The organism is Streptomyces sp. NPDC002773 (assembly GCF_040295605.1).
Lineage (GTDB): Bacteria > Actinomycetota > Actinomycetes > Streptomycetales > Streptomycetaceae > Streptomyces.
This window is the reverse complement of the sequence record NZ_JBEOVO010000011.1, coordinates 1-206,111: the sequence shown is the minus strand read 5'-3', so window position 1 is coordinate 206,111 and position 206,111 is coordinate 1. Positions and strand designations below refer to the sequence as shown.

The 206,111-nt window shown below is 73.1% G+C and carries 161 protein-coding genes, 2 pseudogenes and 1 riboswitch; of the genes and pseudogenes, 72 read left to right on the top strand and 91 right to left on the bottom strand.

From position 1 onward, the window contains the following. Positions 1–81 precede the first annotated feature (81 nt). The 4 genes from ABT034_RS16715 to ABT034_RS16700 all read right to left on the bottom strand — a co-directional run bounded on the left by ABT034_RS16715 (position 82) and on the right by ABT034_RS16700 (position 2,916). Positions 82–876 carry a VOC family protein gene (locus tag ABT034_RS16715; RefSeq protein WP_351215708.1) on the bottom strand — a complete coding sequence of 265 codons (795 nt, stop codon included), beginning with the start codon at positions 874–876 and terminating at the stop codon, positions 82–84. A gap of 52 nt (positions 877–928) precedes the next feature. After that, positions 929–1,453, bottom strand: coding sequence for a nucleotide triphosphate diphosphatase NUDT15 (locus ABT034_RS16710; protein WP_351215706.1), 525 nt, complete (start codon positions 1,451–1,453; stop codon positions 929–931). Positions 1,454–1,492: 39 nt separating this feature from the next. Continuing rightward, entirely contained in the window at positions 1,493–2,449 is a 957-nt protein-coding gene (locus tag ABT034_RS16705; RefSeq protein WP_351215704.1) for a universal stress protein, read from the bottom strand. Between the two features lie 68 nt (positions 2,450–2,517). Beyond that, on the bottom strand, positions 2,518–2,916 hold the full coding sequence (locus ABT034_RS16700; RefSeq protein ID WP_351215702.1) for a DUF5997 family protein: 399 nt from the start codon (positions 2,914–2,916) through the stop codon (positions 2,518–2,520). A 64-nt stretch (positions 2,917–2,980) separates the two neighbouring features. Between ABT034_RS16700 and ABT034_RS16695 the strand changes: the two genes are divergently transcribed. Continuing rightward, entirely contained in the window at positions 2,981–3,841 is an 861-nt protein-coding gene (locus ABT034_RS16695) for a LysR family substrate-binding domain-containing protein (protein ID WP_502972950.1), read from the top strand. A 96-nt stretch (positions 3,842–3,937) separates the two neighbouring features. Next, entirely contained in the window at positions 3,938–4,516 is a 579-nt protein-coding gene (locus tag ABT034_RS16690) for a Type-2Aa cytolytic delta-endotoxin (protein WP_351215700.1), read from the top strand. Between the two features lie 80 nt (positions 4,517–4,596). On the opposite strand, the gene ABT034_RS16685 is transcribed toward ABT034_RS16690, so the two are convergent. From ABT034_RS16685 to ABT034_RS16665, 5 genes are all read right to left on the bottom strand, one after another. Next, entirely contained in the window at positions 4,597–6,255 is a 1,659-nt protein-coding gene (locus ABT034_RS16685) for an FAD-dependent oxidoreductase (protein ID WP_351215698.1), read from the bottom strand. 33 nt (positions 6,256–6,288) lie between these two features. Next, positions 6,289–7,215, bottom strand: a complete 927-nt coding sequence (locus tag ABT034_RS16680) for an AurF N-oxygenase family protein (protein WP_351215696.1) — start codon at positions 7,213–7,215, stop codon at positions 6,289–6,291. 201 nt (positions 7,216–7,416) lie between these two features. Next, a complete protein-coding gene (locus ABT034_RS16675; protein ID WP_502972952.1) occupies positions 7,417–9,195 on the bottom strand; it encodes a S8 family peptidase in 1,779 nt (592 codons plus the stop codon). Between the two features lie 275 nt (positions 9,196–9,470). Further along, positions 9,471–12,491, bottom strand: coding sequence for a carbohydrate binding domain-containing protein (locus ABT034_RS16670; protein ID WP_502972948.1), 3,021 nt, complete (start codon positions 12,489–12,491; stop codon positions 9,471–9,473). A gap of 182 nt (positions 12,492–12,673) precedes the next feature. Further along, a complete protein-coding gene (locus ABT034_RS16665; protein ID WP_502972951.1) occupies positions 12,674–13,093 on the bottom strand; it encodes a MarR family winged helix-turn-helix transcriptional regulator in 420 nt (139 codons plus the stop codon). Positions 13,094–13,296: 203 nt separating this feature from the next. Between ABT034_RS16665 and ABT034_RS16660 the strand changes: the two genes are divergently transcribed. Next, positions 13,297–14,763: an MFS transporter gene (locus ABT034_RS16660; protein ID WP_351215690.1), complete on the top strand. Its 1,467-nt coding sequence runs from the start codon at positions 13,297–13,299 to the stop codon at positions 14,761–14,763. Between the two features lie 75 nt (positions 14,764–14,838). Here the strand turns inward: ABT034_RS16660 and ABT034_RS16655 are convergent, their stop codons facing one another. From ABT034_RS16655 to ABT034_RS16620, 8 genes are all read right to left on the bottom strand, one after another. Next, positions 14,839–15,660: a VOC family protein gene (locus tag ABT034_RS16655; protein WP_351215688.1), complete on the bottom strand. Its 822-nt coding sequence runs from the start codon at positions 15,658–15,660 to the stop codon at positions 14,839–14,841. A 145-nt stretch (positions 15,661–15,805) separates the two neighbouring features. Next, a complete protein-coding gene (locus ABT034_RS16650) occupies positions 15,806–18,532 on the bottom strand; it encodes a fumarate reductase/succinate dehydrogenase flavoprotein subunit (RefSeq protein WP_351215686.1) in 2,727 nt (908 codons plus the stop codon). A 31-nt stretch (positions 18,533–18,563) separates the two neighbouring features. Next, a complete protein-coding gene (locus ABT034_RS16645; protein ID WP_351215684.1) occupies positions 18,564–19,334 on the bottom strand; it encodes an ABC transporter ATP-binding protein in 771 nt (256 codons plus the stop codon). Further along, positions 19,331–20,206 carry an ABC transporter permease gene (locus ABT034_RS16640; RefSeq protein ID WP_351215682.1) on the bottom strand — a complete coding sequence of 292 codons (876 nt, stop codon included), beginning with the start codon at positions 20,204–20,206 and terminating at the stop codon, positions 19,331–19,333. The genes ABT034_RS16645 and ABT034_RS16640 overlap by 4 nt, the downstream gene beginning before the upstream one ends. After that, complete coding sequence (locus ABT034_RS16635) at positions 20,203–21,549, bottom strand: ABC transporter substrate-binding protein (protein ID WP_351215680.1); 1,347 nt, start codon at positions 21,547–21,549, stop codon at positions 20,203–20,205. Before ABT034_RS16635 ends, ABT034_RS16640 begins: the two co-directional genes overlap by 4 nt. Before the next feature lie 14 nt (positions 21,550–21,563). Continuing rightward, complete coding sequence (locus ABT034_RS16630; protein WP_351215679.1) at positions 21,564–21,791, bottom strand: 4Fe-4S dicluster domain-containing protein; 228 nt, start codon at positions 21,789–21,791, stop codon at positions 21,564–21,566. Positions 21,792–21,836: 45 nt separating this feature from the next. Next, the gene (locus ABT034_RS16625; RefSeq protein ID WP_351215677.1) at positions 21,837–22,604 is read right to left on the bottom strand and encodes a GntR family transcriptional regulator; all 768 of its coding nucleotides are present in this window, start codon (positions 22,602–22,604) and stop codon (positions 21,837–21,839) included. A gap of 241 nt (positions 22,605–22,845) precedes the next feature. After that, the gene (locus ABT034_RS16620) at positions 22,846–24,480 is read right to left on the bottom strand and encodes an amidohydrolase (protein WP_351215675.1); all 1,635 of its coding nucleotides are present in this window, start codon (positions 24,478–24,480) and stop codon (positions 22,846–22,848) included. Positions 24,481–24,577: 97 nt separating this feature from the next. On the opposite strand from ABT034_RS16620, the gene ABT034_RS16615 reads away from it, so the two are divergent. Further along, complete coding sequence (locus tag ABT034_RS16615) at positions 24,578–25,300, top strand: TetR/AcrR family transcriptional regulator (RefSeq protein WP_351215673.1); 723 nt, start codon at positions 24,578–24,580, stop codon at positions 25,298–25,300. 55 nt (positions 25,301–25,355) lie between these two features. Here ABT034_RS16615 and ABT034_RS16610 read toward each other — a convergent pair whose 3' ends face one another. After that, entirely contained in the window at positions 25,356–26,021 is a 666-nt protein-coding gene (locus ABT034_RS16610) for a GOLPH3/VPS74 family protein (protein WP_351215671.1), read from the bottom strand. A gap of 223 nt (positions 26,022–26,244) precedes the next feature. Between ABT034_RS16610 and ABT034_RS16605 the strand changes: the two genes are divergently transcribed. Further along, positions 26,245–27,198 carry a LysR family transcriptional regulator gene (locus ABT034_RS16605; RefSeq protein WP_351215669.1) on the top strand — a complete coding sequence of 318 codons (954 nt, stop codon included), beginning with the start codon at positions 26,245–26,247 and terminating at the stop codon, positions 27,196–27,198. Between the two features lie 174 nt (positions 27,199–27,372). Beyond that, positions 27,373–28,743 (top strand): carbohydrate-binding protein, encoded by a 1,371-nt coding sequence (locus tag ABT034_RS16600; RefSeq protein WP_351215667.1) that lies wholly within the window; start codon positions 27,373–27,375, stop codon positions 28,741–28,743. A 94-nt stretch (positions 28,744–28,837) separates the two neighbouring features. On the opposite strand, the gene ABT034_RS16595 is transcribed toward ABT034_RS16600, so the two are convergent. The 4 genes from ABT034_RS16595 to ABT034_RS16580 form a co-directional block, all read right to left on the bottom strand. Then, positions 28,838–30,241: a GH1 family beta-glucosidase gene (locus ABT034_RS16595; RefSeq protein WP_351215665.1), complete on the bottom strand. Its 1,404-nt coding sequence runs from the start codon at positions 30,239–30,241 to the stop codon at positions 28,838–28,840. A 79-nt stretch (positions 30,242–30,320) separates the two neighbouring features. Next, positions 30,321–31,259: a carbohydrate ABC transporter permease gene (locus tag ABT034_RS16590; protein WP_351215663.1), complete on the bottom strand. Its 939-nt coding sequence runs from the start codon at positions 31,257–31,259 to the stop codon at positions 30,321–30,323. Continuing rightward, on the bottom strand, positions 31,256–32,221 hold the full coding sequence (locus ABT034_RS16585; RefSeq protein WP_502972947.1) for a carbohydrate ABC transporter permease: 966 nt from the start codon (positions 32,219–32,221) through the stop codon (positions 31,256–31,258). The genes ABT034_RS16590 and ABT034_RS16585 overlap by 4 nt, the downstream gene beginning before the upstream one ends. A gap of 320 nt (positions 32,222–32,541) precedes the next feature. Next, positions 32,542–33,855, bottom strand: coding sequence for an ABC transporter substrate-binding protein (locus tag ABT034_RS16580; RefSeq protein WP_351215661.1), 1,314 nt, complete (start codon positions 33,853–33,855; stop codon positions 32,542–32,544). 248 nt (positions 33,856–34,103) lie between these two features. Between ABT034_RS16580 and ABT034_RS16575 the strand changes: the two genes are divergently transcribed. After that, entirely contained in the window at positions 34,104–36,875 is a 2,772-nt protein-coding gene (locus tag ABT034_RS16575) for a glycosyl hydrolase (protein WP_351215659.1), read from the top strand. Between the two features lie 83 nt (positions 36,876–36,958). On the opposite strand, the gene ABT034_RS16570 is transcribed toward ABT034_RS16575, so the two are convergent. After that, entirely contained in the window at positions 36,959–37,984 is a 1,026-nt protein-coding gene (locus ABT034_RS16570) for a LacI family DNA-binding transcriptional regulator (protein ID WP_351215657.1), read from the bottom strand. A 195-nt stretch (positions 37,985–38,179) separates the two neighbouring features. Between ABT034_RS16570 and ABT034_RS16565 the strand changes: the two genes are divergently transcribed. Further along, complete coding sequence (locus tag ABT034_RS16565; protein ID WP_351215655.1) at positions 38,180–43,000, top strand: hypothetical protein; 4,821 nt, start codon at positions 38,180–38,182, stop codon at positions 42,998–43,000. Between the two features lie 43 nt (positions 43,001–43,043). On the opposite strand, the gene ABT034_RS16560 is transcribed toward ABT034_RS16565, so the two are convergent. From ABT034_RS16560 to ABT034_RS16530, 7 genes are all read right to left on the bottom strand, one after another. Continuing rightward, positions 43,044–43,676, bottom strand: a complete 633-nt coding sequence (locus ABT034_RS16560; RefSeq protein ID WP_351215653.1) for a hypothetical protein — start codon at positions 43,674–43,676, stop codon at positions 43,044–43,046. Beyond that, positions 43,673–48,028: an SNF2-related protein gene (locus ABT034_RS16555; protein WP_351215650.1), complete on the bottom strand. Its 4,356-nt coding sequence runs from the start codon at positions 48,026–48,028 to the stop codon at positions 43,673–43,675. The genes ABT034_RS16560 and ABT034_RS16555 overlap by 4 nt, the downstream gene beginning before the upstream one ends. A gap of 107 nt (positions 48,029–48,135) precedes the next feature. Further along, a complete protein-coding gene (locus tag ABT034_RS16550) occupies positions 48,136–49,230 on the bottom strand; it encodes a FecCD family ABC transporter permease (protein ID WP_351215648.1) in 1,095 nt (364 codons plus the stop codon). Further along, positions 49,227–50,261, bottom strand: a complete 1,035-nt coding sequence (locus ABT034_RS16545; RefSeq protein ID WP_502972946.1) for a FecCD family ABC transporter permease — start codon at positions 50,259–50,261, stop codon at positions 49,227–49,229. The genes ABT034_RS16550 and ABT034_RS16545 overlap by 4 nt, the downstream gene beginning before the upstream one ends. A 32-nt stretch (positions 50,262–50,293) precedes the next feature. Further along, positions 50,294–51,346, bottom strand: a complete 1,053-nt coding sequence (locus ABT034_RS16540) for an iron-siderophore ABC transporter substrate-binding protein (RefSeq protein ID WP_351215646.1) — start codon at positions 51,344–51,346, stop codon at positions 50,294–50,296. 177 nt (positions 51,347–51,523) lie between these two features. Next, a complete protein-coding gene (locus ABT034_RS16535; RefSeq protein ID WP_351215644.1) occupies positions 51,524–52,045 on the bottom strand; it encodes a MarR family winged helix-turn-helix transcriptional regulator in 522 nt (173 codons plus the stop codon). 8 nt (positions 52,046–52,053) lie between these two features. Continuing rightward, positions 52,054–53,001 (bottom strand): methionyl-tRNA formyltransferase, encoded by a 948-nt coding sequence (locus tag ABT034_RS16530; protein WP_351215642.1) that lies wholly within the window; start codon positions 52,999–53,001, stop codon positions 52,054–52,056. Between the two features lie 239 nt (positions 53,002–53,240). Here ABT034_RS16530 and ABT034_RS16525 point away from each other — a divergent pair, with 239 nt between their 5' ends. The 4 genes from ABT034_RS16525 (at position 53,241) to ABT034_RS16510 (ending at position 70,633) form a co-directional block, all read left to right on the top strand. After that, positions 53,241–54,620, top strand: coding sequence for a lysine N(6)-hydroxylase/L-ornithine N(5)-oxygenase family protein (locus ABT034_RS16525; protein ID WP_351215640.1), 1,380 nt, complete (start codon positions 53,241–53,243; stop codon positions 54,618–54,620). A 105-nt stretch (positions 54,621–54,725) separates the two neighbouring features. Next, positions 54,726–55,784: an iron-siderophore ABC transporter substrate-binding protein gene (locus ABT034_RS16520; protein WP_351215638.1), complete on the top strand. Its 1,059-nt coding sequence runs from the start codon at positions 54,726–54,728 to the stop codon at positions 55,782–55,784. A gap of 159 nt (positions 55,785–55,943) precedes the next feature. Then, positions 55,944–70,427, top strand: coding sequence for a non-ribosomal peptide synthetase (locus ABT034_RS16515; RefSeq protein ID WP_351215636.1), 14,484 nt, complete (start codon positions 55,944–55,946; stop codon positions 70,425–70,427). After that, positions 70,424–70,633 (top strand): MbtH family protein, encoded by a 210-nt coding sequence (locus ABT034_RS16510; RefSeq protein ID WP_351215634.1) that lies wholly within the window; start codon positions 70,424–70,426, stop codon positions 70,631–70,633. The genes ABT034_RS16515 and ABT034_RS16510 overlap by 4 nt, the downstream gene beginning before the upstream one ends. Positions 70,634–70,707: 74 nt before the next feature. Here ABT034_RS16510 and ABT034_RS16505 read toward each other — a convergent pair whose 3' ends face one another. Both ABT034_RS16505 and ABT034_RS16500 read right to left on the bottom strand, forming a co-directional pair. Next, positions 70,708–72,633: an ABC transporter ATP-binding protein gene (locus tag ABT034_RS16505; protein ID WP_502972944.1), complete on the bottom strand. Its 1,926-nt coding sequence runs from the start codon at positions 72,631–72,633 to the stop codon at positions 70,708–70,710. Next, complete coding sequence (locus ABT034_RS16500) at positions 72,630–74,336, bottom strand: ABC transporter ATP-binding protein (protein ID WP_351215632.1); 1,707 nt, start codon at positions 74,334–74,336, stop codon at positions 72,630–72,632. The genes ABT034_RS16505 and ABT034_RS16500 overlap by 4 nt, the downstream gene beginning before the upstream one ends. 162 nt (positions 74,337–74,498) lie before the next feature. On the opposite strand from ABT034_RS16500, the gene ABT034_RS16495 reads away from it, so the two are divergent. From ABT034_RS16495 to ABT034_RS16475, 5 genes are read left to right on the top strand one after another with little or no spacing between them, the layout of a single operon-like run. Further along, entirely contained in the window at positions 74,499–75,605 is a 1,107-nt protein-coding gene (locus ABT034_RS16495) for a FecCD family ABC transporter permease (RefSeq protein WP_351215630.1), read from the top strand. Further along, a complete protein-coding gene (locus tag ABT034_RS16490; RefSeq protein WP_351215628.1) occupies positions 75,602–76,684 on the top strand; it encodes a FecCD family ABC transporter permease in 1,083 nt (360 codons plus the stop codon). The genes ABT034_RS16495 and ABT034_RS16490 overlap by 4 nt, the downstream gene beginning before the upstream one ends. Then, entirely contained in the window at positions 76,681–77,562 is an 882-nt protein-coding gene (locus ABT034_RS16485; RefSeq protein WP_351215626.1) for an ABC transporter ATP-binding protein, read from the top strand. Before ABT034_RS16490 ends, ABT034_RS16485 begins: the two co-directional genes overlap by 4 nt. 25 nt (positions 77,563–77,587) lie before the next feature. Beyond that, positions 77,588–79,162, top strand: coding sequence for an amidohydrolase (locus ABT034_RS16480; protein ID WP_351215624.1), 1,575 nt, complete (start codon positions 77,588–77,590; stop codon positions 79,160–79,162). Further along, positions 79,159–79,389, top strand: coding sequence for a hypothetical protein (locus tag ABT034_RS16475; RefSeq protein WP_351215622.1), 231 nt, complete (start codon positions 79,159–79,161; stop codon positions 79,387–79,389). The genes ABT034_RS16480 and ABT034_RS16475 overlap by 4 nt, the downstream gene beginning before the upstream one ends. Before the next feature lie 28 nt (positions 79,390–79,417). On the opposite strand, the gene argB is transcribed toward ABT034_RS16475, so the two are convergent. The 4 genes from argB to ABT034_RS16455 form a co-directional block, all read right to left on the bottom strand. Then, the gene (gene argB / locus ABT034_RS16470) at positions 79,418–80,362 is read right to left on the bottom strand and encodes an acetylglutamate kinase (protein WP_351215621.1); all 945 of its coding nucleotides are present in this window, start codon (positions 80,360–80,362) and stop codon (positions 79,418–79,420) included. Between the two features lie 148 nt (positions 80,363–80,510). Continuing rightward, positions 80,511–81,242 carry a hypothetical protein gene (locus ABT034_RS16465; RefSeq protein WP_351215619.1) on the bottom strand — a complete coding sequence of 244 codons (732 nt, stop codon included), beginning with the start codon at positions 81,240–81,242 and terminating at the stop codon, positions 80,511–80,513. 146 nt (positions 81,243–81,388) lie between these two features. Beyond that, positions 81,389–82,108 carry a beta-glucanase gene (locus ABT034_RS16460; protein WP_351215617.1) on the bottom strand — a complete coding sequence of 240 codons (720 nt, stop codon included), beginning with the start codon at positions 82,106–82,108 and terminating at the stop codon, positions 81,389–81,391. A 193-nt stretch (positions 82,109–82,301) separates the two neighbouring features. Further along, positions 82,302–83,882, bottom strand: a complete 1,581-nt coding sequence (locus ABT034_RS16455; RefSeq protein ID WP_351215615.1) for a pectate lyase family protein — start codon at positions 83,880–83,882, stop codon at positions 82,302–82,304. Between the two features lie 406 nt (positions 83,883–84,288). Between ABT034_RS16455 and ABT034_RS16450 the strand changes: the two genes are divergently transcribed. Beyond that, a complete protein-coding gene (locus tag ABT034_RS16450) occupies positions 84,289–84,663 on the top strand; it encodes a VOC family protein (protein ID WP_351215614.1) in 375 nt (124 codons plus the stop codon). Between the two features lie 68 nt (positions 84,664–84,731). Here the strand turns inward: ABT034_RS16450 and ABT034_RS16445 are convergent, their stop codons facing one another. Continuing rightward, entirely contained in the window at positions 84,732–86,114 is a 1,383-nt protein-coding gene (locus ABT034_RS16445; protein ID WP_351215612.1) for an amidohydrolase family protein, read from the bottom strand. 173 nt (positions 86,115–86,287) lie between these two features. Continuing rightward, positions 86,288–86,971, bottom strand: a complete 684-nt coding sequence (locus ABT034_RS16440) for a GntR family transcriptional regulator (protein WP_351215610.1) — start codon at positions 86,969–86,971, stop codon at positions 86,288–86,290. Between the two features lie 288 nt (positions 86,972–87,259). On the opposite strand from ABT034_RS16440, the gene ABT034_RS16435 reads away from it, so the two are divergent. Beyond that, the gene (locus tag ABT034_RS16435; RefSeq protein ID WP_351215719.1) at positions 87,260–88,924 is read left to right on the top strand and encodes a BCCT family transporter; all 1,665 of its coding nucleotides are present in this window, start codon (positions 87,260–87,262) and stop codon (positions 88,922–88,924) included. Between the two features lie 5 nt (positions 88,925–88,929). Here ABT034_RS16435 and ABT034_RS16430 read toward each other — a convergent pair whose 3' ends face one another. The 5 genes from ABT034_RS16430 to ABT034_RS16410 all read right to left on the bottom strand — a co-directional run bounded on the left by ABT034_RS16430 (position 88,930) and on the right by ABT034_RS16410 (position 96,777). Further along, positions 88,930–90,192, bottom strand: a complete 1,263-nt coding sequence (locus ABT034_RS16430; RefSeq protein ID WP_351215608.1) for a sugar ABC transporter permease — start codon at positions 90,190–90,192, stop codon at positions 88,930–88,932. Then, positions 90,189–90,974 carry an ATP-binding cassette domain-containing protein gene (locus ABT034_RS16425; protein ID WP_351215717.1) on the bottom strand — a complete coding sequence of 262 codons (786 nt, stop codon included), beginning with the start codon at positions 90,972–90,974 and terminating at the stop codon, positions 90,189–90,191. The genes ABT034_RS16430 and ABT034_RS16425 overlap by 4 nt, the downstream gene beginning before the upstream one ends. Positions 90,975–91,073: 99 nt before the next feature. Beyond that, positions 91,074–92,159, bottom strand: a complete 1,086-nt coding sequence (locus ABT034_RS16420) for a substrate-binding domain-containing protein (protein WP_351215606.1) — start codon at positions 92,157–92,159, stop codon at positions 91,074–91,076. 138 nt (positions 92,160–92,297) lie between these two features. Continuing rightward, entirely contained in the window at positions 92,298–96,458 is a 4,161-nt protein-coding gene (locus ABT034_RS16415) for a bifunctional nitrate reductase/sulfite reductase flavoprotein subunit alpha (RefSeq protein ID WP_351215604.1), read from the bottom strand. Between the two features lie 127 nt (positions 96,459–96,585). Then, positions 96,586–96,777, bottom strand: a complete 192-nt coding sequence (locus tag ABT034_RS16410) for a hypothetical protein (RefSeq protein WP_351215602.1) — start codon at positions 96,775–96,777, stop codon at positions 96,586–96,588. 317 nt (positions 96,778–97,094) lie between these two features. On the opposite strand from ABT034_RS16410, the gene ABT034_RS16405 reads away from it, so the two are divergent. The 4 genes from ABT034_RS16405 to ABT034_RS16390 all read left to right on the top strand — a co-directional run bounded on the left by ABT034_RS16405 (position 97,095) and on the right by ABT034_RS16390 (position 99,926). Further along, positions 97,095–97,520 (top strand): DUF1269 domain-containing protein, encoded by a 426-nt coding sequence (locus ABT034_RS16405; protein WP_351215600.1) that lies wholly within the window; start codon positions 97,095–97,097, stop codon positions 97,518–97,520. Positions 97,521–97,570: 50 nt separating this feature from the next. After that, positions 97,571–98,665, top strand: a complete 1,095-nt coding sequence (locus ABT034_RS16400) for a baeRF3 domain-containing protein (RefSeq protein WP_351215598.1) — start codon at positions 97,571–97,573, stop codon at positions 98,663–98,665. A gap of 98 nt (positions 98,666–98,763) precedes the next feature. Continuing rightward, complete coding sequence (locus ABT034_RS16395; RefSeq protein ID WP_351215596.1) at positions 98,764–99,372, top strand: hypothetical protein; 609 nt, start codon at positions 98,764–98,766, stop codon at positions 99,370–99,372. Between the two features lie 47 nt (positions 99,373–99,419). Continuing rightward, a complete protein-coding gene (locus tag ABT034_RS16390) occupies positions 99,420–99,926 on the top strand; it encodes a DUF1269 domain-containing protein (protein WP_351215594.1) in 507 nt (168 codons plus the stop codon). 89 nt (positions 99,927–100,015) lie between these two features. Here the strand turns inward: ABT034_RS16390 and arcA are convergent, their stop codons facing one another. Both arcA and ABT034_RS16380 read right to left on the bottom strand, forming a co-directional pair. Then, the gene (gene arcA, locus ABT034_RS16385) at positions 100,016–101,278 is read right to left on the bottom strand and encodes an arginine deiminase (protein WP_351215592.1); all 1,263 of its coding nucleotides are present in this window, start codon (positions 101,276–101,278) and stop codon (positions 100,016–100,018) included. Between the two features lie 49 nt (positions 101,279–101,327). Then, positions 101,328–102,785, bottom strand: coding sequence for a basic amino acid/polyamine antiporter (locus tag ABT034_RS16380; RefSeq protein WP_351215590.1), 1,458 nt, complete (start codon positions 102,783–102,785; stop codon positions 101,328–101,330). Positions 102,786–103,126: 341 nt separating this feature from the next. Between ABT034_RS16380 and ABT034_RS16375 the strand changes: the two genes are divergently transcribed. The 4 genes from ABT034_RS16375 (at position 103,127) to ABT034_RS16360 (ending at position 108,222) form a co-directional block, all read left to right on the top strand. Further along, a complete protein-coding gene (locus tag ABT034_RS16375; protein ID WP_351215588.1) occupies positions 103,127–104,539 on the top strand; it encodes a family 2B encapsulin nanocompartment shell protein in 1,413 nt (470 codons plus the stop codon). Positions 104,540–104,735: 196 nt separating this feature from the next. Continuing rightward, positions 104,736–105,965, top strand: coding sequence for a family 2 encapsulin nanocompartment cargo protein terpene cyclase (locus ABT034_RS16370; RefSeq protein ID WP_351215586.1), 1,230 nt, complete (start codon positions 104,736–104,738; stop codon positions 105,963–105,965). Positions 105,966–105,979: 14 nt separating this feature from the next. Continuing rightward, complete coding sequence (locus tag ABT034_RS16365) at positions 105,980–106,864, top strand: geranyl diphosphate 2-C-methyltransferase (RefSeq protein WP_351215584.1); 885 nt, start codon at positions 105,980–105,982, stop codon at positions 106,862–106,864. Between the two features lie 215 nt (positions 106,865–107,079). Continuing rightward, entirely contained in the window at positions 107,080–108,222 is a 1,143-nt protein-coding gene (locus ABT034_RS16360) for an alpha-lytic protease prodomain-containing protein (RefSeq protein WP_351215582.1), read from the top strand. A 122-nt stretch (positions 108,223–108,344) separates the two neighbouring features. On the opposite strand, the gene ABT034_RS16355 is transcribed toward ABT034_RS16360, so the two are convergent. From ABT034_RS16355 to ABT034_RS16345, 3 genes are read right to left on the bottom strand one after another with little or no spacing between them, the layout of a single operon-like run. Further along, positions 108,345–108,725, bottom strand: coding sequence for a hypothetical protein (locus ABT034_RS16355; RefSeq protein WP_351215580.1), 381 nt, complete (start codon positions 108,723–108,725; stop codon positions 108,345–108,347). A 49-nt stretch (positions 108,726–108,774) separates the two neighbouring features. After that, positions 108,775–109,479: a nucleotidyltransferase family protein gene (locus ABT034_RS16350; protein WP_502972942.1), complete on the bottom strand. Its 705-nt coding sequence runs from the start codon at positions 109,477–109,479 to the stop codon at positions 108,775–108,777. Between the two features lie 55 nt (positions 109,480–109,534). Continuing rightward, the gene (locus ABT034_RS16345) at positions 109,535–110,587 is read right to left on the bottom strand and encodes a DNA topoisomerase IB (protein WP_351215578.1); all 1,053 of its coding nucleotides are present in this window, start codon (positions 110,585–110,587) and stop codon (positions 109,535–109,537) included. Positions 110,588–110,703: 116 nt separating this feature from the next. Between ABT034_RS16345 and ABT034_RS16340 the strand changes: the two genes are divergently transcribed. The 6 genes from ABT034_RS16340 (at position 110,704) to ABT034_RS16315 (ending at position 117,829) form a co-directional block, all read left to right on the top strand. Beyond that, on the top strand, positions 110,704–111,360 hold the full coding sequence (locus ABT034_RS16340; protein ID WP_351215576.1) for a UdgX family uracil-DNA binding protein: 657 nt from the start codon (positions 110,704–110,706) through the stop codon (positions 111,358–111,360). A 121-nt stretch (positions 111,361–111,481) separates the two neighbouring features. Beyond that, positions 111,482–113,281 carry a thiamine pyrophosphate-requiring protein gene (locus ABT034_RS16335; RefSeq protein WP_351215574.1) on the top strand — a complete coding sequence of 600 codons (1,800 nt, stop codon included), beginning with the start codon at positions 111,482–111,484 and terminating at the stop codon, positions 113,279–113,281. A 135-nt stretch (positions 113,282–113,416) separates the two neighbouring features. Continuing rightward, positions 113,417–113,752: a DUF3040 domain-containing protein gene (locus ABT034_RS16330; protein ID WP_351215572.1), complete on the top strand. Its 336-nt coding sequence runs from the start codon at positions 113,417–113,419 to the stop codon at positions 113,750–113,752. An 89-nt stretch (positions 113,753–113,841) separates the two neighbouring features. Further along, a complete protein-coding gene (locus tag ABT034_RS16325) occupies positions 113,842–114,333 on the top strand; it encodes an SRPBCC family protein (protein ID WP_351215570.1) in 492 nt (163 codons plus the stop codon). 55 nt (positions 114,334–114,388) lie between these two features. Continuing rightward, positions 114,389–114,814 carry an STAS domain-containing protein gene (locus ABT034_RS16320; protein ID WP_351215568.1) on the top strand — a complete coding sequence of 142 codons (426 nt, stop codon included), beginning with the start codon at positions 114,389–114,391 and terminating at the stop codon, positions 114,812–114,814. 69 nt (positions 114,815–114,883) lie between these two features. Next, the gene (locus ABT034_RS16315; protein WP_351215566.1) at positions 114,884–117,829 is read left to right on the top strand and encodes a hybrid sensor histidine kinase/response regulator; all 2,946 of its coding nucleotides are present in this window, start codon (positions 114,884–114,886) and stop codon (positions 117,827–117,829) included. Here ABT034_RS16315 and ABT034_RS16310 read toward each other — a convergent pair whose 3' ends face one another. The 4 genes from ABT034_RS16310 to ABT034_RS16295 all read right to left on the bottom strand — a co-directional run bounded on the left by ABT034_RS16310 (position 117,830) and on the right by ABT034_RS16295 (position 126,457). Continuing rightward, a complete protein-coding gene (locus tag ABT034_RS16310; RefSeq protein WP_351215564.1) occupies positions 117,830–120,118 on the bottom strand; it encodes a SpoIIE family protein phosphatase in 2,289 nt (762 codons plus the stop codon). It abuts the gene before it with no gap. 207 nt (positions 120,119–120,325) lie between these two features. Further along, entirely contained in the window at positions 120,326–122,515 is a 2,190-nt protein-coding gene (katG, locus tag ABT034_RS16305; protein WP_351215562.1) for a catalase/peroxidase HPI, read from the bottom strand. Positions 122,516–122,750: 235 nt separating this feature from the next. Beyond that, the gene (locus ABT034_RS16300; RefSeq protein ID WP_351215560.1) at positions 122,751–124,313 is read right to left on the bottom strand and encodes a DUF4139 domain-containing protein; all 1,563 of its coding nucleotides are present in this window, start codon (positions 124,311–124,313) and stop codon (positions 122,751–122,753) included. Positions 124,314–124,321: 8 nt separating this feature from the next. Next, on the bottom strand, positions 124,322–126,457 hold the full coding sequence (locus ABT034_RS16295) for a DUF4139 domain-containing protein (protein WP_351215558.1): 2,136 nt from the start codon (positions 126,455–126,457) through the stop codon (positions 124,322–124,324). A gap of 126 nt (positions 126,458–126,583) precedes the next feature. Here ABT034_RS16295 and ABT034_RS16290 point away from each other — a divergent pair, with 126 nt between their 5' ends. Beyond that, the gene (locus ABT034_RS16290; protein ID WP_351215556.1) at positions 126,584–128,062 is read left to right on the top strand and encodes a glutamate-cysteine ligase family protein; all 1,479 of its coding nucleotides are present in this window, start codon (positions 126,584–126,586) and stop codon (positions 128,060–128,062) included. A 79-nt stretch (positions 128,063–128,141) separates the two neighbouring features. Further along, positions 128,142–128,990: an SDR family NAD(P)-dependent oxidoreductase gene (locus ABT034_RS16285; RefSeq protein ID WP_351215554.1), complete on the top strand. Its 849-nt coding sequence runs from the start codon at positions 128,142–128,144 to the stop codon at positions 128,988–128,990. Positions 128,991–129,042: 52 nt separating this feature from the next. On the opposite strand, the gene ABT034_RS16280 is transcribed toward ABT034_RS16285, so the two are convergent. The 5 genes and pseudogenes from ABT034_RS16280 to ABT034_RS16260 all read right to left on the bottom strand — a co-directional run bounded on the left by ABT034_RS16280 (position 129,043) and on the right by ABT034_RS16260 (position 133,152). Beyond that, on the bottom strand, positions 129,043–129,957 hold the full coding sequence (locus tag ABT034_RS16280; RefSeq protein WP_351215552.1) for a S1 family peptidase: 915 nt from the start codon (positions 129,955–129,957) through the stop codon (positions 129,043–129,045). Between the two features lie 504 nt (positions 129,958–130,461). After that, positions 130,462–131,661, bottom strand: a complete 1,200-nt coding sequence (locus ABT034_RS16275; protein ID WP_351215550.1) for a serine hydrolase domain-containing protein — start codon at positions 131,659–131,661, stop codon at positions 130,462–130,464. A gap of 120 nt (positions 131,662–131,781) precedes the next feature. After that, positions 131,782–132,165, bottom strand: a pseudogene (locus ABT034_RS16270) (nucleotide disphospho-sugar-binding domain-containing protein); the annotation flags it as partial. Positions 132,166–132,229: 64 nt separating this feature from the next. Beyond that, a pseudogene (locus ABT034_RS16265) lies at positions 132,230–132,523 on the bottom strand (LbetaH domain-containing protein); the annotation flags it as partial. Beyond that, positions 132,490–133,152 carry a TOPRIM nucleotidyl transferase/hydrolase domain-containing protein gene (locus ABT034_RS16260; RefSeq protein WP_351215548.1) on the bottom strand — a complete coding sequence of 221 codons (663 nt, stop codon included), beginning with the start codon at positions 133,150–133,152 and terminating at the stop codon, positions 132,490–132,492. The pseudogene ABT034_RS16265 and the gene ABT034_RS16260, both read right to left, overlap by 34 nt. Before the next feature lie 214 nt (positions 133,153–133,366). On the opposite strand from ABT034_RS16260, the gene ABT034_RS16255 reads away from it, so the two are divergent. Then, on the top strand, positions 133,367–134,464 hold the full coding sequence (locus ABT034_RS16255; protein ID WP_351215546.1) for a glutamate--cysteine ligase: 1,098 nt from the start codon (positions 133,367–133,369) through the stop codon (positions 134,462–134,464). Between the two features lie 64 nt (positions 134,465–134,528). Here the strand turns inward: ABT034_RS16255 and ABT034_RS16250 are convergent, their stop codons facing one another. Further along, positions 134,529–134,795, bottom strand: a complete 267-nt coding sequence (locus tag ABT034_RS16250) for a DUF4235 domain-containing protein (protein ID WP_351215544.1) — start codon at positions 134,793–134,795, stop codon at positions 134,529–134,531. A 65-nt stretch (positions 134,796–134,860) separates the two neighbouring features. Next, on the bottom strand, positions 134,861–135,541 hold the full coding sequence (locus tag ABT034_RS16245; RefSeq protein ID WP_351215542.1) for a hypothetical protein: 681 nt from the start codon (positions 135,539–135,541) through the stop codon (positions 134,861–134,863). Between the two features lie 103 nt (positions 135,542–135,644). Between ABT034_RS16245 and ABT034_RS16240 the strand changes: the two genes are divergently transcribed. From ABT034_RS16240 to ABT034_RS16230, 3 genes are all read left to right on the top strand, one after another. After that, positions 135,645–135,791, top strand: coding sequence for a hypothetical protein (locus tag ABT034_RS16240; protein ID WP_351215540.1), 147 nt, complete (start codon positions 135,645–135,647; stop codon positions 135,789–135,791). Beyond that, the gene (locus tag ABT034_RS16235; protein ID WP_351215538.1) at positions 135,788–136,240 is read left to right on the top strand and encodes an FhaA domain-containing protein; all 453 of its coding nucleotides are present in this window, start codon (positions 135,788–135,790) and stop codon (positions 136,238–136,240) included. Before ABT034_RS16240 ends, ABT034_RS16235 begins: the two co-directional genes overlap by 4 nt. Positions 136,241–136,328: 88 nt before the next feature. Further along, positions 136,329–137,057, top strand: a complete 729-nt coding sequence (locus tag ABT034_RS16230; RefSeq protein ID WP_351215536.1) for a hypothetical protein — start codon at positions 136,329–136,331, stop codon at positions 137,055–137,057. 66 nt (positions 137,058–137,123) lie between these two features. Here ABT034_RS16230 and ABT034_RS16225 read toward each other — a convergent pair whose 3' ends face one another. Genes ABT034_RS16225 through ABT034_RS16200 form a run of 6 tightly spaced genes read right to left on the bottom strand, consistent with a single transcriptional unit; the run spans position 137,124 to position 142,583 of the window. Then, on the bottom strand, positions 137,124–138,368 hold the full coding sequence (locus ABT034_RS16225) for a cytochrome P450 family protein (protein WP_351215534.1): 1,245 nt from the start codon (positions 138,366–138,368) through the stop codon (positions 137,124–137,126). Then, positions 138,365–139,594, bottom strand: coding sequence for a cytochrome P450 (locus tag ABT034_RS16220; protein WP_351215532.1), 1,230 nt, complete (start codon positions 139,592–139,594; stop codon positions 138,365–138,367). The genes ABT034_RS16225 and ABT034_RS16220 overlap by 4 nt, the downstream gene beginning before the upstream one ends. Next, entirely contained in the window at positions 139,591–140,208 is a 618-nt protein-coding gene (locus tag ABT034_RS16215; RefSeq protein WP_351215530.1) for a GTP-binding protein, read from the bottom strand. The genes ABT034_RS16220 and ABT034_RS16215 overlap by 4 nt, the downstream gene beginning before the upstream one ends. After that, positions 140,189–140,542: a DUF742 domain-containing protein gene (locus ABT034_RS16210; protein WP_351215528.1), complete on the bottom strand. Its 354-nt coding sequence runs from the start codon at positions 140,540–140,542 to the stop codon at positions 140,189–140,191. Before ABT034_RS16210 ends, ABT034_RS16215 begins: the two co-directional genes overlap by 20 nt. Beyond that, the gene (locus tag ABT034_RS16205) at positions 140,539–140,940 is read right to left on the bottom strand and encodes a roadblock/LC7 domain-containing protein (RefSeq protein ID WP_351215526.1); all 402 of its coding nucleotides are present in this window, start codon (positions 140,938–140,940) and stop codon (positions 140,539–140,541) included. Before ABT034_RS16205 ends, ABT034_RS16210 begins: the two co-directional genes overlap by 4 nt. Beyond that, positions 140,937–142,583, bottom strand: coding sequence for a sensor histidine kinase (locus ABT034_RS16200; protein WP_351215524.1), 1,647 nt, complete (start codon positions 142,581–142,583; stop codon positions 140,937–140,939). Before ABT034_RS16200 ends, ABT034_RS16205 begins: the two co-directional genes overlap by 4 nt. A gap of 292 nt (positions 142,584–142,875) precedes the next feature. Between ABT034_RS16200 and ABT034_RS16195 the strand changes: the two genes are divergently transcribed. After that, positions 142,876–144,069, top strand: a complete 1,194-nt coding sequence (locus tag ABT034_RS16195; protein ID WP_351215522.1) for an MFS transporter — start codon at positions 142,876–142,878, stop codon at positions 144,067–144,069. Positions 144,070–144,100: 31 nt separating this feature from the next. Here the strand turns inward: ABT034_RS16195 and ABT034_RS16190 are convergent, their stop codons facing one another. Beyond that, positions 144,101–145,030: a TIGR03564 family F420-dependent LLM class oxidoreductase gene (locus ABT034_RS16190; RefSeq protein WP_351215520.1), complete on the bottom strand. Its 930-nt coding sequence runs from the start codon at positions 145,028–145,030 to the stop codon at positions 144,101–144,103. A gap of 193 nt (positions 145,031–145,223) precedes the next feature. On the opposite strand from ABT034_RS16190, the gene ABT034_RS16185 reads away from it, so the two are divergent. Further along, positions 145,224–148,865: a DUF4132 domain-containing protein gene (locus ABT034_RS16185; RefSeq protein ID WP_351215518.1), complete on the top strand. Its 3,642-nt coding sequence runs from the start codon at positions 145,224–145,226 to the stop codon at positions 148,863–148,865. Between the two features lie 46 nt (positions 148,866–148,911). On the opposite strand, the gene ABT034_RS16180 is transcribed toward ABT034_RS16185, so the two are convergent. Continuing rightward, positions 148,912–149,175 (bottom strand): DUF6479 family protein, encoded by a 264-nt coding sequence (locus tag ABT034_RS16180; protein WP_351215516.1) that lies wholly within the window; start codon positions 149,173–149,175, stop codon positions 148,912–148,914. A gap of 187 nt (positions 149,176–149,362) precedes the next feature. On the opposite strand from ABT034_RS16180, the gene ABT034_RS16175 reads away from it, so the two are divergent. Then, on the top strand, positions 149,363–149,557 hold the full coding sequence (locus tag ABT034_RS16175; protein WP_351215515.1) for a CsbD family protein: 195 nt from the start codon (positions 149,363–149,365) through the stop codon (positions 149,555–149,557). Between the two features lie 124 nt (positions 149,558–149,681). Here ABT034_RS16175 and ABT034_RS16170 read toward each other — a convergent pair whose 3' ends face one another. Then, positions 149,682–150,119, bottom strand: a complete 438-nt coding sequence (locus ABT034_RS16170; protein ID WP_351215513.1) for a VOC family protein — start codon at positions 150,117–150,119, stop codon at positions 149,682–149,684. A 116-nt stretch (positions 150,120–150,235) separates the two neighbouring features. Between ABT034_RS16170 and ppk2 the strand changes: the two genes are divergently transcribed. Further along, a complete protein-coding gene (gene ppk2, locus ABT034_RS16165; protein ID WP_351215714.1) occupies positions 150,236–151,255 on the top strand; it encodes a polyphosphate kinase 2 in 1,020 nt (339 codons plus the stop codon). Between the two features lie 11 nt (positions 151,256–151,266). On the opposite strand, the gene ABT034_RS16160 is transcribed toward ppk2, so the two are convergent. Then, positions 151,267–151,752, bottom strand: a complete 486-nt coding sequence (locus ABT034_RS16160) for a flavin reductase family protein (RefSeq protein ID WP_351215511.1) — start codon at positions 151,750–151,752, stop codon at positions 151,267–151,269. 2 nt (positions 151,753–151,754) lie between these two features. Continuing rightward, the gene (locus ABT034_RS16155) at positions 151,755–152,810 is read right to left on the bottom strand and encodes an iron-containing redox enzyme family protein (protein WP_351215509.1); all 1,056 of its coding nucleotides are present in this window, start codon (positions 152,808–152,810) and stop codon (positions 151,755–151,757) included. A 229-nt stretch (positions 152,811–153,039) separates the two neighbouring features. Between ABT034_RS16155 and ABT034_RS16150 the strand changes: the two genes are divergently transcribed. From ABT034_RS16150 to ABT034_RS16140, 3 genes are all read left to right on the top strand, one after another. Continuing rightward, a complete protein-coding gene (locus ABT034_RS16150; protein WP_351215507.1) occupies positions 153,040–153,666 on the top strand; it encodes a flavodoxin family protein in 627 nt (208 codons plus the stop codon). Between the two features lie 78 nt (positions 153,667–153,744). After that, on the top strand, positions 153,745–154,638 hold the full coding sequence (locus ABT034_RS16145) for an SDR family oxidoreductase (RefSeq protein ID WP_351215505.1): 894 nt from the start codon (positions 153,745–153,747) through the stop codon (positions 154,636–154,638). A gap of 84 nt (positions 154,639–154,722) precedes the next feature. Then, on the top strand, positions 154,723–155,367 hold the full coding sequence (locus tag ABT034_RS16140; protein WP_351215503.1) for an alpha-ketoglutarate-dependent dioxygenase AlkB: 645 nt from the start codon (positions 154,723–154,725) through the stop codon (positions 155,365–155,367). 49 nt (positions 155,368–155,416) lie between these two features. Here ABT034_RS16140 and ABT034_RS16135 read toward each other — a convergent pair whose 3' ends face one another. Next, positions 155,417–155,869, bottom strand: a complete 453-nt coding sequence (locus ABT034_RS16135; protein ID WP_351215501.1) for an Lrp/AsnC family transcriptional regulator — start codon at positions 155,867–155,869, stop codon at positions 155,417–155,419. 153 nt (positions 155,870–156,022) lie between these two features. Here ABT034_RS16135 and ABT034_RS16130 point away from each other — a divergent pair, with 153 nt between their 5' ends. Then, on the top strand, positions 156,023–157,015 hold the full coding sequence (locus ABT034_RS16130) for a DMT family transporter (RefSeq protein WP_351215712.1): 993 nt from the start codon (positions 156,023–156,025) through the stop codon (positions 157,013–157,015). A 10-nt stretch (positions 157,016–157,025) separates the two neighbouring features. On the opposite strand, the gene ABT034_RS16125 is transcribed toward ABT034_RS16130, so the two are convergent. Continuing rightward, positions 157,026–157,271: a ferredoxin gene (locus ABT034_RS16125; RefSeq protein WP_351215499.1), complete on the bottom strand. Its 246-nt coding sequence runs from the start codon at positions 157,269–157,271 to the stop codon at positions 157,026–157,028. Positions 157,272–157,276: 5 nt separating this feature from the next. Then, positions 157,277–158,506 carry a cytochrome P450 gene (locus ABT034_RS16120; protein ID WP_351215497.1) on the bottom strand — a complete coding sequence of 410 codons (1,230 nt, stop codon included), beginning with the start codon at positions 158,504–158,506 and terminating at the stop codon, positions 157,277–157,279. A gap of 250 nt (positions 158,507–158,756) precedes the next feature. After that, positions 158,757–158,864, top strand: a riboswitch (ZMP/ZTP riboswitch). A 28-nt stretch (positions 158,865–158,892) separates the two neighbouring features. Here ABT034_RS16120 and ABT034_RS16115 point away from each other — a divergent pair. Together ABT034_RS16115 and ABT034_RS16110 are read left to right on the top strand one after the other, a co-directional pair. Then, positions 158,893–159,747 (top strand): bifunctional 5,10-methylenetetrahydrofolate dehydrogenase/5,10-methenyltetrahydrofolate cyclohydrolase, encoded by an 855-nt coding sequence (locus ABT034_RS16115; protein ID WP_351215495.1) that lies wholly within the window; start codon positions 158,893–158,895, stop codon positions 159,745–159,747. 141 nt (positions 159,748–159,888) lie between these two features. After that, positions 159,889–161,001 carry a hypothetical protein gene (locus ABT034_RS16110; protein WP_351215493.1) on the top strand — a complete coding sequence of 371 codons (1,113 nt, stop codon included), beginning with the start codon at positions 159,889–159,891 and terminating at the stop codon, positions 160,999–161,001. Here the strand turns inward: ABT034_RS16110 and ABT034_RS16105 are convergent. Together ABT034_RS16105 and ABT034_RS16100 are read right to left on the bottom strand one after the other, a co-directional pair. After that, positions 160,982–162,331, bottom strand: coding sequence for an SWF or SNF family helicase (locus ABT034_RS16105; protein ID WP_351215491.1), 1,350 nt, complete (start codon positions 162,329–162,331; stop codon positions 160,982–160,984). The two genes, ABT034_RS16110 and ABT034_RS16105, sit on opposite strands and share 20 nt — an antisense overlap. After that, positions 162,328–165,318, bottom strand: coding sequence for an SCO1167/SCO6262 family helicase (locus ABT034_RS16100; RefSeq protein WP_502972940.1), 2,991 nt, complete (start codon positions 165,316–165,318; stop codon positions 162,328–162,330). Before ABT034_RS16100 ends, ABT034_RS16105 begins: the two co-directional genes overlap by 4 nt. A 348-nt stretch (positions 165,319–165,666) precedes the next feature. Between ABT034_RS16100 and ABT034_RS16095 the strand changes: the two genes are divergently transcribed. Next, complete coding sequence (locus ABT034_RS16095) at positions 165,667–166,755, top strand: fatty acid desaturase family protein (RefSeq protein ID WP_351215489.1); 1,089 nt, start codon at positions 165,667–165,669, stop codon at positions 166,753–166,755. An 88-nt stretch (positions 166,756–166,843) separates the two neighbouring features. Continuing rightward, the gene (locus ABT034_RS16090) at positions 166,844–167,389 is read left to right on the top strand and encodes an MOSC domain-containing protein (protein ID WP_351215487.1); all 546 of its coding nucleotides are present in this window, start codon (positions 166,844–166,846) and stop codon (positions 167,387–167,389) included. Between the two features lie 31 nt (positions 167,390–167,420). On the opposite strand, the gene ABT034_RS16085 is transcribed toward ABT034_RS16090, so the two are convergent. The 7 genes from ABT034_RS16085 to ABT034_RS16055 form a co-directional block, all read right to left on the bottom strand. Then, the gene (locus tag ABT034_RS16085; RefSeq protein WP_351215485.1) at positions 167,421–168,797 is read right to left on the bottom strand and encodes a tannase/feruloyl esterase family alpha/beta hydrolase; all 1,377 of its coding nucleotides are present in this window, start codon (positions 168,795–168,797) and stop codon (positions 167,421–167,423) included. Positions 168,798–168,948: 151 nt separating this feature from the next. After that, a complete protein-coding gene (locus ABT034_RS16080; RefSeq protein WP_351215483.1) occupies positions 168,949–169,860 on the bottom strand; it encodes a hypothetical protein in 912 nt (303 codons plus the stop codon). A 120-nt stretch (positions 169,861–169,980) separates the two neighbouring features. Next, complete coding sequence (locus ABT034_RS16075) at positions 169,981–172,905, bottom strand: hypothetical protein (RefSeq protein WP_351215481.1); 2,925 nt, start codon at positions 172,903–172,905, stop codon at positions 169,981–169,983. A 2-nt stretch (positions 172,906–172,907) separates the two neighbouring features. Beyond that, a complete protein-coding gene (locus tag ABT034_RS16070) occupies positions 172,908–174,755 on the bottom strand; it encodes an HSP90 family protein (protein WP_351215479.1) in 1,848 nt (615 codons plus the stop codon). A 138-nt stretch (positions 174,756–174,893) separates the two neighbouring features. Continuing rightward, positions 174,894–175,880: a hypothetical protein gene (locus ABT034_RS16065; RefSeq protein WP_351215477.1), complete on the bottom strand. Its 987-nt coding sequence runs from the start codon at positions 175,878–175,880 to the stop codon at positions 174,894–174,896. A 123-nt stretch (positions 175,881–176,003) separates the two neighbouring features. Next, on the bottom strand, positions 176,004–176,339 hold the full coding sequence (locus ABT034_RS16060) for a hypothetical protein (protein ID WP_351215475.1): 336 nt from the start codon (positions 176,337–176,339) through the stop codon (positions 176,004–176,006). 125 nt (positions 176,340–176,464) lie between these two features. Beyond that, a complete protein-coding gene (locus tag ABT034_RS16055) occupies positions 176,465–177,073 on the bottom strand; it encodes a class I SAM-dependent methyltransferase (protein WP_351215473.1) in 609 nt (202 codons plus the stop codon). A 151-nt stretch (positions 177,074–177,224) separates the two neighbouring features. Here ABT034_RS16055 and ABT034_RS16050 point away from each other — a divergent pair, with 151 nt between their 5' ends. From ABT034_RS16050 to ABT034_RS15995, 12 genes are all read left to right on the top strand, one after another. Further along, complete coding sequence (locus ABT034_RS16050) at positions 177,225–178,058, top strand: MHYT domain-containing protein (RefSeq protein ID WP_351215471.1); 834 nt, start codon at positions 177,225–177,227, stop codon at positions 178,056–178,058. 50 nt (positions 178,059–178,108) lie between these two features. Next, positions 178,109–181,369 (top strand): sensor histidine kinase, encoded by a 3,261-nt coding sequence (locus ABT034_RS16045; RefSeq protein ID WP_351215469.1) that lies wholly within the window; start codon positions 178,109–178,111, stop codon positions 181,367–181,369. Beyond that, positions 181,366–181,800 carry a roadblock/LC7 domain-containing protein gene (locus tag ABT034_RS16040; protein ID WP_056568542.1) on the top strand — a complete coding sequence of 145 codons (435 nt, stop codon included), beginning with the start codon at positions 181,366–181,368 and terminating at the stop codon, positions 181,798–181,800. Before ABT034_RS16045 ends, ABT034_RS16040 begins: the two co-directional genes overlap by 4 nt. Before the next feature lie 13 nt (positions 181,801–181,813). Then, positions 181,814–182,230 carry a DUF742 domain-containing protein gene (locus ABT034_RS16035; RefSeq protein ID WP_351215466.1) on the top strand — a complete coding sequence of 139 codons (417 nt, stop codon included), beginning with the start codon at positions 181,814–181,816 and terminating at the stop codon, positions 182,228–182,230. Beyond that, positions 182,211–182,828: a GTP-binding protein gene (locus tag ABT034_RS16030; protein WP_351215464.1), complete on the top strand. Its 618-nt coding sequence runs from the start codon at positions 182,211–182,213 to the stop codon at positions 182,826–182,828. Before ABT034_RS16035 ends, ABT034_RS16030 begins: the two co-directional genes overlap by 20 nt. Before the next feature lie 213 nt (positions 182,829–183,041). Further along, positions 183,042–183,455: a roadblock/LC7 domain-containing protein gene (locus ABT034_RS16025; RefSeq protein ID WP_351215462.1), complete on the top strand. Its 414-nt coding sequence runs from the start codon at positions 183,042–183,044 to the stop codon at positions 183,453–183,455. Positions 183,456–183,617: 162 nt separating this feature from the next. Beyond that, entirely contained in the window at positions 183,618–184,703 is a 1,086-nt protein-coding gene (locus tag ABT034_RS16020) for a DUF6397 family protein (RefSeq protein ID WP_351215460.1), read from the top strand. A gap of 103 nt (positions 184,704–184,806) precedes the next feature. Then, positions 184,807–186,354, top strand: coding sequence for an ATP-dependent DNA ligase (locus ABT034_RS16015; RefSeq protein ID WP_351215458.1), 1,548 nt, complete (start codon positions 184,807–184,809; stop codon positions 186,352–186,354). Between the two features lie 115 nt (positions 186,355–186,469). Further along, positions 186,470–186,847 carry a hypothetical protein gene (locus tag ABT034_RS16010; protein WP_351215456.1) on the top strand — a complete coding sequence of 126 codons (378 nt, stop codon included), beginning with the start codon at positions 186,470–186,472 and terminating at the stop codon, positions 186,845–186,847. A 193-nt stretch (positions 186,848–187,040) separates the two neighbouring features. Continuing rightward, positions 187,041–187,826: a polysaccharide deacetylase family protein gene (locus tag ABT034_RS16005; protein WP_351215454.1), complete on the top strand. Its 786-nt coding sequence runs from the start codon at positions 187,041–187,043 to the stop codon at positions 187,824–187,826. Positions 187,827–188,234: 408 nt separating this feature from the next. Next, a complete protein-coding gene (locus ABT034_RS16000; protein ID WP_351215452.1) occupies positions 188,235–188,951 on the top strand; it encodes a hypothetical protein in 717 nt (238 codons plus the stop codon). Then, entirely contained in the window at positions 188,948–189,322 is a 375-nt protein-coding gene (locus tag ABT034_RS15995; RefSeq protein WP_351215450.1) for a peptidase inhibitor family I36 protein, read from the top strand. Before ABT034_RS16000 ends, ABT034_RS15995 begins: the two co-directional genes overlap by 4 nt. Before the next feature lie 50 nt (positions 189,323–189,372). On the opposite strand, the gene ABT034_RS15990 is transcribed toward ABT034_RS15995, so the two are convergent. Both ABT034_RS15990 and ABT034_RS15985 read right to left on the bottom strand, forming a co-directional pair. Beyond that, complete coding sequence (locus tag ABT034_RS15990) at positions 189,373–189,822, bottom strand: peroxiredoxin (RefSeq protein ID WP_351215448.1); 450 nt, start codon at positions 189,820–189,822, stop codon at positions 189,373–189,375. A 130-nt stretch (positions 189,823–189,952) separates the two neighbouring features. Next, entirely contained in the window at positions 189,953–190,543 is a 591-nt protein-coding gene (locus ABT034_RS15985; RefSeq protein WP_351215447.1) for a PadR family transcriptional regulator, read from the bottom strand. Between the two features lie 147 nt (positions 190,544–190,690). On the opposite strand from ABT034_RS15985, the gene ABT034_RS15980 reads away from it, so the two are divergent. Both ABT034_RS15980 and ABT034_RS15975 read left to right on the top strand, forming a co-directional pair. Further along, the gene (locus ABT034_RS15980) at positions 190,691–191,176 is read left to right on the top strand and encodes an SRPBCC family protein (RefSeq protein WP_351215445.1); all 486 of its coding nucleotides are present in this window, start codon (positions 190,691–190,693) and stop codon (positions 191,174–191,176) included. Positions 191,177–191,230: 54 nt separating this feature from the next. Next, positions 191,231–191,539 carry a CU044_2847 family protein gene (locus ABT034_RS15975; protein ID WP_351215443.1) on the top strand — a complete coding sequence of 103 codons (309 nt, stop codon included), beginning with the start codon at positions 191,231–191,233 and terminating at the stop codon, positions 191,537–191,539. 32 nt (positions 191,540–191,571) lie between these two features. Here the strand turns inward: ABT034_RS15975 and ABT034_RS15970 are convergent, their stop codons facing one another. Next, a complete protein-coding gene (locus tag ABT034_RS15970; protein ID WP_351215441.1) occupies positions 191,572–191,700 on the bottom strand; it encodes a hypothetical protein in 129 nt (42 codons plus the stop codon). A 95-nt stretch (positions 191,701–191,795) separates the two neighbouring features. Between ABT034_RS15970 and ABT034_RS15965 the strand changes: the two genes are divergently transcribed. Beyond that, on the top strand, positions 191,796–192,332 hold the full coding sequence (locus tag ABT034_RS15965; RefSeq protein ID WP_351215439.1) for a tetratricopeptide repeat protein: 537 nt from the start codon (positions 191,796–191,798) through the stop codon (positions 192,330–192,332). A gap of 22 nt (positions 192,333–192,354) precedes the next feature. Here ABT034_RS15965 and ABT034_RS15960 read toward each other — a convergent pair whose 3' ends face one another. Continuing rightward, on the bottom strand, positions 192,355–192,675 hold the full coding sequence (locus tag ABT034_RS15960) for a cupin domain-containing protein (protein ID WP_351215437.1): 321 nt from the start codon (positions 192,673–192,675) through the stop codon (positions 192,355–192,357). Then, positions 192,672–193,934: an MFS transporter gene (locus ABT034_RS15955; RefSeq protein WP_351215435.1), complete on the bottom strand. Its 1,263-nt coding sequence runs from the start codon at positions 193,932–193,934 to the stop codon at positions 192,672–192,674. The genes ABT034_RS15960 and ABT034_RS15955 overlap by 4 nt, the downstream gene beginning before the upstream one ends. Before the next feature lie 136 nt (positions 193,935–194,070). Between ABT034_RS15955 and ABT034_RS15950 the strand changes: the two genes are divergently transcribed. After that, entirely contained in the window at positions 194,071–194,958 is an 888-nt protein-coding gene (locus tag ABT034_RS15950) for a LysR family transcriptional regulator (RefSeq protein ID WP_351215433.1), read from the top strand. Positions 194,959–195,072: 114 nt separating this feature from the next. After that, a complete protein-coding gene (locus ABT034_RS15945; RefSeq protein WP_351215431.1) occupies positions 195,073–196,032 on the top strand; it encodes an SMP-30/gluconolactonase/LRE family protein in 960 nt (319 codons plus the stop codon). 37 nt (positions 196,033–196,069) lie between these two features. Here ABT034_RS15945 and ABT034_RS15940 read toward each other — a convergent pair whose 3' ends face one another. The 4 genes from ABT034_RS15940 to ABT034_RS15925 form a co-directional block, all read right to left on the bottom strand. Continuing rightward, positions 196,070–197,059, bottom strand: a complete 990-nt coding sequence (locus ABT034_RS15940; protein WP_351215429.1) for a hypothetical protein — start codon at positions 197,057–197,059, stop codon at positions 196,070–196,072. Between the two features lie 230 nt (positions 197,060–197,289). Further along, a complete protein-coding gene (locus tag ABT034_RS15935) occupies positions 197,290–198,936 on the bottom strand; it encodes an acyl-CoA dehydrogenase family protein (RefSeq protein ID WP_351215427.1) in 1,647 nt (548 codons plus the stop codon). After that, entirely contained in the window at positions 198,920–199,537 is a 618-nt protein-coding gene (locus tag ABT034_RS15930; protein WP_351215425.1) for a TetR/AcrR family transcriptional regulator, read from the bottom strand. Before ABT034_RS15930 ends, ABT034_RS15935 begins: the two co-directional genes overlap by 17 nt. A 116-nt stretch (positions 199,538–199,653) precedes the next feature. Further along, the gene (locus tag ABT034_RS15925; RefSeq protein WP_351215423.1) at positions 199,654–200,238 is read right to left on the bottom strand and encodes a TMEM165/GDT1 family protein; all 585 of its coding nucleotides are present in this window, start codon (positions 200,236–200,238) and stop codon (positions 199,654–199,656) included. Between the two features lie 299 nt (positions 200,239–200,537). On the opposite strand from ABT034_RS15925, the gene ABT034_RS15920 reads away from it, so the two are divergent. The 4 genes from ABT034_RS15920 (at position 200,538) to ABT034_RS15905 (ending at position 205,962) form a co-directional block, all read left to right on the top strand. After that, positions 200,538–201,242, top strand: coding sequence for a TetR/AcrR family transcriptional regulator (locus ABT034_RS15920; RefSeq protein ID WP_351215421.1), 705 nt, complete (start codon positions 200,538–200,540; stop codon positions 201,240–201,242). Next, positions 201,239–202,711 carry an MFS transporter gene (locus tag ABT034_RS15915; protein ID WP_351215419.1) on the top strand — a complete coding sequence of 491 codons (1,473 nt, stop codon included), beginning with the start codon at positions 201,239–201,241 and terminating at the stop codon, positions 202,709–202,711. The genes ABT034_RS15920 and ABT034_RS15915 overlap by 4 nt, the downstream gene beginning before the upstream one ends. Position 202,712: 1 nt before the next feature. After that, a complete protein-coding gene (locus tag ABT034_RS15910) occupies positions 202,713–203,828 on the top strand; it encodes a PP2C family protein-serine/threonine phosphatase (RefSeq protein WP_351215417.1) in 1,116 nt (371 codons plus the stop codon). A gap of 172 nt (positions 203,829–204,000) precedes the next feature. After that, positions 204,001–205,962: an alpha/beta fold hydrolase gene (locus tag ABT034_RS15905; protein WP_351215415.1), complete on the top strand. Its 1,962-nt coding sequence runs from the start codon at positions 204,001–204,003 to the stop codon at positions 205,960–205,962. The last annotated feature ends 149 nt before the right edge of the window (positions 205,963–206,111 follow it).

The window sequence follows — 206,111 nt, the reverse complement described above, 5'->3', positions numbered from 1 at the left end:
CCGTGAGCCTGTACGCCGAAGCCGCCCCGGGACCGGTCCCGGGGCGGCTTCGGCGTACAGGCCCGACCAGGCCCGACCAGGTCAGACCATCTCGGGCATCTCACCGACGGTGGTCTTCACGTCGATCACGGCGAACGTGGCGCCCTGCGGGTCCGTGATCGCCGCGAAGCGGCCGAAGGGGCTGTCCATCGGCCCGGACACCTTCTGCCCACCCAGGCGCCCCGCCGCCTCGACGGCCTTGTCGCAGTTGTCCACGGCGAAGTAGACCTGGATGTACGAGGGGACCTCCGGCGGGTACTCCGACGGCATCACCATCCGCCCGAGCAGCGGGTCGGCACCGAGGTCGAAGACCCGGTAGTCCACCTCCCCGTCCTGCATCGTCTTGGAGCGGTAGCCGAAGACGGTGGAGAAGAAGTCGTCCGCCTTCCCCGGCTCCCGGGTGAAGACCTCGGCCCAGACGTACGAGCCGCTCTCGCCCTCCAGCTCGAAGCCCTCGTGCGCACCCCCCTGCCAGAGGCCGAACACGGCACCCGACGGTTCCTGCGCGAGGCACATCGAGCCGAATTCACCGACCTGCATCGGCTCCATCAGGACGGTGCCGCCCGCGCTCCGGATCTTCTCCGCCGTCGCCGAGACGTCGGGCGAGGCGAAGTACAGACACCAGGCCGACTGCGGTTCGCCGTCCTGCCCCGGCATCGGCGGGACCACGGCCGCGACCGCCTTGCCGTTCTTGTACGCCTGCGTGTAGTTGCCGAATTCCGTTGAGGACTCGCCGAAGGTCCAGCCGAGCACGTCGCCGTAGAACGTCTTCGCGCCCTCGAAGTCGGTGAACATCGCGTCGGTCCAGACCGGCGTGCCTTCGGGTCGTGCGGCCATGACGGTGACTCTCACTTCCGGTTCGATGACGTGTTCCTGTGAGCCACGCTAGTCACGCTCGCCCCGGCCCGCTCGGTGACACGGGCAGTCGGCCCATGGCATAGCGGTGGTACGGCCCGTCCGGCAGCCCGAGCTCCGGCCGCCACATCCGCAGCACCTGGGCGGAGGGCAGGAACAGCGCCTCCGGCAGACGGTCGGGCTCCGTCCATTCCCAGCGCTCGATCTTGTCCGGCTCGGCCACCGCGGGGACCCCGCGGAAGGCGCGCACGACGGTGGCGGCGGTCATCCGGGTCACCAGGGTGGACGTGACCGAGTCCAGGATCAGCCCGATCACCTCCACGTCGGCGGCGTCGGCGACGAGCGCCGTCTCCTCGGCCAGCTCCCGGACCGCCGCGTCCTCGACGGACTCACCGGGCTCCACCTGGCCGCCCGGCAGCTCCCACACCCCGGAGCGGTGCAGCCCGAGGAGGACCCGGCCGGCCTCGTCGGTCACCACCACCCCCGCACCGAGAGAGGCCTGGGCGCGGGGCGGCTGGACGTTTCGCTGGGCGGCGGAGGCCCGGTCGGCGGTGTTCATGATCCTCTTCTACCAGCAGCGTTCCCCGCGCCGCCACCGTCACCCAGCGGCAGGGGGGACCACCGCGACCGGGCAGTGCGCGTGGTGCAGGACCGCGTGGGCGACGGAGCCGACGAGCAGCGACCCGAAGCGATGCCGGTGGTGCCGGCCCACGACCAGCAGACCGGCGTCCCGCGAGCCCTCCACGAGCACGCCCGCCGCGTCCCCCGGCACCACCACCGGGACGAGATCGACCTCCGGTCGGCGCGCGGCGAAGGGCCGCAGCCGCTCCTCCTGCTCCAGCGAGGCCTCCCGTACGAGCTGCTCCTCCATGTCGTCCGAGAGGGGCAGCGGCGGCGGAACCTGGAGCGCGGGGGAGGGCGCGACGATCAGGGCGCCCGGCTGGGGAGGCAGCCGGAACGCCGTCACGGCCTCCAGCGGTACGCCCCGGTGGTGCGCCGCCTCGAAGGCGAAGGCCACCACTTCGTCCGGAGTCTCCTCCGTATGCAGGCCGAGCAGCACCCGGCCCGCCTCCGCCCCGTCCTCGAGGGCGGCCGTACGGGCCTCGTGCGGGACGACGACGAGCGGACAGGGCGCCGTCGCGGCGAGCGTCCGGCTGGTCGAGCCGAGCAGCAGACTCGCGAAGCCGCCGTGCCCCCGGGAACCGGTCACCAGGAGCCGCGCGCCCCGCGCCGCCGCCGGCAGGGCGTCGGCCACGGACCCGTCGAGCGACTCGTACCGTACGGGAAGGGTATGCCCGCGCTCCTCGACCGCGGTCCGTACGGCCGCAAGAACCGTGTCGGGAAGCTCGGGCGACGGGCCGAGGGAGGCGATACGGGCGGCGCCGAGCTGGAGGGCGTCGGAGCGCACATGGGCCACGACCAGCGGAGATCCCAGCTGCGCGGCGGCGCTCAGGGCCCATTCCAGGGCCAGCAGACTGTGCTCGGAACCGTCCACGCCGACGACGACCGGCGGCTCGGACACGGTGCTCACGTCATGCGTGGGGGAAGCACTCATGGGGGAATGACTCCCGCGCCCGGCGCCGCGCCACACCCGTCGGGGTGCGGCGCGGCGGGGGAAGACGATCAGGCGTTCTCGTCGCGGCGGGCCCGCTCCGCGTCGCGCTCCTTGATGCGGACGGTCTCCTTGCGGACCTCCGCCTGGGTGGCCCGCTCCTTCGCGAGCCACTCGGGCAGCTCCTGCCGGAGCGCCTCGATCTGCTCGGTGGTGAGCGGCTCGGTGATGCCACCGCGCGCGAGACCGGCGATGGAGATGCCGAGGCGCTGCGCGACCACCGGGCGGGGGTGCGGGCCGTTCTTCCGGAGCTCCTGGAGCCAGGCGGGCGGGTTCGCCTGGAGCTCGTTCAGCTCGGAGCGCGAGACGACACCCTCCTGGAACTCTGCGGGGGTGGCCTCGAGGTACACACCCAGCTTCTTCGCCGCGGTGGCGGGCTTCATCGTCTGGGTGTTCTGGTGCGACGTCATGGTGCCAAGGGTATCGAGCGTGCGGGCGAGTTCCGACCACGGCAGCTACCGGTAACCTGGCGGAGTGACAGGCTCGGACGCTTCCCCCTCGGACTCCCCGGCGGTTTCCCCCGCCGTCTCCCCCTCTGACTCCTCCTCCGGCACCCCTGCCTTCCGGCTCGCGTACGTGCCCGGAGTGACGCCCTCGAAGTGGGTGGGGGTCTGGAAGGAGCGTCTGCCCGACGTACCCCTGACCCTGCTCGCCGTGACGCCCGCCGAGGCCTTCGGCGCGCTCCGGGAGGGTTCGGCCGACGCGGGTCTCGTCCGGCTCCCCGTCGACGGGGACGACCTCAGCGCCATCCCGCTCTACACGGAGACGACGGTCGTCGTCGTACCCAAGGACCACCTGCTCGCGGCGGCCGAGGAGGTGACGGCCGAGGACCTCGCCGAGGAGCTCGTCCTGCACCCGCTCGACGACACCCTCGGCTGGGAGCGGCCGCCGGGCCGCCCGGCGAACGAGCGCCCCGAGACGACCGCCGACGCGATCGAGCTGGTCGCGGCCGGCGTCGGCGTGCTCGCCGTACCCCAGTCCCTGGCGCGGCTGCACCACCGCAAGGACCTCACCTACCGGACCCTCACCGAGGTCCCGCAGTCACGGGTCGCCCTGTCCTGGGCGGCCGCCGACGAGGCCCCCGACCTGGTGGAGGAGTTCATCGGCATCGTGCGCGGCCGCACGGTGAACAGCACCCGGGGCCGCCGCGCCGAGGCCCAGAAGGGCCAGAAGCAGCCGAAGGACCAGAAGGACCGGAAGTCCGCCAAGCCGGCCAGGTCGGGGAAGCCCGGCGCCGGCTCCCGTACGACGGGCAAGCCCGCGGCCCGCAAGTCCGGCGGCGCCGGAGGCTCCGGCCGGGGCCGCACCGGCGGAAAGCCCCGCAAGAGGTCCTGAACGGCCCGTGTCCGCACGCCGGACGCGTACCACCGCGTCGGACGGCCGCTCGGCATACTGACCCCTCCTGATCATCGCGAGCACACAGGAGGAGCTTTGGCCGCCAGTTTCAGGACCGTCGTCGAGGTGGGACCGGACCATCTCGCCCAGGCCCGGTCCATCGACCGGGTGTTCCAGGAGGCGATCGCGCCGGCGACCGTCAACTTCGACTTCGAGGCGATACGGGAGGCCGCGGCGGCCGTCCCGGACAGCACCGTGGTGAACATGGTGCGCGGCTGGGGGCTCCAGGAGTACGCCCCCGTCCTCGTCATGGTGCTGTCCCTCAAGGAGGCCGTCCGGCAGGCACTCCCGCCGGAGTGCGCGGAGGCCGGGTTCTGGGCCACCGTCGAGCGGGAACTCGTCCAGGCCTTCACCGGCCTCTCCGCGCAGGAGGGACAGCCCGGCCTCTCCTTCTACGAGGAGACGGGGGAGCGGACCCGCTTCTACCGGGACCTGTTCTTCGCCCTCCAGGACGAGGAGACCGGGAAGCACATGTACGCCCTGGCCTTCTGCATCGACGTGACCGTCGAGCTGCCGAAGGCGGAGGCCCTCGCCCTGGAGCTGACGGACGTCGTGCCGTTCGCGGTCCGGCTCAACGCGATCGTGGTCCGCCAGGCCCTGGGTCTCGCCGCCTGACGTCCCACGTCGCGGTACCGCACGTGGTACCGCAGGTACGCACCGGCCCGCCGTCCCGGGCCGGAACCCCGCTTTCCCCCTCAGACCTTCGGGCCCAGCCGTCGGCCCCGGGCCGCCGCGACGAGCTCCGGGAGCGTGGCCAGTTTGACCCGGGGCCGCCCCGCGGCCTGGCCCCTGGCCCGCTCGGTCCGGTCGATGGCCGCGAGACCGCGCGCGTCGACCAGATGCCGGCTGCGGCTCCGCGCCAGCCGGCGGAACTCCCGCTCCGTGCCCGTCGGCGCAGGCAGCGCCCCGGCGACCGCGTCCGCGAGCAGCGTCCCCACCGTCTCCTCGGCACAGGCCCGGTTGGCGCCGATGCCGCCGGAGGGCCCGCGCTTGATCCAGCCGACGACGTACCGGCCGGGCAGCCCGGTCACGCGCCCGGACTCGTGCGGCACCGTGCCCGTCGCCTCGTCGAAGGGCAACCCGGGCAGCGGGACCCCGCGGTAGCCGATCGCCCGGACGAGGAGCCCCGCCCCGATCTCCGTACCCGAAGGGGATCCCGCCTCCGTCACCCGGACCGCCCGCACGGCGTCGGTGCCGAGCGCCTCCACCGGAGCGGAGTGGAAGCGCAGCACGATCCGGCGCCGGTCCGACGCGGGCGCCCGCGTCCAGTCGACCGTCTCCCGGGCCACGTCCCGCAGCAGCGCGGCCTTCTCCCCGGCCCCCGCCGCGTCGACGGCCGCGCCGGTGCGCGGGTCGTGGTCGTCGAGCACCAGATCCACGCCCGGCAGGTGCTTGAGGGCGAGCAGTTCCGACGTGGTGTACGCCGCGTGCTCGGGGCCCCGGCGGCCCAGCAGCACCACCTCGCGGGCCCGGGTGCCGCGCAGCGCCGCGAGGGCGTGGTCGGCGATGTCCGTACCGGCGAGGTCGGCCGGGTCCGTGACGAGGACGCGCGCGACGTCGAGGGCGACGTTGCCGTTGCCGACGACGACGACCCGCTCGGCGGAGAGCCGGACGGCGTCCGTACCGGTCTCGGGGTGCGCGTTGTACCAGGAGACGACGGAGGTCGCCGGGACACTGCCGGGCAGTTCCTCGCCGGGGATGCCGAGCCGCCGGTCGGCGGGCGCGCCCACCGCGTAGATCACCGCGTCGTGGTGCGCGGCGAGTTCCTCGGCGGTGACGTCCTTGCCGATCTCCACACCGAGCCGCATCCGGACCCGGGGGTGGGCGTGGAAACGGGCGAAGGTCTCGCCGGCGCCCCTGGTCGCCGGGTGGTCCGGCGCCACCCCGTACCGGACGAGCCCGCCGGCCACCGGCAGCCGGTCGATCAGCGTCACCTCGGCGTGGGTGTGCAGGAGCAGGTCCTCGGCGGCGTACATGCCCGCGGGCCCGGTGCCGACGACCGCGATCCGCAGCGGCGCGAAGTCGGCGGGCAGCGAGCGGTGGAACGAGGGGGCGCCCCAGGGGTGGAAGGTGGGCGAGGCCAAGGCGGGAGCGGGCGGGCGGTCCGCGTAGTACGCGGCGTTGATGGCCTCGTACTCCCGCAGCCGTCCGGTGAGCCGGTCCGCCGGGAAGATCGCGTCGACGGGGCAGGCGTCGGCGCAGGCGCCGCAGTCGATGCAGGTCTTGGGGTCGACGTACAGCATCTCCGTGGTCCCGAAGTCGGGTTCCCCGGGCGCCGGATGGATGCAGTTGACCGGGCAGACGGCGACGCAGGTGGCGTCGTTGCAGCAGGTCTGGGTGATCGCGTAGGTCATGTCGTCGGCTCTGCTCTGCTCGGCTCGGAGGGGTCAGACGAGGTGGGCGCGCTGGTAGAAGAAGAGCGCGGGCCGGGTCAGCATCCCGACGTCGGAGAGGAACTCCATGAGTCCGGAGCAACTGGCCCGCAGCTGCGCCTTGTAGTGCTCGTTGGCGGCGGCCTCGCGCCTGGCCCGCTCGGGGTCGAGGCCGGCCCGTACGTACACCTCGGGGTTCACCAGGCTGGTGATGATGTAGTACGCGGCGATGGCGACCACCAGGGCCTGGAAGTGCCGGCGCGCCCTGCTCGCGCGGGCGAGGTGGCGGCGCGTCTCGTCCCGGGCGAACTTCATGTGCCGGGACTCCTCGACGACATGGATGTTGTTGATGGTGCGGACGAAGGGGACGACCCGCTCGTCGCGCATCCAGTCGCGCTGCATGACGTCGAGGACCTCCTCGGCGACGAGGATGCCGGCGTACGCCGCCTCACCGAAGCCGACGGTCTTCATGAAGCGGCCGAGTTCCAGGACGGCCCGCTTGGGCCGGTACGGGGGCGCGCCGAGCTTCTGGGAGCCGCGGGCGAACATGATGGAGTGCCGGCACTCGTCGGCGATCTCGGTGAGGGCCCACTGGAACCGGGGATCGGTGTGGTCCATGAGGTAGATGTCGCGGAGCATCATCTGCTGGAGGATCATCTCGAACCAGATGCCGGTGCTGGCGACGGAGGCGGACTCCTGCCGGGTCAGCTCCTTGCGCTGCTCGTCGGTCATCTCGTTCCAGTACGCCGTGCCGTAGAGGGAGTTCCACTCGGGGCTCATGCCGTGGAAGTCCTTGTCGAGGGGGGTGTCCCAGTCGACCTCGACGGCGGGGTCGTACGACAGCTTCGCGGCCGACCGGAGCAGCCGCTCGGCGACGTCCGAGTCGGAGACGTCGGAGTCGGTGCCGTGCTGGTGGTCCGGGCGAGCGGTGCTGCGTGCCATGGTGCGGCTCCTTGGGTCGCGCGATCGGCTCGGCAGCTTGTTAGACGTCGTGTCTAGCAAGCTTGTTAGACGCAACGTATAGCAAGGAGGCCGCGCGGGCCTACCCTTCGGTACGGACTTTCTTCCCGGAAGCCTTACCCCGGGTACGCGAACGGGGCCGGAGCCATGGCGGCTCCGGCCCCGTCAGGGGGTCACGTGGTGTCAGAAGGTCAGGTTCCAGGCGGCGATCGTGCCCGTGTCCTGGCTCGCGTTGTCGTTCACGCGGAGCTTCCAGACGCCGTTCGCCACCTCCGCGGAGGCGTTGACCGTGAACGTCTGCACGATGTTGTCCGTGCCGCTTCCGGTCCGGTTGTGGACCGTGTACACGGTGCCGTCCGGGGCCACCAGGTCGACCTTGAGGTCACCGATGTAGGTGTGCTTGATGTCCACGCCCACCTTGAGCGTGGCCGGGGCGTTGCCCGTCACGCCGCTGACCGTGATGGGGCTCTCGACCGTCGCGTTGTCGGCGATCGCCACATCGGTCAGGTTCTCGAAGTACGCGCCGGGCGGCGGAGTCGTGCCGCCGACGGCCTTCAGGGCGTCGACCGCGCCCTCACCGAAGAAGCCGTTCTTCGTCGTGGTGCCCTTGCAGCGGGTGTCCGAGGGGCACGCGCGGTCCGTGGCCTGGACGCCCAGCTGGTCGCGGATCTGCGCCGGGGTGAACGCCGGGTTCACGCTCGCGATCAGCGCCGCGACACCGGCCACGTGCGGGGAGGCCATCGACGTGCCGTTCATGTTGCCGTACTTGCCGCCCGGGAGCGTCGAGTAGACGCCGGAGGCGCCGTCGCCGCCGGGGGCCGCGATGTCGATGACGCCGTTGCCGAAGTTCGAGTACGAGGCCTTCGCGCCGCCGTTGCCCTGCGCGGCGACCGTCACGACGCCCGGAAGCTCCGTCGGGATGTCGATGCAGGCGTTGGTGATGGTGCGGGTGACCGGGGTCGAGTCGTTGGGGGACTCGGAGTCGGTCGTCTTGTTCGCCAGGTCGTAGTTGGAGTTGCCGGCGGCGGCCACCTGGAGCGAACCCTTGCCCTCGGCGTACTCCTGGGCCCGGCGGACACCCTCGATAATGGCGGCCTGGTCCACGTTGTCCGGGCAGTTGAACGCCCACGGGTCCGTGTAGTAGCTGTTGTTGGTGACCTTGAAGCCGTGGTCGCCGGCCCACATGAAGCCGCAGATGGTGTTCTCCGCGAAGAACAGGCTGCTGGTCGGCTCCGCGATGCGGACGGAGGAGATCTTCACGCCCGGCGCGACACCGATGACGCCCTTGCCGTTCTTGGCGGCGGCGATGGTGCCCGCGACGTGCGTGCCGTGGGTGCCGACGTCACGCCAGGCACCCGCGCGCGTGTCCGCCTTGCCGTAGGCGCAGGAGGCCGAGTCGGCGGCGTTGAAGTTGGGCGCGATGTCCTGGTGCCGGTCGTCCACGCCGGTGTCGAGGACGCCGACCTTCACCGTCGCCGAACCGGTGGTGACCGCCCAGGCCTGGTCGGCCTTGATCTGCGTCATGTCCCACCGGTTCGACTCGGTGAGGGTCGTCGTCGACTGCGCGGGGTTCGCCGGGAGCGCCGGGTTGTAGGCGTCGGCGGGGACGTCGGAGGTACGGGTCGCCCCGACCTGCTGGACGCCGCCGACCGTGCGCATCGCCGAGGCGAACGACGCGGACGTCGAGTGCGCCACGATCACACCGATCGCGTCGTAGGTCGCGAAGACCGAACCGCCGTTGCTCGTCACGGCGCCGCTCACGGCGGACGTGCCGCCGGGGGCCGTGATCACCAGGTACGCGCGCGTGCCCGCGGCCCAGGCCGCCGGTGCCGCCGCGGGGGTGGTGGCCGTCGTCGCCCCCGCCGAACGGGCCGCGACGGGCGCGGTGTCCGACGGTGCTGCCTGGGCGAATCCGGCGGGAGCGGCGAGCGCCACGGTGGTACCGAGGGCGGCGACGGCGATGGCCGACGTTCTCAACCGACTGGATATGAGGGAAAACAATGCGTCCTCCGATAACCCGGTGGCGCGGGTGGCGCCTGCCGGGCTTTGTGATGTGTGGGGTGGACGCAAGATCCCAGACTCGTGCCCCGGAGGGAAGAGTTCTGTCCGAGAAGCCCGTTCGCGTTACGCACTGTTGACCGAACGATGCCCGGAGGGGCAGGGTTTCGGAATCCCTGCCCCTTTTCGTACGGCTACATCAGGTCTGGACCAGGTCTTCGTCAGGTCCGTACCAGCGCCTACTTCAGGTACGGACCAGCGGCGCCGATCTTTCCGGGGCCGTTCAGGACGTACACCCGCAGGTTGCCCTTTCCCGGTGCGGTGACCGTGAGCGCGCCGCCGGTGACGGTCCGCACGTCGCCGGTGACGGCGTCGGTGTACGTGCCGTTCGGGATGCCCGTGTAGGTGGCACCGACCGAGACGGCGACGAGGGCGAAGCTGTCCGTCGAACCGCTGGTGTAGCGGCGCTTGAACGCCATGCCGCCCGAGATGCCCTCGGTGGAGTACTGGCCCGTCTGGAGCGCCGGGATCGCCCGGCGGATCTGGTTGAGCCGCTGGACGTGCTTCACCAGGGGCTGCTGAAGCGTGGTGGCGACCGCCCCGGAGGCCGAGGAGACCTGGGAGAAGTCGGAGGCCGTGACCGAGCCGGCGACGTGCTCGCCGAAGTACGCGCGGCCGGTGGTGGCGAGCGGGCAGGACGGCCCGCAGTCGATCTTCATCCCCTTCTGGAACTCGATCTCGGAGCCGTAGTACAGCGTCGGAATGCCGCGGAAGGTCCACATCAGGGACATGTTCTCGGCCCAGGCGTCGGTGCCGCCCGCATACCGCTCGCTCGACTTGTTGGGGCCGTAGTCGTGGCTGTCGACGTAGACGACGTTGTACGTGGCGTCGTTGTAACTGTCGTCGGAGTCCTTGCCGTTGTGGAAGGCGTTGGACGCGTCACCGAAGTTCATGTGCATGCGCATGTCGATGACGTTCATGCCGGAGAAGCGGCTGTGGTCGGGGGCGTGGTAGCTGTTCCCGTTCAGGAAGGCGTTGGTGGACGTGGGCTGGCTGCCCGTGCCCTGCTGCTGCTCGTAGTCGTACATCTCCAGGGCGGCCCTGGTGTCGTCGGCGTCGTACTCCTTGCGTTCCTTCCAGGTGAAGAACTGCGCCGAGTGGTTCACCGAGCCGCGGTTCCACTTGTCGTTGACGAAGGCCGCGACCTCGCCGAAGACGAAGAAGTTCTTCGCGGCCTCGGCGCCGTGGCGCTGCGTCACCCGCTCCTGGATGGCGGGCAGGAAACGGCGGTTCCAGGTGGTGCGCGGGATGTGCACGGCCGTGTCGACGCGGAAGCCGTCGACGCCCATGTCGATGTACTTGTTGTACGCGCCGATCAGGTGGTTCTGCACGACCGGGTTCTCGGTGTTGAGGTCCGCCAGGTCCTCGTGCAGCCAGCAGGAACGGGAGTCCTCGCCCTCCCAGTTGCCGATCCAGCACTGGTGGAAGAGCGCCTTCGGGAACATCCCGGACGTCGGGCTCGGCCACTGGCAGTTGTAGACGGTGTAGCCCTCGGCGCTCCTGCCGCCGGTCGGCTTGCCCCAGTTGAGGCAGGTGTTGCCGGTCGGCTCGGCCGTCGACCACAGGTCGCCGTTGTAGTACGACTTCCCGGACTTCGCGTCGATCGTCAGCCCGTCGTACTCGAAACCGGGCTGCTTCTCGTCGTAGTACCAGCTCCACTGGCTGTCCCGCACCCCGTACACGGTGGGGGTGAACAGGCCCTTGGCGCCCCAGCGCGAGGAGTGGTTGTAGACGACGTCCTGGTAGATCTTCATGCCCTTGGCGTGGGCCGCGTCGATCAGGTCCTGGTAGGAGGCGCCGGCCGACTCCAGGCGCGGGTCGACCGTGTAGAAGTCGTAGCCGTGGTAGCCGTGGTGGTCGTAGTCGGACCGGTTGAGGACCACCGGCGTGACCCAGATCGCCGAGAAGCCGAGGCCCTTGACGTAGTCGAGCTTCTGGATGAGGCCCTTGAAGTCGCCCCGGAACATGGGGTCGTCGTGGGCCGCGTTGCCGGACTTGACGTGCTGGCTGCCGCCCCGGTTGTTCGACGCGTCGCCGTCGTTGAAGCGGGCGGTGAGGACGAAGTAGACCGGGTCCTTGCGCGGGTCGGTGCCGAGCGGCTTCCCGGTGCCCGGGTTCGCCGGTCTGTCCCCGGTGGTGGCGGTCGCGGCGGCCGAGGCGGGGGAGACGTTCCCGGCGGCGTCCACCGCCTTCACCGTGTAGGTGTAGGCGGTCCGTTCGGCGAGGCCGGTGTCGGAGAGAACGGTGGAGCCGACGTCGGTGACGACCGTGCCGGAGCTACCGCCGACCCGGGTGACCTGGTACTTCGTCACACCTCTGTCGTCGGTGGCGGGATCCCAGGTGAGCAGCACCGAGACGCCGTCGGCGGCGGCGGCCGGCCTGCCGGGGGCGGTCGGTGCCTGGGTGTCGGGGGTCGCGGCGGCGCACGGATCGGTCGCGTTCGCCGTCACCACGTTGTTCCGTACGGTACTGACGCCCGCCTTGAGGGTGTAGTCGGCGCCCCCGTTGTTGTCCCAGACGCCGTTGCCGTTGTTGAAGGCGGCCTTGAGGGAGGAGGCCGTGCCGAGGTCGAGCTCCCGCTTCCACCAGCCGGCGCAGGCGGTCTGCATGCCGGTGCCGGGCAGGGCGGTCCAGACGCCGCCCGCGGGCTGGTAGTGGACGTTGACGGTGGACCAGCCGAGCGACTCGGTGGAGTAGTACACCGTGGCCTTGGCGGAGGGGCCGGGTGTGGTGCCCGCGCAGGGGTCGGAGTGGGCGACGACCCCGTCCTTGACGGTGAGGGAGCCGGTGCCCAGGGCGTAGTTCCTGCCGCCGTTGTTGTCCCAGGTGCCGCTGCCGTCGTTGAAGGTGGCCTGGAGGCCGGTGGCCGCGCCGAGGGTGACGGTCTTCTTGACCCAGTCCGTGCAGGCGGCCTCCATGGCCGTCCCTGGGACGGTGGTCCAGGCGCCGCCGTCGGGCGCGTAATGGAGGTTGTACCGGGCCCAGTTCCGGGTCTTGGTCCAGTAGAAGACCGTGGCCGTGTTGTCGGCGGCGGCGGTGGACGCGACCGGGGCGCTGTGCGGGGCGGATTCGGCGGACGGCGCGGCGACCAGGCCGAGGACCACGGCGGCGGCGCTCAGAAAGGTCAACGGTCTCAGTTCCGGCTGTCTCTGAGTGCGCGTCAGTTGGCGGTGGCGTATCAGTCCGCGGGTGCGTGTCATCGGAACTCCAGGCAGGACCGGGCGTCACCGGGCAGACCTCTGCCCCGGACGGGAATCGAAGCCCTCTGGAAACGCTGTCGGAAACTTGCTGAAACATCTTGCGTCGAGCGGGAAGGTATCGCCGCGCGCCCGCCGCGTAAAGAGTCCTGACGGTGCGGATGCCGGGGGTGGGCGGGCCGGGGTCAGGGGCGCGGCCAGGGCCGCTCCTCCAGGCGCTCGATGTCCCGGTTGAAGCGTTCGAGGTAGGCCGCGAAGCGGGCCACGTCCTCCGGTGACCAGTGCTCCATGACACGGTCCAGGCCCGCGACGTTCGCGTCGCGGTCGGCGTCCAGACGGCGCTCGCCCTCCTCCGTGATGCGGAACTTGCGGGCGATCCCGCCGTCAGGATCGGGGATGCGTTCCACGACCCCGGCCCGCAGCATCGCCGCGGTCTGCCGGTTGAGGGTGGAGGCGTCGAGGCCGAAGGCCTCGCTGAGCTGCCCGATGGACATCGGCCCGTGCATCCGGATGCGGGTCAGCACGACGTACGCGCTCCGGTCGAGGTGGCCGCCGGCGGCCCGGGAGCGGGGGGCGTACAGGTGGGAGTGCCGTCCGAGCAGCATGGCCTCGAACTCGACCAGGCGAATGGGCTTGTCCACGGGCTCGTCCACGGGCTTGTCCTCAGGCTCTTCCTCGGGCTTGTCCATGCGGTCATTCTCTCTCGCGAAGATCGGATATGCATCATGCATGATTTGTGTATGACACCATCGATGTGCATGATGCATAAGACTCGCGGATCCGCCGTGACGAGCCAGGGAGAACACCCGTGGACGGCTCCAAGCCCGACGCCCGACCCGGAGGCGTCGTCGGCGTCCTCGCGCTCGCGGGCATCGTGGCCGCGCTCATGCAGACCCTGGTGGTACCGCTCATCGGCGACCTCCCGAAGCTCCTCGACACCACCGCGTCCAACGCCTCCTGGGTGATCACCGCGACCCTCCTCGCCGGTGCCGTCGCCACGCCCGTGGCCGGACGGCTCGGCGACACCCTCGGCAAGCGGCGGGTCCTGCTCGCCTCCGTCGTCCCCCTGATCGCCGGCTCGGTCGTCTGCGCCCTCGCCTCCTCCGTCGTCCCGATGATCGTCGGACGCGGACTCCAGGGCCTCGGCATGGGCGTCGTACCGCTCGGCATCAGCCTGCTGCGCGACATCCTCCCGCCCGAGAAGCTGGGCGGCTCCATCGCCCTGATGAGCGCCTCCATGGGCGTCGGCGGCGCCCTCGGCCTGCCGTTCTCCGCCGCCGTCGCCGAGAACGCCGACTGGCGCGTGCTCTTCTGGGTCGCCGCCGGCCTGAGCGCCCTGGTGGGCGCCCTCATCTGGCGCGTCGCCCCCGCGGGCCACCGCACCCCCGCCGCCGGCCGCTTCGACGTGCCGGGCGCGCTCGGCCTCGGCGTCGGGCTCGTCGCGCTGCTGCTCGCCGTCTCCAAGGGCGCGACCTGGGGCTGGGCCAGCGGCACCACCCTCGGCCTGTTCGCCGTCGCGGTGGTCGTCCTGCTCGCCTGGGGACGGTGGGAGCTGCGTACCGGAGAGCCCCTCGTCGACCTGCGGGTCACCGCCCGCCCGGTCGTCCTGCTGACCAACTCGGCGTCGGTCCTGGTCGGCTTCGCCATGTACGCGCAGTCGCTCGTCGTCCCCCAGCTGTTCCAGCTGCCCGAGGCCACCGGCTACGGACTCGGCCAGTCGATGATGGCCATGGGTCTGTGGATGGCCCCCGCGGGCCTGATGATGATGGTCCTGGCGCCGCTCGGAGCCAAGCTCTCGGCCGCCCGCGGCCCCAAGGTCACGCTCTCCCTCGGCGCCCTGGTCATCGCCGCCGGATACGGCTCCTCGCTCGCCCTGATGGGCTCCACCGCGGGCCTGCTCGTCGTCACGCTCATCTGCAACACCGGCGTCGGACTCGCCTACGGGGCCATGCCGGCCCTCATCATGGGCGCCGTCCCGCAGCAGGAGACCGCGTCGGCCAACAGCTTCAACACCCTGATGCGCTCCATCGGCACCTCCGTCTCCGCCGCCGTCATCGGCGTCGTCCTCGCCCAGATGACCACGACCCTGGGCGGCCACCCCCTGCCGTCCGAGGACGGCTTCCGCGTCGCCATGCTCATCGGCTGCGGGGTCGGCCTGCTGGCCGCGGTCGTCGCCGCCCTCATCCCCACCAGGGCCCCGGCCGCGCCCTCGGACGATCCCGCGGGCACGGAACCGGACGCCGCGCCGCGCGCCCCCTCGGCGGCCACCGCCTGAGCGGGCGGCCGGACCCGCCGACCGCCGGCCGGTGCGGACCCGGGGCCACGGACCCGCGGCCGCACCGGTTCACGTTCAGCCCTTGGCGTCCTCGGCCGCCTCCAGGGAGAAGAGCGCCCCGTCCGGGTCGCGCACCACCACCGCCCGGCGTCCCTCGGCCCCCTCCGGGACCCGTACGCCGCCCCATTCGCCGCCCGGCACCACCGTCCCGCCGTGCTCCAGGACCGCGGCCGTCGCCGCCTCCGGATCGGGCACCCGGAACCGGACCAGCCAGCGCGGCCGCAGCTGCGGCCGGGGAGAGCCGGACTCGACCGGGCCGCTGTTCAGCCGGGCCAGGGCCTCGCCCTCACGCCGCAGCACCACCTTGTCCTGCTCGTACGAGACCTCGTAGCGGCCGGGGCCCTCGTCCGCCCAGCGGAGCACCTCGCCGTAGAACACGGCCGCGTCGAACGCGTCCCGTGTGTGCAGTTCGAGCCAGGCCGGAGCCGAGTGCTCGCCGATGTGCCAGTGGGACTCCGTCCGGCCCTGCCACACGCCGAAGGCCGCGCCCTCCCGGTCGGTCGCGAGCGCCGCGCGGCCCTCGGGCGGATAGGCGACGGGGCCCACGCCGACGGTGCCGCCGCGCTCCCGGATCCGCGACACGGCCGTGTCGGCGTCGTCCACGGCGAAGAACGCCGTCCAGGACACCGGTACGGAGAGCTCGGCGGCGACGGCCGCGATCCCGGCCACGGGCACCTCGCCCAGCTGACCGACCGCGTACTCCCGTTCCCCGCCGCCCCGCCGGAACGTCCAGCCCAGCACGGCCCCGTAGAAGCGCTCCGCCGCGTCCAGATCGTGCGCGTTCAGACTCAGCCAGCACGGTGCTCCCACCTCCTCTCCGGTCGTCGGCCCCGACACCGGCACCACCTCCTCGTCGCCCTGCGCGCGCTGCGCACATCGTGCGCCCCTTCCCCGATCCACCGCCGCACATGCGCGCCTTCACCCACGTGCCGCCGATCACCACCCGCCCGGGTGCGCCGACCGCCGGCCGGGGCACCGCCGCTCAGGCCGCGCCCCCGCGAGCGGCGTAGGCGCGGACGTCCGCGTCGGGATCGTCGGCCGCCCCCGCGAGCGCGCCCCGGGCGGAGGCGTCGGCGCGATGCTCCAGGAGCGAGAGCACGGCCGCCTTGCGGACGTCCGCGTTCGGGTCGGTGAGCGCCCCGGCCAGGGCCGGGACCGCGACGGCGGCCGGAGCGGACCGGAGGGCCGTCGCGGCGCCCGACCTGACCTGCCAGGCGGGATCGCGCAGCGCCGCCGCCGCCCGCGCCGCGTGGCCCGGCGGGCAGCCGGTGCCGCCCAGGGCGGCCAGGGCCGCGCCGCGCACCAGCGGGTCCGGATCGTCGAGCAGCGGGCCGAGCGGACCCGGCGCCGGACGCCGCACGGCGGCCAGACCCCGGGCCACCGCGACCCTCACCTCCCGGGCCGGATCGCCGACGGCGGCCGCCAGCTCCGCGACCCCGTCCACCGAGACCAGCGCCCGTACCGCCTGCACCCGTACCTCCACCACGGCGTCCCCGAGCGCCCCCGCGTACAGGGCGGCGTTCCCGAGCCGCAGCGCCCGCAGGACCTCCAGCGCGGCGGACCGCACGGTCGCGTCCGGAACGGCGAGCGCCGCGCGCAGACCGTCCCCGAGCACGGCCCCGGCGGGCAGGACCTCCACCAGCTCGCGCAGGGCGGCCGCGGCGGCGGCCCTGACCCGGGGGGCCTCGTCCCGCAACCGCGCGGCCAGCACGGGCCCCGCGCCGACGGGCGCGGTCTCGCCGACGGCGGCCACGGCGGCAGCGCGTACCGACGGATCGGCATCGTCCAGATAGGGGGCGAGCGCGTCGAGGTCGGGGGAGTCCTCGACGAGCGAGAGCAGCCGCAGCAGACGCGGGGGCGGCGCCGCGGCCGCCGGCGCCTCGTCCGGGCCCGGAGCAGGCGTGCCCGGACGCGCCGGGGCCGACTCCCGGGGGCCGGCGGTGGCGACCGGCACGAGCGCCACCTCTCCGAGGTGCCGCTCCGGACCACCCGGCGGGGCGAACTCCGGCACCGGCACCACGTACGGCTCGACGGGACGCGCCGTGAACTCCATCGCCCCGGACGGCGACTTGCGCAGATCGAGGTGGTGGAGCCAGCCCGTGTCGTCCCGCTCCGGGTGGTCGAGCCGCTCGTGGTAGAGCCCCCAGCGGGACTCCGTCCGGGCGAGCGAGGCCCGCGCCGCCATCTCGGCACAGTCCCGGATGAACGACACCTCCGCGCACCGCATCAGCTCGTGCGCCGTACGCGCCCCCATCCTGGCGATCTCCTCCGCCATCCGGGTGAAGGCCTCGACGGCCAGGGAGAGTTTCGCCCCGGTCTTCGGCGGCGCGACGTAGTCGTTCACGAACCGCCGCAGCTTGTACTCGACCTGGGGCTGCGGCGGACCGTCGGGGTGCCGGAGCGGCCGGTAGACCAGGTCATGGGCCGCCGCGACCTGCTCGGGGTCCAACTTCCCCTCGTACGCCCGGTAACGGGAGGCGTCCTCGCCCGCCAGGTCGCCGAAGACGAACGCGCCGATCATGTAGTTGTGCGGTACGGAGGCCAGGTCGCCGGCCGCGTACAGCCGGGGCACCGTCGTCCGGGCATGGGAGTCCACCCGCACCCCCGAGGCGGAATGCCCTCCGCACAGGCCGATCTCGGAGATGTGCATCTCGATGTCATGGGTCCGGTAGTCGTGTCCCCGGCCCTCGTGGAAGGTGCCCCGGGTCGGCCGCTCCGTCGTGTGCAGGATCGACTCGACGGCGCCGATGGTCTCCTCGGGCAGATGGCTCAGCTTCAGGTACACGGGGGCCCGGTCCGAGGCGAGTTCGGCCGCGAACTCGGCCATCATCTGGCCCGACCAGTAGTCCGACTCCACGAACCGCTCGCCGTGCCGGTTCACCTGGTAGCCGCCGAAGGGATTGGCGACGTAGGCGCAGGCCGGTCCGTTGTAGTCCTTGATCAGCGGGTTGATCTGGAAGCACTCGATGCCGGTGAGCGCCGCCCCGGCGTGGTACGCCATCGCGTAGCCGTCGCCCGCGTTCGTCGGGTTCTCGTACGTCCCGTAGAGATAGCCGGAGGCGGGCAGGCCCAGGCGCCCGCAGGGGCCGGTGGCCAGGATCACGGCGCCCGCCCTGACGACGACGAACGCTCCGGTCCGGGTGTGGAAGCCGGCGGCGCCGACCGCCCGTCCGTCGTCCGGGTGGGTGAGGATCCGGACCGGCATGACCCGGTTCTCGATCCGGATCCGCTCCCGCATCTCACGTCGGCGCAGCTGCCGGTAGAGGACCTTCTTCACGTCCTTCCCCTCGGGCATGGGCAGCACGTACGAGCCGGACCGGTGGACCTGGCGGACCGCGTACTCCCCGTGCTCGTCCTTCTCGAACTTCACCCCGTACGACTCCAGGCGCTTGACCATGCCGAAACCGCGGGTCGCCGTCTGCCGGACCGTCGACTGGTCCACGAGGCCGTCGTTGGCGCGGGTGATCTCGGCGACGTAGTCGTCGGGTTCGGCGCGGCCCGGGACCACCGCGTTGTTGACGCCGTCCATGCCCATGGCGAGAGCGCCGGAGTGCCTGACGTGTGCCTTCTCCAGGAGCAGGACGCTCGCCCCGCGCTCGGCCGCGGTCAGCGCGGCCATCGTGCCGGCGGTGCCGCCGCCGATGACGAGGACGTCGCAGGAGAGCTCGGTCGCGTCGGTGGGATCGGGCACGGTCAGGGGGGTGTCCACGGGGGAGCCTTTCGGAAGGAGTCGGAAGGAGTCACAGGGAGTCGAGGACGCGGCGGCGCAGGGCGGCCGTGGCGGGCGCGTCCCGCGCCTCCCGCGCGCGCGGGTGGGGCACGTCCAGGACGTCCCCGGACCCGAACAGGACGACGCGGTCGCCGAGATGGAGGGCCTCGTCCACGTCGTGGGTGACGAAGACGACGGTCGCGCCCGTGCCGCGCAGGATCTCCACCAGGAGGTCCTGCATCGCGGCACGGGTGTGGGCGTCGAGCGCGCCGAACGGCTCGTCCATCAGGACCGCGCGGGGCCGCCCGGCGAGGGCGCGGGCCAGCTGCACCCGCTGCCGCTGCCCACCGGACAACTGGTGCGGCAGCTTGCGGGCGTGCCCGCCGAGTCCGACCCGCTCCAGCCACTCCTGGGCGCGCCGCTGCCGCTCCGACCGGTGCACCCGGCGGATCGCCAGCGGCAGTTCCACGTTGGCACGGACCGACCGCCAGGGGAGCAGCGCGTCGTCCTGGAAGACCACGGCCCGGTCGGCGCCGGGGCGCCGGACCGGCTCCCCGTCCTGGGTGACCCGCCCCTCCAGCGGGGGCAGCAGCCCGGCGAGGGTGCGCAGCAGGGTTGTCTTCCCGCAGCCGGAGGGGCCGACGACGGTCAGCAGCTCACCGGGCGCGATGCGCAGCCCCACGGTGCCGGGCACGGCGCCGCCGACGCGGTGACCGAGCCGGACGCCGTCCAGGGCGAGTTCCGCACCGGTGGGGGCAGCGGACGGAACCCCGGGTCCGCCGGTGCGGTTCACGGTCCTCATGGCACCGGCTCCTTCCGGGGCAGGGGTACGGGGGCGGGGGCGGGGACCGGCGGCGGATCCGCCGGGCGGCCCGCGGCGCGACTCCGGAGGCCGGACGTCCGCCGGCCGACCGAGCCCGGCAGCCACGCGGTGACCCGGCGGCCCAGCGACTCGACCGCCGTGGAGGTGAGCCGGCCGAGGACGCCGATCGTGGCCATGCCGACGAAGACGCCCGGGTAGTCGACGACCGTGTAGTCCTGCCAGGTGCGGTAACCCACCCCGTACTCGCCGGAGATCATCTCCGCCGAGATCACACAGATCCACGCGACGCCGATGCCCACCGAGAGGCCGCCGAAGATCCCCGGCAGGGCGCCCGGCAACACCACCGAGAAGAGGACCCGCACCCGGCCGCCGCCCAGGGTGCGCACCGCTTCCTCCCACACCGGGTCCAGGGCGCGCACGGCGTGCCGGGTCGACACGAGCACGGGGAAGAGGGCCGCCGCGCAGGTGATGAAGACGATGCCCTGCTCGTTGGTGGGCAGAAGCAGGATCGCGACCGGTACCAGGGCGATGGCGGGGATGGGGCGCACCACCTCCACCAGGGGGTCCAGGAGGTCCGAGGCCCACCGGGACCGGGCGACCGCCGTGCCGGCCGCCACGCCGAGGACGGCGGCGAGGAGGAAGCCGGCGGCGATCCGCCGCAGACTGTGGCCGAGGTCCTGCCAGTACGCCTCGGTGCCGACCCGGTCGGCGAGGGCGGTGGCGACCTCGCCGACCGTGGGGAACTGCTCGAACCGCAGCCAGAGGTTCACGTCCAGCGAGGTCAGCAGCTGCCAGAGGCCGAGGGCGGCGAGGGGGGAGGCCACCCGGACCACGCGGTGAAGGGCACTCATGAGGCGAGCCTCACGGCGTCGGCGTAGGTGAAGGTCCGCGAGCCGGGGTGCCCGGCGACGTACCGTTCCGCCCCCGACCGGGTCATGAAGGCGAGCCACCGGGAGCCGTCCGCGATCCACACGGACCGGTCCGCGAACCAGGGCGTCCCGGTCACCGCGTCCGGCACGTAGGCGGCCCTGACCGAGGCGCCCCTGACGGCCCGGAGGAGCTGGGCGGGAGTGTCGAAGGTACGCGTCGAGGTCTTCCCCTTCAGCCACAGCTCGGGCTTCGGGGCGACCGCCTCCGGGTAGGCGAGGTCCGGCGCCGCCCGCCGCAGCGGCGCCGTGTCCACGAAGGCATCCACGTCGACGGCCGTCACCAGACCGGCCTCCTTCAGGACCGGGACGTCCTCCTCGAGCGCGGCGACCAGTTCCGGACGGAGCGTCGGATCGAAGGTGGCGATGCCCTGCGCGCCGTTGTAGAGGTACACCACCTCCGCGGGCAGCCCGGTCTCCTTCGCCACCGTCTCGGCGGCCACGACCGGCCGGGTCCGCAGATGGTCCGTGGCCCGGCGCTGGGCGCGGAGGAAGGCGTCGAGGACGGCGGGCCGCCGCTCGGCGAACTCCTGCCGGACCGTGACCCCGTGGAAGGTCGGCACGTTCAGCTCGGCGCCGTCGTACAAGGCCGTGGCTCTGCCCTGGTAGGCGAGGAGACCCGGCCAGGCGACGAACTGGGACAGCGCGTCGACACTGCCCGCGGCCAGGGCCGAAGCCCCCACGCTGGGCTGCTGGTTGAGCTTGTGGACCTCCTTGGCCGGGTCGATCCCGGCACGCCGGAGCGCCCGCACGAGCGTCCCGTCGGAGGCCGAGCCGACGCTGCTCGACACCTTGCGGCCCTTGAGGTCCGCGAGGGACCGAAGGGGCGAACCGGGGGCGGTCACCACGGTGTTGAGGCCGCCGCGCAGGTTGTATCCGGTGACGGCGACGAGTCGGGTCGGCTCCTTGAGCTGTTTCCCGCGGGCCGCGTTGATCAGCAGCGGAAAGTCACCCATCGACCCGATGTCGATCTTCCCCGCCGTCATCTGCGCCGTGATCGGCGCCCCGGTCGCGTAGTCCTGCCAGACCACCCGGTAGGTCGTGCCGTCCTTCCTGCCCTGGGCTGCGAGTTCCTCCTCGAAGTGGCCGAGGGAGCGCAGCAGGGTGCCGGCGGTGACGGTGTTGATGGTCTTCGACTGGTAGCCGACGGTCACCGTGACCGTCCTCGCCCCCGACGGGCCCCCGGCGTCCGACCCCTCGCCGCAGGCGGTGGCGAGGGGAAGCAGCAGGGCGAGCGGGAGGAGCAGCGGGAGTCGTGCTCGGGACATGGGGGTTCGGCCTTTCACCGGAGCAGATAGGGCATGTTGACGGTGACCGCGCCGGTGGGGCAGCGGGCGGCGCACGGGCCGCAGTACCAGCACTCGTCGACGTGCATGTACGCCTTGCCGTCCTCCTCGCGGATCGCGAGCGAGTCCAGCGGACACATGTCGACGCAGAGCGTGCAGCCTTCGATGCACTTCGACGCGTCGATGGTCACGGGCACGTCGGCGCGCTGGGGGATCAGAGGCATGGCGGTCTCCAGGAAGGGGCGGATGGGGGACGGTGTACCGAGGTGTCAGAGGGAGCGGTGCAGAATGCCGCTCATGGTGATGCGGTCGCCGCGGAACCGGATGAACTCCAGGTCCACCGGACGCCCGTCGGGGAGACGGGTCAACCGCTCCAGCATGAGGACGGCGGCCCCGCGGGGCGCCTGGAGCACGGCGGCGGAGTGCGCGTCCGCGTTGACGGCCTCCAGGGTGATCTCGGCGTGCCCGAGCGGACCTCCGGTCAGCTCCTCCAGGAGGCGGAACACATCGGTGTTCTCCAGGTCGCAGCCGAGGAGCCGGCCGCCGATGTCCATCGGGAGGTACGACAGGTCGAGGGAGAGCGGCAGGCCGTCGAGCCGCCGCAGCCGCTCGACGCACAGCACGTCGGAGTGCGCCGGCAGCGCGAGCCGGTGGGCCACGGGGCCGGGGGCGGAGACCGGACCGACGGTCCGGATCTCGTTGGTGACCCGTCCGTGTGCGTGCAGGGTCTCGGCGAGCCCCTGGAGCCGGTTCAGGCCGTGCGGGAACTTCTCGCACACCACGACCGTGCCGACCCCCGGCTGCCGCTCGACGAGCTGCTCGCCGCGCAGGAGGTCAAGTGCCTGCCGGACGGTGTTCCTGCTGGCCCGGTGGTCGGCCGCGATCACGTCCTCCAGCGGCAGGACCCCGCCCGGGAAACCGCCGGCCAGGATCTGGTGGCGCAGCAGGTCGGCGAGTTGCCGCGCCCGGTCCGCGCGCAGCCGACGAGAGCGGGCGGCGGCGACGGGACGGGCGGCGGGAGCGGGTTCGGCGGGCATGACAGGGAACGTAGCGGCGGGCCGCCCCGCATGGTGTTGCGGCAGTATTGCGCCACCTGACATCCCGTAGGCGCCGCTCTGACCTGCGGTGATGAGGGCCCGACGGAAAGATCCGCCACTCCGCTGCCCACCACGTGGACACCGTCCGCCCACGATGCGGAAGGGTCGGGTCGTCGGCCCGTGACCTGGCGGCGGCGAGCCGTCGAGAGAGGGTGGTGGAGCGCCCCGAGGACCCCCCGGGTCAGGCGGAGTGCACGAGCCGGCCGCCGACGTAGGTCCGCTCCACGCTCGCCTCCGCGATCTCCTCCGGCGGCGCCGTGAGGATGTCGCGGTCCAGGACGACGAGGTCGGCCAGGTTGCCGGGCCGCAGGCTGCCCGTGTCGTCGAGACCGTTCACATGGGCGGCACCGGCGGTGTAGGCGGCGAGCGCCGTGGAGAGGTCGACGCGCTGTTCGGGATAGAAGATCCGGCCGTCGGAGGCCTCCGGGTCGCGTCGGTTCACCGCCACGTGGAGGCCCGCGAGCGGGTCGGGGCTGCTGACGGGCCAGTCACTGCCGGCGGCCAGCGTGGCACCGGCCCGCAGCAGATCCCCGAAGGGGTACTGCCAGGCGGCCCGCTCCGGGCCGAGGAACGGGATGGTCAGCTCGTCCATCTGCGGCTCGTGGGCCGCCCAGAGGGGCTGGATCGTGGCGACGGCCCCGAGCGCGGCGAAGCGGGTCAGGTCGTCGGGGTGGACGACCTGGAGGTGGGCGAGATGGTGGCGGTTGCCGCGCCGCCCGTTGGCCTCCACCGCCGCCTCGACCGCGTCGAGGGCCTCCCGCACGGCCCGGTCGCCCAGGGCGTGGAAGTGGACCTGGAAGCCGAGGGCGTCGAGCTCGGTCACGTACCCGCGCAGCGCCCCGGGATCGACGAAACTCAGGCCCGAGTTGGCGGTGGCGCAGCCGCAGCCGTCCAGGTACGGGGCGGTCATCGCGGCGGTGAAGTTCTCCGCCACCCCGTCCTGCATGATCTTCACCGAGCCCGCGCGGAACCGCCCGGTGCTCAAGGCCGCCCGCCGGTCGACGAGTTCGGGGATCTGCTCGGCGCCTCGCGTCCGGTCCCACCAGAGCGCCCCGGCCACCCGGGCGGTGAGCGAACCGTCGCGCGCGGCGGTCACGTAGGCGTCCGCGGGGTCGGGCCGCCCGCTGAACTCGCCGAGGAGCGCGTCCTGCCAGCCGGTGATGCCCAGGGAGTGCAGCAGCGACTGGGCCCGCAGCAGCCCGGCGAGGCGGTCCGCCGCCGTGCTCTCCGGCACCAGCCGGGCGACGAGCGCCGCGGCTCCCTCCTGGAGCATGCCGCTGGGCGTACCGTCCGGCTCGCGTTCGATCCGGCCGTCGGCGGGGTCGGGGGTGCCGGCGGTGATCCCGGCCAGTTCGAGCGCCCGCGTGTTGGCCCAGGCCCCGTGGTGGTCCCGGTTCGACAGCAGGACCGGCCGGTCGGGGACGACGGCGTCGAGCAGCCGCCGGGTCGGCAGCCCGCCGTCGAAGCTCTCCATGGACCAGCCGCCCCCGGTGATCCACTCGGCGTCCGGGTGCGCCCGCGCGTACGAGCCGACCCGGTCCAGATACTCGTCGACGCCGACCGTCCCGGTCAGATCGCACTCCGCCAGCTCCATCCCGGCGAACACCGGGTGGACGTGGGCGTCCTGGAAGCCGGGGAGCAGCAGCTTCCCGGTCAGGTCGACGACCTCGGTGCCGGGGCCGATGAGCTCCCGCACCTCGTCGTGGCCGACGGCCACGATCCGCTCACCGACGACCGCGAGCGAGGACGCCCGGGTCCGGGCCGGGTCCACGGTGAAGACGGGACCACGGGTGAAGACGAGATCGGCCTTGGCCATGCGCATGCTCCGGAGGACGGGACGAAAAAGGGGGTGCGGGTGCCATGCAAGCCGCAGGGCCGTTTACACGTCAATGCCGTTGACATAAGGTCCCGCCATGTCAGAACGCGTGGTCCCCGAAGGCAGCCGCAGGCGCCGCAGACCCACCAAGCAGGGGGCCGTCCTCTCGGAGCGGTTGATCGTCGACACGGCGCTCCGCCTGGTCGCCCTGCACGGCGCGGAAGCCCTCTCGGTACGGAGACTGGGCGCCGCGCTCGGCGCCGACCCGAGCGCGCTCTACCGCTACTTCCGCAACACCGACGCCCTGCTGCTCGCCCTCGCGGACGAGCTGGTCGGCCGGGCCCAGGAAGGCTGGACGGCGACGGGGGACTGGCGGGAGGACCTCCGCTCGATGGGCCTGCGGATCCACGCCTGCTACCTCGCGCACCCGCAGGCCGCCGTCCTCGCCGCGTACCGCACCACCGGCCGCCCCCACGAGACCCGCACCGTCGAGCGGATCCTCGGCATCCTCCGTACGGCGGGCTTTCCCGACCGTCTCGCCGTGCGCGTCTACCACGCCTTCGTCGACCAGGCCCTCGCCTTCGCCGCCCAGGACGCCGCCGCGCTCGCCCTGCCGGCGGCGGCCCGGGAGGCGGACGAACAGGTCTGGCACGCGGTGTACGGCAGGCTGTCGCCCGACACCCACCCGCACATCGCCGCGACCTTCCCGCTGCTCGCCGCCGACATGAGCGGCAGCGGCTACCCCTTCGCCCTGGAACTGACGCTCGCCGCGGCGGCGGCACTGCACCCGGAGGCGGTGGACACCGCCGCGCGCCCCTGAGAACCGGGTCGGGCCGTACACGGGCGCACCGGCGAACGCCGAGGAGGCGCGGTGCTCAGCTGGTGACCGTCATCATCGTGGCGGCCGTGACCGCGACCATCGCGGCCTGCATGTCACGGATCGCCCGGCGCACGCCCTCCGCCGCCCACTCGCCCGCCGTGAGCTCCTCCAGGCGGGCCGCGATCTCCTTGCGCGGCGCGTCGGGGAAGGCGAGGCGGTGCAGCTTGGCGCCATGGATCAGAGCGAGGAGACCCGTGGTGCGGGCGTGATGCGTGGGGCCTTCGAGAAGCACGGCGCTCAGCCTGGCCCGCAGTTCGCGCTCGACGGAGCCGTCCGCCTCCGGATAGCGGGTGAGGGGGAAGAGGCCGAGCACCCTGTGCTGCTCCTCGCGCACCAGGCCCCGCTCGCACAGGCTCTCGACCGTGGCCTTCACGGCCTTGCTGTGGTCCTTCGTCAGCCACTCGGTGACCTTCGGGGCCCTGCTCTTCTTTCCGCACCAGACGGTGAGCTGCCGCAGCCGCTGGTCGAGGAGGGGAACACCGGTGGGGGTCGCGTCCGTCACCCGCACCCGCCCGTCGTCCACCGACACGCGCCCCGCGAGCACGAGATCGAGCAAAATGCCGCCCGCGACGGCCCACGCGGCGGACTGCCGTTCCTTCGCCGCCCCGGACTCGTCGTCCAACGACAGCAGCATGATCTCCTCAGCGAGCGTGACCGCCACCCGATACCCCTTGCCTTCCACAGTGCCCGTCCCCGGCGCCCGGACGGTCATCCGCCCCGCCCCGGCACCCTTCGCCTCTGAGGACGACCGACGCGGGCCTATGGTTCCCTCGACCGGGCCGCCACCCCTCGCGACCTGCGCCGTCGTCTTCGCGCGGGGGACGGCCCCGAGCCGTGACGGCTTTGGTCTGGACCGCAGCGGGCGGGGGCGTCAAGCTCTCGGTATGGACTTGGAGTTGCGGCACCTCAAGACGATCCGGGCCATCGCGGACGCGGGTAGCCTCACGCGTGCCGCGACCGCGCTCGGGCTCGCGCAGCCCGCGCTCAGTGCTCAGCTCAAGCGGATCGAACGGGCCCTGGGCGGCGCCCTGTTCGAGCGGGGACGGGAGGGGGTACGGGCCACGGCGCTCGGGGACCTGGTCCTCGACCGCGCGCGCGTGGTGCTGCCCGCCGTCTGCGAGCTCCAGGAGGAGGCGGTGCGCTTCGCGCGCGACGGAGCCGAGGGCTACCGGCTCGGCGGCACGCACGGCCCGCTGCTCGGAGGCCTCGTCGACCGGATCGCCCGCGCCGACCCGGGCGCCCTGGTCACCACGTACACCTCGTGGTCGGAGCGTGAGATCGCGGGCGGGGTCGCCGACGGGCGGCTCGACTTCGCCCTGGTCGGCGTCTGCGGGGAGAGCGGACCGCCGGAGGCGGGACGGCTGGCGTGGACGGAGGTCGCCCGCGACCCGGTGTACGTGATGCTGGCCGCCGACCACCCGCTGGCGCACCGGGCCGAGATCGACCTGGCCGAACTCGCTGCGGAGGCCTGGACCGACGTACCGGGCGACGGCTGCTTCGGCGACTGCTTCGCGGCCGCCTGCGTGCGGGCGGGGTTCACCCCGGCCTGTGTGTACGAGACGGACACCGCCTCCTGCGTGCACCTGGTGCAGGTCGGCCGGGCCGTCGGCCTGTGCCGGGCCACCTTCCCCGTCACGCCCGGTCTCGTCACCCGGCCCCTCGCCGGCGCCCCGCTCGTCTGGCGGCACCTGCTCGGCTGGCACCCCGAGGGGCGCGCGGCCGGCCGCGCCGCCGCCGTCCTCGGTCATACCAGGGCCGCGCACACCGAGGCCCTGGCCACCAGCGCGGGTCGCGTGCCCGCCCCGGCGCCCGCGCCCCGGGAGGGAAGCCCGCGATGAAGCGCGAGCCCGGGAGCGAAACCCGCGACGACGGGCGGGCCCCCTCGGATCCTCCGCCATAACGCGATGGCAGGGGCCGACCGGTAACTGCCGCTCCCTCCCCGGGATCCCTACGGTTCCAGCAGATCCCCCACCGAGAACCGGAACCGAGACCGATCACCGAGGAGACACCCCATGCTCCGACGACACGCCCGCACGGCGTGTACCGCCCTCGTCGCCGCCGGAATGGCGCTGACCGGACTCCAGGCAGGCTCCGCCGCCGCTGCCCCGGACGACCAGGGCGCGCACCGCACCGCGACCGTCAGGACCGCCGCCCAGACCCTCGGCGCCGACGCCGCCCGGCCCGAACTGCTCGACGCCATGCGGCGCGACCTGGGACTCACCCACTCCCAGGCCCTGACCCGCCTCGCCAACGAGGCCGAGGCCGGCGCCACCGCCGCCCGGCTCCGCCAGGGCCTGGGCGGCGCCTTCGCCGGCGCCTGGTTGGACGGCGCCGACGCGGGCACCCTGACCGTGGCCACCACCCGGCCCGCCGACACCGCCGCGATACGGGCCTCGGGCGCCCGCGCCCGGCTCGTGACGCACAGTCTGACCGAACTGGAACGGGCGAAGGAGGCCCTGGACCGGTCCGCCACCACCGACGCACCCGTCCGGTACGTCGACGTCCGCGCCAACGTCCTGGTCGTCGAGGAGACCCGAGCGGGGGCGGGCGAGCGACTCGTCGGGACCGCCGGGATCCCGCGCGACCTCGTACGTGTCGTCCGCACCGGGCAGGCGCCCCGCCCGCTCTACGACATCCGGGGCGGCGACGCGTACTACATGGGCGGCGGCGGCCGCTGCTCGGTCGGCTTCGCGGTCACCCGCGGCACCACCCAGGGCTTCGCCACCGCCGGTCACTGCGGCCGTGCGGGCACCGCCACCAGCGGGTTCAACCAGGTCGCCCAGGGCACCTTCCAGGGCTCGGTCTTCCCCGGCAAGGACATGGCCTGGGTCGCCGCCAACTCCAGCTGGACCTCCACCCCGTACGTCAAGGGCGCCGGCGGTGCGAACATACAGGTGACCGGCTCGGTCCTGCAGCCCGTCGGCTCCTCCGTCTGCCGCTCCGGCTCGACCACCGGCTGGCACTGCGGCACCGTGCAGCAGCACAACACGAGCGTCACCTACCCCGAGGGCACCATCTCCGGGGTGACCCGTACCACCGTGTGCGCCGAGCCCGGCGACTCCGGCGGCTCGTACATCTCCGGCAGCCAGGCCCAGGGCGTCACGTCCGGCGGTTCGGGCAACTGCTCCAGCGGCGGCACGACCTTCTTCCAGCCGCTGAACCCGCTCCTCCAGAACTACGGCCTGACGCTGAAGACCACCGGCGTCGACCCGGGCCCCGGCCCCGGCGACCCGGAGCCGGGCGGCACCTGGGCGGCGGGCAAGGTCTACGCGGCCGGTGACGTGGTCACGTACGGCGGCGCGAGCTACCGCTGCCTCCAGGGCCACCAGGCCCAGACCGGCTGGGAGCCGCCGAACGTACCGGCTCTGTGGCAGCGCCTGTGACCGCTGTCCGGCCGATGGCCCGCGCCGGTCGGTGACCGGGGGTGCCGCGAACCCGTGGGGGGATTCGCGGCACCCCTCCGGGCTGTCCGCCCGCTCAGGACTCCGCAAGGCCTCCCCGCGCGATGACCTCCGCGTACCAGCGGGCGCTGTCCTTGAGCGTACGGCGCTGGGTCGCGAAGTCCACGTGCACGATGCCGAACCGCTTGCTGTAGCCGTACGCCCACTCGAAGTTGTCCAGGAGCGACCACACGAAGTACCCCCGCACGTCCGCCCCGTCCGCGAGGGCACGGTGCACCGCCGCCAGATGCGCGTGCAGGTACGCCACCCGCTCCGGGTCCTTCACCTGACCCGACGGGTCGGCGTAGTCCTCGTACGCGGCGCCGTTCTCCGTGATCACCAGCGGTACGCCCGGCAGCTCGTCCCGCAGCCGGACCAGGAGCTCGTGCAGCCCCGTGGCGTCCACCGGCCAGTCCATCGCGGTGCGCGGACCGGGCGCGGGCTCGAACCGGACGTGCTGCTCGGCGCCCGCCCACGGCGAGGGCGACTCGGAGGTGCCGGCCGCCACGACGGACGGGGAGTAGTAGTTGATGCCGAGCGAGTCGAGCGGCGCCGCCGCCGTCGCCAGGTCGCCGTCCCGTACGAAGGACCAGTCCGTCACCGACGCCGTGTCGCGGACCAGGTCCTCCGGCAGCCGCCCGTGGAAGACGGGGTCGAGGAAGACGCGGTTGGCGACCGCGTCGATGCGGCGGGCCGCGTCCACGTCCTCGGGCGCCGCGGAGAGGGCCCGTACCGCATGGAGATTGAGGGTCAGGGACACCTCCGACGAGCCCGGCAGCACCCCGCGCAGCGCACGAGCGGCGAGTCCGTGCGCCAGGTTGAGGTGGTGGGCGGCGCGCAGCGAGGCGAGGGCACTGGTGCGGCCCGGGGCGTGCACGCCGTTGCCGTAGCCGAGGAAGGCCGCGCACCAGGGCTCGTTGAGCGTCGTCCAGGTCGCCACCCGGTCACCCAGGGCGTCCGCCATGATGCCCGCGTACTCGGCGAAGCGGAAGGCGGTCTCCCGGTGCGGCCAGCCGCCCGCGTCCTCGAGCTCCTGCGGCAGGTCCCAGTGGTAGAGCGTCGCCACGGGCCGGATGCCGGCGTCGAGGAGCCGGTCGGCGAGGCGCCGGTAGAAGTCCAGGCCCTTGCGCACGGCCGGGCCGCGCCCGGTGGGCTGGACCCGGGGCCAGGCGACCGAGAACCGGTAGTCCGTCACGCCGAGCCGCTTCATCAGCGCGACGTCCTCGTCGACCCGGTGGTAGTGGTCGGCGGCGATGTCACCGGTGTCGCCGTTGCGCACCTTGCCGGGCGTACGGCTGAAGGTGTCCCAGATGGACGGGGTGCGGCCGTCCTCGGCCGCCGCCCCCTCGATCTGGTAGGCGGCCGTGGCGGTGCCCCAGCGGAAGCCCTCGGGGAAGCGGAAAACGGTCGTGGTGTCGGTACGGGCGTCGAGCGCGGTCATGGGGTGGGAACTCCCTGGGGTGAGACGTCTGGGGGGATGCTGGGGGCGGCGCGCCGGCCGATCGGTGGCGGCGCGGCGGTCAGCCCTTCACCGCGCCCTGCATGATTCCGCCGACGATCTGCCGGCCGAGCAGGCCGAACACGAGCAGCACCGGCAGGGTGCCGAGCAGCGTGCCCGCCATGATCACGGACTGGTCGTGGACGTAGCCGCCGCCGAGCTGGCGCAGGGCGACCTGGACGGTGGGCTCGGAGGAGGTGAGGGCGATGACCGGCCAGAAGAAGTCGTTCCACGCTGCCATGAAGGTCAGCAGACCGAGCACCGCCATGCCGGGCCGCGCGATCGGCACCACGATCGACCAGAAGATCCGGGCCGTGGAGGCGCCGTCGACCCGGGCCGCCTCGATCAGCTCGTCCGGCAGCGCCTGCACCAGGTACTGGCGCATGAAGAACACGCCGAAGGCGGACACCAGGCCGGGCAGGATCACCGCCTGGAGCTGGTTCACCCAGCCGAGTTCGGCGATGAGCATGAACAGCGGGATCACGCCCAGCTGCGGCGGGATCATCATGGTGCCGACGGTGATCGCGAGGAGCGCTCCCCGGCCCCGGAAGCGGAGCTTGGCGAAGGCGAAGCCGGCGAGCGTGCAGCACAGCACGGTGCCGAGGGTGATCGAGCCGGAGACGACGAGGCTGTTGAGGAGGGCCTTGCCGATGTCGGCCTCCTCCAGGACCGCCTCGAAGTTGCGGATCAGGTTCGGGCCGGGCAGCAGGGCCGGCGGCACCTTCGCCAGATCGGCGTTGGAGCGGCTCGCGGCGACGATCGTCCAGTAGAAGGGGAACGCCGAGAAGAGTACGGCGACGATCAGGATCGCGTAGGCGAGCGGACCGGCGTGCAGGGTGCGGCCCGCCCGGGAGGCCCCGCGCCGGGGCACGCGCGCGCGTACGGAGGCCGGGGGACCGGCCGGCGGTTCGGAGGGCCCGTGCGGGGCCGGGGCCGGGGCGGGGGCGATCGGCGCGGTCATCGGCCGGCCTCCTTGCGGGAACGGCGGCGAGCGATCAGGGCGTTGACCCCGACGAGCGCCACGATGAGCAGGAACATCACCCAGGCGATGGCGGCGGCCCGGCCCAGGTGGAAGAAGCCCCAGCCCTGCTCGTACATGTACAGGCCGAGCGTCTGGTACTGGTGCGAGATGCCGCCCGAGATGGACCCTTCGAGGAGCAGCGGCTCGCCGAACAGCTGGGTCGCGCCGATCGTCGACACGATGACGGTGAACAGGATCGTGGGCCGCAGCCCCGGCAGCGTGACGTGGAAGAACTGGCGCCACCGCGAGGCCCCGTCCATCGCGGCGGCCTCGTACAGCTCGTTCGGGATCGACTGCATGCCCGCCAGGTAGATGAGCGCGTTGTAGCCGGTCCAGCGCCAGATCACGATCGTGGACACGGCGATCTGCGAGGCGACCGTGCCGTTCTGCCAGTCGACGGGATCGATGCCGACCAGGCCGAGCGCGTAGTTGATCAGACCGAAGTCCCGCCCGAAGAGCTGGGCGAAGACGAGGGTGGCGGCGGCCACCGAGGTCGCGTACGGCAGGAGGATCGCGGTCCGCAGGAACGTGCGGCCGCGCATCCGGTAGTTCAACAGGTGCGCGAGGCCGAGGGCCATCACCAGCTGGGGCACGGTGGAGAGGACACCGATGGTGAAGGTGTTGCGCAGCGAGAGCCAGAAGTACTCGTCGCCGAGGAGCGCGGTGTAGTTGCCGAGGCCGCGCCACTCCATCGCGCCGGGCGTCTGGAGCTCCACCCGGTAGAGCGAGACGAAGGCCGTGTAGATCAGCGGGAACAGGCCGAAGGCGGCGAACAGGGTGAAGAACGGGGCGAGGTAGGCGTACGGCGAGAACGTCTGCCAGGCCCGCCGGGCGGATCCCCACCGCGAGGGCGGCGGGACCGGCCTCGGCGGGGCCGGGCTCTCGGATGCGGTGAGGGTCACGGTGCGGCCCTTCGGAGGGGTACGGGGGAGGGGTCGGGGGGCGCCCGGCGCAGGAGGGCTGCGGGGCGGGCGCCCCGAGCGCGGGAGGCGCGGGGAGGCGACACGCGTGTGCGTGTGACGCGCACGGGGTGCGCGTTCCGGCCGGGGCGGCCGGGCGTTCGGCCGAGGAGGGTCCGGCGTTGGGCCGGGGGCCGTCGGGCGTTCGGCCGAGGCGGTCCGGCGTTCGGCCGGGGGCGGGTCGGGCGTTCGGCCGAGGGGGGTGCGGCGTTGGGCCGGGGGCCGTCGGGCGTTCGGCCGAGGGGGCCGGCGGTTGGTGCCGGTCAGCCGATCGTGTTCTCGACGCCCTTCTTCGCGTTCGACCAGGCCTTCTCCGGCGCGGTCCCCTTCCGCTCGACCTCGCTCAGCGCGTTCGTGATCTGCTGCGCGATGTTCTGGTCGTGCACGCCGAGCACCTGGACCGGGGCCGCCTTCGCCGCCTCACCGAAGATCTGCCCGATCGGGGCGTTCGAGAAGAACGGGTCCTTCGCGCCGGCGACCTTCGCGATCGCACCGGTGGCGGAGGGGAAGTTGCCCTGCTTCTCGAAGAGCTTGGTCTGCTGTTCGGGCGCGGTCAGCCACTTCACCAGCTCGTACGCCTCCTTCTTGTGCTTCGCCGCCTTCGGCACCGCCAGGTAGGAGCCGCCCCAGTTGCCGGCGCCGCCGGGCAGCGCGGCGACGTCCCACTTGCCCTTGCCGGTCTCGCCGGCCTGGCCCTTGATGTAGCCGAGCATCCACGCCGGGCACGGGATCGTGGCGAAGGAGCCGGCCGCGAACGCCTGGTTCCACTGCGGGGACCACTGGTCGAGCTTGGCGCTCAGCCCGTCCTGGGCGGCCTTGACGGAGTGGTCCCAGGCGGTGCGCAGGGCGGGGTTGTTCTCCCAGATCAGCTTCCCGGACGCGTCGTAGTACCGCTCCTTCTCCTGCCCGATCATGATCGAGTAGAGGCTGCCGACGCTGTCGAGCCAGGCGCTCTTGCCGGGTGCCTTCGCCTTGTACTGCTTCCCGAGCGCCAGGTACCCGTCCCAGGTCGCCCACTTCTTGGCGAGCTCCTCGCGGTCGGTGGGGAGCCCGGCCTGCTTGAACAGGTCGGTGCGGTAGCACATCGCCTCGGGGCCGACGTCCGTGCCGAGCCCGAGCACCTCGCCGCCCTTGCCGGTGGCGGCGGCCCACTTGGCCGGGGCGAACTGGTCCTTGAGCGCCTCAGCGCCGTACTTCCGCAGGTCCTCGAACCGGTCGGTCTGCTGTTGCGTGACGGAGGCGATCCGGCCGACCTCGATGCCCTGCACGTCGGCGAGGCCGCCGCCGCCGGCCAGCCGGGTCTGGAGGGACTTCCAGTAGTCGGCCTCGTCCTCCGTGTCGGTCTGCTTGATGGTGATGTTCGGGTGGAGCTTCTCGTACTCGGCGTACAGCCCGGCCTCCTTGTACCCGAAGGAGCCGAACAGGTCGACGGTGAGGGTGACCTCGCCCCCCGCGCCGTCGGCGGACGTGTCGTCCGACGTCCCTCCGCAGGCGGCGAGCAGGGCGCCGGTGAGCGCGACGGCCCCCAGACGTACGACGGCTCTCCTCGTGGTGCTGGCGGCTCGGGCGATGGGCATGGGAAGCCTCCCTTGGCTTCGGAACGAGCGAGAGGCGCTGAGAGCGCTCTCAAGCGTGCGGGGGGAGCGTGCCTGTGGAGAGGGGCATCCGTCAAGGCTCGAAGGCGTAACGGACGAGAAGCGACCTCAACTCCTGCCTGTGTTCAACCTCTTGACACACTCGTTACCGCGGTTTTACGTTTCCGGCGATCTGAGAGCGCTCTCTGACGACATTCGGACGAACATTCGGACGACATGAGGTGCCGTTCATGCCAGCCCCCCGCAGAAGGCCGGCCGCAGCGCTGGTCCTGGTCTCCGCCCTCGCCGCCCTGGGACTCGGCCCCGCCGCCGCCCCGGCGGCCGCGGCGCCCGTCCCCACCGGCGCCGGAAGCTACTCCGACACCCGCCCCGCCGGTACCTCCGGCCCCACCACCAACACCGGCGCGCCGGTCACCCCCAAGGTGACCCCCGCCGCCCAGGGCAAGCCGGTCCCCACCAACGACTGGTGGTCCTCCCTCGCCTTCCAGCGGTACGGGGACAACCCGTACTCCACCCCGATGTACGGGCATCCGCTCACCTACCAGGCCGTCGCCGGCGGCCTGGAGATCGGCTACCCGACCACCCCCGCCGTGGTCGGCGAGGGACGCCAGTACGAGTTCGCCCACAAACGCGACCTCACCCTCGGCCTCACCGGCCTCAACTCGCCCGACACCAAGGCCGACGCCTGGTCCGACTGGACCGTCACCCCCTACTGGTCCGACGGCGCCCGCACCCTGCGCACCACCATCGGCCACGGCATGCCCTTCGTGTACGCCAAGGGCACCGGCGGCGACGCCCGGATCACCACCGCCGCCGCACCCGCCGTCTTCGCCGACCAGGGCAACGTCCTCGGCATCACCGTCGCCGGACACCACTACGCCCTCTTCGCGCCTGGCGGCACCGACTGGAACGTCTCCGGGTCCACCATCACCGCGGGCCTCGGCGGCAAGGACTACTTCTCCGTGGCCGTCCTGCCCTCCACCGACGCGCTCGCGACCTACCGCAAGTACGCCTACAGCTTCGTCACCGGATCCACCGTGAACTGGAGCTACGACGCGGGCACCGTCCGGGCCGCCTACACCCTGACCACCGAGGCGAAGGAGGGCACCGAGCGCGGCGCGCTCCAGGCCCTCTACCGGCACCAGTGGCTGCACACCACCGACCCGCTCACCCCGTACACCTACGTCTCGCCCCGGGGCACCATGAAGGTCCGCGAGTCGGCCACCTTCACCACCACCCAGAAGGCCGCCGCCACCCTGCCCGGCCTTCCGGGCGGCACCGGCGCCGACACGGCCCGGCTGCGCGGCTATCTGAACGAGGTCGCGAACTCCTCCGACCCCTTCTCCGGAGCCGTCGACACCTACTGGACCGGCAAGGCGCTCGGCAAGCTCGCCCAGCTGGTGCCCCTCGCCGACCAGATCGGCGAGACCGCGCTCCGCGACAAGCTCCTCGGCCAGATCAAGGGCCGCCTCCAGGACTGGTTCACGGCCGGAGGGGCGAGCGAGTTCTCGTACGACAACGCCTGGAAGACCCTCACCGGCTACCCGGCCTCGTACGGCAGCGACACCGAACTCAACGACCACCACTTCCACTACGGCTACTACGTGTACGCCGCCGCCATCGTCGCCCAGTACGACGCGGGCTGGGCCGCCGACTCCGCCTGGGGTTCCATGGTCAAGACCCTCATCCGCGACACCGCCAACCCGAGCCGCACCGACACCGCCTACCCCTTCCTCCGCGGCTTCGACGTCTACGCCGGACACAGCTGGGCCAGCGGCCACCAGGGCTTCGCCGCCGGCAACAACCAGGAGTCCTCCTCCGAGTCGACCAACCTCAGCGCCGCCCTCGTCCTCTGGGGCTCGGCCACCGGCAACACCCAGCTCCGCGACCTCGGCACGTACCTGCTGACCACCGAGGGCGAGGCCATCGCCCAGTACTGGTTCGACGCCGACCAGCAGGTCTTCCCCGGCGCCTTCCAGCACGACACCGTCGGCATGGTCTGGGGCAGCGGCGGCGCCTACGCCACCTGGTGGACCGCCAACCCCGAGGAGATCCACGGAATCAACGTCCTCCCCGTGACCGGCGGTTCACTCCACCTCGGCGGCCACAAGGAGGCCGTCCGGCGCAACATCGCCGAGATGGAACGCGAGAACGGCGGACCCGCCGTCGAATGGCGCGACATCCTCTGGGAGTTCCAGTCCTTCGCCGACCCCGGCGCCGCCAAGGCCAAGTGGGACGCCGGCCACGCCGGTTACACCCCGGAGGCGGGCGAGTCGAAGGCCCACACCTACCACTGGCTCACCGCGCTCGACACGCTCGGCGCGCCCGACGCGACGGTCACCGGATCCATCCCCACCTCCGCCGTCTTCGCCAAGGGAACCACCCGCACGTACGCGGCCCACAACCACGGCTCCACCGCCCGCACCGTCACCTTCTCCGACGGCAAGTCCCTGTCCGTACCCGCGCGTTCCACCGCCATCGGCACCGGGACGGGCGGCCCCGGGCCCGACCCGGACCCGGGCACCGGCAACACCTTCCAGCTCCGCACGGGCGGGACGCTCACCACGGCCACCGGCGCCACGGCGGGCAGCGACACCATCGCATCGGCGCAGGGCGGCAACCACGACGGGACGCCGAGCCGGCCCCTCGTCTACGTCGCCAAGGGCGTCAACGGCACGCTCAAGGCGGGCGGTTCCACCGCCTTCCGGCTCCAGGTCGACGCCGGGACGTCCGTCGGACTCGGCCAGCAGGCCCGGATCAGCTACGACCTCACCGGCGACGGCACCTTCGAACGGACGGAGACGTACCACTACTTCGCGACCGACCCGGTCACGGGCTGGGAGGAGTACTCCCAGGCCCGCGGCCTGAAATCCGCCACCGGAACGCTCGGCAACCTGAACGGCGGGACGGTCCGCCTCGAGGTCTGGAGCGCCATCGGGAACGGGGACGCCAGGCTCCAGACGGGCACGGACCGGTCCGTGGTCGTCATCCCGTACGGCTGACACGCCTCCAGGGGTACGGCGGCGGGCCCGGGTGTCCCACCCGGGCCCGCCGCCACGTCGAGGTGTCCCACCCCGGCCCCTCGTCACGCCGAGTCGCGGCGGACCAGGGACGTCGGCGTGATCACGGACTCCGGGATCGCGGGGCCGGTCCCGTCGAGCAGCCGCATCAGGAGCTTCACCATGAGCCGGCCCATGCCCTCGATGTCCTGGTGCACGGTGGTCAGGGCGGGGACGGTCCCGCGGACCACCGACTCCATGTCGTCGAAGCCGACGACCGCCACGTCCTCCGGCACCCGCACGCCCCGCTCCCGCAGCGTCAGCAACGCACCCGAGGCCATCAGGTCGTTGGCGACGAACACCCCGTCGACGTCCGGCCTCCGGTCGAGGAGCTCCGCCATCGCGCGGGCGCCGCTCTCCTCGGTGAAGTCGCCCCGGCACAGCAGGCCCGGATCGGCGTCGATCAGGACGTCCCGGTAGCCGTGCAGCCGGTCGATCGCGGACGTCTGGTCGTCCGGCCCCGAGATGTGGGCGATGTTCCGCCGCCCGAGACCCACCAGGTGCCGTACCGCCTCGCGGGCGCCGCCGCGGTTGTCGCAGTCGACGAAGGGCACCGACGGATGCGTGCCGGGATCCGGCCGCCCGCCGAAGACCACCGGGATGCGGGTCCGGTCGATCACGGCCGGCAGCGCGTCGTCGTTGTGCACCGAGAAGGCCAGGGCGCCGTCGACGTGCCCGCCCCCCAGATAGCGGGCGATCCGCTCGTGGTCCCCAGGGCCCTCCAGCCACAGCAGCACCAGCTGGGTGTCGTGCGCGGCCAGTTCCCGGCTGATGCCCCGCACCTGCTGCTCGAAGAACGGGTCGGAGAAGATCCGGAACTCGGGCTCCGCGATGATCACCGCCACCGCGCCGTTGCGCCGGGTGACCAGCGTCCGAGCGGCGTGGTTGGGCACGTAACCGAGCTCGTCGACGGCCCTGCGCACCTTCTCGACCAGCGGAGGACGCACGCCCGCGCCCCCGTTGACGACCCGGGAGGCCGTGGCGCGGGACACGCCGGCGCGAGCGGCGACGGCTTCCAGCGTGGGGCGGGGCCCCGTGGTCTGCTCGGGCAAGGCGGGCGCTCCTCGGCTGCGTGGCATGGTCTGCGGCGGTCTGTCGGTTGCGTGGGGGTTCTGTGGGTTCTCGTAGGTCAGGATCAGGATATCCGCAGCCTCCGACGTCTGAGAGCGCTCCCAAAGGTCTGGAGCGAAGGGCGCGACCTGCACCTCCCGGCGGCGGTGTCAGTGGGCCGTGCGACGATCCGAAGCATGATCGCCTCGCTCGAATCCCTGTTGCCCGCCGACGGTACGCACACCTCGACCACGTACGCCGACTGGGCCGCCGCCCACGACCCGGACGCGGCCGCGACGGCGCGCGGGCTGGTCGAGGACATGGGTGCCGAGCTCAACCGGTCCTGGCAGAAGCCCGGGGCGTTCGTCGACTCGATGGCGTGGCACGCGCGGCGGCTGCCGCCCGCGCACCTGCCGTGGTTCTGGGACACCGTGGGCCATCGGCTGATCGGTTACGGGAGCCGGCCGGGCGGCCGGGCGTACGTGGCGGCTCGGGCGGCGGAGGCCCAGCACGGCCTGCCGGTGGACCCCGCCTACCGCCGGGCCAACGGGCTGCTGTTCGCCGCGGGCGGGGCCATGCCGGCCAAGGAGTTCGGGGCTCACCAGAAGTTCCTCGCCGAGACCCTGGAGCCCGCCGAGGCGTACGCGGCCCTCGGCGCGTTCCTGACCGCGTGGGCGGGCTCGAAGGCGGACCTGCCCGCGGACCTCGTGCGCCGGGTGCGGGCCGCCGCCAAGGCCGCCGGCCACGGGGAGGACGAGGTCGCGCGGGTCGTCGGCGCGATCGTTTCGGTGGCCCGGAAGAAGTCCGTACCGGACGCGCTCCTCACCGCCGCCGCACCGGTCCTGACGGCCCATCCGCCGACCGACGAGGTCGCGGCCGGGCTCGTCGAGGTCTTCCCGGAGAGCGTCACCGACGGCGGCGCGTGGCTGCGGATGCTGATCGGCTGCGGCGCGACGGAGGCGATGGAAGCCGGACGGGTCGTGCCGGAGGGCGGACTGCACCGCTGGGTCGGGCACTTCGTCCACATGTACCAGTACGCCAGGCAGCCCCGGGGCGGTGTCGGACGGCAGCAGCTGCCGCCGGAGTTCCTCGACCTGGTGGGCCGGCTGGGGCCGCGTCTGCGGGCGGCCGGTCACGCCGTGACCGTGCACACCACCCGGCACTCCTACAAGGGCTTCGACGCGGACGTCCTCGACGCCTGCCTGGCGGCCGGGATCACCGTCGTCGACCCGGGCCCGGAGACACGGATGCGCTTCTGGGGCGAGCGGTCCCGGCGCGACCTCGTCGCGCTCGCCGCCGACCCGGTGTTCGGCCCCCGACTCGAAGGAACCGTGCACGCCGGTCTGCTGCCCGACGGGCTCTGGGTGCGCGGGCGCAAGCCCGGCAGCGCGGTGACGCTGCTCCCGGGGAACGAGGGGATCGCCCAGGAGGTGGCCGGGCGGGTCGGCAAGCTCGTCGACACCGTCGGGGGCGGTGGCATGGCGGGGGCCGAAGAGGCCGTGACCGAGCTGGAGACGCTCCTCGACCGGCCGACGGTGACGGCGCTCGACGGAATCGCCGACGCCCTCGCGGAGGCCTCCGCCGGAGGCGCGCTGCGGCGCTCGCTCGCGGCCGGACTCCCGGAGGAACTGGCGTGGCCGGCTCTGGAGGCGGTGTACGCGGAGTTCGCCGAGGTGGCGGGGCGGGAGACGGCGGCCGGGGCGGTGCTCCCCGGCGCGACGGAGGCACCGGAAGGGGGCGCCGTCACAGGACCGCTCGGCGCGGCCGTCCTCCCCGGTGTGGAGGGTGTGACCTGCACCTGGCCGGTGCTCACGGTCTTCGGGCGCGACCGGGCCGTCGCCGTCGACCCCGACGGGGTGCGCGGCTCCTGCCGGTTCACCGTGCCGGAGGACGCGACCATGTTCGCCGCCCACTACGTGGGCGGCTCCTTCCTGGTCAGCTGGAGCCTCAAGCAGAACCCGTACTACTGCGACGTCGCCGTCTGGGCGGACAACCCCGATGCGCTGTTCACCCCGACCGAGCTGGGCGGCCTCGTGCCCTTCGGCGGCAGTCTCGACGGGGCCTACGGCTTCCAGTTCGAGACCGCCGACGGGGGCGGCCGCCACGGCGGCTTCCACGTGACGCGCCCGGGAGAGACGGTGGGGGTCGACCGGGAGGAGCTGCAACTCTCCGACGGCTCCCGGATCTGGACCAACGCCGTCTTCGGACGGAAGGCGTGGGAGGTCGTGGACCCGGTGACCGGCGAGCGGCGGGGAGCGACGCCGCTGCCGGAGTTCCCCGGCCGCGCCCCGAACCCCGATCCGGCCGCGGAACCGTCCGAGATCGGCATGTCCCTCGCCCGCGAGGCCCTGCAACTGGCGCCACTGCCCGCAGGCCTGGCCGATTCCCCGCTGGGCAGCAAGGACGGGCTCGTCGGGACCCGGATCCTCTACCGCACCCGGTACCGCGACAACGCGCCCGACCACTTCCTCCTGGAGAGCATCGACGGGCGAACGGCCCGCTTCGACATCGACCGGCAGGGCCAGGAGCCCTGGGGACTGTGGGCGCCGCCCGAGGGCGCGGCGGCGGACGCGGTGGAGGACGTGGTCCTCGCCGAGGCGGAGACCCGCACCGGCGTCCGCGCGTACACCGCGAGCGGGTCCCTGCTGTGGGAGCTGGACGGGCACGACTCGCCCCGGAACCGCCGCGCGAAGCGGAACCGCGGGGTCACCACATCCCCTGGCGCGGCCCTGCCCCCGGCCTTCTGGTACCTGTTGCGGACCCGGGACACGGCCGGATCGCGGGCGCTGCGGACCGTGGGACGCGCGACGGCCGACACGCTCCTGACCGCCGCCCTCGAAGGCGATCCGGAGGTGCTGCGCGCCGCCGTGGCGCGGGAGCTGCCGGACATCACCGACCCGGTCCTCCGCGAGGCCGTCGTGGCCGTGGCCGGTCGGGCCGCCCGGGTGGAGGAGCGGCGGCGCGCCCTGCACCGACGGGTCACCCTGCTCGCCGAGGCGCCGCCCGCCCCACCGCGCCGCACGGCGCCGGACACCGCACTGATGCCCGCCCTCTTCGGACTCGTCGACGAGGGAGGGCGTGACACCTGGCGGCGGACCCGGGACGTGGCCCTGCCGGCGACGCTGAGCGCCCTGGCCGCCGACGGCGCCTGCCTCACCGGGACGATCGTGGAGGAGGTACGGCGCCTTTCCCCGCCGGCGCCGCCGCACGACTGGTCGCAGCTGCTCGGCGAGATCGACGCCGTTGCCTGGCGGGCCGCGGTGGCACCGACCCCGGACGAGGACCGGGCCGCGCTGCTCGCGCTCCTGGACACCTGGGCCGACCAGCCGTTCGCCCGCGAGGGCAGCCGCTGGTGGGTGGGCCGTACGTCCGATGCCGGAACCCTGGACGGGGTGCGGGAGGCCGGAACGGCCGTGGCCTCCGCCGCGGTCTGGGACGGCGGGGCGGCGTGCTGGTTCGTCGCGCCCGCCGCCCAGGAGCCGGACGCCGACCCCGTCCCGGCGGCCGTCCCCGAGGCCCGGCTCGTACGGGTCGAACGGGACGGCGAGACCCGGCTGCGGGCGCTGCTCGCGGCCGTCGACGCCCACGGCCCCGTCCCCGTACCGGAGTCGGCGGCCGTACGGTTCGCCGAACTGACGGGTGTCCGGCGGGCGGTGGCCAGACTCGTCGTCGCCGGTCTGGTCGGCCGCTCCGACCGGGACGAGGGCCGCGCCCTCGCCCGCAAGGCGCCGTACAAGGCGACTCCGACGACGATCGAGGCGTACGAGGAGGTGCGCGGGCGCCTCGGGGCCGCCGGCCGCAGGGCCGTCCTGGCCGCGGCCCTGCCCGACGACCCGGCCGAGCTGTGGCAGCCCGGCGGGGTCGAGGCGGCCGTCGAGCGGATGGCCGCCGTGTGGCGGGAGCTGATCGGCGTCCTGCCCGCCGTGCACGACGAGGCGGCCGACGCCCTGGAGGCCGACCTGGGGCTCGCCGAGGTGTGGGCACGACGTCTCGCGGGCGGCTACGAGGCCGCCGAGGACGCGACGGTACCGGCGGGCGGCTGGGAGATCGCCGCGCGCACGTACGGCTCGGCGGTGGATGTGAGGGCCCTGCCGCCGGCGGGAACCGACGTGCGCTACGGCACCCCCGTGGGCCTCCCGCTCGGCCTGATCGCGAGCGCCCTGGTGTGGGCGTGGACCGACCGGCCCGTCGGCGATCCCGCGATGGCCGGAGCGACCGCCCTGTACGAGCGGCTGCGCGCCGAACTGGCCCGTCCCGAACTGCTCGTGGAGCTGCTCGACGGGCGGGTCCAGGACAGCCCGGTGCCGATCGCCGAGCGGTTCGGGCCCGCGCGGATCCCCGTGTCGATGGCCCGCCGCAAGGAGGAGGGCGAGCAGCCTCCCGTCACCGCGTACGACTCCGGCCCGCTGGTGGTCTGCGCCCCCGGCGGCGCCGCCTTCCTGCGGCCCGCGCAGGTCGCCGACCCCGAGGTGTGGCGACGGGTCCGTGAGATCACCGACCTCGCGGAGGAACTCGACCGGTTCGCGCCGCTCCTCCCCGGCGGCGGCCTCGACCGGATGATGCGCCGAGCCGTCTCTGGAGCGGTACCGGACGGCGCGTACGAGGCGGATCCGCGTCACTCCTGCCCCGAGCTGGTCGCGCGTGCGGCGGAGGAGTTGGGCGTGGGCCCGGACGCGGCCGCGCTGTACCTTCAGCTGGCGACCCTCGCCGCGCCCACCGACCGGAACGTACGCCGCTGGAACGGCTGGACGACCAAGCGGCACGCGGAGGTCCGGGCGGAACTCCTCACCAGCGGCGCCGTGATCGAGGCCAAGCGGGCGCGGGCCGGCCGGACCCTGTTCCTGCCCGGCGAGTGGACCGAGCTCAAGGCGCCGCACCTGCCGCTGGAGACCGTGAAGCTGGCGAGCCACCGGGTGTGCCCGTTGTGGCGGGACCAGATCCGGGGACCGTTCCTCCGGATCCTGCCGGCGGCGCCGCTCCACGAGATGTTCGCCGAGGCGTGGGAGCGCGGCCGCTGACACCGGGCCGAGGGACGGGGCCGGGTGGCCACCTGCCCCGCCCCTACCTCCGCGCCTGCGCCCGGAGAGCCCCGCGGGCCGCCCGGTACGCCGCCGTCGGGTCGGAGTGCGGCTCGGCGGCCGGCTGCCAGGTGCCGTAGCGGTCGACGTACGGGTGCCAGAGGAGGTCGGGGCCGTACCGCAGTTGGACGCGGGCGGGCGCGTCGGTGAGGTGGTTGTGGTGCCGTTCCACGGGGGCGGTGGGGGAGGGCCGGAGCGGCTGGACGCTGTGCTCGGCCGCGGCCAGGACGTCGGGGTCGGCCGGCTGCGGCGCGAGGAACGTGGCGACGGCGGGCCGCCCTCCGTACCGGTGTGCCGTGGCCAGCAGCCTCATCCGCCCCGGCGATACGCCGAGTCGCGCGGCGGCGGGCTCCAGGTGGGTGTCCCCGGTCCGGGCGACGAAGCGGGCGAGGTCAGCGGTGATGTCGTCGACGTCCTCGACCGGACCCGCCGGTACCCGCGCACTTCCGGCGTCGTCGAGGAGGGCGGCCGCGCGATGGGCGGCGTCGGCCACGAGCGCCCGCAGCGTGTCGAGGCCGGGGAGCGGCGACGGCGGCGGATCGGTGAGGCCGTCCAGTACGGAACGGACGCCGTGGGTACCGCCGTGGGGGAGCGGCTCGGTCGTGGCGGGGTTCACTCCTGGCCTCCCAGACCGACGAGGTCGGTGAGCTCACGGTCACTCAGCCGCGCGAGGCCGGTTTCTCCGGCGCCGAGGACCGTGTCCTGCAAGGTCCGCTTGTGGGTGAGGAGTTGATCGATCCGGTCCTCGATCGTGCCGCGGGTGATGAGCCGGTGCACGGTGACGGTCCGCCGCTGCCCGATCCGGTGCGCACGGTCGGAGGCCTGGTCCTCGACCGCGGCGTTCCAGCTGCGGTCGAAATGGACGACGTGGCTTGCCCTCGTCAGGGTGAGGCCGGTGCCACCCGCCTTGACCGAGAGCACGAACAGCGGTGACCGGCCCGCCTGGAAGGCGTCGACGAGCTCCTGCCGCTGCCGGGCGTCCAGGCCGCCGTGGAGGAACAGCGGGCGGTGGCCGAGGTGCGCGAGATGTTCGGTGAGCAGCCGCCCCATGGCGACGTAACTCGTGAAGACGAGCGCCGCCTCGCCGCGTCCGGTGATCGTCCCGACGAGTTCGGCGAGCGCCTCCAGCTTGGCCGACCTGGCGGTGAACTCCGCCGTACGGGAGGGGCCGGGGTGGTCCTCGCCCCAGTAGTGGGCGGGGTGGTTGGTGATCTGTTTCAGCGCGGTGATCAGCTTGAACACCAGGCCGGACCGTGCGAGGGACGGCGAGTGGGCGAGCTGTTCCATCGTCTCGCGGACGACGGCCTCGTACAGCGCGACCTGCTCGGCGGTGAGTTCGACGATCCGCCGGGTCTCGACCTTCGCCGGCAGTTCGGGGGCGACCCCGGGGTCGGTCTTCCTGCGGCGGAGTAGGAACGGCGCGACCAGCCGGGCGAGGGCGCGCGCGGCCGGACCGTCCGGCTCGCGCTCGGCGGCCGCCGCGTACCGGGCCCGGAAGGCCTTCAGGGGGCCGAAGAGGCCCGGGTTGACCCAGTCGAGCAGGGTCCACAGCTCGGAGAGGTTGTTCTCCACCGGGGTCCCGCTCAAGGCGAGACGGGTGGTCGACGTCAGCGCGTGCAGCCGGCGGGCGGTGGAGGAGGCGTGGTTCTTGGCGTGCTGGGCCTCGTCCGCGATCACCAGGTCCCAGCGGCGGGAGGCCAGTTCGGTGTCGCGGCGCAGGACGCCGTACGTGGTGAGGACGACGGTCCGGTCACCGGCGGCGTCGAGGCTGCGCCCGCTCCCGTGGTAGACGGCCACGTCGAGCTTCGGCGCGAACCGGCGGTACTCCCGCTCCCAGTTGGTGACGAGCGACGACGGGCACACCACGAGGACCGGGCCGCGGTGCCCGTTCTCGTACCGGTGCAGGGTGTACGCGATGGCGGTGAGGGTCTTGCCGAGGCCCATGTCGTCGGCGAGGACCGCGCCGAACCCGGTCCCGCCGGTGTGCGACAGCCAGGCCAGCGCCCGTTCCTGGTACGCGCGGAGTACGGCTTCGAGCCCGGCGGGCGCCGGAACCGGGGCCGCGTGCTCGCCCCGGCGCAGGACGTCGACGACACCGGCGAGGTCTCCGCCCGCCCTGCACGGCACCGTACGGCCGCCGACGTCGACGGTGCCGGTGAGGGCGGCGGTCAGCGCGTCGATACCGGCGAGCCTGCCGATCTCCCTACGGCGGACGCACGCGGCGGTGAGGGGATCGAGCAGCACCCACAGGCCCCGCACCCGCACCAGGGGGCGGGCCGCCTCGGCGAGCTCGTCCATCTCGGCCTCGCTCAGGACGTCCCCGCCGAGCGCCAGCTGCCAGCGGAAGTCGAGCAGCGCCTGGAGGCTGAACCGGGGCGCACCTCCGTCGGCGCGGGCGCCGTCGGTCTTGGCGCCGGCCTCCGCACCGACGACCGTGTGGGCGGAGAGCTGGTCGCGCAGCCCGGGCGGCCAGCGCAGCACCAGCCCCTCGGCGGCCAGGTCCGCTTCGGCCTCCAGGAGCCGGACGATCCCCGCCGCGTCCGCCACCAGGCGGTCGGGCGCGGCGAGCAGCCCGGACAGGACCGCACAGAGACGGACCGAACGCTCAAGGCGCCGCCGTGCCCGATCTCGCAGGTGGTACGGCTCGACTCCGTCGACCACGCCCCGGTCCGTCCCGAGGAGAGCCGCGGGCACCTCGTGGTCCGGCCGTGACGGGTCGACGGCCACGAGGAGACGGCCGGTCAGCCGCCCGGCGCCGGCGTCGTCCTCGGAGGGCGCGGCGAACTCGACGACGAGTCCGGGCGGCGGACCGGTGTCCAGCCGGTCCTCCACCATGTCCAACCACGGCCGAACCTGCTCCGCCTCCGCTTCGGTGAGCGGGCGGCCGGTCGGGGAGAGCAACGGACCGACGCCGAAGAGGGCCGCGGCTGGGGGCCGCAGCATGGTGTCGGCGAGGGCGTCGAGGAACGCCGGAACGGTGTCCCGCGCGCTCGGCGGTGTGCCTGCGGTGGGGTGGGCGGTCGGTGGTGCGGTGTCCGGTTGCGTGCCTGCGGCTGGGCGGGCGGCCAGCGGTGCGGTGTCCGGCGGCGCGACCGTGACGGGATGGGCAGCCGTACGGCGGGACAGCTCCTCCACGGCCCGGACGGTGGCGACCGGCAGCGGCCCCATCCGCCACCGGTCCACCCCGTCGGCGGAGAGCGCCGGACGAACGAGCCCCGCAGCGACGGCCTGGAGCCCGAGCCGGGTCGCTTCTTCCCACGCTGCCGCCGTCGGATGCCACCCGGCGCCCCCGTCCCGGCGTAGGAGTACGGGCACGGCCCGGTCCAGCGGGACCCGCCACCCCACCACCGGCACGGGCGCGGACGCCGGCGCGAGCAGCAGCGGCCGGCACGTGACGGTCAGGGGCGCGGGCAGCTCGGCGTCCGGCATCGGAGCCCCGTCGGCCCGATGGAGCAGCAGCCCGGCCGCCTCGCCGTCGCCCCGATCGGGGAGGAAGGTGACGGCGCATCCGGCGGCGAGGGCCTCCCGGACGACATCGGATACCGGGACCCGAGAGACGGGCGCGGCGGGGGTGGGCAGAAGGGCGGAGGGGGCGTGCCGGGGCCCGGGAACGGCGGGGGGCCGTGGAAGGGGCGGCGCAGCCGGCCCCCGCGGCGTCCCCGCCCCCTTTGCCGGGGGAGTGCGCTCGGCGTCCGCGGCGACCAGTTCCGCCATCAGCGCCGACGCCGCCGCGCGGCGCGCGTCCCCCCTCGTCTTCGCCCGGGCGCTCACCCGCACCTCCGCCCCCGTCCGCACGTGCGTGCAGGTGTACGTGCAGACGACGCTCTTCGGGGCGGCCGCGAACGTCGACTCCGGCTTGGAGATGAGCTCCAACTGGGTGTACTTGTTCAGGTACTTCACCGGATCCTGTCCCGCCGGCACCGGCTGGATCCGCGCCGCCGGGCGGGGACCGCCGTCGTCCGGGGCCCGTTCGTCCTCGGGTTCGGGCAGCCCCGTGAGCCGGGCCAGGAGGGCGACCGCGCCGAGGTGCACGGCCTGCCGGCGGTCACGTGCCGTGCGTTCGGCGCCGACGACCGTAGAGCCACCGCCACCGCCACCGCCGCCGTCGCCGCCGTCCCAGCTCCAGCAGCAGGTGAAGCTCCCGTCCGACGGGGCGACCGTGTGCCGGGCCTCCGCCCCCCGCTCCTCCGCGTGCCGCCGCAGCAGCGTGGCCGCCGCGGACTGCATGCGCGCGGCGACCCGCAGGGCGCACAGGCGCAGTTCCCGCCAGGCGGGTCCTCGCACGCCGAACAGCAGGAGCTGGACGTCCCGGTGCCGCAGCCGGGCCGCGGCCGCCCTGCGGACGACCTCGGCGGTGAGCTCCGCGCCGGGTTCCGCCGCCGAGAGCCGGGTGTGCAGCAGCGCCTCGAAGGCTTCCGTGCCCATGCCCGGCACGGAGAGCCGCCCGCCCCCGCCGTCCCCCGTGGGCTCCTCGACCCCGGCGAGCCGGCTCAGCATCGCCCCGGCGGCGGACCGGCGGGCCAGCGACGCCGTCGGGCCGCTCCGCGCCGGTCCGGTCACCTGGGCGTCGGCCGGGCCGATCCGTAACGCCGCCGTGTGCAGCACGTGCCCGCTCGCCCGGTGCTCCGCCGACTCTTCGTACGTCAGCGGTGGCCAGGACTCGATCTGCGCGTGCGCCGTGAGCACCTGCTGCGGAACCTCCGACGCGTCCTCAAGTCCCTCGACCGCGAGGCGGCGGGCCGGCAGCCAGGCCGGGTGGTCGTCCGTCACCAGGAGGAGCATCCGCAGATCCGGCCGGGTCAGCCGCCCTGCCCGGGCCAGGCTCTCGGCCTCGGACACGATCCCGGCGTCGAGCCGCCGTTCGAGAACGGCCTTCCTGGCCCGCTCGTGCCACGGGGGCCGCGCCCCGGCTCCCGTGGGAGCGCCGGACTGCCGGACGTCGTCGGCGAGCTGAGGACGACCACCCAAGAGGAGACCCTCCGTACGCGGAACGTGATGGAACGTGCGCGTTCAGTATACGGAGGCGGACGGTCTTCGATCGTCCAACGGGCTTCGGTCGGCGCCCGGTTGACCGGTCAAACGGGGCGCTTCCACTCGCGGAGCAGCAAATACCCGAGGTACGCGCCGCCGACGGCCATCGTGTACAGGCCGACCGGCAGGTCGTCGAAGAGCGGCAGCTGCTGCGCCGTGAGGTCGGCGAGCACGAGCAGCAGGGCTCCGAGCAGGGTCGACATGACCAGGTGCGGACCGCCGCTGCGGGTGACGCGCTTGGCGATCTGCGGCGCGGTCAGGGAGACGAACGCGATGGGTCCGGCCACGCTGACCGCCCCCGCCGAGAGGACGATCGACAGGACGACCGACAGGGTCGCGGTCCGGCCGGGGCGGGCACCGAGTCCGGTGGCGAGGTCGTCCCCCATCTCGCCGACGCTCAGCGGCCGCGCGAGGAGCGCCGCGAACGGCAGGGAGAGGAGCAGTACCGTCCAGATGGTCGTCGCGTCGTCCCAGGAGCGGGCGGCGAGGCTGCCGTTGATGTAGGCGGTCAGCGCGCCGGCCTTGTCGCGCTCCACGGCGTACACCACGTACTGGGTCAGCGCGGTCGCCATCGCGGCGACACCGATGCCGGCGACCACGAGCCGTCCCGGGCTGCGGAAGCCGGTGCCGGTGGCGAGGAACACGACCAGCATGGCGAGGACCGCGCCGAGCAGGGCCCCGACGGCCACCGGCATGACGTCGGGCAGGAACAGGGCGGCGGCCGCGGCTCCCGCCCCGGCGCCGGCGCCGAGCCCGATCACGTCCGGGCTGCCCAGCGGGTTGCGGGTGACGGACTGGAAGAGGGCCCCGGACAGGCCGAAGGCCGCGCCGGTGGCGATGGCCACCGTGAGCCGCGGGCCGCGCAGCCTGTTGAGGACGAAGGCGTTCTTCCCCGTGGCCTCACCGGCGAGGGCCGAGGGCAGGTCGGGCAGGGCGATGCCGAGCCTGCCCATCGACAGGGTCGCGACGGCCGCCCCGCAGAGCAGAAGCAGCGTCACCACGGCGGCGATCACGGAGGCGCGGCGCACGGGGAGGGCGACCCAGGGGCCGATCCGCAGCACACCGCGCCCCGCGGGCCGTACCGCCCGCTTCGCCGTCACGGAACGGTCCTGGACGGCGGTCCGGTCGGCGGTCGTCATGCCGCTCCCCTCATACGTCGAACGGCGAAGAGCAGGGCGGGGGCACCGACGAAGGCGGTGACCACTCCGACCATCAGCTCCTGCGGGCGCAGCACGATCCGGCCGATGACGTCGGCGAAGAGCAGCAGCGTGGGCCCCGCGAGGCAGGTGAACAGGATCTGGGCCCGGAAGTCCGCCCCCACGAGGACCCGCACCACGTGCGGGACGGCGAGGCCGACGAAGGCGATGGGCCCGACGGCCGCCGTCGCGGCGGCGGCGAGCAGGGTCGCGGCGAGGAGCCCCGCCCCCTTGACGCGGGCCGGACTGATGCCGAGCGAGGCGGCCTTGTCGTCGCCCATCGCCATGGCGTTGAGCCCCGGCGCAAGCAGCAGGGCGAGCAGCAGACCGGCCGCGGCGAACGGCAGGACCGCCCAGAAGGCGTCGAAGCCGCGCCCGCCGAGCGCGCCCACCACCCAGTAGCGGTAGGTGTCGAAGACCCGGGGGTTGGACAGGGCGACGGCCTGGATGAACGCGGCGAGGACGGCGGAGAGCACCGCGCCGGCGAGGACCAGGCGGACCGGTCCGCCGCCACCGCCGGCGGTGCCGACGACGTGGACGACGACACCGGTCAGGAGGGCGCCGAGGAGGGCCCACCAGATGGTCTCCCGCTGTCCGGCGGCGCCGAGGAACGCGGTCGCGGCGACGATGCTCGCGGACGCGCCCGCGTTGATGCCGAGAAGTCCCGGCTCGGCGAGCGGATTGCGGGTGATGCCCTGCATCAGGGTGCCGGCGACGGCGAGGCAGAGCCCCGCGAGCACACCGAGCGCGGTGCGCGGGTAGCGGCTCTCGACGACGGTACGGGTGTAGCCGTCGATGTCACCGGTGAGCACGCCCAGGACGTCGCCGGCGGACGTCGGCTTGCTGCCGAACATCACGCTGGCGAGGAGCGCCGACGCGAGCAGGACCAGGCACAGGGCGGCGGCCATGACATGCCGGGCAAGGCCCCGCCGTACGACGGCGGGGCCCTGGCCGATCCGGGAGAGAGTGGTCACGCTGCGGATCCGTTACTACGTCCCGGCCTTGGTTACTTCCCGGCCTTGGCGACGGCCTTGTCGATCATCGGGAGGTAGCGCTCGATGCTGTACGGCACCGTCAGCGGGTTGATCATCGACGACGCGGTGACGAACGGCTGGTCGTGGCTGTAGACGAGCGCGCCCTTCTTCACGGCCGGGATGGCCGCGTACAGGGGCTGGGCCTCGACCTCCTTGCGGGACTTGTCGTCCATGTAGAAGGTGAAGGCGATGTCGCTCTTGGCCAGCTTGTTGGCGTTCTCCAGGCCGATGAGGGCGGAGTCGGTGCCGTCGGTCTCCTTGAAGGAGTTCACGACCGGGTCGACCTTCAGGCCCAGCTTGGACACCATGGACACGCGCTGCTCCTCGGGCTTGAAGATGCCGAGGGTGCCGGGGCCGGTGTTGTAGATGTACGAGAACGTGACGTTCTTGTAGTTCGGGCGGGTGGCGGCGGCGTCGGTCAGCTGCTTGTCGATCTTCGACGTCAGCTCCTTCGCCTTCTCCGGCTGACCGAGCGCCTTGGCGATGATCTCGATCTGCTGGTCCCAGTTCGTGCTCCACGCCTTGTCGGGGTAGGCGACGGTGGGCGCGATGTCCTTGAGGATGTCGTACTGCTTCTGCGTGATGCCGGACCACGGGGCGAGGATGACGTCGGGCTCGAGCTCGGTGATGGCCTCGATGTCGAGCTCCTCACCACCGTTGAACTGCTTGGGGAGCGTGCCGCCGGACTTCGTCACCGCTTCGTGGACCCAGGGCAGGTAACCGGTCTTGTCGCTGCCCCAGGGGTAGCTCTCCATGCCGACCGGGACGTTGCCGAGGGCGATGGCGGTCTCCGTGGAGCCCTGACCGAGGGTCACCACGCGCTTCGGCTTGTCCTTGATGACGGCCTCGCCGAGGGCGCTCTTGATGGTGACGGGGAAGGCACCCGCCGCGGCCTTGTCCGCCGACCCCGCCGCGTCGTCTTTCTTCTCGTCCGAGCCGCACCCGGTCACCATGAGGCCGAGCGAGACCGCGGCGGCGCCCGCCGCGAGGACGCGACGGTGAAGGGGGGTGAACACAGAAGGCATGGTGGATCCTTGTCTCCGGGCAGGGATGTGCGGAGCCCCCGACAAGACCGGCCCCCTGCGGGGGCAGCGGCCATCGCGGCTCTTGTTAGGTGAGCCTAACCTATTACTGTCCGGGCGTGAGTGCCAGGGGGTTCCGATGCGAGCGGCGGGGCGGGCGACCGGGGCCGCCCGCCCCGATCAGGCCGGCGGTCCCGGGCGCTCCCGTGCCGGGACGGCCGCCGCCGGTTCGACATGGCTGTGGACGCGGCGCAGCAGAGCAGCCAGTTGTGCGCGCTCCCCGGTGTCGAGCGGCGCCAGGATCTCGTCGTCCGTGGACGCTATCTCCGCGCTGAGGCTCCGCAGGGACTCCTCGCCCGCCGGAGTGAGCCGTACGACCACACGCCGCCGGTCCGCGGGATCCCGGACGCAGGCCGCCTCCCCGACGCGGACCAGATCGTTGACGATCTTCCCCAGGTCGCTGGCGTTCATGGCGAGCCGGGTGGCGAGCACCGTCTTCATCTGCGGGCCGAGATCGGCGAGCAGCGCCATCACGGTGAGGTGCCACAGCCGTAACCCCCGCGCTTCGAGGCGCTCCGCCAACCTCCGGCGCGCGGCCCGCCCGACGGCGTACATCAGGTACGCGTTCAGCTCCAGGACGCTGGGTGGCGTCACGGTCCGCGAGGGCGGGATGGTGTCGCGGGCGGCCGGATCCGTACTCACCCCGGTCGTCAGGCGCGGCTGGTGAGGTAGCCGCCCATGGAGGTGAAGTACTCGGTCGCGGGCAGCTCGCGGCCGTCCTCCGTCCGGACGCGGGTGATGGCCAGGCCGTGGTTGCGGCCGGTGCGCGCGTCGGCCCCGGCGACGATCACGACGCCGTCGCCCTCGCGATAGAAGACACGGCCGGGGGTGCCGCCGTAACGCCCCTCGGAGACCACGGCGGAGAGGACTTCGAGGCGCTTGCCCCGGTGGAAGGTGAAGGCGCTGGGGTAGGGCGCGGACTGGGCGCGGACCAGGCGCTCCAGGTCCTCGGCGGGCCAGTTCCAGTCGATCCGGATGTCCTCGTCGGCCCGCTTGTGGAAGAAACTGGCCTGGGACCGGTCCTGAGGGGTGAACTCGGCCTGCCCGGAGGCGATCTGGTCGAGGGCGGCGATGGTGACCGGGGCGATGAGGTCGACCGTCTTGTGGAACAGTTCGGTCGTCGTGTCCTTCGGTCCGACGGGGACCGCGCGCTGCTGGACGATGTCGCCGGCGTCGAGCACCTCGTCCATCATGTGGGCGGTGACGCCGACTTCGGGTTCGCCGTTGATCAGCGCCCAGATCAGCGGGGAGAAGCCGGCGTACTTGGGCAGCAGCGAGTCGTGGATGTTCAGGGTGCCGTGGCGCGGCAGCGTGTAGATGTGCGGCGGGATCCACGTACGCCAGTTGTTCGCGACGATGATGTCCGGGTCGGCCTCCTTGAGCCGCGCGAACAGCTCCTCGTCGTCAGGCCTGTTGCGGATGACGACCGGGACTCCGTGCTCCGCCGCGAGGTCGGCGACGGAGTCGCTCCAGATCTTCTCGTAGGCGTGCTCGCTCTTGGGGTGCGTCACGACGAGCACCACGTCGTGTTCGGAGTCCAGGAGCGCTTGGAGGGTGCGATGGCCCCAGGTCTGATAGCCGAACATGACGACCCGCATCGGGTTCCTCCTCGGAAGAGCGATTGACCGTCAGCAAGTAAAGCAAGGCTTACCTAAGGGTGCAACTGGCTTGATTCATACGGTCATTGAGAAGATCCATTTTCGTCTTGCCCGTTTTGACCCATCGACAGCACTGTCAGATCAGGTTAGCTTTACCTAAGTTCAGCTCGGCGTGCCGACACACCGGCATGTCTGACGCCCCGTCCCCCTCAGCCTCTTTCCCGCACGATGGGAGTGACATGTCGCAGGTTCCGCCTGGTGACGCACCTCTGGTCCACGACCTCATTGGCATCGGCTTCGGGCCGTCCAACGTGGCGATGGCGATAGCGCTCAGCGAGCACAACGCACGCGTCGGAAGGCAGGAAGCGGTCACCGCCCACTTCTTCGAGCGCCAGCCCCGATTCGGCTGGCACCGCGGCATGCTGATCGACGACGCGACCATGCAGGTGTCCTTCCTCAAGGACCTGGTGACACTGCGCAACCCGACCAGCGAATACAGCTTCCTCTGCTACCTGCAGAGCAAGGGCCGGCTGATCGACTTCGTCAACCACAAGAACCTCTTCCCGCTGCGCGTCGAGTTCCACGACTACTTCGAGTGGGCCGCGTCCAAGGTCGACGACATGGTCTCCTACGGCCACGAGATCATCTCCGTCGAGCCGGTCGAGCGGGACGGCGTCGTCGAGTACCTCGACGTGACCGCCCGCTCCGGCTCCGAACTGGTCGTCCACCGCGCCCGGAACCTCGTCCTCGGTACGGGACTCCGCCCCCGCATGCCGGAAGGCGTCGAGCGGAGCGACCGCGTCTGGCACAACTCCGACCTCCTCGCCAAGGTGGAAAGCCTGGAAGGCACTTCGCCCGAGCGGTTCGTCGTCGTGGGCGCCGGACAGAGCGCCGCCGAGAACGTGGCCTATCTGCACCGGCGTTTCCCCGAGGCCGAGATCTGCGCCGTCTTCTCCCGTTACGGGTACAGCCCCGCCGACGACAGCGCCTTCGCCAACCGGATCTTCGACCCGGACGCCGTCGACGAGTACTTCACGGCCCCCGACGACATCAAGCGCAAACTGATGGACTACCACGGGAACACCAACTACTCCGTGGTCGACATCGACCTCATCGACGACCTGTACCGCCAGGCGTACCAGGAGAAGGTCCTCGGCACCGAGCGGCTGCGCTTCCTCAACATCTCCCGGCTCACCGGCGTCGAGGACGGCCCGGACAAGGTCCGCGCCTTCGTCACCTCGCTCGTCACCGGCGAGGAGACCGCGCTCGACGCCGACGTCGTCGTCTACGCCACCGGATACAGCCCCGCCGAACCCCTCGGTCTGCTCGGCCCGGTCGCCGACCGCTGCCACCGCGACGACCAGGGCCGGGTCCGGGTCGAACGGGACTACCGGCTCGCCACCGACCCCGAACTGCGCTGCGGCATCTACCTCCAGGGCGGTACGGAGCACACCCACGGCATCACGTCGTCGCTGCTCTCCAACACCGCGATCAGGGTCGGCGAGATCCTCTCCTCGGTCCTCGACCGCGGCCCCGCCTCGGTCTCGGCCGCCACCGCCTCCCATGACGCCGCCGACGAGGTGCGGCCGATGGCCGACGGCGTCGGTACGGCGCGATAGCGCCACCCCCGCTCCACCCCCCACGCAACAACGCCACTCACCGCCGGGCGGCCCCTCGCACCCGGCGGACGTGGCTCGCACTGTGAATCCCCGAAAGGAACGTCCGTGTCCGCTGGTGCACGTCCCGCTCTGGCGCGGTTCGCCAGATCCGCCCCCCGTGTGGCTGTCCTCGCGGTGGCGGCACTCGCCCTCGCCGCCTGCGGTGGTGGGGCCGAGAAGTCCGAGTCGCCGTCCGCCACCACCTCGGCTTCGGCCGACGGGGGCGACAAGCCCGCCGCGTTCCCCGTCACCGTCGAGCACAAGTACGGTTCCACGACGATCGACAAGGAGCCGAAGACGATCGTCACGCTCGGCCTCTCCGACCAGGACGCGGTGCTCGCGCTCGGCTTCACGCCGGCCGGCGCGGTCGACTGGTTCAAGGAGAAGCCGTACGGCAAGTGGCCCTGGACCAAGGACAAGTGGGGCTCCACCCAGCCCCAGATCGTCGGGGAGCGCGACGAGTACAACATCGAGAGGATCGCGGCCCTCAAGCCCGACCTCGTCATCGCCCAGTACTCGGGGATGAAGAAGGAGCAGTACGACACGCTCTCCAAGTTCACCAAGGTCGTCGCCCAGCCCAAGGACCACCCCGACTACGGGGCCCCGTGGCAGCTGATGACCCAGCAGATCGGCAAGGCGCTCGGCAAGGACGCCGAGGCCGGCAAGCTGATCACGGACATCGACGCCCGGTTCAAGGCCGTCCGCGAGAAGCACCCCGAGTTCGCCACCAAGACCCTCGCCGTCGCCGACAGCTTCGAGGCCGGCAAGTACTCGGCGTTCACCAAGACCGATCCCAAGTCGATCTTCTTCTCCGAGCTCGGCTTCAAGCTGAAGCCGGAGATCGACACCCTGGCCAAGCCGGGCTGGAACGTCGCCGAACTCAGCGCCGAGAAGCTGAACGTCCTCGACGTCGACCGGCTCGTCTGGGTGACGTCCAGCACCGAGGCCAACGACCGCATCAAGGCCGAGCCGCTCTACAAGAAGCTGAAGGTCAACCAGGAGAAGCGCGACCTGTTCGTGCCCTACCAGGACCCGGACATCGGCGCCGCGTTCTCCTTCAACACCGTCCTGTCGATCCCGTACGCCATCGACGAGATCGTGCCGCTGCTGACAGCCGTCAAGTGACGCCGCCTGCCAGCTGTACCGGCTAGCCGACGTACCACCAGCTGACGTACCCCCAGCCTGGAGCTGACCCGACCGACGGCGTGGCGGAACCTCGCCACGCCGTCGGCGTCATGAGGGCCGTCTTCGCCACGCACCCCCAGGGAAAGGCCACTTCGTACGATGTTTGACGTCGAGTCGGACCGGAACACCTCCGGCCTCCCCGTCACCGGCGGGCAATCCGGCATCTGGCTGGCCCAGCAGATCGACCCGGACAGCTCCGCCTACAACATCGTGTTCGCGCTCCACCTCCGCGGCGCCGTCGACCTCCACCGCCTCACCGCCGGCGTCCGCCGCGCCCTGGAAGAGGCCGAGTGCCTCCATGTGCGTGTCACCGCCGGGGACGACGGGCCGCGCCAGACCCCCCGTACCGCCGCCTTCGACCTCCCCGTCGTCGACCTGCGCGCCGCCGCCGACCCCGATGAGGCCGCCGCCGCGTGGATCGCCGCCGACCGCGACCGGCCCGTCGACCCGGCCCGGGACCCCCTCTTCGCGCACGCCTTGCTGCGGCTCGCCGACGACCGGGTCCTGTGGTGCCAGCGGTACCACCACATCGTGATCGACGGCGCGGGCGTCGCCCTGATCACCCGGCGCGCCGGCGAGCTCTACACGGCCGCGGGCTCCCAGGACCGGGCTCCCGCGCCCCACGACCGGCCCCTCTCCCGTCTCGTCGCCGCCGACCACGAGTACCGCGCCTCCGAGCGGCACGCCGCCGACCGCGCCTGGTGGCTGGAACGCATGGCAGGCCGTACCGAACCCGTACGGCTCGTCGAGCGGGCCGCCGCCCCCATGACCCGCCGTCTCAGGCGCACCGCCGAGCTGACCCCGGAGACCTTGCGGCGCCTCGACGCCGCCGCCGGACGCGCGGGTGTACGGCCGTCCCGGATCCTGCTCGCCGCCGTCGCCGCCCATCTGCACCGCGCCCGCGGCGAACAGGACCTCGTCCTCGGCCTCGCGGTCGCCGCCCGCGACGACAAGGCCTCCGCGGACATCCCCGGCATGGTCTCCAACATCGTCCCGCTGCGCCTCACCGTCCGACCCGGCACCACGGGCGCCGCGCTCGTCGCCCAGGTGCGCGACACCGCCGCCGACGCCGTCGCCCACGGCCGGTACCGCGCCGAGGAACTCGCCAGGGAACTCGGCCTGGCCGACGGCGTACCGGAACTCGTCGGCCCCACCGTCAACATCCTGCCCCGCACCGGCACCCTGCGCTTCGACGGCCACGAGGCCGAACTGCGCCCGGAATGGCTCGGACCCGTCAGCGACCTCGCGTTCAGCTTCGCCGAGGGTCCCGGCGGCCAGGGCCTCACCGTCCATCTCGACGCGGACGCCGACGTCTGCGACGCGGCCGCGCTCGCGGACCACGAGCGCCACTTCCTCGCCGTGCTGGGCGCCCTCACCGAGGACCTCGACCGCCCCGTGGGCCGCATCGAGCTCACCTCCGGGCCCGAACGCGCCGTGCTGCTCGACCAGTTCGGCACCGCACCGCGCGAGGCGCCCGAGCTGTCCTGGCCGGGGGCCTTCGAGCGCCAGGTCCGCCGCACCCCCGAGGCCGTCGCGCTCGTCTGCGAGGACCGGGAACTCACGTACGCCGCACTCGACGAAGCCGCCGACCGGCTCGCCCGCCTGCTCCGCTCCCGGGGCGTCGGGGCCGAGGACGTGGTGGGCGTGGCCCTGCCCCGCTCACCGGAACTCGTCGTCGCCCTGCTCGCCGTGATGAAGGCGGGCGCCGCCTACCTGCCGCTGGACGCGGACCACCCCCAGGACCGCATCGCCTACATGCTGGCCGACGCCGGGGCACGGACCGTCGTCACCGTGCGCGAGCTCGCCGGAGGGCTCCCGGAGTCCGCCGACACCACCGCGCTGCTGCTCGACGACCCGGCCACCGTGGACGCCCTCGCCGCCCCGGCCGACCCCGAGCCGCTGCCGCCGGTCGGCCTCGACCAGGCCGCGTACGTCATCTACACCTCCGGCTCGACGGGCCGCCCCAAGGGCGTCGTCGTCCCGCACGACGGCGTCGGCAGCCTCATCGCCACCGCCACCGACCGCATCGGCATCACCGCCGAGAGCCGGGTCGTGCAGTTCGCCTCCGTCGGCTTCGACGTGACCGTGTGGGACCTGATCATGTCGCTGTGCGTCGGCGGACGGATCATCGTCGTCCCCGCCGAACGCCGCGTCGCGGGCCCCGCGCTCACCGAGTACATCGCGCGCCACCGCGCCACCCACATGATCCTGCCGCCCTCGCTCGTCTCCGCGCTGCCCCAGGAATGCGAACTCCCGCAGGGCGCGGTGCTCGTCGTCGGCACCGAAGCGGTCCCCGGCGAACTGATCGCCCGCTGGGACGGACGGCTCCGGGTCGTCGTCGCGTACGGCCTCACCGAGGCCACCGTCAACTCCACGCTGTGGATCGCCGACCCCGACCGGCCCGGCCCCGCGCCCATCGGACGACCCGACCCCAACACCCGCGCCTACGTGCTCGACACGGCGCTCCGGCCCGTCCCCGTCGGTACGGAGGGCGAGCTGTACGTCGCCGGGCGCGGCCTCGCACGCGGCTACCTGGGCCGCGAGGGGCTGACCTCGGAGCGCTTCGTCGCCGACCCGTACGGCGCTCCCGGCACCCGGATGTACCGGACCGGCGACCGGGTCCGCTGGGCCGCCGACGGCAACCTGGAGTTCCTCGGACGCGCCGACGGCCAGATCAAGATCCGCGGCCACCGCGTCGAGCCGGGCGAGATCGAGAGCGCCTTCATGGGCTGCCCGGGCATCGCCCAGGCCGCCGTCCTCGCCCGCGAGGACCACCGGGGCGTCAAGCGGCTCGTCGCGTACCTCGTGCCGGAGAGCGCCGACACCGCCGCCGACCCCGACACCGCCGCCGACCCCGACACCGCCCCCGGCGCCGACGCCGTAGCCGCCGCACGCGCGCGCGTGGCGGACGCGCTGCCGGACCACATGGTGCCCTCGGCGGTCGTCGTGCTTGACGGTCCGCTGCCGCTGACCCCCAACGGCAAGCTCGACACCAAGGCCCTGCCCGAGCCCCGCTGGACGTCGCTGACCGGAACCGACACCCCGAGCACCCCCGCCGAGACCGAGCTCGCCGCACTGTTCGCCGAGGTCCTCGGCCTGCCGAAGGTCGGCGTCCACGACAGCTTCTTCGAACTGGGCGGCGACAGCATCATCGCCATCCAGCTCGTCAACCGGGCCCGCCGGGCCGGACTCGCGATCACCCCGCGTGACGTGTTCCGGAACCGGACCGTGGCCGCCCTCGCCAGGACCGCCGGCGAGTCCGCCGCCGCCCCGGCACGGCGGACGGTGGACCTCGACCAGGACGCGCTGCCCGTCTCACCGCTCCAGGAAGGTTTCTTCTTCCACGCGGAGTACGACCACCGGTCCCCGGACCTCTACCTCGTGCAGGAGCTCCTCGACCTCGGCGGCCCCGTCGCACCGGACCGTCTCCGCGACGCGCTCCAACTGCTCCTCGACCGCCACCCGCTGCTTCGCGCCTCGTTCCGCCAGCTGCCCGGCGGCGACGTCGTCCAGCGGCTCGCCGACCGCGTCGACCTCCCGTGGCGGGAGGCCGACACCGCCACGATCCCCCTGGACGACATCCTCCGCGCCGACCGTGCCGAAACGTTCGACCTCGACCGGCCGCCCCTCCTGCGCGCCACCCTCATCAGGGACGGACAGCGCCACCGGCTCCTGCTCACCCTGCACCACATCGTCGCCGACGGCTGGTCGGTCTCCGTCCTGCTGCGGGAGTTGACCGCCGCCTACCGGGGCGCCGAACTGCCCGAGCCGGCGGCCCCGGAGCCGTACCTCTCCTGGTTGGCGGGCCGCGACCGGGACGTCGCCCGCGAGGCCTGGCGGCAGGCGCTCGCCGGCCTCGCCGGCCCCACCCGGCTCCCCATGCTCCCCACGGACGGGGCTCCCCAAGAACCCGCCCGACCCGAGCACGTCGACACCCGGCTGCCCCACGACCTCACCGAGGCGCTGACCGGCTATGCCAGGACGCACGGTCTGACGCTGAGCAGCGTCTTCCACGGCCTGTGGGGTCTGCTGCTCGGCGGCCTCACCGGTGGTCGGGACGTCGTCTTCGGCACCACCGTGTCCGGACGGACGACGGAGGTCCCCGGCCTGGACTCCGCCGTGGGCCTGTTCATCAACACCGTCCCCGCCCGGGTCACCCTGTGCCCCGAGGAGACGCTCACCGCACTCCTCCGCCGTGTCCAGGACGAACACTCCGCCCTCCTCGACCACCAGCACCTCGGACTCGCCGACATCCAGCGGATCGCGGGCGGCGGCGAACTCTTCGACACCCTCGTGGTCTTCGAGAACTACCCGACCGGCGACCTGTCCGCCGCCGATCCGCTCGCCGCCGATCCGCTCGCCGCCGATCCGCTCGTCACCGGCGCAGAGGTCCTCGACGCCGTGCACTACCCGCTCGCGCTCGTCGTCGAGCCCGCCGACAGCGGTCTGCTGCTGCGGTTCAAGCACGACGCGGCCCGCCTCGACCAGGTGACGGTCGCCGTCCTCGCCCACCGGTTCACGGCCCTGCTGCGGACCGTGGTCGCCGAACCCGAGCGCGCCGTCGCCCGCACCGACCTGCTGTCCGCCCGCGAGCGTGAGCACCTCGCCGAGCTCAACGCCACCGCGCACCCGGTTCCCGACGCGACCCTCGCCTCCCTCTTCGCCGCGTGGGTGGCCCGTACCCCCGGCGCCCCGGCCGTCGTCTTCGAGGACACGACCCTCGACTACGCCGAACTCGACCGCAGGGCCGAGGCCCTGGCCCGCCGCCTCCGGGCACGCGGCGCAGGCCCGGAGCAGTACGTCGCCGTCGCGATCCCGCGTTCGGCCGAACTGATGGTGGCGCTGCTCGGAGTCCTCAAGGCCGGTGCCGCCTACCTCCCGGTCGACCTCGACTACCCCGCCGACCGGGTGGCGTTCATGCTCGCCGACTCCGGCGCGCGCCTCGTCGTGACGACCGCCGAGGCCGCCGGGCGGCTGCCCGACGTACCCGACCTGGAGCACCTCTTCGTCGGCGCGGAGGAGTATGGGGAGGAGCGCGAGACCGCCGCTCCCGACACGCCCGTACGGGCTGCGCGCCCCGACCACCCCGCGTACCTCATCTACACCTCCGGCTCCACGGGCCGCCCCAAGGGCGTCGCCGTCACCCACCGGGCCGTCGTGAACCGGCTCGCCTGGATGCAGAGCGCGTACGGGCTGACCGCCGACGACCGGGTCCTCCAGAAGACGCCGTCCAGCTTCGACGTGTCGGTGTGGGAGTTCTTCTGGGCGCTGACCGAGGGCGCGACCGTCGTCCTCGCCCGCCCCGACGGCCACCGCGACCCGGCCTATCTGGCCCGTCTGATGGCAGAGCGGCGCATCACCACGGCGCACTTCGTGCCGTCGATGCTGGCCGCGTTCGTCCAGGTCATGGAGGCCGCACACGCCACTGCCCCCGACTGGGCGGCGGGTCTCCGCCGGGTCTTCTGCAGCGGCGAGGCGCTCGGCGGCGCCGACGCCCGGCGCTGGTGGGAGCTGACCTCCCGCTCCCGGAGCACCCCCGTCCCGCTGCACAACCTGTACGGCCCCACCGAGGCCGCCGTCGACGTCACGTTCTTCCCGTACGAGGGCGGCGACGAGCCGGCCGTGCCGATCGGCCGACCCGTGTGGAACACGCGGCTGCACGTCCTCGACCCGTTCCTCCGCCCCGTACCCGACGGAGTGCCGGGCGAGCTGTACCTCGCCGGCGTCCAGCTGGCCCGCGCCTACCACGACCGGCCGGGCCTGACCGCCGAACGGTTCGTGGCCGATCCGTCCGGGGCACCGGGGGAGCGGATGTACCGCACCGGCGACCTCGTGCGCCGCCGCGCCGACGGTGCCGTCGAGTACCTCGGTCGCACCGACCGCCAGGTCAAGATCCGTGGCAACCGCGTGGAGCCGGGTGAGATCGAGGCCGCCCTCGCCGCGCTCCCCGGCGTGGCCCGCGCGGCCGTCGTCGTCCGCGAGGGCGCCCTCGTCGCCTACGCCGCCCCCGCCCCCGGCGCCGCGCCCACGACCGAGATGCTGCACAGCGCGCTCACCGAAGCGCTGCCCGCCGCCATGGTGCCGAGTGCCGTCGTCGTCCTCGCCGAACTGCCGCTGACCCCCAGCGGCAAGCTCGACCAGAACGCCCTGCCCGCCCCCGAGGCCGCCCCCCGGACGGGCGGCGGCCGCGCGCCCCGCGACGCGCGCGAGCAGGCCCTGTGCGCGATCTTCGACGATGTCCTCGGTGTGCCGGGGACGGGCGTCGACGACGACTTCTTCATGCTCGGCGGCGACAGCCTCAGCTCGATCACCGTCGCCACGCGCGCGCGTGAGAAGGGGCTGACGCTCAGCCCCCGCGACGTGTTCGAGTGCCGCACCCCGGCCGCGCTCGCGGCCGCCGCGAGCCGCACCGACGGGGACTCCGCCGCTCTCCGTACACCCGACCCGTCCGACACCCCCGAGGTACCCGTGCACCCAGAAGGCGTGACCGTCTCCGCCTCCGACGCCGGGCAGGCCGCCGCCGCCCTCCAGGCCGTCCTCGCGCTCCAGCAGCAGTCGGGCGCCGCCGTCGACCCCGCCCTGAAGGCCCTGCTCGACCAGCTGACCGCCGCCGCGCCGCCGCCACCGGAGCCGGCACCCGAAGCCCCCGCCCCCCTGGGCGGGCCGGACCTCACCCCCGAGGAGACCGCACGGGTCCACGCCGCCGCGGGGCTCCCCGTCGCGGACATCTGGCCCCTCTCCCCGCTCCAGGAGGGCATGTACTTCCACGCCACCTACGACGCCGGCGACGCACTCGACGTCTACCAGTCGCAGGAGACCCTGGACCTCGACCGCCGGATCGACGCCGACCGGCTGCGCGCCGCCTGCCGCACCCTCCTCGACCGCAACACCGGACTGCGCGCCGGGTTCACCAGCGACGGCCTGCCCCGCCCCGTGCAGTTCATCGTCGACGGCGCCGAGATCCCCCTCGTCGAGGCCGACCTGTCCGGTCTCCCCGCCGACGAGCAGCGGGCCCGGACCGAGGAGCTGCTCGCCGCCGACCGCAGGCAGCGCTTCGACCTGTCCGCCGCGCCGCTCTGCCGCCTGCTCCTCATCCGGCTCGGCGACGGCCGGGACCGGCTCGTCGTCACCCACCACCTCATCCTCTGGGACGGCTGGTCCGCCTGGCTGTTCCTCGAGGAGCTGTTCACCCTGTACGAGCGGGCCGGTGACCCCACCGGCCTCCCGCTGCCCGGCTCGTACCGCGACCACCTCGCCTGGCTGGACGCACAGGACACCGCCGTCGCGCTCGACGCCTGGCGCGCGGCGCTCGCCGGCTTCGACGAGCCGACGCTGCTCGCCCCGACCGGCCGCGACACCGGCCCGGTCATCCCGGTGGACTTCGACGCCCTCCTCAGCCAGGAGGCCGGCGACCGGCTGCGGGCGGCCGCCCGCCGGCACGGCCTCACCGTGAACACCGTCCTCAACGCGGCCTGGGCCCTCGTCCTCTCGGCGATGACCGGCCGTGGTGACGTCGCGTTCGGCACGGCGGTCGCGGGCCGCCCGGCGGACGTCCCTAACGTCGCCGGCATCATCGGCATGTTCCTGAACACGATCCCCGCCCGGGTCGCCCTCACCCCCGACGAGCCCCTGCTCGACCTGCTGCGCCGGATGCAGTCCGAGCGCGCGGCCGTCATGCCGTACGAGTACGTGGGCCTCGGCACCCTCCAGCAGGAGTCCGGCCACCGCAGGCTCTTCGACACCCTCTTCGTGCTCCGCTCGGCCGACGGCGAGGACCGGGCCGCGGCGCTCCGCGAGCGGCACGGCATCACCGGCGTGACCAACGTGGACGGCACCCACTTCCCGCTCACGCTCATCGCCACGCCCGGAACCCGGCTGCGGATCACCCTGGCGGCCAGGCCCGACCTCTTCGACGCCGAGGCCGCCACCACGATCCTCACCCGGTTCGCCACGGTCCTCGACCGACTCGGTGAAGCCCTCGACGGACCTGCCGCCGGCACCGCCCGGACCGCCGGCATCGACCTGCTGCTCCCCGCCGAACGCGCCGCCCTGGCCACCGGCCGTGAGGCCACCCGCGAGCCGGTGCCGGACGAGACCGTCGCCGACATGCTGACCGCCCAGGTCGCCCGTACCCCCGACGCGGTCGCCCTCGTCTTCGGTGACCGGGCCCTCACGTACGCCGAACTCGACGCGCACGTCAACCGGCTCGCCCGGCTGCTGCTCGCCCGGGGCGCGGGACCCGAGAAGGTCGTGGCACTCGCGCTGCCCCGGTCCATCGACATGGTCGCCGCCCTCTTCGCCGTCCTGCGGACCGGCGCCGCGTACCTGCCGCTCGACCTCGACCACCCCGCCGACCGGCTGCGGCTCATGGCCGAGGACACGGGACCGCTCTGCCTCGTCTCCACGACCGCCGTCGCCCCCACCCTGCGGCGCGAGGACGACCCCGTCGCCCCCGAACTCCTCCTCGACGACCCGGCCGTGCTCGCCGAGCTCGCCGCGCTGTCCGGCGACGGGATCAGCGACGCCGAACGGCCCGCGTTCGCCCACGGAGTGCCGGACCGGCTGGAGTTCCCGGCGTACGTCATCTACACGTCCGGCTCCACCGGCCGCCCCAAGGGCGTCGTCACCCCCTACCGGGGACTGACGAACATGCAGCTCAACCACCAGAAGGAGATCTTCGACCCGGCGATCGCCTCCGCCGGCGGCCGGCGTCTGCGCATCGCGCACACCGTCTCCTTCGCCTTCGACATGTCGTGGGAGGAACTGCTCTGGCTCGTCGAGGGCCATGAGGTCCACGTCTGCGACGAGGACCTCCGCCGCGACGCCGAAGCACTCGTCGCCTACTGCGACGCCCACCGCGTCGACGTCGTCAACGTGACGCCCACCTACGCCCAACTCCTCATCGAGCAGGGCCTCCTCGACCAGGACGAGGCCGCCGGGAAGCACCGGCCCGCCCTCGTCCTCCTCGGCGGCGAGGCCGTCTCCGACACGGTCTGGAGCGAGCTGCGGGACACTGAGGGCACGTACGGCTACAACCTCTACGGCCCCACCGAGTACACGATCAACACGCTCGGCGGCTCCACCACCGAGAGCGCCACACCCACCGTCGGCAGGCCCATCCGCAACACCCGCGCCCATGTCCTCGACGCCATGCTGAGGCCCGTCCCGCCCGGCTGCCCCGGCGAGCTGTACATCGCCGGCGCCGGCCTGGCCCGCGGCTACCACGACCGGGCCGGGACGACCGCGGAACGCTTCGTGGCCGATCCGTTCGGCGCGCCCGGCGAGCGCATGTACCGCACCGGCGACCTCGTACGGCAGCGCCCCGACGGCCTCCTCGACTTCCTCGGCCGCACCGACGACCAGGTCAAGATCCGCGGCTACCGCATCGAACTCGGCGAAATCTCCACGGCCCTGTCCGCGCACCCCGAGGTCGCCCACGCGGCCGTCGTCGTCCACGAGACCGCGGGCACCAAGCGCCTGGTCGGCTACGTCGTACCGGAAGAGGACGCGCTCGTACGGGAGGAGGACGCGCTCGTTCGGGACGAGGACGACCGGCCCGACGACGCACTCGTCCAGCGTCTCCGCGACCACCTCAAGTCCCTGCTGCCCGACTACATGGTCCCGGCCGCCCTCGTCACCGTCCCCACCCTCCCCCTGACCGTCAACGGCAAGCTCGACGTCAAGGCCCTGCCCGCCCCCGACCTCACCGGCACGGGCGGGGGCCGCGCCCCCCGCACCCCGCAGGAGGAGACCCTGTGCGGGCTCTTCGCGGAGGTCCTCGGCCTGCCCGAGGGCAGCGTCGGCATCGACAGCGACTTCTTCGACCTCGGCGGCCACTCGCTCCTCGCCACCCGGCTCGTCAGCCGGGCCCGTACCGCGCTCGACGCCGAACTCGCGATCCGCGACCTGTTCGAGGCGCCCACCGTCGCCGAACTCGTGGAACGCGCGACCGCCTCACGCGGCTCCGCCCGCCCGCCGCTCGTCGCGGCCGAACGCCCCGACGAGCTGCCGCTCTCCCACGCCCAGCAGCGCCTCTGGGTCATCCAGCAGATCGAGTGCACCTCCGCCGCGTACAACTTCCCGCTGGTCATGCGGCTGCGCGGCACCTTCGACGGGGAGGCCTGGCGGGCCGCCCTCGCCGACGTGACCGACCGCCACGAGGCCCTGCGGACGCTGTTCACCGAGCGCGACGGGCAGGCGTACCAGCGGATCCTGCCCACCGGCTCGGCCGCCCCGGTCGTGGAGCACCTGCGCGCCACCGAGGACGAGGTGCCCGGCATCGTGGACGCCGCCGTCCGGCGGCCCTTCGACCTCGCCGCCGAACTGCCCATCCGCGCCACCGTCGTGGAGGTTGCGCCCGACGAGCACGTCGTCGTGCTGCTGCTCCACCACATCACCACCGACGAGTGGTCCGACCGCCCCTTCCTGCGCGACCTCACCACCGCCTACACGGCCCGACTCGACGGCGCCGCACCCCCCTGGGAGCCGCTGCCCGTCCAGTACGCCGACTACGCCCTCTGGCAGCAGCGGCTCCTCGGCGACCCCGCCGACGCGGCGAGCCTCGCCGCGCGGCAGCTGGAGCACTGGCGGACGGCCCTGGCCGGCGCCCCCGAGGAACTCGACCTGCCCACCGACCGGCCCCGGCCCGCCCGCCCGGCGTTCACCGGCGCCGAGACCGACATCGTCTTCGACCCCACCGTCCACGAGGGCCTCAGGCGGCTCGCCCGGGACACCGGCGCCAGCATGTTCATGGTGGTCCACGCGGCCGTCGCCGCCCTCCTCCACCGCCTCGGCGCGGGCACCGACATCCCCCTCGGCGCGCCCATCGCCGGACGCGGTGACGAAGCCCTGGACGATCTCGTCGGTTTCTTCGTCAACACCCTGGTCCTCCGCACCGACCTCGGCGGCGACCCCAGCTTCACCGAGCTGCTCGCCCGGGTCCGCGCGACCGACCTCGCCGCCTTCTCGCACGCGGACGTGCCGTTCGAGGCGGTCGTCGAGAAGCTCAACCCGACCCGCTCCCTCTCCCGGAACCCGCTGTTCCAGGTCATGGTCGGCCATCACGCCCGTACGGACGACACCCTGCGCCTGCCCGGACTCCGGGCCGACTTCCTGCCGCACCGGATCGGCACCGCCAAGTTCGACCTCGTGTTCAGCTTCACCGAGCACACCACCGCCGACGGCTCGGGCGACTCGCTCGGCTGCCGCCTGGAGTTCTCCACCGAACTCTTCGACCAGGAGACCGCCGAGCACATCGGCGACCGCCTCCGCAGGCTCGTCGAAGCCCTCGTCGCGGCCCCCGATCAGCCGCTGTCCCGGGCCGTGATCCTCACCGACGCGGAACACCGGCTCGTCCTCGAAGGCTTCAACGGGCCGCCCCGCGACGTCGACGAGGAGACCCTGCCGGCGCTCTTCGCCCGCCGGGTCGCCGAGCATCCCGAAGCGGTCGCCGTCGTCGACCGCTCCCGCTCGGTGACGTACGCCCAGCTCGACGCCCGCGCCAACCGCCTCGCCCGGCTGCTCGCCGCCCGCGGTGTAGGAGCCGAGAGCGTCGTCGGCGTGGCCGTGCCGCGCTCGGTGGACATGGTCGCCACGGTCCTCGCCGCCCTGAAGCTGGGCGCCGCGTTCCTTCCGCTCGACCTCGTCCACCCGGGCGACCGCCTCGGCTACATGATCGAGAACTCGGGCGCGGCCGTCGTCGTCGGGACCGAGCCCGTCGCCGGCAAGATCCCGGACGTGCCCGGCGTCCCGGTGCTCCTGCTCGACGCGCCCGACACGGCCGCCGCCCTCGACGCACTGCCCGGGACGCCCCCGCCCGGCGGCCCGGCCGGGCTCGACCAGGCCGCGTACGTCATCTACACGTCCGGCTCCACCGGCCGCCCCAAGGGCGTCGTCGTCCCCCACGAGGGCATCGCCAGCCTCGTCGCCACCGCCGTCGACCGGATGGGCCTGCAACACGACAGCCACGTCCTCCAGTTCGCGTCCATCGGCTTCGACGTCTTCGTCTTCGAACTCGCCATGGCGCTCTGCCACGGCGGACGGCTCGTCCTCATCACCGACGAGGCCCGCGTCGCCGGACCGGCCCTCACCGACTTCCTCGCCGACCAGCGGATCACCCACATGATCCTGCCGCCGTCCCTGGTGTCGGCACTGCCCGCCGACTGCCGACTGCCCGAGGGATCGACCGTCCTCGTCGGCACCGAGACCGTCCCGCCGGACCTCTTCGAACGCTTCGGCGCCACGGCCGACCTGATCTGCGCGTACGGACTCACCGAGGCGACCGTCAACTCCACCCTGTGGCCGGCCCGCGAGCACGGCGGCCGCGCCACCGGCCGGGTGCCGATCGGCCGCCCGGACCCCAACACCCGCGCTTACGTCCTCGACGAGCACCTGCGCCCCGCGCCGCCCGGCGTGGTCGGCGAGCTGTACGTGGCCGGGCGCGGCCTCGCCCGCGGCTACCTCGGGCAGGCCGGGCTCAGCGCGCAGCGGTTCGTCGCCGACCCGTACGGCGCACCCGGCAGCCGCATGTACCGCACCGGCGACCGCGCCCGCTGGCGCGCCGACGGGAACCTCGACTTCCTCGGCCGGGTCGACACCCAGGTGAAGATCCGCGGCTTCCGCATCGAACTGGGCGAGATCGAGGCCGCCTTGGCCGGGCACCCGTCCGTCGCGCAGGCCGCCGTACTGCCCGACCGCGACGGCGACATCGTCCGCCTCGTCGGTTACGCGGTACCCGAGCCGGGCGCGGGTACGGGGAAGGGCGCAGGCCCGCAGCCGGGCCTCGACCCGCAGGAGCTGCGCGCCCACGTCGCCGCGCTGCTCCCCGAGTACATGGTCCCCGCCCTGATCGTCCCGCTCGACGGCCCCCTGCCGCTCACCCCGAACGGCAAGCTCGACCACAAGGCGCTGCCCGCGCCCGACTGGTCCGCCATGACCGGCGACGCACGACCCGCGACGGAGACCCAGGCACGGATCGCCGAACTGTTCTGCGAGATCCTCAAACTCGACGGCGTCGGCGTGCACGACAGCTTCTTCGCCCTCGGCGGCCACTCCATGGCCTCCATGCGGCTCCTGGGGCGTATCCGCGCCGAGTTCGGTGTCGAACTGAGCATCCGCGACGTCTTCGACGCACTGACCGTCGCCGGCATCGCGGGCAAGCTGGAAAGCGCCTCCGCCGCGCGACCGGCCCTGCGCGCCGCCGACGACCCGGCCGCCGACCGACCGGCCGCCGAAGGCCCGGCCGTCGACGGCGCCGACCTGCCGGCGGCCCCGGTCCAGGGCTGGCAGTGGCAGGCGTACCGGCGGAGCCCCGGCTTCGACCACGCCCTGGTCCTGCGCTCGCCCGGCGGCCTCGACGCCGACGCGCTCGCGGCGGCACTCGACGACGTGACCACCCGCCACGAACCCCTCCGCACCGCCTTCGCCGAACGCGACGGGGACCTGGTCCGCCGTACCGTCGCGGCCCCGGCCCTGACCGTGGAGGACGGCGTCGCGGACCTGGACGCCCGTCTGGCCGAACTCGCCGCCGCCGCACCGGACCTGGAGACGGAGGCCCCCCTCAGGGCACGGCTGCTCACCGGCACCGGCGGCGCCCAGGCGGTCCTGCTCACCCCGCACTACCTGGCGGTCGACGAGTGGTCGGTGGTCCCGCTGCTCCGCGACCTCACCACGGCGTACGGCGCCCGCACCGCCGGCCGGGCGCCCGACTGGCCGGCGCTCCCGGTCACGTACAGCGACTACGCCCGCTGGGCGCGCGAGGTCCTCGGCGACCTCACCGATCCCGACAGCCGGGGCGGCCGCCAACTCGCCTACTGGCAGCGGACGCTCAAGGACGCGCCGCGCGAGCTCGCCCTGCCGGCGGAGGCCGGGGCGGCCGTCGCCGCCCAAGTCGGCCGCCGCGCCGCGGGAGTCGTCGAGTTCGTCCTCGACGAGCAGCTCCACGCCGACGTGGACCGGCTGGCGCGCACCACCGGCACCAGCATGTTCATGGTGCTGCACGCGGCCTTCGCGGCGCTGCTCACCGCCCATGGCGCCGGCACCGACCTGCCCATCGGCACGATGGTCGCCGGCCGCGACGACGAGCAGCTCACCGAGCTCGTCGGCTGCTTCCTCAACACGGTCCTGCTGCGCACCGACACCGCCGGTGACCCGACCTTCGCCCAGCTCCTGACCCGGGTACGGGAGACCACGCTGAGCGCACTGGACCGGCAGGAGGTGCCCTTCGACGAGGTGGTCCGGGCGGCCGGGCTGCGGCCGGAGGGCCCGCAGGTGATGGTCGTCCACCACGAGCAGGCGGACCTGGAGCGGCTCGAGGGCGGTGTGGGCGCGCTCCAGGCCCTGCCCACCGGATCGACGCGGGCGGACCTGACCCTCGGCTTCCATGAGCCCCGTGGCGACGGGCCCGTGCACTGCGCGCTGACCCACGCGACGGACCGGCTCGGCGCGGAGAGGGCCCGCGGGCTCGCCGAGGAACTCCAGACCCTGCTGCGCACCGTGACAGCCGACTCCGGACAGCCCCTGTCCCAGCTGTTCGGCGCGACACACCTGACACCCGTGACACACAAGAGGAGTGAGAACGCATGAGCACCAACCCGTTCGAGGACCCGCAGGGCCGCTTCCTGGTTCTGGTCAACGACGAGAACCAGCACTCGCTGTGGCCCTCCTTCGCCGAGGTCCCCGCCGGCTGGCGGACCGTGTTCGGCGAGGACACCCGCGAGGGCTGCCTGGCCTATGTGGAGTCCCACTGGACGGACCTGCGCCCGGCGAGCCTCATCGCGGCGCAGGACTGACCCACCGGCGGACAGCCGAAGGGGGCGGCACGACGCAATGTCGTGCCGCCCCCTTCCCGCGTGCGCGGGAGCCCTCAGCGGGCCGGTGAGACGGGGACGTCCGCGTCCGGGGACGGATGCGGCACCTTCTCCCCGGGGTCCCGGCGGCTGGCGGACCAGGCGGCCCACAGGTCGGCGTACCGGCCGCCCGCCGCCACCAGCTCCTCGTGCGTGCCGGTCTCCACCACACGGCCCTGATCCAGGACGACCACCCGGTCGGCAGCCGCCGCCTGCGGCAGCCGGTGCGCGACGAGCAGACCCGTACGCCCCTCGAGGGCGCGGGCGGCCGCCTCCTCCAGGACCCGGGCACCGGCGCTCCCCGCGTCGGCGGTGGCCTCGTCGAGGATCGCGATGGGCGGGTCCGCGAGCACGAGCCGGGCCAGCGCGAGATGCTGCGCCTGCGTCACCGTCAGCCGGTGCCCGCCCTCGCCGACGACCGTGTCCAGGCCCTCGGGCAGCGCTCGCGCCCACTCCAGGGCCCCGACCCGGTCGAGCGCCGCGTGCAGGGCCGCGTCGTCGGCGTCGGGCCGGGCCAGGCGCAGGTCGTCCGCGAGGGTCCCGGCGAACACGTGCACCTCCTGGCTGATGAGCGCCACCGCGCGGCGGACCCCGGCCGGGCCCAGCTCCCCGGCGTCGACCCCGCCGAGCCTGATCGAACCCCCGGTGGGGCTGTGGACGCCCGCGACGAGCTTGGCCAGGGTGGTCTTGCCGGCCCCGCTCGCGCCCACCAGGGCCACCCGCTCCCCGCTGCGCACCGTGAGGTCGACCGCGTGCAGCACGGGCGCCCCGGAGCCGTACGCGTGGCTGAGCGCGGACACCTCGACCGAACCGTCCGCGAGGGTGTGGTGCCCGCTGGGCACCCGCTCCGCCGGGAGGTCCGACACACCGACCAGGCGGGCGAAGCTCGCCCCCGCCGACTGGGCGTCGTCCAGGAGGAACAGGGTCGCGTTGATCGGGTTGAAGAGGCTGTGGAAGTACAGCGCGGCGGCCGTCGCCGTACCGATGCTGACCGAGCCGTTGTCGACCAGGACGAAGCCGGTCGCGAGCATCGCGGCGAGCCCGATGAACTCGGCGAGGTTGAGCCGCGAGAAGAACCCGGTGACGATGTGGATGCCCCGCAGCCCCAGGTCGCGCGCCGCCTCGGACCGCCGCTCCAGGAGGTCCGCGTGCGTGCCGTTCAGCCGGAAGGCTCGTACGGTACGGACTCCGCCGACGCTGTCGAGCAGCTGGTGCTGCAACGCGCCGGTCGCGATCCGGTGCTCGCCGTACACGGGGGCGGCGCGGCGCAGGTACCAGCGCACCGAAAGCGCCTGCACCGGGGCCGCGAGCAGCGCCGCGAGGAGGAACCGCCAGTCGAGGACGGCGAGTCCGACGAACGTCAGCAGGATCGTCAGGGCGGAGCGGCTGAACTCGGGCAGCGCCTGCCGCACCGACTTCCCGATCATCGACACGTCGCTGGTGACCCGGGAGACCAGGTCGCCCGAGCCGGCCGCCTCGACGCGGTCGAGCGGCAGCCGCAGCGCCCGCTCGATGAACTGCTCCCGCAGGGCCGCGAGTACGGTCTCGCCGAGCCTGGCCACGAGGGTGCTGCCGACGGTGGCGGCCGCGCCGCGCGCGACCGCGACGACGACGAGCAGCACCAGCGGGAGCGTCAGGGCGGGGGCGCCCTTCCGGTCCACCACGAGGTCGACGATGTGCCCGAGCAGGGGAGCGGTGAGCAGTCCGATGGCCGTTCCGGCGACCAGGACGGTGATCGCCGCGGCGGCGAGGAGCCGGTGGCCGCGCAGCATGGCGCGGAGCGCCGCGAGGGACTCGGCGCCGGTGGCGGTCGGCAGGAGCACCCGGTCCTGGCGGGTTCCGCTCATGGTCTCTTCCGTCCCTCTCGTACGGCCTTCGGTGGCCTGTTCCCGACCCTCGGCCTGCTCCCGGCCCTCGGGCTTCGTCTCCTCGGCGGGGGTCATGCCAGCACCGCCGCTCGGTACGTCGCGTCGGTGGCGAGGAGTTCGGTGTGGTGGCCGGCGGCCCGTACGGCGCCGTCCTCCAGGACCACCACCCGGTCGGTCACCGCCAGGAGCGCGGGGCTCGTGGTGACCAGGACCGTGGTGCGGTCGCGGCGGACCTCACGCAGCCGGGCCGCGATACGGGACTCGGTCACGGTGTCCACGGCGGTCGTCGGATCGTGCAGGACGAGCACCGGCCGGTCGGCGGCGAGCGCCCGCGCGAGCGCGACGCGCTGGCGCTGGCCGCCCGAGAGCGACCGCCCGCGCTCAGCGAGCAGGGTGTCCCCGCCGTCGGGAAGGAGCCGGGCGACGTCGTCGGCGGCCGAGGCCCTGAGGGCCCGCTCGACCGCGCCGGTGCCGTCGTCGGTCCCGGCCCCGGCCCGGACGTTGTCGAGCAGCGTGCTCTCGAACAGGTCGGCGTCGTGGTGGGCGACCAGGACCACCCGGCGCAGCGCGTCGGGATCGAGCGAGGTCAGGGGCGCGCCGTCGAGCTCCACCGCGCCCTCGGCGGGGTCGGCCTCCCGGGCCAGACAGACGAGGAGGTCGTGGGCGGCGGCCGGGTCTCGGGTGACGACCCCGGTCAGGCTGCCGGCCGGCAGGTCGAGGTCCACGCCCCGGAGCGCGCCGAACGTCACCCCGCGCAGTGCGAGGCGGCCTCCGGCGGCCGGGCCTTCCGGTACGTCGTCGCCGTCCGCGACGGTGACGGGCGAGGCGAGCACCTCGGCGATCCGCCGGGCCGACGCCCGGCCCTGCGCGAGTTCGGCGTTGACGTAGGTGAGCAGTTGGAACGGGCCGAGGAGGAACTGGGCGAGGCCCACGGCGGCCACCAGGTCACCGACGCTGATGGTGCCGTCCATCGCGAGATACGCGCCGACGACGGCGATCACGGCGATGAAGACCCCGGTGAGCGCGAGGACCGCGCCCTCGTGCCCGGCCCGGCTGCGGGCCGCGCGCAGCGCGGCGGACAGCGAGTCCTGGCTCGTGGTGCGGTAGCGGGCGACGGCCGCGGACTCGGCGCCCATGCCCTTGAGGACCCGCAGGCCCGAGACCAGGTCGGCGGCGACGCCGGAGGCGTGGGCGGCGCGTTCCTGCTCGGTCTCGCTGCGCCGTTCGAGCGGTCGGCTGATGCGGTGCCCGAGCCAGAGGAGGGGCGGGATGCCGAGCAGGACGAGCAGGCCGAGCGGGACGGAGATCCGGAGGAGGGCGACGGCGCTGATCACGAGTGCGGCGACGGCCGACACGCCGTACGAGATGACGGTGGCCACCGAGCCCACCCGGCGGGCGTCGTTGGTGGCGATGCTGGTCAGCGCGCCGGGGAGCCGGTTCGCGTCCGCGCCGCCCCGCGGGTGGAGCACCCGCGCGGCCAGGTCGAGCCGGAGCCGGTGCGCGGCGAGTTCGCCGCCGCCCTCGGTGATCCGGGCGCTGGTGCGGTAGCAGGTCGACAGGACCAGGAAGAGCACCGCGAGGACGAGTAGCAGGCGCAGGAGCGCGTCGGAGGATCCGGTCGCCACCGCCGTGTCGATGGTGGCGCCGATGACCACCGGCACCAGGGCCTCGCAGCCCTGGTGGGTCATGCCGAGCAGGGATGCCGCGATCACACGGCGGCGTTGTCCCCTGATCGCTTGGCGGAGGACAAGTCCCCCCGTCGGTCCGCCCGTTGGCATGTGACTCCTTCACGGAGGTGAGACGAATGGTTAGGTAAGCCTACTCTGATCACACGCATTGACCACGGGGTACGGTTCGGTTAGCCTCACCTAAGTCGTGATCCGCTGGGCGCCCGTGCGCCGTGGGCTCTCGCCGTACATCTGAACCGCCGCCAGGGGGAGTTGTCGTTGTCCGTCGAATCCCGGATGGTGTCGGTGACGGGACAGCCGCCCGAGGGGCATCCCGCGGAGAAGGCCCCCGACCCGGCCGCGCCGCCGCGGACGGGTCGCGGCGGGACGGCGTTCCGGAGCTTAGGACTGGTCCTGGCCCTCGCCGCCCTCGTCCTCGTGGGTCTCCTCAGCGTCTGGGTGGGCACCCGGGGGATCCCCTTCACCGCCACCTGGAACGTCCTGTGGAACCCGGACGGCTCGGAGACGTCGGTGATCATCCACGACTACCGCATCCCCCGGACCCTCCTCGGCCTGCTCGTCGGCACGGCCCTCGGCCTCGCCGGCGCCCTGATGCAGGCCCTCACGCGCAACCCGCTCGCCGACCCCGGCATGCTCGGCGTCAACCTGGGCGCCTCCGCCGGCGTGGTGGTGGCCATCGCCTTCTTCGGCGTCGCGGCGCCGCTCGGCTACGTGTGGTTCGCCCTCGCGGGCGCCGCCGCCGCGTCCGTCGGTGTCCACTTCCTCGGCTCCTCCGGCCGGAAACTCGCCTCCCCCGAGCGGCTCGTCGTCGCGGGCGCCGCCGTGACCGCCGTCCTCTACGCCTTCAACTGGGCGATCCTGCTGCTCAACCCGAGGGCCTTCGACCAGTTCCGCTTCTGGACCGTGGGCTCCCTCGCGGGCCGCTACCACGACATCGTCCTGATGACCCTGCCGTTCGTCGGCGTGGGCCTCGTCATCGCCCTCGTCCTCGCCCCGTCCCTGAACGCCCTCGCCATGGGCGACCAGATGGGCCGCGCCCTCGGCGTGAACGTCGGCCGGACCCGCGCCCTGGGCGCCGTCGCCGTGATGCTCCTGTGCGGGGCCGCCACCGCCGCCGCCGGACCGATCGGCTTCGTGGGCCTCGCCGTACCGCACATCGCCCGGTTCGTCGTCGGCCCCGACCAGCGCTGGGTGTTCGCGTACTCGATGCTGATCGCACCCGTCCTGCTCATCGGCTCGGACATCATCGGCAGGGTCCTCGGCGCCCCCGGCGAGGTGCAGGTCGGCATCGTCACCGCGTTCATCGGCGCCCCCCTGTTCATCGCCCTGTGCCGTCGCCGAAAGCTGGTCATGCTGTGACCGCCGTACGGGCCGAGAAGGCCCCCGACCGCCCCCGCGTCGTCAGCGGCCGGGTCGTCCGGACCCGGGCCGGAGGCATCTCCCTGCTGGTCCGGAGCCGTACCGTCGCCGCCACCGCGGCCCTCCTCGTCACGCTCGTCGCCACCATGGGCGTCACCCTGACCACCGGCGACTTCGACCTGACCGTGGGGGAGGTCTACCGGGCCCTCACCGGCCAGGACACCGGAATCGCCGACTTCGTCGTCAACACCCTCCGCATGCCGCGCCTCCTCACCGCGCTGTGCGTCGGCGCGGCCCTCGCCGTCAGCGGCGCCATCCTGCAGAGCATCACCGGCAACCCCCTCGGCAGCCCCGACATCATCGGCTTCACCAACGGCTCCGCCGCAGGCGCCCTGTTCGTCATCGTCGTGGTGCACGGCAGCATGGCGCAGATCGCGCTCGGCGCGCTGATCGGCGGCCTCGCCACGGCCCTCGCCGTCCACCTCCTCATGCTCGGCCGGGGCATCCAGGGCTTCCGGCTCGTCGTCATCGGCATCGGCGTCAGCGCCCTGCTCCTCGCCGTCAACTCGTACCTGATCACCCGCGCCACCTTCCAGGAAGCCCTGGAGGCGCAGGCCTGGCTGATCGGCAGCCTGGGCAACCGGCTCTGGACACACGCCCACGCCATCGGCCTCGCCGTCGCCGTCCTGCTGCCCCTCGCCTTCTTCCTCTCCCGCCGCCTCTCCATGGTCGAGATGGGCGACACCACCGCCATGGCCCTCGGCGTCGACGTGACACGCACCCGCACCGTCCTGCTCGTGATCAGCGTCGCCCTGGCCGCGTTCGCCACCGCCGTCACCGGCCCCATCTGGTTCATCGCCCTGGCCGCGCCCCAGGTGGCCCGCAGACTCGCCCGGTCGTCCGGGCCCGCACTGGTGCCGTCCGCCCTCATGGGCGCGGTCATGCTCGCCCTCAGCGACCTCGCCGTGCAGCGTCTCTTCGCCCCCGCGCTCCTCCCGGTCGGCACGGCGACCGGCTGCGTCGGCGGGCTCTACCTCATCTGGCTACTGGTCTCCGAGTCGCGAAAGAGCCGCGCATGACAGCAACGAACCGTCCGGCCTCCCGCCTGCGCGCCGAGAACCTGACCCTCTCGTACGACCAGCGGACCGTGGCGACCGACCTCGCCGTCGAGATCCCCGACCGCTCCTTCACGGTCATCATCGGACCGAACGCCTGCGGCAAGTCCACGCTGCTCACCGCCCTCGCCCGAATGCTCAAGCCACGGGCCGGACAGGTCTACCTGGACGGCGCCGCCATCGCCTCGTACCGCTCCCGAGAGGTCGCCCGCCGGCTCGGCCTCCTCCCGCAGTCCTCCACCGCCCCCGGCGGCATCACGGTGGGCGACCTCGTCGCCCGCGGCCGGTATCCGCACCAGGGCCTCCTGAAGCAGTGGTCCGCCGACGACGAGGCGGCCGTGGTGGAGGCGATGCGGCAGACCGGCGTGCTCGACCTCGCCGACCGGCCCGTCGACGACCTGTCCGGAGGCCAGCGCCAGCGCGTCTGGCTCTCCATGGTCCTCGCCCAGCAGACCTCGATCCTGCTCCTCGACGAGCCGACCACCTTCCTCGACATCGCGCACCAGGTCGAGGTCCTCGACCTGTGCGCCGAACTCCACGCCCGCAAGGGCCACACGATCGTGGCGGTCCTGCACGACCTCAACCAGGCCTGCCGCTACGCCACGCACCTCATCGTGATGCGCCCCGGCGGGGTGATCGCGGCCGAGGGCGACCCGTCGACCGTCATGACCGCGGAGCTGGTCGAGGACGTGTTCGGCCTGCCCTGCCGGATCATCGACGACCCGGAGACCGGTACTCCTCTGATGGTCCCGGCGGCGCCCAGGCGATACGAGCCGACCGGCGCCGCACCGGACCCGGTCGCGGAAGACGCCCCTGGTACGGCGATGGCCGAGACCTCCTGAAACAGCGACAGGGATCGGACTGCCCATGCTCTGTACGAGGCTGACGAACGCGCGCTTTCTCACCATGGACCCGGACCGCCCCGTCGCCCACGACCTCGGCATCTGGCGCGGACGGATCGTGGGCCTCGACGAGGAGGTGACCGCGCTGCCCGCCCGCGAGGTCGTCGACCTCCAGGGCGCCACCGTGCTCCCCGGCTTCATCGACAGCCATGTCCACCTGGCCTGGGCGGGACTGAAGGCGGCCACCCCGAGCATCGCGCCCTGCGAGCGCGTCGAGGACGTACTCGCCGTCGTCGCGGACGCCGCCTCCCGCGCGGCCGGGCCCGGAGTCTGGGTGGACATCGCGGGCTACGACCAGCGGGCCCTGGGGCGCCACCTCACCGCCGCGGAACTCGAACGGGTCAGCCGGGGCCGCAGAATCTTCCTCATGCACGACTCGGGCCACGCCTGCGTCGTGAACAGGGCAGTCCTCGACCTGCTCCCGGCCGAGATCCCCCACCAGGACGGGTTCCTGGCGGAGAGCGCCATGACCGCCGTACGACAGCTCCGACTCCCGTACTCCCAGGGGGAACTCGCCGACGCGATCGAACGCGCAGGCCGCGCCTGCCTCGCCGAAGGGATCACCGCCTGCGCCGAAGCGGGCATCGGCGGCGGCCTCCTCGGTCACAGCCCCGTCGAACTCGGTGCCTACCAACTCCTCAGGGACCAGGGCCGACTGCCCCTCCGGGTCCAGCTCATGGCCGCGGGCGACACCCTGCGCCCGCGTGCCTCCCACCGCGACGACGGCATCCCGCGCGCCCTCGACCTCGGCCTCCGTACCGGCTTCGGCGACGACTGGCTCTCCATCGGCGCCCTCAAGATCTACACCGACGGCGGCATGATGGCCCGTACGGCGGCGCTCACCGACCCGTACGAGGGCATGTCCCACACCGGCCAGTTCCAGGACGACCCGGAGCGGATCGCGGACCTCGTCGTCGACGGCCACCTCGCCGGCTGGCAGCTCGCCGTCCACGCCATCGGCGACCGCGCCGCCGACCTCGCCCTCGACGCCCTGGAGCGGGCCCAGCGGCTACGGCCACGGCCGGCGGCCCGGCACCGGGTGGAACACGCGGGCCTGATCCGCCCGGACCAGCTGCCCCGCTTCGCCCGGCTCGGCGTCAGCGCCGTGGTCCAGCCCAACTTCCTCCGCTACTTCGGCGACGACTACGCGGACGTCATGGGGGAGCGGCGGGCGCCCTGGATGTACCGGGGCCGGGGATTCCTCGACCACGGCGTCACCCTCGTCGGCAGCTCCGACCGGCCCGTCACGGACGGCGCGCCGCTCCGGGCGATCCAGTTCATGGTCGAACGCGCCTCCACCTCCGGCCGCCTGATCGGACCGGAGGAGTCCATCACGGTCGACGAGGCCCTGCACGCCTACACCACCGCGGGCGCGTACGCCTGCCACTGGGACGACACCGCGGGCACCCTCGCCCCGGGCAAACGCGCCGACCTCGTCATCCTCGGCGACGACCCCCGACGGGTCGACACCTCGCGCATCGGGGACATCGAGGTCGTGGCGACGTACGTGAACGGGCACACGGAGAAGGGAAACCTGTGAGCACACCGGACCACGACGACCTCGAACGATTCGCCCCCCTGTGGGAGGCACCCGCGTCACCGCCCCGCTGGGTGATCTGGCACCCGGACGCCGACACGATGGTCTTCGACCGGCACCTCAACCTCCCGGTCCCCATCGACGACGCGTCCCTGGCCGAGGTCTGCCGCCGCATGCGCGAGGCCGGCGCCCCGGAGAGCGCCGACTACCCGGGACGCGCGTGCGGCTAGAGAGGCCCCCGAGGCGAGGGCCGTACGGTCAGACGAGGGCCTTCTCGTCGTGCGGCGCGTCGCCGGGCAGCACCGTCGTGCCGGGGTTCTCCTCGGTGAGGACGCCCCGGAGAACGGCGTGCGGTGTACGTCCGTCGAGGACGTGGACCCGGCCGACCCCCGACCGGACCGCCCGCAGACAGCCCTCCATCTTCGGCAGCATCCCGCCCGCGAGTCCGGGGAGCAGGGCGTCCAGTTCGCCGGCGGTCAGACGGGGGATCACCTCGGTGCTCCGCGGCCAGTCCGCGTACAGCCCGGGGACGTCCGTGAGCATGACGAGCCGGTCGGCGCCGAGGGCGACGGCGAGGGCCGAGGCCGCGAGATCGGCGTTCACGTTGTAGATCTGCCCGTCCGTGCCGCGCGCGACGGGGGAGACGACCGGGATACGGCCTCCGGCGACGAGGTTCCGTACGGTGTCAGGCGCCACGGTCACGATGTCGCCGACGAGACCGATGTCGACGGCCGTGCCGTCCACCCAGGCCGGGCGGCGTACGGCGGTCAGCGTGTGCGCGTCCTCGCCCGACATGCCGACGGCGAAGGGCCCGTGGGCGTTGATGGCGCCGACGAGGTCCCGTTGCACCTGCCCGGTAAGGACCATACGGACCACGTCCATGGCCTCCGGCGTGGTCACCCGCATCCCCGCCTCGAACCGGACCTCCAGGGCGAGACGGTCGAGCATCGCGCTGATCTGGGGACCGCCGCCGTGCACCACGACCGGGTGCAGGCCCGCCTGCCGCAGTTCGACGACGTCCTGTGCGAAGGACCGCCGGAGCGCGGCGTCCACCAGGGTGCTGCCACCGCACTTGATGACGACGGTCCGGCCCCGCGCCCCGTCCGGGGCGGACAGCTGTTCCGCCGTGTCCGCGGCTGCCTCGGCTGACACGGCTTCCATGGCACCGGCACCGGCAGTGCGCTGCCCGTCGAGCGTCCTCATCGCCGTTCCCCTCGCTCATGAGTCGACACACAGCGACTTAACTTAGCCTAACCTAAGCTCGCGTGAGGTGGAACTGTCCAACCTGCGCCCGCCCTTCGGGTAATCGCAGTCAACTGTTCATCTCGTAAGGCGAGTTGACACCGAGCGTTCAGGCAGGAGAGCCCCACGCCGTCGTCAGGCCGTCGAGCCACGCGGGCGGGAGTTCGGCCGCGTCCCACTCCTCGTGCAGGGCCGACGGCGTCACGGCGAGGCGTTCCAGTACGGCGACGCTGGTGGCGGAGTGGACGAGGGAGTAGCGGCCGTGGATCGCGATCGGGCTGCCCGGCCCGTACTCCGCGTACAGCCGCTCAAGCTGCCCCCGGTGCGCCGACGCGAACTCCGTGAGCCGCCCCGGATACGCGGCCCGCTGTCGGGGGCTCATCGTACGGAGGACGGCACCGAGCACCTGCTCGGTCACCTCGGGATCGAGGTCCGAGGCGGCGGCGAACGACAGATAGAGCGGCGTCACCGCCACCTTGGCCCGCTCCATCTCCGCCCGCCCGACCGGGGAACGCTCGTCGGGGGAGGAAGCCGAAGGCCCGGAGGTGACGGCTCGGACCAGGGCCTGCTCGGCGACGGCCCCGAGTTCGTCGGTGACGGCCCGGGCGCCGTCCGACCAGCCGGACGCGTACAGCTCCCCCTTCTCCGCCGGCGCGCTCCGCCCGGCGCCGCCGAGCTCCGTGTGCGCGAGGGCGAGGGCACCGGCCTCGACGAGCCCGATCAGCTCCTCGGCGTCGCCGGTGTAGACCCCCGCGCGGGCGAGAAGCTGGAGCAGTGTGCTCTTGGCGTTGAGCACACTGGCCGCGTCGAGCTGCTGCCGTCCCTCGTCGGCGGTGTTCATGGGGAGACCTCCTCGTCGTGCGGACGGCCCGGTGCGGGCGCGCGGAACGCTCCGTCGGAGCCTACGCAACGCCCGCACCCCGAGGGCCCGCCTCCCCCTCGTGTTCCTGATCGAGGACGATCACCGCCGGCACGTACCGGACACGGTCAACCCCGGTACACGCGCAACTCCGCCACCTCGTACGACATCTCCGACGTGCCGGCGTCCGGCGCCGGGTGGTAGCGGCCCGCGCACACCGACAGGTTCACGATGAGATGGGCCCGCCAGGAGCGCCCCACCCCGCGCCGGTCGTCGAAGACCCGAGCGCCGTTGACCCACCACACCACGTTGCGCGCGCCGAGCTCGACCCGGAAGTCGACCCACGCCCCGGGTTGGACGGCCGGGTCCCGGAAGTAGTGGTGGCGCCCCCGGATCCGGTTCGAGAGCTCCAGCAGGTCCGGGTTGTCGGGGTGGTACTCGAAGACGTCGATCTCCTGCCCGCCGTCGAGCCAGGTCCAGATCGCCGGCCAGGCGCCGGTCTCCACGGGCAGCCGCACCCGCGCCTCCAGGACGTCGCCCGCCCGCACCAGGAAGCCCTCAGGGCTCCCCTCCGTCGTGAGCAGCCCCGCGTCCCAGTTGCCGTCGGACCGGCGCGTCGCCCGGAAGGTGCCCGACCTGCTGTACGACGGGTCCTCCACGAGGTGGTCGAGCTTGTTGTCGCCCGGGTTGGTCGGCCCGCCGTCGGGATACGCCCAGGTCCGGCCCGCGGCCCACTGCTCGGCGGAGGAGAAGTCCGCGTCGAGCACGAGGGTCCCCGGTGACCGTGCGGGTCCGCTCGGGTCGGTTCCCCCGCGTCTGCGCAGCCGGTCGAAGAAGTCGGACAGCATGGCGTGCTCCTTTCGCACGGGTATGGCCCGGCATGCGAAGGATGTTGCCCACCGTGCACCGCCCGTACGCGGCAGGCCGCCCGTTGGCGACAAGTCGTCACGGGGCGTCGCCGAGCGCGCCCCCCGGTGCCACCGGCTCACGCCGTCCCGATCGACCAGGCACCGGCGAGCGACGCACCGTACGGCGGCGGCGCTATCCGGCGTACGTCTCGAACTCGGCGACCCGGGGGGTGCCGGTCGAGCTGACGATCTCGAAGGTGATCTTCTTCAGCGCGGTACGGGGCACGGCGATGGCGCCCGCGCCGCTGCCCGACGCCAGAACCGCTCCGGTGTCGCCGTTGAGGACCCGCCAGGACCCGATGGCGCCCGTCGCGCCCGCCGCCTCGCGGATGACGAGGGAGGAGACGGTGGTGGTGGAGCCCCACTTGACCGACACGGAGCCGGTCGCACCGGCCGGCGACCAGTAGGTGCTCAGGTCGGCGTCCCGTACGTTGCCGTAGCTCGTACCGTCGGCCTTGCTGGAACCGTCGGAGCCGGCCCCGATGCTGAGGTTGGTCCCGCCCGGCTGGGTCGGCCCGGGCGTGGGCGTGGTGGGAACGGGCGTGGTGGCGGTCGGCGTCGGTGCGGGCGTCGTGGACGTCGCCGTCGGTGCGGGGGTGGGCGTCTGCGGCGAGCAGCTGCCGTTCGACACCTGAAGTCCCTTGCCGGCACCGGCCGTTCGGGCGACGACGTCCGGCACGCAGCCGGCGGCGTCGAGGGTGAAGCCGTACGGGATGGCGACGGTGGTGTTGGACTGCGGGTCCGGGCCGGCCGGATTGTTGTCGGTGCCGCGGGCGGACCAGGTCACGTTGTCGAAGACGTTGCCGCTGACCTGCCAGTACCCGGCGGCGTCCGTGTAGAAGGTGCCCAGGACGTCCTTGGAGTCCTCGAAGTAGTTGTGGTCCACCTTGGCGCGGGCCCCGGCCCGGGAGTTGATGCCGGACTCGTTGATCCGCAGGTAGTGGTTGTTGTACATGTGCGCGATGCCGCCGCGGAGCAGGGGCGCGCGTGAGTCGATGTTCTCGTACAGGTTGTGGTGGTAGGTGATGAAACCGTTCGAGAGCTCCGTCTCGCTGGAACCGACGAGGCCGCCGCGGCCGGAGTTGCGCAGGATGCTGTACGACAGGGTCACGTACTGGGTGTTGTCCTTCATGTCGAAGAGGCCGTCGTAGCCCTCCGACTCGCCGCCCGAGGCCTCCAGGGTGACGTGGTCGACCCAGACGTTGCGGACGCCGCTCTCCATGCCGATGGCGTCCCCGCCGTTGGAGATGGGCGAGCCCGACTTCTTCACGTTCTTGACGGTCACGTTCTGGATGATGATGTTGCTCGACTCGCGTATGTGGATGCCGAGTTGGTCGAAGACGGCGCCCGCCCCGACGCCGACGAGGGTGACGTTGCTGATCTGCTTGAGCTCGATCACCCCGGCCGCCGTGTTGCAGCTGGTGCCCGACACCTTGGCCGTGTTGGCGTGGTTGACGGTCCCCTCGACCTCGATGGTGATCGGGGTGCTGCTGCTGGCCCGGCCGCACAGGGCCGCGTGGATCTGGGTGCCGGTCGTGGCCCGCACCGTCTGTCCGCCCGCGCCGCCGGTGGTCCCGCCGTTCTGCGTCGCGTAACCGGTGGCGCCGCCGGTCGCGGCCGATGCCTGGGGCATCGAGATCACCACTCCGGCAGCGGCCGCCAGGGCCATCGCGGCCGCTGCCGCGTGGAGTCGAAATGCGACTGGTCGTCTCATGTTCGCCGTCCTTCTCGTCTTTGCACGCTAGGGGGTCGGTACGCCGTGCGGTCCAGAAGAAACCGTCCACGGGCAGCCTCGGGGGAGGCGCCCATGAACGGATGGAAAGCGCTTTCTGCCCGGGACGATAGGGTGCCCCCCGAAGCGTGGCAAGGGTTCGCGCAAGGGTGGAGACGGAACGGCCGGCAGTCCCGATCCCTTGTCACTCCGCCCTTGATCAAGTAGCGTCGCTCGACGTGAGCACCGGACCGGCGACTCGACGCCATACACAGACGGGCCATCCGGTGGACGACTGATCGCTCAGCGGGTGCGCCCCAAGCACCCCCTCGGTTCGGCACGCGGACCTCCCCAGTGCTCACGCACTGCGAGTCCTTCTCCGTGTCGAATCAACAGCGAGGTCATCCACATGGCAGTCACGTTCAACCACACCATCATCGCCGCCAAGGACCGCCACGCATCGGCGAAGTTCTTCCGGGAGTTGCTGGAACTCCCCGAAGCACCGTCCTGGGGCCCCTTCCTCAACGTCCAGCTCGCCGACGGCGTGCTCATCCAGTTCGCCGAGCCCCCGGTCGAGATCCAGATGCAGCACTACGCGTTCCTCGTCGACGACGAGCTGTTCGACCGCGCCTACGGGCGGCTGTGCGACCAGGGGATCGAGCACTGGGCCGATCCGCAGATGAAGCGTCCCGGTGAGACCAACAACGACCACGGCGGTCGGGGCGTCTACTTCAAGGACCCCGCCGGCCACGCCTTCGAGCTGATCACGCGGCCGTACCTGTAGACCTCGTGGGCCAAGACGGCCGGCCGGGCACCCGTGGGGCGCCCGGCCGGTCCTCGGCTCGGCGACGCTCAGCCGACGAACTCCCCGTCACGCGCCACGACGGCACCGCCGTGCACCACCATGTCCCGGCGAGGCATGTCCACGACGACCTGCGGCAGGCACTCACCCCGGACGAGGACGAAGTCGGCCGGGGCGCCCGCCCTGAAGTCGGCGTGCGGGAGACCCATCACGTCCGCACCGCCGTGCGCCGCCACGTCGTAACAGCCCGTCAGCTCCTCGTCGAGGCGTACGTCCGTCACCCACCCCAGGATGTGCGCGCGGTGCATCATGTCGGCGTTGCCGAACGGGCTCCAGGAGTCGCGCACGCCGTCGGATCCGAGCCCGACCCGCACCCCGTGCTCCCGCAGGCGGGCGATCGGCAGGACCAGGGAGTCGGACGGTGAGACCGTCGTGAGGGCGATGTCCTGCTCACCCAGGTCGGCCGCGATCGAACCGAGCTCGCGGTCCGACAGGCCGGGCAGACAGAACACATGACTGACCGTCACCTTTCCGGCGAGGGAGAGGGCGCGCGTCCGGTCGACGATGCCGCGCATGGCCTGCATGCCCTTCTCGCCGCGATCGTGCAGATGGATGTCCACGCCGACGCCGTGGCGGTCCGCGATGCCGAAGACCACGTCGAGCTGCTCGTCGAGAGCGTCGTCGAAACCGATCGGGTCGATGCCGCCGATCATGTCGATCAGCCCCTCGCGCGCGGCCTTCTCAAGCAGCGCCGCCGTCCCCGGGGTGCGGACGACGCCGTGCTGCGGGAAGGCGACGATCTGGACGTCGAGCGCGTGGCGCAGCCGCTCCCGGGCCTCCGCCACACCCTCCACCCCGGCCAGACCGTAGGCCGGGGCCACGTCGGCGTGGGCGCGCATCGCCCGGGTGCCCCGGGAGACCGCGTGGGACATCAGCCCGTACGCGCGTTCCGCGACGGGGCGCCGCTGGCTGCGGAACAGTTCCACGTCCTGGGCGACGTAGTCGGCGATGCCGCTCGCCGGTCGGCGCGACACCCAGGACCCGTCCCACGTCGTCTTGTCGGGGTGGATGTGGGCGTCCACGAGCGACGGCAGCGCGATCCGGCCGCCACCGTCGACGACCTTCGCACCGCGCGGCGCGGGGCCGTCCGAGACGCGACCGTCGACGACCACGAGGTCCGTGGCCCTCGCCGCCCCGAACAGGCGCACGTCACGGAAGACCACGGCCCGCGCCCGGCGCCCCGAGTCGGCGGAGGCCGCCACGCCGGCGGAAGCGGTAGCGGAGGCGGAGGCGGAAGTGGCGGCAGAGGCCGCCACGGCTTGGGCGGGCACGGCCGAGGCGGCCGCGGTGGCCGTCGCACCGGCGAGGGCGGCGGCACCGGCGAGCATGGACCGGCGGGAGACCGCGCCGGGGGAGGACGAGGAGGGCTGCACGGGGGCTCCTGTGTGGGTGGGTGAGGGGAGAGCGGGCTGGGGGGTCTTCATTTTGTATACCAACTGCAGTCGAGCGACAAGACTGACCGCCCCTCCCTGCACAAATGCCCTTACCAAGCCCCGCGATGTCACGCATGGATGCGTGGACAGGCTCCTTGGTATACGAAAAGACGTCAGGTGTCGCCGAACATGGACCGCAGGGCGACCGCCCTGCTGTGCCGCACGTGCAGCAGCGTGCTCGCCGCGGCCGCCTCCATGTCCCCCGCCTCGATGTGCCGGTACATCTCGGCGTGCTGGGCCCGCATGTGTTCGGGCTCCTCGCGCAGCCCGAACACGAGCCGCAACTGCCAGCTCAGCTGCTCCATGGTGCGGGCGAGCAGGGGGTTGCCCGACATGGCGACGACGCACTCGTGGAACGCCGTGTGGGCGGCCACCTCGCGCGTCCCCTCGCCTTCTGCGGCCGCCGACTCGGCCTGTCGCAGCGCGGCCCGGAGGGCGGAGATGCCCAGGGTGTCACCCGCCGCGCGCGCTCGTGCGGCGAGCCGGGAGGCCTGGACCGCCAGCGGTTCCCACACCTCGTAGAGGTGCTCCACGTCGGTGCGGGCGAGGCGGCGCACGCGGACGCCGCTGTGCGGGAGCAGTTCGAGCAGCCCTTCGGCGACCAGGGCGCGCAGTGCCTCGCGCACCGGGACGCGGGACATGCCGAGTTCCTCGGCGACCTCCCGCTCCACGAGCCGGGCCCCCTGTGCGTACCGCCGGTCGACGATCCGCTGGAGGACGGCCTCACGCGCGCGCGTACTGAGCGGAACCGAACCGCCGCCCCCGGTCGTCGAGCCGGTCCCCTGTGCGTCCGCCACCTGTGCCGACCTCTTCCGTCCTCTTCCGCCCCGCGTCGGGGGAGCCCCGGGGCCCGAGGATACGTCGGCCCGCCGGCGGCCGTCGGTGAGGCCGTGGAGGTCTGTTGGTCCCCGGAGTTCGGCCTCGACTGTGGTACTGCCTTACCAGGACATCACCACATATACGGCGCCATGCCGAGATTGCGTCGTTCCGTACCGTCGTACCGCAGTGAAAGGTGCCATCTGTTGCAGGAGGATGAGAGGCCGAAGGGCCGCGGAGACGGCGCCGAGCGGGGCGGCAAACGCCGGTTGTCGGTGACGGCGAACCTGCCCCGCCGCCCCGACCACCATCATCGCGCCCGTACCGACCGGATCGTGTTCGGAGTCAGTGCCGTCCTCACGGTCGCCTTCGTCGTCTGGGGCGCCACGGCCACGGACAGCCTGGAGAGCACGTCGAGCACGCTCCTCGAAGGGCTGATCACCAACGGCGGCTGGGCGTTCATGCTGGCCGCGTCCGGCTTCGTCGTCTTCGCGCTCTGGCTGGCCATCAGCCGCTACGGCCGGATCACCCTCGGCCAGGAGGGCGAGGGCCCGGAGTTCCGCACGGTGTCATGGATCGCCATGATGTTCAGCGCGGGTATGGGGATCGGCCTCATGTTCTACGGCGTGAGCGAGCCGCTCGCCCACTACGCCACCCCGCCGCCCGGCACCCAGCCCGCCGACTCGGCCGAGCGGATGCAGACCGCCATGGCCACCACGCTCTTCCACTGGACGCTCCACCCGTGGGCGATCTACGCCGTCGTGGGTCTCGCCATCGCGTACTCCACGTTCCGGCGGCGCCGACGCCAGACGATCAGCGCCGTCTTCGTCCCCCTGATGGGCGAGCGGCGGGCGTACGGCGGGCCCGGCCGGTTCATCGACATCCTGGCCATCTTCGCCACCCTGTTCGGCTCGGCGGCCTCGCTGGGCCTCGGCACGCTCCAGATCGGCAGCGGCTTCCAGGAACTGGGCTGGATGGAGAAGACCGGCACCGGGCTGCTCGTCGCCATCATCGCGGTCCTGACCGCCGCGTTCGTCCTCTCCGCCGTGTCCGGTGTGGAGAAGGGCATCCAGTGGCTCTCCAACACCAACATGGTGCTGGCCGCCGTGCTCGCCGTCTTCGTGTTCGTGGCCGGCCCCACCATCATCGTGCTCGACCTGCTGCCCACCTCGCTCGCCGCGTACATCGGCGACCTGCCGCAGCTGGCCGGCCGCACCGAGGCGACCAGCGGCGCCGACATCCACGAATGGCTGGGCAGCTGGACGGTCTTCTACTGGGCCTGGTGGATCTCCTGGACGCCCTTCGTCGGGATGTTCATCGCGCGGATCAGCCGGGGCCGGACCATCCGCCAGTTCGTCGGCGGAGTCATCCTGGTGCCCAGCACCGTCAGCCTGGTGTGGTTCGCCGTCTTCGGCGGTACGGCGATGAAGCTCAGCGAACAGGGCGAACTCGCGGGGGAGACCACCCCGGAGGGCCAACTCTTCGGCGTGCTGCAGCAGTTCCCGATCGCCGGCGCGATGAGCCTCCTCGTGATGATCCTCGTGGGCATCTTCTTCGTGTCCGGCGCGGACGCCGCCTCGATCGTCATGGGCACGCTCTCCCAGCGCGGCGCCTTCGAGCCCACCCGCCCCGTCGTCGTGTTCTGGGGCGTGGTGACCGGAGCGGTCGCCGCCATCATGCTCCTCATCGGCGACGGCCAGGGCGACGCCCTGGCCGGCCTGCAGAACCTCACGATCCTGGTGGCCGCGCCGTTCGGTCTCGTCATGATCGGCATGTGCGTGGCACTGATGCGGGACCTGCGCGAGGACCCGCTCATCGTCCGGGGTGAGGTGGGACTCGAAGTCGTCGAACTCGCCGTGATCGCGGGCCACGAGCAGTACGACGGCGACTTCGAACTCCGCATCGGCCCCGGCCCCACGGACACCACGAAGTAGCCCGGTCACGCCCTGCCGGCCGCCTTCTGGCTCCGGCGGGACAGGGAGTCCACGACCACGGCCGCGAGCAGGACCGAGCCCGTGATCATGAACTGGACGGCGTTGCTGACGCCCATGATGTTCATGCCCGACTGGATGGAGCCGATCACCAGCGCGCCGAGCAGGGCGGACCAGACCGAGCCGCGGCCGCCGAAGAGGCTCGTGCCACCGATGACGGCGGCGGCGATGACGTTCATCAGGAGGTTGCCGCCGCCGGAGGTCTGGCTCGCCGACTGGATCTGGCCCGCCAGGAAGATGCCGCCGATCGCCGCCATGGTCCCGGCGATCGAGAAGACGGACATCCGGACGAACGGCACGCTGATACCGGCCCGGCGCGCGCCCTCGATGTTGCCGCCCACCGCGAAGATGCGGCGGCCGTACGTGGTGCGCCGCAGCACGAAGTCCAGGAGCACCAGCAGGATCAGGAAGATCAGCAGTGCCAGGGGCAGCCCCTGGTACCGGTTGAGGATGTACGCGGCGGCGAAGGCGAGCGCGGCGATGACGACCGTGCGCAGCACGATCTCGGCGACCGGCCGGAACGGCACCCGGGCCGCCCGGCGGCGACTGGCGTCCAGGAGCGAGGCCGCCAGGAACAGCGCGACCCCGACGGCCGCCGTGACATAGGCGGCGGCCGGACTGTGGAAGATCGTCGAGTAGAGCTTCGACACGACGCTCTCGCTCGGGATGTTGACCGTGCCGCTGGTGCCGAGCACCTGGAGCATCAGCCCGTTCCAGGCGAGATTGCCCGCGAGGGTGACCACGAACGCCGGCACGCCGACCTTCGCGAAGAAGAAGCCGTGGATGAGCCCGACGACCGCCCCGCCCGCGACGGCGACCAGGAGCGCCAACCACTCGTTCATGCCGTTCAGGACGTTGAGCACCGCGAAGATCGCGGCGCAGAGCCCGCTGACCGAGCCGACCGAGAGGTCGATCTCGCCGAGCAGCAGCACGAAGACGATCCCGACGGCGATCATGCCGGTGCCGACGATCTGCTGGCTGAGGTCGGAGAGGTTCTGGGCCGAGAGGAACGTGCTGTTCAGACTGCCGAAGACCGTCCAGATGATGATCACGGCCAGCACGACGGGCAGCGAGCCCAGCTCACCGCTGCGCAGCTTGCGCCGGAACTCGCCCACGTACCCCTTGAGGCCCTCCTCCCGGACGAGGAGACGCGTGTCGACGGCGGGCACGGCACCGGGCGCCGGCTCCTGGGCGTCGCGGTCGCGGCTCATCGCTCCTCGCCCTCCTCCCGCTTACGGGCCTGGCGGCGGGTGACGGCGCTGTCGGAGGCGCCCGTGATGGCGGAGATGATCTCCTCGGTGGACGTGGACCGCTTGTCGAAGAAGCCGTTGTTCCGGCCGAGGCGCATCACGGCGATCCGGTCCGCGACCGCCATCACGTCCACCATGTTGTGGCTGATCAGGATGGTGCCGAGGCCCTGCCCGCGCAGCCGCTCGACCAGGTCGAGGACCTCGGCGGTCTGCTCGACGCCCAGAGCGGCCGTGGGCTCGTCCAGGATGACGACCTTCGGCGCGCCGATCAGCGAGCGCGCGATCGCCACCGTCTGGCGCTGACCGCCGGAGAGGGAGGCGACGGGGATGCGGACGCTCGGGATGCGGATGGACAGGGTGTCGAGGAGTTCGCGCGCACGCTGGTCCATGCGCACCTCGTCGAGCACGCCGAAGCGGCGCAGCTCCCGGCCGAGGAACAGGTTCGCGACGACATCGAGGTTGTCGCACAGGGCCAGGTCCTGGTAGACCGTGGCGATCCCGAGGTTCTGGGCGTCGTGCGGCCGGTGGATGGAGACCGGGCGGCCCTCCCAGGTGATGACGCCCTCGTCGGGCGGGTTCACCCCGGCGATCGCCTTGACGGCGGTGGACTTGCCGGCGCCGTTGTCACCGACGAGCGCGACCACCTCACCGGCGTGCACGTCCAGGTCGAACCCCTTCAGCGCCTGGACCGCGCCGAACCGTTTGGAGATCCCCCGCAGGGTCAGCACAGGTGACCCCGACAGCGGTGACTCCGGCACAGGTGACTCCGGCAACGGAACCGCCTCCTCCGCTCGCCCGTTCGCACGGGCCGCTCCGCCCCACCGGGATGGAAGACCGCGCGGCTACTGGAGGCCGGCCGCCTTGCAGGCCGCGGCGTACGTCGGGGTGCAGATCTCCTTGACCGTGTACAGGCCGTCCTTCACGACGGTGTCCTTGATGTTGCCCTTGTCGACCACGACCGGGGTCAGGAGGTTGGCGGGAACCTTCTCGCCGCTGCCGCTGGTGACGGTGGTGGGCGTCAGGTCGGCCGGGATCGGCTTGCCCTCGGCGAGGTTCACGGCCATCGTGGCCGCGATGTCGGCCTCCGGCTTGTACGGCTTCTCGACCGTGATCGTCTGGGTGCCGAGCAGGATCCGCTGGATCGCGTCGAGCTGCGCGTCCTGGCCGGTCAGCGGCACGTTCATGCCCGCCGCCTTCAGGGCGGTGGCGATGCCGGCGGCCAGTCCGTCGTTGGCCGAGTAGACACCGACGATCCTGTCCTTGCCCAGGGCGCTGATCGCACCGGACATCTGCTGGTTGGCGTTGTTCGGGTCCCAGTTCGGCGTGTCGTACTCCTTGCCGATCTTCACCTTGCCGTCGAGGACCGAGTGCGCACCGGCCTTGAACTCCGCCGCGTTCGGGTCGGTCGGCGACCCGTTGTGCATCACGATCTCGCCGCTCCCGGCCTTGTCGCCGAGCGCGTCGAGGAGCGCCTGGCCCTGGAGCTCACCCACCTTGCGGTTGTCGTACGAGACGTACGCGTCGACCGGTCCCTGCGCCAGGCGGTCGTAGGCGACGACCTTCACACCCGCGTCACGGGCCTTCTGCACCGACGACTGGATCGACTTCGCGTCCACGGCGTCCAGGATGAGGACCTTGTCGCCCTTGGCGAGTGCCGTGTTCACCTGCTGCTGCTGGGTGGTGGCGCTCTCGGCGGCGTTGTAGTAGTCGATCTGGGCGTCGGGCGCCAGTTCCTTGATCTTGGCCTCGATGTACGGCCGGTCGAACTTCTCGTACCGCGTGGTCTTGCTCTCCGGCAGCAGCAGGCCGATCCTCACCTCGCCCTGGGCCGCCGACGCCGAGCCCTGCGCCCCGCTGGTCGCCACCGCTCCGAGACAGAGGGCCGCCGCTCCGGCCAGGGCTGTCGCGCCACGCAATGTACGGATCATGGGAGGCTCCTTCCGTACGCCCCCACCCCGCCGCCGCGGGGGCGCGGCAACCAAGATGCGCATGTAGCCATATATCGACATTAGCGTCAAGCTGCGGACCGGCAAGCGGGTGACCCCGCCGAGCCTCCGGCGGCAGACTCAGTACACGTCCCGGACGTACCGCTTGTCGGCGGCCAGCTGCTTCACGTACACGGCCGCCGACTCCTCGTCGAGCCCGCCGTGGGTGACGGCGATGTCGCGAAGGGCGCGGTCGACGTCCTTCGCCATCCGGGCGGCGTCCCCGCACACGTAGAAGTGCGCGCCGGCCTTGAGCCAGGACCACAGCTGCGGTCCGTGCTCCCGCATCCGGTCCTGGACGTAGACCTTGGCGCGCTGGTCGCGGGAGAAGGCGGTGTCGAGCCGGTCCAGGGTGCCGTCGGCGAGGAGGGCGGTGAGCTCCTCCTCGTAGTAGAAGTCGGTGGCGCGGTGCTGCTCGCCGAAGAAGAGCCAGTTCGGAGCATGGTGGCCGAGCGCCCGGCGCTCCTCGAGGAAGCCGAGGAAAGGCGCCACGCCCGTGCCGGGACCCACCATCACCATCGGGGTCGCCGGGTCCGCCGGGGGCCGGAAACGCGGAGCGCGCTGGACGAGGACCGGGACCTCCGCGCCGGGTTCGGCATCGGCGAGGAACGGCGAGCAGACGCCCTTGCGGGGACGTCCGCGGCGGTTCTCGTAACGGACGACGGAGACGGTCACCGACACCCGGTGGGGGTCGGTGAGCGGACTGGACGAGATCGAGTACAGCCGGGGCCTGAGGCGGCCGAGGACGTCGGCCCACTCCTGCGCGGCGGCGCGGACGGGGTGCTCCGCCAGGACGTCCACGGCCTGCCGGCCCCACGTCCACTGGGCGAGCCCGTCCTTGTTGTCGGGCCGCAGGAGCCTCTTCAGGTCCCGGTTGTCGCCGGTCCGGTCACTGACGAAACCGAGGAGCGCGGAGGAGACGCCGGTGATGTCCAGATGCCGGTGCAGTGCCTCGCCGAAGGGCACCGGGCCGGTGCCGGGCAGCTCCACGGGCGCGTCCGCGTCGAGTCCGGTCACGGCCAGCCACTCGGCGACGAGCTCGGGGCAGTTCACGGGCTGCACGCCGAGGGCGTCGCCGCTCTCGTAGCCGAGCGGCGCCCCGGTCTCACTCGTGTCGAAGGTGAACTGGCGGACCTCCTTGCCGGCGCCCGGCAGGCTGAGCAGCCGGTTGCCGACGAGCCGGGCGGGCGTGGTGGCCGGCCCCGGCCGGCGCGCGGGCGCGGAGGCGGGGGAGACGGGGGCCGGCGCCGGTGGAGCCGGCGTCGCGTCGGACAGACCGGCGAGGACCTGGTCGAGCCAGGCGAGGGCGGAGGGCTCGTAGTCGGGTTCGCAGTCGGTACGGGGGGCCAGGCGGACGCCCCCGAGCTCGTCGAGGCGCCGGTCGAGCCGCCGCCCGTGCCCGCAGAAGTCGCCGTACGACGAGTCCCCGAACGCGAGCACGGCATAGCGGCGGCCGTCCAGGCGCGGGGTGTCGGGCGCGGCGAGCGCGTCCCAGAACCCCGAGCCGTTGTCGGGCGCGTCCCCGTCCCCGAACGTGCTGGTGATCAGGAGGAGATCGGCCGCGGGCGGCAGCGCGCCGAGGTCGGTCTCGTCCATGCCCGCGAGCGCGGCCCGATGGCCCGCCGAGAGCAGCCGCTCGGCGGTGGCGGCGGCGAAGCCCTCGGCGTTCCCGGTCTGGGAGGCCCACAGCACGACGACCTCGCGGCCCGCCGTGCCCGCTCCGCCGGCGGCCGGGGCCTGCGGGGCGCGGGAGTAGAGCCCGGCCAGGACGCCGTTCACCCAGCGGGCGTGATCCTCACGGAAGGGCGCGCCGGGCGGCAGCACCGGCACCCCCGGCGCGCCCGTCTCCAGACCGGCGAGGAAGCCGACGAGGTACTGCCGCTCCTCGGCGGTCAGGGCGGGCGGCGGGGTCGGTTCGAGGCCGAAGACGGCGGCCGACCCGGTCGGCACACCACCGCTGGGAACCCGAGGGACCACGGAGACGGCGGGGATGACGGCGGAAGGAACCACGGCCGGTACCGGAGCCGCGGGCACCGAAGCCGCCGGAGCCCGGACCGCCGGGACCACGGCCGCCGGAGCCGCCGCCTTCGCCAGCGCCACCGCGCACACCTTCAGCTCGGGCTGGAAGGAGAGGGGGTCGACGGCGTCCTGGGTGACGGCGTTGACGCACAGGTCCTCGCCGAAGAGGTCGTTCCAGTGGAAGGGGGCGAAGCAGTTGCCGGGACCGACCCGGTCGGTGACCACCGCCGGGAGCACGGCCCTGCCGCGCCGCGAGGCGATCTCCACGGGGTCGCCCTCCGCGATGCCGAGCCGCAGGGCGTCCTCGGGGTGCAGTTCGACGAACGGCGCCGGGTTGAGCCGGTTGAGCTTGGCGACCTTCCCCGTCTTGGTGAGGGTGTGCCACTGGTGCTGGAGGCGGCCGGTGTTGAGGACGAAGGGATAGGCGTCGTCGGGCATCTCGGCCGGGTCGATGTGCGGCCGGGCGTGGAAGACGGCCCGGCCGCTCGCCGTCGGGAAGACCGGCCCCGTGCCGTCCCCGGAGACGTACCGGATCGGGTTCCGCGCGGGCCCCCCGACCGCGGCGGGCCACTGGACGGGGGTGGCGCGCAGCCGCTCGTACGACACCCCGCTCAGGTCGTATCCGGTCTTCGGGTTCCCGGCCCGCTTGATCTCGTCGAAGATCTCCTCGGCGCTGTCGTACGCGAACGCCTTCTCGTACCCCATCTCGCAGGCGACGCGGGCGATGATCCGCCAGTCGGCGAGGGCCTCGCCCGGCGGGTCGACGGCGGGCCGGGTGAGGGTGAGGCCGCGCTCGCTGTTGATCTGGACGCCCTCGGTCTCGGTCCAGAGGGCGGCGGGCAGGACGACGTCCGCGTAGGCGTTGGTCTCGGTCTCCGCGAACGCGTCCTGGGTGATGACGAGTTCGGCCGCCCGCAGGCCGTCGACGACGGTGGCGCGGTTGCCGACGGAGGCGACCGGGTTGGTGCAGATGATCCAGCAGGCCTTGACCTCGCCGTCCGCCATGCGCCGGAAGAGGTCGACCGTGCCCCGCCCCGAGCCGTCCTCGCGGATCGTGCCCGGCGGCAGGTCCCACAGCTCCTCGGTGAACGCCCGGTCCTCCGCGACCAGGACCGAGCGCTGTCCGGGCAGGCCGGGGCCCATGTACCCCATCTCGCGTCCGCCCATGGCGTTGGGCTGGCCGGTCAGGGAGAAGGGGCCCGAGCCGGGACGGCAGATCGCGCCGGTCGCCAGGTGCAGGTTGACCAGGGCGTTGGTGTTCCAGGTGCCGTGGGTGGACTGGTTGAGGCCCATGGTCCAGCAGCTGGTCCATTCGGCCGCCGTGCCGATCCACTCGGCGGCGGTACGGATGTCGTCCTCGGGTATGCCGGTGATACGGGCGACCTCGTGCGGCGGATAGTCGGCGAGGAACGGGGGCATCGCCTCCCAGCCCTCGGTGTGCGCGGCGACGAAGTCGGGGTCGGTGTGCCCGTTCTCGTGCAGCAGGTGCAGCAGCCCGTTGAGCAGCGCGAGGTCCGTGCCCGGTCTGATCCGCAGGAACAGGTCGGCCTTGTCGGCGGTGGCGGTGCGCCGGGGGTCGACGACGATCAGCTTCGCCCCCGCCTTGACCCGCTCCATCATGCGGAGGAACAGGATGGGGTGGCAGTCGGCCATGTTGGAGCCGATGACCAGGAAGACGTCCGCCCTGTCGAGGTCGTCGTAGGAGCCGGGCGGGCCGTCGGCGCCGAGGGAGAGCTTGTAGCCGGTGCCGGCGCTCGCCATGCAGAGCCGGGAATTGGACTCGATCTGGTTGGTGCCGATGAAGCCCTTCGCCAGCTTGTTGGCGAGGTACTGCGCCTCCAGGCTCATCTGACCCGAGACGTAGAGCGCGACCGCGTCGGGCCCGTACTCGTCCACGATCGCCCGCAGCCGGCGGGCGGTCTCGACGACGGCCCGGTCGGTGTCCGCCGGCACGGGGTCGGCGCCGCGCTCCTCCCGTACGAGCGCGGTGGTCAGGCGGCCCGGGGCGGCGAGCAGGTCGGCGGTGGTGGCGCCCTTGGTGCAGAGCCGCCCCCGGTTGGCCGGGTGGTCCTTGTCGCCCGTCGCCCTGAGGACCGTACGGCGTCCGTCGGGCCCCGCGCCGACGTCGAGGAGCAGGCCGCACCCCACACCGCAGTACGAGCAGACGGTCCGCACCTGTGCGGCCGTACCGCCCCGGGGGTCCGCCGAGTCCTGTGGGGTCACCGGGGCGCCTCTCTGTGGAACCGTTCGAGCCCCGACCGTACGCAATGCCCGTTACACCTGTGTCAACCGGGTCGATCATCGCCCGTAACACCGATCACACAGCGGCCCGGGGCGCTGTGTGAGCACCTCACGAGGGGGCGGAGCCGTCGGCAAACCGGTCCCTTGAGAGCGCGACGGCGTCCACCGTACGGCGCGGCTCGGCGAGGGCGGGTGCGACGGCGGCCGTCTGCACGGTGAGGGCGAGGAGCGCCGCGCAGAGCAGGGCCCTGCGGGACCGCGCACGCGGGCGCGTGCGCGAGGGGTGGGGGGTGTGTGTCATGCCCGCACTATGTCCGGGCACCGGCGCGACCCCGGCCGGACACTCCGGCACCGGGGGAGACCCGCCCATGCGGGGCAGGCGGTGGCGCACGTCCGCGCGGCGGGGTTCATCCGTACGCCCCCGGAGGGGAATCATCGAGTCGCGAGGGTGTGCATATCGGTACAAGATGACATTTTGTCGGCCCTGGAGAGGCCGCTCGGGCCTCTCCGCCGGAGGGCGACGCGGACGTCCGGCGCGGTGCCGCCGCGACAGGAGGCGGGAATGTCATCGTCATCGGATACGACGACCCGGAAGCGGCAGAGCGGGCGTTCGCCACGGTGCAGGACCTGCAACGCGACTACGTGGTGCACCTGAACGGTCTCGCCGTCGTCTCCGTGGACGCCGACGGCAGGACCCATGTCGACACCACCAGCCGCATCGTCGGCGTCTCCGCCGCCTCCGGGGCCCTCTGGGGAGCGATCTTCGGCATTCTCTTCCTGCTGCCCGGCGTCGGCCTCCTGACCGGAGCGGCCCTCGGCGGCCTGGTCGGCAAGCTCAGCAAGTCCGGAGTCGACGACCGGTTCCGCCAGCAGGTGGAGGACCTCCTCAGGCCCGGCGCGGCCGCCGTGGTGATCATGGCGTCGAAGATCACCGACGACAAGTTCACGGTGGCCATGCAGCCGCACGGCGGCACCGTCCTCAAGACCTCGCTCAGCGACGAGGACGAGAAGGAACTGGCCGACCAGCTCGCCGGGCCCCAGTAGCCGCTCCGACCTCCCCGCAGAACCGCCGGAACCGCCAGGAAGGCCTTCCCATGGACCCCGCGCTCAACAGCGACGTGCTCGCGAAGCTGCGACAGCCCCGCCCGTATCCCGCAGTCTCCCTCGTGATGCCGACGCACCGCCGCGAACCGGAGAACGCCCAGGACCCCGTACGCCTCCGCAACCTCGTGGCCGCGGCGGAGAAGGCGATCCACGACGACCCGGCGGTGACCCGTGAGCGGCGCGCCGACGTGCTGCACCAGCTGCGGCGGGCGGTGGCCGAGGTCGACCTCGCGCACGCCGAGGACGGTCTGGTGATCTTCGTCGCGCCGGGGGAGTACCACGTCTGGTCGGTGGCCCGGACGGTCCCGGAGCGCGTCGTCCTCGCCGACACCTTCCTCACCCGGAACCTCGTCGCCGCCCAGGCCGCCGAACAGCCCTCCTGGACGCTCGCGGTGGCGGCCGACCGGGTCTCGCTGTGGAGCGGCGACCCCGAGCGGGTCACCGAGCACACCGGAGACGGCTTCCCCTTCAGCCGCGACCTCGACCCCCAGGACGTGGAGCGCGAGGAACGCGTCGGAGACGTGCCCAGCACCTTCCGGTACGAGGCCACCCGGCAGTTCCTGCGCGAGGCGCACCAGGCGCTGCGCGCGGTCCTCGCCTCCCGGCCGCGCCCGCTGTACGTGGTCGGTGAGCCCGCCGCCCTCGCCCTCCTGGAGGAGAGCGGTCCGCTGCTGCCGGGCACCACGCCGGTCCAGCACGGAGGGCTCGCGCGAGGACCGGCCACGGCGGTGCGGGAGGCCGTCGAGCCCGCCCGCGTCGCCCGCGAGGCCGCCGCGTCGACCACGGTCGTCGCCGAACTCGACGCCGCCCGGGGGCGGCGGGAGTACGCCGGAGGGATCGACGAGGTGTGGCAGGCCGTGAAGGAGGGCCGGGTCCGGCTGCTCGCCGTCGAGGACCACTACCGGACCGTCGTACGGGACGACGGCGGCCATCTGGAGCCCGCCGAACCCTCCGAGGCCGGGGCGCGGGACGACATGGTCGACGAGATCGTCGAGCGGGCCCTCGACACCGGAGCCGAGGTCCAGTTCGTACGCGACGACACCCTGCTCGACATGGACCGCATCGCCGGCGTACTCCGCTACTGACCCCGGCCCCGACCCCGACCCCGCCCCTGACTCCCCGACCCTGACCACGACCACGGCACGGAAACGAGAAGAGGACGCATCCCGTGAACCCTTCAACGGTGCGCGCACGCGCGGTGAGCGCGGCCGCGGCCGTGATCGCCGTCGCCCTCGGCGCGACCGGCCTGGTGGCCTGCGACACCGGCGGCGACGACACCGGCGGCCCCACGTTCAGCCCACGCGCCACGGCCCCCGACACGGGCGGCTTCACGGGCGAACCGCCGTCGGCCGTCGCCTCCTCGGCGGCGGAGGCCGTCGAATCGGCGCGCGCCTCCGCCTCCTCCGCCGCTGCCTCGGCATCCGAGCGCGAGGCGTCGCGCAAGGCGTCCATCGGGGCCGAGATCGAGCGTTCGCGCCAGGAGGCCGAGGACGCCCTGGAGGACGTACAGGGGCGCGGCAACGCCCTGAACGAGGTCGCCATGTCGGGCAAGCCCCGGGCCGAGACCGGCGGTCGCCTCGCCGTCGTCCTGAACATCACCAACAAGACGGACGAGGAAGCCTCCTACGCCGTCCAGGTCGACTTCCTCGACCCCTCGGGCAAGGCCGTCGAGACGCATTTCGTCGGCGTCGAGGACCTCGAACCCGGCGGACGCGAGCAGCCGGTGGTCATCAGCCGGCGGCCCGCCGAGCCGGTGCTGACCCCGAAGCTCGTCAAGGCCCAGAGGTACTGACGGAAGCGGTACCGGCAGAAGCGGTACCGACACAGGAGGAGAACCGCATGTCCGAACTCATCGTCCTCGGCTACGACGATCCCGCCGTCGCGCGCCGGGCCTTCGCCGCGGTCCAGGAGCTGGAGGACAGCCACGTGGTCGAACTGAAGGGCCTCGCCGTCGTCTCCGTGGACGCGGACGGCGAGACCCATGTCGACACCCCGGGCAAGAGGGAGGGCAAGGTGGCCCTCTCGGCCACCGCCGGCGCCCTGTGGGGCATGGTCCTCGGCATCGTGATCCTCACCCCGGGAATCGGCGTCGTGGGCGCCGCCGTCGGGGGGATCATCGGCAAGCTGAACCAGATGGGCGTCGACAACGCCTTCCGCGAGAAGGTCCGGTCGCTGCTCGAACCCGGCTCGGCCGCCGTCGTGATCATGGCCTCGAAGGTCACCGAGGACAGGTTCGCCGCCGCCATGGAGCAGTTCGGCGGAACCGTGCTCAAGACCTCGCTCCCGGAGCAGAGCGAACGCGAACTCGCCGCACAGCTGGCGGGCCCGGCCGCGGGCGACGACTGACGCGCACCCCCCGTCGTCCGCCGCGAGAGGAACGCGGAGGGCCGGTCACCCCTCCCGGGAGGGGTGACCGGCTCTCCGCGTTCCTCTCGTCAGAAGTCGACCGCGTCGCGGACGAGCGGGCAGGTCATGCAGTGCCCGCCGCCGCGCCCCCGGCCGAGTTCGGCGCCGACGATGGTGATGACCTCGACGCCCGCCTTCCTCAGCAGCGTGTTGGTCTGGGTGTTGCGGTCGTACGTGAAGACGACGCCGGGTTCGAGGGCGACGGCGTTGTTGCCGCTGTCCCACTGCTGCCGCTCGGAGGCGTACACGTCGCCGCCGGTCTCGATCACCCGGAGCTGGGGCAGGCCGAGGCTCTTGGCGACCACGTCGACGAAGGGCGTGTTGCCCTCGTCGGTGATCTCGACCCCGGGCGCGTTGTCGCCGGGGCGCAGCGAGAAGGTGTGGACCGCGTCCATGATCTTCGGGTAGAGCGTGACGATGTCGCGGTCGGCGAAGGTGAAGACGGTGTCCAGGTGCATCGCGGAGCGCAGCTTCGGCATGCCGGCGACGATGACGTGCTCGGCGGCGCCGTTCCTGAAGAGGGAGGCGGCCACCTGGGTGATGGCCTGGCGCGAGGTGCGTTCGCTCATGCCCATGAGGACGACGCCGTTGCCGACGGGCATGATGTCGCCGCCCTCGAAGGTGGCCTGGCCCCAGTCCTCCTCGGGGTCGCCCCACCAGACGGTGGCGCCCGCGTAGTCGGGGTGGAAGGAGTAGACCGCCTTCATGAGGAGGGTCTCGCCGTGCCGGGCGGGCCAGTACAGCGGGTTCAGGGTCACCCCGCCGTACAGCCAGCAGGTGGTGTCCCGGGTGTAGAGCGTGTTCGGCAGCGGTGGCATCAGGTACTCGCGCGCCCCCGTCGCCTCGCGGGCCAGGGAGACGTATCCGGAACGGAACGCGTCGGGCAGGTCGGCCGTCGACAGGCCGCCGATGAGGTACGCGGCCAGATCGCGCGGCGCGAGGGAGTCGAGGAAGGCCCGGGTGTCGTCGATGAGGCCCAGACCGACCTCGTTCGCAGTGATCTTCCGGTCGAGGAGCCAGGCCCGTGCCTCGGGGACGGCCATGGTCTCGGTGAGCAGGTTGTGCAGCTCCACGACCTCGACGCCCCGCTGGGTCAGCTTGTTGACGAAGTCGGCGTGGTCGCGCTGCGCGTTCTCCACCCACATCACGTCGTCGAAGAGAAGGTCGTCCGAGTTGGTCGGCGTCAGCCGGCGGTGGGCGAGCCCCGGGGAGCAGACGAGGACCTTGCGGAGTCGTCCGACCTCGGAGTACACGCCGAGCGCGGGCTTGGCGGAGGCGTCGTGGCTGGTCATGCGGCGGGCCTTTCCAGGGGCGGGGGACAGGTGAAGGGGGCTGCCGGGCTCAGAGGCTGATCCAGCCGGTCGCGAGGGCCACGATCCCCAGGACGGCGCCGGCGACGGAGACGGCCAGGATCACCAGCTCCCGCGCGGAGAAGAGCCGTCTGCCCTGTTCACGCCTGGCCTTGACGAACAGGAAGGTCGCGGGGGCGTAGAGGATGAAGGACACCAGGACGAACTTGGGCCCGGCGGCGTACAGCAGGAACGCCGTGTACACCGTGGCGAGGACGGCGACGACCAGCTCCCGCCGGGTGCTTTCCCCCGCCACCTTCTCCTGCGCGGGTCTCAGGGCGATCTTCACCGCGAACCCGGCGGCCAGCAGGAACGGGATCAGGCTGAGCGAGCTGGTCAGGTCGAGGGCGAAGTTGAAGGCGTCGTCGGAGAACGCCGTGACGACCAGGACGACCTGACTGAGGGACGTGGTCATCAGCAGGGCCGGGACGGGCACGTCGTCACCGCTGGAGCGCCCGAGGAAGCGCGGCATGTCCTCGTCCCTCGCCGCCACGAAGAGCACCTCGGCCGCCATGAGGGTCCACGCGAGATAGGCGCCGAGCACGGAGACGATGAGGCCGACGCTGACGAAGACCTGGCCCCAGGTGCCGACCGCGGCCTCCAGGACCTCCGCCATGGAGGGTTGGCGCAGCTCGGCGATCTCGCTCATCGGCATGATGCCGTACGACACGATGGTCACCGAGGCGAAGACGGCGAAGACGCTGAGGAAACCCAGGATCGTGGCCCGGCCCACGTCCTCGCGGCGCTTGGCGTGCCGCGAGTACACGCTGGCGCCCTCGACGCCGAGGAAGACGAAGACGGTGGCGAGCATGGTGCCGCGGACCTGGTTGAACAGCGAGCCGGCGTAGTCCTCGCCGCCGAAGTTGTCGGCGAAGACGGACGGCTTGAAACAGAACAGGGCCAGGATGACGAAGACGATGATCGGTACGACCTTGGCCACGGTCACGATCCGGTTGATCGCCGCGGCCTCCTTCACCCCTCGTCTGACGAGCAGGAAGAACGCCCACAGTCCGGCCGAGGACAGGATGATGGAGAGGGCGGTGTCGCCGTCGCCGAGCGCCGGCGCGACGGCGCCGATCGTCGACATGATGAGCACCCAGTACGTCACGTTGCCGACACAGGCGCTCGCCCAGTAGCCGAAGGCCGAGAAGAACCCCAGGTACTCGCCGAAGCCGGCCTTCGCGTACGCGTAGACACCGGCGTCCAGGTCCGGGCGGCGCACCGCGAGCGTCTGGAAGACGAACGCCAGCATCAGCATGCCGCAGCCGGCGACGGCCCAGGCGATCAGGGCGCCCGCGACACCGGTCTCCTGCGCGAACCGCCGCGGCAGCGAGAACACGCCGGCCCCGACCATGGACCCGACGACCATCGCGGTGAGCGTGACGAGCGTGAGCTTGGCGGTGGGCGTGGAACCGGTGGCGTTGCCCGTACTGGTATCGGCGTTCGACATGACCTACCTCTTCGACGGGTTCGCCGGGCTAGCCGAATCTAGCCCGACGGTAGGTGTTTGTCGCAGTAAGGCACTCTTCGTCCCTCCGTGAATTCCCTTGTGCCGGGCCGAAAACCGCCGTTCGCGCGGTTAAACCTCGTACGGATCAAGATCGCCGTTTCGAGGTAATGCCCCCGGTCCGATGAGGCATGTCGGGATCACCGACCGTTACTGTTCCCCCGGATCTGGACGGATTCCCAGAGATTCACCCCGTTCCTCCTTTTCCTCCCCCTTTCTCCTCCTCCTCGGTCTGCGCACCCGTGCGCGGGCCGCCACCCCCCTCCCAAGGAGAGCCCGCCCCCATGACCGTTGACACAAGCCCGGACGCACAGCTGGACGCCCCGAAGCAGTCCAGCCTGAGCACCGCGGCCGCCCGGAACCTCGCCACCACGACCAAGTCCGCCCCGCAGATGCAGGAGATCAGCTCGCGCTGGCTGCTGCGGATGCTCCCCTGGGTGGAGACCAAGGGCGGCGCCTACCGGGTCAACCGCCGGCTGAGCTACACGGTCGGGGACGGTCGCGTCGAATTCGTCCAGGACGGTGCACACGTCCGGGTGATCCCCCGCGAACTCGGCGAACTCGCGCTGCTGCGCGACTTCGAGGACGAGGAGGTGCTGAACGCACTGGCCGCCCGCTGCGTCCAGCGCGACTTCGGCGTCGGTGAGGTCCTGGTCGAGCGCGGCGCCCCCGCCGAGCAGATCCACCTGATCGCCCACGGCCGGATCAGGCAGACCTCGCTCGGCAAGTACGGCGACGAGGTGACCGTGGCGGTGCTCGCCGACGGCGACCGGTTCGGTGAGAACGCCCTTCTGGACGCCGACGCCCGATACGACTACACCGCCACCGCCGAGACCTCCGGCACGCTCCTCACCCTCTCCCGGGCCGAGTTCGCCGCCGTACAGTCCTCCGCGCCGGCCCTCCAGGCGCACATCGAGGAGTTCAGCTCGCTGCCCCAGCAGCGGCAGAACCGCCATGGCGAGGCCGAGATCGCCATGTCGGCCGGCCACACCGGCGAGGTCGACCTGCCGGGCGCCTTCGTCGACTACGAGCTCAAGCCGCGCGAGTACGAACTCTCCGTCGCGCAGACCGTGCTGCGGGTCCACACGAGGGTCGCCGACCTCTACAACGGGCCGATGAACCAGACCGAGGAGCAGCTCAGGCTCACCATCGAGGCTCTGCGCGAGCGCCAGGAGCACGAGCTGATCAACAACCGGGAGTTCGGCCTCCTCCACAACGCCGACTTCAAGCAGCGGATCCAGACGCACTCCGGCCCGCCCACCCCGGACGACCTCGACGAGCTCCTCTGCCGCCGCCGCGGCACCAAGCTCTTCCTCGCCCACCCGCGGACCATCGCCGCGATCGGACGCGAGTGGAACGCCCACGGGCTCTACCCGGACACCGTCGAGCTCGACGGGCACCGGGTCCTGGGCTGGCGAGGGGTCCCGATCCTGCCCTGCAACAAGATCCCCATCACCAAGGAGAACACCAGCTCGATCCTCGCCATGCGCCTCGGCGAGGACAACCAGGGCGTCATCGGTCTGCGCCAGACCGGACTGCCGGAGGAGTACGAGCCGGGCCTTTCGGTGCGCTTCATGGGCATCAGCGAGCAGGCGATCATGTCGTACCTCGTCACCACGTACTACTCCGCCGCCATCCTCGTGCCCAACGCGCTCGGCGTCCTGGAGAACGTGCAGATCGCGCGCAGGCGCGACTAGGCCGCGTCCGGGGCGCGAGCCGCCCCGCGACAGCAACGCCAGCAACAGCAGCAACGCCAGCAACAGCAGCAACGACAGCAAAGACAGCAACGACAGCAACGACAGCAACGACAGCAACGACGGCCCGGGGGTCTCCCGGGCCGGTCCAGCGTGCCCGGGAGCCCGGACAGTTCACCCCCTCACCAAGGAGTCACGGATGCCCGAACCCGGGCCTTCCCCTCTGCAGTCGAGCCTGCCCACCGCCACCACCCACTTCGGGGCCCGCGTCCTCGGCCGGTCGGCCCCGCCCGTCGAGGCCGCCGGCACCGGCGCGACCGCCGAAGCCGCCGTCGCCGCGCCGCCCCTCCCCGGCCCGGGATGGACCCCGTCCGGCCCCACCGGGCTCGGCACGGCGGCCCTGTCCCTGGCCCGGCACGAGGCGGCACCGGCCCCCGAGGCGCCGGCGGCGGGGCGGCCGATCCCCGGCCTCTACTTCCACCCCGTACCGGAACCGGACCCGGCACGGGTGGACGAGGTCAGCCGCCGGATCAAGGCGTGGGCCCTGGATGAGGTCCAGCTGTTCCCCGAGGACTGGGAGGGCGAGTTCGACGGGTTCTCCGTCGGGCGCTACATGGTCGCCTGCCACCCGGACGCCCCGACCGTCGAGCACGTCATGCTCGCCACCCGCCTCATGGTCGCCGAGAACGCCGTCGACGACTGCTATTGCGAGGACCACGGCGGTTCGCCCATCGGACTCGGCGGCCGCCTCCTCCTCGCGCACACCGCGCTCGACCCGCTGCACACGACGGGGGAGTACCAGTCGGCGTGGGCGGAGTCGCTCCACGCGGACGCCCCCCGGCGCGCCTACCGCTCCGCCATGGAGTACTTCACCGCCCAGGCCACCCCCTCCCAGGCCGACCGGTACCGGCACGACATGGCCCGGCTGCACCTGGGGTACCTCGCCGAGGCGGCCTGGACCGAGACGAACCACGTGCCGGAGGTGTGGGAGTACCTGGCGATGCGCCAGTTCAACAACTTCCGCCCCTGCCCCACCATCACGGACTCCGTCGGCGGCTACGAACTGCCAGCGGACCTGCACGCCCAGCCGGCCATGCAGCGCGTCCTCGCGCTCGCCGGGAACGCCACCACCATCGTGAACGACCTGTACTCGTACACGAAGGAACTCGCCAGTCCCGGCAAGCACCTGAACCTGCCCGTGGTGATCGCCGAACGGGAGAACCTCTCCGACAAGGAGGGGTACCTGAAGGCCGTCGAGGTCCACAACGACCTCATGCGCGACTTCGAGGCCGCGGCCGCCGACCTCGCCGCGGCCTGCCCCGTCCCGAGCGTGCTGCGCTTCCTGCGGGGCGTGGCCGTGTGGGTCGACGGCAACCACTACTGGCACCAGACCAACACCTACCGCTACAGCCTGCCCGATTTCTGGTAAGAAATGGATTATCTGTGACCAGCACCGAGTACACCACCGTCAACGGCACCTCCGCGTTCGTCCCCTCTCCGGCGACGCCCTACCAGGGCGACATCGCCCGCTACTGGAACGACGAGGCCAGGCCCGTGAACCTGCGCCTGGGTGATGTCGACGGCCTCTACCACCACCACTACGGCATCGGCGACATCGACCACGCCGCCCTCGGGGACATCGAGGACAGCGAGTACGAGAAGAAGCTGATCGCCGAGCTGCACCGGCTGGAGTCCGCGCAGGCCGTGGTGCTCATGGACCACCTCGGCTCCATCGGACGGGACGACACGCTCGTGGACGCGGGCTGCGGCCGCGGCGGTTCGATGGTCATGGCCCACCAGCGCTTCGGCTGCAAGGTCGAGGGCGTCACCCTCTCCGCCAAGCAGGCCGACTTCGGCAACCAGCGCGCCAAGGAACTCGGCATCGAGGACCATGTGCGCGCCCGCGTCTGCAACATGCTCGACATGCCCTTCGAGACGGGGCAGGCCGCGGGCTCGTGGAACAACGAGTCCAGCATGTACGTCGACCTGCACGACCTCTTCGCCGAGCACTCCCGGGTCCTCGCGGTCGGCGGCCGTTACGTGACCATCACCGGCTGCTGGAACCCGCGGTACGGCCAGCCCTCGAAGTGGGTCTCCCAGATCAACGCGCACTTCGAGTGCAACATCCACTCCCGCCGCGAGTACCTGCGCGCGATGGCCGACAACCGTCTCGTACCGCAGGCCGTCATCGACCTGACGCCGGACACCCTGCCGTACTGGGAGCTGCGTGCGACCTCGTCCCTCGTCACCGGCATCGAGGAGGCGTTCATCAACTCCTACAAGGACGGCTCCTTCCAGTACGTCCTGATCGCGGCCGACCGCGTCTGACCGCGTCCAGCCGGCCGAGGTCCGGCCGGCACGCCAGGGCCGGGTCCGTCAACCGACGGACCCGGCCCCTTCGGCTGCCCCGTCGCCGCCGGTGGTCCGACGCTCGGCTCTGATTTCTGTACATGGTATGGACCTGACAAGTGAAGGCCGCTAGCGTACGCCGTGCTTGTTTGAGAGCGCTCTCAACGTCCTCTTTCCCCCACCAGGAGGCTCCTGTGAGACGTACATCAGCCCTGCGCGCCGCCGTCGCGGCCCTCATGCTCACCGTCGGACTCAGCGCCGCCCACGCCGTCCCCGCGAGCGCCGAACCCTCCGGCGCCGCGCCCACCGCCTCCGCCGGTCTCCTCGACGCCATGCGCCGGGACCTCGGGCTCACGGACAAGCAGGCCGCCGAGCGGCTGAAGGCCGAACGGGACGCGGCACGGGTCGAGCTCGAGGCGAAGAAGGCGGCGGGCGACTCGTACGGCGGCGCCTGGTTCGACGTACGCAGCGGACGGCTCGTCGTCGGTCTCACCGACCGGGGCGAGGAGGCGGAGGTCCGGGCGCTCGGCGCCGACACCCGGCTCGTCCGGCACAGCGCCGGCGCACTCGACCGCGCCAAGGCCCGCCTCGACGCCCGCTCGGCCCCGGCCGGTGTCGCCGGCTGGCACGTCGACCCCCGCACCAACAGCGTCGTCGTCACCGTCGTCCGCGCCGACCGGGACGCGCCCGCCGTGCGCGCCTTCGTCGAGCGGGCCCGCGAGAGCGCGCCCGTCACCGTCGCCGAGACGGCGGCCGCACCCCGTACGTACGCCGCGGGAACTGTCGGCGGCGACCCGTACTACACCGGCAACGTCCGCTGCTCCATCGGCTTCTCCGTGCACGGCGGCTTCGTCACCGCCGGCCACTGCGGCCGGGCCGGGGCCGCCGTCCGCGGCTGGGACGGCTCCGCGATGGGCACCTTCCAGGGCTCCTCGTTCCCCGGCGACGACTACGCGCACGTGAGCATCCACAGCGGCTGGTGGACGGTCCCGGTCGTGCTCGGCTGGGGGACGGTGCCGGACCGGCTCGTCCGCGGCTCGGCGGAGGCGCCCGTGGGGGCGTCCATCTGCCGCTCCGGGTCCACGACCCGGTGGCACTGCGGCACCGTCCTGGGCAAGAACCAGACGGTGAACTACAGCCAGGGCGCGGTGCACCAGATGACGAAGACCAGCGTGTGCGCGGAGGGCGGTGACTCCGGCGGCGCGTTCATCAGCGGCGACCAGGCCCAGGGCGTCACCTCGGGCGGCTGGGGCAACTGCTCGACCGGCGGCGAGACCTGGTTCCAGCCCGTCAACGAGATCCTCGGCCGGTACGGGCTGACGCTCCACACGGCCTGAGCCCGCCGAGGGGCGGCGCCCGTGCCCCGGACCGGTGGGGTCGAGAACCGCGACCATCGACCACCGGCCCGGGGCGCGGCGCCGACGCCCTCCGGCGGGATTTCAGGGGCCGCCGCGGCTCCTCATCGAGGCCTCTCGTCCCCCTTGCCCGTCATCCGCTCCCAGAGCCCCGGGTGGGCGTCGCCGGCCGGCGGCCCGGTGCGGTCGTCGTGGTACTCGCGGTCCTCGCGCGGCGGGACCTCCGACCGGCGGTGGGTCGCTCGCGTGCCGTGCGCACCCGTACGCCTTCGCCGGGCCATGCCTCCGAGGACCATGGCGAGGGCGAGGCAGAGGACCAGCGCGATACCGATGCCGGCGAGGAAGGCGCCCAGAGTGTCGACCGTGCCGACGGGGTGGTCCAGCACCGTCGCCTCGTACTTCGGGCTGCCGGAGATGTTGTCGGCGATGAGGAGACCGGTGAAGGCTCCGGCGGCGATGAGCAGCAGAAGTCCGATGAGAAGCATGGCGGCTCCTCCTTTCTTCGCTGTGGGCGACTGCCCGGAGGCAGCGGGCTCACTCGCCCGGCCCGCCGTCCTCGGCGTCGTCGCTCGGCCGGATGACGTCGAGGAGCTCGAGGAGGTACAGGAAGGCGGCCGCCATCGGCTCGTCCCCGGTCTCCTTCCGTACGCGGTCCCAGTCGACCCGCTCACGGAGACCCCGTGCGACGGGGAGGAGCTTTCCGTAGTCGCAGTGGTGCTCGGACAGGGCGGCGAGCCGCCCCACCATGAGGTCGGTCGGGTCGATGACCGGCATGTGCACCGAGTCCACGGGCAGCGTCCACGCGCGTTCGAGCAGCTCGCTGGTGACGGGCCGGCCCGCGAGGGAGAAGATCAGGTCGATGTGCTCCCCGCCCCTACGGGCCTTGACCAGCCAGTCCTCCGGCGGATCGACGATCTCGATCCCGTGTTCGCGCAGGAGGCCCTTCACGGTGTCGGCGTCCTCGCGGCGCACGGCGAAGTCCGTGTCGTGCTGGAGCCGCACGGGGATCCCGTAGGCGTACGCCGCGACGCTCCCCACCAGGGCGAACGGGCATTCCGATGCCTTGAGGACGCCGGCGATCTCCTTGGTGACCTCGAGAATCGCCTGGGTATGGTCCAGCGGAAGGTCCTGCTCCGGCATACCCCCCGCGGTGCGCGCCGCGAAGCCCGCGATCCGGGCGGGAAGCGGATCGCCCGGCGACGTGCGGGCGTCCAGGGGGCGGCCTTCGGCAAGGTTCATGGAGCTTCCTCCTCACAGGTGCCGCCGCTGCTCGTCGAGGGGCGGGAACAAGCGGCTACCCAGCGCGCGGGGAAGAACGCCTCCGAGGTCGGTCGGGCTCCTCCAGGAGGTCGAGCACGGCGCGTTCCACGGCGCCCCGCGTCGCCGGATGTCCGAACACGCCGTGCTCGCCGAGACGTTCGAGCACGGCGGCGACCGTGACCCCCTCGGCGAACCGCTCGATGACGCGCGGCGCGATGTACGAGCCGCGGCAGACCGCGGGGGTGTTGCCCAGATAGTCGCTCACCTCGCAGACGGCCCGCCGCACCGCCTTCCGGCGGGCCGTCACCGACTCGGCCCCGGCCTCCTCCGACACCGCGAGCGCGACGGCCGCGAGGACGGTCGCGTGCCAGGTACGGAAGTCCTTGGCGCTCATGTCCACGCCGGACCGGTCCCGCAGATAGGCGTTCAGGGCCTCCGCGTGCACCTCGTGCCATGCCCCGCCCCGCCAGTACGCGAAGAGCCGGGGGCTGTCGCCGCCCCGGCGCACGAGGGCCCGGATCACCCGGCGGACCGGCTCGTCGACGAGGGCGGCGGTCACCTGCTTGCCGGACTTGCCGGGGTAGTCGAACTCGACGAGGACGCCGGAGCAGCTGACCTGCGACCGAAGGAGGGTCGTCAGCCCGTACGAGCCGTTGTCCAGCCGGTAGCGGTCTCCGCCGACGCGGAAGAAGCCCAGGTCGAGCAGGCGGGCCGCGCAGGCCAGGACCCGCTCCTCGCACAGCCCGCGGCGCCCGGGGTCGCGCTCCACCGCCGCCCGCAACCGGGGCAGCGCGGCGGCGACCTCGTGCACGTGCTCGTGCTTGGCGCGCTCCTGACGGGCGCGGAACTCCTCGTGGTACAGGTACTGCCTGCGGCCCGAGTCGTCCGTCCCGACGGCCTGGACGTGCCCGTTGGGCCAGGGGCAGATCCACACGTCACGCCAGGCCGGGGGGATCACCAGGGCGCGTACGCGTGCGCGGTCGGCCTCCGGCAGAGGCCGGTCCCGCGCGTCGAGATAGCGGAAACCACGGCCGTGGCGGACACGGCGCCAACCGGGCCCGCCTGCATCACTGGTCCTCAGTCGCACCCCATGCCTGTGCCCCGGATCGGCGGAATCACGCGAGGCGGACCTCCGCCCGCCACGGTTGGGCGGGTGCCGAGCGGGCAGCCGCCAGGGGGACGCGAACAGCCGGGAGGCGCACGATGCCCGACAGCAGTGCCGGCGGGCCCGGTCCCGACGCGTACGACGCGACGCCCTACCTGCCGCGCCGTGGCGGCCTGCCGGCGCACCGGCGGGCCGCCGCCGACTGCCGGGGCTGCCCGCTGTACCGCGACGCGACCGGGACCGTCTTCGGCAAGGGCGGCAAGGACGCGCGCGTGATGCTGGTCGGAGAGCAGCCCGGAGACCAGGAGGACCGCGAGGGCGTCCCCTTCGTGGGTCCCGCCGGGAGGCTGCTCTCCCGCGCCCTGGGCGACGCGGGGCTCGACGAGGACGACCTGTACGTCACCAACGCGGTCAAGCACTTCAAGTTCACCCGGGACGAGACCCGGAAGCGCCGTATCCACAAGGCGCCCAGCCTGCGCGAGACCCTCGCCTGCCAACCCTGGCTCACGGCCGAACTCCAGCTCGTCGCACCCGAGTTGGTGATCGTCCTCGGCGCCACGGCCGGCCGGGCCCTGCTCGGGCCGTCCTTCCGTGTCGGCGCCGACCGGGGCGTGCCGCGCCCCCTGCCGAACGCGGAGAACGGGGCCCGGGTCCTCGCGACCGTGCACCCCTCCGCCGTGCTCCGCGCGCCGGACCGGAAGGCCGCGTACGAGGGCCTCGTCGCGGACCTGAGGACCGCCGCCGGACTGCTGTGAAGCCCTCACGCCGAACCGCCGCGTTTCCACGAAGGCCGCCCGGGCAGCCGCTCCCCAAGCACGACGAGCGACGAACTGACCGAACGGGCGTTACACGCCGAACGAACGGAGGCGACCCATCATGTCCAAGGTGACGGTCGGCGACCACCTGCTCGACCGGCTCCGCGCCTGGGGCGTCAACCATGTCTTCGGCTACCCGGGCGACGGCATCAACGGCCTCCTCGCCGCCTGGTCACGAGCCGGGGACGACCCCCGGTTCATCCAGGCGCGGCACGAGGAGACGGCCGCCTTCGAGGCCGTCGGATACGCCAAGTTCTCCGGACACGTCGGCGTCTGCGTGGCGACCTCGGGCCCCGGCGCCGTCCATCTCCTCAACGGCCTGTACGACGCCAAGCTCGACCACGTCCCCGTCGTGGCCATCGTCGGCCAGACGGCCCGCAGCGCCATGGGCGGCTCCTACCAGCAGGAGGTCGACCTGCACACCCTGTTCAAGGACGTGGCGAGCGCCTACCTGGAGACCGTCACCGTCCCCGAGCAGCTCCCGAACGTGCTCGACCGGGCCATGCGCACCGCCTACGCGCGCCGCGCCCCCACCGCCCTGATCATCCCGGCGGACGTCCAGGAACTGCCGTACTCCCCACCGGAACACGCCCACAAGATGGTCCCCTCCAGCCTCGACGTGAGCGGCTGGGCCCCGGTGCCCGACGACGACTCCCTCGCCCGTGCCGCCGCCGTCCTCAACGAGGGCGAACGGGTCGCCCTGCTCATCGGGCAGGGAGCGGCGGGCGCCGCCCGCGAGGTCCAGGAGACGGCCGAGGCCCTCGGCGCGGGCGTCGCGAAGGCGCTGCTCGGCAAGGACGCGCTGAGCGACGAACTGCCGTACGTGACGGGCTCCATCGGCCTCCTCGGCACCCGCCCCTCGTACGAGCTGATGCGGGACTGCGACACCCTCCTGACCGTCGGCTCCAACTTCCCGTACTCCGAGTTCCTGCCCCCGTACGGGCAGGCCCGGGCCGTCCAGATCGACATCGACCCGCACATGGTGGGCCTGAGGTACCCGTACGAGGTCAACCTGGTCGGCGACGCGGCGACCACCCTGCGCCGACTCCTTCCGCTGCTCACCCGCAAGGCGGACCGCGGCTGGCGGGAGTCCGTGACCGGCGGAGTGCGCAAGTGGAAGACGGTCATGGAGCGCAGGGCCGCGCTCTCCGCGGACCCGGTCAACCCCGAGTGGGTGGCGGCGGCCCTCGACCCGCTGCTGCCCGACGACGCGATGATCACCTCGGACTCCGGTTCCATGGCCACCTGGTACGCCCGCCACCTCACGATGCGCGGCACCATGCGCGGCTCGCTCTCCGGCACCCTCGCCTCCATGGGCTGCGCAGTCCCGTACGCGATCGGCGCCAAGTTCGCCCACCCCGACCGGCCCGCGATCGCCCTGGTGGGAGACGGGGCCATGCAGATGAACGGCATGGCGGAGCTGATCACCGTCGCCAAGTACGCCGGTGAGTGGACCGATCCGCGGCTCGTGGTGGCCGTGTGGAACAACGGCGACCTGAACCAGGTCAGCTGGGAGCTGCGGGCCCTGGGCGGAACGCCACCCTTCGAGGCCTCGCAGTCCCTCCCCGACGTGCCGTACGCGGACTTCGCCCGCTCCCTCGGGATGACCGGCATCCGCGTCACCGACCCGGACCGCGTCGAGGACGCCTGGCGCGAGGCCCTGGCGGCGGACGGGCCCGCGGTCCTCGACTTCCGTACCGACCCCGCCGTGCCCCCCATCCCGCCGCACGCCACCTGGGAGCAGATGGAGGCCACACTCGCCTCCCTGGCGCACGGCGGCAGCGAGGGCGGTCACGTCGTCGTGCAGGGACTCAAGGCGAAGGCGCAGGAGCTGCTGCAGCGCGACCCCGGCAGGCGGTGACGGACGCGCCGCCGGGAATCCCCCGGCGCGTGGAGCCCGCCGGTCGCCCGACCGGGCCCAGGCGTGGTTGAGCCGGGTCCGTCTGGGCAGCGGCAGAAGAGGACGCCGGTCGGAGCACGGCGGGAGGTGTCCGTGATGGACGAGGCCCGGCTCTCGGAACGTGAGCGACGCATCCTGGCGGAGATCGAGCAGCGGCTTGAGGAGGATCAGCCGCTCGCCCGGGGCCTGCGCACGATGCGGCGCGAACCCCTTCGCCGGGCCGACGGCGGGCGCAGGCGCCCGACGGTGCTCGGCCTCTGCGCCCTCGGCGCCGCGACCCTGGCCCTGCTCGTCCTGGCCGTCGCCACCGAGGCCCCGATCCTGATCTGGGCCTTCGCCGCCGTCTGGGTCCTGACCCTGGTCACCCTGCTGCGTCTGGTGGTCCGTTGGACGAGCCGCATGGCCGGGACGACCAGGGCACCGGAGAAGTGAGGCGCGCCCCGCCCCGGGGGTTACGGGAGCCGCCACCGGGTAGCCGCGCAGCCGTCCCGGTACTCCACCGACCGAGGGAGATGACCGCGATGGTGCACGACACGATCAGGGTGGACGCCCCCGTGCGCGAGGTCTACGACCAGTGGACGCAGTTCGAGGAGTTCCCCCGGTTCATGGACGGCGTGGAGGAGGTCCGGCAGCTCGACGACCGGCACTGCCACTGGCGGACGCGGGTCGCCGGGGTGACCCGCGAGTTCGACACCGAGATCGTCGACCAGCTGCCCGACGAGCGGATCGCCTGGCGGACCGTCGGCGGGGACGTGAAGCAGCAGGGCGTCGTGACCTTCCAGCGCCTCGACGACTCCCACACGGAAGTGACGCTGGCGATGGAACTCGAACCGGAGGGCGTCGCCGAGAAGGCGGCGGCGGCCGTGGGCATGGTCGACAGCCGCGTGGGCAGCGACCTGCTCCGCTTCAAGGAGTTCATCGAGGAGCACGACAGGGCGACCGGGGGTTGGCGCGGCCGATTGCGGCCCGGCGACGCACCGGAACCCACCGAGGGGCGGGACGCACAGCCGTAGGGGGAGACCCCGCGGCGCCGAGGGGGCCAGCGACGGGAAGGAGGCTCGCGATCTCATGCAGGGTGACAACCGTGCGGAGGCAGACATCGGATTGGGACGCGTCGGCACGCCCCACAGCGCGGCCGACGACGACCCGGTGGAGCCCATCGCCGTCCTCGTCAGGCCCGACACCCCCTCGGGGACCGTCGTACTCGCCCTGCGGGGCGAGCTCGACTACGGGACGTCCGCGCCCCTGCGCGACGCCCTGGAGGAGAACACCGGGTCCGGCCGCGTCGTCGTCGACTGCTCAGGACTGCGGTTCTGCGACTCGACCGGACTCAACCTGCTCCTCAAGGCACGGCTGAAGATGCAGGGCGACGGCGGACGCCTGGACCTCGCGGGGCTCCGGGCCCCGGTCGACCGCATGTTCGAGATCACGGGGGCGCGGACCGTCTTCCGCGTGTACGGCGACACGGACGAGGCACTGGCCGATCCGCCCTGAGAACCGCCTCGGACCCGCCGCGGACGTTCTCCGGAGGCCCCCGCTCCGGCCGCGCCCTAATGTGGGGTGGTGGAGATCGGCGAGAACGGCGAGATCGGTGACGACGGGCTTCAACGCCTGCTCGCCGGGCTGACCGCCGTACGGGACGGCGAACTCTCCGTACGCCTGGCCGAGGGCTCCGACGGTGTACTCGGCGAGATCGCCGGCGTGTACAACGACATGGTCGACCGGCTCTCCCTGCTCACCTCGGAAGTCACCCGCGTCGCGGGAGAGGTCGGCGGGCAGGGCCTCCTCGGCAGCCGGGTCCGGGAAGCGCGGGCGCGCGGGGTGTGGCAGGAGGTCACCACCGGCGTCAACACGATGGCCGACAACCTCACGTCACAGGTCCGCTCCATCGCCCAGGTCGCCACCGCCGTCGCGCGCGGCGACCTCACACAGAAGATCCGGGTCGACGCCCGCGGCGAGGTCCTGGAACTGAAGGAGACCATCAACACGATGGTCGACCGGCTCTCCTCCTTCGCCGAGGAGGTCACCCGGGTGGCCCGCGAGGTCGGCACGGAGGGCAAACTCGGCGGCCAGGCCACCGTCGGAGGGGTGTCGGGCACCTGGAAGGACCTCACCGACAACGTCAACTCCATGGCCGACAACCTCACCAACCAGGTGCGCAACATCGCCCAGGTCACCACCGCCGTCGCCCAGGGCGACCTGACCACCCGGATCGACGTCTCCGCGCGCGGCGAGATCCTGGAACTCAAGACCACCATCAACACCATGGTCGACCAACTGTCCTCGTTCGCCGCCGAGGTGACCCGGGTGGCCCGCGAGGTGGGCACGGAGGGCAAACTCGGCGGCCAGGCCGAGGTCGAAGGCGTCTCCGGCACCTGGATGCGCCTCACCGAGAACGTCAACGAGCTCGCCGGGAACCTCACCCGCCAGGTCCGCGCCATCGCCGAGGTCACCAGCGCCGTCGCCGAGGGCGACCTCACCCGCTCCATCACCGTCGACGCCCCCGGCGAGGTCGGCGAACTCCGCGACAACATCAACGCCATGGTGGAGTCCCTGCGCGCCACCACCCAGGCCAACCAGGAACAGGACTGGCTGCAGACCAACCTCGCCCGGATCACCGGGCTCCTCCAGGGCACCCGCGGCCTCCCCGAGATGGCCGAGCTGACCATGGCCGAGGTGCCGCCGCTCGTCTCCGCCCAGTACGGCGCCTTCTTCGTCGCCGAGGAGGACGAGCGCGGCCCCGGCCTCGTCATGGCCGCCTCGTACGGACTCCCCGACGCGGCGGAGGACGGCGAACCGCGCCGGTTCCGCCCCGGCGAGGGACTCGTCGGCCAGGCGGCACACGGCCGCCGCCCCCTCGTCGTCGACCCGGTGCCGCCGGGCTACGTCACGATCTCCTCCGGCGTGGGCTCCGCGGAACCCCGCGCCCTGATCGTGCTCCCCATCGTCGTCGAGGACCAGGTGCTCGGCGCCGTCGAACTCGCCTCCCTGCACCCCTTCACGGGACTGCGCCGCGACTTCCTCGACCGGTTCGTGGACAGCGCGGGCGCCGTCCTCAGCTCCCTCGTCGCCAACCTGCGCACCGACGCGCTGCTCGGCCAGTCACGCACCCTCGCCGACGAACTCCGCTCCCGCACGGAGGAGTTGCAGGCCCGGCAGCGGGAACTCCAGCGCTCCAACGCCGAACTCCTGGAGAAGGCCGCCCTCCTCGCCGAACGCAACAAGGACATCGAATCGAAGAACCGGGTCATCGAACAGGCCCGGCAGGAGCTGGAGACCAGGGCCCAGCAGCTCTCCCGCACCTCCATGTACAAGTCCGAGTTCCTCGCCAACATGAGCCACGAACTGCGGACCCCGCTCAACAGCCTCCTCATCCTGGCCCGGCTGCTCACCCAGAACCCCGACGGCAACCTGACACAGAAACAGGTCGACTACGCGGAGGTCATCCACTCCGCCGGATCCGATCTGCTCCAGCTCATCGACGACATCCTGGACCTCTCCAAGGTGGAGGCGGGCAAGATGGAGGTCCGGCACGAGCCGTTCGCCATGTCCCAGCTCCTGGAGTACCTGGAGTCGACCTTCGGCCCGGTCGCCGACGAACGCGGGCTCGACTTCTCCGTGACCGTCGCACCTGACGTACCCGGCTACCTCACCACCGACGAGGGACGGCTCCGCCAGGTGCTGCGCAACCTGCTCTCCAACGCGCTGAAGTTCACCGACACGGGCCGGGTCGAGCTGACCGTCGCCCACACGCCCCCCGACGACGCCCCGGCCGCCCTGCGCGACGGCCGCCCCGTCCTGGCCTTCCGCGTCACCGACACCGGCGTCGGCATCCCCGCCGACCGCCTCCGGCACATCTTCGACGCCTTCCAGCAGGGCGACGGCACCACCGCCCGCCAGTACGGCGGGACCGGCCTCGGCCTCTCCATCAGCCGCGAGGTCGCCAGGCTCCTCGGCGGCACCATCACCGTCGAGAGCATGCCGGGCCGGGGCAGCACCTTCACCTTCCACCTCCCGGAGCGGGCGGTGCCCCGCGAACCGGCCACCACCGCACCGGCCGACGACCCGCAGGACCGCGACGGCGGCCCCGCGAGCACCTCAGCCGGCGCGGACAGCCCCGAACGGGCCGGCGGCACGGTGCTCGTGGTCGACGACGACACCCGCAACGTGTACGCGCTCACCGAGGTCCTCGAAGCACAGGGACTGCGGGTCCTCACGGCCGACGGAGGGCGCCGCGGCATCGACCTGGTGGCCGCCCACGAGGAGATCCGGCTGGTCCTCATGGACGTCATGATGGCCGGGACCGACGGCTACCGGGCCATCGAGGAGATCCGGCGGCTCCCCGGCCGCGCCGACCTCCCGATCATCGTCGTCACCGCGAAGGCCATGCCGGGCGACCGGGCGAGCGCCCTGGAGGCGGGCGCCGACGACTACCTCGCCAAACCGGTCGACCAGACGGAACTCCTGGTCAAGATCCGGCGCAGCCTGGCGAACAGGCCGGCGCACTGACTACCGCCCCCTGAGCCGTACCGCCACCACGCTGGTGTCGTCGTCGGTGTCCCCCGTCACCATGCCGAGCAGGCCGTCCACCAGCTGCTCCAGGTCCTCCTCGGCGGCGAGTTCCTCCGCCGCGGCGACCAGCAGGCCGAGCCCGGTGCCCAGGCCGTCGTGGCGCCGCTCCACCAGGCCGTCCGTGTACAGCAGCAGGGTGTCGCCCGGCCGCAGCGCCGTGCGGCGCTCCTGGTACCTGGAGGAGGCCGTCGCCCCCAGCAGGATGTCCTGGGGCGGATCGAGCAGCGTCGCCCGACCGTCCCTGAGCAGCAGCAGGGGCAGATGCCCGGCGCTCGACCAGACGAGCTCGCCGTCCTCGGGGTCGTACAGCGCGCACACCGCCGTCGCGGTGCTCCCGCCGCCCGTCCGCAGCGTGACCTCGTTGAGCCAGCCGAGGAGCTGCCCGGGACCGCGGCCGGTGAAGGCGAGCGCCCGCTGCGCGTTGCGCAGGGCGACCATGCCGGTGACGGAGTCGATCCCGTGCCCCGCGATGTCCCCGACGGCCACCAGGACCTTGCCGCTCGGCAGCGGAAGCACGTCGTACCAGTCGCCGCCCACCTGGTACTCCTCGGCCGCCGGCCGGTACCGGGAGGCCGCCACGAGGCCGCCCGGCAGCTCCTGGAGGGCGGGCACCTCGGGGACGATCGCCCGCTGGAGCTGGAGGGCGAGCTGATGCCGGACGTCCGCCTGGTCACGGACGGCGTTGAGGTGGTCGAACGTCGCCGTCAGGGCGAGTTCGGTCCGTCTGCTCGCCGACACGTCCTGGTAGACGCCGACGCAGCCGGTGACCGTCTCGCCGTCGAGGAGCGGCTCCGCCGCCACCCGGACATGACGCACCGAGCCGTCGGGGAGCAGGACCCTGAGCACCGTCTGCGCGCCCGCCCCGCGTTCCGTCAGGGTCGTCAGCAGGCCGGTCAGCGCCTCGCCGTCGTCCCTGTGGATCCGCCCGCGGAGGGCCAGGAGCGGTACCGGAGCCTCGTGCCGGGACATGCCGAAGATTCCGTACGCCTGCTCGGACCACACCGTCTCGCCGCCGTCCAGGCTGTCCTGGAAGGTCGCGACCGTCTGGAGCCTCGCGACCGCCCGGCCCACCGCGAGCCGGTGGTCGCCGGAGGCGTGCCACAGGACGACGGCCAGCTCCTCGCCGGCCGGCAGGACCCGCACGTCCAGGAGCGGAGCCGGAACCCCTCCCGCCCCGGCGCCCGTTCCCGCCCCGGCCGTCACCGGGAGCCGGGCCGCGTGCTGGGCCCGCCGGGTGCGGCGGACCCGCCGTACCAAACGGGCGAGCTCCCGGTGCGCCAGCGGGAAGAGGCGGGTCAGGGACCTGTCGTCGGCGGGGAGCGGACCGCCGAACGTGGCCACCGCCTCCTCGTTGGCGTGTTCCACCGTCGGCGTCCCGGACGGGCCGTGCGTGCGCAGCAGCGCCGCGGGGTGGGTCAGCGCGTCGAGGACGTCCACGAGCACCGGGGCTCCGGGCTCGGGGGAGTCGGGGCGGTCGAGGACGGTACTCGCCACCGTCAGCAGCTGGGTGACGGCCCGCCGGGTCCGGGTGTCGAACGTCCTGGGCTCCGGCCAGCCGACGAGCGCCAGGCCGATCGTGGCGCCACGCCTCCGCAGCGGCACGAGCGCGCGGGCCGCGACCGCCGAGGCCCCCGGAAGTGCGGCGGCGTCCGCCGGGCCGCCACCCAGCCACAGGGGCGTGTTCTCGACGAGGGCGGTCCGCAGGGGCGCGGGGGCGGCAGGGGGGATCCCGCGCCACGCCGCCGCCTCCGTCGCGGAGACCCCGGCGCACCCGGCGAGCCGCAGGTGCCCGGCGTCGGCGCACCGCCACAGCCACAGACTGTCCGCGCCCAGCAGGGCGAGACCGCCCTCCAGGAGCGTACGGGCCGCCTCGCCGACGCTGTCCGCCGTCTCGGCGGCGGTGGCCGTACGCCGCAGCCGCCGGGCGGGGAGGGGCGGAGCCGGCCCGGGATCGACGTGCGGGTCGCCCGGCGCGGCGACGGCGTTCACGATGTCGGCGGCGAGGTCCTCCGGGGACACACCCGTCGCCCGGGCGAGATCCTCCAGATGGTCGGCCGCTCCGGCCGTGGACTGTCCCAGCTGGGCGGCGAGCATCCCGGTGGCGAGATCGATCAGATGACGGCGCGCCGCCCGCTCCCGCAGCCGCCGGTTCTCCGCGGCGAGCCCGGCGAAGCCCGGGACCGGTTCGGCGGCGGACGCCCCTGAGGAACCCCCGGAACCCGTCAAGGCGACCTCCGATCCGCCCGCGCGCAGTGAGGTGGAGCGGCTGCGCGCACGAAGAGGGAGCAGATACGCGTACGCGTACGAATTCTACCCGCGAGGCCCTCCGCGCGGCCCGGCGCGACGAGGCCCCCGCCTGCCGCGACCGGCCCCGCGGCCCGGCGGCGTCGGCGCGACCCGCGCCGGTACCGCCGGGCCGACCGGAGCCCGGGATCAGGCCAGGTCGAACCGATCGAGGTTCATGACCTTGTCCCACGCCGCCACGAAGTCCCGCACGAACTTCTCCCCCGCGTCCTGGGAGGCGTAGACCTCCGCCAGGGCGCGGAGCTGGGAGTGGGAGCCGAAGACGAGGTCGACGGCGGTCGCGGTCCACCGGACCTCACCCGTCGTACGGTCCCGGCCCTCGAACACGTTCTCGGTCGCGGTCGACGCCTTCCACTCCGTGCCCATGTCCAGCAGGTTCACGAAGAAGTCGGTGGTCAACGCCCCCGGCCGGTCGGTGAACACACCGTGCCGCGCGCCCCGGAAGCCGGCGTCCAGGGCCCGCATGCCACCGATCAGGACCGTCATCTCGGGTGCCGTCAGCGTCAACATGTTGGCCCGGTCGAGCAGCAGGGTCTCCGGCGACAGCTTCTCCCCTGCCGGGAGGTAGTTGCGGAACCCGTCCGCCCTCGGTTCGAGCACGGCGAACGACTCCACGTCGGTCTGCTCCTGCGAGGCGTCCGTACGCCCCGGTGCGAAGGGGACCGTGATGTCGTACCCGGCGTTCCGCGCGGCCTGTTCGACGGCGGCGCAGCCGCCCAGGACGATCAGGTCGGCGAGCGACACCTTCACGCCGTCGGACCGGGAGGCCTCGAACTCCTGCCGGATCTGGTCGAGCGCCTGTACGGTCCCGGCCACCTCGGGCAGGTCGTTCACCTCCCAGTCCCGCTGCGGCGCGAGCCGGATCCGTGCCCCGTTGGCCCCGCCGCGCTTGTCGGTGCCGCGGAAGCTCGCCGCCGACGCCCACGCCGTGGTGACCAGCTGGGAGAGGGTCGGCCCCGAGGCGAGGATCCGGCCCTTGAGGTCGGCGAGGTCCACGTCCGTGACGAGCGCGTGATCGACCGCGGGCACCGGGTCCTGCCACAGCTGCGGCTCGGGGATCCACGGGCCGAGGTACCGCGACACGGGCCCCATGTCGCGGTGCAGCAGCTTGTACCAGGCCTTGCCGAACGCCTCCGCGAGCCTCTCCGGGTTCTCGTGGAAGCTCTTCGCGATCGGACCGTAGACCGGATCCATCCTCAGCGCGAGGTCCGTCGTCAGCATCATGGGCGCGTGCCGCTTCGACGGATCATGGGCGTCGGGCACCGTGTCCCGGGCCGTGGGATCCGTGGGCGTCCACTGCTTCGCGCCGGCCGGACTCGTCGTCAGTTCCCAGTCGTACCGGAAGAGGTTGTCCAGGTAGCCGTTGTCCCACTTCGTCGGCTCGGAGGTCCACGCCCCTTCGAGTCCGCTGGTGAGCGAGTCGGCCCCGACGCCGCGGCCGCACGTGTTCCGCCAGCCGATGCCCTGCTGCTCGATGGGGGCGGCCTCCGGCTCCGGACCGATGCACTCCGGATCGACCGCGCCGTGGCACTTGCCGAACGTGTGGCCGCCGATGATGAGAGCGGCCGTCTCCTCGTCGTTCATCGCCATGCGCGCGAACGTCTCGCGAATGTCCCGGGCCGCGGCGATCGGATCCGGATTCCCGTTGGGACCCTCCGGATTGACGTAGATGAGCCCCATCTGCACGGCGCCGAAAGGCCCGGTGAGTTCCCGGTCGCCGCTGTACCGCTCATCTCCCAGCCAGGTGTCCTCCGGCCCCCAGAAGATCTCCTCGGGCTCCCAGACGTCCTTCCGGCCGAAACCGAAACCGAACGTCTTGAACCCCATGGATTCCATCGCGCAGTTGCCGGCGAAGACCAGCAGATCGGCCCAGGAGATCTTCCGGCCGTACTTCTGCTTGACCGGCCAGAGCAGCCGGCGCGCCTTGTCGAGCGACGCGTTGTCCGGCCAGCTGTTCAGCGGAGCGAAACGCTGGGCGCCGTCGCCGCCACCGCCCCTGCCGTCCTCGATGCGGTACGTCCCCGCGGCGTGCCAGCTCATCCGGATGAAGAGCGGCCCGTAGTGGCCGTAGTCGGCGGGCCACCAGTCCTGCGACGCCGTCATCACCTCGAAGACGTCCCGCTTCAGCGCGTCGACGTCCAGAGTCGCGAATTCCTTCGCGTAGTCGAAGTCCTCGTCCATCGGATCGGATTGGGGCGAATGCTGGTGGAGCACCTGGAGGTCCAGCTGATTCGGCCACCAGTCCCGATTCGTCCTGGGGCGGGTCGGCGTGGGAGCCGGGGAGGGGATTGCCGGGTTCTCGCTTTCGCTGCCGGACACGTCCGTCCTTCTTCCTGTCGCGGTGTTTCCGTCTGCGGGCCGCCTGCTCCTGACCTCGTCCGCTGCTCGGGGTCACGACTGCGGCTCGGCGTCCAAATGGTCGCGCACCGCGCACCTACCCGCTGAGAGAACACGCAGGGCACCACCGCGCAAGAAGCTGCCGAATTCCGAACCTCGCGCTCAGAACCCCGCCCTGAGAACCCCGCGCCCAGGGCCCGGCGCTCAGGGCTCCCCCTCAGAGCCCGGCGACCTTGGCGCTCGCCGACAGCTCGTAGACCAGGGTGACCGTGCGGCGGCCCCCCGGCGGCAGAGGGACGTCCCAGCGGGCGATGCCCTCGGCGTCGACCGCGTCGGGCGCGGGCGAGCAGGCATCCTCGCGCAGCCGTACCTCCACGGCCGAGACCTCGGAGACCGGGATCCGCTCCCGGAGGACGACCACCCGGTCACCGAGCTCCCCGGGCGGGGAGAACCGCGACAGACTCAGCCGGACGGTGCGGGTCACCACGGTCCGCTGCGTGATCCCGGTGGTGTCGCGGGACTCCTCGGTCTCCCGGACGACCCGGTGGTCGTCGCGGCTGCCGAAGGCCAGCTCGACCGGGGCGCCGGGGGTGGTGAAGTCCAGCGTCCCGCGACCGCTGAAGCCACCGCCGCGGACGAGGTCCACGGGGCCGGCGAGCAGCACGTGCCCGGACAGGTTGTCGAACCGCACCACTTGGGTGACCAGCGGGGAGAGCTCGGGCGAGCAGGCGTACTCGCTGTGCGCGGCCGTGGTGAAGGCGGAGAGCGGCACCCGGTGGGCGCGCCCGTCCGAGGGCATCGAGACCGGCGCGGGGGAGTGCAGCACCCGCGCCTCGCCACCGTCGTCGACCCCCGGCAGACCGAGAACCGGGGCCGGTCCGAGGTCCCCGATCTCCTCCTCGCGGAGCTCGACGTCGACCGTCCGGCGTTCCGCGGCCGTACGGTCCTTGAGCGTCAGCCGGTCCTCCGTGAGGCGCGGTGGATCGGTGGCCAGCGCCGACCGGGCCGTCGACAGCGTCATCCGCACGTCCGACCAGTCCTCGCCGGTGTGCTGCCAGACGACCGCCTCCGTCTCCAGCGTCAGGGAGTCACCGTCGAGGACGGCCCGGTAGGCGGGCCGCCAGAGCGCGCACGGGCTGAGATGACTCAGGCGCAGCCCGGCCGGCCCGGCGACCGCGGCCTCCACGGTCAGCTCGATGTGGCCGACCAGTTCGGCGGGCTCCTCCTCCGTGACGTCCATGGCCCGCCGGACCTCGCGGAGTTCGGCGGCGAGCGCGGCCAGCCGGGCGGCCGCGGTACGGAGCTGCTCGCCGTACGTGTCGCGCTCGGCGTCGATCCGGTCGAGCTCGCGGGCCCAGCGAGCACTGTCGGTCTCCCCGGAGCCGGCGCCCTCACCGATCTCCCGCAGGACGTCGGTGGCGAGGCGGCCGAGGAGGTCGAGCCGGGCCTGGAGCCGCTCGCGCCGCCGTTCCAGGTCGCGCTGCTCCTCCTCCAGGGCGTGCGCGCGGTGGCGCAGGACGGAGTCGGCCTCGGCCGGCCGGCGCGGTCCCCGTGGCGTCCAGTCGCGGACGACGCGTACGTCGAGCACGGTGGCCGGGTGTCCGGAGGTCAGCTCGGCGTGGAGGGTACGGTCGACGGCCAGCGCGCTGACCGGGCCGAGGCGCAGCCGCTGGACGCCGGCCTCCAGGTCGAGTGCGACGGCGCGCTCGATGTGGGCGCGGTCCTCCAGGAGGGTGACGGCGGTGACGGGGACGGCGATCGTCTTCGCGGCCGTGGACATGGGGTGTCTCAGCTCCTGCGGTTGCCGCCGACCAGGGCTTTGCCGGCCGGGATACGGATCTCGTAGCCGCCGTCGAGGGCGGTGGTGCCACCGGCGGGAAGCTCCACGCGCCGGACGCGGGTACCGGGGGCGTGCTGCTCGGACCCGGCGCCGTCGGCGGGCGCCGTCCAGCCGGCCCGCTCCTCGATGCGGACGTCCGCTTCGGAGGCGACGGGGACGCGCTCGCGTACCTCCACCGTGACGGGTCGCGCGAGCAGGTTGGCCAGTTCCACGCGGACGTGGTGGTCGAGCACGGTGATGTTGTTGCGCAGCCCCGCGGTCGACTCGCGCAGGTTCGTACGGCGGGTGACCCGGATTCCCTCGGCCGGACCGAGCCCCACCCTGCGGACGCCCCCGGGGGCGAGCGTGGGCAGCGCGGTGGTGAGGAGGAACTCGTCGTCGACGGTGACCTCCACGGGGCCGGCCAGCAGCGCCTGGTCGGTGGCGTTGGAGAGCACGAGCGTCGCGTACACGGTCTGCTCCACGGACGGCACACAGAGGTACTCGGTGCGCAGACCGACCGGGATCTCGGTGACGGTGACGGTGTGCCAGGTCCCGTCCGACGGCACGTCGGCGCGGGCGGCCGCGTCGAAGCGGTGGTCGAACGAGCCCGCCGACTCGCGTGGCCGCACGGCGTGCCCGGGCAGCCGCAGCGAGGCCACCGCCTCGGCGCGGCGACGGTACTCGGCCGCCACCGCGTCGTACGGCGACGAGGGGAACAGGCGCCCCCGGCGGCCGCCCGGCTCGTCGGGGCCGCTGAGGACCAGGGCGGTGTAGTCGAGTTCGTCGCCGCTCGGCTGCGGCGGACCGGCCACCGGCGGTGGCGGTGGCGGCGCGGCCCGGCCCGGAGCCGCGGGTGCGGAGGGGGCCATGGCGGCGGGGGCGGGCGCCCCGGTGAAGGACGGAGCGGCGGCACGCGGCGCGGCGCCCGGTTGCGCGGGGCCGAAGCCGTACGCGCCGCCCGGCACCGGCGGCGCGGCCCCGAAGCCCTGGGGCTCCGGCGGGGGCGGCGGAACAGGCCCGCCGTAGCCCACCGACGGCGGGGGCGGCACCTCGCCGTACACGGCGTCCTCCGGTACGGCCCCGCCGGCGGCCGCGGATCCGGCCGGGGAGCCGGGGGCGCCCCCGGCCCGCCGCCCGGCGGCGGCGCGCGGGGTGGGGCGGGGTTTGGCGGCCGCGTACCCGGCGAAGAGGTCGGAGAGCCCCGCCGGGGGTTCGCGCCAGCCGGAGGGCGCGGGGGCGGCCTGGCGCCGTCCGATCCGGACCGAACGGAGCCGCGGCAGGTCGGTGCGGCGCCGGAGGTCGGCGGTGGCCAGGGCGATGCGCACCCCGGTCCAGTCCTCGCCGGTGCGCTGGGCGACCGAGGCACGCAGCACCAGACGGCCGGTGTCGTCGCCCTGACGGTGGGTGAGACGGTAGGCCGGGACCCAGACGGCGCCCGGCACCCCGTACTCGAGGTCCAGTCGCACCTCGGCGTCAGCGGAGTCAGTGGTGTCCGGGGTGCCCGCGAGGGTCAGGAGCGCGGAGACCGTGGTGTTCACGTGCGCCGCAGGTGTGTCCGTGGAGGCGCGGTCGAGCCTGTCGGCGGCGACGGTGAGCTCGTGCTCGGCGTCGAGCAGCGCCCGTTCGAGCTCGGCGAGACGCGCGTGCAGCGCGGTCAGCCGCTCGTCGACGAAGTCGGCGAGCTCCAGCCACGCGTCGACCGGGGTACGGCGGTGCGGATCGTCGCGCTTGCGGCCCGGCGGCACCGGGTGCAGGCCCCTGACCTCCGCGATCAGACCCAGCTGCCGGTCCCGGCGTCCCTCCGCCGCCGCGTACGCGTCGCGCAGCCGTTCGACCTCGTGCCGCAAGGCGTCGGGCGCCCCGCCGTCGTCGGCGCCGGGCGCCTCGACCTCCACCCGGGCCTCGGTGACCCGCACCCCGGGCGCGCCCAGGACGCGGGCGCGCAGGGAGCCCGGGTCCAGCGTCCGGGGCAGCCCCGTCACCCGTACCCGGCCGTCCGGAGGCACGAGGCCCCGGGCGAGGCGGTGGCAGAGCGCGCCTTGTGCGTACACCACGACCGAATCGAGGGTCGATCCCCACCTCGGTGCCGTGTCAGCCGTCATGAGCCCCGCCCCCCGTCGTGTCCATGCTGAGCGAAGCCTACGCCCGAGCCGTCCGGTGGTTGGGCCGCCCCCGGAGTGGGACGCTGAGTGGTGGGGGTCCGTGCCGACGAGACTCGGGAGGGACCGATGGGGCGTGATGTCCCGGCGTCTGAGTTCACCCGCGACGACCGTCGCCGCTTCCGGAACAAGGTGCACACCTGCCTCGACGTGTTCGCGCGGATGCTGCGGGAGTCGCGGTTCGACTTCGAGCGGCCCCAGGTGGGCCTGGAGATCGAACTGAACCTCGTGGACGCCGACGCCGAGCCCGCCATGCGCAGCACGGACGTCCTGGAGGCGATCGCGGATCCGTCCTGGTCGACCGAGCTCGGCCGGTTCAATCTGGAGATCAACATCGAGCCGCGGCGCCTCACGGCGGGCGGCCCCGACTCCTGGGAGCAGGAGATCCGCGAGGCCCTCAACCACGCCGAGGAGAAGGCCGCGGCGATCGGTGCGCATCTCGTCATGGTCGGGATCCTGCCGACACTGGAGCTGTCGGACGTGGGTCCGGAGTCGCTCTCCGAGAACCCGCGCTACCACCTCCTGAACGAGCAGATCTTCGCCGCGCGGGGCGAGGACCTCCTGATCTCGGTGGACGGGGTGGAGCGCCTTCGGACCTACGTGGAGACCATCACGCCGGAGGCGGCCTGCACCAGCACCCAGTTCCATCTGCAGGTCGCGCCCGACGAGTTCGCGGACCACTGGAACGCCGCGCAGGCCGTCGCGGGGGTGCAGGTGGCCCTGGCGGCGAACTCGCCGTTCCTGTTCGCGAAGGAGCTGTGGCGCGAGACGCGCATCCCGCTGTTCGAACAGGCCACCGACACCCGGCCGCACGAGATCAGGGTGCAGGGGGTACGGCCCCGGGTCTGGTTCGGGGAGCGGTGGATCACCTCCGTCTTCGACCTCTTCGAGGAGAACGCGCGGTACTTCCCGGCGCTGCTGCCCCTGTGCGACGACGAGGACCCCGAGGAGACCCTCGACCGCGGCGGCGTTCCCGGTCTCGCCGAACTCACCCTCCACAACGGGACGGTCTACCGCTGGAACCGCCCCGTCTACGCCGTCGTCGACGGGGTTCCGCATCTGCGCGTGGAGAACCGGGTGCTGCCCGCCGGCCCCACGGTGGCCGACGTCCTCGCGAACGGCGCCTTCTACTACGGACTCGTCCGCGCCCTCGTCGAAGAGGACCGGCCCGTGTGGTCGCGGATGTCGTTCGCGGCGGCGGAGGAGAACCTGCACACCGCCGCACGGCACGGCATCGACGCGCAGCTGTACTGGCCCGGCATGGGCGAAGTCCCGGTGACCGAGCTGGTGCTGCGGCGCCTGCTCCCGCTGGCGAACCGCGGCCTCGAACGGCTCGGCATGGACGTGGCCCGCCGGGAGCCGCTGCTCGGCATCATCGAGCAGCGGTGCGTCAGCGGCCGCAACGGCGCGGTGTGGCAGTCCGAGATGTTCCACCACCTCCACGACACCGTCCACGTGGACCGGCACCAGGCCTTGCGCCGGATGACACAGCAGTACATCGAGTACATGCATCTGAACGCTCCGGCGCACACTTGGCCGGTCGAGTGACCCCGACGGCCCTGGTGGTGACAACACCAGGATCAACTGCCGCTCCCCAGCGGACCGGCGCCCCGGACACGATGGCCGCATGAACCCACCTACCGCACCCACCGTCCTCATCACCGGCGCGACCCAGGGCCTCGGGCGCGGGATCGCGCTCTACCTCGCCGCCAGGGGCTGCACCGTCCTCCTCCACGGCAGAGACCCCGAGCGCCTCGAAGCGACCGCGGAGGAGGTCCGGGCGACGGCCCGCCACGCCACGGTCCGGACCTTTCTCGCCGACCTCGCGGACCTGGATCAGGTCCGCGCCCTGGCCGACCGCGTACGCGCCACCGAGCCGCGGCTGGACGCGCTCGTGAACAACGCGGTCGCCGGAGGCGGCGCCGAACCGCTCCGCCGGGAGCTGAGCGCCCAGGGACACGAACTGCGCTTCGCGGTCAACCACTTGGCGCCGTACGTCCTCACCCGGTCCCTGCTGCCGCTCCTCACGGCCTCGGCCCCCGCTCGCGTCGTCAACGTCGCCTCCATCGGGCAGGAACGCATCGACTTCGACGACGTCATGCTGGAGGAGGGGTACGAGGGACTGCGGGCCTACTGCCGGAGCAAGCTGGCGATGATCATGGCGACCTTCGAGCTCGCGGCCGAACTCCAGGGCACCGGAGTCACCGTCAACACCCTCCACCCCGCCCATCTGATGGACACCCGCGGAGTGCGCGAGTACGGCCTGACCCCGGCCGTCGCGATCGAGGAGGGGGTGCGGCCGACCGTACGGCTCGTCATGGACCCCGACCTGGCGCGCACCACCGGCCGGTACTTCAACCGGTTCACGGACGCACGCGCTCACGAGCAGGCCTACGACGCGGACGCCCGTGGGCGGCTGATGGCGCTGACGGACGGGCTCGTGGGCGCCGGCACCGGCCGCCCGGCCGCGCACTGAGAAGGCCGGCGGACCCCGAGGGGACCGCCGGCCTCCGTGGGTCACGTGCGGGCTAGAAGACGCTCACGCCGTACGCGCTCAGGGCCTCCGTCACCGGCTGGAAGAACGTGGTGCCGCCGCTGGAGCAGTTGCCGCTGCCGCCGGAGGTCAGGCCCAGCGCGGTGGTGCCGGAGAAGAGCGCGCCGCCGCTGTCACCCGGCTCGGCGCAGACGTTGGTCTGGATCATGCCGTAGACGACGTCGCCGCCGCCGTAGTTGACGGTCGCGTTGAGACCGGTGACCGTCCCGCTGCGCAGACCGGTGGTGCTGCCGCTGCGCTGCACCGACTGGCCGACGGAGGCGTTGCCCGCGCTGGTGATGTCGCGGTAGCTGCCGTTGTAGAGCCAGACCCGGCCGTCCGCCGCGGAGGCGTTGGAGTGGCGGATGATGCCGTAGTCGTTGGTCGGGAAGCTGGAACCGGCGCGGGTGCCCAGCACGGTGGTGTTGGCCGAGTTGGTGTACCAGGTGCTGCCGATGTTGGTGCAGTGACCCGCGGTGAGGGCGTAGTAGGTCGAGCCGCTGCGGACGTTGAAGCCGAGCGAGCAGCGCCCGCCGCCGGCGTAGATGGCCTGGCCGCCCGCGATGAGCTTGTTGAACGTGCCGGGTGTCCGCTTGATCTCCAGGGCGGAGGCGCGGTCGCCTGCCGCCTGCTTGATCTTGGCGATCTCGGCGGCGGAGACGGTGGAGTCGACAGTGAGGACGATCTTTCCGGTCGCCTGGTCGGTGTACCACGCGGTGCCGGCCACATCGGCCCCGCGTACGGCCTGCTCGGCGGCGGCGAGCTGGGTGGCGGTGGCCCGGCCGTCCCCGGCCGTGGCCGCGGACGAGCTGGGGACGGCGAGCGCCGAGGCGGCGAGCAGTGCGGAGGCCACGGCGATCAGCCGTGCGCCCTTGACTGCGCCGAGGGGGGAGAGGCGCTTGAGGTTCACTGGATCCTCCGGTGGGGGAGTGGGGGGAATCGCTGGGTGGGCGACCCCGTGGTGGCGAGCGGACGGGTCCACGGCGAAGTGAAGTCCGCCATGAACCTGTCAATCTCGACAGGGGGAATCCTCGAAGCAGGCGCTCCTGACGGCAAGAACGCCTTTCGGCCGATCTACGCGCGTCGGCTCGGCCCGGGGTGCGGCGGGGGCGCACCGCACCGGGGTCGTCGGCCATGGCCGGCGCGAGAGGGCGGAACCGCGCAAACACTTGCCGGAATTTGCTGACTACTTTTCAGAAAGGCCACCTGGCCCGGTGGGCGGGGGCCCGTGGTCATGCGGCGGAGGCGTAGCGGGTGCACAGATCCGGCCGTGGCATCGGGGAGCACGGAAAGCCCTTGCGGCGCGGGGGAGGGGCCGTCCACGGGTCCGTCGGACAGGTGTGGACGCCCCTCAATGTCGCGATCGTTCCCTCCGTCCGGGGCGAACGGATGTCCGGATTCCGTCGTCGACGGGTCAGAGTGCCGCGTACACGGCCTCGACGAGGGCCATCTTGCGGGGATCGTCCGCGATCCGGGGGCCCATACGGTTCATCACATAACCCAGGGAGACACCCGACTCCGGGTCCGCGAGGCCGCAGGAGCCTCCGAAGCCATCGTGGCCGAAAGCCCGCGGATTGGGGCCGTAGGAGGCGTTGGGGCCGCTGAGCCAGAGGCCGAGCGCGCACTCCGTGTCGTGGGCGAAGCCCGCGCCCAGGACCAGGTCCCGGCCCGCGCCCTGCCCCTCGCGGACCCGTTCGGCGGCCGCCTCGGACAGGATCCGGCGCTCGCCGGACCGGCCCCGCCCGGCGAAGATCCCGTACAGCCGGGCGACCGCGCGGGCCGTCCCGTGACCGTTGGCCGCGGGCAGTTCGGCGGCGCGCCACTCGGGGCTGTTGGCCTGGGCGGCGCCCACCAGCGGGTTGGCCAGGGCGGCCCGTGCCGCGGGCTCCAACTGGGCGAAGACCGCGGCCTGTTCGCCGGTGTTCGAGGCGCGGGGGTGTACGAGTTCGGCCGCCCGGGCCGCATCCCGCTCCGGCAGGCCGATGGTGAAGTCGATGCCGAGGGGCCCGGTGATCTCGTCGCGGAGGAACGCGCCGGGCAGCCGCCCGGTGATGCGCCGGATCACCTCGCCGACCAGGAATCCGTACGTCATGGCGTGGTAGCCGGAGCGGGTGCCGGGTTCCCACCACGGTTCCGTCGCCGCGAGCCGGGCGGTCGTCACCTCCCAGTCGTAGAACTCCGCGAGCGAGAGCGGCTCACGCAGGCCGGCGAGGCCCGCGCGGTGGGAGAGGAGATGGCGTACGGGGAGCTTCTCCTTGCCCGCGGCCGCGAACTCCGGCCAGTACGAGGCCACCGGCGCGTCCAGGTCGAGCAGCCCGCGGTCCACGAGGAGGTGGGCGCAGAGGGCGGTCACGCCCTTGGTCGTGGACCAGACGTTGACCACGGTGTCGCGCTCCCAGCGGCGGGTCCGGGCGGCGTCCGCCCAGCCGCCCCACAGGTCGACCACGGTCTCGCCGTGGACCTGGACGGACACGGCGGCACCGAGCTCCCCCCGCGTACGGAAGTTGGCCTCGAAGACCTCCCGTACGGCGCCGAAGCGAGGGTCGCAGTGCCCCTCCACCGCGGGCTCGACCGCGGCCTTGGCGTGGCCGCGGGTCTCTGCTGGCTCGGGCATGGCGTCCTCCGGGTCGCTCGACGGTCGCGAGCAACATACCGACTGGTCGGACCGGAGGGAAGGGAGCACACGGCCGACTCGGTCCGGTTCTCGTGAGGAAGGCGAGGCAAGCGGCGGCGCTCAGAGCGCGGAGCCCTCGGCGGCGGCCGGCATGTCCTCGATGAGGGCGGCGGCGTGCGTGGTTCCGCCCTCGGCCCGGGCAGCGGCTTGCAACCGCTGGGACCGTTCGACGCGTTCCGGATCCGTGACCAGGTCGTGCAGTGCCGCGCCAAGCGTCTCGGCGGTGGCATCGGCGGTGTCCACGCGGCGGGCGACGCCGAGTTCCACGAGCCGGTCGGCGTTCATGACCTGCTCGGCCCCCTGCGGCACGGCGATCATGGGCACGCCGGCCAGGAGCCCTTCGCCGCAGCCGCCCATCCCGGCGTGGGTGACGAAGGCGTCGGCCTGTTCCAGGACCGCCCGCTGCGGGACCCAGGAGTGCACCTCGACGTTGGCCGGGAGGGCGATCACTCGTTTCTGGCGCGGGACGGGGGCGGGCGGTGCGGCGCGGTGAGACGAGGACGCGGTGTCAGGGCCGGTCGATCTGCGCGGCGGCCTCCTCCAGGTCGGCGACGGTCCCCGACATGATCGTCCGTACGTGCTCGGAGATGTGCCGCACCGGCCAGTCCCACCACGCCACGGCGAGGAGCCGGGTGACGTCCGCGGCGTCGTAGCGGGTTCGGATGAGCCGGGCCGGGTTGCCGCCGACGATGCCGTAGTCGGGGACGTCGCCGGTGACCACGGCGCCGGCGGCGATGATCGCGCCGTGGCCGATCCGCACGCCGGGCATCACCGTGGCGCCGTGCCCGAACCAGACGCCGTCCGCCGGGACGGGAGCGTGTGATCGAGGAGCTCGACGAGCGGCGCCGGAACCTGCCCGGGGGCGAGGGACTCCGCCAGGAGGAGGCCGTAGCGTATCTTGCGGCCCTTCTTCGTGCCGAGGAAGCGGCGCAGCTGCCGGTCCCGGGGCCGGCCGTGCTGTGCGGGCTGGTTCAGGAACGTCTGCCAGGCACGCAGGTCGCCCTCCGCCCCGATGATCTCCTCGACCCTCGCCGTCCCCAGCGCGCGGATGAACTCGTCCTCCAGATCCGCCACGCACACGAAGAACCCCCCGGACGGCGCCCCGGCGCGCCGCAGAGCACGGTCGTAGTAGCGCTGCTCGCGCTCGTCGCACAGGCCGGTCAGGCGCAGGCCCAGTCCGGGCGGCCCGAGCAGGTCGGCATAGCGCCCCACGCTCATGGCCCCGCCCATCGACACCACGGCCACCCCCTCGGCTGCGAGGTCCCTGCCGTGCAGCGCGGCCAGCGCCTCGACGGCCGCCAGGTCGCTCGGCCCCTCAAGGAGCACCGCCGTCCGCAGTCCCAGCCGCACCGCCAGATCACGCGCCGGTTCGCCGGGCCCGCCCGCCGCCCACTGATCGACCGCCTCCCGGAACGCCCACATGTCCGCCATGGAGCGAGTCTGCCCGTCCGCCGACCGTCGGACCAGGCATTATCCGGTTCGGGAACCGCGATCCGACCCGAGCCGCGTTCGTACCGGTCGTACGGGCGCTTCGCCTTCGCCGAAGTGGGCATACGCGAGACGTCCCGGTCTCGCAACCGCTGGGAGCCTCCACCGGAGGCGGCCGGCGGGGCGGGACGTCCCCTTTTTTCGTACAGGAGCGTCCATGCGCACAGTAGGTGTCGAGGAGGAGCTGATGCTCGTCAACGCGAAGACGGGCGAGCCCTTCGCCGTCTCGTCGGCGGTGCTCGCGTCAGCGGCCCTGACCGGGGACGAGGCGGGGGAGAGCTTCGAGAAGGAGCTGCACCAGGAGCAGCTGGAGTTCTCCACCCGGCCGATGAAGGACATGGGCGAGCTGCGGGACGAGATCGTCCGCCTGCGCGGCGAGGCGCTGCGGTACGCGCGCGGGGCCGGCGCGCTCGTCGCCGCCCTCGCGACCTCCCCGCTCCCCGTGGAACCCTCCCGCCAGCTGGGCCTCAGGTACCGGTGGATGGCCGAGCAGTTCGCCCTCACCACCCGGGAACAGCTGACGTGCGGGTGCCATGTGCACGTGGCCGTGGACTCCGACGAGGAGGGGGTCGCCGTCCTCGACCGGATCAGGCCCTGGCTCTACCTCCTGAACGCGCTCAGCGGCAACTCGCCGTTCTGGCAGGGGCAGGACAGCGGCTACAGCAGCTACCGCAGCCGGGTGTGGAACCGCTGGCCGTCCGCCGGACCGTACGAACTGTTCGGCAGCGCGGAGCGGTACCACGAGCAGGTGCGGGACATGCTCGCGACCGGAGTCCTGCGCGACCCCGGCATGATCTACTTCGACGCCCGGCTCTCCGCCAACTTCCCCACCGTCGAGATCAGGGTCGCCGACGTCTGTCTGGAACCCGGCACGACCGTGCTCGTCGCCACCCTCGCCCGCGGCCTCGTCGAGACCGCAGCCCGCGCCTGGCGCAACGGCGAACCCGCTCCCCGGATCTCCGCCGGTCTGCTCCGGCTGGCCTCCTGGCGTGCCGCCCGGTCCGGGCTCAAGGGGCCGCTCGTCCACCCGGTGACCATGGAGGAGACCGGTGCCGACGCGGCCTTCGAGGCCCTGCTGCGGTACACCGAGGAGGCACTGCGGGACGCCGGGGACCTCGACGCGGCCCGTGAGGGAATCGCCGCCCACCTGGCCGGCGGGGGCGGCGCGGACCGCCAGCGCGCCCTGCTCGACGAGGGCCTGCCCCTCGACGAGGTCGTACGGGCCTGCGCCCGGATCACGACCGAGACGACGTGAGGCCCCCCACGAAGGCCCCCGCCGGGGAGGCGGGGGCCTTCGTGGGGGCTGGGGACACAGGCGGTCAGGCCGGCCAGACGCCCGTGACGCGCCGCACCGCCGTGGCCCCGCCGCGGTCGACGGCCGCCTTCACCACGGCGAAGATCGCACCCTGCAGCGCGGCGGCGATCAGGATCTCGCGCCAGCGCCTGTCCTCGTCGGTGGCGTTCGGCGCGTCGTCGTCGTGCCCCAGGACCTGCCAGGCCTTCTTGAACGCGGCACCCGCGAGCAGACCGCCCCCGGTGCCCAGGACGAGCGACACCGGTTTGAACACGAGACGTGATCGTTGCATGACACCTTCACCTTCCCTCGGACTCATGCCCCGGCTACCCCGGGGCGGGCCCCGCATGCCTCCGCTCAGATTTCGGCGACGGCCCCGCCCGCCTCCGCTCGGATGAGGCCCGCGAGCACGAGGGCCCTGGCGACGGCCGGCGGGTCCAGCGGCTCGTCGTCGGGATCGGCCGGCCGCAGCCGCTCCAGGAGCGGCCCCGCCTCCAGCCGGTACGCCTCCGCGTCCGCCAGGAGACCGTCGGCGTCCGGCCCGCCGACCGTGTCGTCGACGTAGTCCGACAGCTCCCCGAGCACCCGGCCCCGGTCCACGAAGCGGCTCATGCCGCAGTCCAGACCGTCGTCGCGCAGGCCGTCCGGGTACGGCGCGCGGCTCCACGCCCCGTTCTCGTACCAGTAGACGCAGCCCAGCTCGTACCCCTGGAGCCGGTCGCGCAGCTCGTCGTACGGGAGCCAGTCCGGGCCGCCCGCCAGCATGTCGATCGGCGGCTCGTGCCACTTCACGCCGCTCGACTCGTCCTCGCCGTAGAGCACGTACCGGCCCTCGCCCATCCGGGACATGGTCCACCAGGTGCAGCCGGAGTCGTCGTGGTGAAGCCCGTCGGCGTCGATCCAGTAGCCGGTGCGGTAGCCGCTCTTGCGTTCCTCCTCCTCTGTGGTCGCCTGGATGGCGGCGAGCAGCGCCCAGCGGGCCCACAGCGCCTCGCCCCGAGGAAGGTCCTCCGGCAGTCCGGGCCGGTGAATGGTCATGCGTCCCCCATGTGTTCTCGTGCCGGGCACCCGTTGTGAGACGCCCGCACATTTTCGCGGCATCTCAGGGTAGGCGGACCGCACACGGCCCCAAGGAGGACCCATGTCCGGACTCATCGCACGCATCAAGCAGTTCACCCGCAGCCCGCAGGGGCGGCGGACGATCGCTTCGGCCCGGCGCGCGGCCGCCGACCCCAGCAAGCGCGACCAGGCGCGCAGGCTGCTGGGGCGGCTGCGCGGACGACGGTGACGGGCGGGCCGGAGGGCAGGCACGCGGCCGGGAGGGGACACCCGGCCGGGGACGGGCTCTCGCGCTGGGAACGAGCCCTGGAACGCTGGCAGAAGGCCCTGCTCTCCAAGGTCCGTCACCGCGAGCGCGTCGAGCTGGTGGCCGCCCTGCACCACGAGTGCGACGACCACGCCGTGGTGTGCAGCGAGAGCAGAGTGGTCGTCCCGAACGCCTACGAGGTGGAGCTGGACGCCCGGGTCGCCGAGGAACTGACGCGCCGCGGCGGCGGCGACGTCGGAGAGGCGCTGACGGACGACCTGGCCCGCCACGGGGAGCGGAAGGGCTACGAGTGGGCGGGACCGCTGACGGTCCGCGTCACCCCGGCGGAGCGTCCGCCCGGCGACCCGTACCGGGTGAGCAGCAGCCCCATGCCCCACGTACGGGCCGACGCGTTTCCGACGGACGGCTGACGGCAGGCGGCAGGCGGCAGGCGGCACCGTCGGCCGGGCCAGGGTGCCCGACCGGCGGAGCCCGTACGGTGCCGGGCAGACTGGACGGATGGACCCATGGAACAGGCCGGACCAGGACACCGCCCCCTCGCGGTACGGGCGTCTGCGCGTCGAGACGGCGGACCTCGGGCCGGCGCACTGGCTCACCGAACGCCGCCCGGGTTTCGGTGACTTCGGAACCGTGACCGGCGTCGCCGCGCCCGGATTCCCCGCGTACGCGCGCGTACTGCATCCCGCGACGCTGGACGAGCTCCCGGTCCGCTGGGACACCGTCGCCGCCGCCTACGGGCGACAGGTCGAAGCGCTGACGGACTGGCACGAGGTGATCGGCGTGGAGCGGTTCTACCAGAACGGGGAGGAGTACGGCCTACCCGGCGTCTGGGACGAGCACCCGGGGGAAGGGCCCACGCCCGTCGGGGTCGCGCGGGCCATGATCCCCGTCCTGGCGCGCCACACGGGGACACCGGAGCGATGCTGGTACGGCCTGTGGGAGGGATACGGCCGCTGGGAGTGGGAGGGCGTTCCCACCTTCCCGACCCCGCAACGGGACGAGATCCTGCTGTCGGGACCGCTGGCCGACGCCGTGTCCCCCGCGCTCCTGCACGAGTTCGACGAACTGCCCGACCTGTGGTGGCCGCAGGACCGCGCCTGGTGCGTGGGCGGCGACGTCGACCTGGTGAGCACGTACGTCGGCGGTTCCGAGGAACTCATCGCCGACCTGCTCGCCGCCCCCGGCCTCGAGGCCCACCGGGTCACGGCGACCGACGGAGTCGGCTGACCGGCGCCATGCGTACGCCCCGGCCTTCCCCGGACACGACGCGGGGAGGCCGGGGCGCGCGGCCGGTCAGGCCAGGAGGACCGGCAGGTCGAAGAGGTCGTTCTGGGTGACGACCGGCTTGTTCCGCAGCTCCTCGCGCGGCACGGCGAGCCGGAGCTCGGGGAAGCGCGCGTACAGGGCGGGCAGCGCCACCGACGCCTCCAGACGGGACAGCGCCGCTCCCGGGCACACGTGCGGACCGTGACCGAAGGAGATGTGCCGGTTCGGCGTACGGGTCACGTCGAAGGCGCCCGCCGTCGGACCGTACTGCTCCTCGTCCCGGCCGATCGCGCCGAACGACACGATCAGGGCCTCGCCCTTGGGCAGCACCCGGTCGCCGACCTCGATGTCCTCGGCCGCGAACCGGATCAGGACGTGCGAGGTCGGCGTCGACCAGCGCAGCGTCTCCTCGATGACGTTCTCCCACGGCACCTCGCCCTTGAGCACGAGGGCGCGCTGCTCGGGGTGGGTCTCCAGGGCGACGACGGCGTTCACGATCAGGCTGATGGTCGTCTCGTGGCCGGCGGCCACCATCAGCTGGAGGGTGTTGGTGATCTCCTCCGTGCTCAGCCGGTCGCCGTCCTCCGACGCCTCGATCAGCGCGCTCGTGAGGTCGTCACCGGGACGCTCCTTCTTGCCCGCGACGATCCCGGCGAACAGGGCGCCCAGGTCCGCCATCATCCGCGGCACCTCCTCGGGCGGAGTCTGCGTCGAGAAGAACTTGTCGAACAGCTCCTTCATCCGCGGGTGGTCGGCCGCGTCGACCCCCATCAGCTCGCTGACCACGTTCATCGGCAAGGGGTACGCGAACTCCGCCTTCAGGTCCACGACCTCGCCGGCCGGGCGCTCCGCGAGTCGGTCGAGCATGCCCTCGGTCAGGGCCTCGATGCCCGCACGCAGCCGGTCCACCCGGCGTGCGGTGAGCGCCTGCGCGACCAGGGTGCGCAGCCGCCGGTGCTCGTCGCCGTCGACGGTCAGCATCGACTTCCCCGGGTTGGCGAGGCCGATGAGGGGCCAGTCGAGGGGTATCTCGCCGCGCTGCCAGGCCCCCCAGACGTCGATGTCCTTGACCAGGCGGGAGTCGGTGAGCAGCTTCCGTGCCTCGGCGTGCCGGGTGACGGCCCAGCAGGGCACCCCGCCGGGCAGCACGACACGGGCCAGCGGACCGGCCTCGCGCAGCCGGGCGCTCTCGCCGTCGAGGTCACCGACGAAGGGGTCGAGCGTGATCACATCGGTGCCGGAAACGGCGGTGGGGTCGTACGGGCAGCTCATGCGAATGCTCCAAGGGCGGGAGTCGGGGTGTAGGTCACGGGAAGCGCGGTGAGGCCCCGCAGCCAGGGGGACGGGCGGCGGGTGAGGGTGTCCTCCGCCACCGCGAGGTCCACGTCCGGCAGCCGGTCGAGCAGCACCTCGATGCCGGTCCTGGCGATGGTCTCGGCGACCTCCTGCGCCGGGAAGGGGCAGCGGTGCTCGCCGTGTCCGAAGGAGAGGTGGGCGTTGTTGCCGCCGGTGAAGGCGCCGGAGTCGGCCCGGACGTGCGGGTCGGAGTTGGCGGCGGCGAGACCGAGCAGGAGCAGGTCGCCGCGGCCGATCCGGCGTCCGCCGAGCCGGGTGTCGCGCGAGGCCCACCGCCCGGCGACGTTCTGGGTGGGGGTGTCCTCCCACAGGACCTCGTTCATCGCCTCGCCGACGCTGTGCCGGCCGCCGGAGAGGGAGGCCGCGAACCGGTCGTCGGTGAGCATCAGGCGCAGCGAGTTGCCGATCCAGTCGGCGGTGGGCTGGTGGCCGGCCGCCATCATCACCATGAGGTCCTGGGCGACCTCCTCCAGCGTGAAGCCGGCGGTGTTGGCGACCATCCGCGAGGCGACGTCGTCGCCGGGCGTCCCGGCCTTGGCGGCGAGCAGCGCGAACATGGACTCGGCCAGGTGGCGCTGGCCCTCCAGCGCGCCCGCCTGGCCGTTGATCATGTCGTTCAGGGCGGTCACGAGGCCGGGACCCTGCTCGTCCGCGAAGCCGTAGATGCTGGCGAGGACCCGTACCGGCAGCAGCATCGCGTACTCGGCGATGATGTCGCAGGCGCCCTTGCCGCAGAGGCCGTCGATGAGTTCGTCCGCGAAGCGTTCGGCCCGTTCCTTGAGGACGAACGGGTCGACGGCCTCGAGCGCCTCGGAGATGACCCCGGCCCGCTCGCGGTGCCGCTCGCCGACGGTGTAGAGGATGGACGGCTGCTTGCGGCCGATCATGGGCAGCAGCGGCCAGTCCGCGGGGATCGCGTCCCACTGGTTCCACAGCTCGGAGTCGCGCGAGAAGAGGACCGGGTCGCTGGTGACCTGGTGCAGTTCGCGGTAGCCCAGGACCAGCCAGGCGGGCACGTCCCCGTCGAGTACGACCGGGGCGACGGCGCCGTGCTCGCGCCGTATCCGCCGGTAGAGCTCGACGGGGTCGGTCTGGAACCGGGGGCCGCTCAGCGGGACGGGCTGGGGCTCGGGGTGGGTCACGGGGCGGGCTCCGGTATCGGCTGCGGGTCCGGGGCGACGAGGGTCTGCAGGTGCTCGACGAGCGAGATGAGGACCTGCTTGCTGGACTCGCGCGACCGGGCGTCGCAGAAGACCAGGGGGACCTCGTCGGCGAGGTCGAGGGCCTCGCGGATCTGGGCGGGGGTGTGGGCGGGTCCGCCGAAGTCGTTGCAGGCGACGACGAACGGGGTCCCGTGGTGTTCGAGCCGGTCGACGGCGTACCAGGAGTCGGCGAGCCGCCGGGTGTCGACGAGCACGACGGCACCGAGCGTCCCGGAGAACAGCCGGTCCCACAGGAACCAGAACCTCTCCTGGCCCGGGGCGCCGAACAGGTACAGGACGTTGCGGGCGTCGAGCGAGATCCGGCCGAAGTCGAACGCGACGGTGGTGGCCGTCTTCGCGGCGACGCCGATGGTGTCGTCGATCTGCTCGCCCGCCTGCGTCATCGTCTCCTCGGTGTTCAGCGGACGGATCTCGCTGACCGAGCGGACCAGGGTGGTCTTGCCGACTCCGAACCCGCCGACGACGACGATCTTCAGACCGTTGTCGGCGGTGCTGTGCAGGGTCTGGCGCTGTTCAGAGGCTACGGAGTCCAACGAGCACCTGCTCCAGGATGTCGTGATCGGGAAGGCGGTACGTGGGGCGGGGGTGGCGTGCGCTGATCCGGCCGGTGGCGTGCAGGTCGGCCAGGAGGATCCGCGTGATCGACACCGGCAGGCCGAGCTCGGACGCCACCTCCACCACCGCCATGGGGAAGCGGCACATGCGCAGGATCGCGGCGTGCTCCGACTGCATGCCGGGGACGGGGTCGCTCTCGGCGACCACGAGCGTCACCACGTCGAAGGCGTCGGACCCGGCACGGCTGCGACCGCCCGTCACGGTGTAGAGGCGGTCGGGGGAGTCGTCCCGGCCCGGCCTGATCCTGCTCATCCCCGGGGCCTGGCGACGAGGTGTTCGCCCAACTGCTCGACCAGTTCCGACATGTTGTGGCCGACGAGACCCGCGTCCGCGTCCTCGTCGGCGACCAGGGCGAGATGGGCGCCGTCCCCGGCCTCCACGATGAAGAGGATGCCGCCGTAGAACTCGGCCATGGCGGAGCGGACCCCGCCGGTGCCGTCGCCGAACTCGACGGAGGCGCCGTGCGACAGGCTCTGGATGCCCGCGGCGATGGCGGCGAGCTGGTCGGCCTGGTCCACGGAGAGCCCGGAGGTACGGCAGAGCTTGAGGCCGTCCCGGGAGAGCACCAGCGCGTGACGGGTGGCCGGGGTGCGTTCCAGCAGGTTCTCCAGGAGCCAGCTGAGCTTCTCGTCGGTGGTGGTGCCGGTCATCGCGGATTGCCTTCCGAATACGGGGGGTTCGAGGACGGCGACGGGTGCGGTGCGACCGTCGGGTCCTGAGGGTCGGACGGTACGGGTGTGGCGGCCGGGCGGTCGTCGGCGCTGGGGCCGGTTCTGTCCGGTCCGGCCTCGGGCTGGGCGGCGGCCGCGCGGACGGCCCGCTGGAAGCTGCCGAAGCGCGGCGGGGTCCCGGGCGCCGCCGCACCGGTGCGCTGCGGCGCCGGGCGGCCCGCCGAGGACGGCTCGGCGCCCTTGAGCTGGGAGGCGAGGGTCTCGCCGCGGCGACGGCGGGGCAGGACGATGCCGTCCGCCTCCGCCCCCGGTGTGGTGCCCGCGGTCGCGGTCGCGGTCGCGGTCTCGTGCACGGCCTCGGGCTCCGACGGCCGGGACGCGGGCCGGGCAACCGGGGCGAGGCCGGGCTGTGCGCCGGGCGACCGGTCCGGGGCGGGAGAGGTCACGGCACGGCCCGACACGGGGAGCAGCGGCTCGCCGACCGCGCCGGGGGGCTCGGAGGCGGCGTGGCTGATGAGTTCCTGAGGCAGCATCAGGAGGGCGCCGGTGCCTCCGCGCGCGGAGGGGCGGAAGGACACGGTCAGACCGTGCTTGCGCGCGAGCCGGCCGACCACATGGAGGCCGAGGCGGGTTCCGGACAGCCCGGCGAGGTCCTGGGCCGCCGAACCGACGGCGGCCTCGGCGCGCCGCAGCTGCACGTCGCTCATCGCCAGACCGCTGTCCTCGATGGTGATGACGATGCCCGCGGGCACCTCCTCCACGTAGACGTGCACCTCGGCGCTCGGCGGGGAGAAGTTCGCGGCGTTGTCCAGGAGTTCGGCCAGCGCGTGCATGACGCCCTCGGCTGCGTGACCGGCGACCGCGGCATCGCTGCCGGAGTGCAGCCGCACCCGCTGGTAGCCGCCGATCCGGCCCATGGCGCCGCGCAGGATCGATTCCATGACGATGGGCCGCGCCCAGCGTCGACCTGACCGGGCCCCGGTCAGTACCGCGACGGAGTCGGCGAGCCGTCCGGCCTGGGCGGTGCGGTGGTCGAGATGGAGGAGGTCGGTGAGCACGTCCTCGTCGGCGTGCCGGTGCTCCATCTCCCGCAGGTCGGCCATCATGCTCGTGGCGAGGGCCTGCATGCGGCCGGCGGCGTTGGCCGCGGCGGCCATGGCGGCGGACCGGGCGGACTCCGCCCGTCGCAGTCGTCCTTCGAGGCGTTCGAGCTCGGCGGTCCGCTCCTCGGTGAGCCGGGCCGTCTCCGCCCGGTGGGCGCGGACGAGCTCCTCGGCCCGTGCCGCGTGGCCGGCGGCCTCCGCCTCGTGGCGCTCCCTCAGCTCGGCCGTCTCCCGTTCGGCGGTGGCCTTGAACCGGCTGACGTAGGCGTCGCGGGAGGCGAGTTCGGCGGTGAGGACCTCGGCCCGCCGGCCCAGTGCCCGCGCGGTGCGCGCGTACCAGGTGACGGAGAAGGCCGCGGCGGACAGCAGCAGGACGCCGCAGAGGGCGAACCAGCCGAGCGCGGGGCGTACCCCGGCCGGTGCCGCGGTCGTCGCCGCCGCGGCGAGTGCGCCGCTCGCGGCGGCGGTCAGCAACGCGGCGGTCAGGGCAGGGCGGAACGGGGTGGGGGACGCCGACATCAACCAGACTCTCGGGAGCAGGCACGGGGGAAGGAGGTTGAACGACGGAACTATAGAGGCGTTCTTGATCAGTTCGGAACGCTCTTGAGCGGATTGATATGCACAGGGTGAAGGAATCTTCCAGTCTTACGCACACGAAAGTCGCACGAAGGTCGCACGAAGGTCGCTATTCATGCGCTCTCTGACCCGACCTCAGTTCGGAAGCCGTCCGGCCCGGCAGTCGGGGTGACGTTGTCCCGTTGCCGCAGTTCGTGCCCCGGGATCGGCGGTCGGCGGGCTTACGGTCGGCGGCATGGAAGATGACCGTCAGGGGTGGCTCCGGTGTCTGCTCGCCGGGGCGGTGTTCGTCGTGTGCATGGCCGGCACCACCCTGCCCACGCCGCTCTACCCCCTCTACCAGGAGAAGTTCGGGTTCTCCGAACTGACCGTGACCGTCGTGTACGCCGTGTACGCCTTCGGGGTCATCGGAGTGCTGCTGCTCGCGGGCAACGCCTCGGACACCGTCGGCAGGCGGCCCGCCCTGCTCTGGGGCCTGGGCTTCGCGGCTGCGAGCGCCGTCTGCTTCCTGTGCGCCGACGGCCTGGGCTGGCTGTACGCGGGCCGGCTCCTCTCGGGTCTTTCGGCCGGTCTGTTCACCGGGGCCGCCACCGCGTACGTCATGGAGCTGGCCCCGCCCGGCGGCGGCTCCCGGGCGACCTTCGTGGCCACGGCGGCCAACATGGGCGGCCTGGGCTGCGGGCCCCTCCTCGCCGGCCTCCTCGCGGAGTACGCGCCCGAACCTCTGCTGCTTCCGTTCGCCGTCCACCTCGCCCTGGTGGTCCTCTCCGCCGTCGTCCTGCTCCGGCTCCCCGAGACCGTGGGGGAGCGGCGCCCCCTCACCGGCGTACGGCCGCAGCGGCCCGCCCTGCCGCCCCAGGTGCGCGCGGCCTTCGTACCGGCGGCGATCGCCTGCTTCGTGGGATTCGCGCTGTTCGGCGTGTTCACCTCGGTCAGCCCCGCGTTCCTCGCCCGCTACCTGCACGTGGACAACCACGCGGTGAGCGGCCTGGTCGTCGCCCTGGCCTTCTTCGCCTCCACCGCGGGACAGCTGGCCGTCGGCCGTGTCGGCGTGGCCCGCTCCCTCTCCCTGGGCTGCGCCGTCCTCTTCGCCGGGCTCGTCCTCCTCGCGTCGGCGCTCTACACCGACCTCCTCGTCCTCATCGTCCTCGCCGCCGTCGTCGGCGGTGCCGGACAGGGCCTCGCCTTCCGCGCCGCGCTCTCCTCCGTCGCGGCGGCGGCGCCGGGGGACCGGCGCGCGGCGGTCATCTCGACCCTGTTCGTGGTCGCGTACACCGGCATCTCGATCCCCGTCATCGGCGTGGGACTCCTCGCCGACCCGCTCGGACTCGAAGGGGCCGGGCTCGTCTTCATCGCCTGCATGCTGGCGCTGGTCGCCTCCGCCGCCGTCTACCTGCTGCGCCGCCCGGTCGGCGCGAAGCCGCACTGACCGGGCGGGGGGAGCGGCGGGGCGTCCGGTCTCAGGCGCGCGCCAGCTCTCCGAGCAGGGCCCAGGTACGGCGCCGGTCGGCCTCACCACCGAGGTCGGTCGCGGTGAACACCACCTCTGTCGCACCGGCCTCGCGGTAGCGCCGTACCTCCGCGGCCATGTGCTCCTCGTCGCCGATCACCGCCAGGTCGGCGGCCCGCGTACCGCCGGAGAGACCGATCACGCGCTGGTACGAGGGGATGGCGTCGTACAGCGCGAGCGCCGAGGCCGCGGCCTCCCGGACCGCCTCCGCGTCCGTGGCCACCACCCCGGGGACGAGGGCCACGATCCGCGGCGCCGGCCGGCCCGCCGCCTCCGCGGCGGCCGTGACGGCGGGCACGATGTGCTCGGCGAGAGCCCGTGGGCCCGCCAGGAACGGCAGGATCCCGTCGGCGAGTTCGCCACTGACCCGGAGCGTCTGCGGCCCCATGGCGGCGACGAGCACCGGTACCGGCGGTTCCGCACCGCCGGGCACCGCCGCCGGCAGCGCGGTCCGCGCGGTCAGCAGCTCGCCGTGGAAGTCGGCCTGCCCCGTCGCGAGCAGGGGCCGCAGCGCGGTGAGGAACTCCCTGAGCAGCGCCACGGGACGCTCGTACGGGATGCCGAAGCCGTTCTCGGTCAGGTGCCGCGTCCCGAGCGCGAGCCCCAGGTGGTAGCGGCCGCCGGTCGCCGCCTGCGCCGTCTGGGCCTGACTGGAGACCAGCAGGGGATGGCGGCCGAAGACGGGGATCGCGGACGTCCCCACCTGAAGCCCCGGCACCTCCCGGCCGACGACCGCGGCCAGCAGCGGCGAGTCGTACGCGAAGCTCTGCCCGAACCACCCGGAGGTGAGACCGGCGGCCCGGGCCTCCTTGGCCAGCCGGACGGTCGCGTCGATCGAGAGCTGTCGAGAGGTCGTACTCAGCGTCACACCGATAGTCATGCCTGCGACAACAGGCGCGGACGCGGACGGCATTCCGATCCGTATGTGACAAGCGTGTGGCGGCTTCGCGGCTTCACGGCTTCACGGCTTCACGGCTTCGGGGGATGTCAGTGGGCCCGCCTAGAGTGATCACGACGGTCTGAGGCGGCGTCGGACGCGCAAGGGAACGACGCTCGGAACAGCGGGGGGCAGGATGGACTGGGGCGCGGTCGAGGGCACCGAGCAGGACGGCTCAGGACGGCCGACCTACGAGCTGGCACTGGACGCGTACGCGGAACCACGCCCGGCACTGATCTGCCGGAACGCGTCGGGCAAGGTCCTCAAGAAGGTCCCCGCGCAGGCACGCAAGCACGAGCGGGCGGAGCTACTGCTCGCCCTGGCCGACTGGCTGGCCGACCACACCGCGCGGGCCGCCGCCGAGGCCGAGCGGTGGATGACGCGCTCCCTGCCCGTTCCGGCCGGCCTGCTGCGCGCCGTCTGGCTCGACCCCTACTGGCAGCGCGCACTGCGTCACCTGGTCATCGCGCCGTACGAGCCGGACGGCTCGGCCGACGTGACACGTGCCGGACTGCTCGTCGACGCCGGTACGCCCGACGGGCTGCGTGTCGTCTCCCCCGAAGGCGAATTGACGCTCGACGGAGGCCTGGTGACGGTGCCCCACCCCGTCCTGCTCGATCCGGACGGGCGCGGACGGCTTGAGCGCTGGCGCCGTCTCCTCGACGACCACGGCGGCGAGCAGGGAGTGGAGCAGCTGCACAGGACCGTGTGGTGGCGGCCCCGGGCGGCGCCCGCGCAGCGGAACTCCTGGCAGGGGGTGGACGCGTTCGACGGCGCCGAGTTCGACAGCGGGGCGCGCTTCGAGTGGGCCGTGTCCCGGTTCGGCGGCCGCATCCGGGGGGAGACCGCCCACTTCGACGTGTACGCCGGCCCCGCGCTCCACCCCATGCGCATCGGCCTGCGCTGGCAGGGCCCCCTGTCGAGCACGCTCATGGACGACGTCCACTGGGGCTCCCGCGACCGGCGCCGCGAAGGGCCGGGGGCGTTCGACGACATCCCGCTCGTCGCCTGGTCCGAGGGGATGCGGGCCGCCGCACACCTCTACGACGCGCGCGACGGCGGCTACCGCCAGGAGGAACGCCCCGACGCGTCCACCGCCTACCAGCGGTTCATGACCCGTTGCGCCGAGAACACCGGCGCGGGTGACGAGCCGGGCGCGGCGGACAGGGCGGTGCCGCGGGCCTGGGGGGAGACGGAACTCCTCGACGCGGGCGCCGTGGCCCCCGGCACAGCGCCGGGCGCCGGTGACGAGGACGTCCTCACCGTGTGCCGGTACGACTGGGCGGGGCTCGACGAAGGGGCCTGTCTCGTACGGCTGGTGCCCGGACGCGCGGCCGACGCCGAGGACACCGTGGCCCGCGCCCTCGGCCTCACGCCCGTCCCCGACGACGGGCCGGGGCGCGAGGTCGTGGGCCGGGTGCGGCCCACCCCGCTTGGCTTCCTCGCCCGCGTGTCGCGTGCCGAACCCTCCGCCGTCAACCGGGCGATCGGCCTCCTCGGGCTGCTCCGCACCTGCGCCACGACCGCGGCCACCAAGCCGGGACGGGCCGCCAAGGCGCTCGAAACGGCCGTCGCCCCGCTGGAGAAGCAGGCCCCGCGGCTGATGACGGCCGTACTGGAGGAAGGCGCGCGGATCATCGCGGGCACGGGCAGCCCCGGCATGGCACAACCGCTGTTCGCGCGGGCCCGTGAGGTCGAGAACAACAGCGGCCTCGCCGTCGACGAGGACGGTGTGATCGAGTCGTTCGTCGGGAGCGCGGCAGTGGGAGCCGTCTCCAGGCGCGCCCTGGCCGCCCACCACGACGCCCTCGTCGCCCGGCTGGCGGCCCCATGGGCCGCCACCCACTACCGCCGCCTCGTCCTGGCCTGGCACCGGGCCGGGCTGCCGTCACGGCCCGAGTTCGCGGGCGCCGTCCTCGGCTTCGCGCCGGGCACCGCCCCCGTCGACGAGGAGCACCGGCTGCTGCTCGCCGGCCTCCTCGCGCACGGCGGCATGGACGACGCCACCCCGGACGTCTGGGACGGATGGACACCCGTCCTGCTCGCCCTCCTGGCCGAGGGCCGGCTCACCCGGAAGGCCCTGCTCGGACTGACGGCCGCACCCGCCGGCGGCGGTCGGGCCGCGCTCACCGAGGCCGCGGTCGGCTGGGTGCGGCTGCTGCGGCAAACGGGCGCCGACGCGCTGCTCGACGGGGCGACCGCGTCGGACGCGCGTACGGGCGTGGTGGCGGCCGGCGGGGAGGCCGCGCGTACGGGCGGCGAGGAGGTCGCTCGTACGGGCGGCGAGGAGGTCGGCGAGGAGGCCGAGAGCGCCGACCCCGCGACGGGCGGCGGCGCGGAGCCCGCCGTCGACGTCGAGGACGTCCGGGCCTGGCTCAACCGTTTCGCGCAGCGCTACCGAGGACTGCGGGCGCCGGTCGACGGACTGGGCGAGCTGCTCGCCCGGGCAGCCGCCCGGCTGCGCGCCGAAGGAGCCACCCACCGGGCACTCCCGTCACTGCGGATGCCCGACACCCAGGCGTCAGCGCGGGACCGTTGCGTCGATCTGGGGCTGCTCGACGCCCTCCTCGCGGCAGGCGTCCCGGTCGAACCCGACGACACCGAACCGCTCGGCTTCCTCGGCTGGCTCGGACGGGCGAAGGGTGACGACCTGACGCACGTCACCCGGGACGACAGCTTCGCACCCCGGCTGCTCGCGGGACTGTCCGACCCGACGGCCGCCCTGGAGATCGGCCACCGGCCGCCCCACCCCTTGACGGGGGACACGGGACGCCTCAAGACGCTCACCACCCGGCCGGCCCTGCGCGGGTTCGTCGGGGGGTTCCTCGGCGGACACGGCCGACGGGTCACGGAAGGTGGCGGCGTACTGCCGCTGCACACCGCGCTGCGGGACCTGGAACCGTTCGCCGCGCCCGCCTTCCGCCGGCATTTCGAGGGGGAGGCGGAGCGCATCCTCGCCCTCGACCCGGCCGAGGCGCTGACGCGGACACTGCGCGCCGGACTCCCCGACGAGCTGGGGCTGCCCGGTGAAGGGGAGGCCTGGCAGCGGGGAGAGTGGACGGAGGTCCGTGACGGCGGCGACGCCCTCCTCCTGGTCGGCCGCGGCCGCGCCACCGCCCTGGGGCCCGAAGGCGTTATCGTCCACTGGGAGGACGAGGCGTACGACTACCGGAAACTCTGGCCGACAGGCCTGGTCTGGCGGGACGGCGCTTTCGAGACGGTGCCCTTCGACGGCAGACGGCGTGTCCAGTCCCCGGCAGAGCCTGCCGAACGGGAAACGGTGCTCGTCCCGGGCGACGAGGTGCCCCGTACGGTGCACCGCGTCACCGGCGCGAACCGCGAGTACGGCGAACTGCGCGGCCCGGACGGCGCCGTCGTGGCGGCCTGGCCGCTCGCGGGGCGCGGGGTGTTCGGCCTCAACAGGGCACGATGGACGGCTGGTTCGCCGTTCACCCCACCGCCGGGCTGGTGGCACGCCCTGCGCCCGCGCGACGCGGTCGGCTCCGCCCGGCTACGGGCCATGGACACTCCCACGGCCGAGCACATGCTCACGGCCGTGGGAGCGGAGACGCACTCCGGCCTCGACTTCCTGGCCGGAAGCCGGAGCGGGGCCAGGGGAGTGCACGACACCACGGTGCGAGTGTGGGACGAACTCGGCGCGGTGGTACGGAAGTTCCTGCCCGAGGTCACGGACGAGCGGCTTGTGGACGGCCTCACCGGCGTCCTCTGGTCGGCCGTCGAGTGCGGTCGACTCCGAGCCGGTATACGCACGGCGTGACCGCCGCCCTGCCGCTCTGGTGCCTCCACCGGTTCCGCGCCTGACGTCAGCGCTGGGAGTCGCCGAGGTCCCGGTCGTGCTCGGGGGTGGTCCACGAGTCACTCCCCGGGCGGCCCGCCGCCTGGGTCGGGTCGCCCACGGAGCGGCGCCGGCGCGCGACCCGCCGGCTGCCCCACCAGAACGCGGCGAGGAGCAGGATGACGACCACCGCGCCGATGGCCACGGCGAACCACACGGCGTTGGATCCGGCCGACGCGAGAGCGGGCCCGGGCGTGAGGACGGGCGCGGCTGCCAAGGAGGATGTGATCATGATCGCCTTTCTCGCGGATCGGGACGCACCCGGCGGCTCGGCCGACGGGGCGCGGTGACGCGCTCGGCGTCTGTCCCGTCCCGGCCGCCTCAAACGCGTACGGAGGGTGACCGGTCGACGCGCGGGATCCACGGAGTCTGCCTAGCGTGGCACCTGGAACCCATCCACAGGAAAGGGGCATGACGTCATGGCAGGCAAGGGCTCGGACAAGGCAAAGGGCAAGCTCAAGGAGGCCGCGGGCAAGGCCACGGGCAACAAGCGCCTGGAGGCGGAAGGCAAGACGGACCAGATGAAGGGCAAGGCCCGAGAGGCGGCCGACTCGGCCCGTGAGCGCGCCGAAGGCGTCCGCGACTCCCTGGACCCCGACAAGCGCGACAGGTAGGCAGACCCGACGAGACCCGACGAGTGTCTCGGCGTCGGAGCCGGCCGCCCTGCCTCCCCACGAGGAGGAGGCAGGGCGCCACGCCTTCCACCCGTGCTCGGGGCCGCCGCGCCCCCGACCGCCCTCAGGACCGCCGCTGGCGGGGGAGAGGCGGAACGGCCTGGACCGGGGACGTCGTGGCCAGGACGAACGAGTGACCTGCCGGGTCCGTGTAGCGGCGCAGGTCCGTGCGCCGGTCGGTCCGGGTGCCGTCGCGCACCGCAGCGACGGGCCGTGCGCCGAGCGAGACCGCCTCGCGTTCCGCTTCGTCGAGGGCGTCGGGGGCCACCAGGATCTCCAGGTGGGCCTGCTGGGCGTCCTCGGGGCGGGGCCAGCTGGGCGGCGCCTGCCCGAGGTCACGGCGGATCCCGAGTACCGCACCGGAAGCGCCGGAGACGAGCAGCAGGTCGGGGTCACCGCCGTGGGGCTCCACGGTGGCGCCCAGGAGCGCCGCGTAGAACCGTGCCAGGGGTTCGGGGTCGGTGGAGTCGAGGACGAGGACGAGAGACTTGGGCACAGTCATGTATCCCGTCTGCCCCGCGCACCCGCGGCCACGCCCGGAACCGGTGAGTCCGGGATCCGTGGGTACGAGGGTGTCGGACCGAGCGGGCGAGTGGAGCGGGGCGACAAATGGTCGACATGAACGGTGCCGACGGCGAGGGCGATGTCCCGGACGAGGATCGGGCCCAGGCCCCTGAGCAGGACCTGCTCGCAGGGCTCAGCGTGGACATCAGCAGGCCCGAGCAGCCCGTCCTGCTGAGCGCCACCGGCGACCCCATCCGCACCTGGCGGGAGAACTACCCGTACCCCCAGAAGGTCCGCCGTGCCGAGTACGAGCGGCAGAAGCGGATCCTGCAGATCGAGATGCTCAAGCTGCAGCGCTGGGCGAAGGACACCGGCGCCCGGATCGTGGTGCTGTGCGAGGGCAGGGACGCCGCCGGCAAGGGCGGCACCATCCAGCGGTTCACCGAGCGGCTCAATCCGCGCGGCGCCCGGATCGTCGCCCTCGACAAACCGACCGAGCGGGAAGCCGGGCAGTGGTTCTTCCAGCGGTACGTGGCTCCGCTGCCGGGTCCCGGCGAGATCGTGTTCTTCGACCGCTCCTGGTACAACCGCGCGGGAGTCGAGCGGGTGATGGGCTTCTGCACCGAGGAGGAGTACCAGCTGTTCCTCCACCAGTGCCCCCTGTTCGAACGCATGCTGGTCGAGGACGGCATCCACCTCGTGAAGTTCTGGTTCTCCGTCTCCCGCTCCGAGCAGCGCACCCGCTTCGCCATCCGCCAGGTCGACCCCGTGCGGCAGTGGAAGCTCTCGCCCACCGACCTTGCCTCGCTCGACCGCTGGGACGACTACACCACCGCCAAGGTCGCCATGTTCCGGGAGACGGACACCGAGCACGCGCCGTGGACCGTGGTCAAGAGCAACGACAAGCGGCGGGGCCGGCTGGAGGCCATGCGCAGCCTGCTGGCCAGGATCGACTACGCGAGCAAGGACCCGCAGGCGGTCGGCACGCCCGATCCGCTCATCGTCGGCGCGGCGGACACCCTGCTCGAACCGGGGGAGGAGACGACCGACCTCTCACCCACCCCACTGGCCCCCCTGCGGGACGGCCCGGGCGAACACCCGGGAGAGCACCCTGGGGAACACCCGGGCCGCTGACCGCGGTGGTCTCAGGCCGGGTGGCCGGGGGAGAGGTCCACGACGTCACCGAACCGGAGGAGCGGCGGACGCACCGGGCCGGACGGGCTCTCCGCGACGGGAGCCAGCAGGAAGCCCACATGGTCCCCGCCGTCGACGTGTTCCCGCACCCGGCCCACGAACCAGGCGCAGCAGTCGGACAGGACGGGGACGGCTCCCTCCCCCGGCCACCAGGCCACCCGGCCGAACTTGTCGACGTCGTCGCCGGTCCGCCCCCCGAACAGTTCGGCCGTCCCCCGCTGCTCGGGCCGCAGGGTGTGGACCGCGAGGTGGGAGGCACGGCGCCCGACGCGGTAGGTGCGGTTGGCCTTGGAGAGCCACACCATGAAGCGGGGCGGGTCGATCGAACACTGCGAGGCGAAGCCCACCAGGCAGCCCGCCTGCTCGCCCCCGGCCGCCGTCGTCACGACGTACATCGGGTAGTCGAGCGCGTCGGCGAAGGCGTCGAGGCCGGCCACGGTCAGCCCCTCGGGTCCAGCTGCGGGTCCAGGGGCGGCAGGGGGCTGCGCAGGGCGGAACCGCCCGCCGCCCAGGCGCCGCGGATGTGCGCGTCGAGCCTGTCCTCGAGCAGCACGGTCGCCGCGCATCCGAAGGCGATGTCCGGTTCGAGGGCGGGTTCGTCGACGAGGAGCCCGCCGATCACCTCGCGCCGCACGATCTGTTCGTGGACGGCATCGGCCTCGACGTGCTCGGTGTAGAACCGCTCGGCGGCCGGCCCCGCGTCACAGCGCCGCATGGCCTTGGCGAGCCTGCGGGAGCCGGGCGAGGAGGTGACCTCGACACAGGCGAAGTGGCCGACGAGCGCCCCGCGCAGGGCCCGGTGCAGGCCGAACAGGGACATGAGGTTGACGGTCGCGAGGAGCGGGGCGTCGGCGTGGTCCAGGTAGTGGCCGTAGGACGTGTCGAGGCCGAGGTCGGTCATGAGGTCCGCGAAGAGCCGCGCGTGGATCCGGTCGGCGTGACCGGCACCGAACTCGTCGTATTCGACGGCCACCATCGCGGCCTTGGCCCGTCCGGTCAGCCGGGGGATGGCCCACGCGTGCGGGTCCGCCTCCTTGAGGTGGTAGAGGGAGCGCAGCGCCGCGTACTCGCGCAGCTGCCAGAGCTCGCCCGCGGTCTGCAGGTGGCGGCTGACGCTCTCGGCCGGATCGACCGGCTCGACGAGCAGCGGCGCGAACGCCTCCTCGACGGATCGGGGAGCGTCGGCGAGCGCGGTGCGCAGCGCGTGTAGGAAACGTTCCTCCAGTTCCCGCCGCAGCCGCAGCAGGTCCGGGTCCCACTCGCGGTCGTCGTCGACCCCTTCGAAGCCCCGGTAGTGGAGCTCGTACAGCAGGTACAGCGCGAGATGCAGATCCTCGCCCCAGGGGTCCGCCCGCCGGATGCTCCCCTCGGTGTACGCCGGCGGCCGACCGGTCCGCAGGGCCCTCTCCACGGCGCCCGAGAGGTCACCGCGCCCCGCGACGAGGCGGGGGCCGGCGGTGGCTGCTTCCGGGGTGCTCGTGCTGAGCGGGGTCATCGAAGGCTCCTGTCCTCGGGGCGACGGCGGTGGCGGGTGCCCCGTCCGACACCCCGTCTGTCCGGGCGGCGAGCAACAAATCGCCTACCCGCTCTATACGGCACTATTCGGCCACCGCGCCCCGCGCGCGCCCCCGAGTCCGCCGCCTGGCCCACCCCGGAACCGCCCTCCGGACCGGAGTGCGACGAAACGTGAGATAGGGACGCGGGTCGGGGGTAGAGGGGTGGCCATGGACACCACCGAAACGACTCCCCTGCGTGCAGTCGCCCTGGTCTGCACCCTGTCCCCCTCCCCGGCTGCCTCCAGCTCGCAGCTGCTTGCCGAGCAGACGATGGCCGCCCTGAGCGACCACGGCGTGACCGGGAAGGTCATCCGGATCGCCGACCACGACGTACGCCCCGGCGTGAAGGCCGACATGGGCGAAGGGGACGCCTGGCCCGAGATCAGGGACACGATCCTCGGCTGCGACATCCTCGTCCTGTCGACCCCGATCTGGCTCGGGCATCCGTCGAGCATCGCCCAACGGGTGATGGAACGGCTGGACGCCGAGATCTCCGAGACCGACGAGGAAGGCCGGATGCTCACCTACGGCAAGGTCGCGGCGGTCTGCGTCGTCGGCAACGAGGACGGCGCGCACAAGGTGAGCGCCGACCTCTTTCAGGGGCTCAACGACGTCGGCTTCTCCCTCGCCCCGAACGCCGTCACCTACTGGGTCGGTGAAGCCATGCAGGGGACCGACTACCAGGACCTGGAGAAGACCCCGGAGAAGACCGAGGCCACGACCGCGACCCTGGCGGCCAACACCGCCCACCTCGCCCGCCGCCTGAAGTCGGTGCCGTACCCGCCCTCCTCCTGAGGCGATCCACGCACGACCACAGCACGTCACGGCCCGGCGCAGAACAGCACGGCACAGCACAGCACCACGGAGGTCCCGATGCCCCCTCAGGAACAAGCACCTGTCCCCGACCCGGTGACCCGCCACCCCCGCCCCCCTTTCCCCGACCAGGAACAGGACCACCCCGGCTCGACCGAGGAGATGAGCCCCCGCCCCGACCACGGCGAGGACTCGTACCGCGGTCACGACGTGCTGGCCGACCGGGTGGCGGTGGTCACCGGCGGTGACTCCGGGATCGGCAGGGCCGTCTGCCTGGCCTTCGCACGGGAAGGCGCGGACATCGTGTTCACCTACCTCCCCGAGGAGGAGCAGGAGGCCGCGGAGACCGCACGGCTGGTCCAGGAGGCGGGACGCAAGGCCCTGCCCGTCCTGTGCGACCTCCGTGACGAGAGCCAGTGCGCGGACCTGATCGACCGCACGGTGGGCGAACACGGCCGGATCGACGTCCTCGTCAACAACGCCGCCTACCAGATGGCTCAGCCGGACGGCATCGAGGCCATCACCACGGAGCAGTTCGACCGGGTGATGAAGACCAACCTCTACGGCATGTTCTGGCTCTCCCGCGCGGCCCTGCCCCACATCCCGCGCGGCGGCTCCATCATCAACACGACCTCCGTGCAGGGGTACCAGCCGAGCCCGCACCTCCTCGACTACGCGATGACGAAGTCGGCGATCATCTCCTTCACGCACGGTCTGGCGCAGATGCTCGCCGAGCGCGGCATCCGCGTGAACGCGGTCGCGCCCGGCCCGGTGTGGACACCGCTGATCCCGGCGACGATGCCGGACACGAAGGAGTTCGGCGGCCAGTCGCCCCTGGGCCGGGCCGCCCAGCCGGCGGAGATGGCCCCCGCGTACGTCTTCCTGGCCTCGCCCCAGGCGAGCTACATCACCGGCGAGATCGTCAACGCGACCGGCGGCACGCCCTTGCCGTGATCCCGGCGTCGGCGGGTCGCGGCGGTCTCGCGGCCCGCCACCGAGATTCGAGTGTGTGTTCGGTTTACGGGTTACGCTGGGACCATGAGCGCACCACGACCGATCCCCGGCCTCCAGGGCTCCCTGTTCGACCAGGGCGGCGACCCCCGGCCCGGTCCGCTGGACGGGATCAGGCGGACCGCGCTCGACGGCGGGGCCTGGATCGACCACCTGCCCGGCTGGTTCCAGGGCGCCGACGCGCTGTTCGAGGAGCTGGTCGAGCGGGTGCCCTGGCGCGCCGAGGAACGCAGGATGTACGACGACGTGGTCGCCGTGCCCCGCCTCCTCGCGTACTACCGGGAGGGCGCGCCCCTCCCGCACCCCGCCCTCGACGAGGCCCGTTCCGCCCTCGACGCCCACTTCGCGCCCGAGCTGGGGGAACCCTTCGTCTCCGCCGGCCTCTGCCTCTACCGCGACGGACGCGACAGCGTCGCCTGGCACGGCGACCGGACCGGCCGCTCCTCCACGCGGAACACCATGGTCGCCATCCTCTCCCTCGGCGACCCGCGCGACCTCGCGCTCCGCCCGCGCGGCGGCGGCCCCGTGGCGCTCCGACTGCCGCTCGGCCACGGCGACCTCGTCGTGATGGGCGGCTCCTGCCAGCGCACCTGGGACCACGCGATCCCCAAGACGAGCCGCGCGGTCGGGCCCCGCATCAGCGTCCAGTTCCGCCCGCGGGGCGTCGCCTGAGGCCGGGAGGGCCCGGCGCCTGAGGTCGGGACGGCCCGTCGGGCCGGTGTCACATCGGGCCGATCACCTTCTTCCGCATGTGCCCGTAGACCACTGACGTCCGTACGTCGGCGAGTTCCGGGCGTTTCGTCATCTTGTCCAGGACGACCGCGTGCAGATGGTCGGTGTCCCGGACCGCGACGTGCACGAGGAAGTCGTCGTTCCCGGTGAGGATGAAGATCGAGACGACCTCGGGCATTCCCTCCAGGAAGGCCTGGAACGCCTCGATCACCGCCCGCGTCGGCGGGCGGACCCGTACCGCGATCACCGCCTGCAGCCCGCGGCCGATCGACGCGAGGTCCGCCTCCGCGTGGAAGCCCGTCAGCACACCGCTCCTGCGCAGCGAACGGATCCGCTCCAGACAGGTGGACGGGGCGATCCCCAATTCCTGGGCCATGTCCCGGTTGGTACGCCGACCGTCCTCCTGGAGCATCCGCACCAACGCCGAATCAAGTTCGTCCACGCCTGCCTCGTCCCACTCGATTTCGAAGGTAATTCGGACTCCGAACATCAACCCCGTTGATGTTGCTAGCTTCCAGCCTAATCAGCTGCTGTTCGTTCGGTCACGGGGTGGTCGGGCGGCGCTATGCGTGGTGTAGGGGAGAGAGGCGACGTGATGCGGGAACGAGGGCCCACGGTGGGGGCGGTGTGCGCGGTCATGGCGGCCGCGCTGTTCTGGAGCAGTTCGTACGCGGTGACCAAGCGGGTCCTCGAGGACGTCGGCCCGCTCGGGATCGGCGCCATCAGGTTCACCCTCGCCGCGCTGCTCCTGGGGGTGATGATGCGGCTGGGCCGGCGCCGCGCGGCCCGGCCGGAGCCGAGGCAGCGCAGGCAGCTCTATCTGAGCGGGTTCCTCGGCATCACCGTGTACTTCGTTCTGGAGAACGTCGGCGTCGACCTGTCCACGGCGTCCGACGCGTCGCTGATCGTGGCCACGTACCCGCTGATGACGATGCTCCTCGAACGGGTCGTCCTCCGGACCCGGATGCCGCTGCCGAGGGTGGCGGGCGTGCTGCTCGCCACCCTCGGCGCCTTCCTCGTCGTGCGCAACGGCGCCGAGGTCGGCGGGAGTTCGCGCTGGCTCGGAGACGTCCTGCTGCTGCTCGGCGGGCTGGCCTGGGCCGGATACAACGTGCTCGGCAAGCGCGCGAGCGCCGGTCAGGACGCCGTGAGCGTCACCTACCACCAGACCGTGGCGGGCGCGGCCGGCTTCCTGCTCGCCTCCCTGCTGGAGGCCGACGACTGGCGGCTGCCGGACGCGACCGCTTCGTCCTTGCTGGTCTACCTGGCCGTGGGGTGCTCGGTCGGGGGATTCCTGCTCTACAACTACGGCCTGCGCCGGATGGCGTCGAGCGTCGCGGTCAACATCCTCAACCTGGTCCCGGTCTTCGGCGTCATCGGCGCCGTCGTCATCAACGGCGAGTCGATCCGGCTCGCCCAGGTGACGGGCGGGGCGGTCATCATCGCGGGCGTGGCCCTCGGCATGATCGAGCGGGGAGGGGCCGAGCGACGGCGTGCCGAAAGGGGGTCGGGGGCCACGACGCAACCCGACGCGGAGCGACGTGCCCCGACAGCCGACGAGGAGCCCGCCGCACTTCCGCGTGTGTGAGGGGGGGCGGTCACGTGGGTGCGGTCGGCGCACGAGACGGTCCTGCCGTGGGGGAGGGGTCCCGTGGTGTGACGGTGATGACCGAGGCCGGGCAGACGCCGGCGGCGATACGGACCGCCGCGTCCAGCTCCCGCGGCGGCCGGGCGTCGAGCAGGAGGACCCGGCCCTCCTGCTCGTCCTGGTCGAAGACCTCGGGGGCGGTCAGGGCGCACATTCCGGCGCCGAGGCAGCGGTCGCGGGCGACGCGGATCTCCATGGAGGTCACGCCTCGTCCCAGGTGACCGGCAGCCGGTGCACGCCGTAGATGTTCATGTTGGTTCGCAGCGGGACCTCCTCGGCGGGCACGTCGAGCCGCAGCGTGGGGAACCGCGTCAGCAGCGCCGGCAGCGCGACCGTCATCTCGACGCGTGCCAGCTGCTGCCCGAGGCACTGGTGGATGCCGTGACCGAAGCCCAGATGCCCCGGGGCCTTGCGGCGCAGGTCGAGGACGTCCGGATCCGGGAACCGCTCCGGGTCCCGGTTGGCGGCCTCGAGCGACAGGGTGACGCTCTCGCCCGCCCTGATGACCTGGCCCTCCAGCTCGACGTCCTCGAGCGCGGACTTGATGCCGGTGTGGGCGACGGTCAGATAGCGCATCAGCTCCTCGACGGCCGCCGGCGCGAGACCCGGGTCCGCACGCAGGGCCTCGGCCTGCTCCGGGTGGGTGAGGAGCGCGAACGTACCGTGGGCGATCATGTTGGCGGTGGTGTCGAGCCCGGCGGCGAGCAGGAATCCCCCGACGCCGATCAGCTCCTCGTCGGTGAGATCGGAGTCCCGCGCCAGGTCGCCGAGCAGGTCCTCGGAGGGTACGGCGCGCTTGGCGGCGACCAACTCGGCCATGTACGCGTGGAGTCCGACGTGGGCGGCGTACCGCTCCTCGGGCGCCGCGTCCATGTCCATGATCGTGTGGGCGTGGTTCTGGAAGCGCTCCCGGTCGGCGTAGGGCACCCCGAGCAGCTCGCAGATCACCAGGGCGGGGAGAGGGCGGGCGAAGGCCTCGACGAGGTCCGCTCCGGGGCCGCGACGCCCCATGGCGTCCAGATGCTCGGTGGTGATCTCCTCCACGCGGTCGGTGAGCTGCCGCATCCGGCGGACGGTGAACTTCCCCATGAGGAGGCGCCGGAAGCGGGTGTGCTCGGGCGCGTCCATCCCGGTCATGTCACCGACGGGCGCGGGCGGCAGGGGCCCGTCGGGCCCGCCGGGGAAGGGGTAGTGCATCAGCTCGTACCGCGAGCTGAAGCGGGGGTCGCCCATGACGGCGCGGACCGTGGAGTAGCCGGTCGCGAGCCAGCCGATGTGCCCGTCGGGGTACGTCATCCGGGCCAGCGGGCGCCGCTCGCGCAGCGCGCCGAGATCGGCGGGCGGGTCGAAGGGGCAGCCGGGGGTGCGCTGCGTGGGGAGCGTGACGGGCTCCGCGGCCCCGGGTCGGTTCGACGGGTCGTGCTGCTGCATGTGTCCTCCGTGAAGAGTGCCGAGCGGCGGCTCGGGGGTGCTGGCGCCAGTGGTGCCACAGATGGCGCCACTGGCGACAACCTCAAGTGGCGCACACCTGGGGCCATATGTGATCGAGGTGACGCCATGGATCGGGCGATGGAGAGATAGTGGCACCATTATGGCGCCACGGCAAGCCATGATGGCGTCAAGTGGTGTCGTCCAGCCGTGCACCCGTCAGAAAGCAACCCCCCGCACCTCACGTAGAGTGGCCCCGGGCCGTGACTGGCGCTTGAGGTGGATCACCACCGGGGAGCGGTCCGGCGGGAGCGCGCCCAGTGGCGGGCCCGTACCGATGCCGTGCGCCTGGGCGAACCACCCGTCAGAGACGAAGCCCAGGAGTCGCCATGTCCACCAGCACCGCCACCCTCATGGACGGCACGGCCCTCGCCCGCCGTACGGTCGAGGAGACCGCTGCCCGCGCAGCCGAGATCACCCGCCGCACCGGTGTCACCCCGTGCCTCGCGACCGTCCTCGTCGGCGCGGACCCGGCCTCCGTGACGTACGTGAAGATGAAGCAGAACCGTTGCGCCAAGGCCGGGATCCGCTCCCGCCACGTCGAGCTGCCCGCCACGACGACGACCGAGGAACTCGTCGCCGCGATCACCGCGCTCTCCGAGGACCCCGAGGTCCACGGCATCCTGCTCCAGCACCCGGTCGGCCCCCACATCGACGAGCGCGCCGCCTTCGAGGCCATCGCGCCCGCCAAGGACGTCGACGGCGTCACCATGGCGTCCTTCGCCGCCATGGGATTCGGACTGCCCGGCTTCGTCTCCTGCACGCCCGGCGGCATCATGCGTCTCCTCGACGCCTACGACGTCGAACTCCGCGGCAAGCGCGCCGTCGTCGTCGGCCGCAGCGCGATCCTCGGCAAGCCGGCCGGCCTGCTCCTCCTGGGCCGGGACGCCACCGTCACCTACTGCCACTCCCGCACCGAGGACCTCTCCTCCGTCGTCCGCGAGGCCGACATCCTCGTGGCCGCCGTCGGCAAGCCGAACTTCATCAAGGGAGCCGACATCAGGCCCGGCGCCGTCGTCGTCGACGCCGGCTACAACCCGGGCAACGTCGGCGACGTCGACTTCGCGTCGGCCGCCGAGCGCGCCTCCCTCATCACCCCGGTACCCGGTGGTGTCGGCCCCATGACCATCGCCGTGCTCCTCGCCCAGACGGTCGAGGGCGCGGAGCGTCAGCTCGGTCTGTAGGGAGCACACATGACGGGGCGGCAGCGGTGGCGGTGGCGGCGGGCCGGAGCGTGGCCGGCGATTGTCACGGTTCTGTACGGGCCGCGGTCAACGCCCGAAAAAGGGTGGCCGCGCGCCCGCCGACGGGCGAATCTGGACCCCGTGCCACACCCGTCACCCACCACCCCGCCGCCGGACCGCCGACCGGGCGCACCCGCCCCGCACGGCGCGCCCGACCTGTCGGACCCGTCCGGCCCGCCCACCGCGCCCGAAGTGCTCGACGCCGCTGACGCGTCGGCCAAGGGCGACGCCTCCGTAGCGCCCGCCGACTCGGACGCCTCCGTCGCGGCCGCTGGCCCGGACGTCTCCGTCGCGCCCGCGGACTCCGAGTCCGGGTGGTCGCCGCGCCTCGGGCGGCTCGGCGCGCCCCGGCCCGTGCCGAACGTGCCGCGCGCGCGGTGGTTCGGCGTGCCGCTCGTCCCGCTGCTCGTGGGCGCCCTGGTGGCGGGCGCGTTCCTGGCGGCTCGGGGCGGGACCGAGCAGGGACTCGCCACCGAAGGACGGCAGGGCGTCGACCGGGTGGGCGTGCCGTCGCCCGCCGGCGAGGGCGGGGCGGCCACCCTCTCGGCCGACGGAGAGGGGACCGACACGCACGGCGGCGCCGACGGCGGACCCGACACCCGCGCGGACGGCACGCCGACGGCCGGTACGCCGAAGGGCGACACACCGACGGACGACACCGCGACGCCCGACGTGACCGTCTCCGGCGCACCGGCCCCCACCGAGCCCGCCGACCCCACCACCCGCCCCTCCACCGGCCCCGACGGCACCGTCACGGGCGTGTCCCCGACCCCCTCCCGCACCGGGAAAGCCGTCCCCACCCCTCGGCCGACCGCCACCGCGACGCACGGCGGCTCACCGGCCCGGCCCGTCTCCTTCGAGGCGCTGCGCGTCGGGGACTGCTTCGACATCGACCGCGACGCGCCGGGCACCGCCCTGCGACGGTCCTGCGACACGCCGCACAACGCCGAACTCGTCGTCCGGCTCCGGCTGACCGGCGTCCACGCCACCGACCTCGCGGTCCGTGAAGCGGCCACCCTGCTGTGCCGCGAACCGCTGCGCCGCAAGGCCGCGCTGCAGCCGCTCGGCACGCGCTGGACCACCTTCGTCCAGTACCCGTACCGAACCAGCTACCTCCTTGGCTCGGACACCGTCGCCTGCAGCCTGGCCGCTCCCTCCGCCACCGGCGGTAAGCTCAGCCGGCCGCTCCTGTAGCGCCGGCGGCGAGGGCGGTGGCGAGAGCCGTCGCCGGATCGCGGTCCGGCGGCCCCGCAGGGGCCCAGCGGGCACCGGACTTGAGGTACGGCCACCAGCGCCCGTCCTCGCCCAGCCGCAGCTGCGCCTCCGCGCCCACGGCCGTCCACCGCGCGCCGCCGGCCCGCCGCAGCACCGGCCGTTCGTCGTCCTCCCAGGCCTCCACGAGCCGGACCCCGGCTCGGGCGAGGGCCTCGGCGTCCGGCGTCCACTCCTCCTCCAGTACGGCGAGGGCGGCGGCGCCACCGAACCGCCACGCGCGCGTCGCCAGGTCGAGCTCCGCCCGCGTGCGGCCCGAACCCGCGGCGAGCCGTGCCGCGATCCAGGGCGCGGGGGAGTCCACCGCGAGCCGCACGGCGTCCTGAGCGGCCGTCAGGCGTGGCTCCAGCAACGCCGAAACCGAAGCCGCCCCCGAAGCCGTTGCCGAATCCGCCCCCAGGGCCTCTCCGAGCATCCGGTGCGCGCGGGCCGCCGCGTCCGACGCGAGGACCTCCAGTGCCGCCGGGTCGACCCCGGGCTCCGGCTCCGTCTCCGTGTCGAGGGACGGTGACCGGCCGGGCGCGTCGGGCGCGACCGGGGGAGCGGGCAGCGGCGGCAGCAGGAACTCCGCCGCGTACGCCTCCTCGGCCGACACGCCGCGCATCCCGCCGACACCCCGGGGAGTCGCATCGCCGGGCGTGTCGTCGCCTTCAGGGCCGCCACGCGCGGCACGTGAAGCGCTGCGCGACTGCAGCTGGTCGAGGAGCGTGCGCTCGCCGCGCCCCCGCATGAGCAGCAGGACGAAGGGGTCCTCGTCGATCAGACGCGCCACCTGGTAGCAGAGGGCCGCGGTGTGCGGACAGTGGTCCCAGGCCTCGCAGCCGCACTCCGGGTCGAGGTCGCCGATCCCCGGCAGCAGGTCGAGCCCGGCAGCCGCCGCGTCCTCCACCAGGTGCGGCGGCATCTCCCGTTCGAGGAGTGCCGCGATGTGGCCCGCGCTTTCCGCGGCGAGGTCGAGGAGCCGTTCCCACTCCTCGTCCGAGAACTCCCGCACCAGGACGTCACCGCGGTAGGGAGTGCCGTCGCGGTCCTTGACCACCGCCGTGATGCGGCCGGGCCGTACCGACACGGCGCCCACCGCCCCCGCGCGCGCGTGCCGGCGGCCCGCCTTGAGCTGCTGGCCGTCGAGCGCGGTGTCCTCAAGGGCCTTGAGCCACGCCTGGCCCCACCAGGTCCGGGTGAAGGCCCCGCCCGGCGCGGGCGGCAGCGCCGCGAACGTACGCTCCTCGTCCCCGTGTCCGTACCCGCTCATCGTTCGTCCCCTCGCAGTCGCACCAGCTCCGCCAGTTCGGCATCGGTCAGTTCGGTCAGCTCCGGCGGCGTGTCCCCGCCCGTGCCGAGGACGGTGTCCGCCAGCTCCCGCTTGCGGTCGAGCATGGTCGCGATCCGGTCCTCGATCGTCCCCTCGGCGATCAGCCGGTGGACCTGCACGGGCCGGTCCTGCCCGATCCGGTACGCGCGGTCGGTGGCCTGGGCCTCCACGGCCGGGTTCCACCAGCGGTCGTAGTGCACGACGTGTTCCGCGCGGGTGAGGTTGAGCCCCGTACCGGCAGCCTTCAGGGAGAGCAGGAAGACCGGCACCTCCCCGCCCTGGAAGCGGGCGACCATCGCATCGCGCTCGGCGACCGGTGTCCCGCCGTGCAGGAACTGCGTCCGCACGCCCCGCGCGGCGAGATGCGCCTCCAGGAGCCTGGCCATCCCCACGTACTGCGTGAAGACCAGGGTGCACGCGCCCTCGGCGAGGATCGTGTCGAGCAGCTCGTCGAGGAGCTCCAGCTTGCCCGAACGGCCCTCGATCCTCGGCCGTTCCTCCTTGAGGTACTGCGCCGGGTGGTTGCAGATCTGCTTGAGCCCGGTCAGCAGCTTCACGACCAGACCGCGCCGCGCCATGCCGTCGGCCTCGGAGATCGCCGCCAGCGTCTCCCGTACCACCGCCTCGTACAGACCGGCCTGTTCCGGTGTCAGGGACACGGCCCGGTCCGTCTCCGTCTTCGGCGGCAGCTCGGGCGCGATGCCGGGATCCGACTTGCGGCGGCGCAGCAGGAACGGGCGGACGAGCGCGGCGAGTCGCGCGGCGGCGGCCGGGTCCCTGCCACCCTCCACGGCGGCGGCGAACCGGGTCCGGAACGCGCCCAGGCTGCCGAGGAGTCCCGGTGTCGTCCAGTCGAGGATCGCCCACAGCTCGGAGAGGTTGTTCTCCACCGGAGTGCCGGACAGCGCCACGCGCGCGCGTGCGCCGATGGTCCGCAGCTGCCTGGCGGTCGCCGAGTACGGGTTCTTGACGTGCTGCGCCTCGTCCGCGACGACGAGTCCCCAGTTCCGCGCGGCGAGTCGCGCCGCGTCGAGTCGCATCGTGCCGTACGTGGTGAGGACGAAACCGCCGTCGGGGAGGTCCTCCAGGTCACGGGTGGCGCCGTGGAAGCGGCGCACCGGCGTGCCCGGCGCGAACTTCTCGATCTCCCGCTGCCAGTTGCCCATGAGGGAGGTCGGACAGACGACGAGGGTCGGTCCTGCGGCCGCCGGGTCGGACTGGCGGTGCAGATGCAGCGCGATCACCGTGATCGTCTTGCCGAGCCCCATGTCGTCGGCGAGACAGCCCCCGAGGCCGAGGGAGGTCATCCGGTGCAGCCAGTCGAGCCCGCGCAGCTGGTAGTCGCGGAGGTTCGCGGCGAGCGCGGGCGGCTGGGACACCTCGGGGCTGGCGCCCTCGGGGTCGGCGAGGCGCTCCCGCAGGCGCTCCAGCCAGCCGGTCGCCGCCACCTCGACGAGCCGGCCGTCGACCTCGGTGGAGCCGGTGAGCACGGCCGAGAGGGCGTCCACCGGCGTGACCTTGCGGTCCTGCTGGTCACGGGCGCGGCGTACCTCGGTGGGGTCGACGAGCACCCAGCGGTCCCGCAGGCGGACGAGGGGCCGCCCGGCTTCGGCGAGCCGGTCGAACTCGGCCCTGGTCAGCTCCTGATCGCCGACGGCGAAGCGCCAGTGGAAACCGAGCAGGGCGTCGGCGGAGAGGAAGGAGGGCAGCGCGGAGGAGGAACGGGAGCCTTCGAACTCCCCGGCGGACAGGGCGTCTTCGGGCTGTCCGGTCGACCGGGACCCACCCGGGCCGTCGTTCTCCCCGTTCGCGTCGGCGCCCACCGGGCCGATCACCGCGGCGGCGGTGAGCCGGTCGGTCAGGTCGCGCGGCCAGTGGACCTGGACGCCCGCCGCGGCGAGGGCCCGGCCCGCCGCGCCGAGCAACTCCGCGACCTCCTCGTCGACGAGTTCGACGGTGTCGGGCACCGCGGCCGTCAGGAGCGGCGCCAGCGGGGCCCACGCGCGCGCGGCCCGCCGGAGCGCGAGCAGGACGTCCATCCGGACCCGGGGGCCGAAGGCCGCTCCGGTCCGGCCGGAGCCCGCCCACACCTCCGCCGCGTCCGCGACCAGCGTCGGGTCGGCGACGGCGTGCAGCTGCAGCACCGCGCGGAACGCCGGGGCCTCCTCCGCCTCGGCGGTGAAGCCGGGGAGTTCGAGCCGCAGCGAAAGACGGATGCCCGCGTCGTGCACCGCCGCCACGTCGGCCGCCCACGTCCGCTGCTCGGGGATCCGCTGCGGCTCGTCGGCCGCGAAGGCGGGTCCGTCGGCGGCGAGCGGAGCGGCGGGGGTACGGGGCAAGGTGTCCGCGACGGCGTCGGCGAAGGCCCGGAGCAGCGCCTCGGGGTCCGGAAGCAGCAGCGGCTCGTCCGGCGAGAGCGGTACGGCGTGGGCCGCGGGCGGCATCGAGGCGGCGAGCGTGCGCAGTTCCGCCAGCTCCTCGGGGCCCAGCGGACCGGCGCGCCACGCGTCGACGTCGTCGGAGGTGAGGCCGGGCAGCAGCAGACCGCGAGCGGCGAAGTCCAGGGCGAGGAGCGAGGCGGCGCCCCAGAACGCGGTCGCGGGGGACGCGGTGGCGGAGAACCGCGCGCGGGCGAGCAGCGGCAGGGCGTCCCGTACGGAGAGGGTGGACGCGGGGACGGTCACGGGGCGGAGGCCGACGCCGTCCACGACCGTGATCTCGGCACCGGCCGGGGCGAGTTCACCGGCGCCCGAGGCGAAGTCGGGCAGCGTCTCCCCGTCCGGTGACCAGAAGGCGATCCGGCCGGCGCGCGGCGGCTCGGCGGGAAGGAAGACGGCGGAGTGGCGGGTGAGCCCGAGGGAGGGCTCCCGAGTGGTCTCACGAGCAGGTACGCGGGCGGAATCATCGGGTCCGTACGACAGCGACAACGCATTCCTCAAATTTGACTACCTGAAGACTGAGCGGCCGAGGATACCTCGACGGAAGGGCTCCGGGCGCACCCCCTCCACGTGATCCGCGCCACAGGCCTGGAGGGGTGGGGCTCCCCCTACCCCCGGCCCCCGGCCCGCCCCCCGGCCGGCCGGGGTGGTGACGCCATGGCCCCGGACGATCACGAATCCGTACGTTCGACACAGGCGCTCACCGCCCGAACCGTCACCGCCCGATCCGCCCGATCCGCCCGATCCGCCCGATCCGCCCGACCCACCCGCCGGCCGATCCGGCACCACCGCCACTGGATCCGACCGCCGCAAGCCACAGAAACCGGAGCCCCCGCCATGTCCCAGGCCACCATCCTGCCCCCGGCCGCCGCCCCCGCCGCGGCGCCCGCCCGAGCCAGGGGCAGCAGTGAGTTCACCCCGCTCCTGCGGATGGTGAGGGAACAGGGCCTCCTCGAACACCGCCCCGGCTGGTACGCCCGCGGCATCGCCGTCAACCTCCTCGGCATCGCGGCCGTGGTGGCGGGCCTCGCCCTGATCGGCCCCTCCTGGTGGGTGCTCCCGCTCGCCGTGCCCCTCGCGCTGCTCTCGGCCCGGGTCGCCTTCGTCGCCCACGACGCCGGCCACGCCCAGATCACCGCGAACCGGAAGATCAGCCGGGTCGTCCAGCTCGTCCACGCCAACCTCCTCCTCGGCATGAGCCGCGAGTGGTGGAACGACAAGCACAACCGCCATCACGCCCACCCCAACCACCTCGACAAGGACCCGGACGTCGCGGCCGACATCCTCGTCTTCGCCGAACACCAGACGGCGGGCCGCACGGGCCTGCGCGGGTTCCTCACCCGGCACCAGGCCTGGCTGTTCTTCCCGCTGACGACTCTGGAGGGCATCGCGCTCAAGGTGTACGGCGTCCAAGCCCTGCTGGCGAAGAACGGCCCCTGCCGCACCCGGCGCGAGCGGCTCGTCGAAGCCGCGCTGCTCCTCGCCCACTTCGCCGGCTACACGGCCCTGCTGCTCACCCTCCTCACCCCCGCCCAGGCCCTGGTCTTCGCCCTCGTCCACCAGATGCTGTTCGGGGTGCACCTCGGCATGGCCTTCGCCCCGAACCACAAGGGCATGGAGCGCCCGGACGAGCACGCCGACGGCGACACCTGGGGCCATCTGCGACGCCAGGTGCTCACCTCGCGCAACATCCGCGGCGGCGCCCTGACCGACTGGTTCCTCGGCGGCCTCAACTACCAGGTCGAACACCACCTCTTCCCGAGCATGCCGCGCCCCCATCTGCGCCTCGCCCAGCCGTGCGTCCGGGCGCACTGCGCCGCCCTGGGCGTCCCGTACACGGAGACCGGCTTCGCCGACTCGTACCGGCAGGCCCTCGGCCACCTGCACGAGGTGGGCGCGCCGCTGCGCTCCGAGTGGGCCGAGTAGGGTCGGGAACGATCACCCGTGAGGTGATCAACGGTCCGGCGGCCGGGGCTCCGGCCCGCCGGGAAGCGGAGAAGGGGAGCTCCTCGTCATGAGCGACGGCACGGTCACCACGGTCAGCAGCAACGGCACGTACTCGTTCACCAAGCCCAACAGGGAGGGCATCACCCTCCTCGCCGGCCTCGGCGTGGAGGGCGACGTCCACGCGGGTGTGACGGTGAAGCACCGCTCGCGCGTCGCCCAGGACCCGACCCAGCCCAACCTGCGTCAGGTCCACCTCATCCACGCCGAGCTCTTCGACGAGGTGGCGGGCGCCGGCTTCGACGTCACCCCCGGTGACCTCGGCGAGAACGTCACCACCCGGGGGATCGACCTCCTGGGCCTTCCCACCGGCACTCGTCTGTACCTCGGAGCCGAAGCGGTCGTCGAGGTCACGGGACTGCGCAACCCGTGCGCCCAGATCGACAACTTCCGGCACGGTCTGCTCAAGCAGGTCCTCGGCCGTGACGAGAACGGCGAGATCGTGCGCAAGGCCGGGATCATGGGCGTGGTCCTGACCGGCGGAGAGGTGCGACCCGGCGACCCGGTCCGCGCCGAGCTGCCCGAGGGGCCGCACCGCCCGCTGGAAAGGGTCTGAGCCACGCGCGCGTGCCCACCGGATCCCGTGCTCACTCCTCCAGAGCGCAGGAGTTGACGAGGTCACCGCTGGCGGGCCGCGCGAGCGTACGGTCGGCGGGCGGCGCCGTACCCTCCTCGACCCAGCGCGTCAGCGCGTCGAACGCCGACCGGTAGCACGGCAGGATCGGACGCAGCCGGTCCGGATACGTGTCGTACAGGCCGTCGGTGTGTGTCCCGTCCTGCACCGTGTAGTACCGGTGAAGGCCGCCCCGGCCCCGCGCGTCGATCATCCGCGCGTACACGTCGGAGCCGGTGGAGACGGGCAGCAGGGTGTCCAGGTCGCCGTGGAGGGTGACGAGCGGCCTGCCGATCCGCCCGGTCAGCGCGACCTTCGCGACCGCGCGGTGCACGGACGCAGGCCGGGAGGTGTAGTCGTACGAGGCGTCCGAGGCGCAGGGCGCGAAGATCTGCTCCACGGTCCCGCCGGCGGTGGAGCCAGGACAGGCCGGATCGTACGAGGGGTCGAACTCGGCCCGGAAGACCTTCTGGGTCAGACCCCAGTACGCCTTCTCGTGGTACGGCCACAGGAAGCGCGACCCCGGCGCGAAGCCCGCCGCGACCATGTCCTCGTCGGAGGCCTGCCCGAGTGACCTGGCCACCGTCACCGGCAGGCTCGTCAGGAGGTTGGGTCCGCGCACCGTCCACAGCACGCCCTCCCAGTCCACGCCGCCGTCGTACAGCTCGGGCCGGTTCTCCAGCTGCCAGCGCGTCAGATAGCCGCCGTTGGAGATCCCGGTCATGTACGTGCGCTCCGGCGCCCGGCCGTACCGCTGGCGTACGGTCTGCTTGGCCGCCCGCGTCAGCTCCGTCACCCGGCGGTTCCACTCGGCGACCGCGTCGCCCGGACCCCGGCCGTCGGTGAAGAAGTCCGGCCCGGTGTTGCCCTTGTCGGTCGCGGCGTAGGCGAAACCCTTGGCCAGGACCTGGTCGGAGATGAGCGCGTCCGTCGCGTACTGACGCCTGGTTCCCGGCGCGCCGGTGACGACGAGGCCGCCGTTCCAGCGGTCGGGGAGCCGGATGACGAACTGCGCGTCATGGGCCCAGCCGTGGGTGGCGTTGAGGCGCGAGTCGTCGGGGAAGTAGCCGTCGATCTGGACTCCCGGCACCCCCGACGGGTTACGGGTCCGCCCGGCGGCGAGACCGGCCTGGTCCGCCATGTCGGTGTACGGGGTGCCGGCGAGCCCGGCGGTCGTCAGATCGTCCAGGCAGGCCGACCGCTGGTGCTCGGCACCGGGCACCAGCAGCCGGTCCTGGCGCGCGCAGTGCGCGGCGGTCCGCTCCTCGGCCCCGGCGGGGCTCGCGGGGGCGAGGACGGTGACTCCTGTCAGGAGCGCGGCGAACAGGGAGACGCCTGGGAACAGGCGCATGGCGGGCCTCCGGAGGGGCGAGGAAACGGGTGCGGCGCCACATCCTGCGGCGCATCCCCACCACCGGGCCATGGTTCCGGACCACACCTCGGACCCTCGTCCCATGGGGATTCCCCCGGGACGTCGGACAAGACGTCGGACGAGTGGTCGGTCAGGAAGGACGTACGGCCATGGCGTCGAGTCCTTCGAGGAGCGCGGGCAGCCGCGCGCCCCGGGCCACCGGCAGCACCTCGCCCGGCAGCTCGTCGAGCAGGACGAAGGCCATGTCGTCCGTCCGGGCCACGACCGACCAGCCGGGGCCGTCCACGCGCAGCGTCCGCCCGCCCCCTTCCGCACCGGCGACGGACCGCACCCGCCCGACCGGTGGCGGCTGCACCAGATAGCCCCCGAGCTCGTCGAGCACCCTGCGGACGCCGTCGTACGGGTCACGGGCGGCCCCACCCGGCGCATCGGCCGTACCGTCGGCGGGGACGGCCGTACCGCCGGAGGGGACGCCTGTACCCCCGGCGGCAACGGAATCCGGGTCGGCGTCCGGGCCCGCCAGCTGCTCCCCGGCCGCGGGCCCTTCGGCCACCTGGGCCCGCCAAGCCGCCCACTGGAGGGCCACCTCATCGGCGCCGAGGCGGCGCTGGGCCGGTCCCCACTCGTCGCCGGAAGGCGGTACGAGCGGGGCGGGATCGCCCTCCTCCGGCGCGGGGTCGTGCGGAGCCGGTACACCCGGCGCCCGGGTCACCACGTCGAGCGGCCAGCCCGGCAGCCCGGCCACCACCGTGTGTTCGGCGGGCGAGAGGTCGTAGGCCATGCCGCAGTCCCAGGACGAGATGGCCACCGCGACGAGCGACACGTCGTCGACGACGACCGTCCAGCGCGCCCCGAGCCCGTCCTGGCCGAACACCAGCCCGTACCCGTCCGCGTACGGTTCGAGCCCGAGCGCCGCGCAGGCCGCCGGGTAGTCGTCACCGAGCACGCTCGGGAAGCGCGCGGGCGTGAGCAGCGCCGCCGTCAGCACGAACAGCGCGTCGGCGTCGCCGACGGCCTCGGCGATCGGGTCCTTTCCAGCCACGCGTGCCTCCCCATCCGGTCGTCGGCGCACCTTAACCAGTGAGGAGGGAGACCTGTCCATAGCCCGGCGCCGTGACCTGCGTCGCCGTAAGGACGTCCGCGTCACGCCACGCCGGGAGCCTCACTCGTCGCGCAGTCTGCCCGCCAGGGCGGTCAGGGCCTCGGCCTCGTCGGTGTGGCCCAGGGCGGTCAGACGGGAGACCGCCGAGTCGAGACGGGTCAGGGCGGGGGCGGGGCGTTCCAGGGAGATGCCCTCCACGGCGCTCGCGAGCCGGACGCACTCGGCCCACTCGCCCGCCTGGTTGTTGTCCGGCCCCGGCTCGCCGAGCAGGGCGAGGGCCTTCTCCAGGGCGGTCAGGGCGTCCTCGTGCTCACCGGCGTAGGCGTTCACCCGCCCGTACTCGTAGGCCAGGGCGCTGTCCAGGGAACGGCCACGGGCCTCGTAAGCGGCGGCACGCGCCTCGTCGGCGACCTTCCCGGCGTCGGCGAGGAAGGCGAGGGCGTCCGGCAGCCCCTCGGGACCCTGCTGCCGGCACTGGAGGCGGGCCAGTTCGCGCAGGCAGTTGCTGAGCTGCTCGTAGCGCGGGGCCCGGGCGTGGGCGGCGAGCGCCTGGTCCGCGGCCCCACGGGCCCGGTCGAAGTCGCCCGACTCGCCGAGGAGTACGGCCGTCTCCCCAGCGATCATGGCGTGGCTCCCCGGGTCGTCGTCCCAGCCGGCCGACTCGGCGGCGAGAGCGACGAACTCCGCCGTGGCGGCCTTGAGGTCCTCCCCCGCGTGCAGTGCGCGGGCGCGGATCAGGCGCAGCTGGGCGACGAGCCGGTCGTCCATCTCTCCGGCGGCGACGTCCGGTTCGGCCAGGAGGGAGTCGAGCAGGGCGATGCAGTCCTCGATCCGGCCGAGGTCCAGGCTGAGCTGGGCCGCGTTGCTGTAGGCGCAGAACGCGTCCGTCCGGTTGCCCCGGCGTAGCCCCAGCTCCGCGGAGCGCGTGAGGTGCCGCAGTGCCTCGTCCGGGCGGTCCAGATGCAGGCAGGTCTCGGCCAGGTCGGCGTGGAGGCGACCGGGGTCGACCACGTCGTCCGGCCAGTCCGCGGCCAGGCGCAGGCCCTCGGTCAGATTCGCGTGCGCGGCCTCGGCGTCCCGCAGGCCGAGCTGGATCCGGCCGCGCAGTCCGAGGGTGCGGGGCAGGTGCCAGGCGGGGCCGTGTGCCTTCAGCCGATCGAGGAGGCCGTCGATCTCGGTGACCGCGGCGGGCAGGTCGCCGGAGAGGGCGAAGGTACTGGCTCGTATCAGCAGGGCGCCGGAGACCTGTCCGCCGATGTCGTGCCGGGTGGCGAACGCGTGCAGCGCGTCCGCCGCGGCGAAGACCGGCGCGACGTGCTCCTCGCTGCCCGACGCCTGCAGGCGCAGGCCCAGCGCGGTCGACCGTATGCGCAGCAGACGGGCCTCCAGGTACGGCGCGATGCCCGGGTTCTCCTCGTGCAGCCGGACCAGGGCCTCGTGGGCGGCGGTGAGCGCGGCCACCTTGGCCCCGGGTTCCTCGGTGCCCTCCGCGGGGATCTCGGCGAAGGCGAGCACGGCGGAGGCGCGGGAGACCGCCGCGTCACCCGGCTGCCCCGCGTCCTCGTACAGGCCCGCGGCCTCCTCGTACAGGTCGGAGGCGAGAGCGTAGTCCTCGTCGTCGTCCGCCCGGCTCGCCTCGTCGGCCAGCAGATCGGCGCGCAGCCGTACGAGCGGCCCGACGGCCGGGTCGTCGGGGTGGACGTAGTCGCGGGCGGTGGCGAGGGTGCGCAGGCGCGCCCAGCAGGCCCGCGCGTCCGGGTGGCCCTGCGCGTCCAACGCCCGTGCCCGGACGATGAGTTCGGGCAGCGACTCGGGCTCGCCGGCGGTCGTGCGCGGGGCGGGCGCGGCGGGGGCCACCTCGTCCAGGCCGCGGGTGCGCAGGGTCAGTTCCAGCGCGTCCAGGAGCGGGGCACGGTCGAGGCGGGCCCTGCGGCGGTCGGCGTGGGCCGTGGTCCCGTTCCGCGCGTCGAAACGGGCGGCGAGGTCGTCGGCGCGGCCCCCCGCCTCGGCGCGCAGGCCGGTCACCGTCCAGGTGCGGCCCGGGTATCCGGCGGCGGGCAGCTCGCCGTGACCGAGGGCCTCGACACGCCGCAGGAGGACCTCGACGCCGGTGAGGAAGTCGAGCTGGTCCAGGGGCGAGGCGACCTCGTCGAACAGGTTCCGGTTCTCCGCGAGCAGTTCCAGGCCGCGTGCCTCGTTGCCGGTCAGGGCGCAGAACTCCAGGTGCCGGCCGACCTCCCCGGACATCGAGGGGTTGCGGCGGCAGGCGCGGTAGCCGGCGAGGTGGAGCTCGCGGGCCCGGTCGGTGCGGCCGGTGCGTAGCAGGGGCAGCAGCGCGAACGAGACGGAGCGGGCCGGCTCCTCCTGGCAGGACTCCTTCCCGGCGAGTACGGGCTCCCAGACGCGCAGCGCCCGCTCGTCGTCGCCCCCCGCGAGGTGGTGGAGGGCGCGCTCGCAGATCTCGCAGGCCTCGCAGTCGCTCAGCCGGGTGCGGGCCCGGCCCGCCCACAGCTCGTAGGCGACGGTCGTGTCCTCACCGCGGTGGGCGGCGAGCTGGTACGCCTGACCGTAGTAGGGCTGGAGGCCGAGGTCGGCCTTCTCGTACCGCTCACGCATCTCGGTCAGCCACTGGCGCAGGCTGGTCAGCGGGACCTCGGGCAGCGCGCGCAGCGCGTTGGCCACCCACTTGAACCGCCAGAACAGCAGGTGGCGCAGATGCTCGTCGAAGACGTCGGGCTGCTCGTCGAAGAGGGTGAGCAGGCGGGCGAAGACGACGGGTGACTTCCGGGGCTCGGAGCCGTAGGTGTACGCCTCCTGGAGTTCGAGCAGCGCGTGGACGAGCGGCACGGGATCAGCGAACTGCTCGGCGGCGTCGACCAGTTCCTCGGCGGTGACGGTGCGGGTGCGGCCGTAGGGGAGCTGGTCGTTCTCGCGGAGCGCCTGGTACAGCTCGTCGGCGTTCTGGGGATGGGGTGCGGTCGGCATCGTCAGCTGTCCTTGCGGAGGGCGTGGGCGAGGAGGTCGAGGAAGGAGCGGTTGATGAGGCTCGACTCGGCGGGCCTGAGCGGACGCCGGGACAGCAGCGCGGCCTGCCCGTAGAGGGCCTCGGCGCTGGTGCGGGCCAGCTCGGGCTCGTCGATGGCGACGGCGGTACGGACCAGCGGGTTGAGCTGGTTGAGGATCAGCTGGGCCCGCGGGGCCTCCTGGCGCAGGGCGCCGAGGATGTCCCCCCACAGACCGCCCGCCTGCTCACGGGCGAGCTGGGAGCGGGTGCGCTCGTGCCGGGCCTCGCGGCTGTCGATGAGGAGGGCGGGAGCGGAGGCGGGCTGGAAGGTGCGCAGCGCGACGTCGCAGTCGAAGACGGCGAGGGCGTCGCGCGCCAGGGCGAGGTAGGCCGCCGCGGACAGTTCCGTCTCCCGGTCGACGGGGTCGAGATGGGCGGTGAGGGTCGCCGGGTCGAGGTCGGCGACGCTGACCTCCGGCCGGATCTCGGGCAGCCGGTGGACCAGTTCGCGGTCGTAGGTGTAGCCGCCGTTGACGACGCCGAGCCCGGCGGCCGAGGCGATCGCCGCGACCTGCCGGAACTCCTCCACGCTCGACGTCACGAGCACCGTGCGGTGGGTGCGCGCGAACTCGTCCAGGGTGGTGTGCCCGTCGGTGGTCTCGAACGGAAGCCAGGGCAGCAGCATCCGCAGGATCTCGTCGTCGTGCACCGCGAGCGACTTCACGGCCAGATGGTGGGCCTGGAGGAAGCGGGCGAGCAGGTCGGGGTCGCTGGCGGCGACCCGGGCGATCCACGCGCGCAGGTGCTCGGCGAGGGCGTCGCGGACGGCGGCGAGCGTGTCGTCCTCGTACAGGGACTCGCGGGACGCCGTCGGCCGCAGGCTCTCGGCGTCGACGACACAGCGGACGAAGAACGCCCACTCGGGCAGGATCTCCGCCGCCTGCTCGGACAGCAGCATGCCCTTGACGTGCACGTGGTGACCGTGGCGGCGCCCGGCCGGCACCGCCTCGGGCAGCACGCACGCGATGCCCTTCAGGCCGACGGCCGGCAGGTCCAGCTCGATGGTGTCCAGGGGGGTGAAGCCGAAGACCTCGGTGCCGTACGCGGCCAGGGCGCGCGAGCGGGATCCCGGTGTGGGGTACGTACGCGTCCAGGGTGCGGGCTCGGGGTTGACGGGCCGGTCCGGACCGCCCGAGCCGTCGTCGAAGTTCACCGGGTGGCGCAGCAGGGAACCGAAGTGCCGGGCCAGGGTGTGCACCTGCGCGGGCCGGGTCCACTCGCCCGCGTCGGCACGCGGCGTCAGCGTGACGGTGGTGCCGGGCCGCGGGTGGGCGGACGCGGGCAGGGTGCGGACGGTGTAGCTGCCGTCGCCGCGGCCCCGCCACTCGACGGCCGGTGCGTCGGGGTTCCGGGCGGAGCGGCTCAGGACGTGGATCTCGTCCGCCACCAGGAAGCAGGAGAGCAGGCCGATGCCGAACTGGCCGATGAAGTCGGCGCGTTGCTCAGCGACCTGGTCCGCACGCTTGCTGCTGCGGCCGATCGTGGCGAGGAAGGTGTGCACGTCGGCCTCGGTGAGGCCGACGCCGTCGTCCTCGACGCGTACCACCGAGCCGTCGGCGTACAAGCGGATGCCGAAGGCGTCGGTGGGGGCGCCCGGTTCGAGGTTGTGCCGTGCGGTCAGCGCGTCCACCGCGTTCTGCAGGAGTTCGCGCAGGTAGACCCGAGGGCTGGAGTAGAGGTGGTGGGAGAGGAGGTCGACGAGGCCGCGCAGATCCACCTGGAAGGTGCGGTCGGCGCCGGCCGGGTCGGTAGCGGTGTCGGGCAGAGTCATGGGGCGGTCCGGGGTGGGAGAGGCGGCAGGGCGCGGGCGGACTGGGGTGGCCGCGCGCTCAGGCGCGGCGGTGGCGGTGGCGGGTCCGGCGTGCCGCGTGCTCAGGGGCGGTGGCGGGGTCCGGGGTGGTCGTCGCGCTCAGGCGCGGCGGTGGCGGCGGGCGAACTGCTTCTCGGGATCCCCGAAGTAGGTCCAGGGCCAACTGGTGTACGCCCCGTCGAGCGCCTGGAACACGCGCTGGACCGTGTGCCGCTCACCCGCGAGCGAAAGCGCCATGGCGAACGTGTTGAAGTCGTGCTGCCAACCCGGGCGCCGCACATGGGAGGGGTGGAGGATGCTGTGATCGGCCGCGTTCCGCAGCTCGGACCGGATCGCCGGGTCCACGAGGCAGTCCTCCTGGTCCGACTCGACCCACTCCTCGATGTGCGCCATGGCGATCACGCAGCCGAGCCGGTGCCCCTCCGGAGTACGGGCGAGGGCGTCACGGGCGAAGGCCATCGCCTGGCCGGGCTCGCCACCCCAGCGGGGCTGCAACTGCGACACCCACTGGACGTGGCTCTCCAGGTCCAGCGGATCGCGGCGCAGGGCGGCGTCGAGACGGGCCTCGTTGACGGCGGCGCCCAGCGAGATGCCGCGGCCGGAGGTGAGGAGGCGGCGCCACGGCGTGACCCACTCCGGCCGCAGCTCGGCGGCCTCCAGCAACTGCTCCTCGGCGATGCCGAGCCGCTCGCGGAAGACCCGCCACTGCTCCTGCGTGACGTCCGCGGCACGCGCGGCGGTACGTGCCTCCCAACCCCACGTGAGGTGGCGCGCCCCGGATATCAGGAGGGCGGTCGCCCGGTGCTCCTTGTCCTCCTCGACGGCCCGGCCGATCCAGTCCTGCACGCCGTCCATGTCGGCGAGCTCGCCCAGGACCTGGTGGTCGCGGCCGATGTCGAAGGGCGCGAGGGCGGCCTTGACCGCCTCCCAGTCACCCGCGTCCGCCGCTTCGACCAGGGCGAGCACCCGCGTGTCCCCCAGTGCGCGCAGGGTGTACATTCCGTTCCTCTGCCTGCGCGTGACGGGAAGGGCGTACGGATCCGCCGCCGTTCTCCCCGCCCCCCTGTCGAACAGCTTGCCGAACATCGCCGCGCCCTCCCCAGGCCCCGTGTATGAGTCCGGTGCAGCATAAGCGGGCCCACCGACACCGCTTCCACCGGGTTTTCACCGGAGCTTCACGCGGCGGAGGGGAGGCGTTCGCGGCGGTCTCTAGGCGTCACCCGCCGGCTGCCTCGGCTGCCGGCCCTGGAGGCCGAGCAGCGACCGGGCCACCGCGCTCGGCGTCTCGCCCCGCTCCCTGGCGAGGGTGAGCAGGGCCCGGCAGGCGAGCTCGTTGACGCCGAACGACAGCATTCCGGGGGAGACCCGGCCCGCCGCCTCCTCCGCGCGGGCCGCGTCGTCCTCGGCGCACGCGGCCACGTAGTCCGCCGCCGCCTCGAAGAGGTTGTGCCCCTGCCGGGGGCGTGGTGGCGTCGCCGCGGCGGGCGCTGGGGCCCGCCGGGCGGAGGGAAGGAGCCTGCGCAGTCTTTCCGGTATCCGTGCCACGCCGCACCGCCTCTCCCGGGCACGACTGCCCGGTAGGTCCACCGTAGACAGTGAAGTGCCGTGACAGAAGGGTGCGTTGACCGGCAGGCTCACATTCCGGGAAGGGCCCCGTCGGCCCGAGCCCCTCAGCCTTCGCGGACGGCCATGGCCAGATAGCGTGCGTCCTCGTCGACGTAGCTGACGAGCCGCCAGCCGGCTTCGGCGAGCACGAGGGTCAGCCGGGGTTCCGCGCGCAGGTCGTCCGGCGTGATCCGGCGGCCGTGGCGGGCCGCGAGGGCGGCCCGGCCGATCGGGTGGAAGAGCGCGAGCCGGCCGCCGGGCCGTACGGCACGGGCGAGTTCGCGCAGGCCGGCGACGGGTTCCGCGAGGTGGGAGATGAGCCCCGCCCCGAAGACGGCGTCGAGCGCCCCGTCGCGTACCGGAAGACGGCCGACGTCCGCGAGCAGCAGCGTCGCGTCGCCCCCCGCTCCGCCCCGCCCGGCCCGGACGGCCTGTTCGAGCATCTCGGGGGTGAGGTCGGCGCCGAGTACGGTGCCGGAGGGGCCGACGGCGGCGCGGAGCGGCGGGAGTGCCCGCCCGGTCCCGCAGCCGGCGTCGAGTACCGCGTCGCCCGGACGCAGCCCGATCTCGGCCACGGCCGCCGCGTACGCGGGACCGTCGTCGGGGAAGCGGCTGTCCCAGTCGGCGGCGCGGGCGCCGAAGAACTCTCGGACGTGTGTGGGGTCATCGCTCATGCGCTCATGATTCCGTACCCGGTGGTGTGAACGTTGTGTGTGCACGTTCGAGCCCGGCGCGATCGTTCGGGACCATCTCTCTGTCATATTCCATCAGCTTTCGAAATGCGCCCCTGGTGCGCCCCCCGATGCGCACTAGCGTCCCTGAGCCATGGGACACCTGGACCACGCCACCTTCGGCTGGCTGACACCTGCACTGTCGTACGCGATGGCCTGCGTCGGTGCCGCCCTCGGGCTGCGCTGCACGGTACGGGCACTCGACGCGACCGGCCGTTCGCGGCGGAACTGGCTGCTCACCGCCGCCTCCGCCCTCGGCACCGGCATCTGGACGATGCACTTCGTGGCGATGCTCGGCTTCGGTGTGACCGGCACCGACATCCGCTACGACGTTCCGCTCACCATCCTCAGCCTCGTCATCGCGATGGCCGTCGTCGGCGTCGGCGTGTTCGCCGTCGGCTACGGCCGCGACCGGGTCCGGTCGCTCCTGATCGGCGGGCTGACCACGGGCGTCGGAGTGGCGAGCATGCACTACATGGGCATGGCCGCCCTCCGGCTCCACGGCGAGGTCCGGTACGACCCCGTACTCGTCGGCCTCTCGGTCCTCATCGCCGTCGTCGCCGCCACCGCGGCCCTGTGGGCAGCCCTCAACATCCACGCGCCCGCCGCCGTGGCCGTCGCGTCCCTCGTGATGGCCGCGGCCGTCAGCAGCATGCACTACACGGGCATGTTCGCCGTTCGGGTGGACGTGGTCCCCTCCGGCGCGGCCCTGCCGGGGGCCACGGTCATGCAGTTCATCTTCCCGCTCGCGGTCGGCCTCGGCTCGTACCTCTTCATCACCTCCGCCTTCGTTGCCCTCTCCCCGACGGCCGAGGAAAGGGCCGCGTACGCCTCGGCGGGGCGCCTCACCGAGCCGGACGAGCGCGCCGTCGACGTCGCCCCGCCCGGCTTCCGCACCGCGCAGCCGGCCCGTACGCCCCTGAACTGACCCTCACCCCACTTGCCACCAGCGACAGCCGCAGCCGGAACGAGGAGGCCATGCGAACTCCCCGCAAGACCAAGGACGCCGAGGCGACGGCGCCGCCGATGGGGGCAGCGCGCGGGCGGCGCGCACACGCCGGGCCGCCCGCCGAAGAACGGGGGGAGCCCACCCCCGAGGCCTTCCCGACAGCTGGCCACGCGACCGCCGGGCACACGGCTGGGGCACACGCGACCGTCGGACACGCGACCTCCGGGCACACGGCTGGTGGTGGTGCCGAGGTACCGTCCTCGGCCGCTCCCGCCACCGCCCCGCGCCGGCTCCGTCCCGTGCGCCACGGACTGCGGCCCCGTACCGTCCGCGCCAAGATCGTCTCGCTCCTGATGGTCCCGGTCGTCTCGCTCCTCGCACTCTGGGGCTTCGCCACCGTCACCACCGCGCAGGACGTCGCACGGCTCCGTCAGCTCCAGCGCGTCGACGCGGAGATCCGTGAGCCCGTGGCGGCCGCCCTCGCCGCCCTCCAGGCCGAACGGCGCGCCGCCGTACGGCAGGTCGCCGCCCCCGGTGCCACCCGGGCCGCCGAGCTCAAGGACCGGATACGCCGCACGGACGAGGCCGTCGACCGGCTCCGTCACGACGACACGCACACCGTCGGCGACACCGGGGATCTGCCCGGCGACGTCGGCGACCGGGTGGGCGCGTTCGTCGGCAAGGTCGAGGGCCTCGCCCGGCTCCGTACCGCCGCCACCGACGGGCGGGCCGACGGGGACCAGGTGTACGAGGAGTACACGGCCGCGGTGTCCGCCGCGTTCGCCGTCGGCGGCGCCCTCACCGGCGTCCAGGACGCCCAGCAGGGGTCCAACGCGCGCGTACTCCTGGAATTCGGCCGGGCCGGCGAGATGCTGTCCCGCGAGGACGCCCTCCTCACCGCCGCCCATCTCGACGGCACCTTCACGGAGGACCGGCTCCGCGCCTTCTCCGGCGCCGTCGAGACCCGACGCGCCCTCACCGCCTCGGCCACCGCCGATCTGCCCGCTGCGGCACGCACCGCGTGGACCCGGCTCACGGCGAGCGGCGACCATACCCGGCTCACCCGGGCGGAGGACCGGATCCGGACCGCGAGCCCGGGCCGGGGCGCTGCCCAGGCGGTCGCCTCGGCCGACTGGGACGGCACTCTCGCCGCCGTACGGACCGCCCTCACGGCGATCGAGGCCGACGCGCGCACCGAGGCGGCCGGCCGGGCCGACCCCTTCGCCGGTGGTCTCCTCAGCGCGGGCGGCGCGGCGGTGGTCCTCGGCCTCGGGGCCGTCGTCGTCTCCCTCGTCATCTCCGTACGGATCGGTCGCGGACTCGTCGTCGAACTCGTCAGCCTCCGCAACACCGCCCTCGGCATCGCGCGCGGCAAACTCCCCGCCGCCATGCGCAGGCTGCGCGCCGGAGAGGAGATCGACGTCCGGGCCGAGGCACCGCCGGGGCCCGTCTCCCAGGACGAGATCGGCCAGGTGGGCGAGGCCCTCACGACCGTTCACCGCGCGGCTCTCTCCGCCGCCGTCGAACGCGCCGAACTCGCCAGCGGCATCTCCGGGGTGTTCGTCAACCTCGCCCGGCGCAGCCAGGTCCTGGTCCACCGCCAGCTCAACCTCCTGGACAGCATGGAGCGTCGGGCCGACGACCCGAACGAACTCGGCGACCTCTTCCGGCTCGACCACCTCACCACCCGGATGCGACGCCACGCCGAGAGCCTCATCATCCTCTCGGGCGCCGCCCCCGGCCGGGCCTGGCGCATGCCCGTCCCCCTCACCAACGTCGTCCGCGCCGCCGTCTCCGAGATCGAGGACTACGCGCGCGTGGAGGTGCGCCGGCTCCCGGAGACGGCCGTCGTCGGCGGCGCCGTCGCCGACCTCACCCACCTCCTGGCCGAACTCATCGAGAACGCGGCCCAGTTCTCCCCGCCCCACACCAAGGTGCGCGTCAGCGGCGAACCCGTCGGCAACGGATACGCACTGGAGATCGAGGACCGCGGACTCGGCATGGGCAAGGAGACCCTGGCCGAGGCCAACGCCCGCATCGCCCAGTCCGAGGCCCTCGACCTCTTCGACAGCGACCGGCTCGGCCTCTTCGTGGTCAGCAGGCTCTCCTCCCGCCATGACATCAAGGTCCAACTGCGCACCTCGCCGTACGGGGGCACGACCGCCGTCGTACTGCTTCCGACGGACCTGCTCCAGGGTGCGCTGCCGCCGGGCCGCGGCGCCCCGGCGGCGGCGACCGGCCACGGACCTGGGCCGGCCCATGCCGGCCCTCCGCACGCGCGCGATGCCCGTACACCTGCCTCCGGCGGGGGAGCCCCCGACACCACCGACCGCGGATACGCCCCCGAACACGGGAGCGCCGACCGGCTCGGCACCGACCGGACCAGCGCCCACCCGCTCGGCGCCGCCCCGTCCGATGCCGACCGGTGTACGGACGACTCGCGTGCCGCACGCGAGCGCGAGGAGGAGCACCGCGCCGAGGCGCGCCGCTTCGGCCGCCCGCAGACGACCCGCGCCCCGGGACAGGCCGGCCCACCCCCGCCCGCCGGTACGCCGATCACGAGAATCGCCCCCGCCGGCACCCCGAGCGCCGGAGCCGCTCCCCGCGGGTCCGTCCCGGAACCCCGCCGGACCGACCCGCAGCCGCCTGCTGGTGCGCGGCCGCCTGCCGGCGCGCGGCCGGCGCACCCGGCCCGGGAGTCGGGCAACCCCCGGCCTCCGGGCTCGCCCCAGGCCCCACCGTTCTCCCGACCGCAACCGCAACCGCAGCCGCAGCCCCAGCCGCGCCTGTTGCCGCGCCCGACCGCCGTTCCCGCGCTCGCGCCGCCGCCGGAGTCCGGGCCGCCGCCGGCCGGGGTCACCGAGCTGCGCCGCCGCAGTCCCTCCGTACCGCCGCCGACGCGGGAACAGCCGCCCGGCCCGCCCCCGGGCCACGGCGAGACCGAGGCCGAACTCCCCCGACGTGTACGGCAGGCGAGCCTCGTACCGCAGCTGCGCGAGGCACCCGCTCCCGCACCGGCCTTCGTACCGTCCGCGCCGGACACCGACCCCCGTACCCCCGAGCGGGTACGGGACCGGATGACGGCCTACCGGGACGGCTGGCAGCGCGGCGGAGGCGCCGCCCCCGGCAGCAGGCGCCCGCTCGGCACCGGCTTCGGCGACCCCGCCGCGGGCCCCACCACCCGGCCGCGAACGGACTCCCGTACGGAGCCCGGCACCGGCACCGGTCATGGCCTCGGCCACGGCACGACACCCCCCGACGACCCCCGTTCCGAAGGAGACCACGCATGATCGACCACGAGAGGATCTCCCACCACCGGTCCGGCGAGCTCGACTGGCTCCTCGACGACCTCGTCATGCGGGTCCGGGAGGTCCGCCACACCGTGGTGCTCTCCAACGACGGACTCGCCGTGGGGGCCTCCAGCGGACTCAGCCGTGAGGACGCCGAGCACCTGGCGGCCATCGCCTCCGGCTTCCACAGCCTCGCCAAGGGCGCCGGACGCCAGTTCCACACCGGCGGCGTCCGGCAGACCATGGTCGAGATGGACGACGGCTTCCTCTTCGTCGCCGCGGCGGGTGACGGCTCCTGCCTCGCCGTCCTCAGCTCCGTGAGCGCCGACATCGGCCTCATCGCCTACGAGATGGCCCGCCTCGTCAAGCGCGTCGGCGAGCACCTCCACACCCCGCCACGGCTCACGGTGACCCCGCCCGCCGCCGGCTGACCGGAGAACCCCCATGAACGAGGACAGCACCGGCGGCGGCCCGTCCGCGCCGGGCAGTCAGTGGTACGACGCCGACGCCGGACCGCTGGTACGCCCGTACGCGATGACCGGCGGACGGACCAGGCCGGGGCCCAGCAACGTACGGTTCGACCTCATCGCCCTCGTCGTCGTGGACGACGACCCGCCCGGACCGGCCGAGGAGTCGCTCCTCGGCCCCGAACACCGGTCGCTGCTCGCCCTGTGCCGGGCCGAGACCCAGTCGGTGGCCGAACTCTCCGCCGACGCCGACCTGCCCGTCGGCGTCGTCCGGGTCCTCCTCGGCGACCTCCTCGAATCGGGCTTCGTACGCGTCAGCCGGCCCGTACCGCCCGCACAGCTCCCCGACGAAAGAATCCTGAGGGAAGTAATCGATGGCCTACGAGCGCTCTGAGAGCACCGGCACGGACGACGGCGCGGACACCACCGCCCTCGCCCTGAAGATCCTGATCGCCGGCGGATTCGGCGTGGGCAAGACCACCCTCGTCGGCGCGGTCAGCGAGATCCGGCCCCTGCGCACCGAGGAACGGCTCAGTCGTGCGGGGGAGTTCGTCGACGACACCGGCGGGGTCGACCAGAAGACCACCACGACCGTCGCCATGGACTTCGGCCGCATCACGATCCGCGCCGGGCTCTCCCTCTACCTCTTCGGGACGCCCGGCCAGGACCGGTTCTGGTTCCTGTGGGACGAACTGTCCCAGGGCGCCCTGGGGGCGGTCGTCCTCGCCGACACGCGGCGCCTGGAGGACTGCTTCCCCGCGGTCGACTACTTCGAGCACCGGAAGATCCCCTTCGTGGTCGCCGTCAACTGCTTCACGGGCGCGCGTGCGTACGGCGCGGCGGACGTCTCCCGCGCCCTCGACCTGGACCGCGGCACGCCCGTCGTGCTGTGCGACGCGCGCGACCGCGACTCCGGGAAGGAGGTGCTCATCCGCCTCGTCGAGTACGCCGGGCGGATGCACACCGCCCGGCTCCTCGACACCGTCGGCTGAGCCGCCGGCACGGAGACGGCCCGGAAGGGGAACGCGCGGGCGTGGTCCGGTGCTTGCCCTGTCCACGGCAGTGCGTAAGGCTTGCGGGGATACGGCGACACGGCGGACCACGACGGCACGGAACACAGGACCACGGGACCACAGGACCACAGGACCACGGGACCACGGGAATCCGGCCGACGGGGGACGCACCACCTAGGGGGAGGACCACTGATGGCGCTGGACAAGGAACTTGACTGGCTGCTCGACGACCTGACCCAGCGGGTCGGATTCATACGGCACGCGCTCGTGCTGTCGAACGACGGGCTGGTGACGGGCGCGAGCAGCGGACTCGCCCGTGAGGACGCCGAGCACCTGGCAGCCGTCTCCTCCGGCCTGCACAGCCTCGCCCGGGGCTCGGGCCGGCACTTCCGGGCGGGCAGGGCGCGGCAGACGATGGTGGAGTTCGACGAGGCGCTGCTCTTCGTGACGGCGGCGGGGGAGGGGAGCTGCCTCTGCGTCCTGAGCGCGGCGGAGGCGGACGTCGGCCAGGTGGCGTACGAGATGACGCTCCTGGTCAACCGGGTCGGCGAGCACCTCGGCGTGGCGGCACGACAGCCGGGCCTGCCGGGCGGCGGTGTGCTCTGACGCCCTGAGGCCCGCCCGTCTTCGACGCCCATGGATCGTTGTGCACAGGCGGTTGTCCACAGGACGTGCGGCCGTCGTCACTCTGCGTTACGTTTCTGGTGGGGGGGCGGAAAGAACCGCGACCCGGGGACACAGGGACGGACGGACGGGGAGGGCGACGGGATGACGGTGGACGGAGGGGCGCGCACGGTGACACCGGGGCGGGCCGCACAGGAACTGGAACTGGGGCGCGAGGAGTTCCGGCTCGCGGTCCAGCTGGGCCTGGTGAGGACGGCGCCGGCGCGCGAGGGCGTCGGCGGGCAGCGGCGGATCGAGCGGTGCGAGCTCGACCGCCTCAGGGCAGCACCGGACTTCCCCTCCGGCCTGCGGGAACGGGTGCGCGGGGTCGGTACGGGGCAGGCCGCCGCACTCCTGGAGATCACCCCGGACCGGTTCACCAGGCTGGCCCGGACGGGGCACGTCAGCCCCGTGCGGTTCTCCCTGAACCGCTACAGGGCGGTGGTGTGGACGTACCTCGCGGAGGAGGTCGCCGAGTTCGGCCTCGCCTGCCCGGCGCTGCTCACCGGGCGGCTGCCCCTGGAGCTTCGTGAACGCCTGGCCGCGCACGAGGACCTGCGGCCCCGGAACTGGCGTGCGCGGCGGCTCGCTGTGCTGCTCCGCACCGCGGGCGACTCCTGGGCGCGGGCCGCGGCCATCGCCTCGCTGCTCGACCCGGTCCAGGTGGCCGAGGTCGTCGACGACCCGTTCGAGCGCGCCCACCTCGACCGGCTGCGCCCACCGCCTCCACCGGGGATGCCGGTGGCCGCGGCGGCGCGGGAGATCGCCGAGCGGCTCACCCGGGCCGACGACCCGGACGAGATCCTGTGGCAGCGGATCAGTCTCGCGATGGCCCTGGACGAGGCACGAGCCGAGCGACCGGCTCCGTATCCCGGCGAGGCCGGTGCCTTCGCGCCGGGTGCCGGTGCCACGGTGGGGGGCGCGGTGCCGGAGGTGCCGGTTCTGGCGGGGAGTGCGGTCCCGGAGGTGCTGGCCCCGGCAGGGCGCGCGGTGTCGGAGGTACCGGCCCTGGAGGTGTCGGTCCCGGTCGGGCGGGCGGATACGGCGGTGCCCGTACCCGTTGGGCGTCCGGCGGTGAAGGACCGTCCGCCGGGCCGTCCGGCCCGCAGCAAGCTCCTCGACCGGTTCCGTCGCAAGGGGCCGGAGGTCGGGCGGCCCAGGGGAAGGAAGCGCCCGGTGTCCTGGCCCTGACGCCGACGCCCCGGGGGCCGGACGACCCGGTCGGGTACCGGGCGCAGGCGCCGCGTGGTGGTGTCGGCGTGCGGCGGCCGGAAGCTGTGGGGAGGATGGGCCCATGCTGCTCGCCCGTGTCGCCGAGGTGTCCCGGGAGGTCACCGCTGCCTCCGCGCGCTCGCGCAAGATCGGCCTGCTGGCCGAGCTGTTCGCGGAGGCGGCCCCCGAGGAGAGCCCCCTCGTCATCGCGTATCTCTCGGGGCGGCTCCCGCAGGGGCGGCTCGGCGTCGGGTGGAGCGTGCTCAAGGGTGTCGTCCCTCCCGCCGTCCCGCCCGCCGAGCTGCCGGGTCTCACGCTCGGGCGGGTCGACGAGGTGATGTCGGAGCTCGCCGCGGTCTCCGGAGCCGGCGCCCGGGCCGAGCGGACCCGGCTCGTCCACGCCCTGTTCGCCGCCGCCACCCACGACGAACAGCAACTCCTGCTGCGGCTGCTCACCGGAGAGGTGCGCCAGGGAGCCCTCGACGCCATCGCCCTGGAGGGCGTCGCCCTGGCCGCCACCGTGCCCGCCGCCGAGCTGCGGCGCGCCGTGATGCTCGAAGGCGCGCTGCCCCGGGTCGCCCAGGCGGTGCTCGCCGAGGGGGCCACCGCCCTCGACCGGTTCACCCTGCGGGTGGGCAACCCCGTGCAGCCCATGCTCGCGCACACCGCCGCATCCGTCACCGAGGCGATCGCCGCCGTCGGGGCCTGTGTCGTGGAGGAGAAACTCGACGGCATCCGCATCCAGGTCCATCGACGTGGCGACGAGGTCCGTGTCCACACCCGTTCGCTCGACGACATCACCGATCGGCTCCCCGAAGTGGTCGCGGCCGCCCGCGCCGTGCCCGACGACGCCTTCATCCTGGACGGCGAGGTCATCGCGCTCGACCCCGGCACCGGGCGCCCCGTGTCCTTCCAGTCCATCGCGGCCCGGGTCGGTTCCCGCACCGACGTGGCCGCCGCGCGCGCCGTCCTGCCCCTCACACCGGTCTTCTTCGACGTTCTCGCGGCCGACGGAGAGGGGCTGATCGACCGCTCGGGCCGCGAGCGGCACGAGGTGCTCTCCCGGTTGCTCCCCGAGTCCCAGCGGGTCCGACGCGTCCTCGTCACCGACCCGGCCGACCCCGCGCAGACCGCGGCGGCCGAGCGGTTCTTCACCGACACACTGGCCCACGGACACGAAGGGGTGCTGGTCAAGGCCCTGGACGCGCCGTACGTCGCCGGCCGCAGAGGGCGTACCTGGCTGAAGGTGAAACCCGTCCACACCGTCGACCTCGTCGTCCTCGCCGTCGAACGGGGCCACGGACGGAGGACCGGGCTGCTCTCCAACCTCCATCTCGGCGCCCGCGCGGCCGACGGCGGCTTCGTCATGCTCGGCAAGACCTTCAAGGGGCTCACCGACGAGATGCTTCGCTGGCAGACCGAACGGCTCGGTGAACTCGCCGTGGAGGACGACGGATTCACCGTACGGGTACGCCCCGAACTCGTCGTGGAGATCGCCTACGACGGCCTCCAGACCTCGACGCGCTATCCGGCCGGTGTCACCCTCCGCTTCGCCCGCGTCGTGCGTCACCGCCCCGACAAGCCGGCCTCGGAGGCCGACACGGTCGAGGAGGTCGTCGGCCGCCGGTGAGGGGCGGGGCGGGCCTCGCGCGACGCCGTCCCGAGAGGGATGCTGGAGTCGTGGTACGACGAGCGCCGGTACGACGAGCGCGGGGTGCCGCGGGCGCCCGGCGGGCCGCGAGGAGATGAGCGACGTGTACGACTTGCACATCGACACCGACGTCACCGTGCAGCTGTGCGACTGCAGCCGGGAGGACGCACAGGCCGTCTTCGACGTCCTCGACGGCGTCTACCAGCTGGAGGACATGACGGCCCCCGGTCCGCAGACGGCGACAGGCCCTTCCCCCACCGTCTGGACGGCCACCTTCGACACGGCCGGGGGGCGGCACAAGGAAGTGCGTCCCACCTCTCTGACCTCCCCGGTCGGTGCCACGCTCACCGGTGGCTACCACGCCGTCGACGAGGTCGAGAAGGTGCTCGCCGCCGGCTTCGACATCCAGTCCCTGCAGTCCGTCTCCGGTGACCAGGAGACCGAGGCCCGACTGCTGCTCGCCTCGCGCTGAGCGAGAGCGCGAACTCCCCGGACGGAGCGGACGGGCGCCGTCCGGGGTTCACGTGTGCCCGCGCGGTTGCGGGACCCCGCCGACCTCCCCGGTATACACCGTGTGTAGAGTTCTCGGGCGGCCGTGAGTGACGCCCTGACCAGGCGGTTTTACGGCTGCATCGAAGACATCGCAGGGGAAAGCGGGTTCCACCATGTTCCGATCCAGGCCGGGCCGACGCCGGGGGACGGCCACTGTCCTGCTCGCCGCCGCGTCGCTGATGCTGACGCTCGGCGGCTGCGGGGTCGACCCCGTCACCCCGCAGGATGCACGAGAGGAAGGCGGAACCGACGACAAGGCCGGCTCCGCGGCCCGCCGCGTCGACTGCGCCAAGGTCAAGTGCATCGCGCTGACCTTCGACGCCGGGCCGGGCAAGGACACCCCCCGGCTCCTCGACGTACTCAAGGAGAAGCAGGTCCCCGCGACCTTCTTCCTCCTCGGCCACAAGCACGTCGACCGCTACCCCCACGTGGTCAAGCGCATCGCCGACGAGGGGCACGAGGTCGCCAACCACACCTGGACGCATCGGATCCTGACCGATCTGGACGAGGCGGAAGTGCGCGACGAGCTGGCCCGCACCCAGGACGCCGTCGAGAAGATCACCGGCCGGAAGCCCACGCTCATGCGCCCGCCACAGGGCCGTACCGATGACACGGTGTCGGAGATCAGCCGGGAACTGGGGCTGGCCCAGGTCCTCTGGAGCATCACCGCCAAGGACTACTCCACCACCGACTCGGCCCTCATACGGCAGCGCGTCCTCGAACAGGCGCACGGTGACGGGATCATCCTGCTCCACGACATCTACGACGGTACGGTCCCGGCCGTACCGTCGATCATCGACGAGCTCAAGCGGCGAGGCTTCACCTTCGTCACGGTCCCGGAGCTCCTCGCCCCCGGCACGGCCGAACCGGGCACCGTCTACCGCCCCGAGAAGGACTGACCAGATCCCACGAAACCGGGTGAGGTGACTCACATCCCCCACCGGGGAACGCTCGGAACATTCGGGAAAGGTTTATCGTTCATACGTATGTGACGGCGAAGGGGCCCGGTCCCCAAGGTCCCCCCCCAGAGGTGACCGCCCTTCGCGTCACGGCGATCGGCCCCGGTTGGAATCCCCCGTCCAACCGGGGCTTTGTCGTTCCCACCCCCACTCCCGCACGGCCCACTCCCGCCGCGCCCGTTCCCACACGGCACGCCGAGGGCGCCCGAGGGGCGCGCACTCCGGCGCGTTCGACTCGTTCGAGTGAGGCCCGGCATGGCGGCTCCGCCCCCGGGAATTGATCATCCCGGGCCGTCGAGACGACCACTCGCCGGCCCCTCCGACCAGGGACGATCGAAGGGGGACCCCGTGCTCCGCACCACCTCGCGCACCCGCCGCGCTCTGCTGACCGCGGCCGCCGCTCTCCTGATCTCCGCCTGCGCCACCGTCAGCCCCGACGCACCCTCCGGTCCCACCGGAGTCCCCTCCGGCGCGGCGGCCCAGGACGCGCTCCTCAAGGCCGCCGAGCAGCGGCTCGTCGCCGACTGCCTGCACGACCAGGGGCTGTCCCTGACGTCCAGGCCCCGCGCCCCGGACGAGGACCGCACTTTCCGGGCGGCGCTCTTCGGCGCCGGTCCCTCGGAACTCTCCGTCACCCTCGCCACCGGCGCCACCGTCACGGCCCACGAGGACGGCTGCCTCGCCGCCGCCCGCCACCGGCTGTACGGCGATCAGCGCCGCTGGTTCCGGGCCCAGGTCATCGTCGGCAACCTCCGCACCGAGGCCCAGGCCCGGATGAGCGCCGACCCCGACCACCGTGCGGCGCTCGCCCGCTGGACCCGGTGCGTGACCCCGCCCGACCGACCCCGACCCGACCGTCCCGATCCGGCCGTCGCCGCCCGCTGCGCCCGCGAGAGCGGACTCGACGAGGTCCGCGCGCGGCTGGAGCCCGCCGAGCTGGCCACGGTGCGCACCCTGCGCCGGGCCGAGCTCACCACCTACAAGCAGTTGCGCGACCGCGCGCTGCGGCGGGCAGCCGAACTGCCCGCGCCCGCCCACCCGCAGAAAGGCCCCACCCTCTCGTGAAGCGTCTTCTCGTCACCACCGCCGCGGCGCTGTTCGCCGCCGCCACCGCCGGCCTCGCCCTCGCGACCTCCGCGATCGCCGCCGAATGCCCCAGCGGCGAGTTCTGCGTCTGGCAGAACTCCGGCTTCGGCGGCCAGCGCGCCAACTGGAGCGGGGACGACGGCTGGTGGGAGAGCTGGATCTCCGACACCGACTCCTCCTGGGCCAACCACGGCATCTCGGGACCCGGCATCAAGGACCACGTCAAGGTCTACGAGAGTGCCTGGCAGGGCGGCGGCGTGACCATCTGTCTCGCTCCGGGACAGGAGGTCGGCTACAACGGCGCGGCCAACGACCGCGGCGACTCCCACATCTGGTCGACGGGCTGCTGACCCGCGCCGCACCACCGACCGCCGGACGGCCCGGCCCGGTCGCTCCTCCGTCAGGCGCCGCGGAGGGCGGCGAGGGCTCGGTCCGCGTGGGCGCTCATCCGTAGCTCGCTGCGCACGACCTCGCGCACCCGCCGGTCCTGGCCGATCACGAAGGTGACCCGCTTCGTCGGCGCGAGCGAGAATCCGCGCTTCACGCCGAACCGGTCCCGTACGGCGCCGTCCGGATCGGACAGCAGGGGGTAGCCGAGAGAGTGCCGCTCGGCGAACTCCTGCTGCCGCTCCACACCGTCGGAACTTATCCCCACGGGCAGCGCGCCGACGGCCCGGAACTCGGCCGCCAGATCGCGGAAGTGGCAGGCCTCGGCGGTACAGCCCGGCGTCATCGCCGCCGGGTAGAAGAAGAGGACGACCGGTCCTTCGGCCAGCAGCCCGGTCAGGGAGCGGGGGGCGCCCGTCTCGTCCGGAAGGCTGAAGTCCTCGACGAGGTCACCGACGTTCATTACAGGCCCATCCCCGATCCGTCCCCGTGAGCGGCCGGCGCCTCCGGCACTCGCGGCCGGTGACGTTACCGCAGAGTAGCTCCGCCGTCACCCCTCACCGCCCCGGCCCCGAAACCCGTCCGGGGCCGCGTCACCCCTGGTGCGCCGCCTCCGGCCGTCCGCTCCGCCCGGCGGCGCGCCGATCGAGCACGGCGAGGACCTGCTCACCCCAGCGCAGGTTCTCCTCCTCGAAGAACCGGCCGCGCATCAGGGTGAGATACGGCCCGACCCGCTCGGTCTCCGCCAGGTACCGCTCCTCGTCCCTGCCGTCGAGCATCCGCTCCCGCAGCCGGTCGTAACGCCCCAGCTTCGCCCGCGCCGCCTCCATCCGCCGCGCCACGAACCCGCGGACGGCCGCCGTGTCCCCCTCGTCGCAGGCCTGCACCTGGACCATCAGCTCGTCGCGGACGGCGCTGGGCCGCGGCGGCGTCGACGTGTAAGCGGCAAGGTCCCGCAGCCCCGGCTCGGTGAGGCTGAACATCCGCTTGTTGGGGCGCCGCTCCTGCTCCACCACACGCGCCGTGATCAGTCCCGCCTCCGCGAGCCGGTCCAGCTCGCGGTAGAGCTGCTGCGGGGTGGCGGCCCAGAAGTTGGCCACCGACACGTCGAAGATCTTGGCCAGGTCGTACCCGGAAGCCTCGCCCTCCAGGAGGGCTGCGAGGACGGCGTGCTTGAGCGACATCCGGCCACGCTAGCAGCACGTTGAATAGTTTCTTCCGCACCTATTCAACCCGTGCGCCCCCTGCCGTACGGGGGCTCTTCACTGGCATGTCCGTCGGGCGCCTGCCTAGGCTGGAGAGAGGGGACGGCAGACCCGAGGGGCAGCGCGATGGACAGCGGCACGTTCGTCTACACCAGCTACATGCGGACCACTCCCGACGAGCTCTGGAAGGCTCTCACCGACCCGGCGTCCACCCGCCGGTACTGGGGCGTGGCCTTCGAGACGGAGTGGACCCCCGGCGCGCCCATGGTCTGGGACGAGGGCGGACGCAGGACCGCCGACCCCGAGCAGGTCGTCCTCGCGGCCGAGCCCGGCCGCCTCCTCTCGTACACCTGGCACACCTTCACCCCGGCCTGGGCGGAGGCCGTGCACCTCGGGCAGGACGTGTACGAGCGTCTCGTCCGGGAGCGCAGGTCCCGGGTGACCTTCGCGATCGAACCCTCCGGCGACACGGTCAAGCTCACGGTCACACACAGCGAACTCGAAGCCGCCGGCTTGATGAAGGATCTGATCGCCGAGGGCTGGCCCGCGCTGATCTCCAGCCTCAAGTCCCTCCTGGAGACGGGCGAGGAGCTCCCGGAGCCGCCCCGCTGAAAGGAACCGCTCGTCCGCGCCCCGGACCACCCCCGCCGATCGTAGGGAGCTTCGATGACGGACATCACGCAGGTCGAGGTCGGGGACGCGACCCTCTTCGTGGAGGCTCGGCGCCTCGGCCCCGACTCGGACCTCGAAGGGTTCGGCGGCCGTCTTCCCGACCTCTCCGCGGTCACCGAGGCCCTCTCCTCCTTCGCCGGGCAGATCGGGGACGCCCTCCACCGGGCGGCCCCGGACCGGGCGACCGTCGAGTTCGGCTGCCAGCTCGGACTCGATGCCGGCAAGCTCACCGCCCTCGTCGTCCAGGGCAGCGCGAACGCGAGCCTGCGCGTCACCCTCGAATGGGAGAAGCCGCCCCGCTGAGCGAGCAGAACGGCCGCGCGCACCCGGCCTCGCTACCGGCACTCGCCGTCCGTGCCCCTCCCGAGCGCGAGCCCGGACGCGTCCTCCAGGGTGCCGACCGCCGGCCCCGAGCCGTCCGCCGCCGCCTTCACGTACCCGGGCGGGTGGGAGTCCTCCTCCATGAGCGAGGACGCCGCAATCCGGCCCGCGGGGTATGGCGGCCCGTCACCTGGCAGCCGCCGCGGGGGCACCTGCCGGGAGCTGCGAGGATGCCGTCATGGAACTCCACGACGTGAGGAACGGCCCGCTGGCCGAGGCAGTCGCGCTGCGCGAAGAGGGCCGGACGGAGGAAGCCCGCGAGCGGCTCGTCGCACTCGCCGCCCACCACCCGGACGACGCGGAGATCGCGTACCAGACGGCCTGGGCGCACGACGCCCTCGGCCTGGAGGCGGAGGCCGTGCCGTACTACGAACGCGCACTCGCGAGCACCGGGCCCACCTCCGAGCACGAGGACCGGCGTACCGCCCTCACCTCCGAGGACCGGCGCGGTGCGCTTCTCGGGCTCGGCAGCACCTACCGGGTCCTCGGCCGCCACGACGAGGCCGTCACCCTGCTCACCGGCGCCGCCGAGGAGTTCCCCGAGGACGGCTCGCTGCGGACCTTCCTCGCGATGGCCCTCTACAACACGGGCCGGCACCACGAGTCGGTCCGCCTGCTGCTCCGGCTGCTCGCCACCACCAGCGAGGACCCGTCCGTACGCGCGTACCGCCGGGCCATCGAGCACTACGCCGAGGACCTCGACGCGACCGGGTGACGCGAGGTCCGGCCCCGGACCGTCAGTCGTTCACCGCCGTCAGGAGCACCACCGCGTCCTCCAGGGCGGTGAGCCCGTGCCGCTCCTTGGGGATCATCCGCAGCGTGCCCGACGCGAGCTCCTCCGCCCACCCGGCCGCCGTCAGGTTCACCCGTCCCCGCAGCACCTGGAGGCTCGCGGCCGGCGGCGCGTTGTGCTCGTCGAGGGACGTGCCCGAGGTCAGGGCGATGACGGTCTGCCGAAGCACCCCGTCGTGCATGAGCAGATGAGCGCTGCGCCCGTGCGGCGCGGTGCGGGCGGCGGCGAGATGCTCGTCGGCGAGGGCGGTGAGGTCCAGCTTCATGACTCTCCCTGCGGGGTGCGCGGGCGGACACCCCCAGCCTCTCGTGTGACGTCCGGTACGCAACTCGGGGCCGCCGGCCGCGCCGAGCGCACCACCACGAGCGCGCCGACGGCGACGAACGCCCCGGCGGCGAGCAGGGCGGCCGGCCAGCCGTGCGCCGCGTACAGCCAGGACCCCGCGAGGGTACCCAGGGCTCCGCCGCCGAACGTGGCCAGCATGAAGACCGTGTTCACCCGCGCCGCCACCGCCGGCCCGATCCCGAAGACCCGCGCCTGGTTGGCCACCTGGCAGGAACTGACCCCGACCACCAGCAGGTTCGCCCCGGCGACCAGGGCCACCGGGGTGTACGGGGCGAGGCCGGCCACACCGAGGCCGAGCCCCGCCAGGACCAGTCCAGCGGCGCTGACGGCGGGCGCCCCGAACCGGTCGGTGAGCGGTCCGGCCGTCGCCGAGAGCAGTGCGGCGGGCAGGGTCAGCACCCCGAAGAGCCCGGCGGCCCCCGGCCCGTACCCGAGCGGTGGCGCCGCCAGATGGAAGGCGAGCACGGCCCAGAAGACACTGAACGCGGCGAAGACACAGGCTCCGAGCAGCGCCGCGACCCTCAGCGCGCGGTGGGCGGTGAGAAGGCGCGGCAGCCCGGCCAGGAGCTTCGCGTACGAGGTGCGACCGGGCGGGCCGAGCCGTTCGGGCAGCCGCCGGGGCAGGACGCACAGCAGGGCCGCCGTGGTCACGGCGGCCACCAGGTACGCCACCCGCCAGCTGCCGCTCGCGTCGGTCACGGCGCCCGAGACCGTACGGGAGAGGGTGGAGCCCAGGGTCAGCCCGAGGCCCACCAGGCCCACGACCCGGCCCTGCCTCCCGGGACCGGCGAGGACCGCCGCCACCGGGGTGAGGATCTGCGGCAGCACCGTCGTGGTGGACAGCGCGAGCGTCGCGAGCGTCAGCGTGACGACGTCGGGGGCCGCCGCCGCGACGAGCAGCGCCCCGCTGGTGAGGGCGAGCAGCACCGAGGTGAGGCGGCGCAACCGCGCGGTGTCGGCCAGCGGTACGAGCAGCAGGATGCCGAGCGCGTACCCGACCTGCGCGGCGGAGGCGATGAGCCCCGCCGTCCGCTCCGAGACGTCGAGGCCGCGGGCGACGGCGGCGAGCAGCGGCTGCGGGAAGTAGATGTTGGCCACCGTGACCGCCCCGGCCACGGCGAACAGCAGGACGTTCACGGGCCGGGCGGGCCGGTGGCTCGATCGGAGGCTCGGTTCCACGGACTCTCTTCCGCGTGGGGAGGCTGACGTCTCCAGGCTCCTCGCAGCCGGACCGTCCGATCAAGATGTCATCATGAAACCGACGTTGAGCCACACTCAACGATCGCGGGCGATCGTGAAGGATCAGGAGGGGCGGATGCTCGAACGCCACGAACTGGAGACGTTCCTCGTGCTCGCCGAGGAGCTCCACTTCGGGCGCACCGGCGAGCGCATCGGCGTCTCCACCGGCCGCGTCAGCCAGACCGTCAAGAAGCTGGAGCGCCGTGTCGGCACCCCGCTCTTCGCACGCACGAGCCGCAGCGTCCGGCTCACCCCGATCGGCCGGCGCCTGTACGAGGACCTCCTCCCCGCCCACCGGCAGCTCCGCGCGGCCCTGGAACGCGCCACCGAGGCCGGACGCGGATTCCACGGCCGACTGCGCACCGGCTTCGGCACCCCCTGGGGCGGCGAACTGCTGACGGCCGTCGCCGACACCTTCCTCGCCCGGCACCCCGGCTGCGAGATCACCCTCCACGAGGTCCCCCTCGACGGCGGAGTCCGGCCCCTGAAGGACGGCGAACTCGACATCCAGCTCACCGCCTTCCCCGTGCGCGAACCGGACCTCACCACCGGCCCCGTCGTCGTCCGCGACGACCGGGTCCTGCTGCTGCCCGCCGCCCACCCCCTGGCCGGCCGGCCCTCCCTCGGCCTCGACGACCTCGCCGGGCTGCCCCTGATCACCACCGGCGGCGCCAACTCACGGGTCTGGCTCGACCACCACTACCCCCGGCGCACCCCGTCCGGAGCGCCCATCGGGCGGGGGCCGGTCGCCGCCACCTGGCAGGAGGTCCTCTCCCACGTCACGGCGGGCCGGGGCGTCACCCCCGGTGCGGCGCGCGGCGCCCAGTACCATCCCCGCCCCGGCGTCGCCTACGTCCCCCTGCACGATGCCCCACCCCTCGAATACGGCCTGGTCTGGCCCACCGCCGCCGACTCCGCCCTGCTCAGGGCCTTCGTGACGGCGGTCGGCGCCCGGCGGCCCTGACGGGCGGCGACTTCCTCTCATGATGCAATCCTCACGGGAGACAGGATCAGGTTCGGCATTCGGTATTCAATATTCGGTGTTCGGTATTCGATGGTTCCAGGAAGGCAGGTCCCCATGACCGGCGAGGGTCCCGGGCTGTACGAGATGTTCGACGAACGGTTCCGTACCGGGCGGTGCATGAACGGCGACGAGGCGCCGGAGGTCCTGTTCACCGGCTGCCGCTGGGCCGAGGGGCCGATCTACGTGCCCGCCTGGCGCCAGCTGATCTGGAGCGACATCCCCAACGACCGGATGCTGCGGTGGGACGAGGAGACGGGCGCCGTCGGTGTCTTCCGCCGCTCCGCCGGGCACACCAACGGCAACACCCTCGACCGCCAGGGCCGGCTGATCACCTGCGAGCAGGGCAACCGCCGCGTGACCCGCACCGAACACGACGGCACCGTCACCGTGCTCGCGGACCGTTGGAACGGCAAGCGTCTCAACAGCCCGAACGACGCCGCGGTGAAGTCCGACGGCTCGATCTGGTTCTCCGACCCGGACTTCGGCATCACCAGCGACTACGAGGGGTACCGCGCGGAGAGCGAGATCGGCGCCAACAACGTCTACCGCGTCGATCCGGCCACGGGCGAAGTGCGGCTGGTCGCCGACTGCTTCGGCGCGCCGAACGGGCTCGTCTTCTCGCACGACGAACAGCAGCTGTTCGTCTCCGACACCCGGGCGGGGTTCATCCGGGTCTTCGACGTACGCGACGACGGCACGCTGTCCGAGGGCAAGGTCTTCGCCGACGCGGCGGCCCGCGAGAACGCCCGCTTCGACAACCTCCGCTTCGACGACTCCGGCCGGCTGTGGGCCGCCGCGATGAACGACGGCGTGCACTGCTACGACCCCGACGGCACCCTGATCGGGCGGCTGAACATCCCCGAGGCGGTCGCCAACATCTCCTGGGGCGGCGCCAAACGCAACCGGCTCTTCATCACTGCCGAGACCAGCCTCTACTCGGTGGTCATGAGCGCCACGGGCACGCACCCGACCGGCCCGGGGCGCCGGCCCTGGCTGGACCCGGCGCCCCGGTGAGTCCGCGACCCGAAGGGGTCGCCGGCCCGTCCTCCGGTCAGGACGTGCCCTGCCCGTGGAGCTTGCGGAACTGGGCGAGGAGGAGGTTCGGTTCCTTCACGGCGGTGAAGTAGGAGGCGCTCGGGACGTAGACGCTCTTGCCGCGCACCGCCACGGAGGTCGGGTTGGAGAGCCCCTCCTGCCGGGTGAGGACGGTCTCGCGGGAGCCGTCGGGGCGTACGAGAGCGACCTCGTCGTCCATGATCAGGGCGGCGAGCACGGTGTCGCCGCGCCCGGTGAAGGCGAAGTCGTCGATCCAGTTCAGCCCCTCGGCCCTGGTCTCGATCGCGCCGGCGCTCTTGTCGTCGCGTACGGGGATGCGCAGCAGCGTCTTCCGGTCGGTGTTGGACACCCACACGGCGCCGTTGTGGACCTTGATGCCGTTGGCGCCGACGCCGAAGCCCTCGGGAGCGGGCAGGGGCCGGAGCTCGGTTCCCGTGGCCCAGGCCGTGGGCGTGCCGCCCTCCCGCGGGGCGCTCCACACGGTTCCGCGGACCGAGTCGGCGACGTACAGCGTGTCGCACTCCTCGTCGAAGGCGATGCCGTTGGGGAAGCCGTCGGCCGGCAGCCGCACGATCTGGACGGGCACGCCGCCGCCGGGCGGGATGCGCCAGATACCGGTCTCGCTCGTTCCGGTGGCGTACGTGACGTACAGGGTCCCGTTGTCGGCGCGCGCGATCCCCAGGGCGGCCGCCGCACCGATGACGGGTGTGCTCGGGTTCGCCACGGCGGGCAGGGTCGCGAGGGTCCGCTTGGTCCCCTGCTTGTCGACGTTGACGACCTGACGGGCGAACGCCAGGGTCAGGTTCGCGGAGCCGTCGGGATCGAGGGCGATGTTCTCCGGAGTCTCCCCGCGGGCGTAGTCGAAGCGGGCGACGACGTGCGGGTCGGGCACCGGGGGCCCGCCGATCGCGGGGGAACCCGCGACGAGCACGGTGAGGGCGGCGGCAGCCGTGGCCGTGGCGGCCAGCCGGGGCAGTCGGAACATGGACGTCTCCTTGGGCGGGGCACGAGAGGCGCCGGAAAGCATGGCGCCAGACGAACATGACGGCACGCCGCCCCGGGGCGGCGGCAGCCGTGCCCATGGGATCGCCTGCGTGGCCCACGACATGCGGCCGGTTGCCCCGCACCCGGGTGAAGACCCGTCCGGGAAGGACGGGCCCCTGTCACTGATCCGCCGCCCGCGTCCGGGGGGTCGTCCAGACCGCGCCCCCCCGCTCAGCCCGCGTCCGGGCCGCTCCGCGCGATGATCGCCGCCGTGTCCACCCCCGCCGGCAGCGTGCCGAAGGCGAGGCCGCGGTCGCCGTCGAGCCGCGAGGCGCAGAACGCGTCCGCCACCGCCGGATGCCCGTGCCGTACGAGCAGCGAGCCCTGGAGGACGAGGGCGAGCCGTTCGACGAGCCGCCGGGCCCCGTACGCCACCGCGTCCGGGTCGCCGAGCCCCGCGAGGTCCTTGCGCAGGGCCGCGACCGCCGTGTCCAGACGCCGGTCGGCGCCCGCGCCCCGGTCGACCTCCGCGAAGTACGCCTCCACCGCCTGGGGCTGACGGGCCATCGCCCGCAGCACGTCGAGGGCGGCCACGTTCCCCGAGCCCTCCCAGATCGACGGCAGCGGCGACTCGCGGTAGAGCCTCGGCAGGCCCGAGTCCTCCACGTACCCGTTGCCGCCCAGGCATTCGAGGGCCTCCGCCGCGTGCGCCGGCGCCCGCTTGCACACCCAGTACTTGGTGACCGCGAGACCGAGCCGCCGCAGCTGCTCCTCCTCCGCGTCGCCGCGCGCCGCCCGGTCCACCGCCCCGGCGAGACGCAGCGCCGCCACCGTGGCCGCCTCCGCCTCCACCGCCAGGTCGGCAAGCACGTTCCGCATCAGGGGCTGGTCGACGAGCCGCGCCCCGAACGCCTCCCGGTGCGTGGCGTGGTGGACCGCCTGTACGAGCCCCAGACGCATCCCGGACGCCGAGCTGATGGCGCAGTCGAGCCGCGTCATGTTGACCATCCGGATGATGGTGGCCACCCCGCGCCCCTCCTCGCCGACCAGCCGGCCGACGGCACCCTCGTACTCGATCTCGGAGGAGGCGTTGGAACGGTTGCCCAGCTTGTCCTTGAGACGCTGGAGGCGGATCGCGTTGCGGCTGCCGTCCGGCAGCACCCGGGGCACGAGGAAGCAGGACAGACCGCCCGGTGCCTGCGCCAGGGTGAGGAAGACGTCCGACATCGGTGCCGAGGTGAACCACTTGTGGCCGGTCAGCGCGTACAGGCCGGGCTCGCCCGCCGGGACCGCCCGGGTCGCGTTCGCCCGGACGTCCGAACCGCCCTGCTTCTCCGTCATCGACATCCCGGCGATGATCCCGCGCTTCTCCGTCGGCACCCGCAGCCCGAAGTCGTACGACCGGGACGTGAGCAGCGGCTCGTACACCTCGGCGAGCTCCGGCTGGACGCGCAGCGCCGGCACCGCCGCGTACGTCATGGAGACCGGGCACAGGTGTCCCGCGTCGACCTGCCCCCACACGAAGACCTTCGCCGCGCGGGCCACGTGCGCGCCCGGCCGTTCGTCGCGCCAGGGAGCACCGTGCAGCCCGTGCCGGACGGCCACGTCCATCAGCTCGTGCCAGTACGGGTGGAACTCGACCTCGTCGACGCGGTGGCCGTACCGGTCGTGGGTGTGCAGGACGGGGGAGTGGCGCTCGGCCAGCCGGCCCCACTCCTGGGCCTGTTCGCCGCCGGCCCGCACCCCCAGCTCGCGGACCTCGGCCTCGGCCCAGCCGGCGCCCTCCCGGCGCAGCGCCTCCAGGAGCGCGGGGTCGGCGGAGACGTCGTAGCCGGTCAGGGGCGGTACCTGGTTGGTGACCTCATGCGTGGTCGGCATCGGGAACTCCCAGTGCTCGCAGGGTGAAGGTGACGAGGGCGGGTACGGTGCCGGGCCCGACGGACCCCTCCGCCAGCGGGCCGACCAGCGCCTCCGCGCCCGCGCCGACGAGCGCCGACGCCGTCAGGACCGGGTCCTGGGGCGGCAGCTCGCCGGAGCGCACGCCCTCCTCGACGCGCGCGGCGAACACGTCCCGGAACGCCCGCCGGAAGACCAGCCGCTCGGCGTCCACGGCCGGATCGACCGGCTCGGCGAGCAGCGCGTAGGCGAGGCGCGGCGACTTCAGGGCGCGCAGGGCGAAAGTCTCGACGACGGCGACCACCCGCTCGGCGGCCGACCGGTGGCCGGGGTGCCCGGCCGCGTCGGAGACGGCCGCGACCTCCCTGCTCACCACGGTCCTGAACAGCTCCACGGAGAGCGCGGCCTTGCTGGGGAAGTGGCGGTACACGCTGCCCGTGGCGATTCCGGCGCGCGCGGCGACGGCCGCCACCGAACAGCCCGCGTAGCCCTGCTCGGCGAGCAGCTCTCGGGCCGCGTCGAGGACCGCGAGGCGCTGTGCGTCGAGCCGGGCCTGGACGGCGGGGGTGCGGCGGTAGGGCATGGAAGAAGTGAAGCAGTGATTCATTGCTTCATCAAGGGTTCGCGCGGGGGCGCGAACGGCGAACGCCCCCACCCAGGAGGGTGAGGGCGCGCGAGTCGTCGGTCCGCGGCCCGGCGTCAGCCGGTGAAGACCTCGGTCAGCGACCAGATCGCGAGGCCGGCCATGCAGACACCGCCGATGCGCTGCACGGTCGTGAGCGGCACGCGCTTGGCGATGAACCTGCCTGCGACCAGGGCGAGCGCGGAGACGCTCATCAGGGCTGCGAGGGAGCCGATCGCCGTCGACCAGGTGCCGTTGGTGGCGGCCAGGTTGGCGGTCGTGATCTGGGTGAGGTCACCCCACTCGCTGATGAAGACGGCCATGAAGGCGGTGGAGAAGACGGGCAGGAAGCCGGTCACCGTCCGCCCGCCCGCGTCGGCCTCGTCGTCGTCGGCCCCGCCGCGCAGCAGCATGAACGCGCCGAAGCCGAACAGCAGGGCCGAGACCAGCTTCACGGACCAGTCGGGGAGCAGCCCGAGCAGACTGCCGGCTCCCACGGCGATGGCGACATGGGCGAGGAAGGCTGTCGAGGTGCCGATCCACACGTACAGCGGACGCATGCGCGTGCCCATGGCGAGGGACGCGAACATCGTCTTGTCGGGAAGCTCGGCGAGGAAGATCAGCCCGAAGGCGGTGAGGATCGCCAAGGGGTCGAGGTGCATACCGGGGGCTCTCTGCTCGGTCCGGGCCCGTGGACTCGGCACGGCGCCTCGGTGGGCGACGGAAGGACCACTCGGCCCGGCATGACGGACCACGCCCACGGAAACGCGGACGCGGTTGATGCCTGGCCGAAGGTCTCGCCCGTCCGCGCCGAACGCGGACCCGGTCACCGGGAACCCGGGGGCTCCAGTATGTCGACGACCGGTTTGCGGGGCTACTCCCCTTCGCTGTCCCTCAGTGTAACCGACCGGGGCGCGTCGGTGAGTAGACAGTGTCTACTCGATCTTGGTAGACAGTGTCCATGGATGAGGAATGCGAGAAGTACGACGGTGAGGCCGGCTGCGACGGCGACGGCGACGGCGACGGCGGCGGCGGGCTGCGGGCCCGGCTCGTCAGGGTCGGCGTCGAGCTCGTGAACGCCGAAGGCGCCCAGGCCCTCTCGCTGCGGGAGATCGCCCGCCGCGCCGGTGTATCCCACGGAGCGCCGCGCCGCCACTTCCCGACCCATCTCGATCTCCTGTCGGCCATCGCCCGCCAGGGTTTCGCCGAACTCGCCGCCCGCGTCGCCGCCGACGACCGGGAAACGGCCCCACCGCGCGAACGGATCGCGCTCCTCGCCGGCGTCTACCTGGACTACGCGGGCGCCCGACGCGGCATGTACGAGCTGATGTTCCGGCACGACCTCCTGGAGAGCGGCCGGCTGGGACTGCGCGAGACGAGCCTGCCGCTCTTCGCCCACCTCTCCGGACTCGTCGCCCGCGTCCGCCCCGGCGCCGACTCCGTCGTCGTCGCGGGCGCGCTCTGGGCCAACCTCCACGGCATCGCCCAGCTCTGGCACTGGGGCAGCCTCCGGCTCGCGACCGGCGCCGATGACCCCGCCCCCCTCCTCGCCGCCACCCTCGACGCCCACCTCGGGCCCGTAGCGCCTGCCCCGCTCCGGCCCGTAGCGCCCGCCCCGCTCCCCGACACCCACCCCGGCCCCACCCCCACGGAGCCCGCCCCGTGACCTCCCGCCGTGCCCCGGTCCTCGCGTGCAGCGTCGTCGGCGCCGCCGTCGTCGCCCTCGACGGCACCGTGCTCACCGTCGCCCAGCCCGCCCTCCAGCGCGATCTGCACGCCGGCCTCGACCAGGTCCAGTGGACCAGCACCGGCTATCTGATCGCCGTCGCGAGCCTCCTGGTGTTCGCCGGCCGACTCGGTGACCGCTACGGCCACCATCGGGTGTTCGCCGTCGGAGCCCTCGGCTTCGCCGCCGTCTCCACCGGCATCGCTCTGGCCCCCGGCATCGGCGCGGTGATCGCGCTGCGCGTGCTCCAGGGCGTGTGCGGGGCGCTCCTCCAGCCCGCAACCCTCGGCATGCTGCGGACCGCCTTCCCGCCGGAGCGGCTCGGGACGCCGATCGCCGTGCGCACCGCCGCCATCGGACTCGCCGCCGCCGCAGGACCGCTCGTCGGCGGCGCCCTGGTCTCCTCGTACGGCTGGCGCTCGGTCTTCCTCCTCGGCGTACCCCCGACCCTCGCGATCGGCGTGCTCGCCCTCGCCACCGGCGAGCGAGACACTGAACCTCAGGTCGATCGTGAGGCTCGACGTCAGGGTGAACGTCACGCGGAACGGGAAGCCGAACGTCGAGGTGGGCATCTCGACCCCCTCGGGGCGCTGCTGCTCGCCGTCGCGCTGGGACTGCTCGTGCACGGTCTCGTCGAAGCGGCCCGGCCAGGAGGCGCGACGGCCGGCGCGCTCGCCTGTGCCGGGGCCGGCGCCGCCGCGGTCGCCCTCGTCCGGCACGAACGCCGTGCCGCGCGCCCCCTCCTGCCCCCGGAACTGCTCCGGAGCGTGCCCGTCGCCGCGGGCCTCGCCGTCCTCCTCGCGGCCTCGGCCGCCCTCTTCGGCTCCCTCTTCGTGGCGACGTACTTCCTCCAGGACGTCCAGGGGCTCGACCCTCTCGACTGCGCACTGCGCGTCCTGCCGCTCGCCGTCCTCATGGTGCTCGGCGCGCCCCTCTGCCCGCCGTTCCAGCGCCGGTTCGGCCCCCGGCGCACGGCGACAGCGGGCGCCGGCCTGCTCACGCTCGGGGTGCTGCTCCTCTCCCGGCTCGACGCGACCGCCGGCGCGGTATCGGTCGGCACCTCCGCGGCCCTGCTCGGAGCCGGGTTCGTCACCCTCCTCGTCACGGCCACGTCGGTCGTCGTGCACCGCGCCCCCGAGGCCCACGCCGGAGTCGCCGGCGGCCTCCAGCAGACCGCGATGAACGTCGGACCCGCGCTCGGCACCGCCGTCGCGACCCTTCTGCTCGCCCGCGTCCCGCTCGGCGGATTCGTCCCGGCCGCGGGCGCGGCCCTCCCGGCCCTGGCCGTGATCGCCGCGCTCGCCGTCCCGGCCGCGCTCGCCCTGCCCGGCGGTGGCGCCGACCGGGGCAGGACACGCCCGGGGCCGACGTCACCCGGGCCCGAAAGCCGATCCTGCGTACGATCATGAGATGCCCGACGGTCACCGGGGCCGTCCCGGCACAGCGGCCCGCACCCAGTTCAACCTCGGTCGCGCACTGCCCTTCCTGGTCCTGGCCCTGACCTTCCTCGCCGACGTGATCACCCCCGACCGGGAGCGGTTCGACCGCCTCCTCGTCGCCGCCCCCGCGCTCGCCGCCGTCACCTGGAGCGTGCGCGGGACGATCGGCATCGGACTGCTCGCGATGGGCGCCCGCGTCCTGCTCAGCCTCATCCGGGGGGAGCCGCTCGCCCCCGAACTCGTCGCGAGCGAGACGGTGCTCGCGGCCGTCACCGCCGCCGCGGCCTGGGTCAGCCGGGTCCGCACCCGCTACGAGCGCGACCTGCGGGAGCTCACGGCCGTCGCGGAGGTGGTGCAGCGGGTCGTGCTGCGTCCGCTCCCCGCCCGTCTCGGCCGCTTCGACCTGCACCTGCTGTACGTGGCGGCCGCCGCCAAGGCCAGGATCGGCGGCGACTTCTACGAGGCCGTACGGGTCCCCGGCGCGGTGCGGATCATGCTCGGCGACGTCCAGGGCAAGGGCCTCGGCGCCGTCGAGACCGCGTCCGTCCTGCTCGGCTCCTTCCGCGCCGCCGTCAACGACGCCCCCGACCTGGCCGTCCTCGCCGACCGGCTCGACGAAGGCCTCGCCCGCTACGGAGCCTGGGACCCGGACTCCGACGCCGCAGAACGCTTCGCCACCGTCGTCCTCGTCGAACTCCCCGACGACGAGGACACCGCACGGCTCCTCAGCTGCGGCCACCCCGCCCCGCTGCTCCAGCACGGCGCCGACGTCCACGCCGTGTCCTTCGCCGATCCCTCGCTGCCCGTCAACCTGGCGGGCCTCGCCGACTCCCGGCACCGCATCGAGGAGGTCCCCTTCGGCCCGGGCGACCGGCTGCTCCTCTACACCGACGGGGTCAGCGAGACCCGCGACCGGACCGGCACCTTCTACCCGCTCGAACCGCGTCTGCGGCGGTGGGCGGCGGAGCCGGCCCGGGAGCTGCCGGAACTCCTGCACAAGGACCTCGCCGACTACGGAGCCGACGGTCTCGACGACGACGTCGCCGCCCTGCTCGTGGTCTTTCCGGACAGCCCCGAGGCCCCCTGACCCGTCCCGCTCGTCACCAAACATCGACTTCGGGGCGGCTTGTGTCGTTCCTGACGGGTTGTGTGATACGTGCGCTGTTCGTGCGCTCTGGTACGTCGTCCCCGCATACGTGAGGCTTGCGACCGTCCGCATCGCGGACAGTCACCAGTCCAGTCGAGAGGAACGGGTGCACGTGCCCCAGGAGAACCCCTTCACCACCGGCTCGTCCGAACACTTTCCCGGCTTCCCCGACGTCACGGTGGGCCTGACCGCCGCCGAGACCAGCCGGATCGCGGGACGCGGCCTCTGGGCCGCCGACGCGACGGTGGACCCCGGCGCCGTCCGGCTCGGCCAGACCCTCGCCAACGCCCTCCTGAGCGAAACACCCGACAGCCCCGACAGCACCGACGGCACCGGCGGCACCAGCGCCGCCAACAGCCCCGAGGCGCTGCTCCCTCCCGAACTCGCCGCGTTCGTCCGGGAGGTACGCGGCCTCGCCCTGCCCGCGTACCACCGCATCGAGGGATCCACGGAGGGCGTCCGGCTCTCCGCCTTCAGCCTCCGGCAGCTCGGCCCCGGCCCGCACCCGCTCGTCGTCGTCCCGGCCGGCTGGACCCCCTTCGGCTGGCCGCTGTTCCTCTGGTCGTACCTCGTCCTCGCCCACAAGGGCTACCACGTCCTCGCCTACACCCCCCGGGGCCTCGGCATCCCAGGCCTGCCGTCCACCTCCAGCGGCCTCGTCGACGTGGCGGGACCCCACGACTGGGCGGACGGCTCCGCCGTCATCGACTTCGCCGTCGACCACTTCGCGCCCGGCACCATCGGGTTCATGGGTGAGTCCTACGGCTCCGGCATCAGCCAGCTCGTCGCCGCCCACGACGACCGGGTCGCCGCCGTCGTCGCCCTCAGCACCTGGGGCAACCTCGCGACCAGCCTCTACGACCACGGCACCCGCCACCTCGCGGCCGTGAAGGCCCTCCTCGCCCTCACCGGCGGCCCGGTGGAGAGCAAGTTCGACGAGGACAACCAGCGGATCCTCGCCGACTTCCAGGCCGACCGGAATTTGGACACCGTCGTCGAGTGGGGCCGGCTGCGCGCCCCCGAGTCGTACCTCGACCTGACCAACGACAACGGCACGCCCACCTTCTTCTCCAACACCTGGCACGAGAGCCTCTTCGCGGTCAACCAGACCCTGGAGACCTTCAACGGCCTCGACGTGCCCAAGCGGCTCAACCTGTGGATCGGCGACCACGCCGCGCCCGAGGGCCCCGCGCTCATCGGCCCGTCCCCGACACCCGACGAGGTCAACCTCCCCATGGCGGAGGCGTACGCCTGGCTCGACCACCACCTCAAGGGCGAACGCAACGGCGTCGAGGACTGGCCCCAGGTCAGCACCCAGGTGATGTTCACGTACGAGACGGAGCCGGTCACGGACCCGGAGACCGGCGAGCCGACGGGCGAGAACCGGATCGTCACGCCCGCCCACCGGGAGACCAGCCCCGACTGGAGCGAGGTCACCCGCCGTACCGAGGTGTTCGGCCTCACTGGCGACGGCGCGGGCGGCACCGACGGCCGGCTCCTCCCCGCCGCCCCGGTCGCCGCCGGGGGAGCGCCGGGGACGGAGGAGACGGGCTGGCGGCGCGCGTTCCTCGCCGGCGTCGACACCGAGGCCACCGCCATGGACGCGATCATGAAGACCGGTCAGGCCGAGTGGGCGGGCAACCCCAAGATCTACGACACCCGCAAGATCGACCGCCGGCACGCGGTCGCGTGGACGACCGAACCGCTCGTCCCGTCCGGCGGGGAGGGGACGGCCGGCCGCCGCGTCCGGGGCATCCCCCGACTGCGCCTCACGGTCCGCTCCACCGCCACCTCCGCGAGCCTCTACGCCCACCTCCTGGACGTCGCCGAGGACGACACGGCCCGGATCATCACCCATGAGCCGCTCAACGTGTACGGCCTGACGCCCGAACAGGACACCACCGTCACCTGGAAGCTCCAGGCAGCCGCGTACGACATCGCCCCTGGCCACCGGCTGATGCTGGTCGTGGACAGCAAGGACCCGCTGTACGGCGACGCCTCCGTCACCTGGACGCAGACCGTGATCGGCTCCCCGGACGGCGAACCGTCCTTCCTCGAACTGCCGCTCGGCTGACCTCCGGCAGCCGGACGGCGGACGGGTGGGGGGGGCGGGGGCGGGGGGGCGCCCCCCCCCCCCCACCCGGAAAGGACCGCCGCGCACAAGAAGAGGAGAGAGTGGTATCCGAACACCACCAAGACAAGAAACAACCCCCCCCAAAGGAA

What these genes read in the sequence shown, in the direction of transcription:
- ABT034_RS16715 (WP_351215708.1), bottom strand. Translation starts at nt 876, where the DNA reads ATGGCCGCACGACCCGAAGGCACGCCGGTCTGGACCGACGCGATGTTC.
- ABT034_RS16710 (WP_351215706.1), bottom strand. Translation starts at nt 1,453, where the DNA reads ATGAACACCGCCGACCGGGCCTCCGCCGCCCAGCGAAACGTCCAGCCG.
- ABT034_RS16705 (WP_351215704.1), bottom strand. Translation starts at nt 2,449, where the DNA reads ATGAGTGCTTCCCCCACGCATGACGTGAGCACCGTGTCCGAGCCGCCG.
- ABT034_RS16700 (WP_351215702.1), bottom strand. Translation starts at nt 2,916, where the DNA reads ATGACGTCGCACCAGAACACCCAGACGATGAAGCCCGCCACCGCGGCG.
- ABT034_RS16685 (WP_351215698.1), bottom strand. Translation starts at nt 6,255, where the DNA reads ATGACCTACGCGATCACCCAGACCTGCTGCAACGACGCCACCTGCGTC.
- ABT034_RS16680 (WP_351215696.1), bottom strand. Translation starts at nt 7,215, where the DNA reads ATGGCACGCAGCACCGCTCGCCCGGACCACCAGCACGGCACCGACTCC.
- ABT034_RS16670 (WP_502972948.1), bottom strand. Translation starts at nt 12,491, where the DNA reads ATGACACGCACCCGCGGACTGATACGCCACCGCCAACTGACGCGCACT.
- ABT034_RS16665 (WP_502972951.1), bottom strand. Translation starts at nt 13,093, where the DNA reads ATGCTGCTCGGACGGCACTCCCACCTGTACGCCCCCCGCTCCCGGGCC.
- ABT034_RS16645 (WP_351215684.1), bottom strand. Translation starts at nt 19,334, where the DNA reads ATGAGGACCGTGAACCGCACCGGCGGACCCGGGGTTCCGTCCGCTGCC.
- ABT034_RS16640 (WP_351215682.1), bottom strand. Translation starts at nt 20,206, where the DNA reads ATGAGTGCCCTTCACCGCGTGGTCCGGGTGGCCTCCCCCCTCGCCGCC.
- ABT034_RS16635 (WP_351215680.1), bottom strand. Translation starts at nt 21,549, where the DNA reads ATGTCCCGAGCACGACTCCCGCTGCTCCTCCCGCTCGCCCTGCTGCTT.
- ABT034_RS16630 (WP_351215679.1), bottom strand. Translation starts at nt 21,791, where the DNA reads ATGCCTCTGATCCCCCAGCGCGCCGACGTGCCCGTGACCATCGACGCG.
- ABT034_RS16625 (WP_351215677.1), bottom strand. Translation starts at nt 22,604, where the DNA reads ATGCCCGCCGAACCCGCTCCCGCCGCCCGTCCCGTCGCCGCCGCCCGC.
- ABT034_RS16620 (WP_351215675.1), bottom strand. Translation starts at nt 24,480, where the DNA reads ATGGCCAAGGCCGATCTCGTCTTCACCCGTGGTCCCGTCTTCACCGTG.
- ABT034_RS16615 (WP_351215673.1), top strand. Translation starts at nt 24,578, where the DNA reads ATGTCAGAACGCGTGGTCCCCGAAGGCAGCCGCAGGCGCCGCAGACCC.
- ABT034_RS16605 (WP_351215669.1), top strand. Translation starts at nt 26,245, where the DNA reads ATGGACTTGGAGTTGCGGCACCTCAAGACGATCCGGGCCATCGCGGAC.
- ABT034_RS16600 (WP_351215667.1), top strand. Translation starts at nt 27,373, where the DNA reads ATGCTCCGACGACACGCCCGCACGGCGTGTACCGCCCTCGTCGCCGCC.
- ABT034_RS16595 (WP_351215665.1), bottom strand. Translation starts at nt 30,241, where the DNA reads ATGACCGCGCTCGACGCCCGTACCGACACCACGACCGTTTTCCGCTTC.
- ABT034_RS16590 (WP_351215663.1), bottom strand. Translation starts at nt 31,259, where the DNA reads ATGACCGCGCCGATCGCCCCCGCCCCGGCCCCGGCCCCGCACGGGCCC.
- ABT034_RS16580 (WP_351215661.1), bottom strand. Translation starts at nt 33,855, where the DNA reads ATGCCCATCGCCCGAGCCGCCAGCACCACGAGGAGAGCCGTCGTACGT.
- ABT034_RS16575 (WP_351215659.1), top strand. Translation starts at nt 34,104, where the DNA reads ATGCCAGCCCCCCGCAGAAGGCCGGCCGCAGCGCTGGTCCTGGTCTCC.
- ABT034_RS16565 (WP_351215655.1), top strand. Translation starts at nt 38,180, where the DNA reads ATGATCGCCTCGCTCGAATCCCTGTTGCCCGCCGACGGTACGCACACC.
- ABT034_RS16550 (WP_351215648.1), bottom strand. Translation starts at nt 49,230, where the DNA reads ATGACGACCGCCGACCGGACCGCCGTCCAGGACCGTTCCGTGACGGCG.
- ABT034_RS16540 (WP_351215646.1), bottom strand. Translation starts at nt 51,346, where the DNA reads ATGCCTTCTGTGTTCACCCCCCTTCACCGTCGCGTCCTCGCGGCGGGC.
- ABT034_RS16530 (WP_351215642.1), bottom strand. Translation starts at nt 53,001, where the DNA reads ATGCGGGTCGTCATGTTCGGCTATCAGACCTGGGGCCATCGCACCCTC.
- ABT034_RS16525 (WP_351215640.1), top strand. Translation starts at nt 53,241, where the DNA reads ATGTCGCAGGTTCCGCCTGGTGACGCACCTCTGGTCCACGACCTCATT.
- ABT034_RS16515 (WP_351215636.1), top strand. Translation starts at nt 55,944, where the DNA reads ATGTTTGACGTCGAGTCGGACCGGAACACCTCCGGCCTCCCCGTCACC.
- ABT034_RS16510 (WP_351215634.1), top strand. Translation starts at nt 70,424, where the DNA reads ATGAGCACCAACCCGTTCGAGGACCCGCAGGGCCGCTTCCTGGTTCTG.
- ABT034_RS16505 (WP_502972944.1), bottom strand. Translation starts at nt 72,633, where the DNA reads ATGACCCCCGCCGAGGAGACGAAGCCCGAGGGCCGGGAGCAGGCCGAG.
- ABT034_RS16500 (WP_351215632.1), bottom strand. Translation starts at nt 74,336, where the DNA reads ATGCCAACGGGCGGACCGACGGGGGGACTTGTCCTCCGCCAAGCGATC.
- ABT034_RS16485 (WP_351215626.1), top strand. Translation starts at nt 76,681, where the DNA reads ATGACAGCAACGAACCGTCCGGCCTCCCGCCTGCGCGCCGAGAACCTG.
- ABT034_RS16480 (WP_351215624.1), top strand. Translation starts at nt 77,588, where the DNA reads ATGCTCTGTACGAGGCTGACGAACGCGCGCTTTCTCACCATGGACCCG.
- argB (WP_351215621.1), bottom strand. Translation starts at nt 80,362, where the DNA reads ATGAGGACGCTCGACGGGCAGCGCACTGCCGGTGCCGGTGCCATGGAA.
- ABT034_RS16465 (WP_351215619.1), bottom strand. Translation starts at nt 81,242, where the DNA reads ATGAACACCGCCGACGAGGGACGGCAGCAGCTCGACGCGGCCAGTGTG.
- ABT034_RS16460 (WP_351215617.1), bottom strand. Translation starts at nt 82,108, where the DNA reads ATGCTGTCCGACTTCTTCGACCGGCTGCGCAGACGCGGGGGAACCGAC.
- ABT034_RS16455 (WP_351215615.1), bottom strand. Translation starts at nt 83,882, where the DNA reads ATGAGACGACCAGTCGCATTTCGACTCCACGCGGCAGCGGCCGCGATG.
- ABT034_RS16450 (WP_351215614.1), top strand. Translation starts at nt 84,289, where the DNA reads ATGGCAGTCACGTTCAACCACACCATCATCGCCGCCAAGGACCGCCAC.
- ABT034_RS16430 (WP_351215608.1), bottom strand. Translation starts at nt 90,192, where the DNA reads ATGAGCCGCGACCGCGACGCCCAGGAGCCGGCGCCCGGTGCCGTGCCC.
- ABT034_RS16420 (WP_351215606.1), bottom strand. Translation starts at nt 92,159, where the DNA reads ATGATCCGTACATTGCGTGGCGCGACAGCCCTGGCCGGAGCGGCGGCC.
- ABT034_RS16410 (WP_351215602.1), bottom strand. Translation starts at nt 96,777, where the DNA reads ATGACACACACCCCCCACCCCTCGCGCACGCGCCCGCGTGCGCGGTCC.
- ABT034_RS16400 (WP_351215598.1), top strand. Translation starts at nt 97,571, where the DNA reads ATGGACCCCGCGCTCAACAGCGACGTGCTCGCGAAGCTGCGACAGCCC.
- ABT034_RS16390 (WP_351215594.1), top strand. Translation starts at nt 99,420, where the DNA reads ATGTCCGAACTCATCGTCCTCGGCTACGACGATCCCGCCGTCGCGCGC.
- arcA (WP_351215592.1), bottom strand. Translation starts at nt 101,278, where the DNA reads ATGACCAGCCACGACGCCTCCGCCAAGCCCGCGCTCGGCGTGTACTCC.
- ABT034_RS16380 (WP_351215590.1), bottom strand. Translation starts at nt 102,785, where the DNA reads ATGTCGAACGCCGATACCAGTACGGGCAACGCCACCGGTTCCACGCCC.
- ABT034_RS16375 (WP_351215588.1), top strand. Translation starts at nt 103,127, where the DNA reads ATGACCGTTGACACAAGCCCGGACGCACAGCTGGACGCCCCGAAGCAG.
- ABT034_RS16370 (WP_351215586.1), top strand. Translation starts at nt 104,736, where the DNA reads ATGCCCGAACCCGGGCCTTCCCCTCTGCAGTCGAGCCTGCCCACCGCC.
- ABT034_RS16355 (WP_351215580.1), bottom strand. Translation starts at nt 108,725, where the DNA reads ATGCTTCTCATCGGACTTCTGCTGCTCATCGCCGCCGGAGCCTTCACC.
- ABT034_RS16350 (WP_502972942.1), bottom strand. Translation starts at nt 109,479, where the DNA reads ATGAACCTTGCCGAAGGCCGCCCCCTGGACGCCCGCACGTCGCCGGGC.
- ABT034_RS16340 (WP_351215576.1), top strand. Translation starts at nt 110,704, where the DNA reads ATGCCCGACAGCAGTGCCGGCGGGCCCGGTCCCGACGCGTACGACGCG.
- ABT034_RS16335 (WP_351215574.1), top strand. Translation starts at nt 111,482, where the DNA reads ATGTCCAAGGTGACGGTCGGCGACCACCTGCTCGACCGGCTCCGCGCC.
- ABT034_RS16330 (WP_351215572.1), top strand. Translation starts at nt 113,417, where the DNA reads ATGGACGAGGCCCGGCTCTCGGAACGTGAGCGACGCATCCTGGCGGAG.
- ABT034_RS16325 (WP_351215570.1), top strand. Translation starts at nt 113,842, where the DNA reads ATGGTGCACGACACGATCAGGGTGGACGCCCCCGTGCGCGAGGTCTAC.
- ABT034_RS16320 (WP_351215568.1), top strand. Translation starts at nt 114,389, where the DNA reads ATGCAGGGTGACAACCGTGCGGAGGCAGACATCGGATTGGGACGCGTC.
- ABT034_RS16300 (WP_351215560.1), bottom strand. Translation starts at nt 124,313, where the DNA reads ATGTCCACGGCCGCGAAGACGATCGCCGTCCCCGTCACCGCCGTCACC.
- ABT034_RS16295 (WP_351215558.1), bottom strand. Translation starts at nt 126,457, where the DNA reads ATGACGGCTGACACGGCACCGAGGTGGGGATCGACCCTCGATTCGGTC.
- ABT034_RS16290 (WP_351215556.1), top strand. Translation starts at nt 126,584, where the DNA reads ATGGGGCGTGATGTCCCGGCGTCTGAGTTCACCCGCGACGACCGTCGC.
- ABT034_RS16285 (WP_351215554.1), top strand. Translation starts at nt 128,142, where the DNA reads ATGAACCCACCTACCGCACCCACCGTCCTCATCACCGGCGCGACCCAG.
- ABT034_RS16275 (WP_351215550.1), bottom strand. Translation starts at nt 131,661, where the DNA reads ATGCCCGAGCCAGCAGAGACCCGCGGCCACGCCAAGGCCGCGGTCGAG.
- ABT034_RS16260 (WP_351215548.1), bottom strand. Translation starts at nt 133,152, where the DNA reads ATGGCGGACATGTGGGCGTTCCGGGAGGCGGTCGATCAGTGGGCGGCG.
- ABT034_RS16255 (WP_351215546.1), top strand. Translation starts at nt 133,367, where the DNA reads ATGCGCACAGTAGGTGTCGAGGAGGAGCTGATGCTCGTCAACGCGAAG.
- ABT034_RS16250 (WP_351215544.1), bottom strand. Translation starts at nt 134,795, where the DNA reads ATGCAACGATCACGTCTCGTGTTCAAACCGGTGTCGCTCGTCCTGGGC.
- ABT034_RS16245 (WP_351215542.1), bottom strand. Translation starts at nt 135,541, where the DNA reads ATGACCATTCACCGGCCCGGACTGCCGGAGGACCTTCCTCGGGGCGAG.
- ABT034_RS16240 (WP_351215540.1), top strand. Translation starts at nt 135,645, where the DNA reads ATGTCCGGACTCATCGCACGCATCAAGCAGTTCACCCGCAGCCCGCAG.
- ABT034_RS16230 (WP_351215536.1), top strand. Translation starts at nt 136,329, where the DNA reads ATGGACCCATGGAACAGGCCGGACCAGGACACCGCCCCCTCGCGGTAC.
- ABT034_RS16225 (WP_351215534.1), bottom strand. Translation starts at nt 138,368, where the DNA reads ATGAGCTGCCCGTACGACCCCACCGCCGTTTCCGGCACCGATGTGATC.
- ABT034_RS16210 (WP_351215528.1), bottom strand. Translation starts at nt 140,542, where the DNA reads ATGAGCAGGATCAGGCCGGGCCGGGACGACTCCCCCGACCGCCTCTAC.
- ABT034_RS16205 (WP_351215526.1), bottom strand. Translation starts at nt 140,940, where the DNA reads ATGACCGGCACCACCACCGACGAGAAGCTCAGCTGGCTCCTGGAGAAC.
- ABT034_RS16200 (WP_351215524.1), bottom strand. Translation starts at nt 142,583, where the DNA reads ATGTCGGCGTCCCCCACCCCGTTCCGCCCTGCCCTGACCGCCGCGTTG.
- ABT034_RS16195 (WP_351215522.1), top strand. Translation starts at nt 142,876, where the DNA reads ATGGAAGATGACCGTCAGGGGTGGCTCCGGTGTCTGCTCGCCGGGGCG.
- ABT034_RS16190 (WP_351215520.1), bottom strand. Translation starts at nt 145,030, where the DNA reads ATGACTATCGGTGTGACGCTGAGTACGACCTCTCGACAGCTCTCGATC.
- ABT034_RS16185 (WP_351215518.1), top strand. Translation starts at nt 145,224, where the DNA reads ATGGACTGGGGCGCGGTCGAGGGCACCGAGCAGGACGGCTCAGGACGG.
- ABT034_RS16180 (WP_351215516.1), bottom strand. Translation starts at nt 149,175, where the DNA reads ATGATCACATCCTCCTTGGCAGCCGCGCCCGTCCTCACGCCCGGGCCC.
- ABT034_RS16175 (WP_351215515.1), top strand. Translation starts at nt 149,363, where the DNA reads ATGGCAGGCAAGGGCTCGGACAAGGCAAAGGGCAAGCTCAAGGAGGCC.
- ABT034_RS16170 (WP_351215513.1), bottom strand. Translation starts at nt 150,119, where the DNA reads ATGACTGTGCCCAAGTCTCTCGTCCTCGTCCTCGACTCCACCGACCCC.
- ppk2 (WP_351215714.1), top strand. Translation starts at nt 150,236, where the DNA reads ATGAACGGTGCCGACGGCGAGGGCGATGTCCCGGACGAGGATCGGGCC.
- ABT034_RS16155 (WP_351215509.1), bottom strand. Translation starts at nt 152,810, where the DNA reads ATGACCCCGCTCAGCACGAGCACCCCGGAAGCAGCCACCGCCGGCCCC.
- ABT034_RS16150 (WP_351215507.1), top strand. Translation starts at nt 153,040, where the DNA reads ATGGACACCACCGAAACGACTCCCCTGCGTGCAGTCGCCCTGGTCTGC.
- ABT034_RS16145 (WP_351215505.1), top strand. Translation starts at nt 153,745, where the DNA reads ATGCCCCCTCAGGAACAAGCACCTGTCCCCGACCCGGTGACCCGCCAC.
- ABT034_RS16140 (WP_351215503.1), top strand. Translation starts at nt 154,723, where the DNA reads ATGAGCGCACCACGACCGATCCCCGGCCTCCAGGGCTCCCTGTTCGAC.
- ABT034_RS16130 (WP_351215712.1), top strand. Translation starts at nt 156,023, where the DNA reads ATGCGGGAACGAGGGCCCACGGTGGGGGCGGTGTGCGCGGTCATGGCG.
- ABT034_RS16125 (WP_351215499.1), bottom strand. Translation starts at nt 157,271, where the DNA reads ATGGAGATCCGCGTCGCCCGCGACCGCTGCCTCGGCGCCGGAATGTGC.
- ABT034_RS16120 (WP_351215497.1), bottom strand. Translation starts at nt 158,506, where the DNA reads ATGCAGCAGCACGACCCGTCGAACCGACCCGGGGCCGCGGAGCCCGTC.
- ABT034_RS16115 (WP_351215495.1), top strand. Translation starts at nt 158,893, where the DNA reads ATGTCCACCAGCACCGCCACCCTCATGGACGGCACGGCCCTCGCCCGC.
- ABT034_RS16105 (WP_351215491.1), bottom strand. Translation starts at nt 162,331, where the DNA reads ATGAGCGGGTACGGACACGGGGACGAGGAGCGTACGTTCGCGGCGCTG.
- ABT034_RS16095 (WP_351215489.1), top strand. Translation starts at nt 165,667, where the DNA reads ATGTCCCAGGCCACCATCCTGCCCCCGGCCGCCGCCCCCGCCGCGGCG.
- ABT034_RS16090 (WP_351215487.1), top strand. Translation starts at nt 166,844, where the DNA reads ATGAGCGACGGCACGGTCACCACGGTCAGCAGCAACGGCACGTACTCG.
- ABT034_RS16085 (WP_351215485.1), bottom strand. Translation starts at nt 168,797, where the DNA reads ATGCGCCTGTTCCCAGGCGTCTCCCTGTTCGCCGCGCTCCTGACAGGA.
- ABT034_RS16075 (WP_351215481.1), bottom strand. Translation starts at nt 172,905, where the DNA reads ATGCCGACCGCACCCCATCCCCAGAACGCCGACGAGCTGTACCAGGCG.
- ABT034_RS16070 (WP_351215479.1), bottom strand. Translation starts at nt 174,755, where the DNA reads ATGACTCTGCCCGACACCGCTACCGACCCGGCCGGCGCCGACCGCACC.
- ABT034_RS16065 (WP_351215477.1), bottom strand. Translation starts at nt 175,880, where the DNA reads ATGTTCGGCAAGCTGTTCGACAGGGGGGCGGGGAGAACGGCGGCGGAT.
- ABT034_RS16055 (WP_351215473.1), bottom strand. Translation starts at nt 177,073, where the DNA reads ATGAGCGATGACCCCACACACGTCCGAGAGTTCTTCGGCGCCCGCGCC.
- ABT034_RS16050 (WP_351215471.1), top strand. Translation starts at nt 177,225, where the DNA reads ATGGGACACCTGGACCACGCCACCTTCGGCTGGCTGACACCTGCACTG.
- ABT034_RS16045 (WP_351215469.1), top strand. Translation starts at nt 178,109, where the DNA reads ATGCGAACTCCCCGCAAGACCAAGGACGCCGAGGCGACGGCGCCGCCG.
- ABT034_RS16040 (WP_056568542.1), top strand. Translation starts at nt 181,366, where the DNA reads ATGATCGACCACGAGAGGATCTCCCACCACCGGTCCGGCGAGCTCGAC.
- ABT034_RS16035 (WP_351215466.1), top strand. Translation starts at nt 181,814, where the DNA reads ATGAACGAGGACAGCACCGGCGGCGGCCCGTCCGCGCCGGGCAGTCAG.
- ABT034_RS16030 (WP_351215464.1), top strand. Translation starts at nt 182,211, where the DNA reads ATGGCCTACGAGCGCTCTGAGAGCACCGGCACGGACGACGGCGCGGAC.
- ABT034_RS16025 (WP_351215462.1), top strand. Translation starts at nt 183,042, where the DNA reads ATGGCGCTGGACAAGGAACTTGACTGGCTGCTCGACGACCTGACCCAG.
- ABT034_RS16020 (WP_351215460.1), top strand. Translation starts at nt 183,618, where the DNA reads ATGACGGTGGACGGAGGGGCGCGCACGGTGACACCGGGGCGGGCCGCA.
- ABT034_RS16015 (WP_351215458.1), top strand. Translation starts at nt 184,807, where the DNA reads ATGCTGCTCGCCCGTGTCGCCGAGGTGTCCCGGGAGGTCACCGCTGCC.
- ABT034_RS16010 (WP_351215456.1), top strand. Translation starts at nt 186,470, where the DNA reads ATGAGCGACGTGTACGACTTGCACATCGACACCGACGTCACCGTGCAG.
- ABT034_RS16005 (WP_351215454.1), top strand. Translation starts at nt 187,041, where the DNA reads ATGTTCCGATCCAGGCCGGGCCGACGCCGGGGGACGGCCACTGTCCTG.
- ABT034_RS15990 (WP_351215448.1), bottom strand. Translation starts at nt 189,822, where the DNA reads ATGAACGTCGGTGACCTCGTCGAGGACTTCAGCCTTCCGGACGAGACG.
- ABT034_RS15985 (WP_351215447.1), bottom strand. Translation starts at nt 190,543, where the DNA reads ATGTCGCTCAAGCACGCCGTCCTCGCAGCCCTCCTGGAGGGCGAGGCT.
- ABT034_RS15980 (WP_351215445.1), top strand. Translation starts at nt 190,691, where the DNA reads ATGGACAGCGGCACGTTCGTCTACACCAGCTACATGCGGACCACTCCC.
- ABT034_RS15975 (WP_351215443.1), top strand. Translation starts at nt 191,231, where the DNA reads ATGACGGACATCACGCAGGTCGAGGTCGGGGACGCGACCCTCTTCGTG.
- ABT034_RS15970 (WP_351215441.1), bottom strand. Translation starts at nt 191,700, where the DNA reads ATGGAGGAGGACTCCCACCCGCCCGGGTACGTGAAGGCGGCGGCGGAC.
- ABT034_RS15965 (WP_351215439.1), top strand. Translation starts at nt 191,796, where the DNA reads ATGGAACTCCACGACGTGAGGAACGGCCCGCTGGCCGAGGCAGTCGCG.
- ABT034_RS15960 (WP_351215437.1), bottom strand. Translation starts at nt 192,675, where the DNA reads ATGAAGCTGGACCTCACCGCCCTCGCCGACGAGCATCTCGCCGCCGCC.
- ABT034_RS15950 (WP_351215433.1), top strand. Translation starts at nt 194,071, where the DNA reads ATGCTCGAACGCCACGAACTGGAGACGTTCCTCGTGCTCGCCGAGGAG.
- ABT034_RS15945 (WP_351215431.1), top strand. Translation starts at nt 195,073, where the DNA reads ATGACCGGCGAGGGTCCCGGGCTGTACGAGATGTTCGACGAACGGTTC.
- ABT034_RS15940 (WP_351215429.1), bottom strand. Translation starts at nt 197,059, where the DNA reads ATGTTCCGACTGCCCCGGCTGGCCGCCACGGCCACGGCTGCCGCCGCC.
- ABT034_RS15935 (WP_351215427.1), bottom strand. Translation starts at nt 198,936, where the DNA reads ATGCCGACCACGCATGAGGTCACCAACCAGGTACCGCCCCTGACCGGC.
- ABT034_RS15930 (WP_351215425.1), bottom strand. Translation starts at nt 199,537, where the DNA reads ATGCCCTACCGCCGCACCCCCGCCGTCCAGGCCCGGCTCGACGCACAG.
- ABT034_RS15925 (WP_351215423.1), bottom strand. Translation starts at nt 200,238, where the DNA reads ATGCACCTCGACCCCTTGGCGATCCTCACCGCCTTCGGGCTGATCTTC.
- ABT034_RS15920 (WP_351215421.1), top strand. Translation starts at nt 200,538, where the DNA reads ATGGATGAGGAATGCGAGAAGTACGACGGTGAGGCCGGCTGCGACGGC.
- ABT034_RS15910 (WP_351215417.1), top strand. Translation starts at nt 202,713, where the DNA reads ATGCCCGACGGTCACCGGGGCCGTCCCGGCACAGCGGCCCGCACCCAG.